224 protein-coding genes, 1 tRNA gene and 1 pseudogene (1 of these 226 cut by a window edge) are annotated in these 222,256 nt (G+C 66.2%); 94 read left to right on the forward strand and 132 right to left on the reverse strand.

Features of this window, described 5'->3' with window-relative positions; translation table 11 throughout:
- Window positions 1-383 precede the first annotated feature (383 nt).
- Window positions 384-557 (forward strand): annotated as a pseudogene (locus QMG72_RS05875) (ATP-binding protein); the annotation flags it as partial.
- A 102-nt stretch (window positions 558-659) separates the two neighbouring features.
- Here QMG72_RS05875 and QMG72_RS05880 read toward each other — a convergent pair.
- The 3 genes from QMG72_RS05880 to QMG72_RS05890 all read right to left on the reverse strand — a co-directional run bounded on the left by QMG72_RS05880 (window position 660) and on the right by QMG72_RS05890 (window position 2,560).
- The gene (locus tag QMG72_RS05880) at window positions 660-932 is read right to left on the reverse strand and encodes a hypothetical protein (protein ID WP_226774653.1); all 273 of its coding nucleotides are present in this window, start codon (window positions 930-932) and stop codon (window positions 660-662) included.
- Window positions 933-1,102: 170 nt separating this feature from the next.
- The gene (locus tag QMG72_RS05885) at window positions 1,103-2,035 is read right to left on the reverse strand and encodes a GDSL-type esterase/lipase family protein (RefSeq protein ID WP_309485691.1); all 933 of its coding nucleotides are present in this window, start codon (window positions 2,033-2,035) and stop codon (window positions 1,103-1,105) included.
- A gap of 189 nt (window positions 2,036-2,224) precedes the next feature.
- On the reverse strand, window positions 2,225-2,560 hold the full coding sequence (locus tag QMG72_RS05890; RefSeq protein WP_226774654.1) for a MerR family transcriptional regulator: 336 nt from the start codon (window positions 2,558-2,560) through the stop codon (window positions 2,225-2,227).
- 45 nt (window positions 2,561-2,605) lie between these two features.
- On the opposite strand from QMG72_RS05890, the gene QMG72_RS05895 reads away from it, so the two are divergent.
- The 3 genes from QMG72_RS05895 (at window position 2,606) to QMG72_RS05905 (ending at window position 4,163) form a co-directional block, all read left to right on the forward strand.
- Window positions 2,606-3,064: a VOC family protein gene (locus tag QMG72_RS05895; protein ID WP_226774655.1), complete on the forward strand. Its 459-nt coding sequence runs from the start codon at window positions 2,606-2,608 to the stop codon at window positions 3,062-3,064.
- 126 nt (window positions 3,065-3,190) lie between these two features.
- On the forward strand, window positions 3,191-3,505 hold the full coding sequence (locus tag QMG72_RS05900; RefSeq protein ID WP_226774656.1) for a hypothetical protein: 315 nt from the start codon (window positions 3,191-3,193) through the stop codon (window positions 3,503-3,505).
- Between the two features lie 61 nt (window positions 3,506-3,566).
- Entirely contained in the window at window positions 3,567-4,163 is a 597-nt protein-coding gene (locus QMG72_RS05905; RefSeq protein ID WP_226774657.1) for a cysteine hydrolase family protein, read from the forward strand.
- Between the two features lie 262 nt (window positions 4,164-4,425).
- Here the strand turns inward: QMG72_RS05905 and QMG72_RS05910 are convergent, their stop codons facing one another.
- Window positions 4,426-4,833 carry a RidA family protein gene (locus QMG72_RS05910; RefSeq protein WP_226774658.1) on the reverse strand — a complete coding sequence of 136 codons (408 nt, stop codon included), beginning with the start codon at window positions 4,831-4,833 and terminating at the stop codon, window positions 4,426-4,428.
- Window positions 4,834-4,911: 78 nt separating this feature from the next.
- Entirely contained in the window at window positions 4,912-5,772 is an 861-nt protein-coding gene (locus QMG72_RS05915; RefSeq protein WP_282359515.1) for a helix-turn-helix transcriptional regulator, read from the reverse strand.
- Between the two features lie 139 nt (window positions 5,773-5,911).
- Here QMG72_RS05915 and QMG72_RS05920 point away from each other — a divergent pair, with 139 nt between their 5' ends.
- The 4 genes from QMG72_RS05920 (at window position 5,912) to QMG72_RS05935 (ending at window position 10,021) form a co-directional block, all read left to right on the forward strand.
- The gene (locus tag QMG72_RS05920) at window positions 5,912-7,390 is read left to right on the forward strand and encodes an MFS transporter (protein WP_309485690.1); all 1,479 of its coding nucleotides are present in this window, start codon (window positions 5,912-5,914) and stop codon (window positions 7,388-7,390) included.
- An 81-nt stretch (window positions 7,391-7,471) separates the two neighbouring features.
- Window positions 7,472-8,071: an AAA family ATPase gene (locus QMG72_RS05925; RefSeq protein ID WP_226774660.1), complete on the forward strand. Its 600-nt coding sequence runs from the start codon at window positions 7,472-7,474 to the stop codon at window positions 8,069-8,071.
- 2 nt (window positions 8,072-8,073) lie between these two features.
- Window positions 8,074-8,832: a phosphotransferase gene (locus QMG72_RS05930; RefSeq protein ID WP_226774661.1), complete on the forward strand. Its 759-nt coding sequence runs from the start codon at window positions 8,074-8,076 to the stop codon at window positions 8,830-8,832.
- A 229-nt stretch (window positions 8,833-9,061) separates the two neighbouring features.
- Window positions 9,062-10,021: an alpha/beta hydrolase family protein gene (locus QMG72_RS05935; protein ID WP_226774662.1), complete on the forward strand. Its 960-nt coding sequence runs from the start codon at window positions 9,062-9,064 to the stop codon at window positions 10,019-10,021.
- A gap of 33 nt (window positions 10,022-10,054) precedes the next feature.
- Here QMG72_RS05935 and QMG72_RS05940 read toward each other — a convergent pair whose 3' ends face one another.
- Both QMG72_RS05940 and QMG72_RS05945 read right to left on the reverse strand, forming a co-directional pair.
- Window positions 10,055-10,504, reverse strand: a complete 450-nt coding sequence (locus QMG72_RS05940) for a bleomycin resistance protein (RefSeq protein ID WP_226774663.1) — start codon at window positions 10,502-10,504, stop codon at window positions 10,055-10,057.
- A complete protein-coding gene (locus tag QMG72_RS05945) occupies window positions 10,501-11,076 on the reverse strand; it encodes a GrpB family protein (protein ID WP_226774664.1) in 576 nt (191 codons plus the stop codon). The genes QMG72_RS05940 and QMG72_RS05945 overlap by 4 nt, the downstream gene beginning before the upstream one ends.
- A 223-nt stretch (window positions 11,077-11,299) precedes the next feature.
- Between QMG72_RS05945 and QMG72_RS05950 the strand changes: the two genes are divergently transcribed.
- From QMG72_RS05950 to QMG72_RS05960, 3 genes are all read left to right on the forward strand, one after another.
- The gene (locus QMG72_RS05950; protein ID WP_226774665.1) at window positions 11,300-11,698 is read left to right on the forward strand and encodes a hypothetical protein; all 399 of its coding nucleotides are present in this window, start codon (window positions 11,300-11,302) and stop codon (window positions 11,696-11,698) included.
- A 202-nt stretch (window positions 11,699-11,900) separates the two neighbouring features.
- Entirely contained in the window at window positions 11,901-12,197 is a 297-nt protein-coding gene (locus tag QMG72_RS05955; protein ID WP_226774666.1) for a DUF4190 domain-containing protein, read from the forward strand.
- A gap of 262 nt (window positions 12,198-12,459) precedes the next feature.
- On the forward strand, window positions 12,460-12,606 hold the full coding sequence (locus tag QMG72_RS05960) for a hypothetical protein (RefSeq protein ID WP_226774667.1): 147 nt from the start codon (window positions 12,460-12,462) through the stop codon (window positions 12,604-12,606).
- A gap of 133 nt (window positions 12,607-12,739) precedes the next feature.
- Here QMG72_RS05960 and QMG72_RS05965 read toward each other — a convergent pair whose 3' ends face one another.
- Entirely contained in the window at window positions 12,740-12,967 is a 228-nt protein-coding gene (locus QMG72_RS05965; RefSeq protein WP_226774668.1) for a hypothetical protein, read from the reverse strand.
- 152 nt (window positions 12,968-13,119) lie between these two features.
- Here QMG72_RS05965 and QMG72_RS05970 point away from each other — a divergent pair, with 152 nt between their 5' ends.
- From QMG72_RS05970 to QMG72_RS05985, 4 genes are read left to right on the forward strand one after another with little or no spacing between them, the layout of a single operon-like run.
- Window positions 13,120-13,728 carry a PepSY domain-containing protein gene (locus tag QMG72_RS05970; RefSeq protein ID WP_282359514.1) on the forward strand — a complete coding sequence of 203 codons (609 nt, stop codon included), beginning with the start codon at window positions 13,120-13,122 and terminating at the stop codon, window positions 13,726-13,728.
- A 43-nt stretch (window positions 13,729-13,771) separates the two neighbouring features.
- Window positions 13,772-13,981 (forward strand): hypothetical protein, encoded by a 210-nt coding sequence (locus tag QMG72_RS05975; RefSeq protein WP_226774670.1) that lies wholly within the window; start codon window positions 13,772-13,774, stop codon window positions 13,979-13,981.
- A complete protein-coding gene (locus QMG72_RS05980) occupies window positions 13,971-14,210 on the forward strand; it encodes a hypothetical protein (RefSeq protein WP_283480010.1) in 240 nt (79 codons plus the stop codon). Before QMG72_RS05975 ends, QMG72_RS05980 begins: the two co-directional genes overlap by 11 nt.
- Window positions 14,211-14,224: 14 nt before the next feature.
- Window positions 14,225-14,371, forward strand: coding sequence for a hypothetical protein (locus QMG72_RS05985; protein WP_226774672.1), 147 nt, complete (start codon window positions 14,225-14,227; stop codon window positions 14,369-14,371).
- A 471-nt stretch (window positions 14,372-14,842) separates the two neighbouring features.
- Here the strand turns inward: QMG72_RS05985 and QMG72_RS05990 are convergent, their stop codons facing one another.
- Window positions 14,843-15,001 carry a hypothetical protein gene (locus QMG72_RS05990; protein ID WP_226774673.1) on the reverse strand — a complete coding sequence of 53 codons (159 nt, stop codon included), beginning with the start codon at window positions 14,999-15,001 and terminating at the stop codon, window positions 14,843-14,845.
- Between the two features lie 242 nt (window positions 15,002-15,243).
- On the opposite strand from QMG72_RS05990, the gene QMG72_RS05995 reads away from it, so the two are divergent.
- Complete coding sequence (locus tag QMG72_RS05995; RefSeq protein ID WP_226774674.1) at window positions 15,244-15,666, forward strand: GNAT family N-acetyltransferase; 423 nt, start codon at window positions 15,244-15,246, stop codon at window positions 15,664-15,666.
- Window positions 15,667-15,703: 37 nt separating this feature from the next.
- Here the strand turns inward: QMG72_RS05995 and QMG72_RS17825 are convergent, their stop codons facing one another.
- The 6 genes from QMG72_RS17825 to QMG72_RS06020 form a co-directional block, all read right to left on the reverse strand.
- Window positions 15,704-15,925: a suppressor of fused domain protein gene (locus QMG72_RS17825; RefSeq protein WP_226774699.1), complete on the reverse strand. Its 222-nt coding sequence runs from the start codon at window positions 15,923-15,925 to the stop codon at window positions 15,704-15,706.
- A gap of 51 nt (window positions 15,926-15,976) precedes the next feature.
- Window positions 15,977-16,771, reverse strand: a complete 795-nt coding sequence (locus tag QMG72_RS06000; protein WP_283480011.1) for a glycosyltransferase family 2 protein — start codon at window positions 16,769-16,771, stop codon at window positions 15,977-15,979.
- A gap of 5 nt (window positions 16,772-16,776) precedes the next feature.
- Window positions 16,777-18,180, reverse strand: a complete 1,404-nt coding sequence (locus QMG72_RS06005; RefSeq protein ID WP_283480012.1) for a bifunctional PIG-L family deacetylase/class I SAM-dependent methyltransferase — start codon at window positions 18,178-18,180, stop codon at window positions 16,777-16,779.
- Window positions 18,174-19,289 carry an acyl-CoA dehydrogenase family protein gene (locus QMG72_RS06010; RefSeq protein WP_283480014.1) on the reverse strand — a complete coding sequence of 372 codons (1,116 nt, stop codon included), beginning with the start codon at window positions 19,287-19,289 and terminating at the stop codon, window positions 18,174-18,176. The genes QMG72_RS06005 and QMG72_RS06010 overlap by 7 nt, the downstream gene beginning before the upstream one ends.
- Before the next feature lie 161 nt (window positions 19,290-19,450).
- Window positions 19,451-20,128, reverse strand: a complete 678-nt coding sequence (locus QMG72_RS06015) for an O-methyltransferase (protein ID WP_283480015.1) — start codon at window positions 20,126-20,128, stop codon at window positions 19,451-19,453.
- 54 nt (window positions 20,129-20,182) lie between these two features.
- The gene (locus tag QMG72_RS06020; RefSeq protein WP_226774679.1) at window positions 20,183-20,551 is read right to left on the reverse strand and encodes a thiamine-binding protein; all 369 of its coding nucleotides are present in this window, start codon (window positions 20,549-20,551) and stop codon (window positions 20,183-20,185) included.
- 199 nt (window positions 20,552-20,750) lie between these two features.
- Between QMG72_RS06020 and QMG72_RS06025 the strand changes: the two genes are divergently transcribed.
- On the forward strand, window positions 20,751-21,383 hold the full coding sequence (locus QMG72_RS06025; RefSeq protein WP_226774680.1) for a TetR/AcrR family transcriptional regulator: 633 nt from the start codon (window positions 20,751-20,753) through the stop codon (window positions 21,381-21,383).
- 30 nt (window positions 21,384-21,413) lie between these two features.
- On the opposite strand, the gene QMG72_RS06030 is transcribed toward QMG72_RS06025, so the two are convergent.
- The 4 genes from QMG72_RS06030 to QMG72_RS06045 all read right to left on the reverse strand — a co-directional run bounded on the left by QMG72_RS06030 (window position 21,414) and on the right by QMG72_RS06045 (window position 25,316).
- Window positions 21,414-23,696, reverse strand: a complete 2,283-nt coding sequence (locus QMG72_RS06030; RefSeq protein ID WP_282468059.1) for a putative bifunctional diguanylate cyclase/phosphodiesterase — start codon at window positions 23,694-23,696, stop codon at window positions 21,414-21,416.
- Between the two features lie 95 nt (window positions 23,697-23,791).
- Window positions 23,792-24,103 (reverse strand): AzlD domain-containing protein, encoded by a 312-nt coding sequence (locus QMG72_RS06035; protein ID WP_226774682.1) that lies wholly within the window; start codon window positions 24,101-24,103, stop codon window positions 23,792-23,794.
- Window positions 24,100-24,846 carry an AzlC family ABC transporter permease gene (locus QMG72_RS06040; RefSeq protein WP_226774683.1) on the reverse strand — a complete coding sequence of 249 codons (747 nt, stop codon included), beginning with the start codon at window positions 24,844-24,846 and terminating at the stop codon, window positions 24,100-24,102. The genes QMG72_RS06035 and QMG72_RS06040 overlap by 4 nt, the downstream gene beginning before the upstream one ends.
- Entirely contained in the window at window positions 24,843-25,316 is a 474-nt protein-coding gene (locus tag QMG72_RS06045; protein WP_226774684.1) for a DoxX family protein, read from the reverse strand. The genes QMG72_RS06040 and QMG72_RS06045 overlap by 4 nt, the downstream gene beginning before the upstream one ends.
- 108 nt (window positions 25,317-25,424) lie before the next feature.
- Here QMG72_RS06045 and QMG72_RS06050 point away from each other — a divergent pair, with 108 nt between their 5' ends.
- Complete coding sequence (locus tag QMG72_RS06050) at window positions 25,425-26,405, forward strand: ABC transporter ATP-binding protein (RefSeq protein WP_226774685.1); 981 nt, start codon at window positions 25,425-25,427, stop codon at window positions 26,403-26,405.
- Window positions 26,398-27,990, forward strand: a complete 1,593-nt coding sequence (locus QMG72_RS06055; protein ID WP_282468058.1) for an ABC transporter permease — start codon at window positions 26,398-26,400, stop codon at window positions 27,988-27,990. The genes QMG72_RS06050 and QMG72_RS06055 overlap by 8 nt, the downstream gene beginning before the upstream one ends.
- Window positions 27,991-28,035: 45 nt before the next feature.
- Here the strand turns inward: QMG72_RS06055 and QMG72_RS06060 are convergent, their stop codons facing one another.
- Window positions 28,036-28,944, reverse strand: a complete 909-nt coding sequence (locus QMG72_RS06060) for a glycerophosphodiester phosphodiesterase (protein ID WP_226774686.1) — start codon at window positions 28,942-28,944, stop codon at window positions 28,036-28,038.
- A gap of 50 nt (window positions 28,945-28,994) precedes the next feature.
- Here QMG72_RS06060 and QMG72_RS06065 point away from each other — a divergent pair, with 50 nt between their 5' ends.
- Window positions 28,995-30,332, forward strand: coding sequence for a DUF445 domain-containing protein (locus QMG72_RS06065; RefSeq protein ID WP_226774687.1), 1,338 nt, complete (start codon window positions 28,995-28,997; stop codon window positions 30,330-30,332).
- On the opposite strand, the gene QMG72_RS06070 is transcribed toward QMG72_RS06065, so the two are convergent.
- The 3 genes from QMG72_RS06070 to QMG72_RS06080 all read right to left on the reverse strand — a co-directional run bounded on the left by QMG72_RS06070 (window position 30,329) and on the right by QMG72_RS06080 (window position 33,445).
- On the reverse strand, window positions 30,329-31,078 hold the full coding sequence (locus QMG72_RS06070; RefSeq protein WP_226774688.1) for a LamB/YcsF family protein: 750 nt from the start codon (window positions 31,076-31,078) through the stop codon (window positions 30,329-30,331). The genes QMG72_RS06065 and QMG72_RS06070 overlap by 4 nt on opposite strands.
- Window positions 31,069-31,914, reverse strand: coding sequence for a hypothetical protein (locus tag QMG72_RS06075; RefSeq protein ID WP_226774700.1), 846 nt, complete (start codon window positions 31,912-31,914; stop codon window positions 31,069-31,071). Before QMG72_RS06075 ends, QMG72_RS06070 begins: the two co-directional genes overlap by 10 nt.
- A gap of 157 nt (window positions 31,915-32,071) precedes the next feature.
- Window positions 32,072-33,445, reverse strand: coding sequence for an NAD-dependent succinate-semialdehyde dehydrogenase (locus QMG72_RS06080; RefSeq protein ID WP_226774689.1), 1,374 nt, complete (start codon window positions 33,443-33,445; stop codon window positions 32,072-32,074).
- Between the two features lie 223 nt (window positions 33,446-33,668).
- On the opposite strand from QMG72_RS06080, the gene QMG72_RS06085 reads away from it, so the two are divergent.
- On the forward strand, window positions 33,669-35,015 hold the full coding sequence (locus tag QMG72_RS06085) for an MFS transporter (RefSeq protein ID WP_283480019.1): 1,347 nt from the start codon (window positions 33,669-33,671) through the stop codon (window positions 35,013-35,015).
- On the opposite strand, the gene QMG72_RS06090 is transcribed toward QMG72_RS06085, so the two are convergent.
- The 4 genes from QMG72_RS06090 to QMG72_RS06105 all read right to left on the reverse strand — a co-directional run bounded on the left by QMG72_RS06090 (window position 35,012) and on the right by QMG72_RS06105 (window position 40,561).
- Window positions 35,012-37,342 (reverse strand): glycoside hydrolase family 65 protein, encoded by a 2,331-nt coding sequence (locus QMG72_RS06090; protein ID WP_283480020.1) that lies wholly within the window; start codon window positions 37,340-37,342, stop codon window positions 35,012-35,014. The genes QMG72_RS06085 and QMG72_RS06090 overlap by 4 nt on opposite strands.
- 99 nt (window positions 37,343-37,441) lie before the next feature.
- Window positions 37,442-38,179, reverse strand: coding sequence for an HAD family hydrolase (locus QMG72_RS06095; protein WP_282359506.1), 738 nt, complete (start codon window positions 38,177-38,179; stop codon window positions 37,442-37,444).
- A gap of 525 nt (window positions 38,180-38,704) precedes the next feature.
- Window positions 38,705-39,331, reverse strand: coding sequence for an alpha/beta hydrolase (locus QMG72_RS06100; protein WP_283480023.1), 627 nt, complete (start codon window positions 39,329-39,331; stop codon window positions 38,705-38,707).
- A gap of 9 nt (window positions 39,332-39,340) precedes the next feature.
- Complete coding sequence (locus QMG72_RS06105; RefSeq protein ID WP_282359589.1) at window positions 39,341-40,561, reverse strand: beta-ketoacyl-[acyl-carrier-protein] synthase family protein; 1,221 nt, start codon at window positions 40,559-40,561, stop codon at window positions 39,341-39,343.
- Window positions 40,562-40,801: 240 nt separating this feature from the next.
- On the opposite strand from QMG72_RS06105, the gene QMG72_RS06110 reads away from it, so the two are divergent.
- From QMG72_RS06110 to QMG72_RS06130, 5 genes are all read left to right on the forward strand, one after another.
- The gene (locus QMG72_RS06110; RefSeq protein WP_226774695.1) at window positions 40,802-41,065 is read left to right on the forward strand and encodes a DUF6458 family protein; all 264 of its coding nucleotides are present in this window, start codon (window positions 40,802-40,804) and stop codon (window positions 41,063-41,065) included.
- A gap of 439 nt (window positions 41,066-41,504) precedes the next feature.
- Window positions 41,505-42,308 carry a DeoR/GlpR family DNA-binding transcription regulator gene (locus tag QMG72_RS06115; protein WP_226773896.1) on the forward strand — a complete coding sequence of 268 codons (804 nt, stop codon included), beginning with the start codon at window positions 41,505-41,507 and terminating at the stop codon, window positions 42,306-42,308.
- Complete coding sequence (locus QMG72_RS06120) at window positions 42,305-43,291, forward strand: 1-phosphofructokinase family hexose kinase (protein ID WP_226773895.1); 987 nt, start codon at window positions 42,305-42,307, stop codon at window positions 43,289-43,291. The genes QMG72_RS06115 and QMG72_RS06120 overlap by 4 nt, the downstream gene beginning before the upstream one ends.
- A gap of 2 nt (window positions 43,292-43,293) precedes the next feature.
- Window positions 43,294-45,327 (forward strand): PTS fructose transporter subunit IIABC, encoded by a 2,034-nt coding sequence (locus QMG72_RS06125; RefSeq protein WP_283480027.1) that lies wholly within the window; start codon window positions 43,294-43,296, stop codon window positions 45,325-45,327.
- A 60-nt stretch (window positions 45,328-45,387) separates the two neighbouring features.
- Window positions 45,388-45,666, forward strand: coding sequence for an HPr family phosphocarrier protein (locus QMG72_RS06130; RefSeq protein WP_226773893.1), 279 nt, complete (start codon window positions 45,388-45,390; stop codon window positions 45,664-45,666).
- Window positions 45,667-46,033: 367 nt separating this feature from the next.
- Here the strand turns inward: QMG72_RS06130 and ku are convergent, their stop codons facing one another.
- Window positions 46,034-47,050, reverse strand: a complete 1,017-nt coding sequence (gene ku, locus QMG72_RS06135; protein ID WP_282359503.1) for a non-homologous end joining protein Ku — start codon at window positions 47,048-47,050, stop codon at window positions 46,034-46,036.
- 40 nt (window positions 47,051-47,090) lie between these two features.
- Between ku and QMG72_RS06140 the strand changes: the two genes are divergently transcribed.
- Complete coding sequence (locus QMG72_RS06140) at window positions 47,091-49,571, forward strand: ATP-dependent DNA ligase (RefSeq protein WP_283480030.1); 2,481 nt, start codon at window positions 47,091-47,093, stop codon at window positions 49,569-49,571.
- 29 nt (window positions 49,572-49,600) lie between these two features.
- Here the strand turns inward: QMG72_RS06140 and QMG72_RS06145 are convergent, their stop codons facing one another.
- Both QMG72_RS06145 and QMG72_RS06150 read right to left on the reverse strand, forming a co-directional pair.
- Entirely contained in the window at window positions 49,601-49,858 is a 258-nt protein-coding gene (locus QMG72_RS06145; protein ID WP_283480031.1) for a hypothetical protein, read from the reverse strand.
- Window positions 49,859-49,929: 71 nt separating this feature from the next.
- Complete coding sequence (locus tag QMG72_RS06150; RefSeq protein WP_283480032.1) at window positions 49,930-50,163, reverse strand: hypothetical protein; 234 nt, start codon at window positions 50,161-50,163, stop codon at window positions 49,930-49,932.
- A 424-nt stretch (window positions 50,164-50,587) separates the two neighbouring features.
- Here QMG72_RS06150 and QMG72_RS06155 point away from each other — a divergent pair, with 424 nt between their 5' ends.
- Entirely contained in the window at window positions 50,588-52,201 is a 1,614-nt protein-coding gene (locus QMG72_RS06155) for an MFS transporter (RefSeq protein WP_283480034.1), read from the forward strand.
- Between the two features lie 191 nt (window positions 52,202-52,392).
- Window positions 52,393-53,454 (forward strand): FUSC family protein, encoded by a 1,062-nt coding sequence (locus QMG72_RS06160; RefSeq protein ID WP_283480035.1) that lies wholly within the window; start codon window positions 52,393-52,395, stop codon window positions 53,452-53,454.
- 4 nt (window positions 53,455-53,458) lie between these two features.
- On the opposite strand, the gene QMG72_RS06165 is transcribed toward QMG72_RS06160, so the two are convergent.
- The 8 genes from QMG72_RS06165 to QMG72_RS06200 form a co-directional block, all read right to left on the reverse strand.
- Entirely contained in the window at window positions 53,459-54,241 is a 783-nt protein-coding gene (locus QMG72_RS06165; protein ID WP_283480037.1) for an SDR family NAD(P)-dependent oxidoreductase, read from the reverse strand.
- Window positions 54,242-54,272: 31 nt separating this feature from the next.
- Window positions 54,273-55,010 (reverse strand): hypothetical protein, encoded by a 738-nt coding sequence (locus tag QMG72_RS06170; RefSeq protein ID WP_283480038.1) that lies wholly within the window; start codon window positions 55,008-55,010, stop codon window positions 54,273-54,275.
- A gap of 116 nt (window positions 55,011-55,126) precedes the next feature.
- Window positions 55,127-55,471, reverse strand: coding sequence for a GNAT family N-acetyltransferase (locus QMG72_RS06175; protein WP_253031458.1), 345 nt, complete (start codon window positions 55,469-55,471; stop codon window positions 55,127-55,129).
- 94 nt (window positions 55,472-55,565) lie between these two features.
- On the reverse strand, window positions 55,566-58,022 hold the full coding sequence (locus QMG72_RS06180) for an SAM-dependent methyltransferase (protein WP_283480041.1): 2,457 nt from the start codon (window positions 58,020-58,022) through the stop codon (window positions 55,566-55,568).
- Window positions 58,023-58,029: 7 nt separating this feature from the next.
- Complete coding sequence (locus QMG72_RS06185) at window positions 58,030-58,362, reverse strand: hypothetical protein (RefSeq protein ID WP_283480043.1); 333 nt, start codon at window positions 58,360-58,362, stop codon at window positions 58,030-58,032.
- 587 nt (window positions 58,363-58,949) lie between these two features.
- Window positions 58,950-59,342, reverse strand: a complete 393-nt coding sequence (locus QMG72_RS06190) for a DUF1304 domain-containing protein (protein WP_283480045.1) — start codon at window positions 59,340-59,342, stop codon at window positions 58,950-58,952.
- A gap of 147 nt (window positions 59,343-59,489) precedes the next feature.
- Window positions 59,490-60,383, reverse strand: a complete 894-nt coding sequence (locus QMG72_RS06195; RefSeq protein WP_226773879.1) for an NAD(P)-dependent oxidoreductase — start codon at window positions 60,381-60,383, stop codon at window positions 59,490-59,492.
- 34 nt (window positions 60,384-60,417) lie between these two features.
- On the reverse strand, window positions 60,418-61,956 hold the full coding sequence (locus QMG72_RS06200; protein WP_226773878.1) for a four-carbon acid sugar kinase family protein: 1,539 nt from the start codon (window positions 61,954-61,956) through the stop codon (window positions 60,418-60,420).
- Window positions 61,957-62,101: 145 nt separating this feature from the next.
- Between QMG72_RS06200 and QMG72_RS06205 the strand changes: the two genes are divergently transcribed.
- A complete protein-coding gene (locus QMG72_RS06205; protein ID WP_283480048.1) occupies window positions 62,102-62,812 on the forward strand; it encodes a FadR/GntR family transcriptional regulator in 711 nt (236 codons plus the stop codon).
- Between the two features lie 5 nt (window positions 62,813-62,817).
- Here QMG72_RS06205 and QMG72_RS06210 read toward each other — a convergent pair whose 3' ends face one another.
- The gene (locus QMG72_RS06210; protein WP_226773876.1) at window positions 62,818-63,075 is read right to left on the reverse strand and encodes a metal-sensitive transcriptional regulator; all 258 of its coding nucleotides are present in this window, start codon (window positions 63,073-63,075) and stop codon (window positions 62,818-62,820) included.
- Window positions 63,076-63,360: 285 nt separating this feature from the next.
- Here QMG72_RS06210 and QMG72_RS06215 point away from each other — a divergent pair, with 285 nt between their 5' ends.
- The 4 genes from QMG72_RS06215 (at window position 63,361) to QMG72_RS06230 (ending at window position 65,429) form a co-directional block, all read left to right on the forward strand.
- Window positions 63,361-64,134 carry an SGNH/GDSL hydrolase family protein gene (locus QMG72_RS06215; protein WP_226773903.1) on the forward strand — a complete coding sequence of 258 codons (774 nt, stop codon included), beginning with the start codon at window positions 63,361-63,363 and terminating at the stop codon, window positions 64,132-64,134.
- Between the two features lie 96 nt (window positions 64,135-64,230).
- On the forward strand, window positions 64,231-64,440 hold the full coding sequence (locus QMG72_RS06220; protein WP_226773875.1) for a dodecin: 210 nt from the start codon (window positions 64,231-64,233) through the stop codon (window positions 64,438-64,440).
- A 225-nt stretch (window positions 64,441-64,665) separates the two neighbouring features.
- The gene (locus tag QMG72_RS06225) at window positions 64,666-64,929 is read left to right on the forward strand and encodes a GlsB/YeaQ/YmgE family stress response membrane protein (protein ID WP_226773874.1); all 264 of its coding nucleotides are present in this window, start codon (window positions 64,666-64,668) and stop codon (window positions 64,927-64,929) included.
- A gap of 119 nt (window positions 64,930-65,048) precedes the next feature.
- Window positions 65,049-65,429, forward strand: a complete 381-nt coding sequence (locus QMG72_RS06230) for a hypothetical protein (RefSeq protein WP_226773873.1) — start codon at window positions 65,049-65,051, stop codon at window positions 65,427-65,429.
- On the opposite strand, the gene QMG72_RS06235 is transcribed toward QMG72_RS06230, so the two are convergent.
- From QMG72_RS06235 to QMG72_RS06245, 3 genes are all read right to left on the reverse strand, one after another.
- Window positions 65,430-66,278, reverse strand: a complete 849-nt coding sequence (locus QMG72_RS06235) for a putative protein N(5)-glutamine methyltransferase (RefSeq protein WP_226773872.1) — start codon at window positions 66,276-66,278, stop codon at window positions 65,430-65,432. It lies immediately after the preceding gene.
- 249 nt (window positions 66,279-66,527) lie between these two features.
- Window positions 66,528-67,550, reverse strand: a complete 1,023-nt coding sequence (locus QMG72_RS06240) for a PHP domain-containing protein (RefSeq protein WP_226773902.1) — start codon at window positions 67,548-67,550, stop codon at window positions 66,528-66,530.
- Between the two features lie 204 nt (window positions 67,551-67,754).
- Window positions 67,755-67,827, reverse strand: a tRNA-Lys gene (locus tag QMG72_RS06245).
- A 213-nt stretch (window positions 67,828-68,040) separates the two neighbouring features.
- Between QMG72_RS06245 and QMG72_RS06250 the strand changes: the two genes are divergently transcribed.
- From QMG72_RS06250 to QMG72_RS06260, 3 genes are all read left to right on the forward strand, one after another.
- Window positions 68,041-68,697 carry a hypothetical protein gene (locus tag QMG72_RS06250; protein WP_226773871.1) on the forward strand — a complete coding sequence of 219 codons (657 nt, stop codon included), beginning with the start codon at window positions 68,041-68,043 and terminating at the stop codon, window positions 68,695-68,697.
- Window positions 68,698-69,064: 367 nt separating this feature from the next.
- Window positions 69,065-69,682, forward strand: a complete 618-nt coding sequence (locus tag QMG72_RS06255; RefSeq protein WP_226773870.1) for a DUF47 domain-containing protein — start codon at window positions 69,065-69,067, stop codon at window positions 69,680-69,682.
- Between the two features lie 10 nt (window positions 69,683-69,692).
- The gene (locus QMG72_RS06260) at window positions 69,693-70,700 is read left to right on the forward strand and encodes an inorganic phosphate transporter (protein WP_256446609.1); all 1,008 of its coding nucleotides are present in this window, start codon (window positions 69,693-69,695) and stop codon (window positions 70,698-70,700) included.
- A gap of 29 nt (window positions 70,701-70,729) precedes the next feature.
- Here the strand turns inward: QMG72_RS06260 and pstB are convergent, their stop codons facing one another.
- The 4 genes from pstB to pstS form a co-directional block, all read right to left on the reverse strand.
- A complete protein-coding gene (pstB, locus tag QMG72_RS06265) occupies window positions 70,730-71,509 on the reverse strand; it encodes a phosphate ABC transporter ATP-binding protein PstB (RefSeq protein WP_226773868.1) in 780 nt (259 codons plus the stop codon).
- A gap of 55 nt (window positions 71,510-71,564) precedes the next feature.
- The gene (pstA, locus tag QMG72_RS06270; RefSeq protein WP_226773867.1) at window positions 71,565-72,674 is read right to left on the reverse strand and encodes a phosphate ABC transporter permease PstA; all 1,110 of its coding nucleotides are present in this window, start codon (window positions 72,672-72,674) and stop codon (window positions 71,565-71,567) included.
- Entirely contained in the window at window positions 72,675-73,607 is a 933-nt protein-coding gene (pstC, locus tag QMG72_RS06275) for a phosphate ABC transporter permease subunit PstC (RefSeq protein ID WP_226773866.1), read from the reverse strand.
- A 142-nt stretch (window positions 73,608-73,749) separates the two neighbouring features.
- Entirely contained in the window at window positions 73,750-74,871 is a 1,122-nt protein-coding gene (pstS, locus tag QMG72_RS06280) for a phosphate ABC transporter substrate-binding protein PstS (protein WP_226773865.1), read from the reverse strand.
- 253 nt (window positions 74,872-75,124) lie between these two features.
- Here pstS and QMG72_RS06285 point away from each other — a divergent pair, with 253 nt between their 5' ends.
- From QMG72_RS06285 to QMG72_RS06305, 5 genes are all read left to right on the forward strand, one after another.
- Window positions 75,125-76,252: an FUSC family protein gene (locus QMG72_RS06285; RefSeq protein WP_283480052.1), complete on the forward strand. Its 1,128-nt coding sequence runs from the start codon at window positions 75,125-75,127 to the stop codon at window positions 76,250-76,252.
- Between the two features lie 75 nt (window positions 76,253-76,327).
- Window positions 76,328-77,701, forward strand: coding sequence for a DNA repair protein RadA (gene radA, locus QMG72_RS06290; protein WP_226773863.1), 1,374 nt, complete (start codon window positions 76,328-76,330; stop codon window positions 77,699-77,701).
- Between the two features lie 225 nt (window positions 77,702-77,926).
- Window positions 77,927-78,253, forward strand: coding sequence for an SHOCT domain-containing protein (locus QMG72_RS06295; protein ID WP_226773862.1), 327 nt, complete (start codon window positions 77,927-77,929; stop codon window positions 78,251-78,253).
- Window positions 78,253-79,728, forward strand: a complete 1,476-nt coding sequence (locus tag QMG72_RS06300) for a multicopper oxidase family protein (protein WP_226773861.1) — start codon at window positions 78,253-78,255, stop codon at window positions 79,726-79,728. Before QMG72_RS06295 ends, QMG72_RS06300 begins: the two co-directional genes overlap by 1 nt.
- A 16-nt stretch (window positions 79,729-79,744) precedes the next feature.
- Window positions 79,745-80,380, forward strand: a complete 636-nt coding sequence (locus QMG72_RS06305) for a class I SAM-dependent methyltransferase (protein WP_282359493.1) — start codon at window positions 79,745-79,747, stop codon at window positions 80,378-80,380.
- Between the two features lie 189 nt (window positions 80,381-80,569).
- Here QMG72_RS06305 and QMG72_RS06310 read toward each other — a convergent pair whose 3' ends face one another.
- Both QMG72_RS06310 and QMG72_RS06315 read right to left on the reverse strand, forming a co-directional pair.
- Window positions 80,570-81,772 carry a fatty acid desaturase family protein gene (locus tag QMG72_RS06310; protein ID WP_226773859.1) on the reverse strand — a complete coding sequence of 401 codons (1,203 nt, stop codon included), beginning with the start codon at window positions 81,770-81,772 and terminating at the stop codon, window positions 80,570-80,572.
- Window positions 81,773-81,785: 13 nt separating this feature from the next.
- Entirely contained in the window at window positions 81,786-82,859 is a 1,074-nt protein-coding gene (locus QMG72_RS06315) for a ferredoxin reductase (protein WP_283480054.1), read from the reverse strand.
- Between the two features lie 100 nt (window positions 82,860-82,959).
- Here QMG72_RS06315 and QMG72_RS06320 point away from each other — a divergent pair, with 100 nt between their 5' ends.
- Window positions 82,960-84,159, forward strand: a complete 1,200-nt coding sequence (locus tag QMG72_RS06320; RefSeq protein WP_226773857.1) for a PucR family transcriptional regulator — start codon at window positions 82,960-82,962, stop codon at window positions 84,157-84,159.
- Window positions 84,160-84,165: 6 nt separating this feature from the next.
- Here the strand turns inward: QMG72_RS06320 and QMG72_RS06325 are convergent, their stop codons facing one another.
- Together QMG72_RS06325 and QMG72_RS06330 are read right to left on the reverse strand one after the other, a co-directional pair.
- On the reverse strand, window positions 84,166-85,524 hold the full coding sequence (locus QMG72_RS06325) for a protein kinase domain-containing protein (RefSeq protein ID WP_283480055.1): 1,359 nt from the start codon (window positions 85,522-85,524) through the stop codon (window positions 84,166-84,168).
- A 205-nt stretch (window positions 85,525-85,729) separates the two neighbouring features.
- Window positions 85,730-87,343, reverse strand: a complete 1,614-nt coding sequence (locus QMG72_RS06330; protein ID WP_226773855.1) for a peptide chain release factor 3 — start codon at window positions 87,341-87,343, stop codon at window positions 85,730-85,732.
- A 440-nt stretch (window positions 87,344-87,783) separates the two neighbouring features.
- Between QMG72_RS06330 and disA the strand changes: the two genes are divergently transcribed.
- Entirely contained in the window at window positions 87,784-88,860 is a 1,077-nt protein-coding gene (disA, locus tag QMG72_RS06335) for a DNA integrity scanning diadenylate cyclase DisA (RefSeq protein WP_226773854.1), read from the forward strand.
- 13 nt (window positions 88,861-88,873) lie between these two features.
- Here disA and QMG72_RS06340 read toward each other — a convergent pair whose 3' ends face one another.
- Complete coding sequence (locus QMG72_RS06340) at window positions 88,874-89,605, reverse strand: hypothetical protein (protein WP_282359491.1); 732 nt, start codon at window positions 89,603-89,605, stop codon at window positions 88,874-88,876.
- Between the two features lie 265 nt (window positions 89,606-89,870).
- On the opposite strand from QMG72_RS06340, the gene QMG72_RS06345 reads away from it, so the two are divergent.
- On the forward strand, window positions 89,871-90,689 hold the full coding sequence (locus tag QMG72_RS06345) for an iron-sulfur binding domain-containing protein (protein ID WP_396021232.1): 819 nt from the start codon (window positions 89,871-89,873) through the stop codon (window positions 90,687-90,689).
- Between the two features lie 23 nt (window positions 90,690-90,712).
- Here the strand turns inward: QMG72_RS06345 and dhaM are convergent, their stop codons facing one another.
- From dhaM to lysS, 10 genes are all read right to left on the reverse strand, one after another.
- On the reverse strand, window positions 90,713-91,387 hold the full coding sequence (gene dhaM / locus QMG72_RS06350; protein ID WP_226773852.1) for a dihydroxyacetone kinase phosphoryl donor subunit DhaM: 675 nt from the start codon (window positions 91,385-91,387) through the stop codon (window positions 90,713-90,715).
- On the reverse strand, window positions 91,384-92,010 hold the full coding sequence (gene dhaL / locus QMG72_RS06355; protein ID WP_226773851.1) for a dihydroxyacetone kinase subunit DhaL: 627 nt from the start codon (window positions 92,008-92,010) through the stop codon (window positions 91,384-91,386). The genes dhaM and dhaL overlap by 4 nt, the downstream gene beginning before the upstream one ends.
- Window positions 92,011-92,012: 2 nt before the next feature.
- Window positions 92,013-93,014: a dihydroxyacetone kinase subunit DhaK gene (gene dhaK, locus QMG72_RS06360; protein WP_283480056.1), complete on the reverse strand. Its 1,002-nt coding sequence runs from the start codon at window positions 93,012-93,014 to the stop codon at window positions 92,013-92,015.
- A gap of 143 nt (window positions 93,015-93,157) precedes the next feature.
- Complete coding sequence (locus QMG72_RS06365; protein WP_283480057.1) at window positions 93,158-93,376, reverse strand: hypothetical protein; 219 nt, start codon at window positions 93,374-93,376, stop codon at window positions 93,158-93,160.
- Between the two features lie 167 nt (window positions 93,377-93,543).
- On the reverse strand, window positions 93,544-94,053 hold the full coding sequence (locus QMG72_RS06370) for an amino-acid N-acetyltransferase (RefSeq protein WP_226773848.1): 510 nt from the start codon (window positions 94,051-94,053) through the stop codon (window positions 93,544-93,546).
- Window positions 94,054-94,126: 73 nt separating this feature from the next.
- The gene (locus QMG72_RS06375; protein WP_283480059.1) at window positions 94,127-96,262 is read right to left on the reverse strand and encodes a S9 family peptidase; all 2,136 of its coding nucleotides are present in this window, start codon (window positions 96,260-96,262) and stop codon (window positions 94,127-94,129) included.
- Window positions 96,263-96,518: 256 nt separating this feature from the next.
- Entirely contained in the window at window positions 96,519-99,011 is a 2,493-nt protein-coding gene (locus tag QMG72_RS06380; protein WP_226773846.1) for an ATP-dependent Clp protease ATP-binding subunit, read from the reverse strand.
- A 350-nt stretch (window positions 99,012-99,361) separates the two neighbouring features.
- Complete coding sequence (locus tag QMG72_RS06385; protein WP_226773845.1) at window positions 99,362-99,688, reverse strand: histone-like nucleoid-structuring protein Lsr2; 327 nt, start codon at window positions 99,686-99,688, stop codon at window positions 99,362-99,364.
- Window positions 99,689-99,824: 136 nt separating this feature from the next.
- Window positions 99,825-100,013, reverse strand: coding sequence for a hypothetical protein (locus QMG72_RS06390; RefSeq protein WP_226773844.1), 189 nt, complete (start codon window positions 100,011-100,013; stop codon window positions 99,825-99,827).
- Window positions 100,014-100,015: 2 nt separating this feature from the next.
- On the reverse strand, window positions 100,016-101,548 hold the full coding sequence (gene lysS, locus QMG72_RS06395; RefSeq protein WP_283480060.1) for a lysine--tRNA ligase: 1,533 nt from the start codon (window positions 101,546-101,548) through the stop codon (window positions 100,016-100,018).
- 185 nt (window positions 101,549-101,733) lie between these two features.
- Here lysS and QMG72_RS06400 point away from each other — a divergent pair, with 185 nt between their 5' ends.
- Together QMG72_RS06400 and QMG72_RS06405 are read left to right on the forward strand one after the other, a co-directional pair.
- A complete protein-coding gene (locus QMG72_RS06400; RefSeq protein WP_283480061.1) occupies window positions 101,734-102,408 on the forward strand; it encodes a thymidine kinase in 675 nt (224 codons plus the stop codon).
- 25 nt (window positions 102,409-102,433) lie between these two features.
- Entirely contained in the window at window positions 102,434-103,267 is an 834-nt protein-coding gene (locus tag QMG72_RS06405) for an alpha/beta fold hydrolase (protein WP_226773841.1), read from the forward strand.
- Window positions 103,268-103,301: 34 nt separating this feature from the next.
- Here QMG72_RS06405 and QMG72_RS06410 read toward each other — a convergent pair whose 3' ends face one another.
- From QMG72_RS06410 to dacB, 15 genes are all read right to left on the reverse strand, one after another.
- Window positions 103,302-104,774 (reverse strand): DHA2 family efflux MFS transporter permease subunit, encoded by a 1,473-nt coding sequence (locus QMG72_RS06410; protein ID WP_226773840.1) that lies wholly within the window; start codon window positions 104,772-104,774, stop codon window positions 103,302-103,304.
- Window positions 104,775-104,925: 151 nt separating this feature from the next.
- A complete protein-coding gene (gene panC, locus QMG72_RS06415) occupies window positions 104,926-105,825 on the reverse strand; it encodes a pantoate--beta-alanine ligase (protein WP_226773839.1) in 900 nt (299 codons plus the stop codon).
- A 1-nt stretch (window position 105,826) separates the two neighbouring features.
- A complete protein-coding gene (locus tag QMG72_RS06420; protein ID WP_226773838.1) occupies window positions 105,827-106,747 on the reverse strand; it encodes a Rossmann-like and DUF2520 domain-containing protein in 921 nt (306 codons plus the stop codon).
- Window positions 106,740-108,302: a PH domain-containing protein gene (locus tag QMG72_RS06425; RefSeq protein ID WP_396021231.1), complete on the reverse strand. Its 1,563-nt coding sequence runs from the start codon at window positions 108,300-108,302 to the stop codon at window positions 106,740-106,742. Before QMG72_RS06425 ends, QMG72_RS06420 begins: the two co-directional genes overlap by 8 nt.
- 10 nt (window positions 108,303-108,312) lie before the next feature.
- Entirely contained in the window at window positions 108,313-108,825 is a 513-nt protein-coding gene (locus QMG72_RS06430) for a PH domain-containing protein (protein ID WP_226773837.1), read from the reverse strand.
- A complete protein-coding gene (locus tag QMG72_RS06435; protein WP_226773899.1) occupies window positions 108,806-109,327 on the reverse strand; it encodes a DUF3180 domain-containing protein in 522 nt (173 codons plus the stop codon). The genes QMG72_RS06430 and QMG72_RS06435 overlap by 20 nt, the downstream gene beginning before the upstream one ends.
- Window positions 109,327-109,854, reverse strand: coding sequence for a 2-amino-4-hydroxy-6-hydroxymethyldihydropteridine diphosphokinase (folK, locus tag QMG72_RS06440; protein ID WP_283480063.1), 528 nt, complete (start codon window positions 109,852-109,854; stop codon window positions 109,327-109,329). The genes QMG72_RS06435 and folK overlap by 1 nt, the downstream gene beginning before the upstream one ends.
- Complete coding sequence (gene folB, locus QMG72_RS06445; RefSeq protein ID WP_226773835.1) at window positions 109,851-110,219, reverse strand: dihydroneopterin aldolase; 369 nt, start codon at window positions 110,217-110,219, stop codon at window positions 109,851-109,853. Before folB ends, folK begins: the two co-directional genes overlap by 4 nt.
- 14 nt (window positions 110,220-110,233) lie before the next feature.
- The gene (gene folP, locus QMG72_RS06450; RefSeq protein WP_226773834.1) at window positions 110,234-111,175 is read right to left on the reverse strand and encodes a dihydropteroate synthase; all 942 of its coding nucleotides are present in this window, start codon (window positions 111,173-111,175) and stop codon (window positions 110,234-110,236) included.
- A gap of 11 nt (window positions 111,176-111,186) precedes the next feature.
- Window positions 111,187-111,783: a GTP cyclohydrolase I FolE gene (folE, locus tag QMG72_RS06455; protein ID WP_226773898.1), complete on the reverse strand. Its 597-nt coding sequence runs from the start codon at window positions 111,781-111,783 to the stop codon at window positions 111,187-111,189.
- Between the two features lie 54 nt (window positions 111,784-111,837).
- Window positions 111,838-113,904, reverse strand: a complete 2,067-nt coding sequence (gene ftsH / locus QMG72_RS06460; RefSeq protein WP_226773833.1) for an ATP-dependent zinc metalloprotease FtsH — start codon at window positions 113,902-113,904, stop codon at window positions 111,838-111,840.
- Between the two features lie 200 nt (window positions 113,905-114,104).
- Window positions 114,105-114,656: a hypoxanthine phosphoribosyltransferase gene (gene hpt, locus QMG72_RS06465; RefSeq protein WP_226773832.1), complete on the reverse strand. Its 552-nt coding sequence runs from the start codon at window positions 114,654-114,656 to the stop codon at window positions 114,105-114,107.
- Between the two features lie 29 nt (window positions 114,657-114,685).
- Window positions 114,686-115,723, reverse strand: coding sequence for a tRNA lysidine(34) synthetase TilS (gene tilS, locus QMG72_RS06470; protein ID WP_226773897.1), 1,038 nt, complete (start codon window positions 115,721-115,723; stop codon window positions 114,686-114,688).
- 79 nt (window positions 115,724-115,802) lie between these two features.
- Entirely contained in the window at window positions 115,803-116,930 is a 1,128-nt protein-coding gene (locus tag QMG72_RS06475) for an Rv3626c family coenzyme F420 biosynthesis-associated protein (RefSeq protein ID WP_396021230.1), read from the reverse strand.
- Between the two features lie 60 nt (window positions 116,931-116,990).
- Complete coding sequence (gene dacB, locus QMG72_RS06480) at window positions 116,991-118,493, reverse strand: D-alanyl-D-alanine carboxypeptidase/D-alanyl-D-alanine endopeptidase (RefSeq protein WP_226773830.1); 1,503 nt, start codon at window positions 118,491-118,493, stop codon at window positions 116,991-116,993.
- 162 nt (window positions 118,494-118,655) lie between these two features.
- Between dacB and QMG72_RS06485 the strand changes: the two genes are divergently transcribed.
- The 3 genes from QMG72_RS06485 (at window position 118,656) to QMG72_RS06495 (ending at window position 121,423) form a co-directional block, all read left to right on the forward strand.
- A complete protein-coding gene (locus tag QMG72_RS06485) occupies window positions 118,656-119,144 on the forward strand; it encodes an inorganic diphosphatase (RefSeq protein WP_226773829.1) in 489 nt (162 codons plus the stop codon).
- A 158-nt stretch (window positions 119,145-119,302) separates the two neighbouring features.
- Window positions 119,303-120,628, forward strand: coding sequence for a carboxylesterase family protein (locus tag QMG72_RS06490; RefSeq protein WP_226773828.1), 1,326 nt, complete (start codon window positions 119,303-119,305; stop codon window positions 120,626-120,628).
- Between the two features lie 195 nt (window positions 120,629-120,823).
- A complete protein-coding gene (locus QMG72_RS06495; RefSeq protein WP_226773827.1) occupies window positions 120,824-121,423 on the forward strand; it encodes a MarR family transcriptional regulator in 600 nt (199 codons plus the stop codon).
- A gap of 17 nt (window positions 121,424-121,440) precedes the next feature.
- Here QMG72_RS06495 and QMG72_RS06500 read toward each other — a convergent pair whose 3' ends face one another.
- Together QMG72_RS06500 and serS are read right to left on the reverse strand one after the other, a co-directional pair.
- The gene (locus QMG72_RS06500; protein WP_226773826.1) at window positions 121,441-122,307 is read right to left on the reverse strand and encodes an HAD family hydrolase; all 867 of its coding nucleotides are present in this window, start codon (window positions 122,305-122,307) and stop codon (window positions 121,441-121,443) included.
- Between the two features lie 130 nt (window positions 122,308-122,437).
- Window positions 122,438-123,718, reverse strand: a complete 1,281-nt coding sequence (serS, locus tag QMG72_RS06505; protein WP_226773825.1) for a serine--tRNA ligase — start codon at window positions 123,716-123,718, stop codon at window positions 122,438-122,440.
- Between the two features lie 78 nt (window positions 123,719-123,796).
- On the opposite strand from serS, the gene QMG72_RS06510 reads away from it, so the two are divergent.
- Window positions 123,797-124,861 (forward strand): diacylglycerol/lipid kinase family protein, encoded by a 1,065-nt coding sequence (locus QMG72_RS06510; RefSeq protein WP_226773824.1) that lies wholly within the window; start codon window positions 123,797-123,799, stop codon window positions 124,859-124,861.
- Here QMG72_RS06510 and QMG72_RS06515 read toward each other — a convergent pair.
- From QMG72_RS06515 to QMG72_RS06525, 3 genes are all read right to left on the reverse strand, one after another.
- Window positions 124,858-125,079 carry a hypothetical protein gene (locus QMG72_RS06515; protein ID WP_226773823.1) on the reverse strand — a complete coding sequence of 74 codons (222 nt, stop codon included), beginning with the start codon at window positions 125,077-125,079 and terminating at the stop codon, window positions 124,858-124,860. The two genes, QMG72_RS06510 and QMG72_RS06515, sit on opposite strands and share 4 nt — an antisense overlap.
- A 92-nt stretch (window positions 125,080-125,171) precedes the next feature.
- Entirely contained in the window at window positions 125,172-126,152 is a 981-nt protein-coding gene (gene pheA / locus QMG72_RS06520; protein WP_226773822.1) for a prephenate dehydratase, read from the reverse strand.
- Window positions 126,153-126,170: 18 nt separating this feature from the next.
- A complete protein-coding gene (locus QMG72_RS06525; protein WP_226773821.1) occupies window positions 126,171-126,497 on the reverse strand; it encodes a rhodanese-like domain-containing protein in 327 nt (108 codons plus the stop codon).
- A 273-nt stretch (window positions 126,498-126,770) separates the two neighbouring features.
- On the opposite strand from QMG72_RS06525, the gene QMG72_RS06530 reads away from it, so the two are divergent.
- The 4 genes from QMG72_RS06530 (at window position 126,771) to QMG72_RS06545 (ending at window position 131,922) form a co-directional block, all read left to right on the forward strand.
- Window positions 126,771-128,213: an amidase gene (locus QMG72_RS06530; protein WP_282468054.1), complete on the forward strand. Its 1,443-nt coding sequence runs from the start codon at window positions 126,771-126,773 to the stop codon at window positions 128,211-128,213.
- Between the two features lie 110 nt (window positions 128,214-128,323).
- Window positions 128,324-129,436 carry an alcohol dehydrogenase catalytic domain-containing protein gene (locus QMG72_RS06535; RefSeq protein ID WP_282359482.1) on the forward strand — a complete coding sequence of 371 codons (1,113 nt, stop codon included), beginning with the start codon at window positions 128,324-128,326 and terminating at the stop codon, window positions 129,434-129,436.
- Between the two features lie 151 nt (window positions 129,437-129,587).
- Complete coding sequence (locus QMG72_RS06540; protein WP_226773098.1) at window positions 129,588-131,057, forward strand: peptide MFS transporter; 1,470 nt, start codon at window positions 129,588-129,590, stop codon at window positions 131,055-131,057.
- A gap of 4 nt (window positions 131,058-131,061) precedes the next feature.
- Complete coding sequence (locus QMG72_RS06545; protein ID WP_282359481.1) at window positions 131,062-131,922, forward strand: phosphotransferase; 861 nt, start codon at window positions 131,062-131,064, stop codon at window positions 131,920-131,922.
- Window positions 131,923-131,941: 19 nt separating this feature from the next.
- Here QMG72_RS06545 and QMG72_RS06550 read toward each other — a convergent pair whose 3' ends face one another.
- Window positions 131,942-132,505 carry a DUF4190 domain-containing protein gene (locus tag QMG72_RS06550; RefSeq protein WP_282359480.1) on the reverse strand — a complete coding sequence of 188 codons (564 nt, stop codon included), beginning with the start codon at window positions 132,503-132,505 and terminating at the stop codon, window positions 131,942-131,944.
- A 133-nt stretch (window positions 132,506-132,638) separates the two neighbouring features.
- Here QMG72_RS06550 and pgm point away from each other — a divergent pair, with 133 nt between their 5' ends.
- Window positions 132,639-134,312 (forward strand): phosphoglucomutase (alpha-D-glucose-1,6-bisphosphate-dependent), encoded by a 1,674-nt coding sequence (gene pgm / locus QMG72_RS06555; protein WP_226773101.1) that lies wholly within the window; start codon window positions 132,639-132,641, stop codon window positions 134,310-134,312.
- A 193-nt stretch (window positions 134,313-134,505) separates the two neighbouring features.
- Here pgm and QMG72_RS06560 read toward each other — a convergent pair whose 3' ends face one another.
- A complete protein-coding gene (locus QMG72_RS06560; RefSeq protein ID WP_226773102.1) occupies window positions 134,506-135,111 on the reverse strand; it encodes a malonic semialdehyde reductase in 606 nt (201 codons plus the stop codon).
- 216 nt (window positions 135,112-135,327) lie between these two features.
- On the opposite strand from QMG72_RS06560, the gene QMG72_RS06565 reads away from it, so the two are divergent.
- Window positions 135,328-136,665, forward strand: coding sequence for a uracil-xanthine permease family protein (locus QMG72_RS06565; protein WP_226773103.1), 1,338 nt, complete (start codon window positions 135,328-135,330; stop codon window positions 136,663-136,665).
- Window positions 136,666-136,776: 111 nt separating this feature from the next.
- On the opposite strand, the gene QMG72_RS06570 is transcribed toward QMG72_RS06565, so the two are convergent.
- Window positions 136,777-137,298, reverse strand: a complete 522-nt coding sequence (locus QMG72_RS06570; protein ID WP_226773104.1) for a hypothetical protein — start codon at window positions 137,296-137,298, stop codon at window positions 136,777-136,779.
- Window positions 137,299-137,546: 248 nt separating this feature from the next.
- Between QMG72_RS06570 and QMG72_RS06575 the strand changes: the two genes are divergently transcribed.
- Entirely contained in the window at window positions 137,547-138,065 is a 519-nt protein-coding gene (locus tag QMG72_RS06575; protein ID WP_256446425.1) for a DUF6328 family protein, read from the forward strand.
- Between the two features lie 64 nt (window positions 138,066-138,129).
- Here the strand turns inward: QMG72_RS06575 and QMG72_RS06580 are convergent, their stop codons facing one another.
- The 6 genes from QMG72_RS06580 to QMG72_RS06605 form a co-directional block, all read right to left on the reverse strand.
- Window positions 138,130-139,254 (reverse strand): glycerate kinase, encoded by a 1,125-nt coding sequence (locus QMG72_RS06580; RefSeq protein ID WP_283480067.1) that lies wholly within the window; start codon window positions 139,252-139,254, stop codon window positions 138,130-138,132.
- 51 nt (window positions 139,255-139,305) lie between these two features.
- Entirely contained in the window at window positions 139,306-140,046 is a 741-nt protein-coding gene (locus tag QMG72_RS06585; protein ID WP_283480184.1) for a glycerophosphodiester phosphodiesterase family protein, read from the reverse strand.
- 128 nt (window positions 140,047-140,174) lie between these two features.
- Complete coding sequence (locus QMG72_RS06590) at window positions 140,175-140,423, reverse strand: hypothetical protein (protein ID WP_226773107.1); 249 nt, start codon at window positions 140,421-140,423, stop codon at window positions 140,175-140,177.
- A 101-nt stretch (window positions 140,424-140,524) separates the two neighbouring features.
- On the reverse strand, window positions 140,525-141,343 hold the full coding sequence (locus QMG72_RS06595; RefSeq protein ID WP_283480069.1) for an HAD family hydrolase: 819 nt from the start codon (window positions 141,341-141,343) through the stop codon (window positions 140,525-140,527).
- A 51-nt stretch (window positions 141,344-141,394) separates the two neighbouring features.
- Window positions 141,395-142,399: a PDR/VanB family oxidoreductase gene (locus QMG72_RS06600; protein ID WP_282359478.1), complete on the reverse strand. Its 1,005-nt coding sequence runs from the start codon at window positions 142,397-142,399 to the stop codon at window positions 141,395-141,397.
- A gap of 46 nt (window positions 142,400-142,445) precedes the next feature.
- On the reverse strand, window positions 142,446-143,543 hold the full coding sequence (locus QMG72_RS06605; protein WP_446698713.1) for an aromatic ring-hydroxylating oxygenase subunit alpha: 1,098 nt from the start codon (window positions 143,541-143,543) through the stop codon (window positions 142,446-142,448).
- A gap of 165 nt (window positions 143,544-143,708) precedes the next feature.
- Here QMG72_RS06605 and QMG72_RS06610 point away from each other — a divergent pair, with 165 nt between their 5' ends.
- The gene (locus QMG72_RS06610; protein ID WP_348774697.1) at window positions 143,709-145,163 is read left to right on the forward strand and encodes an aldehyde dehydrogenase family protein; all 1,455 of its coding nucleotides are present in this window, start codon (window positions 143,709-143,711) and stop codon (window positions 145,161-145,163) included.
- Window positions 145,164-145,232: 69 nt separating this feature from the next.
- On the opposite strand, the gene QMG72_RS06615 is transcribed toward QMG72_RS06610, so the two are convergent.
- Complete coding sequence (locus QMG72_RS06615) at window positions 145,233-145,814, reverse strand: PadR family transcriptional regulator (protein ID WP_226773112.1); 582 nt, start codon at window positions 145,812-145,814, stop codon at window positions 145,233-145,235.
- 276 nt (window positions 145,815-146,090) lie between these two features.
- Between QMG72_RS06615 and QMG72_RS06620 the strand changes: the two genes are divergently transcribed.
- Window positions 146,091-147,440, forward strand: a complete 1,350-nt coding sequence (locus tag QMG72_RS06620; protein WP_282359476.1) for an MFS transporter — start codon at window positions 146,091-146,093, stop codon at window positions 147,438-147,440.
- 29 nt (window positions 147,441-147,469) lie between these two features.
- On the opposite strand, the gene QMG72_RS06625 is transcribed toward QMG72_RS06620, so the two are convergent.
- The 6 genes from QMG72_RS06625 to QMG72_RS06650 form a co-directional block, all read right to left on the reverse strand.
- Window positions 147,470-148,003 carry a YbhB/YbcL family Raf kinase inhibitor-like protein gene (locus tag QMG72_RS06625; protein ID WP_282359475.1) on the reverse strand — a complete coding sequence of 178 codons (534 nt, stop codon included), beginning with the start codon at window positions 148,001-148,003 and terminating at the stop codon, window positions 147,470-147,472.
- The gene (locus QMG72_RS06630) at window positions 147,990-149,003 is read right to left on the reverse strand and encodes a carbohydrate kinase family protein (protein WP_282359474.1); all 1,014 of its coding nucleotides are present in this window, start codon (window positions 149,001-149,003) and stop codon (window positions 147,990-147,992) included. Before QMG72_RS06630 ends, QMG72_RS06625 begins: the two co-directional genes overlap by 14 nt.
- Before the next feature lie 50 nt (window positions 149,004-149,053).
- Window positions 149,054-150,403, reverse strand: a complete 1,350-nt coding sequence (gene nhaA / locus QMG72_RS06635) for a Na+/H+ antiporter NhaA (RefSeq protein ID WP_226773513.1) — start codon at window positions 150,401-150,403, stop codon at window positions 149,054-149,056.
- A gap of 77 nt (window positions 150,404-150,480) precedes the next feature.
- Window positions 150,481-151,176, reverse strand: coding sequence for a potassium channel family protein (locus QMG72_RS06640; protein ID WP_226773512.1), 696 nt, complete (start codon window positions 151,174-151,176; stop codon window positions 150,481-150,483).
- A complete protein-coding gene (locus QMG72_RS06645) occupies window positions 151,169-152,560 on the reverse strand; it encodes a TrkH family potassium uptake protein (protein WP_283480075.1) in 1,392 nt (463 codons plus the stop codon). The genes QMG72_RS06640 and QMG72_RS06645 overlap by 8 nt, the downstream gene beginning before the upstream one ends.
- Window positions 152,561-152,602: 42 nt before the next feature.
- Complete coding sequence (locus QMG72_RS06650; RefSeq protein WP_226773517.1) at window positions 152,603-153,397, reverse strand: alpha/beta hydrolase; 795 nt, start codon at window positions 153,395-153,397, stop codon at window positions 152,603-152,605.
- Between the two features lie 268 nt (window positions 153,398-153,665).
- On the opposite strand from QMG72_RS06650, the gene QMG72_RS06655 reads away from it, so the two are divergent.
- A complete protein-coding gene (locus QMG72_RS06655; protein WP_283480076.1) occupies window positions 153,666-154,772 on the forward strand; it encodes a GTP pyrophosphokinase in 1,107 nt (368 codons plus the stop codon).
- Between the two features lie 6 nt (window positions 154,773-154,778).
- Here the strand turns inward: QMG72_RS06655 and QMG72_RS06660 are convergent, their stop codons facing one another.
- Window positions 154,779-155,519: a Type 1 glutamine amidotransferase-like domain-containing protein gene (locus QMG72_RS06660; protein WP_283480077.1), complete on the reverse strand. Its 741-nt coding sequence runs from the start codon at window positions 155,517-155,519 to the stop codon at window positions 154,779-154,781.
- Between the two features lie 202 nt (window positions 155,520-155,721).
- On the opposite strand from QMG72_RS06660, the gene QMG72_RS06665 reads away from it, so the two are divergent.
- Window positions 155,722-156,015, forward strand: a complete 294-nt coding sequence (locus tag QMG72_RS06665; RefSeq protein WP_226773508.1) for a DUF4287 domain-containing protein — start codon at window positions 155,722-155,724, stop codon at window positions 156,013-156,015.
- 17 nt (window positions 156,016-156,032) lie between these two features.
- Here the strand turns inward: QMG72_RS06665 and QMG72_RS06670 are convergent, their stop codons facing one another.
- Window positions 156,033-157,556 (reverse strand): SulP family inorganic anion transporter, encoded by a 1,524-nt coding sequence (locus tag QMG72_RS06670; RefSeq protein ID WP_283480078.1) that lies wholly within the window; start codon window positions 157,554-157,556, stop codon window positions 156,033-156,035.
- Window positions 157,557-157,730: 174 nt separating this feature from the next.
- Between QMG72_RS06670 and QMG72_RS06675 the strand changes: the two genes are divergently transcribed.
- Entirely contained in the window at window positions 157,731-158,102 is a 372-nt protein-coding gene (locus QMG72_RS06675) for a MerR family transcriptional regulator (RefSeq protein ID WP_226773506.1), read from the forward strand.
- Window positions 158,103-158,204: 102 nt separating this feature from the next.
- The gene (locus QMG72_RS06680) at window positions 158,205-159,212 is read left to right on the forward strand and encodes a bile acid:sodium symporter family protein (RefSeq protein ID WP_226773505.1); all 1,008 of its coding nucleotides are present in this window, start codon (window positions 158,205-158,207) and stop codon (window positions 159,210-159,212) included.
- Window positions 159,213-159,250: 38 nt separating this feature from the next.
- Here QMG72_RS06680 and QMG72_RS06685 read toward each other — a convergent pair whose 3' ends face one another.
- Window positions 159,251-159,781: a LacI family DNA-binding transcriptional regulator gene (locus tag QMG72_RS06685; protein WP_226773504.1), complete on the reverse strand. Its 531-nt coding sequence runs from the start codon at window positions 159,779-159,781 to the stop codon at window positions 159,251-159,253.
- Window positions 159,782-160,046: 265 nt separating this feature from the next.
- Between QMG72_RS06685 and QMG72_RS06690 the strand changes: the two genes are divergently transcribed.
- Together QMG72_RS06690 and QMG72_RS06695 are read left to right on the forward strand one after the other, a co-directional pair.
- Window positions 160,047-161,363, forward strand: coding sequence for an MFS transporter (locus tag QMG72_RS06690; protein ID WP_283480079.1), 1,317 nt, complete (start codon window positions 160,047-160,049; stop codon window positions 161,361-161,363).
- Window positions 161,360-161,905, forward strand: a complete 546-nt coding sequence (locus tag QMG72_RS06695; RefSeq protein WP_283480080.1) for a hypothetical protein — start codon at window positions 161,360-161,362, stop codon at window positions 161,903-161,905. The genes QMG72_RS06690 and QMG72_RS06695 overlap by 4 nt, the downstream gene beginning before the upstream one ends.
- A gap of 29 nt (window positions 161,906-161,934) precedes the next feature.
- Here the strand turns inward: QMG72_RS06695 and QMG72_RS06700 are convergent, their stop codons facing one another.
- A complete protein-coding gene (locus QMG72_RS06700; protein WP_282359468.1) occupies window positions 161,935-162,360 on the reverse strand; it encodes a DsrE family protein in 426 nt (141 codons plus the stop codon).
- 254 nt (window positions 162,361-162,614) lie between these two features.
- On the opposite strand from QMG72_RS06700, the gene QMG72_RS06705 reads away from it, so the two are divergent.
- Genes QMG72_RS06705 through QMG72_RS06715 form a run of 3 tightly spaced genes read left to right on the forward strand, consistent with a single transcriptional unit; the run spans window position 162,615 to window position 164,806 of the window.
- Window positions 162,615-163,370 (forward strand): DsbA family protein, encoded by a 756-nt coding sequence (locus QMG72_RS06705; RefSeq protein WP_283480081.1) that lies wholly within the window; start codon window positions 162,615-162,617, stop codon window positions 163,368-163,370.
- Between the two features lies 1 nt (window position 163,371).
- The gene (locus tag QMG72_RS06710; protein ID WP_283480082.1) at window positions 163,372-164,310 is read left to right on the forward strand and encodes a cytochrome c biogenesis CcdA family protein; all 939 of its coding nucleotides are present in this window, start codon (window positions 163,372-163,374) and stop codon (window positions 164,308-164,310) included.
- Window positions 164,297-164,806: a hypothetical protein gene (locus tag QMG72_RS06715; RefSeq protein ID WP_282359465.1), complete on the forward strand. Its 510-nt coding sequence runs from the start codon at window positions 164,297-164,299 to the stop codon at window positions 164,804-164,806. Before QMG72_RS06710 ends, QMG72_RS06715 begins: the two co-directional genes overlap by 14 nt.
- On the opposite strand, the gene QMG72_RS06720 is transcribed toward QMG72_RS06715, so the two are convergent.
- Window positions 164,803-165,582 (reverse strand): GntR family transcriptional regulator, encoded by a 780-nt coding sequence (locus QMG72_RS06720; protein ID WP_283480083.1) that lies wholly within the window; start codon window positions 165,580-165,582, stop codon window positions 164,803-164,805. The genes QMG72_RS06715 and QMG72_RS06720 overlap by 4 nt on opposite strands.
- Before the next feature lie 145 nt (window positions 165,583-165,727).
- Here QMG72_RS06720 and QMG72_RS06725 point away from each other — a divergent pair, with 145 nt between their 5' ends.
- The 4 genes from QMG72_RS06725 (at window position 165,728) to QMG72_RS06740 (ending at window position 168,943) form a co-directional block, all read left to right on the forward strand.
- Window positions 165,728-166,339 carry a hypothetical protein gene (locus QMG72_RS06725; RefSeq protein ID WP_282359463.1) on the forward strand — a complete coding sequence of 204 codons (612 nt, stop codon included), beginning with the start codon at window positions 165,728-165,730 and terminating at the stop codon, window positions 166,337-166,339.
- A 107-nt stretch (window positions 166,340-166,446) separates the two neighbouring features.
- Window positions 166,447-167,007, forward strand: coding sequence for a copper resistance CopC family protein (locus QMG72_RS06730; RefSeq protein ID WP_283480084.1), 561 nt, complete (start codon window positions 166,447-166,449; stop codon window positions 167,005-167,007).
- Between the two features lie 53 nt (window positions 167,008-167,060).
- The gene (locus QMG72_RS06735) at window positions 167,061-167,666 is read left to right on the forward strand and encodes a copper chaperone PCu(A)C (RefSeq protein WP_282359461.1); all 606 of its coding nucleotides are present in this window, start codon (window positions 167,061-167,063) and stop codon (window positions 167,664-167,666) included.
- Entirely contained in the window at window positions 167,663-168,943 is a 1,281-nt protein-coding gene (locus tag QMG72_RS06740) for a Dyp-type peroxidase (RefSeq protein WP_283480086.1), read from the forward strand. Before QMG72_RS06735 ends, QMG72_RS06740 begins: the two co-directional genes overlap by 4 nt.
- Before the next feature lie 97 nt (window positions 168,944-169,040).
- Here QMG72_RS06740 and QMG72_RS06745 read toward each other — a convergent pair whose 3' ends face one another.
- Together QMG72_RS06745 and QMG72_RS06750 are read right to left on the reverse strand one after the other, a co-directional pair.
- Window positions 169,041-170,396, reverse strand: a complete 1,356-nt coding sequence (locus QMG72_RS06745) for a sensor histidine kinase (protein WP_283480087.1) — start codon at window positions 170,394-170,396, stop codon at window positions 169,041-169,043.
- The gene (locus QMG72_RS06750; protein WP_283480088.1) at window positions 170,393-171,082 is read right to left on the reverse strand and encodes a response regulator transcription factor; all 690 of its coding nucleotides are present in this window, start codon (window positions 171,080-171,082) and stop codon (window positions 170,393-170,395) included. Before QMG72_RS06750 ends, QMG72_RS06745 begins: the two co-directional genes overlap by 4 nt.
- A 149-nt stretch (window positions 171,083-171,231) precedes the next feature.
- Between QMG72_RS06750 and QMG72_RS06755 the strand changes: the two genes are divergently transcribed.
- A complete protein-coding gene (locus QMG72_RS06755) occupies window positions 171,232-171,939 on the forward strand; it encodes a ferritin-like domain-containing protein (protein WP_283480089.1) in 708 nt (235 codons plus the stop codon).
- 267 nt (window positions 171,940-172,206) lie between these two features.
- Here the strand turns inward: QMG72_RS06755 and QMG72_RS06760 are convergent, their stop codons facing one another.
- The 12 genes from QMG72_RS06760 to QMG72_RS06815 all read right to left on the reverse strand — a co-directional run bounded on the left by QMG72_RS06760 (window position 172,207) and on the right by QMG72_RS06815 (window position 185,698).
- Complete coding sequence (locus QMG72_RS06760) at window positions 172,207-173,382, reverse strand: zinc-dependent alcohol dehydrogenase (protein ID WP_283480090.1); 1,176 nt, start codon at window positions 173,380-173,382, stop codon at window positions 172,207-172,209.
- 114 nt (window positions 173,383-173,496) lie between these two features.
- The gene (locus tag QMG72_RS06765; RefSeq protein ID WP_283480091.1) at window positions 173,497-175,017 is read right to left on the reverse strand and encodes an aldehyde dehydrogenase family protein; all 1,521 of its coding nucleotides are present in this window, start codon (window positions 175,015-175,017) and stop codon (window positions 173,497-173,499) included.
- On the reverse strand, window positions 175,014-175,787 hold the full coding sequence (locus tag QMG72_RS06770; RefSeq protein ID WP_282359454.1) for an HD domain-containing protein: 774 nt from the start codon (window positions 175,785-175,787) through the stop codon (window positions 175,014-175,016). The genes QMG72_RS06765 and QMG72_RS06770 overlap by 4 nt, the downstream gene beginning before the upstream one ends.
- Window positions 175,788-175,817: 30 nt before the next feature.
- Window positions 175,818-177,158, reverse strand: a complete 1,341-nt coding sequence (locus tag QMG72_RS06775; RefSeq protein ID WP_226773498.1) for an NAD(P)/FAD-dependent oxidoreductase — start codon at window positions 177,156-177,158, stop codon at window positions 175,818-175,820.
- A gap of 2 nt (window positions 177,159-177,160) precedes the next feature.
- Entirely contained in the window at window positions 177,161-177,481 is a 321-nt protein-coding gene (locus QMG72_RS06780; RefSeq protein ID WP_226773497.1) for a 2Fe-2S iron-sulfur cluster-binding protein, read from the reverse strand.
- A 47-nt stretch (window positions 177,482-177,528) separates the two neighbouring features.
- The gene (locus QMG72_RS06785) at window positions 177,529-178,302 is read right to left on the reverse strand and encodes an SDR family NAD(P)-dependent oxidoreductase (protein WP_226773496.1); all 774 of its coding nucleotides are present in this window, start codon (window positions 178,300-178,302) and stop codon (window positions 177,529-177,531) included.
- Window positions 178,295-180,163, reverse strand: coding sequence for a PEP-utilizing enzyme (locus tag QMG72_RS06790; protein WP_283480092.1), 1,869 nt, complete (start codon window positions 180,161-180,163; stop codon window positions 178,295-178,297). Before QMG72_RS06790 ends, QMG72_RS06785 begins: the two co-directional genes overlap by 8 nt.
- 68 nt (window positions 180,164-180,231) lie before the next feature.
- Entirely contained in the window at window positions 180,232-181,293 is a 1,062-nt protein-coding gene (locus QMG72_RS06795) for a PEP/pyruvate-binding domain-containing protein (protein WP_283480093.1), read from the reverse strand.
- Between the two features lie 5 nt (window positions 181,294-181,298).
- Window positions 181,299-182,576: a cytochrome P450 gene (locus QMG72_RS06800; RefSeq protein WP_283480094.1), complete on the reverse strand. Its 1,278-nt coding sequence runs from the start codon at window positions 182,574-182,576 to the stop codon at window positions 181,299-181,301.
- 157 nt (window positions 182,577-182,733) lie between these two features.
- Window positions 182,734-183,528: an IclR family transcriptional regulator gene (locus QMG72_RS06805; protein ID WP_226773516.1), complete on the reverse strand. Its 795-nt coding sequence runs from the start codon at window positions 183,526-183,528 to the stop codon at window positions 182,734-182,736.
- Between the two features lie 111 nt (window positions 183,529-183,639).
- The gene (locus QMG72_RS06810) at window positions 183,640-184,614 is read right to left on the reverse strand and encodes an aldo/keto reductase (protein ID WP_283480095.1); all 975 of its coding nucleotides are present in this window, start codon (window positions 184,612-184,614) and stop codon (window positions 183,640-183,642) included.
- A gap of 298 nt (window positions 184,615-184,912) precedes the next feature.
- Window positions 184,913-185,698 carry a GNAT family N-acetyltransferase gene (locus QMG72_RS06815; protein ID WP_226773491.1) on the reverse strand — a complete coding sequence of 262 codons (786 nt, stop codon included), beginning with the start codon at window positions 185,696-185,698 and terminating at the stop codon, window positions 184,913-184,915.
- 46 nt (window positions 185,699-185,744) lie between these two features.
- Here QMG72_RS06815 and QMG72_RS06820 point away from each other — a divergent pair, with 46 nt between their 5' ends.
- The 4 genes from QMG72_RS06820 (at window position 185,745) to QMG72_RS06835 (ending at window position 188,968) form a co-directional block, all read left to right on the forward strand.
- Window positions 185,745-186,230: a tetratricopeptide repeat protein gene (locus tag QMG72_RS06820; protein WP_283480096.1), complete on the forward strand. Its 486-nt coding sequence runs from the start codon at window positions 185,745-185,747 to the stop codon at window positions 186,228-186,230.
- A gap of 104 nt (window positions 186,231-186,334) precedes the next feature.
- Complete coding sequence (locus QMG72_RS06825; RefSeq protein WP_282359449.1) at window positions 186,335-187,186, forward strand: hypothetical protein; 852 nt, start codon at window positions 186,335-186,337, stop codon at window positions 187,184-187,186.
- 387 nt (window positions 187,187-187,573) lie between these two features.
- Entirely contained in the window at window positions 187,574-188,188 is a 615-nt protein-coding gene (locus tag QMG72_RS06830) for a hypothetical protein (RefSeq protein ID WP_283480097.1), read from the forward strand.
- A 99-nt stretch (window positions 188,189-188,287) separates the two neighbouring features.
- On the forward strand, window positions 188,288-188,968 hold the full coding sequence (locus tag QMG72_RS06835) for a haloacid dehalogenase type II (protein WP_226773486.1): 681 nt from the start codon (window positions 188,288-188,290) through the stop codon (window positions 188,966-188,968).
- An 82-nt stretch (window positions 188,969-189,050) separates the two neighbouring features.
- Here the strand turns inward: QMG72_RS06835 and QMG72_RS06840 are convergent, their stop codons facing one another.
- The 8 genes from QMG72_RS06840 to QMG72_RS06875 form a co-directional block, all read right to left on the reverse strand.
- Complete coding sequence (locus tag QMG72_RS06840) at window positions 189,051-189,989, reverse strand: ABC transporter substrate-binding protein (protein ID WP_396021217.1); 939 nt, start codon at window positions 189,987-189,989, stop codon at window positions 189,051-189,053.
- A gap of 116 nt (window positions 189,990-190,105) precedes the next feature.
- Window positions 190,106-190,444, reverse strand: coding sequence for a hypothetical protein (locus tag QMG72_RS06845; protein ID WP_283480098.1), 339 nt, complete (start codon window positions 190,442-190,444; stop codon window positions 190,106-190,108).
- Between the two features lie 69 nt (window positions 190,445-190,513).
- Entirely contained in the window at window positions 190,514-190,654 is a 141-nt protein-coding gene (locus tag QMG72_RS06850; RefSeq protein ID WP_283480099.1) for a hypothetical protein, read from the reverse strand.
- A complete protein-coding gene (locus QMG72_RS06855) occupies window positions 190,651-192,498 on the reverse strand; it encodes a glycoside hydrolase family 15 protein (protein WP_283480100.1) in 1,848 nt (615 codons plus the stop codon). The genes QMG72_RS06850 and QMG72_RS06855 overlap by 4 nt, the downstream gene beginning before the upstream one ends.
- A 180-nt stretch (window positions 192,499-192,678) precedes the next feature.
- Complete coding sequence (locus QMG72_RS06860; RefSeq protein WP_283480101.1) at window positions 192,679-193,707, reverse strand: DUF2891 family protein; 1,029 nt, start codon at window positions 193,705-193,707, stop codon at window positions 192,679-192,681.
- Window positions 193,708-193,730: 23 nt separating this feature from the next.
- Window positions 193,731-194,702 (reverse strand): DUF979 domain-containing protein, encoded by a 972-nt coding sequence (locus tag QMG72_RS06865; protein ID WP_282359443.1) that lies wholly within the window; start codon window positions 194,700-194,702, stop codon window positions 193,731-193,733.
- Window positions 194,699-195,421: a DUF969 domain-containing protein gene (locus QMG72_RS06870; RefSeq protein ID WP_282359442.1), complete on the reverse strand. Its 723-nt coding sequence runs from the start codon at window positions 195,419-195,421 to the stop codon at window positions 194,699-194,701. Before QMG72_RS06870 ends, QMG72_RS06865 begins: the two co-directional genes overlap by 4 nt.
- Window positions 195,422-195,590: 169 nt before the next feature.
- Window positions 195,591-196,268 (reverse strand): GntR family transcriptional regulator, encoded by a 678-nt coding sequence (locus QMG72_RS06875; protein WP_283480102.1) that lies wholly within the window; start codon window positions 196,266-196,268, stop codon window positions 195,591-195,593.
- Between the two features lie 101 nt (window positions 196,269-196,369).
- Here QMG72_RS06875 and QMG72_RS06880 point away from each other — a divergent pair, with 101 nt between their 5' ends.
- Both QMG72_RS06880 and QMG72_RS06885 read left to right on the forward strand, forming a co-directional pair.
- Window positions 196,370-197,299 (forward strand): ABC transporter ATP-binding protein, encoded by a 930-nt coding sequence (locus QMG72_RS06880; protein WP_282359440.1) that lies wholly within the window; start codon window positions 196,370-196,372, stop codon window positions 197,297-197,299.
- Between the two features lie 132 nt (window positions 197,300-197,431).
- On the forward strand, window positions 197,432-198,616 hold the full coding sequence (locus tag QMG72_RS06885) for an ABC transporter permease (protein WP_502934653.1): 1,185 nt from the start codon (window positions 197,432-197,434) through the stop codon (window positions 198,614-198,616).
- Window positions 198,617-199,044: 428 nt separating this feature from the next.
- Here the strand turns inward: QMG72_RS06885 and QMG72_RS06890 are convergent, their stop codons facing one another.
- Window positions 199,045-199,629 carry a sigma-70 family RNA polymerase sigma factor gene (locus tag QMG72_RS06890; RefSeq protein ID WP_282359438.1) on the reverse strand — a complete coding sequence of 195 codons (585 nt, stop codon included), beginning with the start codon at window positions 199,627-199,629 and terminating at the stop codon, window positions 199,045-199,047.
- 213 nt (window positions 199,630-199,842) lie between these two features.
- Here QMG72_RS06890 and QMG72_RS06895 point away from each other — a divergent pair, with 213 nt between their 5' ends.
- The 9 genes from QMG72_RS06895 to galK all read left to right on the forward strand — a co-directional run bounded on the left by QMG72_RS06895 (window position 199,843) and on the right by galK (window position 211,942).
- Window positions 199,843-200,457, forward strand: a complete 615-nt coding sequence (locus tag QMG72_RS06895) for a TetR/AcrR family transcriptional regulator (RefSeq protein WP_282359437.1) — start codon at window positions 199,843-199,845, stop codon at window positions 200,455-200,457.
- A gap of 619 nt (window positions 200,458-201,076) precedes the next feature.
- Window positions 201,077-202,399, forward strand: coding sequence for an ABC transporter substrate-binding protein (locus QMG72_RS06900; protein ID WP_283480105.1), 1,323 nt, complete (start codon window positions 201,077-201,079; stop codon window positions 202,397-202,399).
- 48 nt (window positions 202,400-202,447) lie between these two features.
- Entirely contained in the window at window positions 202,448-203,401 is a 954-nt protein-coding gene (locus QMG72_RS06905) for a carbohydrate ABC transporter permease (RefSeq protein WP_396021216.1), read from the forward strand.
- Complete coding sequence (locus QMG72_RS06910; protein WP_283480106.1) at window positions 203,398-204,348, forward strand: carbohydrate ABC transporter permease; 951 nt, start codon at window positions 203,398-203,400, stop codon at window positions 204,346-204,348. Before QMG72_RS06905 ends, QMG72_RS06910 begins: the two co-directional genes overlap by 4 nt.
- Window positions 204,345-206,453 (forward strand): beta-galactosidase, encoded by a 2,109-nt coding sequence (locus QMG72_RS06915; RefSeq protein WP_283480107.1) that lies wholly within the window; start codon window positions 204,345-204,347, stop codon window positions 206,451-206,453. The genes QMG72_RS06910 and QMG72_RS06915 overlap by 4 nt, the downstream gene beginning before the upstream one ends.
- A gap of 9 nt (window positions 206,454-206,462) precedes the next feature.
- Window positions 206,463-207,281, forward strand: a complete 819-nt coding sequence (locus QMG72_RS06920; protein ID WP_283480109.1) for a DeoR/GlpR family DNA-binding transcription regulator — start codon at window positions 206,463-206,465, stop codon at window positions 207,279-207,281.
- A gap of 44 nt (window positions 207,282-207,325) precedes the next feature.
- Window positions 207,326-209,575 carry an alpha-galactosidase gene (locus QMG72_RS06925; protein WP_283480110.1) on the forward strand — a complete coding sequence of 750 codons (2,250 nt, stop codon included), beginning with the start codon at window positions 207,326-207,328 and terminating at the stop codon, window positions 209,573-209,575.
- 1 nt (window position 209,576) lies between these two features.
- Window positions 209,577-210,758, forward strand: a complete 1,182-nt coding sequence (galT, locus tag QMG72_RS06930; RefSeq protein ID WP_226774702.1) for a galactose-1-phosphate uridylyltransferase — start codon at window positions 209,577-209,579, stop codon at window positions 210,756-210,758.
- A complete protein-coding gene (gene galK / locus QMG72_RS06935; RefSeq protein WP_283480111.1) occupies window positions 210,755-211,942 on the forward strand; it encodes a galactokinase in 1,188 nt (395 codons plus the stop codon). The genes galT and galK overlap by 4 nt, the downstream gene beginning before the upstream one ends.
- 39 nt (window positions 211,943-211,981) lie before the next feature.
- Here galK and QMG72_RS06940 read toward each other — a convergent pair whose 3' ends face one another.
- A complete protein-coding gene (locus QMG72_RS06940) occupies window positions 211,982-212,794 on the reverse strand; it encodes an SDR family NAD(P)-dependent oxidoreductase (RefSeq protein ID WP_226774704.1) in 813 nt (270 codons plus the stop codon).
- A 297-nt stretch (window positions 212,795-213,091) separates the two neighbouring features.
- On the opposite strand from QMG72_RS06940, the gene QMG72_RS06945 reads away from it, so the two are divergent.
- Window positions 213,092-213,769: a hypothetical protein gene (locus QMG72_RS06945; RefSeq protein WP_282468051.1), complete on the forward strand. Its 678-nt coding sequence runs from the start codon at window positions 213,092-213,094 to the stop codon at window positions 213,767-213,769.
- A gap of 158 nt (window positions 213,770-213,927) precedes the next feature.
- Here the strand turns inward: QMG72_RS06945 and QMG72_RS06950 are convergent, their stop codons facing one another.
- Both QMG72_RS06950 and QMG72_RS06955 read right to left on the reverse strand, forming a co-directional pair.
- A complete protein-coding gene (locus QMG72_RS06950; RefSeq protein WP_283480112.1) occupies window positions 213,928-214,992 on the reverse strand; it encodes an NAD-dependent epimerase/dehydratase family protein in 1,065 nt (354 codons plus the stop codon).
- Window positions 214,989-215,870 (reverse strand): MTAP family purine nucleoside phosphorylase, encoded by an 882-nt coding sequence (locus QMG72_RS06955; protein WP_226774303.1) that lies wholly within the window; start codon window positions 215,868-215,870, stop codon window positions 214,989-214,991. Before QMG72_RS06955 ends, QMG72_RS06950 begins: the two co-directional genes overlap by 4 nt.
- Before the next feature lie 179 nt (window positions 215,871-216,049).
- Between QMG72_RS06955 and QMG72_RS06960 the strand changes: the two genes are divergently transcribed.
- Both QMG72_RS06960 and QMG72_RS06965 read left to right on the forward strand, forming a co-directional pair.
- Window positions 216,050-217,192: a molybdopterin-dependent oxidoreductase gene (locus QMG72_RS06960; RefSeq protein ID WP_226774304.1), complete on the forward strand. Its 1,143-nt coding sequence runs from the start codon at window positions 216,050-216,052 to the stop codon at window positions 217,190-217,192.
- Entirely contained in the window at window positions 217,189-217,629 is a 441-nt protein-coding gene (locus QMG72_RS06965) for a hypothetical protein (RefSeq protein WP_226774305.1), read from the forward strand. Before QMG72_RS06960 ends, QMG72_RS06965 begins: the two co-directional genes overlap by 4 nt.
- On the opposite strand, the gene QMG72_RS06970 is transcribed toward QMG72_RS06965, so the two are convergent.
- The 4 genes from QMG72_RS06970 to QMG72_RS06985 all read right to left on the reverse strand — a co-directional run bounded on the left by QMG72_RS06970 (window position 217,584) and on the right by QMG72_RS06985 (window position 220,542).
- On the reverse strand, window positions 217,584-218,291 hold the full coding sequence (locus tag QMG72_RS06970) for a class I SAM-dependent methyltransferase (protein WP_226774306.1): 708 nt from the start codon (window positions 218,289-218,291) through the stop codon (window positions 217,584-217,586). The genes QMG72_RS06965 and QMG72_RS06970 overlap by 46 nt on opposite strands.
- Window positions 218,288-218,968, reverse strand: coding sequence for a TIGR04282 family arsenosugar biosynthesis glycosyltransferase (locus QMG72_RS06975; RefSeq protein ID WP_226774307.1), 681 nt, complete (start codon window positions 218,966-218,968; stop codon window positions 218,288-218,290). The genes QMG72_RS06970 and QMG72_RS06975 overlap by 4 nt, the downstream gene beginning before the upstream one ends.
- Window positions 218,969-218,985: 17 nt before the next feature.
- On the reverse strand, window positions 218,986-219,711 hold the full coding sequence (locus QMG72_RS06980; protein WP_282361095.1) for a glycosyltransferase family 2 protein: 726 nt from the start codon (window positions 219,709-219,711) through the stop codon (window positions 218,986-218,988).
- Between the two features lie 153 nt (window positions 219,712-219,864).
- Entirely contained in the window at window positions 219,865-220,542 is a 678-nt protein-coding gene (locus QMG72_RS06985) for a hypothetical protein (RefSeq protein ID WP_282468051.1), read from the reverse strand.
- A 282-nt stretch (window positions 220,543-220,824) separates the two neighbouring features.
- On the opposite strand from QMG72_RS06985, the gene QMG72_RS06990 reads away from it, so the two are divergent.
- A complete protein-coding gene (locus QMG72_RS06990) occupies window positions 220,825-221,634 on the forward strand; it encodes a DeoR/GlpR family DNA-binding transcription regulator (RefSeq protein WP_226775515.1) in 810 nt (269 codons plus the stop codon).
- A protein-coding gene (nagA, locus tag QMG72_RS06995; RefSeq protein ID WP_282360078.1) for an N-acetylglucosamine-6-phosphate deacetylase crosses the window boundary here: on the forward strand, window positions 221,631-222,256 show its 5' portion. 571 nt of this gene lie beyond the right edge of the window; the window shows 626 of its 1,197 coding nt (coding positions 1-626); its start codon is at window positions 221,631-221,633; its stop codon lies beyond the right edge, outside the window. The genes QMG72_RS06990 and nagA overlap by 4 nt, the downstream gene beginning before the upstream one ends.

Here is a 222,256-nt window from a genome sequence, read left to right on the forward strand (position 1 = left end):
GCGGTAGTGTTCCGGTTTTCGACTAAACCTTTGGTAAAACTTGGACCGTATGATCGCCTCATGGACACAGTCCACGAAACGAAACCGCAGGTCAGGACAAGTTACCGATCCTCGACCCTAGATAACGGCTGTTTTTGACCTGCGTTTCCTGCCCTGACGCCCTGGCTGTGACTCACGGCGATAAATGGCGGCTTTTCGCATCGTTTTTTGTCACTTAGCCCGCTGGGGTCCGTCTCCATGCGATGGGGAGAGGTGCCGCACCTGCCCATACGATCGCGGGTATGAGTCGGGTGAATATGGCAGTTTGATTCAGTACCGGTGGGACGGCTTGAACCAAGACCACCAACTACTCGCCGGTATACGCCGGAACGAACGCTGCGACGGCGAACTCCATCGCGATCGCAAGCAACGAATGCTTCTCCGGCTGGACCAAGACCTTCACGGACCCTCGTCTCTGCGCCGCGATCGTGGACAGGCTAACCTTCAACGGCTCCATCATCGAATCCGGCGCCGACTCGCCCACACCATCGCCCACCAAACACGCAAACCAACCGTAGTGAGCCCCAGGGGCTCGGCGCATCAAGTCCGAAATGACCGCCGAGTAAAGCTCTAAGCGCCATGAGGCCGCGTCACCTTTCGAATACCGGTGAGAGCCGAGTTCAGAACATCGGCGGCCGAGGTAGTTCTTCCCCGTTCCTCACGCGGGCAGACGGCGTCCGCCTCATGAGCCGCAGGAAATCTTTGCAGGCGTCATTCTCGGTGAAGAATATCTGTTCCTCAAACCGGCACCCGCGTTCGGAATAGTAGACCGCCCATTCATGGCCGCGATCCTCTAGACAGTACGTATCGTCAGGGGTGCCACCCTCAAGTTCATAGGCATTTGTTTTGTAGCCTTCAGACTCCAGAACTGTTTTCAGTTCGCTACGGTTCACTACAAACCTCCTTGAAGAATCTCGTCCATCGTTGACCTTGAATCCACTGACAAGATCGCCAGTGAGCGATGGTGGGGTCGGACCGCACATCTTCATATGCGTCCGCCAAGAGGCACTTCCACCGCCCTGACAGCTGTCCCGGATAATCTACACGCGGCCCGGGGATCAGCTCAGATGCTGCCGACAGCTTCGGCCAGCAGTCGGTGGCCCTCGGTCGAGGGATGGATGCCGTCGCTGAACAGGGCCGGGCGGTCGGCCAGGACGTTCCAGGTGTCCAGGAAGTCCCGGAAGGTCCGCTGGCACCAGGACCGCATGCTCTCCCGCAGGTCTAGGATCTCGTCCAGATGGAGGCCGGGTATCACTGTGGTGTCTACCCAGTTCGGGCTCATCACCACCACGCGCCGTCCCTGGGACTCCATGGCATCACAGAAGGACTCCAGCCGGGCGATTACGTCCTGGCTCACTTTTGCCCCGCTTCGTCCCTCGACATGGAGAAGGTCATTGATGCCGGCCGCCACCAGGATCGTGTCGGCGCGGCGGGCGGACACCTCGGCCTCGGCGGCGTCCAGGACCTCGAGCATGGTGGCGCCCGGCCAGGCCAGGTTGAAGAACCGGTTGTTCTCCTCGTCGCGGGCGATGTGTCGCGAGGCGACCCGGGCGGCCCAGCCGCCTTCCGGGGTGCAGCGCCCGTAGGCAATGCTATCGCCGATCAGGGCAATGCGTTCGGCCACGGCCAGAGGCTCGGCGGAGACGTAACACCAGGCCTGCCCGTGGGCTCCGGTGGGCACGCGGCGGCGGGCGTAGGCGCCGACCTCGTAGGCGTCGGCCGTGGCCAGCTGGTCAGGGGTTAGAGCCAGCAGGCCGCCGGATACTGAGTTACCTTCACGCCGGACGAGGCCGAGGTGAACGTTCTTGCCGCTCTTGGCAATCACATCCAGGTCGGTGATGACGACCTCGGTGGTTCCGTGCCCGATCAGGGAGTCCTTGACCGTGTTGAGCCGGGTGCCGAACAGCGACTGCTGCACCTTCTCATCCAACAGGGTGCCGAACGAGAAGACCAGGTCGGCCGGGGCAGAGGTTGTAGTGCGTTCCGGGTGTACCAGAGGGGTGCTCCTTGGGCAGAATTTTCGTCACTCGGATGCCGTCCGAACGGAAGCCGCACCGATACGACAAACTTAGCAGCGCCGTCGTCCTCCGGGAGCGGCCCATCGGACGGGACCGACTCCGGGGCGTGGGCTCGTGGGTGGTCCTGAATCAAGCCGTCTCAGTGGTCCCCAATTAGGTTGGCATACTCAGATTTCGTTGATGATCCGGTCCAAGGCTGCCTGGGTTGTCGCGAGGTTTGTGATGGTGTCCGAGATCCGGTCGCGTTCCTGGAGCAACCGGCTCCGCAGCTTGGGTGTCCTCACGCCGGGATCACTCATGCACGGGAGCAGATCGACCATCGTTGCGCTGCATATGCCGGCTCCGAAGAGCTCCTGGATGAGCCCCACACGGGCCGCCGCATCCGGGCCGTAGACCCTTTGCCCTGATCCGGTGCGGTCCGCGCTTAGCAGGCCCTGGTCCTCGTAGTACCGCAGTGAACGCACACTGACCCCTGTCGCGGCCGAAAGTTCTCCGATACGCATCTATGCCTTGCCTCTCACATTGGTGTCAGGTTCTAGGGTACGAGCATGACTACAGAGAAGAGAACCACAGCCCCTGTGCGCCAGCTGCGCCTCATCGTCGAAGCCGAAGATTACGAGGCCGCGGTGACGTTCTACCGAGACGTGCTGGGCCTCACTGAACAAGCCGCCTTTGAAGGTGACGGCGATGCCAGAGTCACCATCCTCGAGGTCGGTCGCGCCACGCTCGAACTCTCCAACCCGGCCCAGATCCGGATGATCGACGATATCGAGGCCGACGGCCAACGGAGCGCAAAAATCCGGGTCGCCTTCGAAGTGGACGATTCGGCCACGGCAACGAAGGATCTCGTCGCGGGCGGCGCCACCCTCGTTGCCGAGCCGCGCGAAACGCCATGGAAGTCATTGAACTCCAGGTTGACCGGTCCCGGGGGGTTGCAGCTGACCTTGTTCCAGGAACTGGAAGACATCCAGACACGCAGCACCCGCCCAGGGTTCAAACACCCCTAAAGCAGCTGCCAACGATTCACGGCACTCCAGGATCAGCTCAGGCCGCACCAGGACAGCACGAGCATAAAAGATCAGCCGCGGACGTCCCGCCCCCGCGTCCCCATCCCAATCGAAAAAGAGAATTCAATGTTCCACGCAACAACGGCCGACCGTGACGCATGCGGCGCCGGCAAGGTCATATCCAAGGATCAGCAGTTCGGGTACGCGATACAGGAACTCGGCATCTCCACAACCGATGGCGAAAAACGGGTAGAAGCCGGGGAGGGAACGTCCCTCTATTGCATCGGCGGCCGCGGCTGGGCGTCCCTTCCTGGAGGACATGCCCGGTACGCCCTGGAGCCAGGGACCGTCTTCGCTGTCACTGAACCCGGATGTGGGGTCATCATCAACGCAGCCGAGGACCTTACGATGCTGCGGGTGGACCATACACGTAACAGTTGAGAGACCGTCTGGCCGAATGAAACAGTCCCCCATCGCTAACCAACACCCGACAGGAACATCCATGAGCCACGCGCGAAATCCCACCATTGACCCCCGTGCCGCACTGGTGATCATCGATGCGCAACGGGCCTTCGACGACGCCGCGTACTGGGGTCCTCGCGATAACCCCTCCTGCGAGGCGAACATCGCGGCCCTGCTGATGCGCTGGCGGGAAACCGGCCGTCCCATCGTTTTCGTCCGCCACGATTCGACCACGCCCTCCTCCCCCCTGCACCCGAACAACCCCGGCAACGCGTTCAAGGACATCATCACCGGCACACCGGATCTTCTGGTGCGCAAGAACGTCAACTCCAGCTTCCACGGCACCCCCGATCTACACGCGTGGCTTCAGGAAAACGACATCAAGGAGCTGGTCGTCTGCGGAATCACCACCAACCATTGCTGCGAAACCACGGCTCGAGTCGGGGGCAATCTGGGCTACCGGGTCTACTTCCCCCTCGACGCGACCCACACCTTCGACCGCACCGCCCCGGACAGACAAAACGTCACCGCGGCTGACCTGTCACGGATGACAGGGGTGAATCTCCACGAAGAGTTCGCCACAGTCGTGACCACATCGGATCTGCTAGAACGGGCAACGCAGATTACTGCCCGGTAGCCGGAGCTGACACGACTGTCCTTTCCGCGTCCCCTGGGGCCTCAGGCGCTCCCGCGGTCGGCGGCTCTCGCGCTTGGTCTAGATCCCAGCGATTGGTTCGGTGAGCTGCCCGGACCGGCTGATGAAGGGTGAGTGGCTCGACTCAAGACAGACCGCATTGGTGCACCGATGGGCCATTCGTTCCTGCGGGGCGGGGCTGATCCTTGTTCAACCACCCACCCCCGGCAAGCGTCCCCAGCTTCGTTGCCGGCTGGTGCCGCGTTCAGTCGAGGACTGCGGCTACCGCTTCGACTTCCACGAGCTGGTCGGGGTAGCCGAGAACAGTGACTCCCATCAGGGTGCTGGGAACATCGTGGTCACCGAACGAGGTGCGGACAACGTCCCACGCAGCCACCAGGTCGACCCTGTCGTTAGACGCGACGAGAACGCGAGTGCTGATCACATCCTCCAAGCCCGCACCGGCCGCCTCCAAAGCAAGGCGCATGTTCGCTATCGCCTTCTCCGCCTGGGCCGTGTAGTCACCTACCCCCGCCGTCGAACCATCCGCGTTCAGCGGACATGCGCCGGCCAGGAAGATAAGGCGGGCGCCGCTGGGGGCGGTTGCTGCGTATGCGTACTGCGCAACGTCTGCCAGAGAGTCCGAACGAATGAGACTGACCACTCGCGCCATGTTTGCCTCCATTGTGGTTGCCCCACTTTTCTGTCCATCGGGTCACGTCTGTCGGCTCGCGAAGCGAGCTTCTCTTGATCAGAGCGTCAAAACAGTTCGTTCGTCTGTGAGCCGGGCCAGTGCGCGGGCCTCGGCGCTGCCGGGTTCGGCCGTGTAGGTCAGGATCCGATGACCGGAATCGTCCGGCATGGTCAGGACCTCAAACCCGAGCTCCAGCGGTCCGAGCGCAGGGTGGTGCAGGGTTTTGCTACCGGACATGCAGTTCTCGACCGGGTGTTCGGCCCACATCACGGCGAATTCCGGGCTTTTGAGGGTCAGCTCACCGACCAGCGCGGCGAGCTCGGCGTCGTCGGCGAACCGGCCCGACAGGAGCCGCAGGGAGGCCACGGCGCGGCCGGCCTCGGTCCGCCAGTGCGCATACAGGTTCCGTGTGGCTTCGTCCAGGAAGAGCATCCGGGTCATGTTCGGCCGCTGTGTCGGCGTTTCCGGGGATTCGAAGTCCAGATGCGGGGCGACCAGGCCGTGGCCGGCGGCGTTCCAGGCCAGGACCTCCGTGCGTTTACCCAGCACCACCGCCGGGACCGGGTGCATGGACTCGATCAGCCGTTTCGTTCCGGGCCGGACATGGTCCGGGCGGCTGCGGGAAGGCTTCGCGTTCCGGCGCCGGATTCCGGAGAGGTCCGCGAGGTGCTTGCGTTCGACGTCGGTCAACGCCAGCGCCCTGGAAAGGGAGTTAATGACGGCGTCGGAGGCGTTCAGGTGCTGGCCCTGTTCCAGCCGGGCATAGTAGGTCACGCTCATCCCGGCCATCATCGCCACCTCCTCACGCCGCAGGCCAGGCACCCGCCGCGTCCCGTAGTCCATGAGCCCGACATCGCCCGGGCTCAGGGAGGCCCGTCGTTTGCGCAGGAACTCGCCCATGGCTGCCGGTTGATTCATACCTGTGAGTATTCCCGAACATCACCAACTGTGGGTAGCACTGCCAGTGCTACCCACAGCACGGCGTGGCTGTCCGTGCCCGGGACCGGCAGGGTGGAAGGGAACCCATCCCAGACTTCAGCGATCGGACATCCCCGCCATGACAGCCCGCGACACCTCACCACTCCCCCAGCTCACCGCACCACCGGCCCCGCCAGCTCCCGCAGCGCCTCCCCGGATGACCGGCCGGCAGCGGCTCATCATGGTCCTGCTGCTGACCGCCAGCTTCACCCTCGCGGTGGACTTCTCCATCCTCAACGTCGCACTCCCCCGCATCGGGGCCGACGTCGGATTCTCCCTCGAACACCTGCAGTGGATCGCGACGTCCTTCGCGCTCTGCGCGGCAGGATTCACCCTGTTCTTCGGCCGGGTCGCTGACCTCTTCGGCCGCAAACGCCTCTTCATCGCCGGCATGGCTCTGCTCGGGATTGGTTCCCTTCTCGGCGGCCTCGCCACCGATCCCGGCCTGTTGCTGGCCGCACGTGTCGCCCAGGGCCTCGCCACCGCCGCCGTCACCCCGGCCGCCCTGTCCCTGCTCACGACGTCCTTCCCCGAGGGACCGCTGCGGGACAAAGCCCTGGGACTGAACGGCTCCCTAATGGCCGCCGGCTTCACCACCGGCGCGATCCTCGGCGGACTCCTGACCGACCTGCTCTCCTGGCGGTGGGCGTTCTTCATCAACATCCCCGTCGCGGCCTTCGTTCTGATCCTGGCACCGAAACTCCTGACCGAATCCGCCCGGGGGAACAGGACGAAGCTCGATGTCCCAGGCGCCGTCACCGTCACCATTGCCCTGCTCGCACTCGTCTTCGGCCTGACCACGGCCGGCGAGAAGGGCTGGGACGACCCACTGGCGTGGGGCACCCTGACCGCAGGCGCGGCATTGTTCATCGTGTTCTTCTTCATCGAAAAGAACACCGCCCATGCCCTCGTCCCCGTGAGTATCCTGCGCCGAAACAACATCGCCTGGGGCAACATCGCCGGAATCCTCGCGTTCGCCACCGAAACCTCCCTGGTCTTCGTCCTCACCCTCTACCTCCAGCAGGTCCTCGGCTACACCCCGCTCGGGGCCGGCCTGTCCTTCGCCGTGCTCGGCGCCGGCACCATCGTCGGGGGCCTGATCGCGCCGAAGCTCATCGGCAGGCTCGGCAACAAAAACACCATCATCCTCGGCCTCACCATCCAGGCCGCCGCCACCGGATCCCTGCTCCTCATCAACACCAGCCAAGGATCCCTGATCATCGTGCTGATCGGAACCTTCATCGGCGGCGTCGCCAACCTCGCCGCTATCGTCGGTTTCATGGTCACCGCCACCACCGGGCTGCCGGACACCGAACAGGGCCTCGCCACCGGGCTGACGACCATGAGCCAGCAGGTCGGCATCACCATGGGCATCCCGGTCATGAGCACCATCATCGCCGCGTCCCTACTCCGGCACGGCAGCGACAACGCCCCGCAGCAGGTCCTGGACGCCGTATTACCGGCCATCGGCATCAACGCCGGCCTCTGCCTCGCCACAGCACTACTCGTCGGACTCCTTCTGCGCATGCGTCCTGCAGTCCCGGCAGAAGCAAACTAGACCCAGTCCTCCGCCAAGAGACCCTCCCGGGCTGCCGGCCGGGCGGGGAAGCAAACGTCTTTTGGCGCTAGGCTTCGGTCCATGATTATCTGGCTCAACGGCACCCACGGGGCGGGTAAAACAACGACGAGCGCGCTCGTGCAGCAGTTGCTGCCCGGATCCCGCGTCTTCGACGCTGAAAAGGTCGGTGAGGTACTCATGGACATCAAACCCGGGCTTCCGGCGACGGATAACTTCCAGCACTGGGACCCGTGGCGGACGCTCGTTGTCGAAACCGCCAGGCGTGTGCTCGAGTACACCGGCGGAACGCTCGTGATGCCGATGACGGTCTTGGTGGAGACCTACTGGCGGGAGATCAGCGAGGGGCTGAGCGCTCACGGCATACCGATCCAGCATTTTGTTCTCCACGCCGACCAGGCAACGCTCCGCGACCGAATACAGAACGATAAGGACCTTGCCCCTTCGACGTTCCGCTTCGCGTACCTGGAACCGTACGCCGAGGCAGCTCATACTTGGCTGCACCATGAAGCCGAGGTCATCGACACCACGCACATCACGGCGGACCAAGCTGCGCAACGGATCGCGGATTCAGTCCTTAGCCGCCAACGGCACACACCACCCGGCAGCCTGCCCGACGACGGTCAGCTTCCGGAAACCCGCCTGTCGAAAACTAGTCTTTAGCTGTGACAGACGAGCAAATACTCAGCGGAGGCAACGCCAGCGGCGTCGTCGTGCGTGTGGGGTCAACCGTCCGTAAACCGTGGACCGAGGCGACCCCTCATGTCCTGGCCTTCATGACAGCAGTCCGGGCGGCCGGGGTCGATGTCCCCGCTGCCCTCGGCCAAGATGCCCAAGGCAGGCAGGTCACGGAATTCATTCCAGGCCGGCTTGCCCTCGATTCGGATCCACTCACCCATGCAGAACTCGGCAGGGTCGGAGCGATGGTGCGGGCCATCCACGACGCAAGCGAAGCATTCACCCCAGACCCTGGCGCGTCGTGGATCACGGCGATTCCCAGTCCCGGCGAAGAGCTAATCTGCCACAACGACCTCGCGCCGTGGAACCTCATCATCGGTGAACGATGGGCATTTATCGACTGGGACGCTGCCGCGCCGAGCACCCGGCTATGGGACCTTGCCTACGCCGCCCAAGCCTTCACGCTCTCCAACACCCAGCAGGCTCCCAAGGAAGCGGCACAAAATCTCGCAGCATTCGTCGATGGCTATGCAGCAGACCCTGGCCTGCGCGCCGGCCTCCCCGCCGCAATGTATCGCCGCGCCGCAGCCATGCACAACCTTCTCAGGTCTTCTCACGAGACAGGTCAGGAACCGTGGGGGACCATGTATGCCAATGGGCACGGCGACCACTGGAGAACCGCAACTCAATACGCAAAACAGCACCAACGCATCTGGGTCGAAGCGCTCCTCCCATCAACACGTTAACGGATCGGCGTACCGGAGGGCTTCTTCGCGCCTTGCGCGTGGCACGAGACCCGGCGACCGCCCTCCGGTTGACCGCGGGAGACAGAGACGAAGTGCTGATGGCACTGGCCTTGCGCCGCAACTCCGACGAGTCTGGGAACTAACAGGTTCGATCGACTGAACTTCATCACGGCAGGCCTTCGTCGCCGAGCATATGGACGAGCCCATCTGGTGATGTACAGTCCGGGCTATGGAACCAATAGTCAGGGAGAGCGCCCGAGTCAGCACCGCCGCCGGCGACCTCAACGCCCTGATTCACTACCGTCCTTCACCCCTCCCCCAGCCGGGACTGGTCCTGGTGGACGGCTCCGGAGACGGCACAGCCGATGGCTGGGGTGGTGCCGTTGATCTGCTCGTCTCGTGCGGAACAGTGGTCCTCACACACGACAAACCCGGGTGCGGCAATTCCTCCGGTGACTGGAGGACACAATCCCTGACTGCCCGGGCGGACGAATCCCTTGCGGCAGCGGCGCTGCTGAGGTCCCACCCAGCGGTAGCAGGCGTCGGGTGCGGCTTCTACGGAGTGAGCCAGGGCGGGTGGGTGGCGCTGATCGCAGCGGCCCTCGATGCCCGGATCCAGTTCGTCATCTCCAACTCCGGGCCCGGTGTCTCGCCCGCGTTCCAGGACCGCTTCCGAATCCTGAACAACCTCCGCCAGGACGGACAGGATGACATCTCCTTAGCGGAAGCCGGACGGTGGCTCGATGACCGGGCAGACCGGCTGCTTTCCGGGCAGGCCCCCGGGGAGGTCCTGACCCGTCAAGAAACCTTCAGCGGCAGAACCTGGTACGAAATCGCGACGCGTTACTTCGACACTGTTGAGATGCTGGGATTCCTCCGGCAGGTTCTCGACTTTGACCCCGCACAGATCCTGCCCAGGGTCCAGTGCCCGGTGCTGGCACTGCTGGGAGCATCCGACGCAATGGTTCCAGTCCCCGAAAGCCTGGCAGCCTTCTCGTCACTGCTCCGGCCACTGCCAGGCAATCCCCACGGCATAGCCGTGTTCCCTGGCGCCGGACACGGCCTGTTCATAGAAGACCCCGATCCGACAAAAGACAGAGCGTCGCAACTGGCACCGGGCTTCATCCCCATGGTTCACGCCTTCATTCACAAAAACACGTCCGCCGCAGTCGACAACAACAGCAACTGACTCACGCCCAGCGGATTCCGATCCTGTGGATCCTCATGCCTTCTCGTGAAAGGCGAGTCTTTGTCCCAGAGACGCCTGGAACCGAATCAAGTACCCGTCGGGATCTGCCACCAGAAACTGTGTGACGCCGGCTTCGTGCTCGCCGGTTCTGTACCACTTGGTCTCCGGTGCCATGAAGAGCGGCCATCCTCCGGCATCGAGGGCCTTCACAATCGGCTCGATCGACGGAACCGAAACCTGAAAGTTGACCCCGCGCCCCAGCGGACGTTCAAGAGGCCCGGTGATCCAGTTTCGACCCATTCCGACCTGCTCCAGCATGACGTGCGCCGAGCCTATGGCGATATAGGCAAAACCCTCGTTCATCCGGTGATAGAGCACCGCGAACCCGCATAGCCCGCACCAGAAATCCAGGCTCTTGTCGAGATCCGTGATGAGAAGTTCCGGCACCAGGACGGGGTCGGGTGCAGCGGTTGCCGTGGTCATACGCGGCTACTCTCGGAACGGTTCGCGCGCCAGACCGTGGCGTGCGCGAGGATTTGCGAGATGACGTCGGTCTTCGCATCCGCGTAGTCATTCATATCGGACCATCGTTGTCGTGCCAGCAACTTCTTCGTATAGGCATACAGGGTACGGTCGGTTTCATCGACCCGAAGCCAATCGCGCAGGTCTCTGTACTTCGAGACGGCCTCGTCCTCAGGGTTAAATACATGGACGTGAACATCTTTGGCAGGCGTCCTGAGCATGCGGTGCCCTTCCTCGCGGACTCGGAGAACAAAACCGGCGTCTTCCAGAGCCGGAATATATCCTGACTCGTCCTCAACGTCCATGACGGTCAGGAGGACGTCGATGATGGGCTTGGCCGATAAGCCCGGAACCGCTGTAGAGCCAATATGTTCTACGGACACCGCCTTCTCCCCGGCAGCATCCCGGATGGTTTGGGCGAGAGCTTCGAAGCGTTCGGGCCAGGAAGGGTCGTAGTCCACGATGACGATGGCTCGCGCTTCGCGGCCACCTATCAAGACGGCGTCCAGGCGCGCATCTGCTTCAGATTTCATCGATCAATCCTCGCACTCCGCGGCAGCTCCCGCTCCCCCACAATTGTGAAAACGACAACCCAATCTCGCTCCGGTTTCGACCCACATCAGTCAAAACTCATCAGCCACCAGTTTTGCAGCACCAGAATTTCGATAACGGTCCTTTTTGACCGGCGACTGTTCTGGCGCATGGGCGCAGTGAGACCGACGACGCACCTGCTTCCGATGCATCTAGGGTGGAACTATGGGGGAAACGACACGCGAGCCAATTTCCAATTTGATACCGGGCAGCCGCAGGAGGAATGTCCTCGCGGGGGCGGCCGTGGCAGCGATCCTCGTCCTCGGTTGGGGCGCCTACGCTGGCACCTTCCTATCGATCGCCGGAGCGCAGAGCTGGTCCGGAATTGCCTGCGATGGCGAATACCGGTCGGCCTCCTGCGCCTCTACGTCGGTGTGGCGGCAGTTTGAAATGACTATCACCCTCGCCCAGCTTGTAGCCCTGCCCATCCTGGTCTTCAACGGGATCAGACTGGCTTCGGGGGCCTGGTTCGACCGCGGCTGGATGCTATGGCTCGCTGCGGTCCTGCTGATCTGTATCGCCGTGGCTCCTCTGAACAACCCACAGCTCAGCTACCTCCCGTAGCCTTACCGTTCCCACCCGGTTCTGCCGGCCTGCCGGGAACAGCCTCAAAAATCGGTCGTTTTGACCGTGGCGCATAGGGCACGCGGGGTTCTGTTGATCGAAGCAACGCCATATGAGTTCCGAGCGCCTGGCCTACGGATCCGCTCGAGGTATTGGAGGGGCCAACTAGACTCGCTTGAACAACGAGGTTTGGGGAACCGATATGAGTACGCCAATAGTGCCGGCCAAAACGTCGACTACTCGACTGAACCGGCTGTCCGTCGCAGCCATCATCTTCGCCGTAATCGCTGCCTCCGGCGTCTGGATCTTTGGCGCCGCAGTTGTTGCTGTCTTTGCGGTGGGGTCCGGACACATGGCCCTCAGCCAGATTAGGTTGAAGGGAGAACGCGGCCGTGGTCTGGCCATTGTTGCCCTGGCCATCGGTTACGGCATCGCCACGTTCGCGTTGATCAATACGTTAATGTTCATTCCCGGCGCGCTCCAGCAGCTCGTTAGCTAGCGTCCATCCCGACAAAAGTCCGGCCTGATGAGTGCACGGTAAAGGATCCTTGAGCGGGCGGATAATCCGATGCACTGCAGCACCGTGGACGCCCAATTTCTGCCTTCCAGTTCGGCTCTCTGACGAAGCACCGGCCACGGGCGCGCGTTCTCCATGGCCTCGAGATCCCGTTGGATGGCGGGAGTGACTGACTGCATGACCGGGGACTCCAGGGATGCTTTTTCCTCGGAGCGCCAGGGTCGGTCTGCTAAGAACCCTCGAAATGGGCACCCGTTGCGAAAGTGGAAAGCCACCGGACGGGGATTACCTGGAGGTCGACGAGGACATGGCCGGCACCGTCGACCTCGGCGGCGGCGGCGACGGCCGCTCCCTCGTCGTGGTGCTGTGGGTGCTTGCCGGGTTCGAGTAACGCCCGGCTTTCGCGCTTGCACCGTTCGAGGTACAGGCGTCGCGGATGCTCAAGTCTGTCCCGAAGAAGGCCCGGATGCACGCCCAGCGGACAAGGGGCGCTAGACCGTGGGTGGCACCCGCCCCCACGTCTTTCAGCCTGGGAGACCGCCGCCGCCATTGTAGCCACCGTTGACCCGGGTGGCGTTCGGGTAATTGCGGCCGTCATTGCCCAGCTCGCGATCTCGGGTGGCACGTGGCTCGAAGTGAGGGTGCTTGTTACCAGCGCCCGCCTTCTTGCGTTTGATGACGAGGAAGTAGATGGCCGTTGCGATCAAAGCCGTGATAACGAAGGCCGCGATTGCTGTCTGAGTTGTGTCCATGGCTTGATTGTCCTCTCTATCCCGCGCGACTGGTGGATCCTTACGAGCCAATCATTACCCACTGGTCATTTTCCCGATGCTACCGCCCCCGGCCGGTGGGGTCGGATCGGACCCTGTGTGACCACGGTCTTGCCGCGGCATGGACGGAACCGGTGATCGATGCCGGAAAGGTAGAAATTAAGCCGCCCGCGAAGGAGGGCAAAGCCTGGACCGTGACCCAGGCTGACGCGGTCGCGGTCGACCCTGCCACCGTGATGGTGAGCGGGCGACTCGTCTTCAACGATTTCAACGTCGCAGCGAAACTCACGCGCTGGGGCATCGACGCGCACACGGGCGTTCTCTTCGGTCTCGCCAACCCGATCGTTCTTCCTGCGATTGCGCTCGGTCTCGCCGGAAGCGCCATCGGCGGATACTTCATGTGGTGGAAGCGCCGTCCCATCCGCGGTACGTCCTGGGCCATCGGACCGCCCCGGGCCCGCCGCTTCCTTCGCACCGCCTCGGGGCCGCTGACCGCAGCCGTAGCCGTCTTCGAGTCGGGTGACGCACGATGCGAACCGTCTGCGGCACTGTCCAAAAGGGATCCCTCCACGGGACGCCTGCGTGACGAGAGATGGTGCCTTCGATGCTCGGGCGGCGCCGGCTTATTGCTGCTTACGCGCAAGAAATCAGATCAATCCTGTCGTCTGGCGGGGAACCTTAGCTGTGACTTGCGTTCGATGCCCACGTGGGTAGGCTCGCGGCATGTCACAAGGTCGGTCTGACTCAGCAAAGCCCGGTCCGGGCTCCGCACCGAGGGAGAAATCAATGAGCAGTTCCGCACTGCCGGCGCTCATTGCTGGAGTGTTTTTCCTGCTCTGGGCGGCAATCCTTCTGACGTGGGCGCCGGTGGACACTCTCCGCCTGGTCACGGGCATCATCTTCGTGCCGATCGGCCTGGCACTGATCCTCAAGCACTTCATCGGCAGCCGACCCGCGAAACGCGAGCACTCCATGGCCTCAGCCGATGACCACTAGGACCCGAGCGCTCCGTAACTTGGCCGTCTACACGGCCGGGTTCCTGCCGTTCGCTCTCTTTTGGCGTTCCATCGGCTTCGTGCCGTCCGTGCTGATCGGCGTCGTAGCAATGCTGGTGGTCGCTCTGATCTTTCGCAGGCACGATGCGAAGTCCCGCACACCCCGCACGCTCCACCAATCCACCGAACAGGGGAAACGATGGCCGCAGGACGATGGGCACTTCTCATAGTTGCCGTAGTACTCATGATCGTCTCGGTAACTCTCGCCCTTCAGGGATCGGAGGGTCTGTGGTTCACCGCAGTGGCCATGGGCATCGCGATCTTCACCACCCTGCGGTCAGGACTCAAGGAACGTCGCCAGAACCAAGGCAACTCGGCGTCCGAAAGCTAGTACGCAGGGGCTGTGTGAGTTTCTGGCGGCCCAGCCAGACTGGCGGTGAAGTCAGCCACGAGATGCTGTCCGCGGTTGCTACGTCAGGAGGATGGCGCACCGCAGCGACGACGCCGCAGGCGGGTCCGGCCAGTCTCAAGTGGGGATTCTTCTTAGGCTTTCGGAGGCGCGGTTCTTGAATTCTTTCCCCTATAGCGCCGCCACAGGTAAAGACCCCAGAACCCGAGTGCAACGGCGAATACGGATGCAACTCCACGCCACCAGACAAAGGGCTGCCACAGTGCGAACAGGACCGCCCAGGCGAAGAATGAGGCACTTATCCAAGGGCTTGGAATCTTGTTGGCCATGCGGCCACCTTTCGAGTAATGCGTGCGGGGAAGGGAACGCCACCGCCACCGGGCACAACTGGCAAGGTCCGCCCTGGCCGCCGGACATCGATGAGCGGGTGCAGGTCGGCTATTCAGGGGTGTCCTAGGCTTCCTTGTCCGGACCCGGCAGGGCTGCCCTCCGGAGCTCCTTGATACGGAGGCGGAGGAAGATGATGCCGAGCACCAAGGCGTAAACAGCCAGCACTACGATTGCCACCATCACCACGGAGTAGAGAATTCCCAGTATTCCAATCGAAACCACGCTAAGCCCCCAGTTTTTTGATGCGACGAACCTACGGCGCAAGTCTCAGAGGCTAGCACTGTCCACCCTTTGACGGGGAGTCAACACCGCCCCCCGGTTCTTCCCCCGGAATAAGTGAAGGCCAAACCTAGGGACGGCATGTGCCCATGCCCAGCCACTCCGACGTGTGCCCATAAGACGATCGGCCTACGGGCGCGCATCTCGTAGCCACCCAATAACTAAGTTGCGTGTTTGGATGAAGCATGACCACCATCAAAGTAGTGAAGGCCAAAGACCTGCCACTCAGCGAAGTCCTAGAGCTATACCGTGCGGTGGAATGGCTTGCCTACACGAAGGACCCTGACAATCTAATACGAGCCTTGGAAGGATCTTCCACACTCGTGGCCGCTCATGATGGCCACACGCTGGTTGGACTAGCTCGCGTCATTTCCGATGGTGCTTCGATTTGCTACCTCCAGGACATCCTCGTGCGGCCGTCCCATCACAGAAGAGGTATAGGACGAGCCCTCGCTGAACGAGCGCTCGAACAGTACCCGCACGTGCGTCAGAAAGTCCTAATCACCGACGACCAGCTGAAGCAGAAAGCGTTCTATGAAGCGCTCGGCTACACCCAGACCGAGGAATTCCAAGGAGGATCGGTCAGGGCCTTCATCAGATTCGACTGAGTACCTACGTCCGTTAAAGGACCCCCATCTGGATGCCTTACGGCGATTCTGCGCTGCCCAGAAGACGAGGGAGAGACCGCTCGTGGTTCCAAACTTCCACTTCCTCCGCGTTCCAGACATCAAACAACGCATCTACGCCGTTGCTACGCGCATGCTCAATCTCTTGAGCAAAGAGCGGAGCGGCGTCGAGGAATTTGATATGGCTTCCGTTGCTGAGAGCAAGATCGGGTAACAGCTCAGGAGAGCGGTCAAAGAAGATCCATCCAGGGACTAACTGGTCGGGCTCACCCCGAAGCGCCCTAGGTCCCCGTCAGTCATCCGCAGGTAGCTGATGCCTGCCCAGCGTCCGCAGATATGCGGCAAAACCGTGCGGCGCCCTCGCCTGGATCCGGCCTGAGGTTAGCACTCGCATACTGTCGGTGGCAGTCACGGTGAAAGCGCGGCTCCGGAGGCTTTGCACCAGGGTCCGGTCCTCGTGCGAGACGAGTTTCGGGAAGCCTCCGGCGGCCAGGTAGGCAGAGGCCCTGACACCGAAGTTGGCGCCGTAGATGTGCGGGTGGCCCTCCTCGAAGGGGTGGCGTTGCAGCCAGCGCCGCAGAAGCTCCGGGTCCATCCCTGCGGGGTCCGGTTCCACCGAACCCAATACGGCGTCGGCTCCGGCCTCGGCGAACTCCAACTGGCGGACCAGCCAATGTTCCGGAACACGAGAGTCGGCATCAGTGTTGGCCAGCCACGTCCGGCCAGCCCACGGCGGCGGGGTCCACCGCTTGCCGGGCGGCCGCCGCCGGGGTGAGCCGATGCCGGCGGCCCGGGCCCCGGCCGCCCGGCTGGCTCCGGCGCTGTGGAAGTCCACTTCGAGGGCACGAAAGCGCCGGTCCGCGGCAGTGTAGCGTGCCGTGATGACGGCAGACCCGTCGGTGCAGCCGTCCAGCACAACTGTCACGCCAACTTCCACGTCGGGCCGGATCCGGTGCAGCGCGTCAGCGGCGCACTGCACCGCCAACAGGGCATCGTCGAGGTGCTGGTCCTCGTTGTGGGCAGGAATCACCACAGCGATCCGGTCGATGCCGCATCCGCGGGGCAGCGGCAGCGCATGGGCAACCATTCCGCCTAACCCTCCGGGCCCGGAACGACGGCGGTTTCCAGCGGAGCGGTCAGGACCTCCAGGATGAAGTCACGTTCGCGATACAGTCCGGCGTCGCTCCAGCCGAGTTGGCGGCGTGCTGCGGCGTGCACTGCGTCGCCGTCGAGCTCCCAGCCGGAGATTGGATGGCGCCAGTGGCACAGGACCAGGGAGCCGCCGGGCAGGAGCGCGGCCTCGACCCGTGCGAACAGCCCGGCCAGCTCACCGGCTGCGAGGTAGTAGCCCACCTCGGAGACCACAATCAGGTCGAACCGGCCGTCCGGCCACTCCTGCGGGACAGTAAGCCGGCGGGTCCGGGCAGCGGGCAGGTGGTCGAGGCGCCGGGCGGCATGGGCCAACGCGGCGCTGCTCGCGTCGACGGCCAGGAACGTGGTGCAGCGTTGTGCGAGTTCCGCGCTGAGCGTTCCGATCGAGCAGCCGACTTCCAGCCCTGCGGCATATACCTCGCCGGGCAGGGCGGCGAGGGTAAGCGAGCGTTTTCGCTGTTCGTACCAGCTGGTGGTGTACTCCCAAGGGTCGTCGGTTTCGGTGTGGACAGCATCAAAAACGCCTTCGGCGTCGGCGGCGGCGTAGGCGCCGGTGACTCCAGTGGGCCGCTGCCAGGCGAACGTCTCAAAGGGCCGTTCGAAGTGGCCCAGGAAGGCCGGCGAAAGCAGCGCTTCGTCCCCTGGCTGACCGGAGAGTGCCTGGACCTGCGACGAGTGGGCAGCCATCGCCGCTGCCTTGGCCCGTTGTTCCGCGGGATCCAGCGGCAGGCGCAGCCACGACTGCCATGCGGGGTCCGTGGCGTCCGCCCAGAGCCAGTACCAGATGGGGTATTCCAGCAGCCCGTGGCCGCCGGCATTGGCGGCCTCGGCCGCGGCGGCGCCCAGTTCTTCGTGGTCTGTGTGGCCGTCGTGCCGGTACGGGGCTACGAGCGTAATGCCGGCCGGAGGCAGCCCCGAGTCGGCAGTTGCCTCGGCGATCGCACGCTTGAGTGCCGCGCGCAGCTCTTCCCGGTGGTCGGCGAGCCTGCCGTCCGGCAGCCCGAGGAACCGCCACTCCGGTTCCGGCAGCAGGCGCTCGAGAGCGCCGCCGAATTCTTTGAGCCGCACGCCGGCGAGCTGTTCCGGCGTCGTGCTGGGAGAGTCCGGGTGGGAGGACTCCCCGGCCGTGCACAACAGGACAGTGACGCGTGCGCCGAGCCGTTCGAGCCGAGCCATCAGACCGCCGGCACCAAGGGATTCGTCGTCCGGATGCGCGGCCATGACAATAAACGCCCGGCCTACACCCTCCCCCGGCTCAAGCAGCAGCTCCGGCCGGGCAACCAGCCCGCTGGCCGCCCAGGCGGCCTCGCTGGTCCCGGCATCCTGATGGGTGAAGCTCACCATGGGTGGTCCCCTTTGAGCGTGCGGGCACCGAGCTGCGCGTCGTCGCGCATGGTGTGGTGCTGGCGGATGTACAGCGAGAGGTCAGCCATACGCTTCCCATATACGGGGTCGAAGGCGAGCGGGGCGGGCCCGAGATTCTGGCTGACAAGGGCCTGGATGTGTTCGACGGCGGTGGCCACCTGTCCGCGGACGCGCAGGGCCTCGCTCCAGGCGCCGCTGCCCGAGAGTTCCCCGGCATCAATTGCCTCCGCCGTCCGGGCCAGGTAGGCGGTCAGGGCAGTCAGGGTGCGGTCAATCTCGCCGAGGTGGGCGAGCGCGATCTGGTCCGGTTTTCGGCCGCCGTCGGACGCCGCAACCAAAGCCTCCTTGAACCCGCGGGCCACCGCGACGGCGCCGCCCAGCCAGCAGGCCGCAACGCCCATGCCGCCCCAAGCGAAGCCGGGCCGGCGGTAATACCAGCCGGCGTCGCCCAGTGGCACGGCCGGAACGGCGTCGAAGTGCACTGTCCCGCTGGGGATTTCCCGGAGCCCCAGGCTGCTCCACCGCGGGTCTTCGAAGCTGACGCCCTGGGCATGGAGGTCCACTGCGAAGGCCGCCCTGCCGCCGTCGTCCAGGTGGGCGGTCACAACGGCGTGGTCCAGCTGGGCAGCCAGCGAGCACCATGGTTTGGCGCCGTGCAGCAGGAAACTGCCGTCAGTGGCTTTGGCCTCGAGCCGCAGGCCTGCCGCTTCGGCGGCAAACACACCCCAGGCGCCGGCGTCCGGGCCGTGCCGGTCCGGCAGCGCCGCGTGGCGGGCCGCTTGGCTGCCTGCGGCCAGGGCGGCGGACTGGGCGAGGATTGCGGCCGCGTCCAGATGCGGTTCAATGACCCGTCCGGCCGCAATGTCGACGGCCGTGACGGAAGCCATCATTTCCCAGAGGAACGCAGTCCTTCCCTCGCCGGGGTTCGGTGCGGTTTCGGCTGCGGATTTGGCCAGCTCCAGCAGGGCCGGGACGTCGCCGACGGCGGACCGGGCTTCCGCCAGCAGGGGGCCGAGGCCGGCCAGGCGCTCCGGCCCGGAGCTTATCCGCACGGCGAGGGGCTGCTGGGAGGATGGCTTCCGGTTCATTCGGGCCTGCTCTCCTTCGAATGGTGTCTGGTGCTTTGTCGTCCGCGCCTGCCGGCCGGACAGCTGTTCGGCAAAGGGCGCCTCGCTCCTTAAATCTAAGCACACTTAGCACTTTCCGGATTCCGGCGTCAGTCCCGGTGCCGGCGGGAGGCCCGCCGCTGCTACAACACCCGTGCCAGGGCGAAGCCGTCCCAGCCTTTGGTGCCCACCGTCTGGATCACGGTGCCGTCCAGCCTCGGATCCTGGCCCAGCATGTGCAGGGCGCTGAGGATCCCCCGGGCAGTGACGGGGTCCAGGGCCGGGTCCAGCACGGCACCTTCCCACACCATGTTGTCCATCACGATGGCCGTGCCGGGCCTGCCGAGGCGGATGGCCCAGTCGAGGTAGTGCGGGTTGTTTTCCTTGTCCGCGTCGATGAAAACGAAATCAAAGGGCTCAACGTCCTCGTCGGCGAGACCTCGCAGCGTCTCCAGCGCGCGCCCGGTCCGGATCTCCACCAGATGGCCCAGGCCGGCGGCGTCCACATTGGCGCGGGCCACGCGGGCATGTTCGGGCAGGTATTCACAGCTGAGCAGCCGCCCGCCGTCGGGCAGTCCCTGTGCCATCCAGATGGTACTGAACCCCGCCAGCGTCCCGATTTCCAGCACGCGCCGGGCGCCAGAGAGCTGAACGAGGAGTTTGAGCAGTTTCCCGGCGTTGGGGGCCACCTCAATCGGCGGCATCCCCGCCTCAAGCGCCGTGGTGAGGGCGCGTTTGAGGGAGTTGTCCGCCCGGACCACAACGGCGGACAGGAAGTCTTCGACGGCGGACCAGCGGGCGGTGGGCTGATGCTCGAACATTGCCCCAGTCTTTCAGCTGCCCCGCCCCGGCGGTAGGCCCGACAGGGCCGATTCCTAGCCGGCCGCGGGGCTTGAGGCGCCCCCGATGGCTTCTTCCAACCGGTCAAGCTTTCCGGTCAGTTCGCCCGTAAAGCCCGGGCGAATGTCCGCTTTGATGACCAGCGAGACCCTGCTGCCGTAGCGGCCGACAGCCTCGGTGGCGCGCTTGACGACGTCGAAAACTTCATCCCACTCGCCCTCGATTGTGGTGAACATCGAGTCCGTGTGGTTCGGCAGACCAGACTCCCGCACGATCCGGACCGCTTCGGCGACGGCGTCGTGCACCGATGCCTCGTCCGAAGCGATGGCCCGGGAACCGGCTTCCGGGCCATCGGCCGTTCGCGCGGGACGGCCGGAGGGTGCGACGGAGAATGCAAGCAACATGGGCCCAGTCTTTCACGTACGCCGCCGCCCCGCGGCATGGCTGGCGGGCGGGGGCGTCAGGGGCCCGGACCGGAACCCGGACCGGGCCCCGGAACCCGCACCCCGGCCGCTGCCGCTGCCGCTGCCGCGCATACCGTCACATTCCCGCCTACCCGGGAGTAACCTCCCCGCCCCGGGTGCGCGTTGCTACCCTAAGCAAATGAACCGGGCAGCAGACCGCAAACCGCTCCGCGCTGATGCCGCGCGGAACGTGGACAAGATCATCACGGCCGCCCGCCTGTGCTTCCGTGAGCACGGCCCGGAAGTCCCGCTGCAGACCATCGCCGTGACCGCAGGAGTCGGCCCGGCGACGCTCTTCCGGAACTTCGCCGACAAGGAAGAACTGGTCCTCGCCGCACTGCACCGCCAGCTCGGTTTGCTGGTGGACCCGGTCATCGAGGAGGCCCTGGCCGGTCCCGACGCCGCCGACGGCCTCTTCCGTGTTATTGACGCGCTGATGGGCGTCGCTAGCGAAGAAGCCAACCTGCTTGGTGCCGTCGCTGGCCGGCGCGGGCTGCTGACCGGCATTACGGGGGACTTGATTGAGTCCGTCGCCGTGCTCCTGGGCCGCGGACAGGGCCAGGGTACGCTGCGCAGCGACATTTCGATGACCGACCTGATCCGGCTGCTGGCCATGCTGATTGGCGTGGTGGACACCATGGAGGCGGGTTCGGATGCCTGGCGCCGTGCGGCCGCCCTCGTCGAGGACGCGATCCGTTCGGAACGCCCCCACCGGCCGCTGCCGCCGCAGGCGCCCCTGCCGGGAACAGCCTTCGACTCCGTCCTTGGCTAGGGCCCGGCCTTGGCCTTGGCCCGGAATGCCTCAGGGCTGCGGGGCGGGTTCCAGCTGGCGCCGGCTAACGAGCCAGCCGTCCAGTTCCGCGGCGCTGACCGGGAGCGAGACATAGTGTCCTTGGGCGTTGTTGCAGCCGAGCTCCTTGAGTTCGTTCTGTGTCTGCCTGGTTTCCACGCCCTCGGCGACGATCCGCAGTCCCAGGCTGTGTGCCAGGGCGATGGTGGACGCCACAAGGGCCGAGGCCCGGGGGTCCGTGCCCATCGGCTGCACGAACGACTGGTCGAGCTTCAGTTCGTCGATGGGCAGCTCGCGCAGATAAGCCAGGGAACTGTAGCCCGTGCCAAAGTCATCGACGGCAATCTGAATACCGTTGCCCCTGAGTTCGGTCAGAATTCCCCGCGCGCGGTCACGGTCGGCCATCAGGAAGTCCTCGGTTATTTCCAGGATCAAGGCACTGGCCGGGAGCTGCCGCTCATGCAGCATGGCACTGATCCGGCGGGGAAGCCCGACGTCGACCAGCGAACTCGCGGAGATGTTGACCGCAACCGTGAGCTTCGCCTGTCGAGAAGACCACTGAGCGGCTTGATCCAGCGCCTTCTGCAGCACGACCAGCGTGAGGTCATGCATCAGGCCGCATTCTTCCGCGAGGTCCAGGAAGTCAGCGGGCATCAGCAGCCCCCGGGCGGGATGGTCCCAGCGCACCAGGGCCTCGACCCCGTGGATCTCGTTCGTGGCGAGATCGATTTGGGGCTGGTAATGCAATACCAGCTGATCGAGGACCAATGCGGTGCGTAGTTCCTGGATGGTGCGCAGCCGCAACTCGCCCTGCCGGTCATCGTCCTGATGGTAAAACTGGTGCCCGCTTCGGGCCGTCTTGGCCCGGTACATGGCAAGGTCTGCCTTGCGAAGGAGTGAGTTGGCGTCGGCCCCATGGTCCGGGAAGAGCGCAACGCCGATGCTGACGCTGGTCCGCAGTTCAATCCCGGCTACCGGGAACCCCCCGGCCAGCGCATCGCGGATCTTGCGGGCCACAGCGTCGGCTTCGTCGGCGCTGCTGCCATTCAGAAGCACCGCGAACTCATCACCGCCCAGCCGGGCCAACAGGTCACCGGTGCGAAGCGACCGCGACAACCGTTCCCCGACCTGGACCAGCAGGCGGTCGCCGGCCTCGTGGCCCAGACTGTCATTGATTTCCTTGAAGCGGTCCAGGTCAAGCAACAGCAGCGCACCGCTGCGCTTGCCGGCGCCGGCACCGGCGGCGGCGGCGGCGGCGGCCAATCGTTGCACACAATCATCGTGGAACGCCCGCCGGTTAAGCAGCCCGGTCAAATCATCCGTCCGGGCCAATCTGCGCAACAGTCGGTGGCGGAATGCCATCGGCACGGCCGCGAGGACCAGGGTGGCGCTGGCTAACACCAGCGCGTAGACCGGCACGTGTTGCTCGCTCCCCAGCAGCAGAACCGCCAACGCCGCCGCTGTCGCCGCTCCGGGCAGCAAAAGCGCCTGATGGGCCGTTCGCCGGCGCCGGCGCGGTTGCCCGGCACGGGAGGCCCGGTCAACCCACACGGCTATCAGTGCGATCCCGACGGCCCAGGCCATGTCCAGAGCTGACCCCACCGAATATGCTCCCGATGCTTCCCCCAGCGCAAACACAACATCCGCTGCAGCGAAGATGAGCAAACCAACCACGAGCGGAGCCCAGTGTCCGTCCGTTTCACCCCGGGCCGCGAAAATGGCCGCAACCACGGCAATAAGCATCAGGTCAAAGAGCGGATACGCGACGGCAATCACGGTCCGGGCAGAGAGGCCAGCTTCGCCTGAGGACCCCACCACGGGTTCAAGGACTACCGCCAACACCGTGGCTGCCCCGCAGGCGGCAACAGCGCTGTCGAGGAAAACGGGCCACGCAGCTCCATGCAGCCTCTTTCCCACAACAACGATCAAAGCCAGCAGCATCAGGGCATAAAAGAGCATGTATCCAAGGTCTGCCAGCGAAGGCGAAGGCAAAACACCGGATTCGTCCTGCGCCAAGGTGTAATACGTATCCCCCGCCACAGTCGCCGTCACCGCAACCGTAGCCAGTGCGTACTCGATCCGCACTCCGGCGGACCGGTGCAGTGCCAGCCAGCACACTGCAGCCGTTGTCCACCCCGTAGCCGCCGCCAGCCAGCCATCAACTACGGCGTCGAAGCCCTCGCCATGCAGAAGCCGGCCCGCGAGATAACCGGCCAAGGCCAGTGTCATCACAACGACGGGCAGTCCGGTCCTCCGGAAAACCATGCCGGCAGCCGGCCAGTCAGCTCGTTTCAAAATTCTCCCAAAGGTCCGGGTCACCTTACCAACCCCAGCCCCATCGACCATTCGTTCGCAGGCGGCATTTTGGTAACAGCTGCCAGCCGGTACGGCTAGTTCCAGCCCAGCAGCCTCAGTATTGCTGCTGCGCCGGCTCCGGCCAGGACGACCACGAGAAAGGGTGCCCGGAGCACCAGGGCGAGGCCCGCCGCAGCCAATGCCCCCAGCCGTGCATCCAGCGCCAGCGTCTGGCCCGAGGCCACGGTATTTACAATGGCCAGGGAGGCCAGCAGCCCGATCGTTATGGTGCCGGCGATCCGGGACATCCGGGGGTCACGGAGCACGCTGGCCGGGACCAGATATCCCAGCAGTTTCCACGCGTAGGCCAGCAGACAGGAAAGCAGCAGCCACATCCACAGGCTCATGCGGTATCCCCTGCCGGGCGCACCCGTGCGTCCGGGTGGTCCGCATAAGGGTCCACGTCCGGTTCCAGTCCTTCGTCGCTGCGGCCATTACTGAACCAGCCGATTGCCGCCGCAACCACGGCGGCCACCAGGATCGGCACCCCGGCGGGCACCAATGGTACCGCCAGCACAGTGGCCAGGGCACAGACGACGGCGATCGCCACAGGTTCGCGGCCCTTGAGCCGGGGCCACAACAGGCCCAGGAACGCCGCCACGGCAGCGCCGTCGAGGCCCCACTGTTTGGGATCGCCGAGCGCCCCGCCTGCCAGGGCGCCCACGGCGGTGAACAGGTTCCAGAGAACGAAGATGCCAACGCCCGCGGTCCAGAAGCCACGCTTGCGCTCCAGCGGATCAGTTTGACCGGTGCTGGTGGCGGTCGACTCGTCGATGGTGACGTGGGCGGCCGCAAACCGCAGCCAGCCCCGCGGCGCCAGCAGTGCGTTGATCTGCATGCCGTAAATCCCGTTACGCATGCCCAACAGGGTGGCCGCCCCCATCGCGGCGACCCCGGAGCCGCCCCCGGCTACCACACCGATAAACGCGAATTGTGAGCCGCCGCTGAACAGCAGCAGGCTCAGGGCCATAGTCTGCCAAAAGTCAAGGCCTGATGTAACGGACAGCGCTCCGAAAGAGACGCCGTAGAGTCCGGTGGCGATGCTGATGGAGAGCCCCACCCGCACGGCCGGGGACTGCAGAAGCCTCACCGCCGGGCCTGTTGCTGCCGGGCCCGTTGCGCCGGTGCGGTTTTCCGCAAGCTCCAGGCCCAGGCAATCAGCGGCGCCTGCAGCGGCAACCGCAGGGTGTGCGTGCGGCGCCGGGCGGGGGTCCCGCCCGGGCCGTAGGCCTTTCGCAGGGCGTCGAGGTGTCCGGCGAGGAAAAGGGTGAACATGGCCGTCACACATCCGGCCGCGGCGCGACGTGTCACCGGGACCAGGAGCCCCACGGCGGCGGCCACTTCAAGCAGGCCGCTGAATGCGACCCATTCCTCCCGGGACAGGACCGCGAGGGGGCTGTTTGGCTTCCCGCCGCTGTCATCCCGGCACAGCGCATCGGGAACCACTGGCGCGAAGAAATCCGGATCATCAAAGTGCTTCGACGCGCTGGCCAGCAGCAGGACGCTCATCGCGACCGCGGAAAGTGTCTGGGTGTCCCGGCCGGACCAGCGAGATGGCATGGATTAACTCAATCACAGCCGCGGTCCCCCCGCTAACCGTGACTGGCTGCCTCAAAACAGGACTTTCTGCAGGGTGTCACGAGGGTCAATCGGGGTACGTTGTTGCGTATGGGCGCTGCGGTGGAAATGAAGGGCGTTGTGAAGCGGTTCGGGACCGTGCAGGCGCTGGACGGCTTGGACTTCGACGTGGCTGCCGGTGAGGTGCACGGTTTCCTCGGGCCCAACGGATCAGGCAAATCCACCACCTTGCGGCTGCTGCTGGGTCTGCTGCGCTCCAATGCCGGTTCCATCCGGGTGCTGGGACTCGACCCCTGGCGTGAGGTATCGACCTTGCACCGCCGGTTGGCCTACGTCCCCGGGGACGTAGCACTGTGGCCGAACTTGACAGGCGGGGAGATCATCGACCTGCTGGGCCGGCTTCAGGGCGGGCAGGACCGCGCACGCCGGGATCAGCTCCTGGACCTGTTCGAACTGGACCCCAGCAAGAGGGCCCGGGCGTACTCCAAGGGAAACCGCCAGAAAGTGGCCCTTGTTGCTGCCCTGGCCACCGATGCTGAACTTTTCCTGCTGGACGAGCCGACGAGCGGGCTGGACCCGCTGATGGCGGACGTATTCCGCAGCTGCGTCCGCGAACTGCGCACGCAGGGGAGAACAGTGGTGCTGAGCAGCCATATCCTCAGTGAGGCCGAGGCACTTTCGGACCGGGTCAGCATTATCCGGTCCGGGCGGCTGGTGGAGACCGGCCCGCTGGAGCAGCTGCGGCATCTCACCCGAACTTCGGTCACCGCCGACGTCGCCACGGTGCCGCCCGGACTCGAACTCCTGCCCGGTGTCCACGACGTCGTCGTAACGGACCACCGGGTCAACGCCCAAGTCGAGCCGGCCGGCCTGAACCACCTGATGCAGGCACTGACGACGGCGGGACTGAGGTCCCTCACAAGCCAGCCGCCAACGCTCGAGGACCTGTTCCTGCGCCACTATGGTGCCGGCACTGCCGGGGATTCGGCGGCGGCGTCCGGCGCCCCGCCCGGACAGCCCGGCTCCGGTGCCCCTGCCAGGCCGGGCCGACGGCGGGCCGGCGATGCCTGAGACCCTGGCCGGAACCGGCGTCCTGATCCGGCTCGGGCTGCGGCGGGACCGCTGGATGCTGCCTGCGTGGATCGTCGGTTTCGCCTTGACCGCCTACTCGACCGCGCGTGCCGGAGTCGAGCTCTACCCCGATGCCACGAGCCGCATCGAGGCCTCCACCGCCCTGAACGCGACCGCCTCCATGGTGGCCATGTTCGGGCGGATCTACGACCCCGGCTCGATCGGTGCGCTGTCGCTCATCAAATACACCGCGTTTATGGCCGCCATCCTGGCCGTCCTGATGATCGTCCTCGCCGTCCGTCACACCCGCGGGGACGAGGAGAGCGGACGCCTGGAACTGCTCGGCGGCGGGCGGCTGGGGCGAGACGCACCGCTGGCGGCGGCCCTCACGATCAGCCTGGGGGCCAACGTGCTGCTCGGGTTGCTCTCGGCAGCCGCGCTGGCCGCCGGCGGACTGCCGGCGGCCGGTTCCTTCGCCTTCGGCCTGGGCTGGGCCGCCACCGGGATGGTATTCAGCGCCGTGGCCGGCGTGGCGGCACAGCTCACCGCCAGCGCCCGGGCCGCGACCGGGATCAGTGTCAGTATCGTCGCAGTGACCTATGCTTTGCGAGCTGTCGGAGACCTCGCCGAGCCGGGACCATCGGCGCTCTCCTGGCTCTCGCCCATCGGGTGGAACCAGCAGATCCGGGCGTTCGCCGGAGACCGCTGGTGGGTGCTGGCGCTGCCTGTTGCCCTCTCTCTCGTGCTGGTTCCGGCGGCATTCGCGCTTCGGGCACGGCGGGACCTGGGAGCCGGGATCGCTGCCGGGCGTCCCGGACCTGCCGTAGGCTCGCTCTCCGGCGTCTGGGGCCTGGCCGTAAGGCTGCAGTACCGCGTACTTTTAGGCTGGGCCGTGGCGTTCGTGATTTTCGGCGTTGTCATCGGTTCCCTGGTCTCCAATGTGGCAGAGCTGCTGAGTTCACCAAACGCCCAGGACCTTATCAAGCTGCTGGGCGGCCCCCGCGCTTTGACGGAGGCCTTCCTGGCCGCGGAAATCAGCATCATGGGTCTACTGGCGGCCGCCTACGGGGTATCGGCGGCGAACCATCTGCGCAGCGAGGAAGCCGCGGGCCATACCGAAGTCCTGCTGGGCACGGCCACTACCCGGTTCCGGTGGGCGGGCAGCCACTTCACCTTTGCGTTGGCCGGCATCGTTTTGCTGCTCTTTCTGGCGGGCCTGTCGATTGGTGCCGGAGCCGCCTTCGCCGTCAACGATGCCTCCCTGCTGGGCCGCAGCACCGTTGCCGCTTTGGCCCAGGTGCCGGCCGCATGGGTTGTTACCAGCCTCGCTCTGGCGGTGTTCGGCTGGGCGCCTCGGCTGACCGGGGCGGCCTGGGGCCTCCTGCTGGCGTTCGTCGCCTTGGGAGAGTTCGGGGTGCTGTGGAACGCCCCGAACTGGCTGATGGACCTCTCCCCGTTCAGGCATTCCCCGCTGCTCCCGGTGGGATCCGGGGATGGTGCGGCGCTGGGTGTCCTGACCGTGGCAGCGGCCGTGCTTGCTGCGTTCGGGTTCGCCGGCTGGCGGCGCCGGGACCTTGCAGCGTAGCCTCCCCCTGTTCCCCTGGGCTTGAGGCGCAAAGACCAGCGGGAGCTACCCGTGCAAGCCGAGGCTCCGCGACCCGGCCGAGAGCTGCGCCAGGACCTGCCCGGGCCGGTTGGTGGTGACCTCGTGGATCCCAAGCTCCTGGCACAAGGCGACGTCGGCTTCCGAATCCACCGTCCACACCCGGAACCGCCGGCCGGAGTTGAGCCAGCGCCGGATGGTCCGGGAATGGCCCCGGACATAGTCGATGCCCGGGCCGGCCAGCCCGGTCTCGCAGTCATCCAGGATCCGTTCGGCTTCCGTTTGCGCGGCCTTCATCACATTGGCAAGCGCTCCGCCGGTGAGCGCCCCGAGGCCCAGCTCCTCGCGGAGCTCCTCGACGTCGACGTCGTCCACAAGCTGGCACACGGCGGCGGACGGGACGGTTCCCAGCAGGTGCTTCACGGAGTCCGGGCTGAAGCTCATAAAAGACACCACGATGTTCCCGAGCCGGGACGTCGCCGGATCCCAGCCTTCGGCCGTGAGGATTTCCAGGACACGGTCTTCGAGCTTGAGCTGAAAGGGACTCGGGTGTTTGAGTTCAATTGCCAGCCCGATCTCCCGGCCTGCTGTCCGCAGGAGGGCCAGCAACTCCGGGAGCGTCAGCAGCTGGGCTGATCTACTGCCGTATTCTTCCGGGATCCTGGCGCCCTTCCAGGAGGAAAAGTCCAGCGCCCGGAGCTCCTCGAGGGTCCTGTCCGCCACGGCTCCGGTGCCATCCGAGGTGCGGTCCAGGGTTGAGTCGTGCAGCAGTACAGCGTGCTGGTCCCTGGTGAGGTGGATATCGCACTCCACACCGTCGGCGCCGTCGGCAATTGCCTGCAGGTAGGCCGCCCGGGTGTGCTCAGCGAACGCCGCACTGGAACCACGGTGGGCGTAGACCAGCGGACGGGTTGCGGTGGACTCGGCAGTCGTCATGCTGACACGTTAGCGGACGGCCACCGCCCAAGCCGGGCTAGGCTGGGCACATGCAGGTGAAATCTAAGCCAACTACCCGCGCGGAGGGCCCCGCCGGCGCCAACGCGCCCGCAGTCGGCCGCCCCAGCCGCCGCCAATCCATGGCAGGGAGCGACGCCGCGAAAGAATCCGCGCTCCGGCGGATGAAGCTGCTGGCGCTCTCACTGTTGGTTTTGATGGCCATCATCTTTGTGGTCGCCTTCGCCCTGCAGAAGCAGTACCCCTGGCTCGAATACGTCCGGGCTGCGGCCGAGGGCGGTATGGTGGGCGCCCTCGCCGACTGGTTCGCGGTGACGGCCCTGTTCAAGTACCCGATGGGCTTGAAAATCCCGCACACCGCCATCATTCCGCAGCGCAAGGACCAGATTGGCGCCTCGCTGGGTGAATTCGTGGAAACCAACTTCCTTTCCGAGCAGGTGGTCCAGGAGAAACTGGCCTCGGTGGACATCGCCCGCAAAGCCGGAGCTTGGCTCTCCGGGCCCGGCGGCGCGGAGCGGGTGGCCAAGGAAGGTGCCGCCGTCATCCGCGGGGCCTTTACCGTGCTCAACGACGACGACGTCCAGGCCGTGATCGAGGGCATGGTCCGCCGGCATCTGCTCGCTCCGCCGTGGGGTCCCCCGGTGGGCCGGGTCGCCGAGCGGATCTTCGACGACGGCCATCACCACGCCTTGGTGGACGTGCTCGTGGACCGAACCGTGGACTGGGTGCGGGACAACCAGGAGACGGTCAACCGGGTGGTGACTGACCGGTCCCCGACGTGGGTGCCGTCGTTCGTCGACGGACTCGTAGGCGACAAGGTCTACGTCGAGATCCTCAAATTCACCCGCGCTGTGCAGACCGACCCGCAGCACCAGGTCCGCCGGTCGATCGACACGTACCTCAAGGATCTGGCACAGGACCTGCAGCACGATCCGGTTATGATTGCCCGGGCCGAAGGCATCAAGGCCCAAGTCCTGGGAGATCCGGAAATTCGGGAACTCGCCTCCCGAACCTGGGGCACCATCAAGGCCGCGCTGCTCTCCGCCGTCGACGATCCGCACAGCGAACTGACCGTCAGGTTCAAAGCCGCCGTGCATGACTTCGGCACCCGGCTCGTTGTCGACGGCGAACTGGCCGGCAAGGTGAACAGGTGGATCGGGGACGCCGCCGGGTATCTCGTCAAGACGTACCGCTCGGACATCGCAGGTGTGATCACCGATACCGTATCCCGCTGGGATGCCGAGGAAACCTCGCAAAAGATCGAGCTTCAGATCGGCAAGGACCTGCAGTTCATCCGAATTAACGGCACCGTGGTGGGCGCCCTTGCCGGCCTCGCGATTTTTGCTGTGGCCCACCTGGTCTTCGGCTAAGCGAAGCTTTCCAGCTCCACGCCTGCGCTTTCGAGGGCCGCGCGGATCGCGGCGGCGGTTTCGACCGACCCGGGCGTGTCACCGTGGATGCACAGCGAGTGCGGTTCGATCCTGAGCACCGTCCCGTCCACAGCTTCGACCTCGCCTTCGACGGCAAGGCGCACGGCCCGTTCCTGGATCCGGCCGAGGTCCTCCAGCAGTGCACCATCCTGCGAGCGCGGCAGCAGGGTGCCGTCGGGCAGGTAGGCGCGGTCGGCGAAGGCCTCGGTAAAGACCGGGTGGCCGGCTTCTTGGGCGATCCCGAGCAGGGCGGAGCCCGGGAAGCCCAGCACGGCAAGCCCCGGATCGTAGGCCTGGATGGCCGCGACGACTGCCGAAGCCTGCTCGGCGTCGCGCACTGTCCGGTCGTAGAGTGCCCCGTGCAGCTTGATGTAGTCCACCGAGGCGCCGACGGCGTGCGCCACCCCGTCCAAGGCGCCGAGCTGGTACAGCACGGCGCCGAAGAGATCATCGAACGTCATGTCCAGGGCCCGGAGCCCGAATCCGGCCATGTCCGGGTAGCCCAGGTGAGCGCCCACCCGCACGTCGGACTCGTAGGCCGCCCGGCAGGTGTCCAGCATGGTCACGGGGTCCCCGGCGTGCAGCCCGCAGGCCACGCTGGCGCTCGTCAGAAGCGGAAACATCGCGGCGTCGTCGCCCATGGTCCACGTCCCGAAGGACTCCCCCAAGTCAGCGTTCAAATCCAAAACGTGCCGCCTTTCTGCGCTGAATCGTCCTTGCTGTCCTTTGTGTCAGCCGGGGCTGCTGCCGGGCCGTCCAGCTCCGCGGTCGCTCCCAGTTCGCCGGGGATCACGAGGGGCAGCGGTCCGAACGCTTCCTTGGCATTGGCCACCACGGCCCGTCCCATCATCCGGTTGCCGACCCCGCCCACGACGGCCCCGACGCCGAACGGCAGGGCCCGGCCCAGCAAGGCACCGCCTTGGCGCCTGAGCAGGCTCCGGAGGAAAGCCCGCTGGATCCGTTCACGAACCTGGCCGAAGCCAACAAGCGGTGCCCGGCGTGCGAACAGTGTGCCCCACGCCTGGGTGGGCCCGCCGCCCTGCCCGGTGGCTTGGCCGCTCAGGGAACTCAACAGCGCGGTGCCTTCCTCGCCGAGCATTACGGCCATGACCAGTGTGCTGGCCTTTTCCGGATCCACCATCCGCACGCCGTGAAGTTCGGCGAGCGAGGTGGCAAAAAGTGCTGTGGCCTCCAGGAAACCGGCGGTCGCGGCGGCCGAGAGGCCCAGTGCGGCCACAGTCCCGACGCCGGGAATCACGGCCGCCCCGCCCACAAGCGCGCCGCCGCCGGTGACGGCAATGAGGTAGTCCCGTTCCAGGGTTGCGGCCAGCTGGGCCGCCGTGGCCCGCGGGTGCTTTCGCTGGAGCCGGCGAAGGTTCGCCAGGATCAAGGGGCGCTGGATTTCAACGGCCCGCAGGAGCACGTTGTGCACACCTGCCCGGGGTTTGCCCTCGGCGTCGAACATCGCGTTGTGTGCTGACTGCTGGGCAATTTTCATTGCCGGGTTGCCTCGCTTGGCCATCATCGCCTCTCATCGGAACCGTCACTGCTGTGGATTCAAGCCTTAACACTAGGCCACAGCGGCGCCGCCGGTAGAGGCGGACGATGGCCCGGGCGGGCAGTTGAGGGCGGATCGGCGGCGCCTGTCCGCCCTCAACTGCCGTGAAGAACTGCCCGGTTTAGCGCGGTGTCCGGATGAGCTTCTTATTGACGAACTCATTCATGCCGAACCGTGCCAGCTCGCGCCCGACGCCCGAACGCTTCACACCACCGAAGGGCAGATCCGCCTGGGTTTCGGCCACGGAATTGATAAAGACCATGCCGGTGTCCAGCCGATCGGCCACCGCCTTGGCCTTCTCGGCGTCGGCACTGAAGACCGCACCGCCGAGCCCGTACGGGGACCCGTTGGCCAGTTCAATGGCCTCCTCAACGCTGGCGACCTTGTAGACGACGGCCGCCGGGCCGAAGAGTTCTTCGGAGAACGCCCGCATCCCGGGGGTCACATCCGTCAGCACCGTGGGCTCCACGAAGGCGCCGGGGCCATCGATGTGGTGTCCGCCGGTCCGCAGGGTAGCGCCCTTGTCCACGGCGTCCTGGATCTGCTCGATGAGGCCGTCCGCGGCGCTCTGTGAGGAGAGCGGCCCGAAGCGGGTGTCGGCGAGCAAGGGATCACCGTGCTTGACCGCGGACATCCGCGCAGTGAACTTCTCCACAAAAGCCTCGTACAGGTCCTCAAGGATGATAAAACGCTTCGAAGCCGTGCAGGCCTGGCCGGCGTTCCCGATCCGTCCGCTGACCGCTGCCTTTACCGTGGCGTCCAGGTCGTCTGAGTCGAGGACGATAAACGGATCACTGCCACCGAGTTCGAGCACATACTTCTTCAGGTTGCGGCCGGCCACCTCGGCGACTGCCGAGCCGGCCCGCTCGCTTCCGGTCAGGGAGACACCCTGGACCCGGTCATCGGCGACGACTTCGGCAACCTGTTCGTTGCTCAGGAAAACGTTGAGGTAGACACCCTCCGGGAGCCCGGCATCCTTGAAAATCTGTTCAATGGCAAGGGCGGACTGGGGGCAGCTGCCGGCATGCTTGAGCAGGATGGTGTTGCCGAGGACCAGGTTGGGGGCGGCGAACCGGGCCACTTGGTAGTACGGGTAGTTCCACGGCATGATGCCCAGGAGCGGCCCGACCGGTGCTGAGCGGACGATTGCTTCGCCGCCGCCTTTAACATCAAGCAGTTCGTCTTCGAGGAAGGCCGGGCCCTCTTCGGCGTAGTACGAGTAGATGTCGGCCACCAGGCCCACTTCGCCCCGGGACTGGGCCAAGGGCTTGCCCATCTCCGTGGCGATCAGACGGGCCAGTTCGTCCTGTCGTTCCCGGTACAGTTCGGCCACGCGGGCAATGACCGCGGCGCGGTCCGCTACGGGCGCAGCCTGCCAGGCCTGGAAGGCCTGCTTCGACGCCGCGAGGGCATTCTCCACCTCATCCGCGGTAGCAAGCGGAAATTCCTTCAGCGTCTCTCCGGTCGCGGGGTTCACTGTCTTGTAAGCAGTCATTAATCCACCATCTCCGATTCTGGGTAGTCCGGCTCAATCGGGCCTGTGGCCGCCGCAGCAGAACTGCGTAGCGGCTTTCCGGCCCCGTGCGTCGGAACGGGGTGTCCTGGTTGGATTGCCCGTCCCGTTAGGCGACAACCCGGACACCGGCCCGCCTATTCCATCGGATTTTCCCGCCTGGAAACCGCCGCCCTCACGCGAAGTCGCAGCCTAAACTGGGACCATGCGCTCACCGAGGGCCCTGCGGCCCTTCGCACACCGGGAATACCGTGTGCTGATTACAGCACTGGCCATCTCCATTTTCGGCTCCGGAATGTGGGCCGTGGCGATGGTCTACGAGGTGATCGAGCTCGGCGGGGGGCCGTTGGAGCTCTCCCTCGTTGCGGCCGCCGGCAGCGCCGGACTCGTCGCGTTTTTGCTGATGGGCGGCATCGCCGCGGACCGGTTCCCGCAGCGGCTGCTCATCATCGCGGTGGAGGGGGCCAACCTGGCCGTCATCGCCACCATCAGCGGACTGGCCATGCTGGGCTGGCTGGAACTCTGGCATCTGGCGCTCGGCGGGTTTGTGCTCGGCGCCGGCGCAGCATTCTTCTTCCCCGCCTACTCCGCCATCCTCCCCCGGATCCTGCCGCCGGAGGACCTGCTCGCGGCTAACGGTTTGGAAGGGACCATGCGGCCGCTCCTGCAGCAGGCCACCGGCCCGGCCGTCGCGGGCATCCTGGTCGCAGCCCTCTCCCCCGCGCATGCAGTGACCGGGGTGGCGGTGTGCCACCTGCTGGCCCTCGCCGTCCTCAGCCTGCTCCGCCGCCAGCCCCGTCCGGATATGGACGGCGCTGGCGGCGGGGCAGGTTCCGGGACCGGCGAACGCGCCCCAACGTCCCTGCTGCAGGACCTCCGCGAAGGAGTCAGCTACACGGTCCGCACACCCTGGCTAATGTGGACCCTGCTGTGGGCCTGCATCTCCGTACTTTTCCTGATCGGCCCCATCGAGGTGCTCCTGCCGTTTGTGGTCCGCGACCAGCTCGGCGGCGACTCGCGCCAGTTCGGATTCCTGCTCGCGGTGATGGGCGTCGGCGGCGCCGCCGCGTCGCTGGCAACTGCTTCGTTCCCGCTGCCGCGCCGCTACCTGAGCGCGATGATAGTGAGCTGGGGCGCCGGGAGCCTGCCACTTGCCGCCGTCGGCATCATCGACAGCTTTTGGGCGCTGGCTGCCGCGCTCTTCGTCTTCGGTGCCACCGGCGGGATGGGCATGGTCATTTGGGGCACCCTGCTGCAGCGCCGGGTTCCCCCGCACCTGCTGGGCCGCGTCTCAAGCCTGGACTTCTTCGTCTCGCTGGCCCTGATGCCGGTCTCCATGGCCCTCGCCGGCCCGGCCGCCGAGGTGCTGCCGGTCGGGCTCATCTTCCTGGTGGCCGGGACCGTGTGTCCGGTTGTGGCGGTCATCGCACTGGCCGTCGCGAAGATGCCGGCCGACGAGATCGCCAACCCGCTCGACGACGGCCCGGAGCGCCTGGCTGGCGACGGGCACCCCGGCAGCAGCGGCGCCGCCGAACGGCAGCAGCAGGCCTAGCCGGCTGCGCGCACCATCGGCAGGGACGCCGTCGGCAGTCCGCTCGGGAAGATCGTGGGCTCCGGGACCGCCACCGGGGCCAGCGGCACCCGGACCGGATCACCGTCGACCGTAAACAGCTCGCCGCGGACGTCGATCTCGAGCGGTGGGCCCCCGCGCACCGTCAGGCTGATGGCACCCTGCTCCAGTTCAAGCTGCAGCAGCCGGCCCTGGATCTTCAGGTGGAACGAGAGCCCTTCCCAGCCAGCGGGCAGCCGCGGGTCGAAGTAGGGCACCGCACCCTGGTCCCGGAGGCCGGCGAAGCCGCTGACCAGCGAGCTCCACACGCCGCCGGTGGACGCGATGTGCACGCCGTCGATCGTGTTGCCGTGTGTGTCGTCCAGGTCGATGAACAACGCGTGCGTGAAGTGGTCCAGCGCGGCGTCGCCGTAGCCGACCTCGGCCGCCATAATGCCCTGCACACAGGCGGACAGGGTGGAGTCGCCGGTGGTGATCGGGTCGTAGAAATCGAAGGCGCGGCGCTTTTCCTCGGCCGTGAAGTCCTGCCACTGCAGGAACATGGCCAGCACGGTATCGGCCTGCTTCAGCACCTGGTGGCGGTAGATCACCAGCGGGTGGAAGTGCAGCAGCAGCGGGTACTTGTAACGCGGTGTCGTCCAGTCCCACGGCTCCAGGGTCATAAAGTCGTTGTCCTGAGCGTGGACCTGGAGGTCCTCGTCATAGGGCAGCTGCATCCGGTTGGCGGCCTGCTCCCACACCTGGCGTTCGGCATCGTCAATCCCGGGGTGATCCAGCGCCGCCGCCGCCCGCAGGTTAAAGCGCGCCATCACGTTGGTATAGACGTTGTCGTTGACAACGGCGGTGTACTCATCCGGGCCGGTGACGCCGTGAATATGGAACTGCCCGTCCTTGCCAAAGAAACCCAGGGACACCCACATCCGGGCGGTCTCGATCAGCAGCTCGGCGCCGAGGGTTTCCTGGAACTCCTGGTCGCCGCTGGCCCAGATGTAGCGGTTGGTCGCGAAGGCGATCGCGGCGGCGATGTGGAACTGGGCCGTGCCGGCGGCGTAGTAGGCGCTGGCCTCCAGCCCGTTAATGGTGCGCCAAGGGAACAGGGCGCCGTCCACGCTGAGTTCCTTGGCCCGGATCTTGGCTTCGGGCAGCATCTCATGGCGGAACTGCAGGACCTGGCGGGCGTTGCCGGGGCTGGTGTACGTCAGGTAGGGCATCAGGTACACCTCCTGGTCCCAGAAGTAGTGCCCGTCATAGCCGGAACCGGACACACCCTTCGCCGGGATGCCGGCGACGTCGGCGCAGGCGGTGGCCTGGGCCAACTGGAAGAGGTTCCAGCGGACGGCCTGCTGCAGCTCGGTCTGGCCGGCGAGGATGATGTCGCTGGTGGTCCAGTAGTTTCGGTAATGCTCCGCGCTTTCGGCGAAAATCTCCGACAGCGGCCTCAGACCCGCTTCCGCGTCGTCGGCAAGGTCTTCGGAGGCTTGCCCGACGGCGTAGCTGACACTCTTTTCCAGCACAAACGGCTCGTCGGCGCTTACGGCCAGAACGTAGCGGACACTGCTGTCGTCCTCATGCACCTGGGTGTCGAAAGGCTGCACGCCGGCGTTGGTCCAGTGGTCGACAGCCAGGCCAATGCGCTGTTTGGATTCGGCGGTCTCCCAGGACAGCCGCAGCGAGCCGTCGCCGCCGTCGAGCCGCACCGGCAGCAGCACCCGCCCGGCGTGCCGGCCGGCACGCCGGGGGTCGTGGGCCGAGTGATCATCCACCGGCTGGTCCTGGCGGTTTATCACCGAGGAGGTCACGTCCGCGGAGATATCCCGGTCCGCGCCGAGTTCCAGCGAGATGCCAAGCGCACCGCGGGACTGGTAGCCGACAGCGCGTCGTTCGATGGTGGTCACGGTGGCGCCCGAGCGGCACTGCCACACGATCCGGCATTCGTACACGCCGGTGGCGAAGTCGACACTGCGGCGGTAGTCGAGCACTGTGGATTCGTCCAGGCTCAAGGTTTCGCCGTCGATGATCACGGTGAAGTTGTTGGCGTCGGGGATGTAGAGGATCCGCTGGCCGGTGCGGGCGAAGCCGTAGGCGTTCTCCGCGTGCTTGATGTCCCAGGTCTCGTGGAAGCCGTTGACGAAGCTGCCCGGCAGCTCGGCGTCGGCGGCGGCCCAGTGAGCGCCGCGGATACCGAGGTGGCCGTTGCCGAGGCTGAAGAGGGTCTCCAGCGTGCCGGCGTTGCCGGGGAGGTGCACAGTCTCGACCAGCTGCCAGGGGTCATTGGGGAACCGCGCGCGGTCAGAGGTGATAAGGGCCATGGTTTATCCTTCAGGCGGTAAAAAGGCTGCTGATGAGAGGTTTTTTGTGCGGTCTTGCAGGGCCTTGCAGCGTCCTGGTCGGGACGGAAGGGTGACGGGCTAGAGCAGCTCGTCGAGGTCGTTGACGACGAGCGTGGCTCCGGCGGCCAGCAGGGTCTGCCGGCCTGCCCCGCGGTCCACGCCGATCACCGAATGGAAGTTCCCGGCCCGGCCGGATTGGACGCCGGACACGGCATCCTCGACCACAACGCACTCGTCGCTGGGCAGGCCCAGCAACCGGGCGGCATATTCGTAGGTCGCCGGGCTGGGCTTGCCGGGCAGGCCCTCGGCCACGGCGACGACCCCGTCGACCACTACCGGGAAGTAATCCGAAAGTCCGGCGGCCTTGAGCACCGCCGGGGCGTTGCGGGAAGAGGAAACGACGGCGAGCTTCAGCCCGCGGGCCAGTGCCGCGTCGACGAACCGCACAGAGCCTGCGTAGGGCCGAACCCCGCCGGCGGCGACGATGTCGTTAAAGACCTGGTTTTTGCGGTTACCCAGGCCGTGGACGGTGTTGTGCTCCGGTTCGTCCTCCAGCGGGCCTTCGGGCAGGACGATGTCGCGGGAGGCGAGGAAGTCCCGGACGCCATCGAAACGGGGTTTGCCGTCGATGTGGTCGAAATAGTCGCTTGCGCGGTAGGCGGCGGCCCCGGGAACGGACTGGAGGTAGCCGTCAAAAAGTTCGCGCCAGGCGCGCTCGTGCACAATCGCGGTTGGGGTCAGGACGCCGTCGAGGTCAAAGAGGATGGCAGACGCCCCGGCCCAGCTCGACGCGGTGCTGTTGGAAAGCTCAGTCATGGTTCGGTTGTCCTTTCAGACGGCATTTTTCAGTCGGTGGGCCGGCAGGCCGGGGCCGGCGTTTTAAGGGGGCGGACCGGAACGGGGCCCCGGCGCTGAAGATAGCGGGCATTCCCGGTCGCAACCGGGCGCCGTTTAACGCCGGCGGGTGCGCTGGCCCGCTGTCAGTTTGGTCTCCCGAAGCTGGCGTGACGGGGTTTTGGCACTCCAGGGCGGTGGAGCCCTTCAATTGCTGCGTAGCCGTGGGGCGCCGGGATCGGATACCTCCCGAAGGGCGCACGGCGGTCTTCGAAGCTGCGGGAGTCGGTGCAGATGGAAAATCCGGAGAGTGCGCCGACGTCCTCGACGGTGACGCGGCGCCTTAGCCTGCAACACAGGGCTCAGCCCTTTCTTCCCCCTGAAGTCAGTTGACGGCCAGAAATACGGCCCACGTTGAGTGTAAGCGCTTACAAAATTGACGCGCAATTGGATAAAAGGACCTTTGGCACTATCGCCACCCCACTTGGAGTCCGGCCGCGGGCGGAGTCAGTTTCCCGGGTTCAGCACATAGTGGCGAAGGAACGCGCTGACGTCCACCAGTTCCGCGGCCGAAATGGCGTGGCCCGTTCCCGGGTAGGTCCTCGCCGTGAGCTGTGTGTGCTCGTGGAGCCACTCCTCGGTGTGCTCCGCTGCGGCGGCGTTTATCACCAGGTCATCCCGGTCCCGGCCCCAGAAGAAGGGCGGCCGGGACTCGAACGATTCGCTCATCGCCAGGAGTTCGTTGTCCAGTACAAATCCTGACAGCCCGACGGCGGCGCGGAACTCCGCCGGCCGCAACCGGAGCAGTGTCGTGGCCATGGCCATGCCCTGCGAGTAGCCGAGCAGGCTGATGCTGGTGTGTTGGAACTTGACTGATTCGATCCAGCTGAACACGGCGTTGGCGGCAGCGATGACGTCAGCGAAGTCATGGGTCAGGAAGTAGTCCAGCAGGAACCAGCCGTACCCGTCGCCGATCTCCTTGGGGCCACGCAGCGCCGCGCAACTGAACCCGGACGGCAGGCTGCCAAAGAGTTTCACCATCCGGGATTCATCCCGGCCGTAGCCGTGCATCATGACCAGCAACGGGGTCCCGTCGCGTTCGTGTTCCGGTTTGGACCAGAGGACTCGCTCCATCGCAACAGCCTAGCTTTCGGTGATCACCAAGGCGGTGCTGTGACCGCCGAATCCGAAGGCGTTGGCGATGCCTGCCCTGGCTCCCTGGCCTGCCACCGTTTTCCGCAGAAGGTTCAGGTCGATCCCGTCGTCGGGTTGGTCAAGGTTGCCGGACCCCGGAAAGTCCCCGGTTTTCAGCGCCTGGATCAGGACGACGGCGCCGAGGGCGCCTGCGCCGCCAAGGAGGTGCCCGGTGAGGGATTTTGTGGAGGTAACGGGTACCTGGTTTCCAAGTACGGCACTGATCGCGTCGGCTTCCAGGCGATCGCCGACCGGGGTGGAGGTCGCGTGGGCATGGACCAGCCCGATGTCTCCGGCACCAAGGCCTGCGGCGGCGATGGCCTTTTCCATCACCCGCCGCTGCATGACCGGATCGGCGGCGACGATGTCGACGGCGTCGGATGTCACAGCAGTTCCGGCCACGACACCGAGCACTTCCGCTCCCCGGGCGCGGGCGTGGTCTTCGCGTTCCAGGACCAGGATCGCGGCGCCCTCCGCCAGTACGAATCCGTCCCGGTCCCGGTCGAACGGCCGCGAAGCGGACTCCGGGTCTCCGTTGCGGGTGGACAGGGCCCGAATTTGGGCGAAGCCGCTGAGGATGAGGCCGTTGATGCAGGAATCCACGCCGCCGGCAATCACAACATCCGCTGTCCCGGCACGGATCATGTCTGCCGCCTGGGAGATGGCTTCCGCCCCGGAGGCACAGGCGCTCACCGGGGTGCGCGCCCCGCCTTTGGCGCCGACATCCATGGACACCCAGGCCGCGGGCGCGTTGGTCATGATCCGGGTCAGCGTGTGCGGGGAGACGCGCCGCGGCCCGCGGGCATCAAGGGCCCGGGCCTGCTCCAGGGTTGTGTCCAGGCCGCCATAGCCGGATCCGATCACCACGGCCAGGCGTTCCGGGTCGGCTGCGGGACGGCCTGCCTGCGCCCACGCTTCCCGGGCCGCAATCAGCGCGAGGTGCCCGCACCGGTCCATCCTCTTATATTCCGGGGTGGAGAGCAGCGCGGGAACATCAACGTCCGCCCGGCCCGCCATCCGGACCGGAAGCTCCTGCGCCCAGTCATCCTCAAGTGCCGCGATTCCTGAGCGCCCGGCCAGCAACGCGGCCCGGGTCTCGGCCGCCGTCGCACCGACGGGAGTCACTGCTCCCAGTCCGGTGACGACGACTCTGGGGAAAGCTGTAAGCATGGGCACCGGATTTCTGTGAGGCACGTTGCGTAACCCGCCGGGGTGCGGGGCTGGTGCGGCAGTGCGGTAAACGGCGGCACGTATCTGGCCGGCCGCAGCGGACGCTTCAAGACTACGTGCGAAAACTGGCCGGAGTGGCGTCAATGAGATCGTTGAAACAACACGCACCGGGCTGTAGCCTGACGCTGGACAGCATGCTTAGCAATACTTAACCGTCCGACCGGACACAAGGAGCAAGTCATGAGAATCGGTTCCGCCATTTTCCTCATCGCCCTCGGCGCCATCCTCGCCTGGGCCATCACCCCCGGCCTGATCCCCAATGTGGACCAGACCATGATCGGCTACATCCTGATGGCGGTCGGTGTCATCGGGCTGATCGCTTCCCTGGTCCTGGCCTCACCAGGGCGCAGCCGCACCCGCCGGGTCAGCGAGACACGCTCCGTTGTGGACCCCAATACCGGCGAGACCATCACCCGGAACGAAAGCCGCGACGCCGGCATCTAGTCCGAGCGCGCCGCCGCGCACCGCATAAGCCACCCGACGCCGGGCCGAACCCTTTACCGGGCCCGGCCCGGCGTCGGCCGTTGTATGGCCCTTCCCGCCCTTCCAGCACGCGCACCGTCCCGTGCGTGAACACCGGCCGAACCCGTCTCCACCCCTACCCGCTACCTCTACCCCTACCCCTGCGCATGCCCCGCGCCCGGGCCCGGCGGCGGACATGCCCTGCGCCCGGCCCCACGGATGGACATAGTCCAGATATGCCCACTCCTCGATCCGAAAACTGGGCATGCCCATCGGCCGCGTACGGGACATTTCTGTGTTCATGTTGTTTTTCATTGACAAAGCCACATATTCACAGATAAAGTCAAGCAACTCCACTTCATTGTGATGGTCATCACGGAAGTGCGGGGGAGGTCCGCAGTACTGACGCAAGGGAGAGCCAGTGTTCGCCGAGGAACGCCAACAGCTGATCGTGGGGCTCATTGTTGCCAGCGGCCGTGCCAGCGTCACGGACCTCGCCGAGCGTTTCAGCATCACCACCGAAACCGTCCGCCGGGACCTGGCCGCCCTCGAATCCGCCGGCAGTGTGCGCCGGGTACACGGCGGCGCCGTCTCCCCGGACCGCTTCAGCACCAGCGAAGAAAGCATCCTGGTCCGCGCCGACCAGCGGCAACCGGAAAAGACCCGGATCGCCGAAGCGGCCCTCGCACTGATCCCGGAAAACCGAACCGGCAGCATCCTGATCGACGCCGGCTCCACCACCGAGACCCTCGCCGACCGCCTGGCCGCGCGGACTGCAGCGACGTCAGCCGCTGCAGCACCCGGCGCGGAACTCGTGGTCATCACCCACTCGCTGCCCGTCGCGGCAAAGCTCTCCGGTGAGGCCGGCATCGCCTTGCACCTGCTTGGCGGCAGGGTCCGCGGAATCACCCAGGCCGCCGTCGGCCAGTCCACGGTGGAAGCCGCCCGCAGGATCCGCCCGGATATCGCTTTCATCGGCACCAACGGCATCCACGCAGCCTTCGGGCTGAGCACCCCCGATCCTGAAGAAGCCGCTGTCAAAGCCGCCTTCGTCCATTCAGCCCGCCGCATAGTGGTGCTCGCTGATTCCTCCAAGCTGGATGCCGAAACCCTGGTCCAGTTCGCCTCGTTGAAAGATCTGGACACTTTGATCACTGACACGAAACCCGGCCAGGACCTGGCCGACGCCCTCGCGGATGCCGGAGTGGAGGTAGTGGTCGCATGATTGTCACCCTGACCGCCAACCCAAGCCTGGACCGCACCGTGGCACTGCCGGGACCCCTGGTCCGCGGCGAAGTCCAGCGCGCCGTCTCCGTCCGGCAGGAATCCGGCGGCAAGGGCGTAAACGTCTCCCGCGCCCTGGTCGCCTCCGGGCTGAAGACCGTCGCCGTGCTCCCGGGCGCCGAGGCGGACCCCGTCCTCGCCGGTCTCCGCGAAGTCGACGTCCCATTCGCCGCCCTCCCCATCGGAGAGCCGCTGCGCAGCAACGTGGCGCTCACCGAACCCGGCGGCGTGACCACCAAGATCAACGAACCCGGACCGGCGCTGAGTGCGGACCAGCAGGAAGCCCTGATCGGGCTGCTCCTGGACCACTCCCGGGGAGCCAGCTGGGTTGTCCTGGCTGGATCGCTCCCACCCGGGGTCCCGGCCAACTTCTACGCCACCGTCACCCGGCGGCTGCGCAGCATGGATCACGGCAAAGAGGCTCCCCTTGTCGCCGTGGACTCCTCCGGCGAACCGCTCGCCGCCGCGATCTGCGGCGATGCGCTGGGGAAACCGGATCTCATCAAACCCAATGCCGAGGAACTGGTGGAACTGGCTGCCGCAGCCGGGTTCGCCACGCACAAGTCCGCCGAGGAACTCGAAGCGGATCCGGGGGCGGCCGCGGCGGCCGCTTCCGCCGTCGTGCGATCCGGAGTCGGTGCCGTGCTGGCAACACTCGGCTCCAAGGGTGCGGTGCTCGTCACGGCCGACGGCGCGTGGCTGGCCACGCATCCGCCGGTCACCGCGGTGAGCACGGTAGGCGCCGGCGATTCGTCACTGGCCGGTTACCTGCTCGCTTCCAGCCAGGGCGCCGCCCCGGCCGATTGTCTCCGCCAGGCTGTGGCACACGGTGCCGCCGCCGCTTCGCTGCCGGGCTCCACAGTCCCGGCAGTCCACCAAACCACCCCCAACGCCGTAACCATCACGGCCCTGACGAAGGATTGACAGTGACTGCGCTCATTACTACCGAACTGGTCGAGCTCGACCAGAACCTGGGCGACTCGCCCGAAGCCGTGATCCGGCACCTGGCAGGCAAAGCCGCCGCCAACGGTCGCGCCACCGAGGTGGAAGGCCTCTTCGCCGACGCCTTCGCCCGGGAACAGAAGACCGCCACCGGGGTTCCGGGCGGCATCGCCATCCCGCATTGCCGTTCGACGGCGGTGACCGAACCCACCCTGGTGATGGCTCGGCTCTCCCAGTCCGTCGACTTCGGCGCCAAGGACGGCCCCGCGGACCTCATCTTCTTTATTGCGGCCCCCGATGGCGCGGACCAGGAACACCTCAAGCTGCTCTCCAAGCTGGCCCGCTCCCTGATCAAAAAGGACTTCACCCAGGCCCTGCGCGACGCCGGTTCGGCGGCCGAGGTCGTCGGGCTCGTCGAAGGCGCCCTTGCCGATAAGCCTGCCGCCCACTCCGCACCGGCACCGGCCGTAAGCGGCGCCGCGACCGGGACCGGAGCTTCCCGGTCCAAGCGCCTTGTCGCTGTCACTGCCTGCCCCACCGGCATCGCCCACACCTACATGGCCGCCGATTCGCTTGTGGCCGCGGCCAAGGAAATCGGCGTGGACCTGCAGGTGGAGACCCAAGGATCTTCAGGGGCAAAGCCGCTGGATCCGGCAGTGATCGCCGCAGCCGACGCCGTCATCTTCGCCGTCGACGTGGATGTCCGCGGCAAGGAGCGCTTCGCCGGCCTGCCGGTTATCAACGCCCCCGTCAAACGCGGCATCGACGAGCCGGAAAAGATGGTCCATGAGGCCCTCGCGGCCGCAGAGAACCCCAACGCCCGCCGGGTCCCGCACTTCGGCGCGGAGGAACAGGCACAGAACGAGGCCGAGGAAAAAGGTGAGCACATTGGGCAGAAGCTGAAGAAAGCGCTGCTGACCGGCGTCAGCTACATGATCCCGTTTGTGGCCGGCGGCGGCCTGCTGATCGCGCTTGGCTTCCTGATGGGCGGGTACCTCATCACCCAGTATGCCGATGCCATCGTTGTGGACAACAGCATCTTCAACCTGCCCACGGAATTCCCGGACAACGCATGGGGCCCGCTTGGCGCCTACCTCGGCGCCGTCCTGTTCAAGATCGGCGCCCTCTCACTGGGCTTCCTGGTACCGGCCCTGGCCGGCTACATCGCTTACGCCATCGCTGACCGGCCCGGTATCGCCCCGGGCTTCGTTGCCGGTGCAGTCGCCGGATTTATGGGTGCCGGCTTCCTTGGCGGCATCGTCGGCGGCCTGCTCGCAGGCTACATCGCCCATGTGATCGGCCAAATCCAGGTCGCCCGCTGGCTGCGCGGCCTGATGCCTGTTGTGATTATCCCGCTGGTTGCGTCCCTCGTGGCATCGGGGCTGATGTTCCTGGTCCTGGGCGGCCCGATCGCCGGCATCACCGCCGGCCTCAATGACTGGCTTTCCGGCCTGACCGGTGCCAGCGCAGTTGTCCTCGGCATCATCCTCGGTCTGATGATGTGCTTCGACCTGGGCGGACCGGTCAACAAGGTTGCTTACTCCTTCGCCGTCGCCGGTCTCGGTGCCGCCACGATCACCAACCAGGCCCCGTGGCAGATCATGGCAGCCGTGATGGCCTCGGGCATGGTTCCGCCGCTGGCAATGGCACTCGCCACTGTCCTGGACAAGCAGCGCTTCAGCCTGGCTGAGCGCGAAAACGGCAAGGCCGCGTGGTTGCTGGGCGCCTCCTTCATCTCCGAAGGCGCCATCCCCTTCGCCGCCGCCGACCCGCTGCGCGTGATCCCGGCGAGCATGCTCGGCGGTGCCGTCACCGGCGCCATCTCCATGGCCGCCGGCGTCGGATCCAAGGCCCCGCACGGCGGACTCTTTGTCTTCTTCGCGATCGACAACTTCCTGATGTTTGTTGTGGCAATCATCGTCGGCACCATTATTACGGCGCTGTCCGTCCTGGCACTCAAGCGCTGGGCCGTCAGGAAGACCGTTGATACGGTAGAACTGGTCCCCGCAACCGTCTGATTGAAGCGGCCGGGAAGATTTTCCACGCTGACATCCCCATGCTGAATCCAAGGAGCAGAAATGACCGAACGTAACGCCACCATTGCCAGCCGTGTAGGGCTGCACGCCCGCCCGGCCGCCATCTTTGCGGAGGCAGCCGGCGAGTTCGATCTCGAGATCACCATCGCCCGGCTGGGTGAGCCTGTCGACGAGGCCATGGATGCTGCCAGCATCCTGTCCCTGATGAGCCTTGGCGCATCCCACGGCGACGTGGTAGTCCTGCGCGCCGAAGGCGACGGCGCCGACGCCGCCCTCGAACGGCTGGTCCAGATCCTGGAAACGGACCACGACGCCGAATAGCAGCACCGCCCGCCGACTGTAACGCGACAGCCCGGCCGCACCCACCGAGGGTGTGGCCGGGCTCCTGCGTTAAGGGTCGGCAACCGGCAGCCCCGCAGGTTCCTGGGCCGTCCCGCTCAGGTCCGCTACATACCCTTAGCCAAGGCTTGTCAGGTGCCTGCCGCACCGATAGTTTGGAATCCGCGGCAGCGGAACACCGCCGCCGGCGGAGGTCCCGGTCCGCCGCCGGCCAGATTCGGGAGGCGGTGGGTGATGCCGCCGGCACCGACAACCAGCCAGGGAGGCAGGCCATGCCGAAGACGAAGACTGAGCCCTCCGCGCTCGGGAACGCCTGATCCAGATGGCCACGGGCCGGACGCCCGGCCGCTCAGGCCTCTTTCCGCGCGGACGGCGCGGCCGCTTTTGTCCCGGCGGCCTTGGTCCCGGCCTTCGGCGCGGCCCTGGCTGCAGTCTTCGGTACAGTCTTGGCTGCAGTCTTGGGCGCTGTCTTGGGTGCGGCGCGGGAAGTCCGGGTGGGAGCAGCCTTCGCGGCCGTCGACTTCGAAGCGGGCGCCGCGGCCCCGGGCCCGGCGGAGTCGTCCGACGTGGCCGCCCGTCCCCCGCGTTTCTTCTCCAGGCTCCGCTTGAGCGCCTCCATCAGGTCGATCACCTCGCCGGAGCCGGAGCCGGCGGCCGGGACGCCAAAGGTTTCCTCGGTGTCCAGGGACTCCCCCTTCTCCAGCTTCGCCTCGATGAGCAGGCGCAGCTGCGCCTGATAGTCGTCGGTGAACTGCCCGGGTTCGAAGTCCGCCGCCATCGAATCGACCAGCGCGGCGGACATTTCACGTTCTTGGGCGGAGATGCGGATAGTGGTTTCGAGCGAGGAAAAGCTGGCCTCCCGCACCTCATCGGCCCAGAGCAGCGCCTGCAGCACCAGCACGTCCCCGCGGATCCGCAGCGCCCCCAGCCGGGTCTTGTCGCGCAGCGCGAACTGGACGATAGCCACCTGGTCGGTGTCTTCAAGCGCACGGCGCAGCAGGACGTAGGCCTTGGGCGATTTGGAGTCCGGCTCCAGGTAATAGCTCTTTTCGAACATCATCGGGTCCAGCTGCTCCGCCGGCACAAACTGCACCACGTCGATCTCGTGGCTGTTTTCCGCCGGAATGGACTTGAGCTCCTCGCGGCTGAGGACCACGGTCTGACCGTCGTCCTCGTAAGCCTTGTCGATGTCCTCGTAGTCCACGATCTTGCTGCAGATTTCGCAGCGTCGCTGGTAGCGGATCCGCCCGCCGTCGGCGTTGTGGACCTGGTGCAGGCTGATGTCGTGGTCTTCGGTGGCGCTGTAAACCTTGACCGGCACGTTGACCAGCCCAAACGCTATCGCGCCTTTCCAGATGGCTCTCATGGATCAAGTGAACCGCACAGCGGCGTGGAGGTGAAGCCCCTTGGCTGAAAGGGCGACGGCGAACGGCAAGGAGCGGGTCCGGGTCGGCGGCCGGGAGCTGGTGGTCACCAATCTGGATAAGGTGATGTACCCGCAGACCGGTACCACCAAGGCCGAAGTCATGGCTTACTACGCGGCCGTGGCGCCGGTGCTGATCCCCGCTGCCGCGGACCGGCCGGCTACCCGGAAGCGCTGGGTGCACGGCGTCGGGACGGCCGATGCCCCGGGCGAGATGTTCTTCCAGAAGAACCTGGACCATTCGACACCGGGCTGGGTTCCGCGGGCCGCCATCACCCACAAGCAGCGCACCATCCAGTACCCGCTGGTCAACGACCCGGCCACACTGGCCTGGCTGGCGCAGACAGCAGCCCTGGAGATACACGTGCCGCAGTGGTGCGTGGATTCCCACGGCGAGCAGATGCCACCGGACCGGCTGGTGCTGGATCTGGATCCCGGTGAGGGTGCAGGACTGGCCGAATGCGTCGCGGTCGCCTGGCTCGCCCGGAGTATCCTGCAGGACGTGGGCCTGGATCCCGTACCCGTGACGAGCGGCAGCAAAGGCATCCACCTGTACGCGGCCCTCGACGGCAGCCAGGGCTCCGAACAGATTTCGGGTTTCGCCCACGAGTTGGCCCGCGCCCTGGAAGCCGACCATCCGGAGTTGGCCGTCAGTGACATGAAAAGGACCCTGCGCGCCGGCAAGGTCCTGGTGGACTGGAGCCAGAACAGCGCCGCAAAGACCACCATCGTTCCCTACTCGCTGCGCGGGCGGCTCCGGCCCACGGTGGCGGCTCCGCGGACCTGGCGTGAACTCAACTCACCGTCACTGCACCAGCTGGACTACCGGGAGGTCCTTGCGCGCGTGAAGTCGGGCAAGGATCCTTTCTCCGTCATCTCCGCCGGGCGCAAGGCAACGGCGCAGCCCGGTGGCCGCCCGAACGGCAGCAACACCACCGGCGACGGCGGCGCCACCGACCCGCGGCTGGAGAAGTACCGCGCCAAACGTGACGCTGGCTCCACCCCTGAGCCCTTCACGGCCGAGCAGTACCGGGCAGCTTCAGAAGGCGGCACCCTCCGGGAGAAGTTCGTCATCCAGGAACACCATGCCAGCCGGCTGCACTATGACCTCCGGCTGGAGCGTGACGGCGTCCTGGTCTCCTGGGCGCTGCCCAAGGGCGTTCCTACGAGCCGGACCACAAACCACCTGGCGGTCCAGACCGAGGATCACCCGATGGACTATGCGGGCTTCGAAGGCACCATCCCCAAAGGCCAATACGGCGCCGGGACCGTCAGTATTTGGGACCACGGCTACTACGAGTGCGAGAAGTGGATCGCGGGCAAAGAAGTCATTGCCACCCTCAGCGGCCAGGACGACGGCGGGCTGGCCGGCGCCCGCAGGTTCGCGCTGATCCATACCGGCAGGGGCGAGGGGCAGTGGCTCATCCACCTGATGGACGCGCCGGGCGCGAAGAATGAGCATGCTCCCCCGCCGCAGGAGGAGCCTCCGCTGCCCGCTGCCCCGGATCCGGCGGACGTTTCGCCGATGCTGGCCAGCCCCGGCAGCGCCGCCGACCTGCCCGGCAAGGACTGGCAGTTCGAACTCAAATGGGACGGGGTGCGGGCCCTGATCGTCGGGGGTGCGGGCAAGATCCGCCTGATCAGCCGCAACGGCAACGACATGTCCGCCGCGTATCCGGAACTGACCAATCGTTCCAGCTGGCCGGAGCAGGACTTCATCGCCGACGGCGAGATAATCGCCGTCGGCCCTTCGGGGCGGCCCGACTTTGGGCTGCTGCAGGGGCGGATGAACCTCGGCAGTGCCTCCGACGTCGCGCAGGCGCGGGCATCTACGCCGGTCCGGCTGATGCTTTTTGACCTCCTGGCCGAGAGCGGCTCGGACCTGCGCCGCCTGCCGCTCGGCCGGCGGCGGGCACGGCTGGAAGCATTTTTCACCCTTGCCGGCGGCCCGGTGGACCTCTCCCAACTAATCCACGGCGATGCCGGGCACATCCTGGAAAGCGTTGAGGAACTGGGGCTGGAGGGCGTCATGGCCAAGCGCACGGACGGCCGCTACGTCGGTCAGCGGAGCCGGTCCTGGCTCAAGCTAAAGTTCGAAAAGACCCAGGAAGTGGTGGTCGGCGGCTGGCGCCCCGGCAACGGCGAGCGCCGCGACACCGTCGGTTCGCTGTTGCTGGGCATTCCCGACGGGCCGACGCTGCGCTACGTGGGCCGTGTGGGCAGCGGCTTCAGCCCCCGCGAACTCGGCGGCTTGCGCCGGCAGCTGGAGGCTTTGCCGCGCAAGACCTCACCGTTTGCGGATGTTCCCGCCGAAGACGCCGCCGGCGCCCGGTGGGTGTCGGCCAAGCTGGTCGGCGAGGTTAAGTTCGGTGAGTGGACGGGATCCGGCAAGCTTCGGCACCCGGTCTGGCGTGGCTGGCGCCCGGACAAAAACCCGGACGACGTCATCGTCGAACACAGCTGAGGGCCCGCCGCGGCGGGCCCTCGCAGTGCTTAGTCGTGATGCGGGACCTGGGGACGACTCTGCCGGTGGATGGCTGCGTCCGCCACCTGCTGTCCTTGTTGTCCCCGGACAACGTCGCGGTCCTTGGGATGGCGGTGCTTCCCGCTGCCGTCCGGCCAATCATGGCCCTCGGCGGGCGACGGGGGTTCCGGGCGTTTACTCTCCGGCCCGGGAACCTCGTCCATGGACTCCGCAAGGTGACCGGCAACCTCTGGCTCGATCTCGTCTTTCGAGTGATGATCCGCCATGGCTCGTCCTTTCCACGATGAAATGAAACGTCCCACCATCCTAGGTCCGCCGGGCGGTGATGTCTCTAGGCTTACCAGCGGACCTTTTTCTCCGCCGGCCCCTGTTTGCCGCTGACATGCGTTGGCTTGTGGCTGTGGCCGACACTCTGCGAGCCAGCCCCGCCCCGGGACTTGCTCGCGAGCATCTCCTTTTGGGCGTCCGTCAGACGGGACTTGATGCCCTTCCCCTGCTTCGGGCCGGCCTGCGGCCTGCCGTCCGGCTCCGCGCCGCTGGTGCTGCTCTTTGTGGTTTCATTGCCAGTCATGGACTGTTCTCCTTGTGTGGCGTTCGATCAGCGGTGCTGATCAGCAGTGTGTTGCAGTCAACCCTAGGCGCTTTCCGGAAGCCTTGGATACCCCTCCTGCGCGGTGCTTTCCGGAGCCGGGACCGGCCCCGTCGCGGATGAGGCCGTGGTGCTCCGGGAGGCGTAATTCGGGCCCTAAAACCGGCTGCAGACCGCCCGGCCAATAAATATTTGCGCGGCCCCTGGTGCAGACCCGAGTTTCCCAGTAACGACGCGGCGAAACGGCGGAAAGAAATTTCCCGCAACCGGCCCACTTCGGGGTCGAAATAGCGGATGGTACGGCACCAAACTCGGAAATACCATCGAAATCACGTAAAATTGAAGGCCTGCCCAGAGCGGGGCAGCTACAAGTCGCAAGCAAATGACCTCCATAGGAGTGCACCAAATGCCCAAAGACCGAAGCATGACCGACTCTTCGGCTGGCGTGATTGACGCCGGCCGAACCAACCAAGCTGCCCCCCCGGGTGCGAAAAAACCAAAGCTGCGGACGCGGCGCCGGCTCAAGGAGTCCGACGTTAACGTAGTTAATAGGCCGATGCTTAAAAAGGCACTCGGCGGCACCATCGTTGGTAACACCATGGAGTGGTACGACGTCGGTGTGTTCGGTTACCTGATCACCACGATGGGACCGGTGTTCCTCCCGGAAGCGGACAAGTCTGTTCAGACTCTGTTCCTGCTGGGAACCTTCGCCGCCACCTTCATCGCCCGCCCCCTCGGTGGGGTCGTGTTCGGCTGGCTTGGCGACAAGATCGGCCGCCAGAAGGTCCTCGCCGCGACTCTTATGATCATGGCGGCCAGCACTTTCGCCGTCGGCCTCCTGCCGGGTTACGCCCAGATCGGCATCTGGGCTGCTGTCCTGCTGGTCCTGTTCAAGGTCATCCAGGGCTTCTCCACCGGCGGCGAATACGCCGGAGCCACAACCTTCGTGAGCGAGTACGCCCCGGACAAGCGGCGCGGCTTCTTCGCCAGCTTCCTGGACATGGGCAGCTACCTCGGCTTCGCCGCCGGCGCCGCCCTTGTGTCCGTGCTGCAACTGACCCTCGGCCAGGACACCATGGAGCAGTGGGGCTGGCGCGTTCCATTCCTGCTGGCCGGACCGCTGGGCCTGATTGCCGTGTACTTCCGGAGCAAGATCGAGGAATCCCCCCAGTTCCAGGCCACCCTGGATGCACAGGAAAACCTCGCCAAGGATGCCACCGCCGGTGACACGGCCGCATCCAAGGGTCCGGTGGGCATCGTGAAGGCCTACTGGCGCTCCATTATCGTCGCCATGATCCTGGTAGCCGCAGCCAACACCGCCGGCTACGCCCTGACGTCGTACATGCCGACCTACCTGACCGAGTCCAAGGGCTACGACGAGGTGCACGGCACCCTGCTGACCATTCCCGTGCTGGTCATCATGAGCCTGTGCATCCCGCTGACCGGCAAGCTCTCCGACCGGATCGGCCGCCGCCCTGTGCTGTGGATCGGCGCCCTCAGCACCGTCGTCCTGGCCACCCCCGCATTCCTCCTGATCGGCGTCGGCGAGATCTGGTCCACGCTGGCCGGCCTCGCCCTGATCGCCTTCCCGGTGACGTTCTACGTGGCCAACCTGGCGTCGGCCCTGCCGGCCCAGTTCCCGACGGCAAGCCGCTACGGCGCGATGGGCATCGCGTACAACTTCTCGGTGGCCATCTTCGGCGGAACCACCCCGTTCACCGTTGCCGCCCTGATCAAGGCCACCGGCAACGACATGATGCCGGCCTACTACCTGATGGCCACCTCGGCTATCGGCGCAGTCGCGATCTACTTCCTCAAGGAATCGGCCCGGATGCCCCTGCCGGGTTCCATGCCCAGCGTGGACACCCCCGAGGAGGCCAAGGAACTCGTCGCCAACCAGGACGAGAACCCGCTGATCGACCTGGTGGAGATGGATATGCCCTTTGCCGGCGATTCGGCCGATGCAGCTGCTGATTCCGTGAACCGCGAGGATGCCGGGACCGTACCGGCCAAAGTTTAAGTCAGCCCCGGCTCCCCGGCAGGGTTTGTCCTGAACCCGGCCTGCTAAACCGTATTCTGTAGCAAGTCCCGCCCATCGAGGCCTGCCTTCCGGTGTTTCCCCTGGGGAACCACCTGAAGGCAGGCCTTAGGCGCGTCCGGCACTAAGCCGCCCCGCTAACCGCCCGGCCCCAGCATGGAACAGGAGGCACCGTGCCATCCCTCGGCGCCCATCTCCGCAGCCTCCACCGCCTGGCGCCAGCCAACAAAGACCACGTCTCGGCAGTCCGCGTGGCCGTCAGCGTGGCAGCGCCATCCCTTGCGCTGCTTGCCGCAGGCCGTCCGGAACTGATGATCTACGCGGTGTTCGGCGCCCTGACCGGCATGTATGGCCGCAACGAACCTCATCAACTGCGGCTCAGGCACCAGGGCCAGGCGGCCCTCCTGCTCGTGGGCGGGCTGGCCGTCGGTGTGTTCCTCTCGGTACACCAACTGCATTCCTGGGCACTGGTCGTTATCGAAACGGTGCTGGCCGCGGCGGGATCCCTTTTCGCGGACAAGGTGGCCCTGAAGCCGAACGGCCCGTTCTTCGGCATTCTGGCATTGGGTGCCTGCGCCTCCATCCCCACAACTGTGCACTGGCACACGGCGGTCCTTATCGGGGCACTGTCGGCAGGCTTTTCCATGGCCGTGGGATTCGGTGGTTGGGTGCGGGGCAGAGCCTGGCAACGCGGCGCAGCCCGCGAGGTCCCGGCACTGAGCGGGGCCAGACGCCGGGCCGCATGGATTCATGCGGCCCGGTACCTTACGGCCGTCGGGGCAGCTGGCTCCGTCGGTGTGCTTAGCGGCAGCGGGCACCCGCACTGGGCCATGGCAGCCGCAGCGGTACCGCTGGCGGGGGCCGATATGCCCAGCAGCGTCTATCGCGGCCTGCACCGGATTGTTGGCACCCTGGCGGGACTGGTGGTGGTCGCGGTGGTGCTGTTCCCCTGGACGCTCTCACCCCTGAGGGCGTTTCCCGGACATGAGGCAGCCGTCCTGGCTGTGCTGGTGATTGTCCTGCAGTTCACCACGGAGCTTTTTATGACCAGGCACTACGGGCTGGCGATGGTGTCCTTCACTCCCGTGATCCTGCTGATGACACAGCTCGCCGCCCCCGCCGACCCGCAGGTGTTGGTGACCGAACGCGCCGTCGAGACCCTGCTGGGCGCCGGGCTCGGCATCGTTGTTGTGGTTTTGATCCGGCGGCGCCGGTCGCCGGGCGGTCGGCCTTGACCCGTTATTTCGCGCGGCGGGGCGGGCCGGCAACGAGCCTGTCCGGAAGGATGCGGGCGGCCGCGGTCAGCACCTTGTACCGCTTGCTCGGGATGGAAACAGCCTTGCCCCTGGCATTATCGGCGAGGCCTTCGCGCACCACACGCTCGGCCGTCAGCCACATCCAGCGCGGCGTTGCCGCCTTATCCATGCCCATCCGGTCGTGGAACTCGGTGTGTGTGAAGCCGGGGCAGACCGCCGTGACTGTGACGCCCTGCTTGGAATAGGCGAGGCTGGCCCAGCGGCAGAAGCTGACAAGCCACGATTTCGCGGCCGAATAGCTGCCCCGGGGAAGAAACGCAGCGACGCTTGCGACGTTGATAATCCGGCCCGAGTGCTGGCCGAGCATACCCTGCAGGGCGGCGTGGGTCAGCTGCATGGCGGTCTCGACGTGCAGTTTCAAATGCCTGGTCTCGTCCGCGATGTCGTTCTCCGCGAAGGAGCGCAGCAGCCCAATGCCTGCGTTGTTGACCAGGATTTCCACTGGGCGCGCCGGATCCGTGAGCCTGGCGACGACGGCTGCCACGCCGGCGTCGTCCGTGAGGTCGGCGGAGAGAACTTCGGCACGGACGCCGTACCGCTCCGAAAGTTCCGCTGCCCCGGCCTGCAGCCTTGCCCTGTTGCGGGCCACGAGGACCACGTTGTGGCCCTCGCTGGCGAGCTGGCGGGCGAATTCGGCCCCGATCCCGGCGGTGGCGCCGGTGATCAGGGCAGTGGAACCGGCAGGCGTCACGGCACGGGAAGTCATGGCCACAGCCTAACCGGTGCCGGCCGCCGCCTCAGGCCAGGGCCTGCCCGGCAGGCAGTTCCACGTCCTCGGGATCGCCTGCAGCGCCGTGGTGGCGGTGCTGCAACTCTTCGGTGGCCAGCTCGTACCAGGTGTGGGCCCCGAAGGACGGGCTGTTGGTGTCGAGGTGGCGGTACAGGGCATCGGCCAGCTGCCCCAGCGCCATGTCGGAGAGTGCCCGGACGGTTGCGGCGGGGTCCAGCGTCCCCTCGAAGTACTCGGTCAGCTGCGGGTCGCTGACGGCGTTGAGCTCGGCCGCTGCCTGGCCGCAGGCCTCGTCCACTCCTGCGGGCAACCCCGGCCCGGCGGGAAGGACGGCGGGGGACGCGCCCGGCTCCGCAGCAAGGTCAAGTGGCTGCCCCGCCGCGAGTTCCGCCTCGAGTCCGGCGAGGACTTCACCGTCGGAGCCGACGTGCAGGAGGCAGATCGGCAGCTCGGCGGGTTCCGCCAGCGTCATGCGGAACGGCTCTGTGGTCTGCCCGGCACCCGCTGCGAAGGCCTCCGTGCCGGTATCGGCCATTGACCGCAGCTCGAGGAGGATCTCCGGGTCCAGGTGGGATGACTTGTGGAGATCGATGATGACATCGGTGCCCGCGCCGAGGCGTCCCGCACGCCGGATGATATGCAGCAGCGAGGGGAAATCAGCTTGGGTAAGGCAACCAGTGACTTCGAGGGTCACGGTTCCGGCGCCGGCCTCCACACGGACAAGCACACGCAGTTTATGGTTCACGGGGTTCTCCAAAGGGAAACGTCCAAGAGCCGACTGCGTAACTCTGCTAAAACCTTACGAGGTTATTGCCCCCGGCCACAAGCGGGCGGCGCCGCCACACTGTTTCCTTCCGGGGTTCAGGCGCCGGCCGGCGGCTGTTCCGGCCAGTCGATGTACTGGGTGTAGGAAGCGTGCTTGCGCAGGTAGCGGTAGATGAAGGGGCAATTGGGGATGATCCGTTTGCCGGCTGCGACGACGTCGTCCAGGGCGAAGTGGGCCAGCACCTTGCCGAGCCCCTTGCCCTGGAATTGCTCGGCCGTATCAGTGTGAATAAAGTCCACATGGCCGGGCTCATCGATGAAGCGGATTTGAACGGCCAGCTGGCCGCCTACGTGGAGCTCATAGCGGTGCAGCTCATCATTACGGGTCGTGGACACGTCCGGGCGAAACGTGTCTTCGCGGGCTGCAGAGTTCTCCGTCATGGTTCGACATTGGCACTTAAAGGCGGGTGTGGCAATGGCAGGCAAGATGCTGCAGGGCGGCGAGGCGGCCCAGTTCCGCCGGCCGGCGGCACCGCTATCCGATCAGGCCCAGTTTCTCCAGCATCTGCCGGTCGGTCTCGGGCGTTGTTGCCGGGGGGAGGTACAACGTAGAAATCCCGGACAGGTCGGATGCTTTGATGGTGTCAAGATGGTTCAGTTGGATTACGGGTGGAAGGTGCCCAAAAGTCGAGGCGTCATAGATGATCACCGGATGGTCCTTGGGATAGAACTCCCCTATTCGATCAATCAGCACCGGAAAGTTGTGCCTGCGGTAGCCCGAAAAATTGAAGCCGTCGTCACCGGCGCACTCCGCCTGCCACAACAGGACGTGCATGGATGTATCCAGCGTCCGGTTCCTGATCAGGAAGTCAGTGGCGTCCAGGGTCATCAGCCCGAAGGTTGAAGGGTCCAGGCCCAGATCGGCGAAGAGGCTGTCCTGGGCGGAAACGGCCGAGCCCATCTCGGCCCGGTAGCCTTCGCTGCGCGCCCTGCGGATGGCCTCGTGGGTGGACCACGCGAACACTCCGGGGTGGCCATAAAAGACGGCACAGGTTCGGCGGCCCCGGCGCACCTGTTCGAGAATTGCGTCCACCATTGCCCGGTATGTCTCAATCCTTGGCACGCCATTGCCGTACAGCCCGTACAACGAGGTGGAGCGCGGGTTCAACTCATGGATACGAAGCTCCGTGGCAGGGTCCGCAACGCAGTAAAGGACCATATCCGCCTTCATAATTTGAGCCTGCGCGCCGTAACTCAAGTCGGTGATCGGCAGGATTCCAGAGCCCACCACATGCAGGCTCCCGTGCTGCTTGAAGTCATCCTTGGCGAAATACTGGATCGCTCCTTCAATGTCAGCCAGTGCACGCTCCCGCCAGTCGCTTGAATTAGTGGTGGTCGTAGTGGTGTTGTCATTGCTGGTGGTCACGGTCGTATTGTCGTTGCTGGTGTTTGTGCTCGAATTGTAGGTCGTCTGGATATTGATTGTGTTGTTGTTAAAATTGTTGGTGTTGATCGTGATCGGGTCCATGGCGCCGACGCCGGGAGCCAGCTTGTCAGTGACAAGCGCCGCGTAACCTGCCCTTTCCAGTTCCGCGAGCGCGCCAAGGCGCAGCCGTCCGCGGTGCCCCTGCCGGATCGCCTCGGCCTCCTCCGCGCTGAGCCTGGCTGCGGCCAGCAGGGCATCGGGCCCCCGCCGGTAGGCCTCCAGCACGGCAGGGTCGGCCAGTGCCACCAGAAAGCTCGTCAGGGGCGTATTCACCGGTTGGAGGCCCGACGACGACTCCGCCGCCGTCCGGCGCGGAGTCCTCCCCACCGGCTTGATTTCAGCTGCGAGTTTCAGCCCCGCCTCAAAACTGACCCCGTCCAGTCGCTCCACCACACGCTTGGCCTGCCGGACAACACGGCGGGTCCGGTTCGAACCGGAGCCGGCAACAGCGTCAAGGACGATATTGATCCGATCCCGGGATGATCTCTCGATCACAACAGTCTTATCGTCAAGCCAAACGCCGGCGTCCAGGAGCAGCCCATGCAACGCATCCTCGATTTCCGGCCGGCTTGCGGCAAGGAAAGCCAGGGCGGGGCTGACCTGCCTGAGTTCCTCCCACCACAGCCCAAGCCCCGGGTATTCGCGGAAGCCGCCTTCCCGAAAGGCCCGCATGGCTTCCAACGGCTTGCCCAGGGCGTCGTCCTGTGCCGGCCTTGCGCTTGGCGTGGAGAAGATGGTCGCCAGGTTGCAATCCAGCTGGGGAAATCCGCGGAAAACGCCGCGGAGCTCCCAGTCTCCGTCCCCCGAGTCGTCACCGGACCAGCGCCGCAGAATCTCGATCGTGGGATTCGCCACCAGCTCGTCGGTGGTAACAGTAAATGCTTCCGTGCCGATATTGTCATCGTTGTCGCCAAAAGTGCCGTACCAGATCAGCTGCCATCCGGACATGGCATCTTTCACGGCTGCGTGCACAGATGCAGCCGCGGAGGCTTTGACAACGTCTATCTGATCTTTGATTTCCTGGGGAGTCGGGGCAGCCAGCGCATGCTGGAAGCTGGCGGCCACTTTCACCACTGCCAGCTGCACAGCATCCGCAAAAGCCGAATAGCCGGTGTTCGCCAGGCTGTCCGGCCAGCCGTCTTCTTCCATAACGGAAACCACCACTCCGCCGATGGCCGGTATGTCATCGTCGTTCAGTAGCGCGCGCAGACCGGCATCGTTGATCGGAATGGGTTTCAGTTTCGTAGTCCATCTACCCACGGCGTCCGGGATCGCGACGTCATCCCCGGCATCAACGTCTGTGTTCCCGAGGTTTCCGTGCGTGCCATTACTCGTGACGATAACGGGAGAACCGATCAGGCCAGCCCCGGCCTCCACAGCAAAGTTGTCCCCGTCGACTTTGAAAAAGGCCGTCCAGATATACGGTTCGGCATTGCCCCACCCGTCACCCTCGTCGTAGCAGTGAAGGTCTTGGAGCACTGTTTCGAGATTTAGTGTGGCACGCATCAGGTTCCTACTTCGTCTCTCCGTCGAGCTTTGGCTGTTCTCCGTTTTCGAGCAACGGACGGTTGACCGGGCCCCGGATCTGGCGGCGAGCCGTGGCTTGGACATGCGGCGATTCGGCCGTCACAGTCAAGCCCGAGACCGCCGACGCCGCACACCTGCCGGCGCTGCTGAGCTGGCTGGTGAAGCACATGCGGCCCGGACCGTAGTGCGTACTGCCGAAGATGTTGAAGGAAAATGCGTACCAGGTGTAGAGCGTTCCGTTCTCACAGCCCTTCAAATGGCTGAAGAGGAAATATCCGGATTCTTCCACCCAGCTAAAGTCGTAGCACCACTTGGTCACTTGCCGGGTACAGGTGTCAAACCACTCCCATGGCCAGGGGCCGGGGCACCAGTATCGTTCCGTAACCACCACTTTTTGCGGCATGGCCGCCTCCTGACACATGGCCCGATCCTACGATCGGGCTGTGGCCGCGCACGAGTAGTTGCGGGCCAACCGAACTAGTCGGAGCGGTTCGTTTTCTTGAACCGCGGCAGGCGCAGAAACCTGTTCAAAACGGCTGCACGTCGTTCGCAGCCGCTGCACGGCGGGATTCCGACCGCTGACGTTACGTCCTTGATGGCATCCCCCAATCCAAGGGAACCACTCAAATCCACCCGAAACAGCGAGATTCTCATGGTCTGCCAGTGGCGTGATCTGGCAGGCCAGGCCTGAAGCTGGATTTCATCCACGGTGTTTCCCCTAGGAGGCCCCGAGACTAATGACGACGCACTTGATGCGGTTCATTCAGGGGCTTCCAAGTCGTGATTTTCCTCAGCAAGACAGGCAACGTCAATAGCAGCCGGAAAGGTGCAGGCAAGTAATGGATATCTATTGTTTTGCTGTCTTCAGCCGGGCGTCGGCGGCCCGGCGACGGTGCTTCCGAAAGCTCAGGCGGTTAGCAGCCCCAGCACTCCGAACAGAACGGCGAGCAGCGGCGTCGCGCCCTGCATGGCGGCCGCGCGAAGGTATTTTCGCCCGCTCAGGGCGAGCACGAGGGCTGCCAGAAGCATGGAACCGCAACTGCTAAAGATCAGCGTCCAGCCGACGGGGGTGTGTCCGAGGGCAACGGCACCAGTGCCAGCGAGGGCTCCGGCGGCAAGGAACAGGTTGTAGAAGCCCTGGTTGTAAGCCATCGCCCGGGTGGTCTCGGCGTCAGCTTGCGAGGTGATACTGAAACGCTTCCACGTGGCCGGCCGCGACCAGGTGATGGACTCCATCGTAAAAATGTAGACATGCAACACGGCCGCGAGAAGCGCGAAAAGGAGGGAGGCCAGAATCATGTTTTGATCCTAGCCTCCCGGCTTTCGGGCCGCCGGCAGGCCAGCGGGAGCGGGTGGCCAGTGCCCTGGCAGCGAAGGGCCCGGCCGCGGCGTCCCGCGAACCTGCAGTTCCTGCAGGTTCTCTCCGTCCGCAGGCGGGGCGGGGAACTAGGGGGTGCGCTTGGTGGGCGCAATAACCTTGATAACCGCTGAGTCATCGGCGGAGGCAAGCCCCTGGGCCTGGCCCAGCAGGTACAGCTGCTCGGCAGCGGCAGCCACGGGCGCGGCGAGGCCGGCGGCGCGGGTGGCTTTGCCGACGATGCCCATGTCCTTGACGAAGATGTCCAGGCGGCTGAGGACCTCCGCGCCGTTCTCCGTGTAAGCCTCGAGGATGCGGGGCCCGCGGTTGGAGAGCATAAAGGACCCGGCGGCGCCGGCTTCCAAAGCCGCGAGGGTCTTGGCCTGGTCCAGGCCAAGGGCATCTGCCAGGGCCATCGCCTCGGCGGCCGCGGCGATGTGGATCCCGCAGAGCAGCTGGTTGACGGTCTTCAGGGCCTGTCCGTCGCCGGGCTTGTCCCCGACGACGGTAAGGGTGGAGGCGAGCAGCTCCAGGACCGGCCGGGCCGCTTCCAGCGCCTGCGGTTCGGCGCCCACCACTATCAGCAGATCGCCGTCGCCGGCTCGCTTCGGTCCGCCGGAGAGTGGCGCGTCAACGAGGGAGACGCCGAATTCGGCGAGCCGCGCGACGGTGGCGGGAATGGCTTCGGTGCCTACGGTACTGCCGAGGATCACGACGGCGCCCGGCAACAGCGCCGAGGCGACGCCGTTCTCACCGAAGAGGACATCGTCCAGTTGCTCGCCGTTGCGCACGGCCAGCAGCAGGGCATCGGCGCCTTCGGCCGCTTCGCGGGCGGAGGAGAAAGTGCGGACTCCGGCTTCATCGGCGAGCCGCAGGCGAGGCTCGGCGATATCAAAACCGTGGACGGTGAGCTGGGTTGCCAGCCGGGTGGCCATGGGCAGTCCCATGGCGCCCAGGCCCAGGACCGTAACTTTGTAGTTCATGATTCTCTCCATCGACATGAGGGGCTTGGGCTGGTCAGAAAGTATTGCTGAGTTTGCGGGTGACCTGGACCAGCGACTCATCGTCGCCCACGTTGCCGGCGAAGACGATGAACGGTATGCCCTTCGCGGGCCCGTCCACCGGTTCCCACAGGCTGACGATGCCCGGCAGCATGGGGCCGCGGACAATCGCGTGCCGGATTTCCAAGCCGTGGGCGGCCACGTCCGAGGACGTGATGCCGCCTTTGGCAATAACAAAGCGCGGCGGGAAAGTCTTGAGGGTCCGGTTCACCACCGCGACGATGGCGGCGGATACGGTGCGTGCGATCCGCAGGCTCTCGGCGGCGTCCTCCGTCTTGATGAGCAGCCGGCTGGTGTGGAGGATAACGTCGGCGGTGCGCAGGGAATCGACGACGGTCCGGACGATTTCGTCGAGGTAGCCAGCGGAATTGCCGGCCAGCAGCTTTTCGACGTCGATCTCCACGATCCGCGCGGCGCTGTGTTGTTCGACAAGGGCCTTGAGCTGGCGGGTGGTGACGCCGACGTGGGAGCCGACCACGATCAGGCCTCCGGCTTCGGAGGGCGTACGGCCGGCATAGGCCTCTTCGCCGCTGAGTTCGGTACGGATTTCCTGCCCGATGCGGCCCCGGACGAACGGCGGCCCCACCCGGTAGAGCAGCTTTTTGCCGCGGCGTTCTGCTTCCTCCAGGCCCAGCGCGAGCGCTCGGAGGTCGTTTTCGGTCACGATGTCGGCCACGATCGGGGTGGAGTCGGTGGCGGAGCCGACAGCATCCGCGATGGCGAGGGCCGAGCCGCGGGGATCGCCGTCCGGGCCGGCGGCACGAATGAGGTCCAGGGTCAGCACAATCACCGAAGCCGCGGGGAAGCGTCCCCCGGACTTCTCCTCCACATACTTGGCAAGTTCGGAATTCACGAAGCCGAAGCTGGCGTCCCGGGCGAATTCGGTTTCAGCCACCGGGGTGAGCTTGCCGGCGTCGCCGCCGGTGCCCCGCATAAAGTGCACACCGCCGATAGTTACGCGCCCGGCGTCGGGGAAGGCCGGAACAATCACAACGCCGTCGGTCACTTCACCGCTGTCAGCGGCGATCGTTGCCGCGATAGTGTCCGGTTCCAGCGGGTAGTGGCCGCGGAGGGTGGAGTCGCTGCGGCTGACGAACGCGAGGCGGAGCCTGGAACTGACACCGCCGGAACCGGCCCCGCCGGTGTGCAGGGCAGCCGCGGCGAGGGCGTTCCGGACCACCTCTTTGTTACGGGCAGCGGCCTCGGCAGGGTCCAGGCTCCGCGTGTTGGTCAGGACATAAACGGCGTCCGGGCGGCGCCCGTTGATCCGGTGGGTGAATGCCCAAGTGAAGTCGGAGACTTCCCACGCGGTGAGGACCGGAAGGTCCGCCACGGACTGGGTACCTGTTGGATCGTCGTCGAGCACCACCAGGATCCGGGGTGAGTGCCTGGCGGAAGCCGCAAGGGCATCGGCAACGGTCCGGGCGGGAATCCGGACCTCCGCCGGGAAGGCGGCCAGCACGTCGGCTTCAAAAACCTCTGATTCAAAGGGCACTTGCACTCCATTGTGGGAACTCTGCTGCGATGTATATTTGTAAGATGTCCGACATCTAATGTTCGAATGCTAGTGTGGCACACGGCACAAAAACGCGCAAGTAAAGTGGCCAATCAGGCAATTCTGTGGCAGCGAATGGGGAAAATTGGCAAGAAAATCGTTGGTCGGCGTCGTGGCGGATGAACTACTGGACCGCATCATTGCCGGCGAATTCCCGCCCGGGGCCGCCGTACCCGGCGAGCTGGAGCTGAGCGCCCGCCACGAGGTGAGCCGCATGACGGTCCGGGAGGCCATGAAGACCCTCCAGGCCCAGCAGATCCTTAGTGTGGAACGGGGCCGCGGAACCTTTGTCAACCCCCTCAACCGCTGGGCATCCCTGGAGGCGGTCCTCCGGGCAGCCTCGGAGGGAAAGAATGACGCTGCGGCCGCGATTCAGCTGATCGAGTTGCGCCGAATGCTGGAGACCGGGGCGTGCGAGCTGGCCGCCGGCCGGATTGGCGACTCCGACCTCAACACCCTCCAGGGCCAGGTGGAGGCGATGCGGGACGCGCACGAGCGGCACGACGTCGCCGCGTTCGTGGCGGCGGACCTCGCCTTCCACGACCTCATTCTGCGCGCCTCGGAGAACGTTTTTGTAGCAGTACTGTTCGCACCGCTGCACCGGGTACTGGAAAGGCGGCGGACCCAGACGTCCGAGGTGCGCGAAATCCAGGCCCACGCCATCGGCCAGCACAAGAAGATCGTCCAGGCGCTGTCCACGCGGGATCCGCACAAGGCCCGGGATGCCATGGACGAGCACATGCAGCAAACGCTGGATGACCTCAAGAGCTACGTTCTGGCGGCGCGCCGGGACTAATCAACTCAGGCGAGCGAAAGGAACAGCTTCTCGAGTTCGGCGCGGTCCAGACTGGGGTCCTCCTGCTGCATACACTGCTGCAGGCCGGTGGCGATGATCGAAAATCCCGCCTTGTCGAGCGCACTGGAAACGGCCGCCAACTGGGTGACAACACTCTTGCAATCGCGGCCCTCTTCGATCATTCGGGTGACAGCGGCGAGTTGCCCCTGGGCACGGCGAAGTCGATTGATGACGGGCTTCATGTCGGCGGCATCGAGTTCCATTTGTTCCTCCGGAATTCACAGGGTGATATTCCATGATATACCCCCGTGCGTATGATCTATACCCCTTAGGGTATTTCAACCCTTCGCTGTCCCCACCGGCACCGGCCCACCCCGGCTGGACCGGCTAGGGACCAAAGTACCTAGCGGAGCTTGAACATTCGGCGTATTGCTGGGGGTGTGAACGCCGCCGGTTTCCTGGAGTCTGGCGCCGGCCAGGCCGGCGCTGGAGGTCCCGCGCCGGGACGGGGCCCGGCCTCGAATCGGCGGGCCACCGCAGGCCCCTGGATTACCGGGCAATGGGGCCGATACGTGGCGATGGGCGATTCGTTTACCGCGGGGCTCGGGGACCCGGAACCACGCAGCCCCGGCGGCATGCGGGGATGGGCGGACCGCATCGCCGAGGAGCTCAGCGAGTCACGGCCGGATTTCCGCTACGCCAACCTCGCCGTCAGCGGCCTCCTGCTGCGCGAGATCCTGGACCGGCAGCTCGGGCCTGCAATTGGGCTGAAGCCGGACCTGGTCACCCTTTCGGCCGGGGGCAACGACCTTGTCTTCCACCGGAGCGATCCCGACCGTCTGGCTGCCGCCCTCGACGCCGCAGTTGGCATGCTCAGTGCCACCGGAGCGACGATTGTACTGTTCACCGGTCCGGACTGGCGCGATACGCCGCTGCTTGGCCACAACCGGGGCCGGGTGGCTGTCTTCAACGAGAACATCCGGACCATCGCCGCACGCCATCACGGGGTGATCGCTGATCTCTGGTCCCTGCGCCAGCTCTCCGACCCGCGAATGTGGGACCCGGACCGCCTGCATTTCTCCCCGATGGGCCACCACACCGTGGCCGCCATGGTGTTGGAATCCCTGAGCGTCCCCCACGGCCTGAGCCCGCTGGAACCCAAACCCATGCCGGCCGGAACGTGGCGGGAAGGCAAGGCCGGAGACCTGGCCTGGTTCACCAACTACCTGCTTCCCTGGATGGTGGGCCGGGTCCGGAACCGTCCCGACGTCCCCCCGCTGGCGCCCAAGCGCCCCGAACCAGGGCCCGTCTCGGTGTCCTGAGGCTCCGCCGCCCACCCCTAGTAACGCAGCACCCTCTCGGCTAACCTGCAGGAACGGCCCACCGCCAGGAAACGATGACGACCACGAGGAGCGAAGTTGCCTAACCACACTTACAGCATTTCCGAAATTGTCGGAACGTCGACCGAGGGGATTGACGCCGCCGTCCGCAACGGCATCGCCGAGGCGGCCAAGACGCTGCGTAACCTCGACTGGTTCGAAGTCAAGGAAGTGCGCGGCCACCTCGAAAACGGACAGGTCGCCGACTGGCAGGTCACCATCAAGCTCGGGTTCCGCCTGGAGCGCTGACCGCAAGCAGCCGGAGACCCTGAATTCCGCCGGTTGCCGCCAACCCGCGGCGGTTCCGGTGACATCAGCACAGGCCTGCCAACGGTCCCGGCGGCGCCCTCGTCGGGACGCTTCCACTGCCTCAGCTGGCTCATTTATGCTAAGCATGATTAGTATTGAGGCAGAAGGATGTAGCGCACCCGGCAATCCGGGTGCCTCCTCTATGTAGAAGAAGGAACGATAAAAATGGGCTTTCTTGCATTTCTGATTCTGGGTCTTATCGCCGGCGCCATTGCCAAGGCAATCCTGCCGGGCCGTCAGGGTGGCGGCATCATCATCACGCTGATCCTCGGCGTCGTTGGCGCCCTTCTGGGTGGCTTTATTGGCGGCGCGCTGTTCGGCGTGGGCATCAACGAGTTCTTCTCGCTGTCCACTTGGCTCCTGGCCATCGGCGGTGCGATCATCGTCCTGCTCGTTTACGGCATGATCTCCAAGCGTTCAGCCCGCTAAACGCGACTGCAAGCGAAACCGGTCCCGGGATATTTCCGGGACCGGTTTTTTGGCACCAGCCTCGTGGCAGAAATTGCTGGACACCCATGGTGAGCACCACCAACAAGCAGGAGGACAGTATGAAAGGCAAACTTCTTTTCGGAGCCGGAATCGCCGCAGGCTACGTTCTCGGGTCCCGCTCCGGGCGGGCGGCGTACGAGAGGCTCAAGGCACGCACGGCGGGCCTGTGGGCAAGCCAGCCGGTCCAGGACACTCTGAGTGCAGCGGCCGGCGCAGTGAAGGACAAAGCACCCGAAGTTACTGAACAGCTTGGCGAGGCGGCCCGCCGCGCCGGTACGGTGATCGTTTCCGCCGTCCGCAGCGACGCCCCGAAGGGGACAACGGCCGACGTCGAGTCCGACCCGGCTCTCAACGACCAGCACGGCCAGGACTGGTCCGACGAAGGCGGGGCCACCCCGGCCGGAGCCGCGACCAACATCGATCCGGACAGGGTTTCCTAGCTACACCGGAGCTCCCGGCTGCACGGGCGAAACGCCCACAGCCGTTCCTGCGACGACAGTTCCGATCACAACCGTGGCGTCCAACGCCTTGGAACTGGCCACCCGGGCCGTGAGTCCGTTCCGGATGAACAGTTCGACGGTCCGCGGCGCCTGCCGCCGGCTCGTCTCGATCAGGAGGGAGCCGCCAGGCGCCAGCCAGTCCGGCGCCGCGGCGGCCACCCTTCGCTGTACCTGAAGCCCGTCCGCACCGCCGTCGAGGGAAACCCGAGGTTCGTGCAGGCGGGCTTCCTGCGGCATGGTGGCGATGTCCGCTGAAGGAACATACGGGGCGTTCACCGCAAGGACGTCGACCCGGCCGCGGAGCCGCTCCGGGAGAGGCTCGTACAAGTCCCCTTGGTGGACAGCACCGCCGGACGGCACAATGTTCACGGCGGCGCAGCGCACCGCCGCGGGGTCGATGTCCGCAGCATGCAGCTCAAGGGGACCGGCCAGCGCCGCGAGCGCTGTTCCGACCGCCCCTGACCCGCAGCAAAGGTCTACAACAACGGGCAAGCGGCCCACGATTGAAGGTGCGGCCAGCAGCCGGGCCGCCTGCCGGACGAGGAACTCGGTGCGGCGGCGGGGCACAAAGATGCCGTGATCCACCCGGATCCGGAGTCCGCAGAACTCCGCCCAGCCCAGGATGTGTTCAAGCGGCAGACCGGAAGCCCGCTGCTGCACGAGGGCTTCCAGATGGCCAGGCGACGCGGCGGCCGTCGCCAGCAGCCCCGCTTCCTCCTCGGCAAAGACGCAACCAGCGGCCCTAAGCCTTGTAATAGCCGTCAGCAGGGGTGCAGGAGGGGTCTTCACTATTGAGACCGCCTTCCGGTGATGGCCCAGTAGCCCTCATGCTATCGAAGTGCGGGAATGGCGCCAGGCCCAACCAGACAACAGTTGCGCAGACGTTCGCTGCCCGCCGCAGCCCGGCAAGATGCGCACACCCCACCTCCCGAACCGGTGGGCATGTCCATCCTCCGCGCCCGGGACTGGGCCCAGCAGCACTATGTCCAGTCCTGCCCGGCCCCGGAGAGCATGCTCCGGTGCAGCGGCGGGCTACAGTCAGCCTCTCGAACCGGCCCACTCGAGCAGGCGGTCCAGGGGCCAGCTGGTGATGATCCGTTCCGCCGGTACACCATGGCGTTCGGCTCGCTCGGCACCATACTGCAGGAAATCGAGCTGGCCGGGGGCATGGGCATCGCTGTTGATGCTGAACAGGCAGCCGGCGTCGAGAGCAAGCTCAATGAGGGCGCCGGGCGGGTCCCGGCGCTCCGGCCGGGCGTTGATTTCAACGGCGACGTTGTGCTCCGCGCAGGCAGCGAAGACTTCTTTGGCCTTAAACTCCGACGGCGGACGCGTTCCACGGTTCCCCTGGACCAGCCGGCCCGTGCAGTGTCCGAGCACGTTTGTGTGCCGGTCGGCGATCGCGCCGAGCATCCGCCGGGTCATGGTGCGTTGCTCAGCACGAAGCTTCGAATGCACACTGGCGACGACGATATCCAGGCGGTCCAACACCTCCGGGGCCTGATCCAGGGTGCCGTCCTCGAGGATGTCGGCCTCGATGCCCCGCAGCAGGCGGAAGCCGCCGCCGTTGTTGGCATTGATTCCGGCGACGACGTCGAGTTGTTCGAGGAGCCGTTCGGCGCTGAGCCCGTTGGCGATCTTGAGGTTGGGTGAATGGTCGGTGAGTGCGAGGTACTCACGGCCCAGCAGCCTGGCGCCAGCTGCCATGGCCTCAATCGTGGATCCGCCGTCGGACCAATTACTGTGGGCGTGCAGGTCCCCGCGGAGGGCAGCCAGCAGCGTGCGCCCGCCCGGCGCCAGCGGCTCTGCCCCCCGGCTCCGCAGCCCGCTGAGGTACTGGGGTACATCGCCGGCGAGCGCCTCGCTGATGACCTGGAACGTCCGGTCGCCAATACCTTTGGTCCGCTTGAGCCGGCCGTCCCGGGCACGGGCCGCCAGTTCATTTGTCCCGAGACCGGCGATGATTCCGGCGGCTTTCCGGAAGGCCTGGATCTTAAAGCTTGGGGCGAGCCCGCGTTCAAGCCAGAAGGCAATCTCGTTCAGCGCGTCGACGGCATCCATGGCACCATTTTGCACCCGCAACCAGCCTCTGGTGACCCCGGCGGCGGCGGGCAGGTCCGCCACACCCGGCGGGCCGATACCAAGAACCGGAACCGGCACGGCGGTGAGCACCAGTACGGCCCTCTCGGGCGGACCGCCGGCCCCCTGCTGCGGTCTTAAGACAGGAGCAGGCCAGAGGACATTTCCTCTGGCCTGCTCCGTGGGTGGGCCCTGTGGGGTTCGAACCCACGACCCACGGATTAAAAGTCCGATGCTCTACCAACTGAGCTAAAGGCCCCAGCTGACGACCTTCAACGGCGGATAAATCCACTGTTCAAGGGCCGATCAGCCCAGTCCATTTCTGGACGTTAATACTGTACCCCAGACCTGGGCGGATTATTTGCATCGGGCGGGATCGCCGCCGTCGTGTGCCCTGTTCGTGGGCCGGGGGCACAGGCCGGCGAGGGCCCACACGCTCGATTCCCCGACAGCACTGGAGTAGCGTGGTGGCATGAGCGAGCAAGCAGGATCCAGCACCCCCGGACCGCACCGGCATCACAAGCCGAAGCCCTTCGCCCCCATCGACTTTGAGCCCTTCGCCGGCGGGGCCGACCCTGCCCGCGTCTCCGAGGCCGCCCATCTTGCAGCCCAGGCACTCGTGCGCCGCGGACGCGACAACGAGGACCCGGCAGTGACCAAGCGGCTGGTGAAGCTCGCCGATGAACAAGGCCTCGAAGCCATCGCCGAGATGTGGGCCGAAAGCCCCGCACGCTCGCTCCCGGGCGCCCTCTGGCGCCTATACGCCCTGCGGGCCGCCACGATCCAGGACGCCGAGCGGATCTCCGTGTACTTCAAAGCCGGCAAAGACACCGCCCAGGTCGCCCGCGTGGTGGCCGGCGCCGCGGAGCCGCCAGGAGCCGAGGAAATGAAGTCGATGGCGGACGCCATCCTCTCCGGCGCGTTCGAGGGCGAGTTCGACGTCGCGCTGGAACGTTCTGCCGCATTCTGCCGCGTTGTGGCGCTGGGCCAGGCCACTCTCGCTGACGGTGCTGAGCACACCAACGAGAACCACGCGAGCAAGCTGACGCGCAATTCGCATCTTTTGGTCAAAACGGCCGAGGACCTCGAACACGCCGCCAACGCATGGCGCCTGGGCGAGCTGGACTAGGCCGGGGCGGGGTGCCGGCCGGCACCCGAAAAGCACGCCGCACACCGGCTGTCAATGTTGACTTGTCACCGGCCACGTAGAAAACTAAAGGCGGTGCCGAACCGCGAAACCCCCGGGCTTCAACATCTAGCCGCCTAGAGCGGCCTACCGCCGAGAGGCGTCTCCGGTTCGGCACCATTTTTATGCCCGGTTTGACGCCGCGCTCCGCTTCCGCCCCGGGCCGCTGTCACATTCCGGAGCCCCGTCGGCGCCTATCCGAGGCTGTCCGGGCGGACGGTAATGTATTCCTTATGCGCGGGTCTTCCTCACCTCACACGTCCGGCCCCCTACCCCCGCGCGCCTCCCTCCCGAAGACCGGAATTCACACGTGAAGCTGCGCCTTTTCCCCCAGGAGCCCGCCGGGCTGAACATCCTCGCCCAACTTGCCGGCCAGCTTGTCCTCGCCACGGGCACCCTCTCGGAAATCCTTGGCGCACCTGCGAGTGAAAACGCCAGGCTTCTCGAGGACATGCACAACCACGAAGCAAAGTCCGCGGAACTGCACTTCGCCCTCTTGACGCATATGCGCACTTCGTTCGTGAACCCGCTTCCCCGCGAGGACATGTACGCCCTCTCCCGATTCCTGAATGAGGCGATGGAGAAGCTCGATGCAGCCGCTGACCTCGTGTCCCTGTACCAGCTGGACCGCCTGCCCAAACGCGCCGCGGACCAGCTGGAGATCATTAGCAGGCAGGCCGAGCTCACCGTGGACGCCATGCGGAGGCTGGACAACCTGAACGACCTGGAGGACTACTGGATCGAGGTACTCCGCCTCGCCAAACGCGCCGAGCGCTCCCACCGGGTCTGGGTCGCGGACATGCTTCACGAAATGAAGCCGGCGCGCTTCGCCCGGAACCGGGATATCGCCGAGCAGCTGGTGGGGGTCAGCAGGGAGATGCGCAGGATCGCGACCCAGGTGGGCAGCATCATCGTCAAGGAATCCTGACGTGACGATGATGCTGTTTGCCCTGGTTGTGGTTTTCGCCGGGGCTTTCGCTTTCCTGAACGGTTTCAGGGACGCCTCAGCGGCGGTAGCGATAGCGGTCCGGACGCGGGCCCTCACGCCAACCGTCGCAGTGCTGCTGGCCGCGTTCTTCAACTTCATCGGCGCCGCCTTGAGCGCAGCCCTGGCCCTTGGGGTCAGCCAGACCTGGGTGCGCCTGCCCCCGGGGGTGAACGGGCTCAGCATCCTGATCGCCTGCCTGGCTAGTGCCGTGCTGTGGGGCATCTACACCTGGTGGCGGGGCGTCCCGTCGTCATCCACCCACGCCCTCGTAGGCGGGCTGGCCGGCGCGGGTGTCGCGAGTGCGGCGCTCGGCGGGAACGACGTCGGCGGCGTAGATTCGTCCCTGCTCCTCCAGGTGGTGCTGCCCCTGCTGCTCTCGCCGGTAATCGCCTTCGCCGGCGCCTATTTGCTGGTCTGGCCGGCGACGTGGGCAGCCCGGTACACACCGCCAAACGTCGTCAACGGCCGGTCGCGACGGGCCCAAAGCATCGCCAGCGGCGCCGTCGCCTTTGCCCACGGCCTGCAGGACGGCCAGCGCACCGGCGCAGTCCTGATCCTTGCGCTGCTGGCGTCCGGGCTAGCCGGCGAAGGCGCTATGCCGGTCTGGGTGGCGCTGTTCCCGGCTGTCCTGCTGACCGCCGGCACCCTGGCAGGCGGCTGGCGGATTTCCTACACCATCGGCTACCGGATGATCCGGATGGATCCGCTGCGCGGTTCGATCGCACAGCTCTTCAGCTCGGCGATCCTGTTGATTGGCGCGATCGGCCTGTACTGGCCGATCTCGACGACCCACACCGTCACCTCCGCCGTTTTAGGCTCCGGCACCAACCAGGCGTTCCGGGCCACCGACCGAAAGGTGGTGATCCGGATCCTGATGTTTTGGGTGCTGACTCCGGTGGCCACCGCGGCGACGGCATTTGTGCTCGCCTTGTCCCTCTCGCCGCTGGGCAATCCCTAACGACGCCGTAAGCGCTCCGCGCGGAGCGCTTACCCGAAGCGGCCGGAAACGTAGTCCTCGGTGGCTTTCTCGGTGGGGTTGCTGAACATGGTGTGGGTGTCGCCGTATTCGATCAGCTTGCCTGGCTTGCCGGTGCCTGCGATGTTGAAGAACGCCGTCCTGTCAGACACCCGCGCGGCCTGCTGCATATTGTGGGTCACGATCACCACGGTGTACTGGTCCTTGAGTTCGTTGATCAGGTCCTCGATGGCAAGGGTGGAGATCGGGTCCAGCGCGGAGCAGGGCTCATCCATCAAGATGACCTGCGGCTCAACGGCAATCGCGCGCGCGATGCAGAGCCGCTGCTGCTGGCCGCCGGAGAGGCCCGAGCCGGGCTTACCCAGCCGGTCCTTGACCTCGTTCCACAGATTGGCGCCCTGCAGGGAGCGCTCCACCAGGGCGTCGGCTTCGCCCTTGGAGATCTTTTTGCTGTTCAGCTTGACGCCGGCAAGCACGTTGTCGCGGATGGACATGGTGGGGAACGGGTTGGGCCGCTGGAACACCATCCCGATCTGCGCGCGGACGGTCACCGGGTCAACCCCGGGCGCGTACAGGTTGTCACCGTCGAGCAACACCTCGCCCTCAACGCGGGCTCCGGGGATCACCTCGTGCATCCGGTTCAGGGTGCGCAGGAAAGTGGATTTGCCGCAACCGGACGGTCCGATGAAAGCCGTCACGGATTTGGGTTCGATGTTGATGCTAACGTCTGCGACGGCCAGGAATTTGCTGTAGTAGACGTTCAGGTCCTTGACGTCGATGCGCTTAGACATGATGTTCCTTCACTTGCTGGAGGTACGGGAAGAAGAATGGGGCCGCCATAGCAGCCTAGCGTCCGGCTTTGGGTGCGAAGATACGGGCAACCAGGCGGGCTCCGAGGTTCAGCAGCATCACCAGGATGATGAGGACCAGGGCGGCGCCCCAGGCGCGCTGTGAGGACGGATCCGGGTTCGACGGCGAGGTCGGGTTCAGGATCTGGGTGTAGATGAAGGTTGGCAGCGAGGCCATCCAGCCGCCGAACACGTTGCTGTTGATGCCGGTCGCGAATCCGGCGGTGACCAGGATCGGTGCGGTTTCGCCAATCACCCGGGCGATGGCGAGGGTGACGCCGGAGGCGATGCCGGAGATCGCCGTCGGGATAACGACCTTCAGGATGGTCCGCCACTTGCGGACCCCGAGGGCGTAGGCCGCCTCCCGAAGCTCGTTGGGGACGATCTTGAGCATCTCTTCACTGGAGCGGACCACCACGGGGATCATCAGGACGGAGAGCGCGACGGCGGCGACGGCACCGGTCTTGGTGCCGGGGCCCATCACCGCGAAGAAGAACGCCGCCGCGAAGAGGCCCGCAACAATGGACGGAATGCCGGTCATAACGTCAACAAAAAAAGTGATGGCTTTCGCCACGGTCCGGTCGTTGCCGTATTCCACCAGGTAGACCGAGGCCAGGAGGCCCACCGGCACCGAGATGACCGTCGCCAGCAGGGTGATCTGGATGGTGCCGAGCAGCGCGTGGTAGATGCCGCCAACAACCGGTCCGCCTTCCTCGACGGTCTTGTTGTCGAAGGCGCCCGTTACGCCGTTCATCGACGTCGTCAGGAACCCCGGGTCCAGCAGGCCCGGCAGCCCGTTAACAAGAACCGTCCAGATCACGGAGATCAGCGGGAGCAGGGCGATCAGGAACGAGCCCACCACCAGGCAGGTCGCCAGTTTGTCCTTGGCTTTACGGGATCCCTCGACGGCGGCGCTCCATCCGACAAGACCGGCAGCGAAGAGGATGGCCGAGACGAGTCCCCACCCGAAGGCGTTGAATCCGATCAGGGCCATCACGGCAGCGGCGAGAACCAGGGCGATGCCAAGCACCAGGTACGGCGCCCATTTTGGCAGTTGGCCCTTGGTGAGGGCCGAACGCTTTTTGACGGGGGTCAGGGTGGCGGTCATTTAGTTGGCTCCCGAGAATTCTTTGTGCCGGATGATGACCCAGCGGGCGATCATGTTCACGCCGAGGGTGATAACGAAGAGAACCAAGCCTGCCGCGATGAGCGTGCTGACCTTCAATCCGCTGGCTTCCGGGAAGTTCAGCGCGATTTCAGCAGCGATGGTCTGGTTTCCGGAGGTGATCAGGCTGGCGGTCAGGGCGCCGGAGGACAGGACGAGGGCCACCGCCATCGTTTCGCCCAAGGCGCGGCCGAGACCGAGCATAATCGCGCTGATGATGCCAGGGCGGGCAAAGGGCAGTACCGTCATCTTGATCATTTCCCACCGGGTGGCGCCGAGCGCCAGCGCCGCCTCCTCGTGCAGCTTGGGGGTCTGCAGGAAGATTTCGCGGGTCAGGGACGCAATGATCGGCAGCACCATAACCGCCAGGACGATTCCGGCCGTCAGGATGGTCTTTCCGGTTGCCGACGCCGGGCCTTCGAAGATGGGCAGCCAGCCTGCGTTCTTGGCCAGCCACTGGTACACCGGCGTCATGGTGCCGGACAGGAACGCCGCACCCCAGGCGCCGTAGACCACCGAAGGGATGGCGGCCAACAGGTCGATGAGGTAACCGAGCGGGGCGGCGAAGCGCCGCGGCGCGAAATGCGAGATGAAGAGAGCGACGCCGATGGCTACCGGGGTGGCGATCACCAGGGCAATAGCGGCTGCGATCAGCGTGCCGATCACGATCGGCCAGATGTACGGGAAGAAGCCTTCGCCGCCCTGGATCTTGTCCGGGGAGGCCACGAGGGCAGGGATAGCCTGGATAACGAGGAAAAGCGCTACCCCGAAGAGCACGGCCAGGATCAGGCACCCGGCGGCCAAAGTGGCTGCGGAAAAGACCTTGTCGCCGGCGCGGCCTGCGCCCCGGGACGTGGTCAGGGAGGTGGTGGTCACTTCACGATCCTTCAGATCTGTGTGTACGTCGGATAAACACATTGGTTCCCTGCCCTGTTACGGCCGTCGATGACAGCCGTAACAGGGCAGGGAACCATTATCAGGCTGGTGTTTCCACTATGCCTGCCAGCGCAGAAGATCCCTAGGACTTGACCTTGATGGCCTCAATGGACTTGAGGGCCTTGTCCTGGAGCGTCTTGGACAGCGGGGCGGACTTTGCGGACTCGGCGGCGGCCTTCTGGCCGGCGTCGGAGACTACGTACTTCTCGAAGGCCTTGACCAGGTCCACGGTTTCCTGCTTTTCGTAGCTGGTGCAGACAACGTGGAAGGACACGAGCACGATCGGGTAGGCGCCTTCGATCGTGGTCTTGCGGTCAAGCTTGATGGACAGGTCGCTGGCGTTGCGCCCCGCAACCGGAGTACCGGCGTCGACGGCCTTGGCCGCGGCGTCGGCGGAGATCTTGGTGAACGAACCGCCCACCTTGATCTGCGCGGTGCCGAGCTTTCCGCTTACTGCGGAGTCATCGGCGTAGGTTACGGCGCCGGGGGTGTCCGTGACGGTCTTCACGACGCCTGAGGTGCCCTTGGCGTTTTCGCCCTGCAGGGCGGCCGGCCAGATTCCGGCAGCCTTGTCGGTCCAGGCCTCGGGAGCGGCCGCGGCCAGGTAATCCGTGAAGTTGGACGTGGTGCCGGAGTCATCCGAGCGGTGCACCGGGGTGACCTTGAGGTCAGGGAGCGTCGCGTCCGGGTTCAGTGCGGCGATGGCCGGGTCGTTCCACTTGGCCACTTCACCGCGGAAGATCTTGGCGACAGTCGGGGCGTCCAGCTTCAGTTCCTTGACCTCGGGGAGGTTGTAGGCGACCGCGATGGGGGAAATGTAAACGGGGATGTTCAGCGCACCCTCGGGACCGCACTGGGTCTTGGACGAGGCAAGCTCATCGTCCTTGAGGTAGGCGTCGGAGCCGGCGAACTGCGCGGAGCCGTCCAGGATGGCCTTGCGGCCGGCACCGGAACCGTCCGGGGAGTACTGCACAGTGGCGCCCTGGTTTGCCGAGGCAAAACTGGTTTTCCACACATCCATGGCAGCGCCCTGCGCGGAGGAACCGATACCCGTCAGGGTGCCCGTAACCTTGGGGCCCGAAGCGGACGGAGCGGCGGACTGGGCGGTGCCGGTTGCGTTGTCCGAACCACATGCGGTCAGCGCGAGAGCGCCAACGGCGATGACAGCGATAGCCGCGTTGCGGCCGAAACGGAGTGCCTTCACTGAGATGTACCCCTTCCAGGGATTCTTCTGTGCGTGCCGGGCGGGAGAAGCCCGGTCAAAGATGCGTACGGTTTGTACCTTTATCGAAGGTAGGCGCCCCAAGTGAAGAGAATTGCCGCCCAAGGTGAACGCAAGGTTAACGACGCCGGGACATTGGCTTACATCCGCCGGGGCCCATTGCGCTGGCGTCGTCGCAGTCGTAAGGGCCGGCCCCGACGGGCCGGACGCTCAACGGCCCCCTAGACTGGAGCGCATGGCCCCCGCTATTGGACTTTCCGCAAGCTCCCGGTTCCTGCGCGGCAGGGTCCGCACCGGCCTGGTCCGCAGCCGGAACTCCCTGATGCCGGCCATTCAGATGACGGGCTGCGCCGTCGGCGCCTACGCCTTCGCCGAATACGTATTGGGCCACAGCGGCCCGCTCTTCGCCGCGACGTCATCCCTCATCTCGCTGGGCTTTTCCCGTGACCCCCGGCTGCGCCGCGTGATCGAGGTCGGCCTCGGCTGCACCATCGGCATCGTCGTCGGCGACCTGCTGCTGCACTGGCTGGGCGCCGGGATCTGGCAGGCCGCCGTTGTGCTGCTGTTCTCGATCCTGCTGGCAAGATTCCTGGACAGCGGCACCATTTTCACCACCCAGCTGGGGCTGCAGTCCCTGCTGGTGGTCCTTTTGCCGGCGCCCGACGGGGGACCGTTTACCCGCAGCCTCGACGCCGTCGTCGGAGGTGTGTTCGCCCTCCTGGTGACCATCCTGATCCCGAAGGACCCGCGCCGGGAACCCCGCAACGACGTCAGGAAACTCCTGCACGAACTCGCCGAGGTGCTGCGCGAATGCGGCTCTGCGCTGAGTTCCAGCGACGCCACCCAGGCGTGGCATGCGCTGATCCGCGGCCGGAACTGCCAGCCGCTCGTCGATGCCATGCGGCAGACCCTGCGGTCCTCGGGCGAGGTGGCGACCCTGTCGCCGGCCTACCGCAGGCACCGGGACGAGCTGGACCAGATGGAACAGTCACTCGACTACATCGACCTGGCACTGCGCAACAGCCGCGTCTTTGCCCGCCGCCTGACCAGCGCCATCAATCATGCGGCCCTGTCCGACGAGGCGACGCAGAACATCGCCGAGGTCCTGCATGACACGGCCGATGCCGTCGACGAACTCTCCCTGGGCCTGGCCGAAGTGCACGACGGCGTCCGCCGCGCCCACTTGCGGACGGCCCGGACGGAATTACGGGAAATTGCCGGGCGCCTGCACCCGCGGCTGCTGGATGTGCAGCGGCTGGAAGGCGAAACAGTGGTGATGCTGTTCCGTCCGCTGATGGTGGACCTGCTTGAGGCGGCCGGGGTCGACTCCGGAGAAGCCCGGGACATCCTTCCGCCGCTGTAGTCGCCGCGGTATTGGCCGCTGTAGTCGCCGCGGCGCGGAAGCGTGCTTGTCACAGGGCGCCGATAAGGTGGAGCAATGGCTACCAAGACTTCCCGCGCCACCAAGGCGCCGGGCTACAAATGCGCGGAATGCGGCTGGACCACCGCTAAGTGGGTGGGCCGCTGCGGCGAGTGCCAGGCCTGGGGCACCGTTGAGGAAACCGGCGGCGCCGTGGCGCGCACAACGGCGGCCACCAGCGTGCTGGAACCGGCCCGCCGGATCTCCGAAGTGGATGCCACCACCGCTGCCTTCCTGCCCACCGGGGTGGATGAACTGGACCGTGTGCTCGGCGGCGGGCTGGTCCCTGGCGCCGTGATCCTGCTGGCGGGCGAACCCGGCGTCGGCAAGTCAACCCTGCTGCTGGACGTTGCCGCCAAGTTTGCCCGCACCGCACAGGATGTCCTCTACATCACGGGCGAGGAATCCGCAGCGCAGGTCAAGCTGCGCGCGGACCGCATCGACGCCGTCGCCGAATCCCTGTATCTCTCCGCCGAAACGGACCTCGGCCAAGCCCTGGGGCAGGTCGAGAAGTTGGAGCCGCGGCTGCTGATCGTGGACTCCGTGCAGACACTCAGCAGCGCCGATGTCGAAGGCAGCGCCGGCGGTGTCTCGCAGGTCCGGGAGGTCGCAGCCTCCCTGATCGCCGCCGCCAAACGCCGCAACATGACCACCCTGTTGGTCGGCCATGTGACCAAGGACGGCTCGATCGCCGGACCCCGGCTGCTCGAGCACCTGGTCGACGTGGTGTGCCAGTTTGAAGGCGAACGACACTCCCGGCTGCGGCTTCTGCGGGCCGTCAAGAACCGGTACGGGCCCACGGACGACGTCGGCTGCTTCGACCTGAACGAAGACGGGATCGAAGGCCTGGCCGACCCGAGCGGGCTCTTCGTCTCGCGGACCAAGGAGCCGGTCTCGGGCACCTGCATCACCGTGACCCTGGAAGGGCGCCGGCCCCTGCTCGCGGAGGTGCAGTCCCTGCTGGCAGAAAGCTCCAGTGCCCAACCCCGCCGGGCCACTAGCGGACTCGACAGTTCCCGGGTGGCCATGCTGCTGGCCGTACTCCAGCAGCGGGCCGGCTGCCTGCTGAACAAGGACGATTCCTACGTGGCGACAGTTGGCGGCGTGAAGCTCAGTGAACCCGCCACCGACCTCGCCGTCGCGCTGGCCGTGGCCTCGGCGAAAGCCAAAAAACCCCTGCCGCAGCGGCTCATCGCCTTTGGTGAAGTGGGACTGGCCGGCGAGGTCCGCGCCGTCCCCGGGATCAACCAGCGGATCCAGGAAGCCCACCGGCTGGGCTTTACCCATGCCGTGGTGCCGGCCAGCCCCAATGGCCCCGGACCGGTGCCCGCGGGCTTCTCGGTGCGGGAAGTCGGGCACCTGACCGAGGCGCTGAGCCTGCTGATCAGCTGAGTCGTTCCCGCTGAGTCGCCGCTGGATCTCCGCAGGCGCATATCCCGCCTGCAGCACACCCTGACGAAGTAACCGGGCAGCAACGCAGCAAGACCCTCAGGAAGCGACTTTGGACCCTAGCCGCCGCCCGGTATCCGGCCGACGATGGGGACAGGACAGGACAGGACAGGACAGGACAGCGGCGCGGGGCGAGCGGCGAGCGGCGAGGGGCGAGAGGAAGCGGCCATGATGGGAAACTACGGAAACGGCATCGGCTGGATGTGGCTCTGGGGCGCGCTGTTGCTGGTCGGGATCGCAGCGCTGGTGCTGCTCGCGGTCCGCACGTTCAGCGGCGGAGCCGGCCGCCGCGGGCCGGCTCAACCCGGCCACTACGGCACCCCAAGCTATGGCCAGCCGGGTACTCCCCCGGCCGGCCCCGGCTTCCCCGGCACGCCGGGCACACCGGGCGGAAAGAGCCAGGCACGGCTGATCCTGGACGAACGTTTTGCCAAGGGCGAGCTCACCACGGAACAGTACCGCGAGAACGTGAAAGTCCTCGGCGAGGAATCCTAGTGCGGCCAATCAGCCGTCGCAGCACCCTGCTCCTGGGCGGCCTCGGCACGGCGGCCACTGTGGCAGGCGGAGCCGGGCTGTGGTGGTCCCTGGCTTCCGCCGAGCCACCGAACGGTGGAATGGCCGACGCGGAGGGCCCCGGACTGCGCATCCCCCCGGAACTTCGCAGCACGGCCGGCAAGCTGCAACTCACCCTTGAAGCCGCGCACGGCCAAGTCGAGCTTGGCGGCCGCCCTGCCAGCGCGCTGTGCTACAACGGCACTTCTCCAGGCCCCACCCTGCGGCTGCGCCCCGGAGACGAGCTCACCATCCGGCTGGTGAATGGCCTGGACGAAGCAACCAACCTGCACGTCCATGGCCTGCACGTGTCCCCGCAAGCCAATGGCGACAACGTGTTTCTCGCCGTCAGGCCCGGGGAGGCGTTCGACTACAGCTACCGGCTGCCTCCGGACCATCCGCCGGGCGTGTACTGGTACCACCCGCATCACCATGGCACGGTGGCCGGGCAGATCTTCGCCGGTCTTTTCGGTGCGATTATCGTCGAGGACTCCGGGACCATCCCGGTGAGCGCGGACCGGGTGCTGCTGGTCTCGGACACCACCCTGGACAGCGCCGGCAGCGTCGCCGCTGTGTCGCAGCCGGAGCGGATGGCGGGCCGGGAAGGCGAATTACTCCTGCTCAACGGTCAACGCAACCCGCTGCTCACCGCCCGCCCGGGCGAACGGGAACGCTGGCGGATTATCAACGCCTGCGCCGCCCGCTTCCTGCGGCTCCGGCTGGACGGCCAGCGGCTGGACCTGATTGGCATGGATTCGGGACGGTCCCCCGTGCCCGGCAGAGTTGAGGAACTCCTGCTGGCGCCGGGAAACCGGGCGGACCTGCTGGTGACGGCAACTGCCGGCGACACCGTTTTACAGGCGCTTCCCTACAACCGTGGCAGTATGCCTGGCATGATGCGGCAGGGGCCGCTTACCGGCCGCGGGCCGGCGGCGCTGGCCGTCTTTCGGGTCAGCGGCGAATCCGCGGACGCGCCCGCTGCGGTCCCGCCCCGGCCGGCGCCGGAGGACCTCCGAACGGCCACCGTCACCGCGCGCCGGCAGCTGCTCCTGGCCATGGGCATGGGCATGGGACAAGGAAGGCCGTCCGGCATGATGGGGTTCAGCATCAACGGCCGCGAATTCAGCGGCTCCCGTACCGATACGGTAGTGCCGGCCGGAAGCGTGGAGGAATGGACGCTGGTCAACACCAGCCCCATGGACCACCCTTTCCACCTCCATGTGTGGCCGATGCAGCTCATCGAGGACAACGGCCAGGCAGTCGAGGGCGTTATCATGCGGGACGTGGTGAATGTGCGGGCGAACGGGCGGGCCACGGTCCGGATCGCGTTCCGTGACTTTAGCGGCCGCTCTGTCTACCACTGCCACATCCTGGACCATGAGGACCTGGGAATGATGGGAGTAATTGAGGTCAGCTGACCGGAAAAGAGGCCACATGCCCGAGACGAGCCCACCCAGCCGATCGTTCGGACGATCTTTCGCCCGCGTCGGTCCGCGGATGGACGCCCGCGGCGCAGCGGACCACCGGCGGCGCCTCGTGGCAGCGGCACGCGGCGTCGTCATCGAAATCGGGGCCGGCTACGGTGCCACCTTCGAGTTCTATCCCTCCGCTGTGAGAACCGTGCTGGCCCTCGAACCGGACCCCACCCTCCGGGAGCTGGCCCGGAACGCCGCCCGCAACGCATCCGTGCCGGTCATGGTGCAGGACGGCGTGGCGGAGTCGCTGCCCGCGGCGGATGCCTCCGTCGACGTTGTGGTCTCCAGCCTGGTGCTGTGCAGCGTCGCGGACCAGTCCGTTGCCCTGGCGGAGGTGGTTCGGGTCCTGCGGCCGGGCGGGCTGCTGCTGTTCTACGAGCACGTCCGCTCGGCGCACCGGGTGCTTGCTGCCGCTGAGGACCTGATTACGCCGTTGTGGAGCCGTTTGGCGGGCGGCTGCCACCCGAACCGGGACACCGTTGGCGGCATCGCCCGGGCGGGGTTTACAGTCCAGGGGCTTGAGCGCTTCGGTTTCTCGGTCCTGCCGGGCAACCCGCCGCTGGCGCACGTGCTTGGGGTGGCGGCCAGAGACTGACACCCGGACCGTCGCGACGTTCCCGCCCGGCTGCGGACACCCGCGGGCCTGGCGCTGGCCGGAATCCGCGCACTTCCCGGCCCCGCCGGGCCGTCCGGGCAGGCCACTGGGACGGAGCACCGGCCACAACACGCAGCAGGGGCGCCCACCGGTACGGCGGGCCCCCCTGCTTCAGTCGGATCGGTTGAGCTAGGCCTTCTTGGGCGGCAAAGCGAGCTTAAAGACCTTGGCCCAGGTGGAGCCGACCTGCTTCCAGATCGGGCCGGTGGTGTACGGCAGGCCGTAGCGCCTGCAGATCTCCTGCACCTTCGGGGCCACCTCCGCGTAGCGGTTGGACGGGATGTCCGGGAAAAGGTGGTGCTCAATCTGGTGCGAGAGGTTGCCGGTCATCAGGTGCATAAACTTGGAGCCGGAGATGTTGGCGGAGCCGATCATCTGCCGCACGTACCAGTCGCCGCGGGTCTCACCTTCGACCATTTCTTCGGTGAAGGTGTCGGTCCCGTCGGGGAAGTGCCCGCAGAAAATAACCGCGTGGGCCCAGACGTTTCGAACTGCGTTCGCGGTCAGGGTGCCGTAGAGCGCCTGCTTGCCGGAGCCGGTCAGCATGGCGACGGCGGGCGTGGCCGCGTAGTCCTTGGTGAACTGCTTGAGGGCCTTGCGGCCCAGCGCCTTGAGGTCCTTGGTGAGGGCTTCCTTGGACTTTTTGCCCTCTTTGTAATCCTGCAGCTCAAGATCGTAGATCGCGATGCCCCACTCGAAGACCGGTGCCAGCAGTGCGTTGTACACCGGGTTGCCGAGGTTGAACGGCTTCCATTCCTGCTGGGCGTCCATACGCAGCAGGTTGTATCCGACGTCGTTGTCCTTGCCGATGACGTTGGTCCAGCGGTGGTGCAGGTCGTTGTGGGTGTGCTGCCAGGCGCGCGCCGGGGTAACGAAGTCCCACTCCCAGGTGGTGGAGTGGATGTCCGGGTCCCGCATCCAGTCCCACTGGCCGTGCAGGATGTTGTGCCCCAGCTCCATGTTTTCCAGGACCTTGGCGAAGCTCAGCAGCGTGGTTCCGGTGACCCAGGCTGCCTTGTTCTTGCTCACCAGCAGGGCGGCCCGGCCGGAGATCTCCAGTCCGCGCTGGATCTTGATCATACGGCGGATGTAGGCGGCATCGGACGCCCCGCGCTTGGCAAGGATGTCGTCCTTGATCGCGTCGAGTTCACGGCCGAGCTCCGCGACCTGCTCATCGGAGAGGTGCGCGGCGGCCGGCGGCCGAACGGTCGGGCTGCCGGACTCGGCGAGGGCACCGGGCCGCGTCTTCACGGAAGCGGGCGCCTTGGCAGAGTCATTGGCGCCCTGGGGAGCGTCCTCGGACAGGTCCTGCTTGTCAGAAACAATCGTCATGCTGTGGTACTCCTCAGAGGTCGAGGTTAACGGGTCCGGCGGCTGCCGAAACACACGTCTGGATTAGTTGGCCGGGCTCGCCATGGACTTCATCCGTGCGCAGGTCACGGACCTGGCCGGCCCGGAGCGGGATGAGGCAGCTGTGGCAGATGCCCATCCGGCACCCGCTGGGCATTAGGACGCCGGCATCCTCGCCGACGTCGAGCAGCGGAGTGTCGCCGCCGGCTTCGACTTCGCGGTCCGACGCCTCGAAGGTGACCAATCCGCCGTCGTGCCCTGAACCGCCGGCCAGCTTGGTGCTGAAGCGTTCGATCGTGAGGCTGGCTTCCGGCTGTGCCACCGCGGTGGCGGCCTCAGCTTCCCAGAGCGCCTCGGCGTCGTCCAGGAAGCTTTCGGGGCCGCAGGCGTAAGCGGCGCGCTGGCGCCAGTCCGGGCAAAGTCCGTCCAGCTCGGCCGTCGACGTGAAATCCAGCCGTCCACGTTCGCCGGTGAACCAGTTGGTGACCTGGAAATTGGGGAACTGGTCCGCGAGTTCGGCCAATTCTTCGCGGAAGATGGCATCCGCCGGGGTCCGGGCCGTGTGAATGAGGACAACGTCGGAGTCGGGCCGGTGCTGCACGAGGGTGCGGATCATCGACATAACGGGGGTGATTCCGCTCCCGGCAGTAAGCATCAGCAGTGGCCGCGGGTGCTCCGGTAACACGAAGTCACCCTGCGGCGGCGCCAGGAAGAGAACGTCGCCGGGCTTGGTGTGGCGCACCAAAGTGCCGGAGACGGCACCCATGTCACTGACGGTGATGGCCGGGTCCTTGCCGGCGGGGGCGCTGAGCGAATACGAGCGCCAGTGGCGGACGCCGTCAAGCTCGACGCCAATGCGGGCCCACTGGCCGGCGAGGTGTGCTTGCCAGCCGCGGCCGGGACGGAAGAAAATTGTGGCGGAATCGGCCGTTTCTGGAACCACCCGAGTGACCACACCGCGCAGTTGGCGGGCGGAAAACACAGGATTGAACAGCGACAGAATGTCTTCTGGAGCTAGGGGGGTGGTCAGTAGAGATGCGGCGCGCGCCAGCTTACGGAGCCGGATCATGTATCAAGCTTATGTCAGTGGCGGTCATACTTCTTCACCCTAGGCATACGATCGACGTAGATAAACTGTCTCCCCGCAACAACATATTGGAACCAGGCCCATGAATACAGCCCCGTCGGGCACTCCCGCTTCCGCTGCCGATCCGCCGTGGCTGGCCTTGCCGCGTGAGGTCAGTGACGTGCTCCGGCCGATGATGCCGGGAATTGTCGAGGCCATCATCGACGCCGTGCCGCAGCTTGTTCCGGCCTACGCCAGGCCGATTGAAGGCCGCTTCGGCCGCGGGCTGCGCCGGGGGGTGGCCGCGGCACTGGAGCGCTTCCTGCAGTTGCCGGCAACCCGGCTGCCTGCCCTTTCGGAGGAGAGCAGGCAACTCGTGGCAGGGCTGGGGAGCGGGGAGTTCCGGCAGGGACGGAGCATGGACGCGCTGCTGAGCGCCTACCGGATGGGGGCCCGCGTCACCTTCCGCGAGATGTCCAGGGTTTCGGTGGAACACCACCTTGGCCAGAGCGTGGTGGTGGACCTGGGTGAATCGATCCTGGCCTACATCGACGAACTGTCCGCCGTCAGCGCCGAAGCCTACGCCTTTGAACAATCGGAACGTGCCGGCGCGGTGGACCGCCGGCGCACCGAACTGCTCGACCTGCTCCTGCTGGGACAGGCGGATGAGGCGGCACTGCGCCAGACTGCTGCGATGGCGGACTGGTCGTTGCCGCAGCGGATGGTGGTGGTGACCCTGCCGGTGGACCGGGCCGCGGGGCTGCGGCTGAGGCTGGGCGCCGGAACACTTGTGATCGAACGCGAGACCGACGCCGTTGCCCTGGTTCCGGCCCGGCAGTCACCCTCCGCGCGGGCGGACCTTGAGAAAGCCTTGCGTGGCCGCGGGGCGGCGGTTGGGCCCGCCGGGAGCTGGGAGAAAGTCCCCGATTCGCTGCGTCTGGCAGTGCTCGCTGCCTCGGTCCTGCAGCCCCGGGACGGCCCGGAGGACCCGCCCATCTGGGCGGACGAGCATTTGGCCGAGGTGATCCTCGGGGCGGAGCCCTCAGCAATCGCAGAACTGGCCAACCGCAGGCTGGCGCCGCTGGAGGGGCTGCGCCCGGCGCAGCGGGAGCGGCTCGCGGAGACGCTGCTGTCCTGGCTGCGGCACTGGGGCCAGCGTGGTCCGGTGGCCGCAGAGCTCGGCATCCACCCGCAGACGGTGGGGTACCGGGCGGCGCAGCTGCGCGAGTTGTTCGGCGACGCCTTGGAGGACCCCGAGGCGCGGTTTGAGCTGGAACTGGCGCTCCGTGCCGGCTGGCGCTAATACCTGCTAACTGGCGATCGCTTCCCTGCTCTGCAACCGCATCTCCAGGTCATTCATCACGATCGCTGCCAGGTCCTCCAGCGCACGTGTATCGGCGGCGCTGAACACCCGGGGTTCCCGGTCCAAGATGCAGAAGGTGCCCAGGTTGTAGCCGTCGGGGGTGCGCAGCGGGACTCCGGCGTAGAACTGCAGGCCGAACTCGCCCGCCACCAGGGGGTTGGCGAGGCTGCGGGGATCCCGGGTGGCGTCCTCCACGATCCAGGTTTCGTCCTGCAGGATCGCGGAGGCGCACAGCCCCGGGTCGCGGCCAATCTGCGTAACGTCAGTGCCGTGATGGGCCTTGAACCAGATCCGGTCGTGGTCCACCACGCTCACGATCGCCACGGGCACGGCGAACATCCGTGCCGCGAGGCGTGCGATCCGGTCGAAGGCACCGTCGGACGGCGTGTCGAGGATCCGGTAGCGCTCCACCGCGCGCATCCTGGCTTCCTCGCCGGTCCCGCCGGGGGCTGCCTCCAGGCGGTGGCGGGCCGCGCCGTTGATGACTTCCTGGCGCAGCGCGAGGGAAACCTCCCGGGCCGGCGGCCGATCCGCCGGGTCCCGGGCAAGCATGGAGGACAGCAGCGACGTCCAGATGGGGGCAAGTTCTTCGGGGATGTCCGGGTCGTGGAGCAGCCGCGCGACGGCGGACTGGATGGGGGCACCGGGGTACGCCATCTTTCCGGTTAACCCTTCGAGCAGCACCAGTCCGAGGGAATATACATCGCTGAGCGGCCCGGCCGGTTCACCGGCAGCCTGCTCCGGGCTCAGGTAAGCGGGCGTCCCGGAGGTTCCGGAGTCGTCGCCCACGGGTCCGCTGCCCGTCATCACGGCAACACCGAAGTCGCTGAGCTTGGCCCGGGGGCGCCTGTCGTCGTTGCTGTAATCGACCAGCAGGATATTGGCCGGCTTTACATCGCGGTGCACAATCCCGTGATGATGAATGTAGGAGAGTCCGTCCGCCAGGTCGTGGCCGATCAGGGCCATGTGTGCAGCGGAGAGCGGCCCCTGGGCGGCACGGTGGCGCAGGTCCAGTCCGCGGACCAGTTCCATCACGAGGTAGGTGAGGCGCGCCTCCGGGTCGCTGAGGTCCGCGCCGGCGTCGAACAGCGTCACCAGGGCGTGGTGGCCCATCCCCGCGAGGATGCGGACCTCCTGCCCCTGCCGGCGGGTATGTTCAAGATCATCCGCGTCGTCCCGGAAGAGTTTGACTGCCACTTCCCGCTGCAGGAGTTCGTCATGGGCTCGGTACACGGTGGACTGGCTTCCCGTGCCGATGAGGGCTTGGATCCGGTAGCGGCCGCTCAGCAGGAAGCCTGGTTCCATGCCGAGTTTTCTGTTGTAGTCAGTCAAAGAGTGTTCGTTGTCCCTTAAAGTGCGGGGCCCGCCGACGAAATCGCGCGGATCAGTCCAAAAAGCCGAAAGGTGGGGCGCCCGCATCATTAGCAAGGTTACTTATGATACCGCGGAAAGGTGATTCAGGAAGACCTGCGGCGGATCATCCTGCCACGCACGCACGCGGTGCCGGCAGCTACTTGGCGGGGTTGTGCGTGCCGATCGGCAGCAGTGTCAGGTCCGGGTGGTTCTTTTCGATCCGGCGCAGGGCCCAGACGTCGTTGAACAAGGCCAGGTATTCGCCATCGGAGCGCAGCAGCACCTCGGCCCCGGGGACGTTGGCCAGCGCCGGCATGGCGTCCGCCGTCGAAATCCGGGCGATCGAGTACGGCAGCCGTTCCAGCCGCATCGGCGCACTGAAATCGTGCGCCATCCGGTCTTCAACTACCTCGAACTGCATGGGCCCGACGGCGGCCAGCACCGGGGCCTGGTCGCCGCGGACGTCCGAACGGAGCACCTGGATAACGCCCTCGTGCTCAAGCTGTTCGATGCCGCGGCGGAACTGCTTGAAACGGCTGGGGTCCTTGGACCGCGCCACCTGAAAATGCTCCGGGGCGAACAGCGGGATCGCGGGGAACTCCACCGGCTTCTCGACAAACAGGCTGTCCCCGACCCGCAACGAGGAGGCGTTCACCAGGCCCACAACATCACCGGGGAATGCCTCGTCGATTACCTCGCGCTCCCGGCCGAAGACTTGCTGGGCGTACTTGGTGGCGAAGGACTTGCCGGTCCGCCCCTGGGTCACCACCATGCCACGTTCGAAAACGCCGGAGCAGACCCTGATGAAGGCGACGTGGTCCCGGTGCGCCTTGTTCATGCCGGCCTGGACCTTAAAGACGAATCCGGCGAAGGGCGCGTCGACGGCCCGCGGGGCACCGTCAACGTCGGGCCGCGGGGCCGCGGGCGGGGCGAAGTCCACGAGGGCATCAAGGATCTCCTTGACGCCGAAGTTCAGCGCTGCGGAGCTGAAAAGGATCGGGGTCGCCTCTCCGGCGTGGAAGGCGTCGATGTCGAACTCCAGGTTGGACTCGATCACCAGCCCGGCCTCATCGACGGCGTTGGACCAGTCCTCGCCCTGGCTGGCCGCGGCCGCCTCCGGCGTGAAGTATTCGGTAAGCGCGATGTTGGCGCCGGAATTGTTTCGCTTGAACTGGGCGAAACGGTCATTGCGCAGGTCCCAGACACCGCGGAAGTCACCGGAGATGCCCACGGCCCAGGTCAGCGGCATCGGCTTCAGGCCGGTGCGCTCGGTGATTTCGTCCATTAGCGCCAGCGAGTCCAGGCCGGGGCGGTCCCATTTGTTGATCACCGTGATGATCGGCAGGTTGCGCTGCTTGCAGACCTCGAAGAGCTTCATCGTCTGGGTTTCCAGGCCCTTGGCGGCGTCCACAAGCATCACGGCGCAGTCTACGGCGGCCAGCACCCGGTAGGTGTCCTCGGAGAAGTCGGCGTGGCCGGGGGTGTCCAGCAGGTTGATCACGGTGTCCCGGTAGGAGAACTGCAGCGCCGCGGAGCTGATCGAGATACCGCGGTCCTTTTCCATCTGCATCCAGTCCGAGACGGTTTCCTTGCGGTTGGCCTTGCCGCTGGAGGCGCCGGCAGTGCCGATCACCTTTGCGTGCAGCGCGAGCGCCTCGGTCAGCGTGGATTTACCCGCGTCGGGGTGCGAAATGACCGCGAAAGTCCGACGCCGGGCCGCCTGCTTGTGAATCTCCTGGACTCGGGCGGGGCTAAGGACTTCTTGAGACACGATGCTACTTTCGCTGCGGCGTTGGTGGTGGCGCCCCCGGGCCTGCCGGGCCCGGCTGGGCCGGTGGGATCGCGGGTGATTCTGTTGGGATTTCGGCGTGGTGCGATGTGTGCCGGGGGCGGCGGGCCGCCCGACGGTTCACCCAAGGGTCCAAGTTTATCGCAGCCGGGGCTGCCGCCGCGAAGCGGGTGCAGCCCCGGGTCGAAACGGTCGAACCGTGGGCCAAATATGCCGGTCCGGGATATGGCCCGGGGGGGGCGTTCTTCGGGCGGTCCCACGCGCGTCGCAATGGACCACTTTGGGGCTTGTCCGTGCGGAACTTGGCTCCCTTTGCCTCTACTATGGTGGGAGCGGGAAACCGAGTACTTTTGATCCTGCCGGCCAACACTGGAAACCGGCGCACTTGCGGGCTGAGACCTGCACCTTTGAAGGGAAAATCTATGGCTCGGAGCCCGGAAGATTCGCTCAAGGCTACGCTGGGCCGAGTGGCACCGGGCACCGCACTTCGCGACGGACTGGAACGCATCCTTCGCGGCCGGACCGGGGCCCTGATCGTGCTGGGCATCGACAGGACCATCGAGTCAATCTGTTCGGGCGGATTCGACATCGGCATCGATTTTTCCCCCACCCGGCTGCGCGAACTGGCGAAGATGGACGGTGCCATCATCTGCGACAAGGACGCCAGCAACATTCTGCGCGCGGCCGTGCAGCTGGTCCCGGATTCCAGCATCGAAACCCAGGAGTCCGGGACCCGGCACCGGACCGCTGAGCGCGTCGCGATCCAGACCGGCGTGCCGGTGATCTCGGTGAGCCAGTCCATGCAAATCATCGCGCTGTATGTCAACGGGCTGCGGCACGTGCTGGAAGGTTCGGAGAAGGTCCTGGCCCGCGCCAACCAGGCCCTGGCTACCTTGGAGCGCTACCGCTCGCGACTGGACCAGGTGACCAGTTCGCTCTCCGCCCTGGAAATCGAGGCAATGGTGACCGTCCGCGATGTGGCGGTGACGCTGCAGCGCCAGGAGATGGTGCGCCGGATTTCCGAGGAGATTTCGCAGTACGTGCTGGAGCTCGGCGAGGACGGGCGGCTGCTCTCGCTCCAGCTGGACGAGCTGACGGTGGGACGCGGCCCGGGCAGTGATGTGATCATCCGGGATTACTCAGGCCCGGACACTTCTGCAGAGGACATCGACCAGGCGGTGAAGGCGCTGGTGAACCTTGGCCCCACCGAGCTGATCGACTTGGGAAAAATTGCCGGGATCGTTGGCTTCGCGGGCGGCGAGGCCAACCTCGACGCCGTGGTCCAGCCGCGCGGCTACCGGCTGCTTTCCGGGTTGAAGGCCGTGCCGAAGGCCGTCGCCGACCGCCTGGTGGACCACTTCGGCGGCCTGCAGTTCCTGATGGCGGCCACGATTGATGACCTGATGACCGTCGATGGCATCGGCGACCAGCGTGCCCGGACGGTCCGCGAGGGACTCAGCCGGATGGCCGAGGCAAGTCTCCTGGACAGGTTCCTGTGAGGTCCGCCGGGGTCTAATTCAGCTGGAACACGGCTTTGGGGCTGGTCTTTCCCGCCAGCCGGGCGGTGAAGACGTAATAGGCGCCGCCGGCGCCCGGTTTGGCCTCGATCGGCGCGCAGCCCTGAACCGTGCGGTTGCGCTGCCAGGGGAAATTGGCCGTTTCACTCTGACCCGGCGCGATGGTCTTCACGAGTTCGGTCGCGTCCGACTGGCAGTCGGTGGATGAAAAGATCCGGTCCGAGCCGCTCGTGACGAGGAACTCCATCTGGGACGTGCCGATATTGATCTCACAAGGCACCCGGTTGCCGTTCGTCACCTTGAGCGTGAGCAACGGATTTTCGCCTGCCGCGTAGGCTGGCTTGTCCGTGGACGCCGCGACAGTCACGAGGTTCTGCTCGCAGCCGTTGCCCGTCGGAGTGGCCGAAGGAGACGCCGTGGCCTGCGGAGTGCCGGCCGGCGTCGCTACCGGCGCGGAAGCAGCAGCTGCTCCGTCCGAGGAGGGCGCCCCGGCGTTGAGCAGGCTGGCGGCGGCGGCAAATCCGCCGAGGCCGAGCGCAATCACGAGCAGGAGTGCGGCGCCAACGAACAGCCTGCGACGGCGGTACACCGCGCTGCCTGGTTTCCGGGCAGGCCGGCGGACGGTATTGCGCGTCGATGCGCCCGCCCGGTTCCGGCCCGAGCCCGCTCCGCTGCCGGAAGCGCCCTGACGGGAGCCGTGAGTTCCTGGATTGTCTTGCCTGCCCATCCTTCTAGGCTAGAGACCCGCGCCGGGTATCGGGCCCTCCCACGCCGCGGGCGGACTGTGGCCCTTATCTATTACGCTTGAATCCATCAAAGCCCTCACCGATTCCCCCACCGCCCCTGCTGCCGCGGACCCGCCTGGCCTTCCTGCGGCCGTTTCGCCGGCGGCCCTGCACAACGTCTTCGACACCTGGTTCCGCGCGAACGCAAGGGACCTTCCGTGGCGGGCAGCTGAATGCACGGCCTGGGGCGTACTTGTCAGCGAGATCATGCTGCAGCAGACCCCGGTGGTGCGTGTGCTGCCCGTCTGGGAGGAATGGCTGCGGCGCTGGCCGCAGCCGGCCGATCTGGCCGGCGAGCCGGCCGGCGAAGCGGTCCGGGCCTGGGGCCGGCTGGGGTATCCGCGGCGGGCGCTGCGCCTGCATGCGGCCGCAGTAGCCATCGGCACCGATCACGGCGGAAAGGTTCCCGGCACGTACCCGGAGCTGCTGGAACTTCCCGGCGTGGGAAGCTACACGGCAGCGGCGGTCGCGGCGTTCGCCTTTGGCAGCCGCGAAACAGTGGTGGACACCAACATCCGGCGCGTGCACGCACGCCTGTTTTCCGGTGCCGCGCTGCCGTCGCCATCGCTCACCGCCGCAGAGACCCGGCTTGCCGCGCAGGCGCTGCCGGACGACGCCGCGTCCTCCGTCCGCTGGAACGCCGCGGTGATGGAACTCGGCGCCCTGGTGTGCACTGCGCGGTCGCCGAAGTGCGGGCAATGTCCGGTCAGCGGCTCATGCGCCTGGCTCGCAGCCGGGGAGCCGCCGCCGACGTACACACCGAAGGGCCAGTCATGGCACGGAACTGACCGCCAGGTCAGGGGTGCCGTAATGGCGGTGCTCCGGGTCGCAGAGTCGCCGGTCGACCCGGAGCTTTTTGCGCAAGCCGCCGTCGACCTTGGCTTCGAACCGGCCGGAATCGACATCCCGCTGGCCGCCCTGCACCGGCTCAATTGCGCTCCGGAGCAACTCGAACGCGCGCTGTCCGGGCTGCTCAGCGATGGCCTGGCGGAACTGCACCCGGCCGGGATCCGGTTGCCGGCCTGACTTCCGCCCGGCCCGCGACCGGTCTACGGTTCGCCGAAGCCAGCAGTGATAAGTCCGCGCAGGTAGTCCACGGCTTGGGTGGCATCCGGGCCGCTGGCCTCCACGTGCAGCACCGTACCTTTCACCGCCCCGAGCATCATCAGCTCCGTCATCGACGCGCCATCGGCGCCGCTGATGGTCACCTCGGCGTCCATGCCGGACAGGCCGCCGGCAATCTTCGCGGCCGGACGGGCATGCATACCGGCCTGGTTAACAAGTTCGAAATCACCGCTCGCCTCCGGCGGCCGGTGGCCGTGCGGGTGTTGCCCCGCGGCCGGCGGCCGGTACACGGCCTCCGCGGCGTCCCTCACGGCCGCCAGATCCGCGCCTGACTGGGCCGCCACGGCGGCCGCGACAAGTCCTTCAACCAGGGGCGCATCGGCCAGCAATACCAAGCCGGGATCCGCCAGGAACTCCACCGCGGATTCGGCTGTCATCACCGCCGAGCCAAGATCGGTCAGGACCACAATGCCGTCGGTGCTGGCGTCCCCGGCCTGCTCCAGCGCCGCCATGACCAGCTCGAGGCTGGTGCCGATCCTGCCGTCGCCGGTACCGCCTGCGGCGAGGATCATCACATCTGGCGCCATCTGGGCGGCTAGCTCGGCGGCGCCGTCGGCAATCTTTTCGCTGTGCGAGACAACGACAAGGTTGACCGTCATTCGGCAGCCCCGGCGGCCGCGCGCAGGATCAGGGCGGTCGAGACGGCGCCCGGATCCCGATGACCGATGCTGCGCTCCCCCAGATAGCTGGCGCGGCCCTTGCGCGCGAGCATCGGGTCGGTAGCGACGGCCCCCGCTTCGGCAGCCTCCGCAGCGGCCAGCAGGACCTTGAGGACGTCGCTGTCTCCGGCCGCGGAAGCGGCCGCGTCAACGGCCGGAGTCCAGGCATCAACCATCGTTTTGTCCCCTGAATCGGCCTTTCCGCGGGCCACAATCCCGTCCCTTGCCGCCCGGAACGCAGCGGCGAGTGTGTCCGAGTCAATCTCGGCCGCCTCACCCAGCGCCGTGCCGGCACGCAGGAACGCGGTGCCGTAGAGCGGGCCGGCAGCTCCGCCAACCTTGGACATCAGGGTCATCGCTGTCAGTTTCAGTGCCGCTCCCGCCGTTTCCGGCGGCGCTTCGGCAATCTTGGCCATCACCGCTTTGAAGCCACGGTCCATGTTCTCGCCGTGGTCCGAATCGCCGATCGGCCTGTCCAGTTCAATGAGTTCCTCCCGGTGCTCCGCCATGGCCGCGGCCGTGAGGGTCAGCCACCGCAGCGCCCAGTTGACGTCAAGCCCCACGGTCAGGCACCCCAGCGGAGGGCGGGAGTGTGGACGGGGGCGTCCCAGAGTGCCGTCAATTCAGCATCCAGGCGCAGGACGGTAAGGGAGCACCCCTGCATTTCGAGGGCAGTGATGTAATTGCCGACCAGCGAGCGTTCCACCGTGATCCCCTGTGCGGCCAACTGCTGCGCGGCTCGGCGGTAGACGATGTACAGCTCACTCAATGGGGTACCGCCCATGCCGTTGACGAACAACAGTACCTTGTCCCCGGACGCCAGCCCGAGGTCGCTGACCACAGGTTCCAGCAGGCGGTCGGCGATGCCGTCGGCGTTCTCCATCGGAATCCGGTGCCGGCCGGGCTCGCCGTGGATACCGATGCCGATTTCGATTTCGTTTTCCGCCAGCACGAAGCTGGGCGCCCCCGCGTGCGGGACTGTGCAGGCGGTCAAGGCAACACCCATACTGCGTACGTTGTGGTTGACCCTGTCGCCGATGGCTGCCACGGCATCGAGGTTGTCCCCCCGCTCCGCCGCGGCACCGGCGATCTTCTCCACCAGGACGGTTCCGGCTACACCGCGGCGTCCGGCGGTGTAGAGCGAATCTTCCACCGCCACGTCGTCGTTGACCAGCACGGTGCGGATTTCCACGCCTTCCGCCTGGGCCAGCTCGGCAGCGGTCTCAAAGTTGAGGACGTCCCCGGTGTAGTTCTTCACGATGTGCACAACGCCGGCGCCTGAGTTGACGGCCAGGGTCGCCGGGAGGATCTGGTCGGGTGTGGGCGAGGTGAACACGGGACCCGGCACCGCGGCGTCGAGCATTCCCATGCCGACGTAGCCGCCGTGCAGGGGCTCGTGCCCGCTGCCTCCGCCGGAGACCAGCCCGACCTTCCCTGCCACCGGAGCGTCCTTGCGCACGATGTACTTCGGGTCCGCGAAGACGGTCACGAGGTCGGCGTGGGCAAGCCCAAAACCCTCCACTGACTCGTCAACCACGGCCCGGGGATCATTGATGAGTTTCTTCATGGCTGTGCTCCCTGGATGGTGTCCTGGCTGCTTGCTTAGACCCTACTACCGGGCACCTGCCAGCGGTAGGGGCCCAAAGTGCCGCGCCGGACGCGAAGCGCTGGCGCCCCGGCCGGCGGCTCTCCGCGCGGTCCGCGGCGCCATCAGCAGGGTTCGTCGGCCCGCAGCGAAACGGTCGGCCAGGCGTCGCTGCCCAGCCAGGAGAAGGGCGGGGTATTCAGCCGCCGCAGGGCGTCCCCGTCGCGCGGTTCCGGCCCCGAAACAAGTCCCTGGCCGTGATCCGCCGCAGGGTCCTGGCCGGGATCTTCGCCGGCGGGCGGTGCTGCGGTGTGCCGGGCTGTTATGCCGCCTGACATCGTCATTTGGAATGCGGAAAAATCAGGAAAGATGGCGCGCTCGTGCAATTTCTTGCCTCCGAAAAGAGAGATGGCCCACCCCCTGGACCGGGATCAGTTTATCCATCAGATTTATTGATGGGAAGACCCCGTCCCCGATCCGCACCGTGTCGCTTTCCGGCGCCGGCCCGGGCTTAGAGCGCTTTGATCATCCGGGTGTTTCCGAGTGTATTGGGCTTCACCCTGGCAAGGTCGAGGAACTCGGCGACACCCTCATCGTGGGAGCGCAGCAACTCGGAATAGACCACGGGGTCCACCGCGGACTGGTCCGCCATCACTTCGAAGCCGTGTCTTTTGAAGAAGTCAACCTCGAAGGTGAGGCAAAAGACGCGGGAGATTCCCAATGCACGGGCATCCGCCAGCAGCCGCTCAACCAGGAGATGGCCCACGCCGGTACCGCGCCAGGCATCCGACGCCGCGAGCGTGCGCACTTCGGCGAGGTCTTCCCACATCACGTGCAGCGCCCCGCAGCCGATCACTTCGCCGTCGGGCGACTCGGCGATCCGGAACTCCTGGAGGCTCTCGTAGTAGGCCACGGTTTCCTTGGCCATCAGAATCCGCTGTTCGGCCAGCGGCGCCACGAGGGTCTTGATCGCCCCGACATCGCTGGTACGGGCAAGGCGGATGAGGATAGGTTCAGTCACAGCCCAATCCTACGGCGCGCGTTTTGTGCCGCGCCGCCGTGCGGCCTCCGGGCCGGACGCCGCACGGCTGGAGCTAGAGGCCAAGCTCGGCCGGGACCGGCACGTCCTGCTCCAGCAGGTGCCTGGCCAGGAAGTGTTCGACGACGCCGTACCAGACCTTGGTGTGCTGCGGCTGCAGGATCCAGTGGTTCTCGTCCGGGAAGTAAAGGAAACGGTGGTCAGTCGCGCCGTTCCCGTCGGCTGCGAGTTGGGACTTGGCGAGCAGCTCGTACCAGAGGCGCAGTCCTTCGCCGACGGGGACCCGGTAGTCCTTATCGCCGTGGATGACCAGCATCGGTGTGCTGATGTCCTCCACATGCAGGTGCGGGGAATTGGCCAGGGCCATTTCGGCTGTCATTTCCTTGAGCCAGTAGGGCGCGGAGTCCGTGGTGGGGCCGAACTGGTCCAGCGCCCAGAGGCCTGCGTGCGTGACGATCGCCTTGAACCGGCTGGTGTGGCCGGCCACCCAGTTCGCCATGTAGCCACCGAACGAACCGCCCATGGCAGCCGTGCGGGTCTCGTCGATGTCCGGCCGCTGCACAACGGCGTCAGTGATGGCCATCAGGTCGGTGTACGGGGCTTTGCCCCATTCACCCCAGCCGCGCTGGATGTGGTACTGGCCGTAACCGGTCGAGAGGGCCGGGTCCGGGAGCAGCACGGCGTAACCCCGGGCAACGAGCAGCCAGGGGTTCCAGCGCCAGGTCCAGGCATTCCATGAACCGAGCGGGCCGCCATGGATCCACAACAGCAACGGTGCCGGGCTTCCGGCGCCGGCGTCTTCCGGGAGCGCCAGGTACGCCGGCACCCGGGTTCCGTCTCCCCCCGTCGTCTCCACACGTTCCAGCGAGCCATGGCGACGCGGGCGTTCCGCGGGGGCGGGGAGCCGGCTGACGGCTCCGTTGGCAAGGTCGATTTGAACCGCTTCCGGAGGATACTCGTAGGAGCTGCGGAGTGCATAGGCGCTGCGGCCGTCCGGATGAACCACAACATCGGTATACGCCGCGGAGTCGGCCGTCAGCCGGGTGACCCGGCCGGCTCCCCCGTCCCCGGTGATGCCGATGCGGAAAACCGGCGAGGCGCCGTCCTCATCGGCGGTGACGAGCAGGGCCGATCCGTCCGGCAGCCAGGCGGCGGAGACCGGCCAGCGGTCCCAGCCGTGCGCGAGCGGCACCGGCTCGGCATGGCCTGCATCCCGGGCCGATCCGCCGCCGACGTCGAGCAGGTGCAGTTTCAGCTGCGGCGCCGCTTCCGGCGTGGTGTCACTCTCGCTGCGCACCACAAGCGTCAGGTTGTCGGGACTGACCGGCCCGGGGAAGTAACTCATTCCCTCGGTGTCCAGCAGAACCTTACGGGTGCCGGTGGCGACGTCGACCGCGATGAGAACTGACCGGGAGTCCGCGCGGGCCAGCACCTTGGTGAAGCTGCTGTAAATCGTTGTGCCGTCGGGGCTGATGACGGTATCCGCGTCCCGCAGGGCGGCACCGGCGTCGGGCGTCAAGTTGCGGAGCTTAAGCGGCGCCGCGGCGTCAACAGTTGACGGCTTGGCCTGTTCCTGCTCCTCGCCCGGTTCGAGGGGCTCGACGGCAAAGAGCCTCGGCTCGGCGGGCCCCAGGTCGGCGTCCCAGTAACGGACGGGGTATCCGCTGTGCAGGATGGCCGCTACCTTTTTGTCCTTACGTGCCGTGCGGAGTTCGGCATCGCCTCCTTCGTCCGTGGCACCGGGCAGCACGGCGGCGTTGAGGATGAGCGCACCGGTCCCCTGCGCCGCCAGGAGGGTACCAATACCACCGGCCCGGGTGTGCGCAACGCGGGCTTCGCCACCGCCCGCGGGCAGCATCCAGAGCGCATTTACCGGGTCCGCCTCCGGGGATTCCGGGTCTGGACGCGCGGAGCTGAAGTACAGGTCCCCGCCGGCGAACACGGCCCCGGTTTCGCCCTTGGCGCTGCGGGTGATCCGACGGGCCTGCTTCTGCCCGGCCGGATCCAGCTCCCACAAGGCGGTGCCGTATTCGGTGCCCTTGGCATTCAGCGTGGCCACCGTGGTCACCAGCCGTCCGCCGTCCGGGCTCAGCACCAGGCCGCTGACCCTGGGGATGGCGAGGTAGTGGTCAAGGTTATGGAAAGGTGTTTCGGGCTGCTCGCCCTGCGTTGCCGGATCGGTGGAAGCCATGCACCGATTCAACACCCGCTATGGCATGGATCACACCAAGTTCACTAAGAGTGAAACGGTACTTTCAGATACCACCACGGTGCTCAGTGCGGTGACCACCTGCGGAGGCGAAGGCGCAGGCGCCATTGTGTAGCTTGCGCCGACGCGAGGGACGGGCGAGCAAGCTGCACCCGCCGCGGTGCCGAGCAAGGGGCGAGGCTGCAAACGCAAAGGCCCCGCCTCCCTGGTTAGGAAGACGGGGCCGTTGGGCCAATGCTTAGACGCTCGGAGCGATCTCCGGGATCAGCGGCTTCGTGTTGCCGGCGAAGGTGAATTTGGCGTCGTCGCCTTCGCCTTCCACATCCACCATCACGATGTCGCCAGCGTGGATTTCGCCGAAGAGGATCTTCTCGGAGAGCTGGTCCTCGATCTCGCGCTGGATGGTCCGGCGCAGCGGCCGGGCACCCATGGCGGGGTCGTAGCCGCGGGTTGCGAGCAGGATCTTGGCCGCGGGCGTGAGCTCGATGCCCATGTCCTTGTCCTTGAGGCGCTTCTCCAACCGGCCGACGAACATGTCCACGATCTCGATGATCTCGTCCTGGGTCAGCTGCGGGAATACCACAACGTCGTCAACACGGTTCAGGAACTCGGGGCGGAAGTGCTGCTTGAGCTCCTCGGTCACGCGGGCCCGCATCCGGTTGTACCCGGTCTGCGTGTCCGTGCCCGACTGGAAGCCGGTGGCAACACTCTTGGAGATGTCCCGGGTGCCGAGGTTGGTGGTCATGATGATCACGGTGTTCTTGAAGTCCACCACCCGGCCCTGGGAGTCGGTCAGGCGGCCGTCCTCCAGGATCTGCAGCAGCGAGTTGAAGAGGTCGGCGTGCGCCTTCTCAACTTCGTCGAACAGCACCACGGAGAACGGACGACGGCGGACCTTCTCGGTCAGCTGTCCGCCTTCCTCGTAGCCGACGTAGCCCGGAGGGGCTCCGAAGAGACGCGACACCGTGTGCTTCTCCGAGTACTCGGACATGTCCAGGGTGATCAGGGCGTCTTCCTCACCGAAGAGGAATTCGGCCAGTGCCTTGGCTAGCTCGGTCTTGCCGACGCCGGTGGGGCCGGCGAAGATGAACGAACCACCCGGACGCTTCGGGTCTTTCAGGCCTGCACGGGTGCGGCGGATCGCCTGGGAAAGGGACTTGATGGCCTCGTCCTGGCCGACGACGCGCTTGTGCAGCTCGTCTTCCATCTTCAGCAGCCGCGAGGACTCTTCCTCGGTCAGCTTGAAGACCGGGATGCCGGTGGAGTTCGCCAGCACCTCGGCGATGAGATCCTCATCCACCTCGGAGATGTCATCCATGCCGCCGGTTTTCCATTGGCGTTCCTTCTCGGCCCGCTCAACAATGAGTTTCTGCTCCTTGTCGCGCAGCGCGGCAGCACCTTCGAAGTCCTGCGCGTCAATAGCGGATTCCTTCTCCAGCTTCATGGCCGCAATCTTCTCGTCCATGACCTTGAGCTCCGGCGGGGCCGTCATCCGGCGGATACGCAGCCGCGCGCCGGCCTCATCGATCAGGTCGATCGCCTTGTCCGGCAGGAAGCGGTCCGAGATGTAGCGCTCGGAAAGGCTCGCGGCCGAGGCAAGGGCGCCGTCGGTGATGGTGACGCGGTGGTGCGCCTCATACCGGTCGCGGAGGCCCTTGAGGATCTCGATCGCGTGCGCGACAGAGGGTTCCTTGACCTGGATCGGCTGGAACCGGCGCTCCAGCGCTGCGTCCTTCTCGATGTGCTTGCGGTACTCGTCCAGCGTGGTGGCACCGATGGTCTGGAGCTCGCCGCGGGCCAGCATGGGCTTCAGGATCGAGGCCGCATCGATGGCGCCTTCAGCAGCACCCGCGCCCACGAGGGTGTGGATTTCATCGATGAACAAGATAATGTCCCCGCGGGTGCGGATTTCCTTAAGGACCTTCTTGAGACGCTCCTCGAAGTCACCGCGGTAGCGTGAACCGGCCACGAGGGAACCAAGGTCCAGCGTGTACAGCTGCTTGTCCTTGATGGTCTCCGGAACGTCGCCACGGACAATGGCCTGGGCGAGGCCTTCGACGACGGCAGTCTTGCCGACGCCGGGCTCGCCGATCAGCACCGGGTTGTTCTTGGTGCGGCGGGAGAGGACCTGCATCACGCGTTCCATTTCGGATTCGCGCCCGATAACCGGGTCCAGCTTGTTCTCACGTGCAGCCTGGGTCAGGTTGCGGCCGAACTGGTCCAGCACAACGGAGCCGGCCGGGGTGCCTTCGGCCTGGCCGGGGCCAACACCGGCACCGGTGGTCTCCTTCCCCTGGTAGCCCGAGAGCAGCTGGATGACCTGCTGGCGGACGCGGTTGAGGTCCGCACCGAGCTTGACCAGCACCTGGGCGGCAACGCCTTCACCCTCACGGATGAGGCCGAGCAGGATGTGCTCCGTGCCGATGTAGTTGTGGCCCAGCTGCAGCGCTTCGCGAAGCGAGAGCTCCAGGACCTTCTTGGCGCGGGGGGTAAAGGGGATATGTCCGGACGGGGCTTGCTGGCCCTGGCCGATGATCTCCTGTACCTGCTCGCGAACGCCGTCGAGCGAGATGCTCAAGGACTCAAGGGCTTTGGCCGCAACACCTTCACCTTCATGGATCAGACCCAAGAGGATGTGTTCGGTACCAATGTAATTGTGGTTCAGCATGCGTGCCTCTTCTTGGGCAAGCACAACTACGCGACGGGCACGGTCCGTAAATCGCTCAAACATTTCGCCACACTCCTAGAAACGACGTACTTTGATGCTACGTGGCCGGGTTCAAATTTTGGGGCTTGTTCGCCACAGGGGAAACCGGGACGCCGCTGCGGTGCCAGCTGCCCGCCCAAACACGGACTGCCGGCCCCGGCGGCGCCCCTGCCCCGCTGCGTCTTCCGGAACGCAGCACGCGGCCAGCCCCCGGTTCGGACCTGCGCCTTTGGCCGGCAACCGGGCGGGAACGCGCCGGCCCGGTCAGCGCGGGCGGACATAACGATGCCCCTGCCGTCAGCGGGGGCATCGTTATGGGTATTGGCATTACGCCAAACCGCTTCATCAAACGGCGGAAGGTTCCCGGCCAAGGGCTAGGAATTCGCCTTTTGATAGGCTTCCTGAATTTCAGCCTGAATACGGCCGCGGCTGTTTACCGCATAGCCGTTATCGCGGGCCCACTGCCGAATCTGGGCAGAGTCCTGGTTCCGGCCGGATGAAATTTTGGTGCGCGTGGCGCGGCCGCTCGACGTCTTGCGCGCGTGGCCGGCAAACCGCTCAACTGCGGAGCGCAGTTCTGATGCATTTTCCGATGACAGGTCGATTTCGTAGCTGACGCCGTCAAGGCCAAACCGGACGGTCTCGTCCGCGGAGCCCCCATCCAGATCATCAACAAGGATGATTTTTACTTTCTGTGCCATTAAAGACTCTCTTTCCAAAAGGATGAGTATCAAGGAAATCCGGATGAAACTTCTTAGAAGTATCCTCCGCTTTACGGCAACGAGTCAAAGCGAAAAAAGGTTTCCAAAGGAAAACCCAAGGCGGAATAGCCTGCTATTAGTTCGGATCGTTGGAATGGCCCTCGCGCCGGCGCGTAGCGGCGTCGGGGGTATTTCCATCGGCTTCCGCCTGGGCACGCGCCTCGGCCTGGCGCTCGGATTTATCGGCATTAAAGATCGACTTCATGGCGAACCAGAAAATCAACCCAACGACCACGGAAGGAAGCAATACGGCGACATAGTCCATGGTCAGTGTCCCTCGGGCTTCAGCAGCGGGAAGAGTATGGTCTCGCGGATGCCCGCGCCGGTGAAGAGCATCACCAGCCGGTCGATGCCCAGCCCGATCCCGCCCATCGGCGGGGCGCCGTACTCCAGCGCGCGGAGGAAGTCCTCGTCCAGCTGCATGGCCTCTACGTCGCCGGCGGCGGAGCGGCGGGACTGCTCGGTAAGCCGTTCGCGCTGGATCACCGGATCAATGAGCTCGGAGAATGCCGTACCGCGCTCCATGCCGCCGATGATGAGGTCCCACGCTTCAATCAGCCGGTCATCCGTCCGGTGCTGCCGCGCCAGCGGCTGGGCGGAAGGCGGGTAGTCGTACACGAAAGTGGGATTAAGCAGCGTCGGCTCAACGAGTTCGCCGAACAGCTCCACCACAAGCTTTTCCGCATCCCAGGCCGCGTCGACCTTGACCTCGTGCCTGGCGGCCAGCGCCAGCAACTCCGACGCAGGGGTCTCGGGGGTAATCTCCTGGCCAACGGTTTCGGAAAGGCCCGGGTAGACGGCCATCCAGGCCCAGTCGCCGTCGAGGTTGATTTCGCCAGCCTCGGACCGCAGGACCCGGCCCACGCCCGCAGCGTCCGCGGCGTCGAGGATTAGTTCCTTGATCCGGTCCGCCATCACGAACTGGTCCGCCCAGGCCTCGTAGCTTTCCAGGGTGGTGAATTCCGGGCTGTGGGTAGAGTCCACACCCTCGTTGCGGAAGACGCGGCCCATGTCATAGACGCGGTCGATCCCGCCCACAACCGTGCGCTTGAGGTAGAGCTCGGTGGCGATCCGCAGGGTCATCTTCTGGTCAAACGCATTCATGTGCGTCTCGAACGGGCGGGCCGTCGCGCCGCCGTGGACCAGCTGCAGCATCGGCGTTTCCACCTCGACGTAACCCTGGCGATGCAGGGTCTCGCGGATGGAACGCGTGATCGCGGCCCGGGTATAGACCATTTCGCGGGCCTCGTCGCGGACAATAAGGTCCACATAGCGCTGGCGGACGCGGGTTTCCTCGTTGAGCTCGGCGTGCAGCACCGGCAACGGGCGCAGCGCCTTGGACGCCATGGACCAGGACCCGGCCATCACGGAGAGCTCGCCGCGCCGCGAGGAGATCACCTCGCCCTGGATGAACACGTGGTCGCCGAGGTCAACGAGGGCCTTCCAGCCGGCGAGCGCGTCCTCACCGATGTTGGCCAGGCTCAGCATGACTTGCAACCGGACCGCTTTGCCGTCAGCACCACCCTCCTGGAGCGTGGCGAAGCAGAGCTTGCCGGTGTTGCGGATAAAAACGATGCGGCCGGTCACCCCAACGACGTCGCCGGTGGTTTCGTCGGCCTGCAGGTGGGCGTACTTCTCCCGGACTTCCGCCAGCGCATGGGTGCGATCCACGCCCACCGGATACGCCTCTACGCCGCGCTCGATCAGCTTGGCGCGTTTCTCCATCCGGACGCGAGTCTGCTCGCTTGCGTCGTGGGAGTCGGCGGCGGGCTGCGGGGCGGAGGTGTTTTGGGAAGTCACAATCCCCAAGTTTACCGGGGATTCTGCCCGCACAGGTCCCGCCCGGCCATGGCCGCTTGCGGATCATTCTCCCGGCGGTGGCAAGTCCGGCCAACAGCCCCCACGGCGGTAGCGGGCCTCCCGCTGCTGGGCCGTTGCAGGGCGCGCCTTTACAATCGGTGGGCGACCCTTTCGAAAGGACCCCCTTGGCCAAGCTCTACTTCCGCTACGGCGCGATGAACTCCGGCAAGTCAACGGGGCTGCTTCAGGCCGCCTTCAACTACGAGGAACGCGGCCAGCGGGTGCTGCTGGCGAAGCCGGGTGTGGACACCAAGGGCGACTCCGACGTTGTGTCCCGGCTGGGCATGACCCGTTCGGTGGATTTCCAGATCCCGGCCGGGGGGTCCGCGCGGGCGCTGTTCACCGCCCGCGCCCATGGCGATGACCCCGACGCCCTGCTTAAGCACGTCGACACGCAGCCGGTCGCGTGCCTGCTGGTGGATGAGGCCCAATTCCTCGAACCGGACCAGGTGGACGACCTCTTCCGGATCGCCGTCCTGGATAACGTTCCCGTGCTGGCCTACGGCATCCGCACCGACTTTCGCACCCGGGCGTTCCCGGGATCGCTGCGCCTGCTGGAGATCGCACATACCCTCGAGGAACTCAAAACCATCTGCCGCTGCGGCCGCAAGGCCATCTTTAATACCCGCCGGGTGGGAGATGCGGTGGTCTTCGACGGCGAACAGGTAGCGATCGACGGCCAGGACGTCTGGTACGAATCGCTGTGCGGCTCCTGCTACCTTGAGGCCTCCGGCGGGCGGCTCGGCACCCAAACCACCGTTGGTTCCCCGGCCGCCCCGCGGGAACCTACTACGCCGTAGCTACAGCCTCGGCTAGGCTCGAAGCATGACCCGCGAGAACATCAGGACCCCTGACGGTGGAACGATCGAGCTTTTCAGTACGGGCGCCGAGCTGGCCTCGGCGGGTTCCGGCGTCGTTGTTGTTCCGGCCTCCATGGTGACGGCCGCCGACTACACCCGCTTTGCGCAAAAACTCAGTACGTCCCTGGGCCGCCCGGTGCACACCTTTAACCGGCGCGGGCGGGGTTCCTCCTCACCGCAGCCGGAGGACTACACCCTCGACGTTGACATCCGCGACCTGGATGTGGTTATGAAGCACACGTCCAGTACCGACGTTTTTGGGCACAGCTTCGGCGGCGCGGTGGCGTTGCACGCGGCCCGCACCCTGCCGGTGGAGCGGCTCGCGGTCTACGATCCCGCCGTCTCCGTAAACCACAGCGTCACCGCTGACTGGACTACCGAATACGAGAAGGCGACCGAAGCAGGTGACGACGACCGCGCCTTGGCCGTCCTGCTCCGGGGCCTGGAGACCGGCAGCGCCCTGTCCAGGATGCCGCTGTCCATGCTGACCTTGGCCAACAAGCTGGCCGCCGGCACCCCGCTCGGCAAGCAGATGCGCGAGCTGATGAAGACCGGCGTCCGGGAAATCAAGGCCATCATCGCCGCCGACATGCCGGCCGAACCCTTCCTGGAACTGCCCCTGGAGACACTGATAGTTGTTGGCGAAAAAAGCCCGGCATACTTCGGCGTGGCCTGCGCCCAGATCCACGAGGTCCTCTCCGGGTCCAGCTACACCATTCTTCCGGGCATGGGGCACGACGGCGTGAACAAGGCACCGGACAAGCTCATCTCCGAACTCAGCGCCTTTTTCGCCAGCTAGCTGTATACAGCCGGCTGGCGAACAACATGCCGCGTTAGCCGGCGGCGGGGTGTTCCACCGCTGCCGTCTTGCGCATCATGGCGGCCAGCACAACGGCGGCAACGGCGATGGCCGAGGCCGTGAGGAACGCCGCGTGCATTCCCGCGACAACGCCCGAGCCGGCTGACACCACAGCGTAGATCGAAACGAGCAACGCCGTTCCGGCGGCACCCGCCACCTGCTGCAAGGTGTTCATGATGGCCGAACCATGCGAGTAAAGGTGCGGCGGCAACGGGTTCAGCCCGGTGGTGAAGGCCGGGGTGAAGATCAGCGCCAGGCCCAGGCTGAGGCCCACGTGCAGGGTGATGATCCAACCGACCGGAGTGCCAGCATCCAGCAAGGAGAACTGGAACAGGGCCACCACCAGCATGATGGAACCGGTCACGGTCAGCGGCAGCGGTCCCACCTGGTCGAAAGTCCGCCCAATGAACGGGCCCAGCAGGCCCATCGCGAGCCCGCCGGGGAGCAGCGAGAGCCCCGTCTCCAGTGACGACAGGCCGCGAACCTCCTGCAGGTACAACGGCAGAAGGATCACGGCGCCGAACAGGGCGATCATGGCAACCACGAGGAGCAGCACGGAGACGGTGAACATCCGCAGGCGAAAGGCACGCAGGTCCAGCAGCGGCGCCCCGGCCTTCTGCAGCCGCAACTGCCGGAACACAAACGCCGTGAGGGCAAGGATGCCCACGGCCAGCGCGATAACGGCAGGCGCGCCAGGACCGCCCTGGCCGCCGCCGATCTGGCTCAGTCCGTAGACGAGGCCACCGAAAGCCGGAACGGTCAGCAGCACCGACGCCGCGTCAAGCCTGGTCTTTTTATTCTCGCCAATGTTGGTCAGGTACTTGGCGCCGATGGCGAAGGCGGCCAGCGCGATCGGCAGGACAAAAACGAACATAAAGCGCCAGGAGAAGTGCTCAAGGATCAGTCCGGACACCGTGGGGCCCATGGCCGGTGCCACCGAGATGGCGATGCTCACATTGCCCATCACAAAGCCGCGGCGGGCCACCGGAACCAGGGTGAGGATGGTGGTCATCAGCAGCGGCACCATAATGGCTGTACCGCCGGCCTGGACGATCCGGGCAAGCAGGAGGATTTCGAATCCCGGGGCCAGCGCCGCGAGCAGCGTGCCGCCGGAGAACAGCCCCATCGCCAGCATAAACACCGCGCGGGTGGAGAGCCGTTGCAGGATAAAACCCGTCGTGGGAATCACTACGGCCATGGTGAGCATAAAGCCAGTGGACAGCCACTGCACGGTGGGTGCCGTGATCCCAAGATCCACCATCAGCCGCTGGAGCGCGACGTTCATGATGGTTTCGTTAAGGATCACCACAAAGGTAGCCACCAGCAGGGTGGCGATGACTGTGACCGATTCCCGGGACATCTTTGCCGGCGGCGCGGCGGCGGCGGCGACCGCAACGCGGGCCGGCGCGGGATCGCCGTGCGGCTTGGAAGTGACGTCGGAGCGCATGGTGTTCCCTCGGGGAGTTTTTGACGGGGGTGCTGCTGCGGCTTGTGGCCGCTGCCTTAGTTGCCAACCCGCGATCCGCCCCGGTAATTCCCGGCCGTGGGGTTAACTCCTGGGACCGGTCATACAACGCAGGGGGGCGGCGGGGTGCGGGTCAGGAGTTCAGCGGAACATTGTCGATCAGCCGGACCGGGCCGGCTGTGGCCGCGATGATCGCCAAGGCCTCGCCGCGGAACGGGGTGTCCCGGCAGTTTTCGGCCAGCGGTTCGAGTGTGAGCGGATCCACCACTTCGAAGTAGTCCAGTTCGACAAGCGGCTGGGACTCCACCAGCGCCCTTGCGGACTCAAGGTCCAGCGGCTGGTTGGCGTTGGCCCGGTCCTCGATCAGCCGCAGGGCCCGCGAGAGCACCAGGGCCGCCTCGCGTTCCGCAGCAGAGAGGAAACGGTTGCGGCTCGAGAGCGCCAACCCGTCCGCCGAGCGCACAATCGGCACCGCTACGATCTGCACCGGGAAGTTCAAGTCCGCCACCATGCGCTGGACCAGGGCCAGTTGCTGGGCATCTTTTTGACCAAAGTACGCCCGGTACGCCGGCAGCTCCATTCCGCCGGAGGCACCCGGCAGTCCGAAGTGCAGCAGCTTGGCCACAACCGTCAGGGCGCCGTCGAAGTGCCCCGGGCGGGAGGCGCCCTCCCACTTGCCGGCTATTGGCCCGGCGCTGATCCTTACCAGCGGTTCCCCGCCGGGATAGACCTCCTGCACCTCCGGAGCGAAGACCAGGTCCACGCCGACGGCATTCAGGAGCGCCAGGTCCGCGTCCAGGGTGCGGGGGTACCGCTCAAGGTCCACGGCTTCGCCGAACTGCAGCGGGTTCACGAAAATACTCACCACCGCCACGTCGTTTTGTTCGACGGCGGTGCGCGCCAGCTCGGCATGGCCCTCATGCAGTGCACCCATGGTGGGCACCAGGCCCTGTGAGGAGCCGCCTTTCGCGCGGAGCAGGCGGGCGCTCTCGGCCCGGAGCTGCGCAGCCGTAGTCACGAGTTGAATCGCCAAATTATGGACCTTCCGTAGGGTTTTCGTCATCGCCGCCGGAACCTTCAAGTGCGTGTGCGATGCCGCCGAGTTGCTCCGGCTTCAGCAGTCCCCGGCGTCCTGCCCGGCGGGCCGTCGCCCGGGCCATGGCCAGGTACGCCTCCAGAATATCTCCGCCCGCGCCGCCGTCGTGCTCCCGCAAGGACTCGGCGTGTGCCGCCACGGTGCCCACATCACCGCGGACCACCGGCCCGGTCAGTGCCGATTCGCCTGAGGCGAGCGCGTTCTCCAGGGTTGCCCGCAGCAGTGGCCCCAGCATTCGTTCGGGGGCCTCGACGCCGACCTCCCGGAGCAGTTGCGAGGACTGTGCCACCAAGGTGACGAGGTGGTTTGAGCCGTGCGCCAGGGCAGCGTGGTAGAGCGTGCGGTCCGCCTCGGCGATGGCAACGGGCTCCGCGCCCATCTCCACTACAAGGGCCTGAGCAATGGGCAGCATGGCAGCATCCGCGGTAACACCGAAGGTGCAGTCCAGCAGCCGGGTCAGGTCCAGGCTCATGCCGGTGAAGGTCATGGCAGGGTGCAATGCCAACGGGATGGCGCCAACGGCGCGGACAGGATGCAGGATCCCGACGCCGAACCGGCCGGAGGTGTGTGCCACGAGCTGCCCGGGCTGCCAGGCGCCGAGCTTCGCCAGGCCTTCCACAAGCGGGCCCAGGGCATCGTCGGGGACGGCCAGGAGCACCAGTTCGGCGCGTTCGACGATGTCCCGCACTTCCAGGACGGGGACACCGGGAAGCAGGGCTTCGGCGCGTTCGCGGCTGGCGTCGGAGACCGCCGAGACTCCGATGACGGCGTGCTCGGCGCCGCGCAGAGCCGCCCCGAGGACAGCGCCAACTTTGCCGGCGCCGATGATTCCGATGCCGAGACGTCCTGGTTTAGCCATGCTTCCGGTCTTCCTGCCTGTTGGGTTCTTCGGTGTGGGGGCGTTCAGCGGCGGGCGGGCGGACCTGCTCCAGCCAGTGCTCGCTGGTCTGACGCCGGCGGGCGGCCCGGGCCCGTGCCGCCTGGGCGTCGAGGAGGGCACGCGCCTCGTCCAGGCCGGCCTGGATCAGCCGCGGCGAGACGGGTCCGGCGGTGGTATGCAGGACCAGGTCCGCCACCCGGAAGCGCCTGGCCAGGGGGCCCTGCTCAAGCGCCATCGATTGGGTGCGCTGGTGCGGAACGATAACAAGGTGCCGCCACCAGCGGCCCGAACGGATCAGCAGGGCCGTGTCGGTGGCGGCGAAACCGTTGCGCCGCCAGCCCAGGGGGGCCAGCAGCCGGGCGCGCCGCGGGGTGGTGACAAAGCCGCCGTCGTCGGTGCCGGGAGCCGGCCCGGCCGCGGCCGGGCCGGAGCGGCCGTTGGCTCCGGCGGTGAATATGCCCGCCGGGTCCGGGGTGCCCGGGTCGGGAAGGACCAGGGAGAGGATGGTGAGCACCTCCGGAAAGGTCCCCACCGGCAGGAGCGTGCTCCGTGAAGAGCCCTCGCCGTTGTCCGCCGCGGCGCCGTAACCGGCGACGTTGACGTGGATCCGGTACCAGCCGAAGAAGCGCCAGAGCGGCGGCTGGCTGACCCGCAGTGCCTGGATCCGGCCCGGCGGAAGGGTCTGGGCCTGCGTATCCAGCAGGCCGTAGCGCAACCGGATCCCGTCCGGGGAAATGGCTGCGGTGAAGTTGTAGCCGCGGGTGACGGAGTTCCAGTACGCTGCCGCCATGCCCAGCGCGGCCGGAATCAGGAAGAGGTAGAAGCTGCGGTTCTCCGTGAGCGCCGAGAGCACCACGGACCCCGCGCCGCCGGCCAGCACAAAGACGGTCTGCTCGCTCAGGATCAGGGACCCCACCAGGCGCCCCGGCGGGACCGTGAGTACGGCGTGTTCCGGCGCTTCGGCGGCCACGGCCTCCGGGCCGGCAAGGTCAGCGGGGTTTCGCGCCGGGGCGGAGGCACTGGCCAGGATAGTGGCCCGCAGCTGCCGCGCCTCGTCCACGCGCAGGAAAGCCAGGCGCACCGCCGACTCGCCGGCGTCGGCCACGTCGAACTTTAGCTCGGCCAGCCCGAACAACCTGGCCAGCAACGGCTGCACAATATCGATTGCCTGGACCCGGTCCAGGCGCGCCTGCCGCTGCTGTTTGAAGAGGAATCCCGTGTTGAGCCGGACGTAGCCTTCGGCCACCTGATAGCGGGTGAAGTACCAGCTCAGGACGTATCCGAGCACGGTCAGAAGCACCAGCACGCCGCCGCCGAGCAGCAGCCACGGAGCCCGGCCGGTGAACCTGTCATCGATCAGGGGTCCGCCCTGGAGCAGCCGTTCGAAGGTGTCCCGGAAAAAGAAGAACCCGATGGCGGCCAGCGCCACCCAGCCCCGCACGAACGGCGACGCCGGGTGCACACGCAGCCACCGGGGCCCGGGCGTTTCGGTATCGGCGCCGGCGGACGTTCCCGCGGGCACACCGGATTTCACCGCGATACCGTCACAGCCCGGCCAGCCGGGCTTCACCGCGCGCGGAAAGCTGCTCGCGCAGCCGGGCGCCCTCGGCGGCGGGCAGCCCCGGGATCTCCGCGCGGGTACCCGGGGAGGCGGTGTGGAGTTTCAGCGTGCACAGTCCCAGCCCGCGTTCCAACGGTCCGGCGCCGATGTCCACGTATTGCATCCGGCCGTAAGGAACCACGAGGGTGCGCTGGAAGAAGATGCCGCGGCGGATGAGCAGGTCATCGTCACGCTCGGCGTAGCCGATGGCCTGGACCTGGCGGGGAATGAGCAGGAACCTGCACAGGGCCAGGACCAGGACCACGGCCGGGACGGCGATGGCAAGCCAGAGCGGGAAGGACGGCCACCAGCCATTGCGGATGAGAACGAGGGGGAGGCACAGCAGAGCGACAACAAGTAGGTTCGCCGCGGCCCAGCCGGCGCGCCGCACGGTCACATATTTCGGGGAGACCCGTAACCAGGTGATGCCCGGCGGGTCAATCGCCTCGGTAGGCATATTCGCCTTCCGCCGTCGGCTTGCGCTTTTCCCGGACGCCCGGGGCTGATCCGCCGTCGCCGTCCTCGGGCGGTATCCGGCAGAACCGTTCCACGACCAGGCCAACGACGATCATCGCCAGGCCGCCGCCGGCCATGGCCACGGCCTGCCACGCGAGCGTCTGGTCGCTGCGGAGGTTCCAAAGGCGCAGCTGGTCAATGAAGATCCCTGCGTGCCAGCCCAGCAGGACGCTGCCGGTATACGCGCAGGCCTGCGCGAGGACGAGGGTCCACGCCGCCAGGATGGGATTAAGCATTCTCTTTTTGTTGCCGTTGCGCCAGCGCAGCACCCGGACGCCCAGCACGATGGTGAGCACCACGATCACGGCCATCGTGATGAGCCCGGTGAGCGGCAGGACGGGGGTGTTCAGGCTGTAACGGGTCGTCAGCAGGGCGGCCAGCCAGCCCAGGACCCCTACGGCCACGCCGATGAGGGACAGCACCAGGGGGCTGGTCAGCTTCATCATTCGCTTGCTCCGGCCGCGGGGTGGAGGGTGTCGAAGCCGTCGAAGGGAATGAGGTCGGGGAAATCGGGGGCTTTGGCCGCTAGCTCGCCGACGCGTTGGCCGTCCAACTCGGCGGCAGGGTCGATAAGCGACCACGGGAAGAGTACAAAGGCCCGCTGGACGGCACGCGGGTGCGGAAGGGTGAGCTCCGGGTCGGAACTGGCCAGCTCCCCGTACGTGATGATGTCCACGTCGAGGGTGCGGGGGCCCCAGCGCACGTCGCGGACCCGGAGGTGCTTTTGTTCCACAGCGTGGCAGTGCCGCAGCAGCTCACCGGGTGTCAATGTGGTCTCCACCGTCATCACCATATTGAGGAAATCCGGCTGGTCCGGCGGACCGCCGACTGCTTTGGTCTGGACGATCGGCGAAATGGCCAGGAGGCGGACCTCCGGCGGGTCGACGATGTCCGCGACGGCTGCCGAAAGGGTGTCGCTGCGCGCCCCCAGGTTGCTGCCGAGCGCAAGCACAGCCCGCGTGTAGCTCATTGTTGGTCCTGCCGGCTCCGGCGCACGCTGACGGAGACATCACCGAATGCGACCTCGATGGGCGCCTCGGGTTTGTGCACAGTGATTTCCACTGCTGCCACGGGGAACTTCTGCAGCACGTCCTCGGCGATCCGGACGGCGAGTGCCTCGATCAGGTTCAGCGGCTCCCCCGCGATCCAGGTCCGGATGCACTCCGCCACTTCACCGTAGTGCGCCGTGTCCAGCACGTCGTCGGAACGTGCCGCGCGGCTGAAATCCAGGTGCAGCACGGCATCGACGACGAACGGCTGGCCGTCGCGCCGCTCGAAATCAAACACTCCGTGGTGGCCGACGGCGGTGACGCCGCTCAGCGTGATCTGGTCCATGGTGGCTTTCCGGTTCAGTTATCGCCGGCGGCGGGTACTGCGCGGCCATCTGCCGGGCTCATCCCGGCGGCGACCTTGACAGCATCGAGGCTGGGCCCGACGTCGTGCACGCGGACAGCCCAGGCGCCGCGGGAGGCGCTGATGGCGGTGACCGCAGCGGTGGCCGCGTCGCGTTCGGCCGGCGGGGCGGACTTGCCGGCGACGGACAGGAGGCTGCCCAGGAAGCGTTTGCGGGAGGCGGCGACAAGGACCTTATGACCCATGGCCTGCAGCACGTCGAGGTTCTGCAGCAGCTCCCAGTTCTGCGCGTCGGTCTTGGAGAAGCCCAGGCCCGGATCAACGATGATCTGCTCCGGGCTGACACCTGCGGCGTAGAGCTTGTCCCGGACGCCCGCCAGTTCCGCGGCGACGTCCGCAGCCACGTTTCCGTAGTCCGTCAGCGTGTCCATTGTGCCCGCTGTGCCCCGGCGGTGTGTGAGGACGTAGGGAGCCTTGCTGCGTGCCACGAGTTCGGCCATTTCGGGTTCAATGCTCAGGCCGGAGACGTCGTTGATGATGACGGCGCCTGCCTGCAGCGCCGCGGCAGCGGTGGCGGCGTGGGTGGTATCGATGCTGACCAGCGCCCCGGCCTTCGCCAGGGCGGCGATGACTGGAAGCACCCGCCGCTGCTCCTCGTCGGGCTCCACTTCGGTGGCTCCCGGGCGGGTGGACTCGCCGCCGACATCGATGATGTCCGCGCCGGCGTAGAACATCCGCAGCCCGGCGGCGATGGCGGTGTCGGCGGTGGCGTGCTGGCCGCCGTCGCTGAAGGAGTCCGGGGTGACATTCAGGATGGCCATCAGCAGTGTCCGGTCAGTGGGCAGGGCTTCGAATGTTGCCGCGCGGCGTGCCTTGCGCACTACTGGCAGGGGCGACGTCGCCGGTCCGGTTCCGGGGGCTGCAGCTAGGGAGTCCATTGTCTGTGGTGTTACCTTCCGATAATGAGGCTCATGGCTTCGGCGCGGGTGGCCGGGTCATGGAGTTGCCCGCGTACCGCACTGGTGACGGTCCTGGCACCGGGCTTGCGGATGCCGCGCATGGACATGCAGAGGTGTTCGCATTCGACGACGACGATTGCGCCGCGCGGCTTGAGGTGGGTGACGAGGGCCTCGACGATCTGGGTGGTGAGGCGTTCCTGGACCTGGGGGCGGCGGGCGAACATGTCCACCAGCCGCGCCAATTTGCTCAGCCCGGTCACCTTCCCGTCGTGGGAGGGGATGTAGCCCACATGGGCCACCCCGTGGAACGGCACCAGATGGTGCTCGCAGGTGGAGTAGAACGGGATGTCCTTGACCAGGACCAGTTCCTCGTGGTCCAGGTCGAAGGTTGTGGCGAGAATCTCTGCCGGGTCATGGTGAAGTCCGGCGAAAATCTCGGTGTACGCCTTGGCGACCCGTTTCGGCGTGTCAATGAGGCCGCTGCGGTCCGGGTCCTCGCCGATGGCCAACAGGATTTCGCGGACGGCCGCCTCAATCCGGGCTTGGTCCACAACGGCGGGGACAGCGGCTGAGGCTCCCGCCACCAAAGAGCCGGTGGCGGGAGCGTCGTCGTCATTGAAGAAAGAAGTCACTGAAGAAGCCTAGCCGGGATGGCCGTCAGGCCCGAGATCCGTTACACCGCCCTGGAACGGCTCCTGTCCGGGGACGCCTTGGGCGTGCGGCGGGAAGGTGTCCAGCGGTTCCTCGAGCCGGGCTTCCTTGGCCTCTTCCTGCGCTTCGCGTTCTGCCTTCTCCCGGCGGGACTCCACCGGGCCGACGTCCTGGATCGGGCGGGTTTCCTTGGAGAGCCAGATCTCACGGAAATCACGCTTGCGGATGTTGGTGAAGACCTGTGCGATTTCCGCCTGGTTCAACGTTTCGCGTTCCAGCAGTTCAAGGGCCAACTGGTCCAGGACGTCGCGGTTCTCGATCAGGATGGCGTAAGCCTCGTCGTGCGCGCCCTCGATCAGGCGGCGGACTTCCTCGTCGACGATGTAGGCGATCTGGTCCGAGTAGTTGCGCTCGTGTCCGGCGTCGCGGCCCAGAAACGGTTCGCCGCCGCCCTGGCCCAGGCGCACTGCTCCGACCCGTTCGCTCATGCCGAACTCGGTGACCATTTTGCGGGCGATGCCGGTGGCCTTTTCGATGTCATTGGACGCCCCGGTGGACGGGTCGTGGAAGACGAGTTCCTCCGCGACGCGGCCGCCCATGGCATAAGCCATCTGGTCGAGCAGTTCGTTGCGGGTCACGGAGTACTTGTCATTCTCCGGAACCACCATGGTGTAGCCCAGGGCACGGCCGCGGGGCAAAATGGTGATCTTGGTGACCGGAGCGGAATTCCGCAGCGCCGCCGCCACCAGGGCGTGGCCGCCTTCGTGGTAGGCCGTGACCTTGCGTTCGTGTTCCTTCATCACGCGGCTGCGCTTCTGCGGACCGGCCATTACACGGTCAATGGCTTCGTCCAGGGCGCGGTCGTCAATGAGGTTGGCATTCGAGCGGGCCGTCAGCAGGGCGGCCTCGTTAAGGACGTTGGCCAGGTCAGCGCCGGTGTAGCCGGGGGTCTTTTTGGCCACGGCCCTCAGGTCGACGCCGGGAGCCATCGGCTTGCCCTTGGCATGGACCTGCAGGATCTGGTCACGGCCGATCAGGTCCGGGGCCTCGACGGAGATCTGGCGGTCAAAGCGTCCCGGCCGCAGCAGTGCCGGGTCCAGGACGTCGGGCCGGTTGGTGGCGGCGATCAGGATGACATTGGTCTTAACGTCAAAGCCGTCCATCTCGACCAGCAGCTGGTTGAGGGTTTGCTCGCGTTCGTCGTTGCCGCCGCCGATGCCGGCACCGCGGTGGCGTCCGACGGCGTCGATCTCGTCCACGAAAATGATGGCCGGCGCATTTGCCTTGGCCTGCTCGAACAGGTCACGGACGCGGGAAGCGCCGACGCCGACGAACATCTCAACAAAATCGGAACCGGAGATCGAGAAGAACGGCACCCCGGCCTCGCCGGCAACGGCGCGGGCCAACAGGGTCTTGCCGGTTCCGGGCGGACCGTAGAGCAGCACGCCTTTGGGGATCTTGGCGCCAACGGCCTGGAACTTCGCCGGCTCCTGGAGGAACTCCTTGATTTCTTCGAGTTCCTCGACGGCCTCGTCAGCTCCGGCGACGTCGCCGAAGGTGACCTGCGGCATGTCCTTGTTCACCAGCTTGGCCTTGGACTTGCCAAACTGCATCACCTTGGAGCCGCCGCCCTGCATGCGGGAGAGCAGGAACCAGAACAGGACGCCGAGCAGGATAACCGGGATCAGGAGGGAGAACAGTCCGGCGAACCAGTTGTTCTCGACCGGCTGGTCGGTGTAGCCGCTGGGCGGGCGGGAGTCCGTTACGGCTTTAACGACGTCGGCGGCGCGGGCATTGACGTAGTAGAACTGGATGTTCTTGCCCTTGTCCTGCCCGTCAACCTGCAGGTTGTCCTTCAGGATCAGGTCCACGCGGTTTTCCGCGTCGAAGATCTTCGCCTGTTCAACCTTGCCACCGTCGGTCAGCAGCGCGAGGCCCTTGTCGGTGTCGATCCGGGCCGCGCCGCCCGGTGAAAGGGTGGCAAAGGCCAGCAGGAGCATGCCAACTACAACGACAATCCAGATGCCGGGGCCCTTGAAGAAACTCTTAGCTTTCATCTGTGCGGGGCAGGCCCCGTCCCTCCTGGTAGTGCTGCACGGCGACCGATCTGCGCGCGTGTGGTGCTGCGTCAGCTTCTAGCTATACACCGTCGCTGTAGCTCACGCACGGTGAAGTGCAAAAGTTCCCTGAGGGCGTAGCGGGGCCGGGGATGGCCGGGCCCGGGGCGGAGCTTTGCGGTGTCCCCAGCGTCGGTGTGCTACTCGTAGACGTGCGGCGCGAGCGTTCCGACGAAGTCCAGGTTCCGGTACTTCTCGGCGTAGTCCAGGCCGTAACCGACCACGAACTCGTTGGGGATGTCATAGCCGACGTACTTGACGTCGATCTGGACCTTCAAAGCCGTGGGCTTGCGGAATGCGGTGCAGATTTCCACGGAGGCCGTGCCACGGGATTCCAGGTTGGTTTTGAGCCAGGACAGGGTCAGGCCGGAGTCGATGATGTCCTCGACGATCAGGACGTCCTTGCCCATGAGGTCCGTGTCCAGGTCTTTGAGGATGCGGACCACGCCGGAGGACTGCGTGCCGGAGCCGTAGGACGAGACGGCCATCCAGTCCATCGAAACGTGGCTGTGGAGTGCGCGGGCGAGGTCGGCCATGACCATCACTGCGCCCTTGAGCACGCCGACGATCAGCAGATCGCGGCCTTCATAGTCCTTGTCGATCTGGGCAGCCAGTTCGGTGATCCGGGTCTGGATCTGCTCCTTGGAGTACAGAACGTGCTTAAGATCTGCCTGGACGTCGTTTGAATCCACCAATAACTCCTGTGTAGATGCGGGGGCGACTATATCTGGGGCGGTTTTTGAGGCCGGAATACAAGCTTCCCACAGCGGGCCGCCCCGCGGGGAACACTTCCGGGCCCGGACGGCCCTTCGGCGAGCAGTTGGACGAGCGGGAGCCGGTAGACGTTGACCCCGCCGGCAAGCTCCACGGGACCGGCCGATCCCCGCCGCCGGAGGAGGGCTTCTGCGGCGAGCAGCCGCTGGTAGCTGGGCTGCTGGCCTCCGACGGCGGCCGCGGCCTTGGCGATGACCCGGAACCTGATGGCCGGCGCGAGCCCGCGCAGGGCTTCCTCCGGGAGGCTGATGGTTGTTCCGGATTGTTCCCGGAGGCTGAGGAAGGTGTCATTCGCCACGTCCTCTAGGTAGTCGGCGTCCAGCTGCAGGATCGCCGCGGTCCGTGCCAGCGACTCGGCAACGCCCGGACCAAGCTTCTGCTCAAGCAGCGGAAGCACCTCGACCCGGGTCCGTGACCGTGCAAACGCGGGATCCACGTTGCTCGGATCGTGCCATGGCTCAAGCCCCTCAGCCGCGCAGATTGCGAGGGTGTCGGCGCGGCGCAGCCCCAGGAAGGGCCGTAACAGCTTGTCGCGGGCGGGCCGCATCCCCGCCAGGGAGCGCGTCCCGGAACCGCGGGCGAGCCCAAGCAGTACCTGTTCGGCCTGGTCATCGAGGGTATGGCCGAGGAGGATGGCGCCGGCGCCGTCCTCAGCTGCAGCGGCGTTCAAAGCTGCGTGCCTGGCGTCCCGGGCGGCTGCCTCCGGGCCCACCCCGGTGGAAGCGACCTCGACGGCCTTGACGTGTACCGGCGAGAGGCCCAGATCCCGCAGGGTCGCGGCGGCGGCAGCGGCAACACCGGCGGAGCCGGGCTGCAGCTGGTGGTCCACCACCACGGCGCCCACGGAAACGGGATGTCCGTCCACGTGGCCGCGGCGGCCGAAGTGGGCAGCGGCCGCCGCGAGGGCCAGTGAGTCGGGTCCGCCGCTGCAGGCGACCAGGATCCGCTCGGGGTATCCTGCTGCACCCAGCGACTCCTGCAGCATTTTCCGTGCCGTGCCGACGACTGGCGCCAGCCGGCCCGGCCGGCGTCGTTCGCTGGAGGCAGGACTGGGCGTCACGGAACTAATGCCCCATCCGTTCGAGCCAGAGCCTGGAGTTGTGAATTTCTGTCTCGCTGGGCAGGTGTTCCGCGGACTCCCAGACCTTGTTGAACCCCTCCATGCCGGCCACGTCCACTACTTCGCGCACGAACTTCGAACCGTCGCTGTACTGGCGCATCTTCGCGTCCAGCCCGAGCAGGTTGCGGATGAACTTCTCAATCACGCCGCGGTCCTTCGACCGGGTGTTAAAGCGCTGCCGGATGGTCTTCACGGAGGGCACAATGCTGGCGTCGACAGCATCCATCACCACGTTGGCGTGCCCTTCCAGCAAGCTCATCAGGGCGGTCAGGCGTGAGATCGCGGCCTTTTCCTCGGGGTTCTGCAGCAGGTCAAGGATGGCCCCCCGGCTGGGCGCGGCGCCGGACGCGGTGCGGTCCTTGAGCGACTTCGCTGCGGCGGAGGCCCGTTCCATCAGGGAGTCGACGTTGCCAAGCAGCTGGCCGCTGAGGCTTTCGATCTCGTCCAGCATGTGATGCCGAAGCCAGGGCGCGGCGGCGAACTGCACCCGGTGGGTTTGTTCGTGCAGGCAGACCCACAGCCGGAAATCCTCGGGTTCGACGTTAATTTCGCGTTCGACGGAGATGATGTTCGGGGCGACGAGGAGCAGCCGCCCGGCGGCGGGCGCGGTGGAGTTCTCGGCCAGGGCCGAGAAGGGGTCATATTGGCCCAGGACCTTGCTGGAGAGGAACGCGAGGATCGCCCCCAGCTGGCCGCCCGTAATGGCCCCGCTGACACTGGCCGCGCCGGGGTTGAGGGTCCCGCGGCGGCCCTCCAGCATCTTTTCCATCGCCGGTTGCAGCATTACGGCGAAACTCTGGGTATTGGCCTTGGCCCAAGAGGCGCGGTCCACCACCAGGACCGAGGAGTCACGGAGGTCGCGGGCGGCATCGAGACCGGTGATGCTATGGACGTGCGGGACCGAAATGTCCGCCATCAGGCGCAGGTTGTCCACGGCGGCTTCGATGTCCGCCGCTGCCAGGATAGGTCCGGCGGGTGTGAGCCGGGCGGCAGTGGAAGCGGCCAGCTCCCAGTTGATGAGGGCTTGGACTTGGGGTGACGTCGCGCCGGCAGAGGACTCCATAGGCTCCATCAGATCACAGCGGACTGACAATGCGCCTTAAATTCGTCGGCCGGCGAACGGCCGCGCGCGTCAGCGGCAGCCGCACCCGGCCAGGACGGACGCGGCGCGGTCCAGCACGGCCTTATTCGCCGCCCCCGGCGTCAGTCCGTTGCCAATGAAGGAAAACACCAGGAGCCTGCCGTCGGCGTCCACCACGTAGCCGCTTAGCGCAAGGACGGTGTTCAGCGTGCCGGTTTTGGCCCGGACCAGGCCCGCGCCGCGCGCCGTGGCCGCATCCATGTACCGGTCCCCCAGCGTTCCGGTGAGCCCGGCGACCGGAAATCCGGCCAGAGCGGACCGCAGCCGGGTGTCCGTGCCCGACGTGATGGCCCGAACCACCCCGGCAAGCTGGCGGGCGGACACCTGGTTGTCCAGGGCCAGGCCGGAGACGTCAGCTGCGCGCAGTGTGCCGGCAGGGATCTCCAGGTCGTCGAGCTGCTCCAGAACGGCCGCGACGGCGCCGTCGTTACTGCCGGGTTTACCGGCCGCGGTTGCCGCCATCCGGCCCATCGTCTCGGCGAGGTAGTTGTCCGAGGTGCGCAGCAGCAGGTCCACCTGCTGGCCGACAGTCGCTGACTGGACCTCGGCCAGGACCCGGGCTTCAGCATCGCCTTCGGCAGTTGCCGCGGGGACCCGTCCAACGCCGGGCGCCACCGAGAGCCCGGCCGCTGCAGCCGCCGTCGAAAGCTGGGCGTAAAAGGCTTCGGCGGCGGTCATCGCGGCGTCCTGCGGGCGGGGCCCGGTGGTGCTGGCCGGGTCGAACCGGGCGGAGTTCAGTGCCAGCGGAAACAGCGGCGCTACCTCACCCGCGGCAACATCCTCCGGGCTCCAGGCCGGGTTCAGAGCGGGGCCGGTGAACAGGGAGTCGTCAAGTTGCACCGTCAAGGGACCGGTGACGTTCCCGGCCTCCAGCGCCCGGACCGTGGACTGTGCCAAGGTAGCGAGTCCGGCGTGGCCCAGCACGGCGTCGGGCACCGATTCCCCGGCGCCGAGCAGCACGTCCCCGCCGCCGGTGAGCACCACAGTTCCGGGGGCACTGCCCGCCACTGCCCTGGTGCTGAAGCGGCGCTCCGGTCCGAGGGTGCGCAGGGCAGCGGCGGCCGTGAGCAGCTTCATGTTGGAGGCGGGAACGCGGACCGCGTCGCCGGAACGGTCGAATAATACGTCCCCGGTGAGGGCATCCTGCACCATACCGGTAAAGTCCCCGGCACCGTCGGTCTTGAGGGTTTCGTTCAGTTGCGCAGCGAGGTCACCCGGTGCCGGGCGAGGGGCGGCGGCAGTGAGCGGTTCGATGCCGCCGCTGCCGGCGGCGGTGCCGCCGCGGGGGGCCAGCGTACCGGGGACCTGCTGCCAGGTCGGGGTATTTTCGCCCGTGGCCGCGGAAGACGCGGGGCCGCGGAACGCCGGTGCCAGCGCGACGCCGGCAGGGAGGGCGAGCGCCGCCACCAATAGGGTCTGGAGCAGCAGCGGAAGGTTCCGCCGAAGCGGCCCGGTCGCCGGCCGCGCGCCCGGCCGGCTCGTTCTGCGTTTCATCCTGCTACTGGTCCTTTAGTCCCGAAATGTCCCCACTAGTTCCTGAAACCAGCGCCTCTCGCTATATCCTCAATAGTAGTCGGCGGCACCGGCAACCTCCTGTGAGTGTGTGCCGCGCACCCCTGAAAACCGCGCACCCCTGAATTCGTCAAGGAGTATTCCATGAAGCATGACGTGACAATCGAGATCCCCAAGGGATCACGCGTCAAGTACGAAGTCGACCATAAGACCGGCCGCGTCCGCCTGGACCGCGTCCTGTTCACCTCCATGCAGTACCCCACGCACTACGGGTTTTTCGAGAACACCCTGGGCGAAGACGGCGACCCGCTGGACGCCCTTGTGCTGCTGCAGGACTTCGACCTGCACCCCGGCGTTATCGTCGAGTCACGCCCCATCGGCGTGTTCAACATGACCGACGACGGCGGCGGCGACGCGAAGGTGCTCTGCGTCCCCACCGATGCCCGCTTCGATCACATCAACGAGATCACCGACGTCAGTGAATTCCTGATCCGGGAAATCGAGCACTTCTTCACCCGCTACAAGGACCTGGAGCCGGGCAAGTGGGTCAAGGCTGAGGGCTGGGGCGACCGTGCTGCCGCCGAAGCCGAGCTTGAGGCGTCGATCAAGCGTTACGTTCCCCACACGCACTAACGTTCCGGAACTCCAACGCGGGGTCGTTGACCGCCCATCCGGCTTCCGGATGTGGCTGTCACCGGCCCCGCGTTTGCCGTTTCAGCGCAGAGCCAAGCGCAGCGCAAACTACGTTGGCCTGTCAGTGGCGGGTCAGGAATGTGTGAAATTGTTGGCTCATGAACGACGATCCTGCCTTTAGCCCACCCAGCGGTCCGGTCACCGGATGGCGGGACGGCGAGGTGCTGCGTGCCAGCGGAATTCCCTATGCCAGCGCCGGACGGTTCCAGCCGCCGGTGCCTGTACCTGACCGGACCGCTGTCCTCGCGGCGACGTCCCTTTCGCCGGCGTGCCCGCAGGCTCCGGTCCCTTTCCTGGATGAGATCCTCGGCACCCGCTACGGGGAGCTTCCCGGCAGCGAGGACTGCCAGCGGCTCTCTATCACCATGCCGGCCGGGCTCACTGCGCACGAGCGTGTGCCGGTGATGGTGTGGCTCCATGGCGGGTCCTACACGTCCGGCTCCGGGGACTTGGCGATCTTCGACCCCAAGTCCCTTGTGGCCGAAAACCGCGTGATCGTGGTGTCCGTGACCTACCGGCTGGGCCTGTTTGGTTACCTGGCAAGCGGCACCGGACGGCCCGCGAACCTGGGCCTCCTGGACCAGCTTGAGGCGTTCCGCTGGGTCCAGCGCAACATCAGCGCCTTCGGCGGCGACCCGGCAAATGTCACGGCCTTCGGACAGTCCGCCGGCGGGGACGCCGTCGCCCATCTGATGGCAACGGCGGAAGCCCCCGCCCTCTTCCGGCGGGCCATTATTCAGAGCGCACCCCTCGGCATTACCCGGGGTCGGGAAAAGATGAGCCACGCGATGGGCATCGCGGCGCAAACCGTCACAAAGGACACACCGGCGATGGAAGTTGTCGAGATCGAGGGGCACGTTTCGCAGGTGGCCCGGAAGTTCGGGCTGAAAGCAGCCATGCCGTTCGGCACCCAGTACGGGCACGCCCCGCTGCCGCGGGAATCCGCGATCGAGGACGCATGGAACAACACTGCTGCCGGGATTGAGGTTTTGATCGGACACACCTCCGAGGAAGCCCGGATGTTCCTGCCGCGCAACCGCACCGTCAGCGCCGTGGCCAAGGTCCCGCTGCTCGGGGCCGCCATCGTGCGGGGCATCAACTGGGCCGTCACCGAGGCCGTGTATGGCAGGTCCGCCAGGAAGTTCGCCAGGCGGCACGCCCGGGCCGGCGGCACGGCCTACAGTTATGTGCTGTCCTGGGCCGCGCCCGGAAACGTCTATGGTGCCGCGCACACAGTAGACCTGCCCCTGCTGTTCGGAGACCAAAAGACCTGGGAAGGGGCGGGGCTGCTCGCAGGTGCCGACTGGGCGGAAATTAACGCCCAGGGCAGGGAGCTCCGCGCCGTGTGGGCCCGTTTTGCCGCCGGGGAGGGCCTCGGGCGCCGCGGCGGGATTCCTGGCGCCCTGCGCTACCGCGCCGTCTGAGCCGCCGGAGAACTGCGGCCGGGGTCCTAAAGCTGATCCGGCCGAAACCAACGGTCAGGATCAGCTGCTTTCCGGGCCTCCGCAGCCGCCGCAGCCGGCACTGGAACCAGTCTCCTTTTGTGCCGGCGCGCCGTCCCGCCGGCACCGCTTTGGCGCTCTTGCCTGACGCATTCCACCGGGTAGTGTGGATCCAGAATGTTCACGCTGACGATCAACCAAACCGACAGCCGGCGCGACGGCGATTGCGTGCCCCAGCTCCTCAAGGACCTGCGGCACATCCCGGCGCGCCTGGACTTCGACCGCTCGGTCGAGGATGAGGTCCAGGGCATTGTGGACTGTCCCCTGCAGGCCGTCGAAGCGGCGATGATCTCCCTGCGGACAGGCAGCTGGTACGTCGGCATCGGTGTCGGCCCGGTCAATGAACCCCTGCCGAACCAGATCAAGGACGCCTCCGGTCACGGCCTCATTTATGCCCGCCGGGCCGTGGACCGGCTGCGCAACGGCAAGGACCGGATCCCGGTGGCCGTCGAAGGCCCGCTTGCAGACCTCGCCGCGGAGTCGGAAGCCGTCCTGCGGCTGCTCGGTCAGATCGTGCACGACCGCAGCCTGGCCGAGTGGCGGGTGCTGGACCTGCTGACCCCCGGGGTTCGCGGACAGCAAAAGGCGGTGGCTGAGGAACTCGGGATTACCACCCAGGCTGTCAGCAAGGCAGTGGCGCGCGCGCAGTGGAATGAGGAACACGCGGCGCGTCCCGCCGCGGCCAGGCTCCTGGGCCTCATCCTCGAAGCGCGCTGACACCCCGCCCGGCCCGGCTAGGGCAGCAGGCTGCGCAGCACGTGGGCGGCACCGTCGTTATACACGGAGTGGGTGACCTCGTTTGCGGCGGCGATGACCTCCTCGGGCGCCTGGCCCATGGCGACGCCGCGCGCGGCCCAGCCGAGCATCTCGATGTCATTGCGGCCGTCGCCGACGGCAACGGTGTGGTGCGGCTCGACGCTCAGCCGTCCGCGGAGCTGCTCGAGCGCACTCGCCTTGGTGACTCCGGCGGCGGCGATGTCCAGCCACGCCGTCCAGCCCACCGAGTAGGTCACCCCGGCGAGGCCGATGTGGCGGATGGCGGTGTTGAACTCTTCGGGCGTGTTTTCGGTGCTGAAGACAACAACGCGCACGGCAGTGGCTTCCAGCAAGGTCTGGAAGTCCACGCCAATGGCCTCAACGCCGAAACTGGCGTCCTGGAAGCGCTCGGTGGAGAGGAAGTTGCCGTCCGCATCCTCCAGCGCATACTTTGCCGAGGGCAGCCGCTTGCGCAGTGCTCTGAGCGCGGGCCCGGGGTCGAAGGTTGCCTTGTGCATGATCTCGTAGCCCTCGGACAGGCCGGAATCCAGACGCAACGTGACGCCGCCGTTGGAGCAGACCGCATAGCCGTTTTCAATGCCGATATGTTCAATGATGGGCAGGGTCGCATTCAGCGACCGCCCCGTCGCGATGGTCACGTGGTGGCCCGCCGCCACAACGTCCCGGGCGGCTTCGCGGACGGGAACGGACATATGGCCGTCGTGGTCCACGAGGGTGCCGTCGACGTCGAGCGCAACCATCAGCTTGTGGCCTGCGGTGTTGTTCTGGTTAGTGTCTCGCCGGTCATCGTTGCCGGCGACTGAAGTTTCAGTCATTGTTGTCATCTAACAAGTAGAGCAGACACCCCTGACACCCGCTAGGACGCAGGCCACAACGGGTGGTAAACCCGGGGTGAACAGCTGTTGACCCCGGGTTCCGCCGCACGCGGCGGAACCCGGGCCGGGCGCAGTCGGCTCAGATGACCGGGAAGACCGTCATGCCGCCGAGATACTTCTGCAGTGCCTGCGGGATGTTAACGGAGCCGTCCGGGTTCTGGTGGTGCTCCAGGATGGCCACGATCCAGCGGGTGGTGGCCAGGGTGCCGTTGAGCGTGGCGACCGCACGGGTGCCCTTGGGGGCGCCGTCCCCGTTCAGCACACGTTCGCGGATGTTGAGCCGGCGCGCCTGGTACGTGGTGCAATTGGAAGTCGAGGTCAGCTCGCGATACGCCCCCTGCGTCGGAACCCAGGCCTCGCAGTCGAACTTGCGCGCCGCGGAGTTGCCGAGGTCACCGGCTGCGGTGTCAATCACCCGGTAGGGCAGCTCGCACTTGGCCAGCATCTCCTCTTCCCAAGCTAGGAGCCGGGCGTGCTCGGCCGCAGCTTCCTCGACCGTGGTGTAGACGAACATCTCCACCTTGTTGAACTGGTGGACCCGGATGATGCCGCGGGTGTCTTTGCCGTGCGAGCCAGCCTCACGCCGGTAGCACGAACTCTGCCCGGCGAAGCGGATCGGACCCTTGGAGAGGTCCAGGATTTCATCGGCGTGGTAGCCGGCAAGGGCCACTTCGGAGGTGCCCACGAGGTACAGATCGTCCTCCGCGAGCCGGTAAATCTCGGCGTCGTGCTTAACGTCGAATCCGGTGCCCTGCATGGTCTCCGGGCGCACCAGCGTCGGGGTGATCATCGGCACAAAGCCTGCGTCGATGGCCTGCTCCATGGCCATCTGCAGCAGCGCCATTTCCAGCCGCGCCCCGGCCCCGCGCAGGAAGTAGAAGCGCGAACCGGATACTTTGGCACCGCGCTCCATGTCGATGGCGCCGATCAGCTCACCGATTTCCAGGTGGTCCTTCGGCTCGAAGTCGTTAAATTCGCGGGGGGTGCCGACGGCCTTGAGGACGATGTAGTCGTCTTCCCCGCCCGCTGGGACACCGTCCTCGATGAGGTTGGGAATGCCGCGCAGCAGTTCCTCGTGAGCGGACTGTGCGACGTCGGCCTCAACCGATGCTGCTTTGACCTCACCGGCGAGGACCTTGACCTCGGCCAGCAGGGCCTGCTTCTCCTCGCCCTTGGCCTGCGCCACCCTCTTTCCGAAGACATTCTGCTCGGCCCTGAGGTTCTCGAAGCGGATCAGGGCCGCACGCCGGGTCGAGTCCGCTGCGATGATCGCGTCCACCACGGATTCATCGGCACCGCGGGCGCGCTGGCTGGCCCGGAACGTGTCCGGATTTTCGCTGAGGTCTTTTACGTCGATCACCTGATAAGAGTATCCAATCCGGGCGCCTGCACCGGGCAACCAAATCACCGCCCACCGGCGGGATAGTGTTGGAGCACAATGCGTGACTGGCTGCTCTATCTCGTCATCGCTGGAGTTCTGGCGTTTGCCGCCTCCAGCTGGTGGGGAGTGCGCAAGCTCAAAGCCAGGCACAGCCGCAGCACCGTGTCGGAGGAAACGCACAGCCCAGGCCTGGGCCAGCAGAAGGTCGCAGTGGTGATGAACCCGATCAAGGCCCGATCAGGCGAAGCCCGGACACTGATAGCGAATGCGTGCGCAGCAGCGGGCTGGGCGCCGCCGCAGTTTTACGAAACTACTGCCGCGGACCCGGGCTTCTCGCAGGCGCGGGCCGCTGTCCAGTCCGGCGCCGACGTCGTACTGGTGGGCGGCGGCGACGGCACGGTCCGGGTGGTGGCGGACATTCTGGCCGGCACGGAAACCGCCATGGGCCTGATCCCGCTCGGCACCGGCAACCTGCTGGCCCGCAACATCCACCTGGACGTGGGCGACCTGCGCGCGAGCGTCCAGACTGCCCTGTTCGGTCAGCAACGCTTTATTGATACGGCGCGGATGACGGTGGAGAACGCCCGCACCAACGAATCGGCGGAACACACCTTCCTGGTCATCGCCGGCATCGGAATGGACGCAGAGGTCATCGGCGACACCAATGACGGGCTCAAGAAGGCTGTGGGCTGGCTGGCTTACACCGAAGCGGGGGTCCGGCATCTCCCGGGCCGCCGCAAGAAGGTGACCATCTCACTGGACGACCAGCCGGAGCAGAGCCGGAAGATCCGCAGCGTACTGTTCGCGAACTGCGGGTTGATCCCCGGCGGGATTGATTTCATCCCGCAGGCGATGATTGATGACGGGATGCTCGACGTGGTGGTGATGAGCCCGCGCAGTGCGATCGGCTGGCTGGCGATGTACTGGAAGATTGTGCTCAAACACAAGAGAAACCTGCCGGTGATGGCGTTTTACCGCTCCGGAAAGATCATCATCCGCTGTCCGGAACCAATGCCCACACAGGTCGACGGCGATCCGTCCGGAGAGGCCACGAAGGTCACCGTACAGGTTGCCCCGGGCTCGCTGCTCGTCCGCGTCAAGAACGGCACCGAGCAAGGCTAGGCGCTGGTTTCCGTCGCCGCCGCTGCGGACTTTTTCGCCTCCGCGGCAGCCTTGGCCGCGCGCGCCTCGGACTGCTCCCGGATCATTGCCTGCTCCTCTTCGAAGCGCAGCCGGTCTGCACGGTCGGCGTCGTCGCCGTCCCAGTCCTGATTGTCAGCGGTCGGCTTCGGGTTCACGATCATTCCCTGGCCGTCATTTTCAAGGCTGGTATCTGCCATAACCTGCTCCCTCGTAGCGGACTTCCCCAATATGGATCAGGCAAGCATACGCACAGTTGCAGAGGGGCGGAAGTGCGGCATGCGGCATTTGTCTACGCTGTGGGCGAAGCGCCCGACGTATATACCGGCACCACTGATGCTCCCGAGAGTATGTCTTTTACCCAGGCATGGGCGGCACGGAAGGCCTGGTCCGAGGTGTGTGGCTCCACTGTGGTGCGCTGGCCGTCCGCGCGTCCGTAAGACCCGAGGAAACGGGTTGCCGGGCTGATCCGGTGCAGGCCGGCGAGGGCATCTGCAACCCGGGCATCCGCCACGTGTCCGTCGGCGTCAATGCTGAAGAAGTAGTGGCCAAGGTATTGGCCGGTAGGCCGTGATTCGATCCGGCTCAGGTTCACGCCGCGGGTCGCGAACTGGTCAAGGATTTCCATCAATGCACCGGGGCGGTCTTCGGGCAGCGGAACCACGACCGTGGTCTTGTCCGCGCCGGTGGGTTCGGTCAGCCGGCCGGGCCGGCCGACCAGCACAAAGCGTGTCACCGCACCCGGGTTGTCCCCGATATTCTCCGCCAGGACGTGGAGTCCTGGCTGCTTCGCGGCCACAATCGGGGCGCAGATGGCGGCGTCGTAGTGGATATCGCCTTCGAGCAAGCCCATCGCCGCTGCAGCGGTGGAGGAACCCGGGATATATTCAGCATTAGGAATATATTTTTCTGCCCACAGCCGGCACTGCGCCCAGGCGTGGCCGTGGGTGGAGATCCGGCGGATATCTTCAATCCGGGTGCCGGGCCGGGCCACCAGCACAAAGCTGATCGATACCAGGGCTTCGCGCAGGATCCGGAGTTCCTGTCCGGTGGCGATTGCGTCCAGGGTTGCCGTGACGCCGCCTTCCACGGAGTTCTCGATCGGCACCATGGCGGCGTCGGCAGAGCCGTCGCGGACCTTATCCAGCGCCGAGTTGACGTTCGAGGACGGAATACGGATTGCTTCCGCAGCATCGGGAACCTGCATCAGGGCAGCCTCGGTGAAGGTGCCCGCGGGTCCGAGGAAGGTATACGTCACAGGTGATGCGGGCATCGGCGCTTCTTTCTTCAGCTACAGGATGACGGGCTTGAGTCCGTTGTCGGACACCAGCGGCATTCCGGTTTCCAGCCACTGGTCCATGCCGCCGGCCACATTCAGGGCGGAATACCCCTGTCCGGATAGCCACTGGGCGGCGCGCAAGGAACGGCCACCGGTGCGGCAGATAACAAAAACGTCCTCGTCCGGGTCGAGGTCCTCAAGCCGCGCCGGGAGCTGGTCCAACGGGATGTGGAGGGCGCCGGCCGCGTGGCCCGCCACCCACTCGTAGTCTTCGCGGACGTCGAGGATCCGGGCCCCTTCCGGGATGTCGGACACGGTCACTGTGTCAAAGTCGCTCATGGTCGTCCTTCCGCAGAATGAATGGTCAACCTTCAGCGTATCGCCACCGGCCAGCGCCGCACCCCTACCCGGCGGCAGGTTACGCTTCTGGGATGGCGCACCGGAGACCCACTGGCACAGGGGACATGTCCAGTTCCCACCCGCGCGCATGTCCTCCCCCGGATGCGGGGCCTGGGCATACGCCCAACGTGTCCGCCCGTGGGCCCGGGGAGTGGGCAGGTGCACCGAAGCCGAGGGCCAGGGCGGCCGGGCGAGCGCTGGAGCCGCGTTCCCTTGGCTGAAATCCATGAACTGACCGCCGTCGAGCTGCGCGATGCCCTTCGCGGGGGCGAACTGTCGGCGCGGCAGGCCGCCGGCCACTTCCTGGACCGCATTTCGGCGATAAACCCGCACCTTGGCGCGTTTATCACCGTCACGGCCGAGCAGGGGATGGTCGACGCGGCGGCGGCCGATGACCGCTACGCCCGATCCGCCCGGGACGGTGCCGGGCTGCCGCTGCTGCACGGGGTGCCGGTGGCGTTTAAGGACCTGACAGACGTCGCCGGAGTTATCACCACCCACGGCAGCGCAGCGCTGGAGCATAAACCCGCCCTGCTCGACGGCGCCCTAGCTGCCAAGCTCAAAGGCACGGGCGTGGTCTCGCTGGGGAAAACGCAGGTGCCGGAGTTCGGGCTGACGGCCTACAGCGAGAACCGGATCGCGCCGCCCTCCCGCAACCCGCATGCGTTCAGCCGCAGCTCGGGCGGATCCTCCGGTGGAAGTGCAGCTGCGGTGGCCGCCGGCCTGGTGCCGTTCGCGCCGGGATCCGACGGCGGCGGCTCGGTCCGCATTCCGGCTGCCGCCTGCGGACTCGTGGGACTCAAACCGGGGCGGGGGCTGGTTCCCGCGGGGGAAAGCACGGGGGACGCCGCGGGGCTCGTCGTCTCCGGTCCGCTGGCCCGCTCGGCCGCCGACGCTGCCCTGCTGCTGGACGCGCTCAAGCCCGCCGGTCCGCAGCGGGTCCGCCGGGAGGGCGCACCGGGCTACCTGGAAGACTCAGCGCGAAAACCACGGACACTGCGCGTTGGCGTCAGCCTGGACAGCCCGTGGCAGACGATTTTCCCCTTCACCCCGGACCCCGAGGCCCTCGACGCACTTGCTGAAGGCGTCCGGTTGCTCGAAGCAGCGGGCCACGAGACCTCCGATGCCTCCATCCGCTACGACAACCGCTACCCGGATGCGTTCACCACGGCCTGGACCGCCGCCGTCGGCAGCGCCCGGATCCTGCCCCAGCGCGAGGCGCTCCTGACGCCCCTCACCCGGACCTTCCGGCGCCGGGCCCAGCAGCGGAGTCCCGCGAAACTCGCCGAATCCCTCGCGTTCCTGCGCCGGTTCCAGCGGGACACGATCGCCCAATACACCGGCTGGGACCTTATCCTGACGCCGGCGTTGGCCCAGACCCCCCGTCCGGTTGGCTGGTTCACCGGAACTGCCCACGGCAACGGCTACTGGCCAGCGGCCGAATGGGCCGGAGACGCTGACGGCGACTACCGCAAGCAGTGCGAGTATGCACCGTGGTCCTCGATGGTAAACGTATGCGGGCTGCCCGCGATCACCCTTCCGGTGCACTGGACCGGCGGCGCGGCCGGCTCGGGGCTGCCGATGGGAATCCAGCTGATCGGGCCGATGGGCTCCGAGGCCCTGCTGCTGCAACTTGCCACACAGCTGGGCTTCTAGCCTCCCGCCGGGATGAGCCGGGATGATTTCCGCGGACGCGGCCGATACGGTGGAGCTGGTCAACGCCAGGACATGTCCACTCTCTGAAGGCTCCCAACTGAAAGGGAACAATGAAGATCACCGGTGCTGTACTCGAGGAAATCGGGCGCCCCCGCCCTTTCGCTGACTCCAAGCCCATCACCATCTCCGAGCTGGAGCTGGACGGTCCGGGGCCCACCGAGGTCCTGGTGAAGATCGAAGCCGCCGGCATCTGCCACTCGGATCTGAGCGTTGTGGACGGGAACCGGGTGCGCCCGGTGCCGATGCTGCTGGGGCATGAGGCTGCGGGACGCGTCGTCGAGGTCGGCTCGGAGGTCAAGGACCTGGCGCCCGGCCAGCGTGTTGTGATGTCCTTCCTGCCCCGCTGCGAACGGTGCCCGAATTGCGGGGAAGATGGGCGGCTCCCCTGCACCGCTGGTTCCAGGAGCAACGGCGAAGGTACCCTCCTGCACGGATCGATGCGGTTGGGCCGCGGCGGCGAAAAGATCTACCACCACCTGGGCGTCTCCGGCTTCGCCACCCACGCCGTTGTGGACCGCGCCTCGGCCGTCCCGGTCGATGATGACATCCCGGCGGACGTCGCCGCCGTCCTCGGCTGCGCCGTGCTGACCGGCGGCGGTGCGGTGCTGAACGCGGCCCGGCCCCGGCCGCAGGACAGTGTGATGATCGTGGGGCTCGGAGGCGTTGGTATGGCCGCGCTGATCACCGCGGTTTCGCAGGGGGTCTCGCGGATCGTCGCCGTGGACACGCTCGAGGAAAAGCTCGAACACGCCCGCCGTCTGGGCGCCCACGAGACCTACACCCCGCAGCAGGTCCTGGCGGAGGGCATCAAGGCCCGGTACGTGATCGAATGCGCCGGTAACCCGCGCGCCTTCGAGACCGCCTTCGCCGCCACCGCTGTGGGCGGCACCACCATCACCGCGGGCCTGCCGCACCCGGACGCGCGCGCCCAGATCTCGCCCCTGACCATCACGGCGGAGGCCCGGACCATCGTCGGCAGCTACCTTGGCTCAGCAGTGCCGTCCCGGGATATTCCGAAGTACGCCCAGCTCTGGCGGGAAGGAAAACTGCCGGTCGAGGAGCTGATTTCGTCCCGCATCGCACTGGCGGACATCAACCAGGCCATGGACCAGCTGGCCGACGGAAAAGCGGTCCGCCAAGTCATCATGTTCGACGCCGGGTAGCCTGCCCCCACCCGCCGTTCCCACCGGGTGAGGCTACCGGGTCCCAAACGCCGCATCGGAAACGTCATCCAGTGACAGCGCACCCCGAAATGACTTGCCCCGGGGCGCCGCGAATGTGACAATCCCGCGACACACTGTCAGCATTAAGTAAATGAGCACAACTCATTTAACTGATCCCCCCGCTACAACGCCGGGCGATACCTCCTTTTTTGGCCACCCAAAGATGCTGGCCAGCCTCTTCTCCGTAGAAATGTGGGAGCGCTTCTCCTTCTACGGAATGCAAGGCATCCTCCTCTACTACATGTACTTCACGGCTGCCCAGGGCGGCCTGGAGATTGAACAGGGCCTCGCCGCCAGCCTCGTCGGCGCCTACGGCGGCGGGGTGTACCTCTCCACCATCCTCGGCGCCTGGCTCGCGGACCGGCTCTTCGGTTCGGAGCGGGTACTGTTCGGCTCCGCCGTGATGATTATGGCCGGGCACATCGCCCTGGCCCTGGTCCCCGGCATTCCCGGCCTCATCGCCGGCCTCGTGCTGGTGGGTGTCGGTTCCGGCGGCCTGAAGGCCAATGCCACCGCGCTGGTTGGCAGTCTCTACCGGGAGAAGGACGAACGCCGCGACGCCGGCTTCTCTATCTTCTACATGGGCATCAACGCCGGCGCCCTGATCGGCCCGCTGGTCACAGGCTGGCTGCAGGAAAGCCAGGGATTCCATTGGGGCTTCGGCGCCGCCGCCGTCGGGATGGCATTGGGCCTCGGCGTCTACGCCCTGGGCCGCAAGAAGCTGCCCGAGGAATCCCAGCGTGTGGCCAACCCGCTGCCCGCTGCGGAGCGCACCAAGTACGGCATAGTCTTCGCCGGCATTGCCGCCGTCATAGCTGCGCTGCTCGCCACCGGCGCTGTGAACGCGCAAAACCTTGCCATGTCCATGGCCTACGCCGCAATCGGCGCCTCGGTGCTGTACTTCATCCTGATCTTCAGCAGCAAAAAGGTGGACGGCACCGAACGCCGGCGCGTGGCGGCATTCATCCCGCTGTACATCGCCTCGGCCGCGTTCTGGGCCCTCTTCCAGCAGCAGTTCACCTTCATCGCCGTGTACTCGGAGGAGAAGCTGGACCGCAACCTGTTCGGCTGGGAAATGCCGGCCGCCTGGGTGCAGTCCATCAACCCGGTGTTTATCATCATCTTCGCCGGTATTATGGCCGCACTCTGGACTCGGCTGGGCCGCAGGCAGCCCGGCTCGGCACTGAAGTTCTCGATCGGCCTCTTTGTGATGGGGCTGGCCTTCCTGGCCTTTATTCCGTTGGCTGGGGAAGGCAAAACTCCGCTCCTGGCACTTGTGGGAATCCTGTTCCTCTTTACCCTCGCGGAACTGTTCCTTTCGCCCATCGGCCTGTCGGTAACCACAAAACTGGCGCCCAAGGCCTTCCACACGCAGATGGTGGCGCTGTTCTTCCTCTCGGTGTCCCTGGGCACCACCCTGGCGGGCATTTTGGCCGGCTTGTACAACCCGGAGGATGAACTTCCGTACTTCATCGGCATCGGCGGGACCGCCATGCTGCTGGCCGTTGGCATGGCAGCTGCCTCGCCGGCGATCAAGAAGCTAATGGGCGGCGTACGCTGAGCCGATGAGCTCCAGGCATCGCCCGCCAATTGAGTCCCGCGTCTACATCCCCGCCCCCGGCGAGGCGTCCGACGTCGAACTGATGCCGGCGGGCGATGTCACCGACGGCGTGGTGCGGGTGGGCGGAACCATCCGCCGCCCGCACCAGCCGCAGTCACTGGCCGTCGCGGCATACCTCGATTGGCTCGAAGACGCGGAATTCGACGCCTCGCCGCGGTTCCTGGGCCGGGATGCGGCCGGCAGGGACGTCCTGACCTTTGTGCCCGGGCAGTGCGCGGGGTCCGTTCCGGAGTTATGGGTGCAGTCCGAGGAACTGCTGGTGTCCGTGGCCCGGATGCTGCGCCGACTGCATACGGCCTCGTCCGGCTACATCCCGAGGGAACACCCGTTCCCGCCCAAAGCCGTCCGGCCGGACAGTCCGGACAGCGCCGGGCGCACATTGGTGTGCCACCTGGATGTGACGCCGCAAAATGTTGTGGTCCGCGGCGGGGTGGCGGTGGGCCTGGTGGACTTCGACCTTGCCGGGCCCTCAACGGCCTTTAAGGATTCCTTTAATACGGCGATGCACTGGACACCGCTCCACGACCCGGCCGACCTCTGGCCAGGTTGGGAGTGCACAGACCCGTTCCGTCGACTCCGGCTCTTCGCCGACGCCTACGGCTGGGATGACGGCGAACGACGGCGGTTGCCGGCCGTCGGCATCGAGGCCATGGCACTGAGCCGTGAACGGATGCGGCACAACGCCGCGGCACTCGGCGGCGGCTGGGCCCGGATGTGGAACGACGGCGTGGGTGAGCTGATCGGCCGCCGCGCGGCGTGGCTCGAAGCCAACGCCGACGCGCTGGTGGCGGCGCTGACGGCCTAGTTGGCCGCTGGCCCGGACTTCAGACCGCAACGCCGGTGTAGCGGACACTACCGGCCACGATCGAGATGATCACGATCACCAGGACTGTCAGGGCGATGCCCACATAGCCCAGGACAAGCCCGGCGATGGCCATGCCTTTTCCGCCGGGCTCGCGCCTCAGCGCCAGATGCCCCAGGATGACGGCCGCAATCTGGGGCAGGATAAAAAATCCCAACCCAACAAGGGCGGCGATGCCGCAGCATAAGCTGGCAATGCTCAGGCCCTTGGGTTCGGCGGGGAGCCCGTAATATGCCGGCTGGCCGTAGGCGTTAAACGTGCCGCGGGCCTGCCCATACGGGCCGGCCTGCCCATACGGGGCGGGCGGACCGTACGGGGCGGGCGGACCGTAGGGAGGCTGCCCGTAGGGAGGCTGCCCGTCCGGCTGTTGCGGTGCCGCAGTATAGGGCGCGCCGTAGGGTGCGGCGGGCTGGCCGTAGCCCGGGGCGGGCCAGCCGTGCTGCCCCCCTCCCGGTCCCTGCCCTGTGGCCGCCGGACCGTAGCCCTCCGGTGTGTCGCCGTTGCCGTGTTTTGGCTGCTCGGTCATGGATTTCCCCTCTTAAAGCCTCTAGACCCAGAGTACCGCCGGGCTGTTCCGCGGGCAGGCCATTTCTTCGTCATAGGAGCCGCAATCCGCCGAAATCGTGTTGACTGCCCCTTCGGTCTGGCATGCTGGTGCCATGGCTAGCCGCGCGGGCACTGTTGCCCAACCCCAAGACCTTGTTGACATCACTGCGCTACTGGATGCGTACTACGACGTATCCCCCGATCTGACGGACCCGGGCCAACGGGTGGCCTTCGGCACCTCCGGCCATCGTGGCTCCAGTCTGAAGGCCTCCTTCAACGAACCCCACATCCTTGCCATCACCCAGGCAATCGTGGAGTACCGGGCAGGCCAGGGCATCACCGGACCCCTGTACCTGGCCAAGGACACCCACGCGCTCAGCGAACCAGCCCAGAATTCGGCCCTCGAGGTGCTCGCGGCTAACGGCGTGCACGTGCTGATCGACGCCCGGCACGGCTACACACCCACCCCGGCGCTGAGCCACGCGATCCTCACGCACAACAACAACTCTGCCGCCGGCGCCCCCCAGGCTGATGGCATCGTGGTGACCCCCAGCCACAACCCGCCCGGCGACGGCGGGTTTAAGTACAACCCCCCGCACGGCGGGCCTGCCGACACCGACGCGACCGGCTGGATCGCCAACCGCGCCAACGAACTGCTGGAAAACGGGCTGCGCGGCGTTAAACGGATTCCCCTCGCCGAGGCGCTGAGCGCCGGCACCACGGGCAAGTTCGACTTCCTGTCCAGCTATGTGGACGATCTCCCCTCCGTCCTGGACCTCAATGCAATCCGGGAGGCGGGCGTCCGGATCGGCGCCGACCCGATGGGCGGCGCATCGGTGGACTACTGGGGCGAGATCGGCGAACGCCACCACCTGAACCTCACAGTGGTCAATCCCACCGTCGACCCGCAGTGGGCCTTTATGACACTCGACTGGGATGAAAAGATCCGGATGGACTGCTCCTCGCCGTCGGCGATGGCCTCACTGATCAACAGGATGGCTGCTGGTGCGGACGGGTCCGCTGCCTTCGACGTCGCCACCGGAAATGACGCCGACGCCGACCGGCACGGCATCGTGACGCCCTCTGTTGATGGACAGGGCGGGCTGATGAACCCGAACCACTATCTCGCCGTTGCGATTGACTACCTGTACCGGCACCGGACCGGCTGGAACCCGCAGTCCGTGATCGGCAAGACGCTGGTGTCCTCATCCATCATCGACCGGGTGGCTGAAAGCCTGGGACGCAAGCTGGTTGAGGTGCCGGTCGGTTTCAAATGGTTCGTCCCCGGGCTCCTGTCCGGGGAGGGGGCCTTCGGCGGCGAGGAATCTGCCGGCGCATCGTTCAACAAAAAAGACGGCAGCGTGTGGACCACGGACAAGGACGGCATCCTGCTGGCCCTGCTGGCCTCGGAGATCACAGCGGTGACAGGCAAGTCGCCGTCGCAGCTCTACCAGGGCCTCACCGAACAATTCGGCGACCCGGTCTACGCACGGATCGACGCAGCGGCCACCCGGGAGCAGAAGGCCGCACTCGGCAAGCTGTCGCCGTCGGACGTTACCGCCACGGAACTGGCAGGTGAAACAATCACGGCCAAGCTGACCGAGGCGCCGGGCAACGGGGCGGCGATCGGCGGGCTTAAGGTCGTCACGGAGAACGCCTGGTTCGCGGCCCGTCCGTCCGGTACCGAGGACGTTTACAAAATCTATGCCGAGTCCTTCAAGGGCGCGGAGCACCTCAAGCAGGTCCAAGCCGAGGCAAAGGCGCTGGTGGACGGCGTCATTTCCTGACCGGGCACACCTGCGGCCGTTGGGCCCTGTTTTAGGGCCCCCAGGAGGGATAAACTCAGGTGCGGCCCCGGATGCGGCCGTGCGCTCAACCGCAGAATTGCGTCCCGAGTGCCTCCGGCCTGTCCCCCATGGTGCCGGAGGCACCTCCGCGCCTGGACACCGCCGGGACCACCCCCTCGCCGGCGGCTTCCCGTCAGAGCGTGCGGACAACGTCCTCGTAGGCGAACTTCGGCTTCGGGGCACCCCAGGCATCCGCGGCCGGCTGCCCGATATTAACCACCAGGAAGCTCCTTTGGCTGCCGTCGGGGAAAAACGCCGCATCGATAGCGGTGAAGTCTGCACCTGTCATGGGTCCGGCGGAGAAGCCAAGGGACCGGACGGCGAGGATAAAGTAGCCGGCCTGCAGGTGGGCGTTGTTGTTCCCGGTGGCCGCGGCGAGGTCCGGGGCGGCGTCGTACATGGCTTTGGGCGCGTTGTAGCCGGGAAGGAAGTTTTCCCACTGTTCCTGCCAAGACGTGTCGTAGCCCAGAACGGCGACAAGGGGCGCGGAGGCTGTTTTGGCGCGGTTGCCGTGGGCAAGGGTTTCGACAAGTGCCGCGCGTGCTTGCTCAGACCGGATGTACGTCACCCGGAGCGGCTGCGAGTTGAACGCGGTGGGACCAAACTTGGTCAGCTCGTAGATGGCCCGGGCCTGTTCGTCAGTGACCTCACCGGTAAACGTGCTCGCGGTGCGGGCCTCGGCAAAGATGGCGTCCACTGCTGCGGCGCCGATTACTGCTTCGTCATGGGCGATGGTCATGGGCATCCTTTTCGCTTGGCGTACCCGCCGGGTCGGCGGCCACTGAGTGCTGTCTTTAGTTGCAACTTCAACTTCTTGCCGTTCCTTCCCGCAATGCCCTGTGACCTCCGGCACGGACCTGCCGGCGGTGACACGGGCCGGAATCAGGGGCGCGGTAAAGTTGCTCCGGAAGATTCCTTCCCGCCCCACGCCACATATTCTCTGAAAGGCCCGGCAATGAGCATGCTCGGTACCAAATGGAAGCTCCACGGCAACGGCAGGTCGGTCCGCCCCGGTGAGGTTGTGAAGCCCGATGAGCGCCTGGCCTGGCCGCTGACCATCGGGATCGGGATGCAGCACGTCGTCGCCATGTTCGGTGCCACCTTCCTCGTCCCGATCATCACGGGCATGCCGCCGGCCACCACCCTGTTCTTCTCCGGTATCGGCACCCTGCTGTTCCTGGTTATTACCAGGGGCCAGGTGCCGAGCTACCTCGGGTCCAGTTTCGCCTTTATCGCGCCGATCATGGCCTCCCAGCAGCAGTACGGCGTTGCCGGCGCCCTCGGCGGCGTGGTGCTGGCCGGAGCCGGGCTGGCCATCATCGGCGCCGTGGTGCAGAAGTTCGGTGCCGGCTGGATCAACCGGCTGATGCCGCCCATCGTGACGGGCGCCATCGTGGGTCTGATCGGCCTCAACCTCGCGCCCGCAGCGAAGAACAACTTCGATGCGGCCCCCATCACCGCCCTCATCACGCTGGCCACGATCATCGTCGTCAGCGTCTTTTTCCGCGGCATCCTGGGCCGGCTGAGCATCCTGGTCGGCGTAGTGCTCGGCTACTTCGTGGCGATGATCCGCGGCGAAGTGGACTTCGCCAAGATGGACTCCGCTGCCTGGGTGGGGCTGCCGTACTTCCAGACCCCGGAATTCCACCTCGGTGTGGTGGGCTTGTTCGTGCCGGTGGTCCTGGTGCTCGTAGCGGAGAACATCGGCCACGTGAAGTCCGTGTCCGCGATGACCGGCCAGAACCTCGACGGCGTCTCCGGGCGTGCGCTGATGGCCGACGGCGCTGCCACTGTGCTTGCTGGCTTCGGCGGCGGCTCCGGAACCACCACCTACGCGGAAAACATCGGCGTGATGGCCGCCACCAAGGTCTATTCGACGGCGGCCTACTGGGTGGCGGGCCTTTTCGCAGTCGTGTTGAGCTTCTCACCGAAGTTCGGCGAACTCATCGCCACCGTCCCGGCGGGCGTGCTGGGCGGGGCGGCGACGATGCTCTATGGCATGATCGGCGTCCTCGGGGTCAAGATCTGGGTGCAGAACAAGGTTAACTTCGCCAACCCGGTAAACCTGACCACGGCCGCCGTCGCGCTCATCGTCGGGATCGCCGACTACACCTGGACCATTGGCGACCTGAAATTCACCGGCATCGCCCTCGGCTCCGCCGCGGCCCTCGTGATCTACCACGGCATGAAGGCCATCGCAACGGCCCGGGGTACCGTTGCCGAGCCCGAAACCGAGACTGTGGCCCCCGCCGCGGCGACGCCGGGCAGGCGCGCGCCGAAGAAGCGCCGCTAACGGCCGCTTCGCCCGCCGCCTGCAGCCGAAAGGCCGGGAGCCGAACACCACCCAAGGTGCACGGATCCCGGCCTTCGCTGTCCAGGGTCCCGCTGTCTGCGGGCGGCGGCTTTAGCCGGCGTCGAACGCTTCCGTGCTGTCCCCGTCGCGGTCCTTCGGTGCCTTGTCCTCGGGCAGGTCCGTTCCCGATCCGTCGGGCAGACCCGCCGCGTCCTGCCCGGGCTCCGAGGAGAACGGCCGGCCGGCGTCGGGCCGTTCGGTATTGGTCTCGTCCATTTCCGCCTCCGAGGACGGCATCGCCGCCTCGGAATTCTCGTCGGCGTCGGCGTCGTAGCCAGGTGTGGTGCTGGCGTTTTCTGCACTCATTTGTTCCTCCGTTCCTCCGAAGCGTCCTGCCCCGGGTTCTCCTGCACTGTCTTGGTCTGCGGCACCTAACTGGCTCAGGTTCGGGGCCCCGGCCGGGTAGGTCTCCCCGTCCGGGCTGTCCTGGCTGAGTCCTGCGGCGTCGAACGCTTCTTCATCACGCGGCTGGGCGAACTTGGTGGTGTCGCCGCCGGGCAGTTCCTGTTCCGCGGTCGGCGTGCCGTAGCCGCCTGCTTCCTCAATCGGTTCCTGCTGTTTCTCCTGAGTCATGCTGTTCCTCCCGTGCTGGAAATGTGAACTGCGTGGATTCTTATTCGACAACGGCACGTGGCCAGGACGTGGCGCCGGACCCGCGAGGATCGCACCGTGAAGTCACCAATTCCACCCTACCCGGAATTCATCAGTAGCCTTAGCATTCGCTTGAACTTCTTTCACTTCAAGCCTAAGTTGAGTGATGGCTGCCGCCGCAGCCGGATTCGCATACCCCCGGAGGCCCAGCCGTGACCGATCGACCGTCCATGCGTGCGCCGGGGCCGGAGCCGTCGTCAGGCCTGGCCGCGCAGGTGCACCGGACCGAATCCGCCATCGAGAAGCTCGACCGCAACTGGTTGGAGTTGCTCCAGGAATTGCGGGTGCTGCAGACCGGCGTGCAGCTCCTCGCCGGTTTTCTGCTGACCCTGCCATTTCAGGCCAGGTTTGAGACATTGGACAGGTTCCAGACGTCCCTCTATCTTGCCAACGTGTCGCTGGCCGCCCTCACCACAGCCCTGATCCTCTTGCCCGTGAGCGTGCACCGGCGCCTGTTTCGGCAGCATCTCCGGGCCGCCCTCGTGTCCAATGCGGACAAGATCGCCAAAGTTGCCCTCTCCGGCATCGGACTGCTCAGCGTCGGCACCACCGCCCTGATTTTCGATGTCACGGCGGGCCGGGCGGCGGGGCTCACTGCCGGGGCGGTGCTGCTTGCAGTGTTGTTTATCCTCTTGGTCATCGTGCCCAGGAGGCTCCGCCGGCACGCCGAAGAAGGCAGAATGAGATAGCCCGCGAGGAGAACCCGTCATCAAACAGCTCGCGGAACGCACTTTCGGACAATCCCCCGGCGCTTTAGGCCCCTTCAAGCACCTGGCTGGTGGCCCAGGCAAGGTACTTCGCGGCGTTTGCGACGGCGTCCTCCGGGCTGGCGGCGATATCAAGCAGCTGAGCAGCCGCCACAACACCGTGCCGGGCCAGGTCCTCGGGTGTGACCAGGATCCGCCCCGCGACCACAATCACCGGGATGCCGAGGCGCTGTGCGGCATCGGCGAGCGCAATCGGCGCCTTGCCGGTCAGCGACTGCGAATCGAGTGAGCCCTCGCCGGTGATCACCAGGTCCGCGTCGGCGAGCTTTCCGGCGAGTCCTGTGAGCCCGGCGACCAGGGCGAACCCGCCTTCCAACGCGGCGTTGCCAAAGGCCAGGAATGACGCGGGGAAGCCCCCCGCGGCCCCGGCCCCGGGAACATTGACGTCCCGTCCGGTGGCCTGGCGCAGGATCGAGGCCCAATTGCGCAGCCCGGCGTCGAGCAACTCCACGGCGTCGGCATCCGCGCCCTTCTGCGGACCGAACACGTGGGCTGCCCCGTCGTTGCCGAACAGCGGATTCTGCACGTCGACGGCGATCCGGAACGTCACAGCGGCCAGCCTGGGATCCAGGCCGCTGACATCGAGCACTGTCACGTCCGCGAGCGAGCCGCCGCCGAGCGGCACCACATTTCCGGCGTCGTCCAGCGGTTTGAGGCCCAGCGCGCGCAGCGCACCGCTGCCGCCGTCGGTCATCGCCGAACCGCCCAGGCCCAGCACTATCTCGGTGGCGCCGGCGTCGAGGGCTGCGGCTATTAGTTGTCCGCAGCCGTAGCTGTGCGCGCGCAGCGCGTTGGACGGGGTCGGCGCCATGTGTGCCAGGCCGGAGGCCTGCGCGGTTTCGATCACGGCTGTGGCACCGCCGAAAGCGTCCTTTCGGAGTGCCCAGGCTGCTCCAACGGGTGCCAGGATCGGCCCGACGACGGCGTTCAGCCGTTCCTCGTACCCCGCGGCGACGGCCGCCTCAAGGGTTCCTTCGCCGCCGTCAGCGACCGGGAACTGGACGGCTTCGGCGTCCGGATAGACGCGCAAAGCACCTTCGGCGATGGCAGAGGCGGCTTCGGCGGCCGTCAGGGAGCCTTTGAACTTGTCCGGGGCGATCAGGATGCGCATGGCTCTATCCTGCCAGTCCGGCGGTCCGGGCCGGTCGCCCCGACGCAGTGTCTAAGCCCAGCACCCACGTTCCTGCAGGACTTCCTTGAGCAGGTCAGCACGGTCGGTGACAATCCCGTCCACCCCCAGGTCCAGCAGCCGGTGCATTTCCGCGGGGTCGTTGATGGTCCAGACATGGACCTGCAAGCCGTGACGGTGGGCGCGCCGGACGAAGCCAGGGGTCACGACGGTCACGGCACCGTAACTGGCCGGAACCTGCAGCGCGTGGACCCCCTGCAGCGTCCGGCGCGTTACAGCGGCCATGACCGCGGCCGGGAGCACAGGTCCCAGCAGGACAAAGAGGGCGTTGGATACCATGCCGGCCGAACCAGCCGCAGGACGGCTCAGCTGCCTGAGCACGGCGCGGCGCCGGCGGTCCGAGAAACTGGCGATCAGTACACGCTCGTGCAGGCCGAACCGTTCGATCGCCGCCACGAGGGGGTCCACCGAGGTCCAGTCTTTGACGTCCAGGTTGAACCGGACCTCCGGGAAGGCGGTGGCGAGCTCCTCAAACAACGGAATAGGCTCCGCGCCGCCGATTCTGGCGAGCGCGACGGTAGCCGCCGGGAGTTCCGAGATCCGGCCGCGGCCATCCGTGACCCGGTCCAGGGTTTCGTCGTGGAACAACAGCAGGACACCGTCGGCGGTGGTGTGCACATCCGTCTCCAGATAGCGGAACCCGAGGTCGACGGCGGCGCGGAACGCGGCCATGGAGTTTTCCAGGCCGTCCCGGGAGAAACCGCGGTGCGCCATGGCCACGGGAAGGCACGGGCCGACGCCGGAGGCAGGTCCGGAGGCGAAAAACGGGTGCGGGGTGCTCACTCCTGAAGCCTATCGGAGCCCCGGACCGCACCGGACGGCTGCAACCGCCAGGTGCCCGGTCAGTTGGCGGGCGGAAGGATCTGCACGCCGTCACTGCAGTGCAGCAGCGTGCGCCCGCGGCCGCCGTCGAGGTGCACCCACACAGCTGTGTGGTCCGCCGTGATGGCGTCTACCCGGCCTCCGGTCTCGTAGCCGGGCGCCAGCCGGACACTAACACGGTCACCCTGCTGCAGGCTGTTCCAGTGCTCGTCCGGCACCACCCGGCGCAGGGGCGTGTCGTCCGAGTTGTCCATGCGGTATCTGGCCATGATTTCCCACCGTCACTCAACTGATCCGTCGTGAAACTCCACGGTAAAACGCCAAGGTGAACGTCAGTTGTCCGGAGGCTGGGAGTCCGGTGTCAGTGTGGTCAAGGGCGCAGGAGGCCGAGCCCGGCGAGCTTACCCTCGAGAATCTGCGCGACGCCGTCGTCGTCGAAGTGCGGCGCCTGCTGTCCGGCGGCGCGGATGGCCTCGGGGTGGCCGCTGGCCATCGCGTAGCCGTCCCCGGCCCAGCGAAGCATTTCGATGTCATTGGGCATGTCACCGAACGCCACCACGTCGGCGGCGCCGACGCCGAGGGAAGCCGCGTATTCGGCGAGCGTCACGGCTTTGTTGACGCCGGGAAGCGATAGTTCCAGCAACGCCATGTTCGGCGCGGAGTGCGTCGCGGCTGCGAGATGGGCGACGGCGGGAGTCACCTCGGCCAGGAAATCATCGGCGCTGCCCTCCCGGACAATGGCCAGGAACTTCACGACGGAGTCCCCGGCGGTCAGCGTGCTGTGCAACGGTGCGGGGGTGACCTCGGCCAGCAGCCGGCTGGCGCCGTCGTCGAGGAATCCCGGTTCCAGATGGAAACCGGTCAGGGTTTCGGCGGCAAAAAATGCCGAAGGGCGCAGCCGCTGGATGATGCGGCGGGTCTCGAACACGGCGTCCAGCTGGAGGGCCCGGGCCGAGAGCAACCGGTTTGCTTCGAGATCCCAGACCACAGCTCCGTTGGAACAGATCACCGTGCCGGTGTGGCCCAGCTGTTCCTCGAGGGGGTGCAGCCAGCGCGGCGGACGTCCCGTAACGAAGACCAGTTCGATGCCTGCTTCCCGGCAGGCATGGAACGCACGGACGGTCCGGTCACTGATTTTCCCGTCATGGCCAAGGATCGTTCCGTCAATGTCACTTGCTACCAGCCGCATGCTGCCAGTCTACGTGCGCTGCGGGGCCCGGATGTGGCCGGACAGCCCCGCCTAGAGGTCGATGGAAATCACGGCGCGTTCGGTGGCGGCCGCAGAACGGGCTCCGGTGTCGGAGCTGACTGCCCGTGAGACGCAGCAGCACATCTGCGCCGCGGCGTGCTGCTGGCGCTCACTGTAGAAGACGTCCCGGTGGTCGATGGTGCCCTGGACACCAAGAAGCCGGACTTCACAGAGCCCGCATTCGCCTTTGCGGCAGTCGAACATCACGTCGACGCCGGCATCCTCAAGGGCTTCCAGCATGGACTTGCCGGCGCCGACGGTTGCCTCCACCCCCAGGCGGGGGACCCGGACCACAAATTCCTCCGGGTCAAACCAGCCGCTGTTGCCGAAGGTCTCGTACCGCAGGTTCGGCAGGCTGAGTCCGAGCGCTTGCCAGCCGCGTTTCACGGCATCCATCAGCCGAATCGGCCCGCACATATAAAGCTCCGACTCCGGGTCCACCCCGGCCAACAGCTCATCGACGTTCAGCGCCGTGCCCTCATCGTCCACGTGCACGCGAAGGGCCCCGCCGTGGAGCTCCTCGAGCTGCGGCAGGTAGGCCATGGCAGCGCGGCTGCGTCCTGCATAGACCAGGACGTACTCGGCCTTGATGTTCCTCAGGACCCGGGCCATATTGACCATCGCGGTAATACCGATGCCGCCGGCCAGCAGGACATACCGCGGCGCACCGACCCGGAGCGGAAAATTCTGCAGCGGCTGCGTGATCTCCAGCCGGTCCCCGACCTGGAGTTCCTGCATAAAGACCGCCCCGCCCCGGGATTGCGGGGACAGGAAGACGCTGATGGCCAACTGCTGCCCGTCCTCGCTGGAATCCACGACGGAGTATGAGCGCTTCTGGCGTTCACCGTTTATTGTCACCATCACGTCAATGTGCGTGCCGGGCTCCGCCCTCCTGGGCAGGGCCGGCGCGATGACCAGGCGCCTGGTCTGCGCGGTAAGGGACTCCGCCTCGACGACGGTGCCCGCCTGCCAGACTTCTGTGTTTGTTGCTGCCATGTCGTTCTTCTAACTTTTCAGCGGATCCGGAACAGCGGGAAGGCAATCAGGTGGTCGGGATGAGCCGGCCCTCGGCGGCCAGCTGGCGCTCGATCAGGCGACGGACCCACATCCCGCCGGCGTCGATGTTCAGGTTGTAGAACTCGTAATCCGGATTTGCATCGATTGCTTCCTGCTGTGCCTTGAGCATGGCTTCGTCCTCGCCAAAGACGCCGTGGACGCCGTCGCGCAGCTGGGTGGTGATGAGCTGGCTTTCCAGCCGGTAGTTGCGCATAAAGGCCCAAAAGTAGTGGCAGGTCTTGGCACTTTCCGGCGAGATGGTATTCATCACGAAGCCGTTTACGCCCTGGCTGCGGTCACCTTCGGGCGCCCCGGTACCCGCCTTGGCGACGCCCACGTCGATGTTGATTGTCGACGGCGACTGGAAGGTAATGATCTGCCAGCGGTCCACCCGGCCTTCGAAGCCCGGGAACTTGTCCCGCATGTTCTTGAGCCAAAACGGCGGGGCGTCAATATCGAGCATCCAGCGGGAGACCGTGACCGTGTTGCCGTCCTGCGTGACGACGAAGTCAGATTCGCTTAATTCGTCCTGGCCGATGGACGAGGAATGGACGAACTCCTCGTGGGTGAGGTCCATCAGGTTATCAAGCACCAACTGGTAGTTGCAGGGGGCGAAGATCGTCTCGCCGTCGCCGGCCCAGCCGTCGGAACTCATCTGGTGCATGTCGGGGATAAGACCCGGATCGGCCCGGGTGGGGTCACCCAGCCAAACCCAGACGTAGCGGTACCGTTCAATCACCGGAAACGAGGGCACTGTCGCACTCGGGTTAATGGTTTCCTGGGCCGGCATCGACACGCAGCGGCCCGCGGAGTCGTAGATGATGCCGTGGTAGGGGCACTGGATCTGGTCCTTCGCCAGGGTCTTGCCCATTGACAGCGGGGCCAGACGGTGCCAGCACGCGTCCGCGAGGGCCACTGCCTTGCCATCCTCGGTGCGGTACAGGGCCAGCGGCCGGTCGGCGATCCGGCGCGGCATTGGCTTCCTGGTGACCTCGTGGTCCCACGCGGCCACGTACCAGGCGTTCAGCGGATAGCCCAGCACCTTGTTCGTCGTCGAGCTCACAGACTGCATCATTGCCGTCATGGTCATTCCTTCCGGTTCCGGCTACTATCTACCTTCATAGGTAGTGTTCTGAATCACAGCATATCTATGAAGATAGATAGTGACAAGAGCCGCCAACACCTGACCCTGACCTCCGCGACGACGCGAGGGCCGGACCATCCACCGAGAGGCAGCCCCGTGAAACTGATGGACCCCACAATCTGGGACGGCAAAATCTTTACCGGAAGCTGGACGCTTTCGGACAGCGGCGACACTGCCGTTGTTGAACCGGCCACGGGCAAGGAGCTGGGGCGCATCGGCACCGCGTCGGCCGACGACGTCGACGCAGCCTGCAAGGCGGCTGCCGCCGCCCAGCCAGCATGGGCTGAAACCAGCTTCGAAGAGCGCGCAGCGGTCCTGCGGCGTGCAGGCATGTTGTTCGAACAACACGCCGACGAGATCCACGAGTGGATTATCCGTGAGGCAGGCTCGATCCTGCCGAAGGCCCAGCTGGAAACCCATACCGCGGCGCAGGAGTGCTTTGAGGCCTCAGCCCTTCCCTCCAGGGGCCAGGGCGAGCTGCTTGCGGCCGCAGATCCCGAGCGGCTCAGCTTCAGCCGGCGGGTTCCGGTCGGCGTCGTCGGGGTGATCGCACCGTTCAACGTTCCGCTGATCCTGGCCATCCGGGCCGTGGCCCCCGCGCTGGCCCTCGGAAACGCCGTGGTGCTAAAACCGGACATGCGGACTGCCGTGGCCGGCGGCGTATCGATCGCCCGGGTCTTCGAGGAGGCGGGCTTGCCGGCCGGAGTCCTGCAGATGCTGCCGGGAGGAGCGGAGGCCGGCGCTTCGCTGGTGGCCAATCGGGAAACCCGCGTCATCGCATTCACCGGTTCAACGGCCGCGGGCCGCCGCGTCGGGGCCTCGGCTGCCGAGCATCTCAAGCGGGCGCACCTCGAACTCGGCGGCAACAACGCGATGATCGTCCTAGCCGATGCCGATGTGGAACTGGCGGCCTCCAACGGCGCCTGGGGCTCTTTCCTCCACCAAGGCCAGATCTGCATGACGGCCGGACGCCATATCGTGCACGAATCCATCGCGGACGAGTATGTGGCGCTGCTTGCCGAGAAAGCCAGGCAACTCACTGTAGGCGATCCCTTCACCGAACAGGTGGCTCTGGGCCCGATCATTGACGTGAAACAGCGGGACAACATCCATCGGCTGGTCACCGACAGCGTGGCCGGCGGCGCCACGCTGCTTGCGGGCGGCACCTTCGACGGGTTGTTCTATGCGCCCACCGTGCTGGACGGGGTGCGTCCGGATACGCCCGCGTTCTGCTCGGAAGTCTTCGGACCGGTGGCGCCCGTGATTCGCTTCAGCACGGTTGAGGAAGCCGTGGAGTTGGCCAAGGATTCCGAATACGGGCTCTCGGTCAGCATCATAACTTCCGACGCGATGAGTGCTTGGAGCATCGCACGGCACATCCCGTCCGGGCTGGTCCACATCAACGACCAGACCGTTGGCGATGAAGCCCACATTCCCTTCGGCGGTGTCCGCAATTCCGGGACCGGCGGTCGGATCGGCGGCGCCGAGGCCAACCTGGAATCGTTCACCGAAAACCAGTGGGTCACCATGCAGGCCAAGCCTGCCCGGTACCCCTTCTAAGCCGAAACCCGCGCGACTGGAATCAGCATGCCAGCGGGCCCCGGACCCGGGGTCCGCCGGCGCGCGGGCTCAGGCTTCGAGCTTGTCAATCAACTCCAGCCCGCGGCGGGCCCATGCGACTTCAGCTTCGGCCCGGTCGATCATGCCTTCATAGGTGAAAATCTTGTAGCCTGCGATTTTTGCCCGGTCCTCTTCCGGCGCGGATTCCAGGCGCCGGGCCAAGGTGGGATTGCTGCGGTCCTCGAGGCTGGCGATCATCTCCCGCCATTGCTGTGCCCGTGACGAGTGGTAGTCAATATGGGCGCGCATCTGGGCCCTGGCCGCATCTGGTTCAGCCCATTCGAGGTAGGCGGCCTTGAGGTGGATCGGGTCGCGCTCCCGCGCATAGTCGAGCGTGGTATTCATCCAGGCCCGGAATGCCTCCACCCCGTCGGGGGTAATGTGATAGCGCTTCTTCTTGCCCTTTTGGCCCCAGGCTTCTTCCACCCCGCCGAGCAGGCCGTCCTTTTCCATCCGCCGGAGTTCCGGGTAGATCTGCGAATCCGGAGCGTGCCATACGTAGCCGACCGAGCGCTCAAAGTGCTTGTAGACGTCATACCCGGTGAGGGGCTGGGACGTCAGCAATGCCAATAGTGCGTACCGCAGGCTCATCTGCCGCCGATCTTCTTCGTCAAGAACCCGGTCGGGTGTTTTTCGCCCGCCCGCCGGGGCTCATCCCATTAAACCCCTTGTCAACTATCTATGGAGATAGTTATGATGTGTGTCACGCCACATACCTATCACTATAGATATGCGGCAGTAGGTCCTCCTTCGACGACGAAGGGCAGGCCTCGACGCCGACGGCCCGGCACGGAGCACCCGCTCGTTTCACGCCAGGGCCCACCCGCCACCGCCGGCCAGTCCGCGGATTCCAGAAAGTAGTCACCCATGCAATTGCAGGAACGCATTGACGCGTCACGCATGTCGTTGTACCAATGGCTCATTGTCGGTTTGTGCATTGTGCTGAACGCCTTGGACGGCTTCGACGTCCTGGCCATGGCCTTCACCGCGAATAGCGTCACCCGCGATTTTGGCCTCAGCGGCGCAGAACTTGGTGTCCTGCTCAGTGCCGGGCTGGTCGGCATGGCCATCGGTTCCTTGGGCCTGGCTCCCTTCGCTGACGTCATCGGACGCCGGCCAATGGTCCTTGTCTCCGTCGCCCTTGCCGCCGCAGGAATGCTGCTCGCCTCCCTTTCCCATTCGGCCGTCGAACTCGGGATCTGGCGGATCGTGACCGGCCTGGGCATCGGCGGCATCCTCGCCTGCACCAACGTGATCGCCAGTGAGTACTCATCCAAGCGCTGGCGCGGTCTGGCTATCAGCATCTACACCGCCGGATACGGCGTGGGGGCAACACTGGGCGGGGCAGCTGCCGTTACCCTGCAGGCCAGTTTCGGCTGGCGCTCGGTGTTTCTCTTCGGCGGCATCTGCACCGCCGCCGTCTTTGTACTGCTCGCCTTGCTCCTGCCGGAGTCGGTGGACTTCCTGGCCACCAGAAGGCCCCGCAATGTTGTGGCCAGGCTGAACCGGATCGCCCGCAGAATCGGGCAACCGGCAGTGACTGAACTGCCACCCGCAGCCGCAGCTGCCGGGCGCAGGAATAAGGTGTCCGAGCTCTTCACCGCCGGAACCCGACGCTCCACCTGGCTTGTCTGGCTGGCCTTCTTCGCCGCCATGTTCGGCTTCTACTTCGTCAACAGCTGGACTCCGCGACTTCTGGTCACGGCCGGAATGACCGAGAGCCAAGGCGTGATCGGCGGGCTTATGCTCACCCTGGGCGGTACTTTCGGGTCGCTGCTCTACGGTTTGCTGACCATTCGCTGGAACAGCCGCAAGGTGATGGTCGTCTTCGCCGTCCTCTCCGCGGCCACCATGGTGATGTTCATTTCCACTGCGGGAATCCTGGCCCTCGCCTTTGTCGCCGGCGGAGTCGTGGGCATGCTGATCAACGGCTGCATTGCCGGGATGTACACCATCACCCCCGCCTTGTACGGTGCCTCCATCCGGAGCACCGGCGTCGGCTGGGCCATCGGAGTCGGCCGGGTGGGCGCGATCGTCGCGCCGCTGATCACCGGCGCCCTGCTGGACGCACACTGGACCGCGTCCATGCTCTACATGGGAGTCGGCGTTGTGGTGCTGGTGGCCGGCGGCGCCGTGGCCGCGATGCGCCCGGACCCCGCCGAGACCACAACAGCAGCTAAAGCCGCGGCCGAGGAAAGCCTGGCGTCGGCGCCCTGACGCCGTCCGCGGCAGGCATCCACCAGAGCCTAGTGCTGCTCGAAGAGCCCCGTCAGCTGCGCCCGGCCAAGCGTGTGGCTAAAGAGCGCAAAGCCCAGGCTGGCAGGACTGCCGTCGATGTCGACCCCTAGCTGGTCGACGTCGACGGCGTGGACCACGATCAGGTAGCGGTGCGGCCCGTGCCCCTTTGGCGGCGCCGCCCCGATGTAGCCGGCGAATCCGGCGTCGTTCCTCAACTGCAGGGCCCCGGCCGGAAGGGCCGCGCCGTCGCGGGAACCGGCACCGGCCGGAAGTGAGCTGACATCAGCCCGAATGTTCAGCACGGCCCAGTGCCAGAACCCGCTCGCCGTGGGGGCGTCGGGGTCATAGACGGTCACCGCGAAGCTCTTCGTCCCGGCCGGTGCACCACTCCAGCTCAGCTGCGGGGACTCGTCCGTGCCGCCGGCGCCCATAAGGCCGCTGCGCTGTGCCGGGGGAAGGGTTCCGCCGTCCTCGAAGGACTCGCTGCTGACCTCGAAAGCGGCGACGCTGGGAAGTGCTGCGTAAGGATTATGGGCCGTCATGGCTGCCTTTCTCGTTCTTCCTGCTGTCCGGCAGGGCCTGCCAGGGGGTGCCGGAACCCACGCTACCAGCCTCCAGCCGGGCCAGTTCCGCGCGGGTGGGCGGGTTGGCGCCGGCGCGGGAGACGGTGACGGCGGCGGCCCGGGAGGCATGGGCGAGGAGATCCCGCAGGCTTTCGGCCGAAAGCCTGCGGAGCTCCTGGCGGTTTTGCGCCCCGTCCAGCCCCCGGTCCACAACCCCCGACAGCAGCGCCGCCATAAACGAGTCCCCGGCTCCAACCGTGTCCGCGACCTGCACTGACGGCGCGGCGAAGTGGGCTTCGCCGGCGGCATTCACACCCCAGGGCCCCCGGGCGCCGCGGGTCACCACCACCATGGCCGGACCCACCGAGCCGCCAAGTGCCAGCCAGCGGCGGGCGGAATCAAGCGGGTCCTCGCCGGGGTAGAGCCACTCCAGGTCCTCGTCCGAGGCCTTCACCACATCCGCCAGGCGGACGAATTTCTCCGCCTGCCCCCGTGCATAGTCCACGTCGGTGATGATGCTGGGCCGGCAGTTGGGGTCGAAACTGACGGTGGCCAGCGGGTGGGCGTGTTCGACGGCGGCAAGCACCTCGGAGGCGCCTGGAGCCAGCATTGTTGCTATCGAGCCGGTATGCAGCAGCGTCGTTGACTGCAGCATCAACGGCAAGCGGTCAGCGAGGCCGGGCAACTCCCAGGCGAGCTCGAACGTGTAGCTGGCGGCGCCGTCGTCGTCGATCAGTGCGGTGGCGACGGACGTGGGCAGCTCATCGGGACCCACCGGGAGCATCACCGAGCTGGACTTCAGGTGTGCCGCCACTGCCTCGCCGTACGCGTCGCGTCCGTAGCGGCCAATGAACTGCACCGGATGATCCAGCCGCGCAAGTCCGACTGCGACGTTTAGGGGGCTTCCGCCGACATGGGCCTGGATCCCGGAGGAACGCTGGACTACATCTACCAGGCCCTCGCCAATTACAGTGAGCATGTCAATACTCTGCCAGAGAACGCGGGCCGGCGCGCTGCCGTACCCCGCGGCTACCGTGCGGGGCCGTCCTGCTGGTAAACATCCGGAATGCCATCGTGGTCGGAGTCGACCTTCTCGGCCTCTTCGGCCTGCCGGTATTGCCGGTTCCGGGTCTTGAGCACCGCCGTTGCCAGCAGGGCCGCCAGGAGGGAAGCCGCGAGGATCCCCACCTTGGCATGGTCATCGTGAATGCTGCCCTGACCGAAGCTCAGCTCGGCCACCAGAAGCGATACCGTGAAGCCGATTCCGGCCAGCAGGGACACGCCAAAGACGTCAACCCACTTAAAGCTGTTGTCCAGCCGCGCCTTGGTGACCTTCGTGAGCAGCCAGGTTGTGCCCATGATGCCGATCGGCTTGCCGAGAACCAGCGCCGTGATGATCCCGACGGCCACCGGGTCGGTCAGCGCCGAGAGCAGGCCGTCCCAGCCACCCACAGCAACGCCTGCGGAGAAGAACGCGAAGATCGGGACCGCGATGCCGGCCGAGATCGGCCGGAACCGGTGTTCGAAGATCTCCGCCAGGCCCGGTCCGGCCTGCGGGCCGCCGCTGGCTTGGGAGCGCATGACCGGAATGGCGACTCCAAGCAGGACACCGGCTACGGTCGCGTGGATGCCGGAGGCATGGACGAGCGCCCAAGTTACCGCGCCCAGCGGCAGGAGGATCAGCCACGCGGCTGCGGGCTTGGTCCCGAAGAACCGCCGGTATTTATGCGCCAGGAAGGTATAAAGAGCCAGTGGAATCAGCGCCAGCAGCAGCGGCAGCGGCATCAGATCGCTGGTGTAGAAGACGGCGATGATGGTGATGGCGATCAGGTCGTCCACCACGGCAAGGGTCAGCAGAAAGATCCGCAGTGCACTGGGCAGATGCGAGCCGATGATGGCAAGCACGGCAACGGCAAAAGCGATGTCGGTGGCCGTGGGGATAGCCCAGCCGCGCAGGGTTTCCGGGCTCGCGAGGTTTACGACGGCGTAGATCACCGCCGGGATGGCGACGCCGCCGACGGCCGCAGCCACCGGAACAATCGATTTGTCCAGCTGCCGCAGGTCCCCGGCGATGAACTCACGCTTGAGTTCGAGACCGACCAGGAAAAAGAAGATCGCCAGCAGCCCGTCGGCCGCCCACGCCCCGACGCTCAACTCCAGGTGCCAGGGTTCGTAGCCGAACTTGAAGTCCCTTAGCGCAAAATAGCTCTCGGACACCGGGGAGTTGGCCCAAATCAGCGCGATCACGGCGGCGGCAACCAGCAAGGCGCCGCCGACTGTTTCCTTCCGGAGGATCTCGCCGATCCGGAGGGACTCGGCGTAGCTGCCGCGGCCGAAGATCGTCAGGCGCGGGCGGGGAGAGGATGGTGTGGGGCTCATGCGGGAGTCCTAAAAGTTGGGTCGACAGAACTATGCCGACCAGACTTCCCGGCGCACCTGTAGTCCAGTCTAGGGGGTCAGGACATCGTGCTGAAGCGTTCGGCCTGGGCTTTGCTGCCCTGGACAATGATCTGGTCGTCGTCGTAGAGCACCGTTTGCGCCGTGGTGTGGCCCCATTTGCCGCCCGGCCGTTTGACCGCCACGATCGTGACTCCGTACTTGTCCCTGAGGCCGAGCACACCCAGCGGCCGGTCTCGGATGCCCGACGGCGGGCTGGTCCGGACCATAACAAAGTCGTCCTCAAATTCGACATAGTCAAGAATCGAGCCGAGGACCAGGTGCGCGACGCGCTTGCCCATGTCATGTTCGGGCCGGATGACGTGTTCGACGCCGAGCTGGCCAAGAATTTCGGCGTGCGGTTCGCTGATGGCCTTGGCCCAGATCTGGGGCCGGCGGAATTTGAGGATCCGGGAAGTTGTCAGGATGCTCGCTTCGATATCCGAGCCGATCCCGACCACCGCCCGGTCGAATTCGTGGACCGAGAGCTGGCGAAGCACCTCTTCCTTGGTGGAGTCCGCCCGGACCACATGGGTCAGGCGGCCGTTGAAGGACTGGACGATTTCTTCGCTGGAGTCGATGCCGAGAACTTCGGTTCCCTGCGCCTCAAGTTCCAGGGCCAGCGAGCCGCCGAAGCGGCCCAGTCCAATAACCACCACCGACGACGCCTTGTCAACGGCTGCAGCGGCATGGGAGGAGAAGATGTTCCTAGCCAATGAGTGGCCTTTCCTTGGGGAATTCGTAGAGCACGGGGCGTTCGCGCAGGGCCAGGGCGGCGCCAAGCGTCACCGGGCCCAGCCTCCCGACGAACATCAGCACGATCAGCACGAGCTGACCCACCGGCGGAATAGCGGCTGTGATGCCGGTGGAGAGCCCTACAGTGGCGAACGCCGAAATGACCTCGAACAGGATCCGTTCCTGCCCGAAGTCGGTGACCAGCATCAGAAACATCGTCGCGCCCGTGACTAGCGCGATTGCCAGCAGCACGACGGTAATGGCTTGGCGGTGTACTGCGCGGGACAGGCGTTTGCCGAAGATGTTTACGGCGGTCCCGCCCTGGAGTTCGGTACTGAGAATAAAGAATAGGACAGCGAACGTGGTGATTTTCAGGCCGCCCGCAGTTCCGGCCGGGCCGCCGCCGATGAACATCAGGATGTCCATGCCCAGCCAGGACACTGGATTCATCTGCCCGATGTCAATGCTGTTGAACCCGGCGGTCCGGGTAATGACGGACTGGAAAAAGCCTGCGAGCACCTTCTCGGCCGGATGCAGCCCGCCCAGCGTTGCCGGGTTGGCCCATTCGACGGCGGTCAGGAACGCGGCGCCGCCGACCAGGAGGATGGCCGAGCCAACGAGAACGAGTTTGGTGTTCATGCTCCAGTGGATCGGCCGCCGGTATTGGCGCCCGAGCTCAAAAAGTACCGGGAAGCCAAGTCCACCAACGATCACTGCGGCAGCGATCGGCAGACAGATCCAGGGATCGCCGACAAACCCCATGAGGTTATCTGAATACAGGGCAAATCCGGCGTTGTTGAAGGAGGAGATGGAGTGGAACACTCCGTGCCAAAGCGCTTCGCCAAGCGGATAGCCGTACCCGGCCATAAAGCGGATCGCCAGCACCAGCGCCAGGACCGCCTCCACCGCCAGGCTGATGGCCAGGACCCCGACGAGTACTTGGCGCACGTCGCCGAAGCCGCTGCTCTTGGTCTCAGCGGCTGCGGAAATCCGGGACCGCAGGCCCAGTCGGCGTGCCGTCAGGACCCCGAGCAGCGTGCCGAAGGACATCACCCCGAAGCCGCCGATCTGGATCAGGACCAGGATGACCGCCTGGCCGAATCCACTCCAGAAAACTGGCGTGTCCACGGTGATCAGGCCGGTGACACAGACGGCGGAGGTCGCGGTGAACAAGGCTTCCAGCACGCTCGCCCCGTCATCGCCTGCCTTAGCCACGGGAAGCAGGAGCAGTCCGGTACCGGCGGCGACGGCCGCGGCAAAGCCGAGCACGATCACCTGGGCCGGGTGGCGGGGCGCGAACGCACGGATGAACTTAGGGAAGCCCCCTGCCAGGGCGCGCAGGACCGCGGGAGCTTCAACGTGCATAGGGCTCACGCTATCACCGGGTGGCGCATGCCACCGAAGGGCTCAGCCCAGCAGCAACTGGACCAGTTCGCGGCACTTCCGGTACGCGCCCGCCTTGGGGTCTATCAGGGCAAAATGATCGCCCGGGACTTTCACCAGCTGAACCGGTGCGGCGGCCGACTTTGCCGCCGCAGCGTACGAGTCGGACTGGCTCACGGGAACGGTGTCGTCGTCCATGCCGTGAACGGCATAGACGGGTACTGTCAGTGGGACCGCGCTGATCGGATCAGCGTATTTATGCCGCTTTGGGTATTTCTCCGAGGAACCACCCAACAGGTTGCTGACGGCGCCGTTACTGAGGTTCAACCGCTCGGCCTCAGCGAGGTTGAGCACACCCGATTGGCTGACGACACCGGTCAGCTGCACCGCCCCGTCGTCGCCCCTGCGCAGCAGTTGGCGGTCCGCGTCCGGGGCCCCAAGCCGGGCGAGGCGGGACCGTCCGGCGGCCCACACCGCGAGATGACCGCCGGCCGAGTGTCCCAGCGCAACGACCTTGCCCAACTCGAGTCGGTGGTCGCCGGCAATGTCGCCGAGCTTGTCGATTCCGGCGAGTACGTCGGAGAAGGTGTGTGGCCAGCCGCCGCCGTTGCCGGCTCGTCGGTATTCCAGGTTCCACGCAGCCATGCCGTGCGCCGCGAGGTCCTTGGCCAGGGGTTCACCGAGTTCCGCGCCGTACTGCGAGCGCCAGTAGCCGCCGTGGATGACCACCACCACACCCTTGGCGGCGGCAGTCTCCGGCAGGAAGAGCTCCCCCCACTGGCTTGGGTCATCGCCGTAGCTGTACCTATGCCGCTTCACACTGTCCTCCTTGGGGCCCGGCGAGCAGTCGGCGAAGACTGCCCCCAAAGTCACCGTCGCTGCGGCCGCGATCAAAGCCCGACGCCGCACATCAGCCATCTGCTGAGCCTACCTTGACCGCCGCGCCCTGACCGCCGCGCGGCACGGCGCAAGGCGACTCCGCGCCGGAGGCAGGGCCGCACTCCCGCCGAGCCGCAGTTTCAGGTCGCGCCGCCGACCCCGGGGGTGTCAGCCCTCCGCCGTCGTACCGCGGCCGTAAGCTGGGACCATGGCGAGCAACTGGGATCGACTGGACCCGAACCTGCGCGAATCCGTGCAGGAAAACGTAGAACTCTACGAGCGGGTGCGACCTGCCCTGAAGCTGGTCACCCGCGAGGTCCTGCTGACACTTCGGGCCATGCTCAAGGGCACCGAGGTGACACCGCTGTTCGTCACCGGCCGGACCAAGACTGTTGAATCCTTCCGGGAGAAGATTTCACGGACCGAGGAACCGCTGGAGCCGGGCGGTCCGCCGGTGCTGAAGTTCCCGGACGCGTTCCGGACCCTGAACGACATGGTGGGCATCCGGGTGATCACCAAGCTGCCCGCGGAAAACGCCGTCGTGGCCAACCTGATCAAGCGCCAGCGTCAGCTCTTTGACTGCCGCGGCGACCGCGAGAAGGACATCGGCTCGATCGAGTCGGGGACGTACGGCTATTCCAGCCGGCACCTGATCCTGCGGACGATCCACAACGAGGCCGTCAAGGAGTATCAGGAAGCCTTTAACCCGGAAGCCCAGCCCAATGGCAGCTACTTCTTCGAATGCCAGATCCGCACCGTGTTCGCGCACGCCTGGAGCGAGATCGAGCACGACATCCGGTTCAAGGCCGAGGATCCGCGCGCGTGGACGCCGCACTTCGACCGCCAGTTCACCGCCACGGCCGCGATGCTGGAAACGGTGGAGGGAGCGTTCGCTGACCTGCACGAACGCTACGAGGAAGTCCGCAGCTACTGGGACATCGACGGCGAAGGAGCCGCCCAGCTCACCCCTAACCGGATCCGCGATGTCTGGCGTACACTGCTGCCGCACGTGGACCGGAAGGTCGACGACGACTGGGGCTGGGCCGCCGAACTGATGGCCGCCCACGGCCTGAACCAGACCATGCAGCTGGCCGGGCTGCTGAGCGCCAACCGGATCACCGAGGTCCGCAGGGCCCTGGACCACCGCTACTCCCCCGGCCCGGACCGTCTCTTGGATGACCTGTTGCTCTGGCAGTACGGCACCAAACATGTCGACCTCACCGCCGAACCGGCCGACGCCGTCCCACACCCGCGGCGGGACAGCCTCCAGCGGCGGCTCAAGCAGATCGAGCGCTATCGGCTGACGCAGGGGTAGGAACTCCTAGAGCTCGGTCGGATCGAGGCGTTCCTCGACTACTTCGGCCGTGGAGCCGCCTGACGCGGCCAGCGTCACGCGGTAGGCAGCCTTGCCTGGTGTTTCCGTCACTGCCTCCACCAGCTGGGTCCCGCGGTAGAGCAGGCCCACACCGTCGTCGGTGCAGTGGGTCTCGCCCAATGTTCCCTCCGCCACCAGACGGTGCACCAGGGGCCGGCGTGCTGCTTCGGAATCATAATGGACCCCGTTGTCGTAAGGGAGGAGGGCCAAGCCGTTACTCACGGCGCGCAGTTCAGGACCAAACGAGTCGGTTGTCCCGCCGCGGAACCAGCAGATCGATCCGGCCGACACGCCCGCCAACACCACTCCGGCCTGCCAGACGCGCCGGAAGATTGCGTCCAGTTCGTGGGCGCGCCAGACGGCCAGGAGGTTAACCACTGAACCGCCGTTCACCCACACAACGTCCTGGCCGAGCAGGTACTCCTCGATGTTGCCGACGTTGGGCATGCTGAACAGGTTCAGGTGCGTGAGCTGGAATCCGGCGACGTTGCCCGCTTCGCTGATCTCGGAGTTGAACCACCGCTGGTCCCCGCTGGCGGTGCCCAGGTGGGCGATCCTGGGTGCCCGCCCGGTGACACCGGACAAATCCACCGCGTAGTGCACGAGTTTGTTGAATTCCAGCCTGGTCCGTGCGCCCGGCTTGTAGCCGCCGGAGGTCGCAAGAATTGTCGGACTTTTGGACGCCATAGCGGGTTGCTCCTTGGACGGGACAATCATTGCAGTTGAGCCTACCGAAGCCGGCGGCACGCACCGGCCGGGTACCGTTCCCTTTCCGGGCAGGGGCAACCGGGCCGGAGCGCGCCCGGTCCGGAATGAAACGCTCTAGCGCGGCGGGCGGGCTGTCCTTAGAGTGACGGAGGAACCCGCAGCCCGATGAAAGGACGCCGACATGTCGTTCCAGGCCTATCTGGACACCATCGAAGACAAAACCGGCCTCACCCCGCGCCGGCTCGTGCAGATCGCCGAGGAAAAAGGATTCGCCGATCCTTCAGTGCAGGCTGGGACCATCCTCGAATGGCTCAAAGCGGACTACGGGCTCGGGCGGGGTCATGGAATGGCCCTGGTCCACGTCATCAAGAGCGGGCCGCGGATCGATGCCCGGCACATCGGGTCCTCCGGCGTGCACCGCGATGAGGCGGACGTGCTCTGGCTGGACGGCAAAGCAACCAAACCAAAGCCCTGACTGCGGAGGGGCCCAGCCTAGTGACCGGCGCCGAGCTTGCCGCCGAGGCGTTCGCGCATGAGGGCGCTGGCGTCGTTGAGGCCGATGATCTTCACGTCCGTACCGTGGTGGTGATACTTCTCGGTGATGGCGTCCAGGGCGGCGATCGTCGAGGCGTCCCAAAGGTGGGAGGCGTGCATGTCGATCAGGACGTGCCCGGGATCCAGGGCGTAGTCGAACTGGGTGTAGAGGTCGTTGGAGGACGCGAAGAACAGTTCGCCGTCCACAACGTATTTGGCGGTTTCGTGGCCGTCGATGTTCACGAGGGACCGTTCAACCGTGACAAAGTGGGCAACCCGGCGGGCGAACATCACCATGGCGACAAGAACGCCGACGCCGACGCCGATCGCCAGATTATGGGTTGCGACGGTGACGATGACGGTAGCGACCATAACTGCGGTTTCGCTCTTGGGCATCATTTTCACGGTCCGGGGCCGAATGCTGTGCCAGTCGAAGGTGGCGACGGAAACGAAGATCATCACCGCGACCAGCGCGGCCATCGGGATGATGGAGACGATGCCGCCCAGGACCACAACAAGGATCAGCAGGAAGACACCGGCGAGGAAGGTCGAGATCCTTGTCCGGGCGCCGGAGGCCTTCACGTTGATCATGGTCTGGCCGATCATTGCGCAGCCGCCCATGCCGCCGAAGAACCCGGTGACGATGTTGGCCACCCCCTGGCCCCAGGCTTCGCGGGTCTTATGGGAGCGGGTGTCTGTGACGTCGTCGACCAGCTTCGCGGTCATCAGGGATTCGAGGAGTCCGACGAAGGCCATGGCGAGGGCGAAGGGGAAGATGACCTGCAGGGTTTCGAGGCTCAACGGCACGTTGGGAATGAACAGTGTCGGCAGCGAGCTGGGCAATTCCCCCTTGTCGCCCACGGTGGGGACCGCGACGGCTGCGAACACGGTGATGAGGGTTAGAACTACGATGGCGACCAGTGGTGCCGGAACGGCTTTGGTCAGCTTCGGCAGGCCGAAGACAACGACCAGGCCCAAAGCAACGAGCGGGTAAACGAGCCACGGGACATCGAGGAGTTCGGGAACCTGGGACATAAAGATCAAGATGGCCAAGGCGTTGACGAACCCGACCATAACCGAGCGGGGGATGAACCGCATGAGCTTCGCCACCCCGGAGAGCCCGAGAATGACCTGGAAGATGCCGGCGAGGATCACGGCGGCGACGAAGTAGTCCACTCCGTGGGATTTCACCAGCGGGGCGATGACCAGGGCGATCGCACCGGTGGCCGCGGAGATCATCGCGGGGCGGCCGCCGACGAAAGCGATGGTCACGGCCATGGTGAAGGAGGCGAACAAGCCGATCCGCGGATCAACGCCGGCGATGATCGAGAAGGCGATGGCTTCCGGGATCAGGGCCAGCGCGACAACGAGTCCGGCCAGCACCTCGGTCTTGAGCCGGCGGGGGGACATTAGGGTCCCCCGGACGGATTGCAACTGCTCGGGCGTGAATGCCGGGGCATTCATGGCTGGTTTGACGGCCATTTCTGGCTCCGTTCATGGTCAAGAAGACGCGCGAATGCGGCTTCGCTTTGCTAATGTCTGGGGCGCACTGCCGCGCGGGGAGGGGGGATTTCGCAAGGAACGTCTCAACCCCACTACCCAAACTCTACCCTAACGTGATGGTAGGGTTTAAATTTGAACAGGATGGAGCCCCTCATGAGCGCTAAGACCAGCACCATGCACATCGGTGAACTGGCCGAACGCACCGGGCTGTCCCTGCGGACGATCCGCCATTATGACGAGGTTGGACTCCTGCCCGCCAGCGCGCGCACCGACGGCGGCTTCCGGGTGTACTCGGAGGATGATTTCGAACGGCTTGCTGTTATCAAGCAGATGAAGCCGCTGGGGTTCTCGCTGGAGGAAATGTCCGAGATCCTGGGCCTGCTCGCGGGTGGACCGGACGCGCCGGGGTCCACTGACCGGCTCGTGGAAATCCTGGGGCGGGCGACGCATCAGCGCGCCAAGATGGCCCGCAGCCTCGCACAAGCGGATGACTTCATCGCCATGCTTGGCAGCCGCACCGCCTAACCATCCAGGGTCCGCGCCTGCGGCTCAGCTAGAATCCGACATATTCTCCCGCGCAGCGTTCACGAACTGGCTCCGGAGCGGCCCCAGTGGCACCATGTTTGGATGCTTGAGGCAACGAAAAACCCGCAGTCCGCCCAGGAGCCCAGCGCTGACGCGGTCCCGATCAACCCCGCCCTCGCCGTTGAGGCCAGGATTGCTCGCATCGCGGTGACCGTATTCCCGCTGCTGGTCCTCATCGCCGGAGTCGCCGGCTACCTGTTCCCGGGCGCCCTCAAACCCCTGAGCCCCAGCGTCCCGTACCTGCTGGGAATCATCATGTTCTGCATGGGCCTGACCCTGACCCCGCCCGACTTCGCGTCGGTCGCCAAACGCCCCTGGGCCGTGGTCCTCGGGATCGTGGCGCACTACCTCATCATGCCCGGCGCGGGCTGGCTGATCGCCGTCGCCCTGAATCTGTCGCCGGAACTGGCTGTGGGTCTGATCCTCGTCGGCTGCGCACCCTCGGGCACGGCGTCCAACGTCATGGCATTCCTGGCCAAGGGCGACGTAGCCCTCTCGGTCGCCGTCGCCTCCGTGTCCACCCTGATCGCCCCGATCGTGACGCCGCTGCTGGTGCTGTTCCTGGCCGGTTCCTACCTGCAGATCGACGCCGGCGGCATGGTTCTGGACATCGTCAAGACCGTCCTCCTGCCGGTGATCGCCGGCCTGCTGGCCCGCTTTTTCCTCAAGAAGCTCGTGGCCCGGGTGCTCCCGGCCCTTCCCTGGGCCTCCGCCGTCGTGATTTCACTGATCGTGGCGATTGTGGTCGCCGGCAGCGCCGGCAAGATCGTCGCCGCCGGCGGAATTGTGTTCCTGGCCGTGGTGCTGCACAACGGCTTCGGCCTGGGCCTGGGGTACCTGGCCGGCAAGCTGGGGCGTCTGGATGACAAGGCCCGCCGTGCGCTGGCCTTCGAAGTCGGTATGCAGAACTCCGGCCTGGCCGCCACCCTGGCCACGGCGCACTTCAGCCCGCTGACCGCCCTGCCGTCAGCCGTCTTCTCGGTCTGGCACAACGTCTCCGGCGCCATCGTCGCGGCCTGGCTGGCACGCCGACCGCTGCGGGACGCCTAACGCCGCCGCTCCCCGTCCGGCGCGGCCCGTGCGGGAAACTATTCCGGCAGCCGCGCAAGCAGGGTCGTGACAGCGCGCTCGGCGGGGCCACCCGCCGCCGGTGCCCCCGGCGCCAGAGCGTCGACACCATCCGCCTGCGCCGAGTCGGAGAAGACCAGTTGGGCGACACCGCGGGCAGTGAGCTCCTTCATCGTCGCAACGTCGCCGATGCTGCGGTTCGCCGGCTTGGAGCCGAGGATAACGCCGTCGGCGCCACCGGAGAGCATAAACTGCCGCCAGCTCTCGCCCACGAGGATCACCGGCTGGTAGCCGTGCCCGGGCAGGAGCCGAACGGCCGCCGCGGCGAGCCCACGGTCCCAGGAATCCTCGAGGTCGGTGATGGCGACGGCCACCACGTCGGTGCGTCCGCGCCGCATCCCTCGGGCTGCCCGGTTGGGCACGTAGCCCAGGTCTCGGACTGCGGCACGGACGCGGTCCCGGGTGGGCTGGCTGATCCGGGTGCTGCTGCCGGTGCGGCCGGTCAGCACGTAGGAGACGGTGGTAGGGGAAACTCCTGCGGCCGCCGCCACGTCTCGGATGGTGGGCGTGGATCCTTGCCGCAAAGATGACTCCCGGTAGTTCTCCGTCACGGAAAGGTGGCGGTGTGGCTGGTTCTCGTTGAACTCTAGCGGGAAGCCGAGGCAGATCCTTGGTGACCGCCGGTGGGCCGTCGGTTTCCGGGTCTACGGCCGGGCCAAAAGGTCTTCGTAGCGGGCGTGGCACAAAATACCCCATAGGGTATATTGAAGAAGTCCCCGGCTGCAGGGGCCACGTCCGGGAGCCTGAAGGATCGCCATGAACACGAAGGAACTGCCGGAAGGCTTGAAGCCAGTCCAGGCCAATCGCCCGGCGCGAAGCGCCCCCACGACCCAGCCCGGCCTGGATAATAAGCGCCTCCAGCGCCGCGTGGTCTTCATCCTCGTCGGCGGCCAGATCCTCGGCGGCATCGGCATGGGAGCAACACTGTCCCTCGGTTCCCTGCTGGCAGCGCAGCTCTCCGGGTCCAACGCGTGGTCCGGCATGGCCGCCACAATGAGTACCCTCGGCGCCGCCTTCGCCGCCGTCCCCCTCGCCCGGCTGGCCCAGGCCCGCGGCCGGCGGATCTCGCTGTCCACCGGCGCCCTGGTTGCCGGCGCCGGCGCCGTCACGGCAATCACCTCCGCCGCGCTGGGCGTCTTCGCGTTGCTGCTGCTGGGCCTCATGCTCCTCGGCTCGGGCTCCGCAGTGAATCTGCAGGCTCGTTTCGCCGCGACCGACCTGTCCCGCCCCGGCTCCCGGGGCCGGGACCTCTCGATTGTGGTGTGGTCCACCACGATCGGCGCCGTCCTGGGCCCGAATCTGTTCGGCCCCGGTGAGACCGTCGGAGGAGCCCTTGGCCTGCCCCCGTTGACGGGCGCTTTCGCCTTCTCCGTGGCCGCGCAACTGTTGGCCGCCGGCGTCTATGCGACAGGCCTGCGGCCGGACCCGCTCCTCACCGCGATGGCCGCCCGAGTGCCCGATCTCGAGGCACCCCAGCCCAAAAGCGGTCTGCGGATTCTGCGCAGCAGCCCCCGGGCTCGCTACGCAGTGGCCGCCGTCGCCCTCAGCCACGCCACTATGGTGGCGCTTATGTCAATGACGCCCGTGCACCTGCGCGACCACGGGGCAAGCCTGACGGTGGTCGGCCTGACGATCAGCCTGCACATCGCCGGCATGTACGCCCTGTCACCTGTTTTCGGCTGGCTGTCGGACAAAGTCGGGCGACTGCCGACCATCCTGCTGGGCCAGGGCATGCTGCTGGTGTCGCTGGTGCTGGCCGGAGTTGCGCCGGATTCCAGCGCTGCCGTGACAGCGAGCTTAATCCTGCTGGGGCTGGGTTGGTCTGCCTCCGTGGTTGCCGGGTCTGCTTTGGTGGCCGAGTCAGCCCATGTGCAGGACCGGCCCGCGATCCAGGGCGTTTCCGACTTGAGCATGAACGCAGCCGGAGCGACCGGCGGCGCGCTGGCCGGTCCGGTACTTGCCGCAGTCGGGTATTCCGGGCTCGGGTTCCTCTCCATCACCATGGTGGCCACCGTGATCATCTGGACCGCCCGGCAGCCACGACGTCCCGGCAAAATCCAGGAGCAGCCATGACAAGCGACAGCGGCCCCACAGGGAACGTCGGCACGGGCACCCCTGACATACCCGAAAGCCGCGGCCGTGCGCGGCAACTCGCGCAGGTGCTCGGCAACTGGTCCCGGGCACGCGTGGTCTCAACCATCGTCGCCGCCGGCATCGCCGCGCTCTTCCTGCTAGGCGCCAACGGCATGATTGCCGGCGCCGGCACCGGCTGGACGGGCTACGCCCTGGTGGGCGCGGCGTCGATCCTGGCCGGCTTCCTGGCAGGCAGCTATGTCAACACCCCGATCGGCGCGGCGGCCACCCTGTGCGATCTACGCTGGCCCGTCCTGGGCCTCTTCGGCGCGGTGTGGGCGAGCTCGGCTAGGGAGGCAGTGCCGCCGGTCCAGGTCGCCGCGGGCCTACTGTCCCTGGCTGTGATGGCATGGGCCCTGCACGGCCGACTGGAGCTGGAGCGCAAAGTCACGCTGGGCCGCAGCGGATCGCCGGAATCCGGCGTCGACGTCTGCACCGACTGCCGCCCGCTGTTCCCCACCAAGCCGCGACCGCAGGACTGAGCCTGCAGGCCTCGGCGGCGGAGCGCAGGTTAGAGACGGATGTACGCCCAGCCGTCCCATTGGCGTTCGGCAAGGTGGGCGATGGCCGCCGGAACGATATCGACGCCCGGCAGCAGTCGCTCCGCCGGCACCCCCGCCGAACGCAGACTGTTCCCGCAGGCCAGCACCCGGACACCGCCGGCGACGGCGGTGGAGATGGCTTCGCCGAACGCTGAGCCCTCCGCCAATTGGGCCACGCCGGGCCCCTGGATGACAGCCTCGACGGGAACCTCTGGTCCGAGCGCCGCAACAGCGTTCTGGCTGCTCCGCAGCACCCCGGCAAGTGCACCGTCCGGCAAAGGACCGGCCGCATGGGCCACGAGACCGCGCCGACCGCCGCCAGCGCGTTCCTCCGGAGGGCCCCCTCCGTTGTCTACGGCGTGTCCGGCATCATGATCTGCTGCGAATTCAGACATACAATCTCCTTCGGCTTGGTTGGGCCCGCCCGTTTCAGAGCCAGGCCGGGCCGCTTCCTGCATGCTAGCGGCCGCCCTGCGGCAATGTACAAACATTCCTTCGAAATCGGGCAGGCGTCAAAGCGGCCACGCCTCTGACCGGGTTCCGCATTGGGATTCCGGGTGTTTTACAACAGCACTGATGTCGCGTAGCGTCGAACACTACTAAATGTCTAAACATTTCATTCCTGCGATGAAATGCTTGAGGAGCCCAGATGCCCACGTTGACCAAACCGGAGCCCGCAGCCGCCAAGCGCAGCCGACGCACTGCATCGATCGTGCTGCCGGCACTAGGCATCGCCGTGCTGTTGCTGTTCGTGGGACTGCTCTCCTACCAAAGTGCAGCGACCCAAAAAGATGACACCGAACAAGGGAAGCAGTCCCGGGACCCCAAGCGACCCGCCGGCGAAAAACTGGACATGTCCCGCAGGAAAGCAAGCGATCCGACGGCGATCGGAAGCCCGGATGCTCCGGTCGTCCTGGTGGAGTACGCCGACTACCGCTGCCCTTTCTGCGGGCTGTTTTCCCGGGACACCCTTCCCCCGCTGGTGGCGAAATACGTCGACCGCGGCGACTTGAGAGTGGAGTGGCGAGACCTGCCGGTCTTTGGGGCGCAGTCATCCGCCGCCGCCGTCGCCGGTCGCGCGGCGGGCGAGCAGGGCCGGTTCTGGGAATACAACAAGGCCCTCTACGCCATCGCGCCGGAGCGCGGCCACGCCGAGCTGCCCCGGGAGCGGCTGATCCAGCTTACCGGCGATGCAGGAATCCCCGACTTGAAAAAATTCGAAGTGGATCTCGACTCCGCGGCACTCAAGGAGGCGGTGTCGAAAGATGCCCAGGAGGCCGCGTCCCTGGGCGCAACCGGCACTCCCACGTTCCTGGTGAACGACACCCCCCTCGTTGGTGCACAGCCGCTGGCCTCCTTTGAGAAGGCGATCGATGCTGCCCTGAAGTCCGCCAAGGGCAAGTGAAATGGACATCGGCTACGCGGGCGCATTCCTTGGCGGCGTTCTTACCCTGCTGAGTCCTTGCTCAGCGCTCTTGTTGCCGGCATTCTTTGCCTACGCGTTCTCCACCAAAACCCGGCTGGTGGCACGGACAGGACTGTTCTACCTTGGTCTGCTGAGCACCCTGGTGCCGCTGGGCATATTCGCCGGGGCACTCGGCTCCCTTGTCACGCTGCACCGGCCAGCCCTGATCGGCGTTTCGGCGGCCCTGGTGATCCTCCTGGGCTCCGCCCAGATCGCCGCAATCAGGCTTCCCTCCGGGCTCACGCCCACGGCCGGCGCCGGGTCTTCCCGGCTGTCCGTTTTCGCCCTGGGAACCGTCTATGGTGTCGCCGGGGTCTGCACCGGCCCTATCTTGGGCTCCATCCTGACCGTGGCCGCAGTGGGCAGCAACGCCGTCTATGGCGGCGTGCTCCTGGCGGTCTTCGCGCTCGGGATGGCTTTGCCGCTCTTTGTCCTGGCCCTCCTGTGGGACCGGCTCGGCATCTCCGGCCGCCGCTGGTTGCGGCCGCGGCCGCTCACCATCGGGAAGTGGTCGAATTCCTGGCTGATGATCATTTCCGGCGTCATTTCCGTCGGCGTCGGCGTGCTCCTGCTGGTCAGCGACGGGACGGCGGGGCTGGGCGGTGCGCTGACTGTTCAGGACCAGTTCCGCGCAGAATCGGCTGCCACGGAGGCTGCCGCGGGCATCTCCGACCTCGTTGTCGCCGGGGTCGCGGCCCTCGTTCTCGCGATCGGCATGGCACTGTATTTCAAGAGCAGGCGAAGCGAGCCAACCACGCCCCCCGAAAAGGCCCCCGGAGCCGTCAAACCACAGAGTGTGCCGGAGACCGTGACCAACCAGGCCGGCGGTGTCCCCGGCCCGGGCCGGACAAAGACAGGGATGCCCGATGATCCGCAGTAAATACGAAGCCCTGATATCGGCCTTGGCGCAGTGGCCGGGGCGGCGCTGGCTGGCAGTGGCCGCCGCCGCCACCGCCACCTACCTCGTCGTGGCCGTGCCCACGGACCTGATCGACACGCCACTTTTCAGCCGTGAGGTCCCGCCGACCTGGTGGTCGTTCCCGGTCCTCGGCGTTACAGCCCTCCTCACCGGATTGCTGCTGGCCACCTATGTTTCCCGCGAACCTGCGGCCGACGGCGAGTCCAGCGACGGAGAACCCGACAGCAAAGGCCGGTTCGGGGCTGCCGGCACCATCGTTTCCTTTTTTGCCGTGGGCTGCCCGGTCTGCAACAAGCTCGTCCTGCTGGCCCTTGGCACTTCCGGCGCCATGCAGTACTTCGAACCGATCCAGCCCGTGCTGGCGGGCCTCTCCATCGCCCTGCTGCTGTGGGCATTCGTGAAGAGGGCAACCTCTGAGGATCGCTGCCCGGTGCCTCGCGTTCAGTGGACCGCTTAGCCCCGAGGGGGCGGAGTGGCCTTGCAACCGAAGGCGGTGGAAATCGCCACCCGGTCGCCCAGGACATAGCTGCGCCGGAATTCGAGGTCGCGCGCCCGATGGCAGCCGGTCCGCTCGATCAACAACAACGGGGAGCTGTCCGGGCACCCAAGGAGGGCTGCCTGTGCGGGGGTGGCGGGCACGGCAGTGAGCTGCTCCGTACCGCCGTCCAGTACGACGCCGCAGCGCCGGTCCAGCTCCCCGTAGAGGGACGCGTCGCGGAAGTCCGCCTCGAGCAGCTTCTCGGCGGTCACTGCAGGGAGCCAGGCCTGGTCCAGGCCGATCGGCTCACCGTCGGCGAGGCGGATCCTCGAGAGGTGGAAGAGCTCGGCGTCCGGATCAAGGGAAAGCTTTGCCGCCACCTCCGGGTTGACCACCAGGTGCTGTTCCAGGACCACACTCCGGTGTTTCATCCCCGACTCCCGGATCGACGCCAGGACGCTATAGATCGGTCCGTACACCGTACTTCTTCCGGCGACCACCGTAGGTTTCTTCCCGGGGTGCGCGGTGATGTGTCCGGCATCGCGCAGGGGTGCCAGGGCGGCCCGGATCGTGCCGCGGCTTACTCCGAAGCGTTGGGCCAGTTCCAGCTCACCGGGGAAACCTGCCTCAAACGCCCCGGCGAGGACCTCTTGCAGCAGCTCAGCGCTGACGGTTTTCCAGAGAGGGCTTCCCTTGGTCCGTTCAACAGCACGTCCCGCGCGGGAAGCGGACGCTGGCCCCTGTTGATCCTTCACGTCTCTCCCGACCGATTTACTCCACAAAGCTGCTGGCATTATGACGTTACTGCATCACACACGCCTGGTATCCGAGCCGGAACCCCAGGAGGCACCAATGAAGTCTTCGACAGCCGGTAGAATTACCCGTGAGCAAGGAGGAAGAATGACGGCACGCGGTCTGCGCCTTGTACGCGGCTGGATTGGCGCCGCCGTCGCGACTTCCATCGCCGCCGGTTCGCACTTCCTGGCCGGCGGGAACGCTCCCGAACTTCCCCTGCTCCTCCTGACGCTGGCCCTGTCCGGGCTGGCCTGCACCGCACTCACGGGCCGCGGACTGTCCCTGTGGCGGCTCTCCGCCGGCGTGGCTTTGAGCCAGGGACTCTTCCACTGGGTCTTCAGCTGGGCAGCGGCTCCGCATGTTTCCGGCGCTCCGGCCGGCGGCCACCTGACCCACTCGTCCCTGCTGGAACCTGCCGCCGGAACGGTCTTTTCCCCCAGGGCGGACCACGCCTCGCCGCTGATGTGGCTGGGACACGCCGTTGCCGCCGTCCTGACCGTGGCCATCCTGCGCCACGGCGAGGTCGCCGCCGTCCGGCTGGCGCAGGCGATGCGGCTGCACGTGACGGCTTTCCTCCCGCTTTTCCAGCCCCTGCCGGCGTGTCCGGCCGCAGCCGCACTGCCCGCCAGCCAGCCCGTCAGGCCGCTGCGGAACCTCGGCGCGCCCCTGCTGGTGATGCGCCACCGCGGACCTCCCCTGCTTCCGCTCGTGTCCTAGGCGCCCTGCGCCTTCACCCGATGCGCCCATGCAACGCTGCCAAGACGGCGCCAGGGCGGGAAGCAGCCATGACAAGAAATAGCTTAAAAACATGGCGGAATCCTGGCTTGGGAGCAACACTGCTCGCCGCCCTCCTGCTCTGCGTAGGCGCCAGCCTCCCAGCAGCACCGGCGGCCTTCGCCCACGACCAGCTGATTTCGTCCAGTCCAGCGCCCGATAAGCGCCTGAACAAGAGTCCCGCCAGCATCATCCTGTCCTTCAGTTCGCCCCTGCTGGTGCTCGGCCATGAGGTTCGGGTCGTCGATGACAACGACAAGAACTGGGTAGCCGGCGCACCGGTCCTCACCCGGGAAACACTGACCCAGGCGCTCCCGGAACTCCCCGACGGCGGCTATCAGGTCAGCTGGCGGGTGGTCTCTGCAGACGGTCACCCGATCAGTGGCGGCTACCGGATTCATGTCGGAAATCCTGCCGCCGCGCCGCCGGCGGCCTCCGCCAGCGCTGGTGCCAGCAGTGAACCCAGCGGGGCCGCCGCAAACGGCACGGGTGACGGCGTACCGGGTTGGATGCCTGCCGCCGGAACCGCTGCGGCCGCCGGTCTCGGCATCTATCTGGCATTTATCGGCCTTCGGCGCATCAAGCGCAACACGCAATCCCCCAGCGAATAACACTTACCGGGCCGGCCCGCTGCGGCCGGCTGCGACGATTCAGGAGTATCGCCATGTCCAAGAAGCTCGTTTACCCTACCCTTTCCCTTCTCGCGGCGGCGGCCCTGGCACTCGCCGGTTGCGCCCCCTCAGCCTCGACGCCGGCACGATCCCCGTCTGCCACCGCCACCACCCCGGCCAATGCGGCCGCCGCGCTGGCGGTCAGCCAGCCGTGGGTCAAGGCCGCCGTTTCCGGTATGACCGGCGGTTTCGGCGTCCTCAAGAACACCTCCGACGCCGACATCACCGTCACCGGCGCCTCGACCCCGTCGGCCCGGATGGTCGAGCTGCACGAAACAGCCATGGGACCCAACGGCGCAATGCAGATGCAGGCCAAGCAGGGCGGCTTTGTGATCCCTGCCGGCGGCGAACTGAAACTTGAGCCAGGCGCCAACCACATCATGCTGATGGGGCTTACCGCGCCGATCAACCCCGGTGCTGACGTCACGTTCACGCTTGAGCTGGCCGGCGGCGGCAGCTTCGAATTCACCGCCGTGGCGAAAGACTTCAGCGGCGCCCACGAGAACTATGTCGAAGAAGAAGGCACCGGCATGTCCCACGGCCAGCCCTCCAGCACCGGCAGCGCACCCGGTTCGGCGCCGTCGTCGACCTCAAAATGAGCGCCGGGGACCAGCGGCCCGCCGGCGCAACCGCGGGCAGTGGGGAGCCCGATGCCCCGTGGAAACTGCCGCGGCGCGGACTGCTCTTCGGCGGCGCCGCCGCCGGGCTGGGGGCGCTGGCCGCGGCCGGCGCCCACCTCGCCGGGGCGGGCGTCCAGCAGGCGGGGAACCCCGCCCCGGATGATCCCGCGGAGAGCGTCCACGGCAGCGGCATTGTTCCGTTTCACGGCGACCGCCAGGCGGGCATCACGACGGCGGCGCAGGCCCACGGCGTTTTTGTCGCCCTGGATTTGCGGCCCGGAACGACGCGCGCCGCGGTCAAGGCGCTCTTGCGGCTGCTCAGCGACGACGCCGCAAACCTCTGCGCGGGAAAGCCAGCCCTGGCCGACACCGAGGGCGAACTGGCCCAGGTGCCGGCCCGGCTGACGGTCACGTTCGGATTCGGCCCCGGCCTGGTTGCCGCGGTGGACCCCGCCCGGGCGCCGGGCTGGCTGAAGCCGTTGCCGGCCTTCAGCATCGACCGGCTTCAGCCCGGATTCTCCGACGGTGATCTGTTGCTGCAGATCTGCGCGGATGATCCGTTGACCGTGGCGCATGCCCAACGGATGCTCCTGAAAGACAGCCGGAGCTTCGCGACCGTCCGCTGGGTGCAGACCGGGTTCCGGCGTTCCTACGGCAGTGAAAAATCCGGGACCACCATGCGGAACCTCTTCGGCCAGGTGGACGGGACGTCGAACCCGGCGCCCGGCGGCCCGGACAACGAGCGCGTGGTCTGGGGCGGCGGAGAAATACCCGCATGGACGGCCAACGGCACGTCCGTGGTTGTCCGCCGGATCGCGATGAACCTGGACAAATGGGACGAGGCGGACCGCGTGGGCCGGGAGGAATCCGTGGGCCGCCGGCTGTCCAACGGCGCACCCCTGACCGGGACGCAGGAACACGACGAGCCGGACCTGACCGCCAAGTCCAAGCTCGGGTTCCCGGTCATCTCGGACGTCTCACACCTGCGCCGGGCCCGGCCGGAGGACAGTTCCCAGCGGATCTTTCGCCGGGCCTACAACTACGACGCCGCTCCCGGCGCCGGAGGGGTCTCGGACTCGGGGCTGATCTTCGTCGCCTACCAGGCCGACGTCGACAGGCAGTTCACGCCCATCCAGCGCCGGCTCGATCAAATGGACATGCTCAATCAGTGGACGACGCCGGTCGGCTCCGCTGTGTTCGCCATCCCGCCGGGGTGCCGTGAGGACGGATTCGTCGGCGACGGCCTGTTCGCCTGATCCAAAGCAATGCGGGGTCACTACGCGCCCATCCCACCGGCTGGGGCGGGCGCGTAGTGACCCCGCATCAGGACGCCGGAAGGTGCGGCCGTTCGGCTCAGCGGAGGCGGGGCAAATGCAGGGAGATCGTGGTCCCTTCCCACGGGGTTGACGCCGCCTGGACGGTTCCGCCGTGGCTGGTCACGATTTCGCGGACCAGGGCGAGCCCGATGCCGGAGCCGGCGATCTGTTCTGCGGCCCTCCCCCGCCAGAGCCGGTCAAAGATGTGAGGCAGTTCCTCGGCGGGGATTCCCGGGCCGGTGTCGGCGACGGTGAGCACGGCCTCGCCGCCGTCGGCCAACGCCTTGAGGGTTACCCTGCCGCCCTTTCGACAGTAGCGCGCGGAGTTGGCCAGCAGGTTGCCGACTGCCTGGTGCAGGCGATCGCCGTCGGCCCTGACCCACACGGGACCGGCGCTTTCCAGCTCCGTCGCCAGGCCGGCCGCCCGCAACTGCGGCTCTGAGCGGGAGAGTGCATCGGCAGCGAGCGCGGCAAGGTCCACGGGTGCCAGGTCCAGGGACAACGCCGCCGTTTCGACGGCGGAGAGCTCGGCGAGATCGGCCACAACGCGGCCGAGCCTGAGCGACTGGTCGTGCAATCCGGCCAGACCGGCCGGCGTCGGTTCCATGAGTCCGTCGCGCAGTTCCTCGAGCCCTGCCTGCAGGGCCGCGAGCGGCGTGCGCAGCTCGTGTGCCACATCTGCGGTGAGGTTGCGCCGTTCCGTATCGGACCGGACAACCGCGTCCGCCATGTCATTGAGGGCGTGGGCGAGGTCGCCGAGTTCGCCAGGTGCATCCCCGGCTGTGCGGACGTTCCGGTTTCCCGCGCCAAAGGCACGCGCCGCCTCCGTCATGCTGCGGATTGGCCGGACAAGCCTCCGTGTGACGAACCAGCTCGCGGCGACAGCCATTGTCAGTGCCACCACTGCAGCGACGGCGATCCACGTCCAGGCAACGTCGAGGATCCTCGTTCCACCGTTCCCTCCGTTCCCTCCGAGACTGACCCGCACTGCACCGACTCGAGTGCCATCGACGACGACATCAGCGGTCACCGCTCCCTGACCGCTGGAATCTGCCTGGCCGGCGTTTCCCCGGGCCGGGTTGCCGGAGCCGGCCCGCAAGTTACCGTCGGCGTCGACGATATTCAGGCGGGCCGATGCGGCGTCACCGATGGCCAGGGAACGACTCAGATCGGCGCCGTCCCACCCGCCAGCCTGTTGATAGGCGCCCGCGGCGGCAGCGGCGGCCGCCGCGGCCAGCTGTTCTCGGTCCGCCTGCTGTGCTGCATGAACACCACGGTCCACCCCGATCAGTGCAGCTGCGACCAGCACAAGAACCGACGAAACAGCCACCAGCACAAACGCCAGCAACAGACGCTTCCCGAGTTGTCCGAGGCCCTTCCCAGCCCGCCTCATTTCCGCTCGTCGCGGTGCAGGCCCAGCCGATAACCCACGCCGGTCACCGTTTCCAAGACGTCTGCGGCTCGGGGTCCGAGCTTCCGCCGGAGGTTCTTGACGTGGGAGTCGATGGTGCGCTCGTAACCGGCATATTCGTAACCCCGGACACGGTTCACCAGCTCGTACCGCGAGTAAACCCGTCCCGGCGATGCCGCCACAGCGTCCAGCAGGCCCCATTCTGTTGGGGTCAGGTCCAGCAGGTTCCCATCCAGCCACGCCTTGTGCAGGCCGGGGTCGATTCGCAGCCTGCCGTCACCATAGCTCGCCGCGGCGTCCGCAGCAGGGACGCCTCCGAAGCGATGCAGCACGGCCTGCACCCGCAGGACAAGTTCATGCGGGCTGAAGGGCTTGGTCACATAGTCGTCGGCTCCCAGTTCGAGACCACGGATCCGGTCCTCAGTGCTGCTGCGCGCCGTCAGCACTATCACCGGAAGGCTTCCGAGCCTGTGAATCTCGCGGAGGACGTCGGTGCCGTCGACGTCGGGCAGCCCGAGATCCAGCACCACCAGGTCAGCGGACGGCAGAAGCCGCAGTGCTTCGGCGCCCGATGGAGTGGTCAGGACCGAGAACTCCGCCCGTTCCAGGTAACGGCGCAGCACTTCACGGATGTCTTTTTCGTCCTCGACGACCAGCACGGTGGGCATGGAGCTAACACTAATGCCAGCTTTTGCGCCGGAAGGCAGGAGGAACGAATCTCCACACAATCTGCACACGGTCGCCAGCAGCACTGCACACGCGGGCGGCATTCTGTGTATACAAGCTGGTTTTCCGGCAATCGAACAAGGTGCACACCATGCGAAAGAAGACCATGATTGCAGCAGCAATCGCCGGCAGCGCCGTCATTACCGCTCTCGTGGCGGGGCCCGGCGTGGCCGCCGTCGTACAGGGCGGGCAGAACGGCCAGCACCAGCAGAGCGGGCAGGCGCAGCCCACGAACGGCAACGCCCGCGGCACAGGCGGGCAGGCCGGCGGCAGCTCAATGGGCCATGGCAAGGCCGGCGGTCAGGGCCAGGGTCAGGGCTCAGGACGGGGATCCGGCTCGGGTCCGGACGCCGGGAGCACTTCCACCGGGACCATGACGGATGAGCAGCGGGCAGAACTTGTCTATATGGCCGAGGAGGAACTGTTGGCCCATGATCTGTACACCACCTTCGCCGGTCTGTACGGCACCCCGGTATTCAGCCGGGTCGCGAACTCCGAGTCCAAGCACCTTGAGGCCGTCCGGAACCTGATGGATCGTTACGGCGTCACTGATCCCACCGTTGACCACACGGCGGGCGTGTTCTCAGATGACAGCCTCCAGAAGCTCTACGATGAGCTACTCGCCCAGGGCAAAGCCAGCCAGGAGGGCGCACTCGCGGTCGGGCGAACCGTCGAGAAGACCGACATCCAAAGCCTGGCCACATCCGCTGAGAACGCCACCACGGCACCCGATGCCAATACCGTCTTCACCCGCCTCCTGGAGGCATCACAGCACCATCTCACCGCATTCGGCGGTTAAAACCCGTCAGAGGGGGTGTCCGCCGTGGCGGACACCCCCTCTGACGGGTTGGTCAGCACCTTTTTGCGCGCACAGCGTTGGCCGGCGGGCTCCCGGGCAGTCAGGGGAGGCGCTAGCGCAGATTGACCCGAGGGCCCGAGCCGCGGGCCTCTCAGACCGCGGAAATGATGGAGTTCGATGGTGGCCGCGTCCAGGCCGGTCCCTTGGGCCGGGAAACGCTCCCGAACACGGTGTGCACGAGGCGTCAGCGCCACTGGCAACTCACCGCTAGGGCTTCAGCACAACCTTGATGCAGCCGTCTTCCTTTTTCTGGAAGATCTCGTAGGCCCCGGCGGCGTCGTCGAGGGCGACTTCGTGGGTTTTGAGGTCCATAACGCCGAACGGGTCTGCCGGATCCTCAACAAACGGAAGCAGCTCGTCCGTCCAGCGCCGGACGTTGCACTGGCCCATCCGGAGTTGGATCTGCTTGTCGAACATGCTCATCAATGGCATGGGGCTTGCGGTGCCGCCGTATACTCCACTGAGCGAGACGGTCCCTCCCCTGCGCACGGAATCCAAAGCTGCATGGAGGACCGACATCCGGTCGATACCGGCAGTCTCCATCACCTTCCTGGCCAGCGCATCGGGCAGGAGCCCCACGGCGTTCTGCGCAAAGGCGCCAACCGGCGAACCATGCGCTTCCATCCCGACGGCGTCGACGATCGCGTCGGGGCCCCTGCCATCGGTCATGTCGCGGAGCTGGTCACCAATGTCTTTCGTAAAATCAACGGTCTCCACGCCGTGCCGCTCGGCCATCCGGCGGCGTTCCGGAACCGGCTCTACGGCGATGACCCGGTGGCCCAAGTGCCGGCCGATCCGGCTGGCGAACTGCCCCACCGGGCCAAGACCAAAGACGGCGAGTGTCCCGCCGTCGGGAACGTCAGCGTAGTGGACCCCCTGCCAAGCCGTGGGCAGGATGTCGGAAAGGTAGAGGTACCGCTCGTCGGGAAGCTCGTGCCCGACCTTCACCGGCCCATAATCCGCGTGCGGAACCCGCAGGAACTCGGCCTGCCCGCCGGGGACCGAGCCGTACAACTCGGAGAACCCGAACAGGCTCGCACCGCTGTTGTGGGAGTGGACCTGGGTGGTTTCGCACTGGGACTGCAGACCCCGTTTGCACATCCAGCAATGACCGCACGAAATGTTGAAAGGGATCACAACCCTGTCGCCCGGCTTGAGGTTCCGGACGCCGGAGCCGACCTCCTGAACGATCCCCATGGGTTCGTGGCCGAGGATATCGCCGGCCTTCATATACGGACCCAGGACCTCGTACAGGTGAAGGTCAGAGCCGCAAATCGCCGATGACGTGACTTTGACGATGGCGTCCGTCGGCTCCTGGATCACCGGATCCGGAACCGTCTCCACACTGACTGACCTTTTTCCCTGCCACGTAAGCGCCCTCATGTCAGCTCCTCCGGTCACAATCGAGATTGATAAGCATACTTGCCATTTCGATTGTTCCTTATCCCCGCGTTATTGAAAAGTGAGACCGGGCCCGGGCGGAGTGCGCGGCGGCCCCTAGACCTTCCGGTGGATCGACTTGTAGCTCAAGTAGGCGGTGAGGCCCTCGACCCCGTACTCGGTGCCCAGCCCGGAATCGTGCCGGCCGCCGAAAGGAGCCGCATGGTTGGAAGCGAAGAAGTTGATGCCCACCGAGCCGGTGTCCATCCGGTCCGCCACGGCCAGCGCTGCCTCCTGATCACGGCCGAACACCAGCCCGCCGAGGCCGAATTCCGTGTTGTTCGCCAGCGCAACCGCCTCATCAACACTGCCACCTGCGTCGTTGTATTTGAGGATGCAAATCACCGGACCGAATATCTCCTCCCGGGAGATCCGCATGTCCGGCGTAACGTCGGCAAACACTGTGGGTTCCACGAAGTAGCCGCCTTCCAGCCCGCCGCCCAGTGCCGCGCGGCGACCGCCGGTGGTGGCTCGGGCGCCCTCGGCCAGGCCCGACTCCACGAATTCCAGCACGGTCCGGTACTGGGATTCCGTGGCGCACGGCCCGAAGACCGTGTCCGGATCCAGCGGGTCGCCCTGCTTTCCGGCCGCGATGGTGCTGGTGACCATGGCCACCACCTCCTCGTACCGGCTGGCCGGCGCCAGGATCCGGGTCGAGATGTAGCAGGTCTGCCCCGTGTTGCGCATGGAGGAGCGGATCAGGACTTTGGACATTTCCTCAAGATCGGCGTCCGGCAGCACGATCGCACTGGACTTCCCGCCGAGCTCCAGGGTCACGGGACGCAACAGCTCGCCGCAGGCCGCCGCGATCTTCCGGCCAACCGGCGTCGAACCCGTGAAGGCCACCTTGTCCACTCCCGGGTGCTTCACCAGCGCATCGCCCAACCGTCCGGAGCCGGTGACGAGGTTAACGACGCCGGCAGGAACACCAGCCGCTGCTATCGCATCGATGATCACCCGGAGCGACAGCGGGGTGGGCGACGCCGGCTTGATCACCACGGTGCAGCCGGCCAGCAGCGCCGGGGCGAGCTTGATCACCACAAGGTTGATCGGGAAGTTCCAGGGCGCGATCAAGGCGCAGACGCCGATCGGTTCGCGCCGGACTACGGATTCGCCGCCGCCCCGGGGGAAAGCCCGCACGTCCTCCCGCTCAAGGTAGCCGGCCAGGCCTGCGAAGTAGCGAAAGATGCCCGCGGCGTTGGCCGCCGCCCCGGCGGACTCCGAGACCGGAGAACCGTTCTCGCGGGTGTTGGTCAGCGACAGTTCCCCGGCGCGCTTCTCTACCTCTTCGGCAATGCGCAGCAGGTACGCAGCGCGGTCCGAGGGTGCCAGCCGCGGCCACTCCCCGCCATCGAAGGCCGTGCGTGCGGACTCGACGGCGGAGTCGACGTCCGCGGCGGTTCCGTCCGGGACGGAGCCCCAGACTTCGCCGGTGGCGGGGTCGGTGACAGGGTTGCGGCCGGTGCCGCCCGCGGACCTCCAGGCGCCGTCGACGAAGATGTTGTCAACGTGCGTGTACGGCAGCTGAAGGGCGGCGCGGAGGGCCAGGGCACGGCTGTTGTGTGTGGCGGCAGTCATCGGATGACTGCCGTCTTCAGCAGGGCATTGGAGCGGTCCAGGTCGGCGCTGGCCATGTCGTGGGCGGCCTGGGTGATGAGTTCGGGCACTATTTCCGCGGCCAGACGGTCGGTGTAGGTGGCGGGGTCCAGCTTGAACCAGGACGAGGCCAAGGCAACCCCGGCCTGGTCGAAGCGCCACAGCCGGTCTGCGTCGCGCATCAACGCGTCCTCCAGCGACTTGGCTACCGGGCGGGTGTCGTGGCCGTCGATGATCTCGCACACACGGTCAATGAACTCGGTGTTATAGCCCAGGCCCGGGAGCACCCGCCGGGCGACGTCGCAGCCCTGCTTCTCGTGTTCGTAGCGAATGGCGGCCTTGCGCCAATCCCCCGCGAAACCCTCTGAGATGATGCGGGACTCATCCACGTGGGCCCAGCCGGTATCGTGCAGCAGGGTGGCCACCCGGACCAGTTCAGCGTCAGCGTTGGGGTAGGCCCGGCAGAGTCTTTCGGCGAAGGCGAGGGAGATCGGCAGGTGGATGTCATTGCCGCGGGTACGCGTCTCGTGCACTACGGTGCGCCAGAGCCCGTCGAGATCCCCGAGCGCTGCCGGGGTGGTGGCGATCGGGGCGGTGTCTACCGGTCCCGGCGCCGGGACCGGCCGGACCGGGTATGCGGCTGCGAACTCCGCAGCCGCGGAATCAACAGCCGCGGGACTGGTTCCAGCCGGATTTTCGGAAACCGGGTTCGCGGCGCCGGTGGCGGCAGCCGAGGTGTGGGGGGCAGTCATGATTCTCCTTCGGGTGGGCAGGCCTGCTGGCTAGCTGTCCGTGGTGATCGTTTTGAGGGGCGTAGTTGGGTCGGCAGCGGCGCCGGCGGGGATGTTGCGCCCTTGGGCAAGGGCGTTTTTGACGGCCATAAAGTCCAGCGGAGCATTAACGCAGTCCGCGGCGATGACCTGGCCCAGGCGGTAGTAGAGAACGCTGAATTTGCCGCGTTCCCTGTCCGGCCGCAGCACCGTCTGGTCGTAGCCGTTGCAGAGCCCGGCGATCTGGAGTTTCAGCTCGGCCTGGTTGGACCAGAACCACGGGATGCCGGCGTATTCCTCGCGCCTGCCGGTGAGCGAGTAGGCGGCCACCTTGGCGTGTTCAATCGCATTGTTCACGCTTTCCAGCCGAATCCGCTCACCCGGTTCCGAGCCGGGCACGGGGTTGGGCATGTTGGCGCAGTCACCGATCGCCACCGTGGTGCCGTCCGATGCCAGCGCGAAACGGTCCACAACGATCCCGTTGTCCACGGCGAGGCCAAGCTGTTCTGCGAGTTGGGTGTTGGGGCTGACGCCGATGCCGACCAGCACGATCTGCGCCGGCAACACCGTGCCGTCCTGGAGCTCGACGCCGGCGACGGCGACGGCGCCTGCGTTGCCTGCGGCTGCGGTGAAGCGTTTGGCGCTTGTATTGAGCCGGATGTCCAGGCCGCGGGCGCGGTGCGCCTGCAGGAAGTACTCGGCGGTTTCCGCGCCGACGGCGCGGCCCACCAGCCGCGGGCCGAATTCCAGCACGGTGACGTTTTTGCCCATTTTTTGCAGGCTCGACGCAGCTTCGAGGCCGATGAACCCGCCGCCGATCACCACAACATCCTGCGCGTCCCCCACCCGGGCCTTGAGCGCCAGCGCGTCGTCGGCGTTGCGCAGATAGAGCACGCCCTCGAGGTCGCCGCCGGCTATTTTCAGTTTCCGGGCGCGGGCGCCCACGGTGAGGGCGAGGCGCTTAAAGGGGAATTGCCTGCCCGAGGTGGAATACGCGACGCCGGAGCCGTCGGCGTCCTTGTCAATCCTGACAATGTATTCGGCTTTGACCAGCTCCACGTTGTGCTCGGCCCAGTAGTCGTTGGAGCGGAAGATAAGGGATTCGCTCCCCACCGTGCCCTGCAGGAACTCCTTGGACAGGGCCGGGCGCTGGTAGGGCCGGTGGTCCTCATCGCCGAGCAGGGTGATGTGTTCCTCGAAACCGAGCGCCCGGAGCGATACCGCGAGCTGGACGCCGGACTGGCTGGCGCCGATGATCAGCAGGCCGGTGCGGGTCGGGCTCTCAGTTTCGGTACCGGCTGCGCCGGCGGTTCCGGCGGACGCCTGCTGCGCCGCGGCAACATGGGTGCCCATCACTACACCTGCGTTTCCGGGGTAGTGACGAACAGTTCGAGCTCATCGGTGAGGCGGAGCTGGCAGGACAGGCGCGAGTTGTCCGCACGGTCCACAGCGGTGCCGTAAAGCATCTCGTCTTCCATGTCCTCCATGGCCGGAAGCTGCGAGAGGCAGTCCTCCCGGACAAAAACGTGGCAGGTGGCGCAGGAGAGCGAACCGCCGCACTCGGCCACGATGCCGGTGACGCCGTTGCGCACTGCGGTCTCCATGACCGAGTCGCCGGCGTTGCCCTGGACGTCGCGGACTGCGCCCGCGGCGTCGGTGAAATGAACCGTTGGCATTGGTCCTCCTTGGATTGAAAAGCGGAAAGGTGAGGTCAAGGGCGGGGTCAGATGAACTGGCGGCCGCCGTCGACCACCATGGTCTGGCCGGTGTAGTAGGAACTGTCCGGACCGGCCAGGAAAAGGGCCGCGCCCACGATGTCCTCCGGCTGGCTGGCCCGCTTGATGGCGCCCCGGTCCACACCGTAGTTTTCGGCGTCCGCCATCAGCCCGTAGCTTGCTTCGGTCAGGGTGAAGCCCGGGGCGATCGCATTGACCGTGATTCCCCGCCGGCCCAGTTCCTTGGCCATCACCCGGGTTAGGGCCACCACGCCGCCTTTGGAGGCGACGTAGTGCAGCCACTGCTCCGAGCCACTGAAAACGGTGGCGCTGGAGAGGTTGATGACGCGCCCGCCCTCGGGCAGGTACGGGCTCGCGGCCCTCGTGACGAGCCACGGGCCCTTGAGGTTGACGTTCATCACCAGGTCCCATTCGGCCGGGTCGATGTCCTCGAACGGGCTGCGGGTCACTCCGGCGTATACCGCGGCGTTGTTGAGCACAACGTCGATGCTTCCGCTGCCGAAATCCGCGCAGCTTTTCGCCAGCGCCTCGGTGGAGCCGACGCTGGTGACGTCGGCGTGGAGGGCGACGGCATCGGCACCGGTAGCCAGAACCAGCCTGGCAGTTTCCTGTGCGCCGTCGAGGTTTACGTCCGCCACCGCCACGCGGTAGCCGCGGCGGCCGAAGCCGAGCGCGAACGCCCGGCCGAGCCCGCCGGCGGCACCGGTGATCAGGACGGTGCGGGCAGGCTGCCCCGCACCGTCCAACTGCGGATCAGACATGGCTGTGGCTGTGCGCGCCCGGTCCGGCGATGACCAGTTCGTCTTCGGCGTCGAGGATCTGGACCGTGCCCTTCGTGCCGTCCACGCGAAGCCGCTGCCCGGTCTTGATTGTGGTGGACGCCGAGCCGGTGCCGGTCACGGCCGGCAGGCCGTACTCCCGGCAGACGATCGCCGCGTGGCTCATCATGCCGCCGATGTCCGTGACCGTGGCCTTGATCTTGCCGAAGATCGGCCCCCAGGACGGTGCCGTGACGGTGGCCACCAGGATTTCGCCCTGCTGCACCTCGGATAGTTGGTCCGCGTCGGTGATGACGCGTGCCAGGCCTTCCACGACGCCGGGTGAGGCGGCCATGCCGCGCAGACCGCCGCCTTCGACTGCTTCGCCGGCCCCAAGCCATTGCTGGACCTGTTCGGTGGTGATGCCCCAAAGCATCCGGGTGAAGGGTTCGGTGATGATCTCCGGCGGGGTGTTCAGTGCCGGTGCGGGCCGGGCGGTTTTGAGCGCATCCACGATCCCGCGGCGGCGCTCGATTTCCTCCGGCCAGTAGTCCGGACCAATGGGCTTCGCGCCGACACCCCATCCGGTGACGAGGTCGAAGAGCGCGTCACGGACCTCGTTGCGGCCCAGGTAGAGCAGGTCGTCCGGTTCGGTCCAGAAGCCTTCAGCCTGCATCATGCGGGACAGTTCGCGGATCTTGCGCCAGAAGACGCCCATGGTCCAGTGCTCGATGTAGAAGTTGTGGTTCTCCACGTACGGGTAGGCGGTGGCGGCAAGGCCGCGCTTGGCGTCGAAAAGTGCCAGGTTTCCGCCTTCGAGCAGGTCCCGGTATTCCCCGATGATGCGGTCGCGTTCGATGATCAGGGCCTCGACGGGCCGCATGATTTCCTGGCCCTCGTCCACGCGGCGGATGTAGTCGGCGATGTAGCCGAGCGGGATTTCCTGGTGTTCGTTCCAGTACTTGTCGTGGCCGTAGAAGCCGTTGCCCACGGTGAAGTTGAACCACGGGTCCTTGGCGGCCTCGTACTGGGCCGTCCAGCGGTCCCCGCCGGGGGCCGCGGCGATGGCCGCCAGGGTGGACCCGACGTCGTCGGTGTTGCCGAAGAGCGACTGCAGCTCAAGTTCGACGGCCAGTTTAGCCAGCCCCTTCAGCTCGTCATCCGGGCGGAAGAGTTCCATGTCCACGCCCTGGACCATCGTGGCGATGGACTGGTCGGGGATGTTGGGGAAGACCTGCTTGCAGAAGTTGAAGAAGTCCAGGTAGGCGATGTAGCCGAGGTTGAGGAACTCGAAGTGGTACTGCCAGTTCTGGTAGGCCAGCTGGATCAGCCGGTCGTAGCTCTCAAGCAGCTTCTCGGAGCCGTCCTTGCCCTTGCCGGAGAGGATGTCCTCGATCGGGACCACGTCCGGGAGCTTGGGGAAGGAGATGGTTTCCATCTCGTCGATGGTCCCCTTGACCTTGATGTGCCACTGCTTGAGGAGCTCATCCCAGTTCTGGAAGTAGTGGCCAACCCGCTGCTCGAACAGGGGCACCCGCGCGGCGATCTGGTCCTCGGGCACCGGGATGGGCGACATGTAGAGGTAGCCCAGGTGGACCCGGAATTCGATGCCGTTGGCGTTGGGGATCATCAGGTGCCGGGCGTTGTACTGGCCCAGGCACTTGACCGCGAATTCGCCGCCGATGGTCTCGAAGGGCTTGAACACGGTGGGCCAGTGCTGGCTGTCGCAGAACCAGAACTTGGCGTCCTCCTGCTCCTTGAGCTTGTCCTGGAACACCAGGTAGTAAGGGTAGATCTTTTCCCAGCCCTCGGCTCCGGCGGGGACCGCAAGCTCGGAGGGCTTGGGGAAGGATTTCAGGGACATGGCGGTCCTTTCAGTGCGGGCTCGGCGTTGAGCCTGGGTGAGGGAGCGGGATAGGGGGTCAGGACTTGTTAGGTGAGCTGGCGGGGGCTGAGTCCGCTGAAGTAGCCGCCAGCGGCAGCAGCCGACGGGACACTCGGCTTGGAGGAATGCACCGTCTCGGGGCGGGACTGGAGCAGGAGCAGGTTTTCGCCGTCGGGCAGGTCGCCGTCGAGTGCCCATTCGATGTCCTGCGGGCACTTGTAGTGCTTCTCCGCGCGCTTGGCCATTTGCGCGACGGCCGCGAGTTCGTCGTCGCTGAGGCTGCGGCGGCCGCGGCGTTCGGCATCGACCTCCCGTTCCACCAGGCGACCGGCCGCGGCGTCGGGGACGAGTTCGGCGTGCTTGTCGCCGAGGTGTTCGAAGATGACGGCCAGGGTGACCTTGTCCAGCATGATGTTGTCCGGGGTGACCTGGCCGGAGACCACCATTTCGCCGACCCCGTAGGAGGAGTCGATGGTGATCTTGGAGCGGTCGCCGTTGGTGGGGTCCATGGTGATCGCGACGCCGGAAACACGGGCGTTGACCATCTTCTGCACCACCACGGCCATCGACAGGCCCTCGTTGGGGATGTTGTTCCGGAGCCGGTAAATGATTGCGCGGGAAGTAAAGAGCGAGGCCCAGCACTGCCTGATGTGCTCGGTGACGGCCTTGACGCCGTCGAGCCAGAGATAAGTGTCCTGCTGGCCGGCGAAGGAGGCGTCCGGGAGGTCCTCGGCCGTGGCACTGGACCGCACGGCGACCGGGACCGGCTCCTCAAAGCGGGACATCAGGGCGTTATAGGCTCCGACGGTGAGTTCGCGCATCGCCTGCGGCACCGGGCGGGAGCAGATGTCCTCGCGGATGGCGGCGGAGACCTTATCCACCTGGCCCATGTCCCCGGGATCCAGATCGGCAAGGAGCTGGTGGATATGCCGGGTGATGCCTGCTTCTTCCATAAACGCATCGAACTGCGCGGTGGTGACGACGAAGCCGGGAGGAACTGGCATGCCGGCGGAAGTCATCGTGACCAGGGAGGCGCCCTTGCCGCCCAAGTTTTCAAGTTTCGGCTCGATGCCGCCGTCGAAGAACTGGATGTATTCGTTGCTTTGCATGTTTTTTAGGCCTTCCAGCTGACGGGGACGGTCTCGGGGACGCGGAAGGAGAGGTTTTCGCGGAAGGTGGTGTCATCCGGCCTCTCCAGCTGCAGCGCGGGGGCGAGCCGGGCAACTTCCTCGAGGGCGATTTTGGCCTGCAGCTTGGCGAGCATATTGCCCAGGCAGTAGTGGATGCCGAACCCGAAGGACAGGTGTTCGCGGGCATTGGTGCGGGTGATGTCGAAGTCCTCGCCGGAGCTGAACTTGCCCTCATCGCGGTTTGCGGCGCCCATCAGGAGCAGCAGCTGCGAGCCTTCCTCGATCGCCACCCCACCGACTTCGGTGTCTTTGAGGGCTTTGCGCCGCCACCCGACAATCGATCCGGCGTAGCGGAGGACCTCGTCGATGGCCGCAGGGATCGTCTTGGGGTCTGCTACGAGCTGCTTCCACTGCTCGGGGCGGGCCAGGAGTTCACGGAGGGCGTTGGAAATCAGTGTGGTGGTGGTCTCGTGGCCGGCGAAGAGCAGGCTGTAGAGGACGGAGGCGATCTCGTGGTCGGAGATCTCGGCGCCTTCCTGCTGCGATTTCACCAGGTCGGCGGTGAGGTTGTCACCGCCTTCCTGGTGGGCCACCCTGACCAGGCGGAGGCATTCCTGCCAGTACTCCACGAGGTTGTGGGCGTGCGGGATCTGTTCCTCGTCGCTGAGGTCGCCCCAGGTCATCGCGGCGCGGGAATCACTCCAGCGTTTGAAGGTGTCCACCTGGGACACCTCCGCTCCGATCAGGGTCAGGATGGTGATGGTGGGGACGTCGTAGGCGAGGTCCCTGACCATGTCGCCGCGGTGGTCCGGGCTGGCCAGCATCTTCTCCAGCAGTTCGACGACGTTCTGCCGGATAAAGGGTTCCAGCGCCTTGTAGCGCCGGGGAGTGAAGGCCTTTTGGACCACGGCACGGATGCGGGTGTGCTCCGGCGGCCGGCGGGCGGACAGGCCCGAGTAGGCGGTGAAGCCGCCGTCTTCCATGATCTTCTTTGCTGCGGCGCCGCGTTCGCGGACGGGAGCCTGGGCATTTTCGCTGGAGAAGGTCTGCCAGTCGTCGAACACGGCTTTGATGTCGTCGTAGCGGGAAACAACGTAGAGGCCGATCCGCTCGTCGAACATCACCGGCTGCTCGGCCCGGAGTTCGGCGTACGCCGGAAACGGATCCTTCATCTGGAACGGCTCGTAGCCATGGTGCCCGGCGGGGGCTTCGGCGCCGTGACCATAGGGGCAGCGGCCGGCCGTTTCTGTCGACGATGACATCTGGGCTCCTAGATTTTTGGTCCCGCCGGCAGCGGCAGTGCTTGCCGGGGGTTCTTATTCATCAGTGTGGCCCCGATCACCCGCGCCGGACAGGACTGGCTTCCACTCAGTGGAAGCCAGTTGTCTTCCGTCCCGGTGCGACGGCGACGGCGACGGCTCAGGCCGTGCCGGCGAAGTTGCTGCCGAGCAGCGTTTCCAGCGGGATCCGGGCCGTAGCGCGCTCGATCTGAGCGGCGATGCCCCGCAGGACGGGCAGGTGCCGGGTCATCGTGTCGGCCTGGCTGGTGGGCAGAACCAGTCCGATCGAGGCGCCAATCCGGCCGGTATGGAAGACCGGGACGGCGATCGAGCAGGAGCCCAGCCGGACTTCCTCCAAGGTGGTGGCGTAGCCCTGCTCGCGGATCCGGGTCAGCTCCCCGGACAGCTTCCTGGGGTCCACGTGGGTGTGGGCGGTGTGCCGCTCCAGCTGCCGGTTCAGGTAGGCCTCGCGGACCCAGTCCACCTCGAAGGCCAGGATGACCTTTCCGACGGCGGTTGCATGCATGGGCAGCCGGCCGCCGACCCGGGAGGCCCGCGGGACCCGCCTGGAGCCGTAGACACGATCGATGTAGAGCACCTCATGGCCGGCCCGGACCGCCAGGTGCGCGGTTTCGCCGGTGAGCGAGAACAGATCCTGGACGTAGGGACGGGCCGCATCGCGGAGCTGCCGACCGGTGTTTTGGGCCAGTTCCCAGAGCCGGATGCCGAGCTGGTAGCGGCCGTTGGGCTCGCGGGAGAGGAGCCCCCAGTCGGTGAGTTCGTTGACCAGGCGGTGGGCAGTGCTCAGCGGCAGCCCGGACTTTTCGGCAATGTCGGTGAGGCTGAGAGCGCCCCGGGACTTTTCAAAGGCTTCCAGGATGGCGAGGACCTTCGAGGTTACGGTCCTGCCGGGTTCGCGGCTGCCGCCGGCCATCATGACCTCCTCGTCGCGGGCTCAGGGCCGGCCGTCAGCTGGCCGTTCCCTGCCCGGAATCGAGTCTAATCGGCACTGGCCCCGGCACGCTCCGAACGAGCCACGGCCCGCCTAGACATCGATGGTGTCCATGTTCGGGTACCTCGCTCCGGCTGCCGCCCCGGCCGGAGCCAGTTCGTCGAGGCGGGCCAGGTCGTCGGGGCAGAGTTCGACGTCGGGAGCGCCCAGGTTTTCGAACAGACGTTCGCGCTTCTTGGTGCCCGGGATGGGAACAATATGCTCGCCCTGGGCCAGCAGCCAGGCAAGTGCCAACTGCGCCGGAGTGCAGTCCTTCGTATCCGCCAACTCCTTCACCCGATCCACGAGCTGTAAGTTGCGGGTGAAGTTTTCGCCTTGGAAACGCGGGGAATGCCGGCGGAAATCGTCCGCCGCAAAGTCGTCAGGGCTGCGGAATTGACCGGTCAGGAAACCTCGGCCGAGCGGGCTGTAGGGGACAAAGCCGATGCCAAGCTCGGCGAGGACCGGGATTATCTTGGTCTCGGGCTCGCGTTCCCACAGCGAATATTCGGTCTGCAGGGCCGTGATCGGGTGCACCGCATGTGCCCGGCGAACGGTGTCCGCGCTGGCTTCGGATAACCCCAGGTGCCTGACTTTTCCGGCCTGAACCAGCTCAGCCATGGCTCCGACGGTTTCCTCGATCGGGGTGGCCTTGTCGACGCGGTGCTGGTAATACAGATCGATATGGTCCACGCCCAGTCGCTGCAGGCTCGCGTCGCAAGCGGCCCGCACGTAGTCCGGGGAGCCGTTGATGCCGACCCAGGATCCGTCGGCCCGGCGTTCGTTGCCGAATTTGGTGGCGAGCACCACGTCCTCCCGACGGCCGGCAATAGCCCGGCCAACAAGCGCTTCGTTTGTGAACGGGCCGTACATGTCAGCCGTGTCCAGCAGGCTGCCGCCGGCATCGAGAAAGGCCTGGATGGTTGCGATGGACTCTTTTTCCTCGCCACGACCGTAGAACTCGCTCATGCCCATGCAGCCCAGCCCCAGGGCTGAGACGGTGAGTGAACCGAGAGTGCGGGTTTCCATAGATTTCTCCTCAGTCAGATCGGCATGGCGGCCACCGGCGTCCCGTTCCGGAACCTGATGGGACTTGTGTCCCGGCTGCGGGACGTCGCCCAGGTGGCAGGTGGCCACTCTAGGCCCATCCGTCCTGGGGTACAACAAAAGTCCGATTCGGCTGCGCTTGCGCGGTCCGCTGCGACTCGCGTCCGGTCGAATCGGCGCGTCCGGTCGAATCGGCGCGGCGGACGAAGCAACAGCACAGCAAAGCAGGCCCGACGTCGGCCGACCGCAGAGCAGCGCTCTCGGACGGGTTTTCTTCGCCTCAGCGCCGCCAGCGGTACGGCGTCGTCGTCGACACCCGGAGCAGGCCGTAGCGTTCCAGGATCGGCCGTGAATATTCGGTTGAATCGCTGTGGATGAGCGTTTTGCCCAGGGTCAATGCGGCGCGGGCCCGGGCCGCGGTGAGAGCGCGGTAGATGCCCCGGCCGCGCCACTGGCTGAGTGTTGCCCCGCCCCAGATTCCCGCGAAGTCAGTGCCTGACACCGGCTCGAGGCGGCCCGCGCTGACAATCAGCCCCTGATGTTCGGCGACCCACAATTCCATCCCGTCGCGGCGAGCCATCCGACGCAGGACTGCTGCAGCGTTTCCATCGGAGACGGGACTGCCAAAAACCCTGTCCTGCATGGCGTTCATGGCCCGGATGTCCTGTTCCTCGGTCACTTTTCGCAGGCTCACACCTGGTGGAAGATCCACCTCGACGCTCAGTTCGCTGGCCGGCCCGATCATAATCGACTCGGTCTCGTCGGGCTCGAATCCGTGCTTCAGCAGCGCCTCGTGGAGTCCGGGCGCATGATCGTGACCGCGGGTTTTCCATTCGATCCGCACAATGGCCGGATCGCGGCGGTAGAACGCCAGCGCTTCGGCCACCCATCGCGCGATCGTCTCGGCGCCGGCCCCAGCAAGGTCTTGGTAGGTGACGAAACCTCGTCCGCCCTCGAAGGTCACGAGCCGCAAGGGTCCCAGCCGCTCCACGGCGGCCGCGCCGGGGGTCTCCGCGTCCGTGCGGAGCTGCTGGTCGTACCTCTTGAGGAGTCCTGAAATCGCCATCGCTCCACGGTACAGCGGCCGGAGGGGGCGCACGTAGGATCGGCACATGACAATTGACGAGTGGGAGCGCAGCGTAGCCGCATTCTGGACGGCCTTCGAGGCAGCACCGAGTGACGCCGACGACGTCATCGAGGAACTGGACGAGCTCGCTGCGGCTTCGCCGGCAACCGACGGCCGGGCAGACTTCGAACGCGCCTGTATCCGCGATTCAACCGGCCGGACTGCAGATGCCGTCTCCTTCTATGACTCCGGGCTTGCTGCCGGGCTCGACCCGATCAGGCGGACCCGCGCCTGGGTGCAAATGGCCAGCTCCGAGCGCGCACTCGGACACACTGACGAAGCTTTGAGGATCCTCTCCCGCACCGACCCGCACGCCTTGGGCGGAGCCCCCGGCGCGGTGCGGGCCCTGGCCCTGCGGGACGCTGGCCGGCACGACGAAGCCCTCCGGGTCGCACTCGAAGCACTCATTCCACATCTGCCGAGGTATCAGCACTCCATCGCGAACTACGCGAGGCTCCTTACAGACGGCTAGCGCCGAACCGGCAACTCCTCCCGAAACCGCCACAACCGGAGGGTATCCCCCACGTCCGTGGACGAAGGCCCGTTGCCGGCTCAAGCGGGGTCCCGGACGGCATAATGGCGGGACCGGCATCCCGCCAGCAGAAGGTGCCGGCAACGGCGGGCAGGGACACGGCAGCAGCTCTCCTGATCGGGCTCCTGGCGGGCATCCTCGGCCTGGCGCCGTGGCTGATCACCGGCGCACGCCTGCCGCTGCAGAACCTTTGGGGCTCGCAGCTACTGCCCGGACAGATGCCCCTGGCCCTTCTGCCGCTTAGCCAGTACGAAGCCACCACACTGGTGTCGTTAATGACCACGGGCGCTGCGGCAGCCGGCCTGGCGGTCCGGCGCTGGTCCCCGGCGCGCCGTCGCCTGGTCACATGGTGCGCCGCCGGGGGCGTACTTCTGGTGCAGGCAACAGCAGCGATCCAGGCATTTAATGTGGTCGGCGAGGGCTTGGCGCCCAGTGCGTTGTCACGCCTCTACCTGGCTGGCCTGCTGGCTGGAGTGCTGGCCGCAATCGCCGCCGGGCTGGTGTTGCTCTTTCTCCTCGCAGCCCGTTCTCCGGCCTTGGTCGCGTTGGGGGTTGGCCTTGCGGCCGTTCCGTTTGTGTCCTGGGTGGCCTCCGCAGCTGCCGAAGTGGCTGGGGTGGCCAACGCTCCCGTATGGCTGACCTTGCTGTGGCGCTGGTTCCCCGCGGTGCTGGTCGGCGTTGCCCTGGCGTGGTGCGGGCTGCGCCCTGCGGTCCGCGCTGTGGTGTGGGTGGTGGACCTGGGCCTGCTCTGGGTGGTCCCCGCAGGGTTCACAGCAGTCAGCAGCGTCCTGGGCACACGGGTGCTGGGAGGTGACCTCGGGCGCATGGCTTTCCCCAACCTCCGGGTTAGAAGATCCTCGGGGCCAGCCGGGGACCTGTCTAGACTGGCCCAATGAGGTCGAATTGGGGGATCTTTCGCTCTGCCGCCGTGCTGGTGGCTGCTGCCCTGCAGTTGACCGCCTGCGGCAGCACCGACGTCGTATGCCCTGCCGTCGGGTGGGTCAGCACCATCACTCCCTTCACCATCCGCAGCACCCTTCACCTCAGCCCGGACAGCGATCAATTCCTGGTTGTGCACCGTCCGGGGCCAATTGCCCGAGGACGTAAAAACTCGTGTGCTCACCCAAGACGGCACCTTGCTCGCCGGGCTGGAATCCCGGCCGGAATGGACCAGGGCGGGTGGGTCGGAAGAATGCGGCGGTCCCATGACCACACCGCCCATCACCCTCCAGCTCCCGCACCGGCAGCAGTAGCAGCCTTGCCCGCCGACGAAAGGATCAGCCATGACCTTCTTTCAGGACTTCCCGGTACCGCCCACTCCCCCGCGCGGGCGGGCGGTGAGGTACGTCCCGCCGGTCTGGGCCGGCGCCCCGCCCTACGAGCTTCCGGCGGTTGTCCAGATCGGTCAGTTCCTGCACCGGAGCCCGACATTGGTGATGGCAGTCAAGAGCGCCGATGTCTTTTCAACGGGTTGTTCGTTCGATATGTCATGGACCATCCGCCGGGGCGACCAGACCGATGCGGAGTGGGCGGATCTCAACGACGTGTTTTTCCGGCCCGGATCCGGCCCCCGAAGGGGCTCCGGGGGAGCTTCGATGCTGCACTTCGGCGCGGCTTTCCCTGACGGCTCAAAGTCCAGCACCAGCGCGCATCCGCACGGATTCTTCGAAGGCCCCGGGGAGCCTGCTCCGCCGGTCCTCCTGATGCGAAACGGAGGCGGGAGCGGCGGCGACGACGAGCTCTCCGGCTCCGGCTCGCTCTGGCTCTGGCCGTTGCCACCCGCGGGGAAACTTCGGCTGGTTGCCGAGTGGAAAGACTTCGGCCTGGCAGAGTGCTCCATTTTCCTGGACGGGTCCCGGCTGCGTGACGCCGCTGCCGGAGTGCAGAAATTCTGGTGAGCTGCGCATCGCAGCGCCCGGGCACCCGCCTGCGGCACCCCCCGCCGGGAAGGCGGCAGACTGGGTCGGGGGAGCTGCACACGACCACAAGGAGAATCCATGACCACCGCAATCTCAGTCATCGTCTTTGACGTCAATGAAACCCTCTCTGACATGTCCGCGATGGGGGGACAATTCAGCGACGTCGGGGCGCCGGCTGAGTTGGCCAAGCTCTGGTTCGCGACCCTGCTGCGTGACGGCTTCGCGCTTACAGCCAGCGGAGACAACGGATCGTTCGCCGCGATCGGGGCGGAGGCACTTCGGGGACTTCTGACCGGGGTGGAGCTAAACCGCCCAATGGACGCGGCGGTCGACCATGTTATGGCCGGGCTGACCGGTCTCAAGGTACATCCGGACGTCCCCGCGGGGATTACAGTCCTCGCCGCTGCCGGGTTCCGGCTGATCACCCTCAGCAACGGCTCTGCCCGGATCGCCGCGAAGCTGTTCAGTGGGGCTGGGATCCGTGACGAGTTCGAGGCGCTGCTCTCGGTCGAGGATGCGCCGGCCTGGAAGCCGGCCCGCAGTTCCTACGACTATGCGGCTGCCGCTTCGGGCGCCGCCCCGGCGGACATGCTGCTGGTCGCCGTCCATCCGTGGGACATCCACGGCGCAGCCCGTGCCGGGCTGCGCACCGCATGGCTAAACCGGTCAGGGAGCAGCTACCCGGGCTATTTCGAGTCGCCAGATTTTACGGTCAATGCCCTGACCGAGCTTCCCGGAGTGCTGGCCGCAGCGCACTAAAAAAGCAGCGCCGAGCCCCTCAGCTGAGCTGGCCCGGCGCTGCTTGCGGGTCGCAGCCCGGGGCACGGACGCGACGATGCTTCTAGCCGGTAAATCCTTTATCTTTGAGCCAGGCGGCAGCCGCATCCCGGGGGTTTACCTTCCGGTCGCCGGAGACTTCCTCGTTCAACTTCAGCAAGTCCGCCGTCGTCAGAACCCGTGACACCTTGTTCAGCACTTCCGTGCTCTTAGCGTCCAGCCGGTCCTTCAGCGCCAGCGGCACCACCTGTTGGGCCGCGAAATTGTTCAGCGGATCCGCCAGGGAAACCAGCTTGTTCTGGAGAATCAGCGGTGAGGTGCTGAAGACATCGGCGGCCTGGATCCTGTCATCGAGCAGCGCCCGGACTGTCACCGGCCCGCCACCGTCGCTGAAGGGGACGAATTCCTTAGGCTCGCAGCCGTAGTTCGCTTTGAGCCCCGGGAGGCCCTGGGGCCGTTCCTTGGCTTCCGGCGGCATACCGAGCGCAATCTGATCACACACCTTCCCCAGGTCGGCAAGAGTTTTGAGCCCGAATTTCGCCGCCGTCGCCTCGGTGACCACGATGGAATCCTTGTCCTCCGCTTGGGCCGCTTCGAGCACTGTCAACTCGTCGGGCAGCTTGCCGGGGAGTGCTTTCATGACGTCGTCGGCACTGGCAGCGGTAGCGTTCTTGTCAACGTAGCGGAGCAGATTGCCGCTGTAATCGGGGACGACGTCGATCGACCTGTCCTGCAAGGCCCGCACATACACCTCACGGGAGCCAATTCCTGGCTTCGTCGACGCGGGGATGCCAGCCGCGTTGAGCGCACCCGCGTAAACCTCGGCCAGCGTCTCGCTTTCCGGGAAGTTTGCCGAGCCGATCACCAGGGCAGCCCCCGGGGTGCTGCTTCCCGAAGGCCGGTCATTGTTCAGCGGATCATTTCCGGCGCCGCAGGCGGCCAGCGAGAGCGCGAGCAAAGTCCCCGCTGCCAGCGCGACGGTCCGGGCCAGTGGTTTCATCATGTTCATGTTCCTCATTCTTGAACCCGGCCGGTTCCGGGCCGAATTTTTCGTCCTGATGCGCCTGCACCCGCAGGACCATGGTACTCAGCACCGTCCGCAACTGCGGCAATGGCGCCTCAAGGATGCATTGGTCCGGGAACGCCGGCCGGGCTGACGGGACGCAGTGGCAGCATTTTGCGCGAGCCCGCATTTTCTGCCGCGTCCAGGGTCGGGTGCTGGACGCAGGCGGGGACCAGCCGCCCGGTGTCAGGGTGACTCATTGAGTACATGCAGGAGCCGAGCCGTTCCTGGGTCTCCCGCGTTTTCGGGTCCTCGCTGGCCTCGCCGCGTTCCATCATCGCCCAGGCGGGTGCGACGTCGGCGGCGTCCATGATAGCCGCGGCAAAGACCACGGCGATGCCGGCTGCGAAGCCAAACACCACCCCGGCGGCAACCGACATGACATTCTTGGGCACCGGCGCCAGCGTCAGGACGGCATAGGCCAGGATGAATACGGCAGGTCCCCATCAACCCGTGCTGCCGAATTAGTTCCGGATTTCATCGACCGACGGTAACGGGAACAGCAGGGCTGCCGCCGCCGCGGCAGCCACCAGGGCAAGCAGCGGGCCCAGCCGCAGGCCGGCCCGGAGCCGGCTGCCCGCAATGGGTGCGTTCGCTCCCCTCATGTGGCGTCTCCGGGGTCCCCGATGCGCGCCCGTCCCTTGTTCTCGGCCGTGTGAATGGCCCAAGCGGCGTTGATCAGGCCGATATGGCTGAAAGCCTGAGGGAAGTTGCCGAGCAGCTCGCTGCCGTCCGGGGAAACTTCTTCGGCCATCAGACCCAGATCGGTGGCAAAGCCGGAGGCCCGTTCAAAAACGGCGCGGGCACGTCCGGTCTGTCCGGCCAACGCCAGTGCGTGCGCCAGCCAGAAAGTACAGATCAGGAACGTGCCTTCCTCCCCGGACAGCCCGTCGTCCCCCTGGTAGCGGTACACCAGGCCACGGCTGTCGGTGAGCCGTTCATCGATGGCGTTGATCGTGGCCAGCATCCGCGGGTCATCGGCGGGGACAAAGCCGACGATGGCAAGCATCAGTACGGACGCGTCGAGCTCTTCGGAACCGTACGCCTGCGTGTAGGCATGGGCGTGGTCGTTCCAGCCGTTCACGCGAATCGAGTCGGCAAGCCGGGCACGCGCTTGGATCCACTGCGGCACCCGGTCTTCGGCGTCCAGGACCGCGGCGAGGCCGATGGCACGGTCCACGGCGACCCAGCACATCAGTTTCGAGTGCAGGTAATGCCGGGGGGCACCGCGGACCTCCCAGATGCCCTGGTCGGTCGACTGCCACAGTGATGCCGCGGTGTCGGCCGCCCCGGCCAGGAACTTCCGGGTTCCGGGCTCCATCGCAGTGAGGTACTCAGGAAGGGTGGCTGCCGCGTCCAGAAGTTCGCCGTACACATCGAGTTGGCGCTGGTTCCAGGCGCCGTTGCCCACCCGCACCGGGGCACTGTTGCGCCAGCCCGGAAGGTGGGCCAGTTCCCGCTCGGACAAGTCCCGTTCGCCGCCGATGCCATACATGATCTGCAGCGTCGCGTCGCTGTCCGGCCGGCTGGCCGAGACCGTCGCGAGGAATTGGAAGAACTTTCCGGCCTCATCCGGGCACGCAGCCACCCAGAGCGCCTGCAATGTCATACTCGCATCCCGGATCCAGGTGTAGCGGTAATCCCAGTTCCGGGTTCCGCCGGCCACTTCCGGAAGTGAGGTCGTCGCTGCGGCCACGATCGCGCCGGTCGGAAAGTAGGTTAGGGCCTGCAGGATCCGACCGCTGGTAGCCACCAGATCCTGCCAGGGCCCCCCGTAACTTTGGTGCAACCGCGACCAGCTGGCCCAGCCCTCCAGCGTGTCCTCAAGCCGCCGCGCGATCTCCTGCGGGTTCCAGAAGGCCGGCAATCCGGCGCCGGAGTCCTCGTGATGGAGGCCGAACTCCAAAACGTCGCCGGAGCGAAGTACCGGATTCGCCCGGGCAGTACCGTCCACCAGCTCGAAAGGAACCGTGGTGGACAGGGCCAGGATCCGGGTGCCGCCCCGAACCGTGACCCCACCCTCGACCCGGGCCAGCTCCGGCACGTCCCGGCCGTAGTCCGGGCGGGGAGCGAACACCACTTCCAGTTCGATCTCCCCGCTGCAGCAGACCACATGACGCAGCAGCGTACCGGGCGCCCCGGCACCAAGTTCGTGGCCCCGGATCCCGTCCCCGAGCGCCAACGCGTCGGTGACCGTAACGATTCCCGCGGACGTGGTGTGGGTCGTCTCCAACACCATTGTGGGACCCAGGTAGCGCCGCGTCGAGGAATACGGGGCAACAGGCCGGATTGACCAGGAACCGGCAGCCTCGCCCAGGATGCGGCCGAAAACGGAAGGGCTGTCGAACCGTGGAAAGCATAGCCATTCCACCGAACCGGCCCGACTCACCAGCGCCGCGGAGCTGCAATCCGAGAGCATGGCGTAGTTTGCGATCGGTTCGTTGCTCATCGGTGCCCCTGCCTAGTAGCCAACCCGGCCCGGCTCCGCATGTGTGGAGCCGGGCCCCGGAAAACCGCGGGCGGTTGCCCGTCGTTCTACGACTATCGGCAAGGCCCCGGTCCGGGCTCTGCAAATGATGACACACGGCAGGGCGCCTGGCCACGGCCGTGCCGAAGCATTGTGAATTTCCTACTGTGCCGAGGCCAAAGCGTCCCACGCAAAACTGGCGAGCCAGTGGCTGGACATAAACTCCTCGGTGCTGACGGAATCCATGCCTGCGGCCAGCAATGGCATCGTCGCGACGTCGAGAACCCGGGCCGCTGCGCCAGTTCCCTGCGCTGCCGAGAGCGCTCGGCGGATTCTGATCAGCTGGCCGGCGCGGGTCAGGTTTAACCCGTTGAGGTGCGCCAGATACCCGTCCGACTCATCGGTGACAGTGGCTTTGGCAAGGATCCTGTCATCCGGCGCGAGACCCGGCAGGAACGCTGCAAACCACGCGGCAAAGGCATCCGCGTCGAGCACCCGGGCCATCAGGTCGGCCTCGCTCAAACCGGCGGACAGGAAATCCTGCCCGCTCATTTCCCACTCCCCCGGCCATCCGGCGTCGTCCCTAAACCAGTTCAGTGCCGCTCTCTCACAAACGGCGGCAGCCTGGTCCCTGCCCAGGGCGCGGAAGGCGTCCAGCATCATGCCCAGTCCGAACGCGGCATTGGTATGCAGGCCATGCCGGACCGGGAACTCCGCTTTGGCGGTCCAGCCGGCCACCAGGGAGGCGACGATGTCCACCAGCGGATCCAGGTTCTTGCCCCATTGCCTGATCTGCGCGTCCCGGGAAGAGGCGGCAGCAGCAGCGAGCCGAACCAGCCAGGCCCAACCGTACGGACGCTCCCAGCTGGGGTTCGCCAGCAGGTAAGCACCTTCGACGGCGAGGTTTTCAGCGGTGAGGTTCGCTGCCAGCACCGCCCGGAGGGCGCTGTCACGGTCGGCGTCGAGACCATGCTCCACCAGGACGACGCCGAGCCAGCTCATGTGCACCGAGGAATGCCAGTCGAAAGAGGTGTAGAACGCCGGGTGAAGTTCCTGCGGGCTGGCCCGGTCCGCCAGGGACGTTTCCACGTGGTGGGAGGCGTAGGGATACGCTCGGGTCAGGTTGTCCAGGACGATGTCCGCGTAGGCCTCGGCGAGGTGGTCCATTTGTTCCGTGGGATTCAGGATCATGCGCGCTCCTTTGAAGGGCAAAGTCAGTTGAAGGCCAGGAAGTACATCAGTGCTGTGTTGGCGCCCAGCAACGGAATTGCCGTGGCGATCTGGGCCCTGATGACTCCGTATTTGTTTTTCATTTCCAGCAACGCTGCCGGGACCAGGTTGAAGTTGGCGGCCATCGGTGTGCACAGCGTCCCGCAGAAGCCCGCCAGCATGCCGATCGCGAAGATGATCGCTGGATTCCCGTGGAAGCCCTGGACCAGGACCGGCCAGCCGATGGCGGCTGTCATGATGGGAAACGCGGCGAAGGCGTTGCCCATCAGCACCGTAAAGAGGAACATCCCAACGGAGTAGACGATCACGGCAGCAATCAGCGAACCCTCCGGAAGTATGCCTTTGGCCAGCGTGCCCACCGCCGTGCCGACGCCGGCCTTGGTGAACAGAATGCCCAGCGTGGAGAGCATCTGCGGCAGCAGTGCTGCCCAGCCGATGGACTCGAGAATGCGGCGCCCTTCGAAAATCGGGGTCAGCTTCTGCTTCGGCCGCAGAATAACGACGGCGACGACGGCAGCCGCGACGGCACCGACGGCCAGTGCCACGAGTGTTGTGTTGGTGGGATCGAAGATCGGTTGTCCACCGATCTTCAGCACCGGAGCGAGCAGGACAATGATCACCGTCACCACCGGCAGGACGAGCGCCGGGATGAAGAGCCTGTTGCCGAACCGGGTGGCGGATACGGCGCGCTCTGTCATGCTCGTGGTCCTTGCTTTGCCATCACCAAGAGGTCCCGAGCTGGCAAGAGTCACCAGCACCAGCACGGCCACGCCCAGGATCCACGGCGGCGCGGTGCCAGCCTGGACCCAAGTGCCATAGAAGAAGCACACACCCAGCAGTCCCCAAAAAGCCGCACTGCCCCAGCGCTTCGGATGGGTCGTATCGCGGGCAATCAAGAATGCCCAGGCAACAAAAAGAATGCCAATCAGCCAGAAAACAGCTTCAACCTTGATCATGCGTTGCCTCCGACAGTGGCGCTCTGGGCGGTCTTCGCTGCTTGTTGGGTTGCCTGGACGTCCCGGTCCAGCTCGCGGTCGAGCCGCAAGAGACGGAACCCGTGGATCAGGAAGGCGATCACGGCGGACGGGATAGCCCAGATGGCCAACTCAAGCGGCTCCAGGTGGAGCCCGTATGTCGCGTCCACGAAGGTGGTGATCAGCAGGATCGAGCCTACTGCGACAAAAATGTCCTCGCCGAAGAAGACACCGACGTTGTCTGCTGCAGCGGAGTGGCCCTTGATTTTTTCCCGTACCTTCTCCGGAACCTCGCCGTACCGCCGCAGCGCGGCGCCTTCCGCCATCGGGAAGACCAATGGCCGCACCGTCTGCGCATGGCCGCCGATCCCGGTCAGGCCGAGGGCAGCCGTGGCTTGGCGGACCAGGAGGTACCCCAAAAGGACACGCCCGGCCGTGAGCTTGGCGAGCTTGGAAATCAAAGTCTTCGCCTGCTCCTGGAGGCCAAACCGTTCGATGATGCCGATGACGGGAAGGACCACAACAAAAATCGTGACCGACCTGCTGCTGGCGAAACCGGAACCAAAGGCGTCGAGGATTTGAAGCGGCGTCAGTCCGCCGAGAAGGGCCGTGATGATGCCTGAGGCGGTAACAACAATCAGTGGGTTCATTCGGATGGCAAAGCCGACGATGACCAGCAAAACTCCGATTAGTACGAGCATATCCATCCATCCCCGCATGGATCAGGTCCGATCTGCGGACGCGAGTAGTTATCGTGGCATGGCCGAGCCGGCCCGTGCCGGGAAGGTGGTCCCCGCAAAGTGATGCCCATCACCGTGATCCACAGCCTAGGGATTTGTTGAACAATACGCAAGGCGCCGCAGCGCCCGGCTAATCGGTCATGGCCTCGAGCAATTGAGCCTCGGCCCGGTCAAGATAGCGGCGCACGAATTCCGCGGCAGCGGCATTGTCCCCGGTAGCCATCAACTCAATCACGTGCGCGTTGTCCGCCACGTAAGGCTCGTGGAATGCCGGATCGGATCCCATCGAGTGGAACACCAGCCGCATTTCCGCCAAGACCTGCTCCATCAACAAATCAAGCCGCTCACTTGCCGCCCGCGCAACCAACGCCCGGTGGAATTCCTGATTGGCTGCCGCCATCCCGTTGACATCCCCGCTGGAACTGGCCAGCTGGGCCGCGGCCACAATTACCCGCAACTCATCCAGCGGCGCTGGTTCCTGCCACAGCACGGCTGCAGGTTCAATAAAGCGGCGCACACGGTAAATTTCACGAACGTCTGCCGCGGACGGTCTGGCGACAAAAACTCCGCGGTTGGGAATGCGGGTAATAATATGTTCGGCGTTCAGCGCGGTGAACGCCTCCCGGAGCGTGTTCCGGCTGACACCCAGGGCATCACCCAGGGCCTCCTCGGATAACTTTGTGCCGGGCGCGAGCTCGCCGGCAGCTATCCGCTGACGCAGTTGGGCTGAGATCCACACACCTGTGTGGGAGTGGGTTGAGCCCTTAGCCATCCGGCGAAGGGAATCCAGTACCGCTTCGAAAGTCATGGCGCCAAGCCTAGTTGGCAGTCTGGGCACCGTTGGCACCGGCCGGCCCCGCGCCGAGTCGTGGCCACCCTGCCATAACGGGTCCGGTTAGAGTGGTGTGCATGACGTTGGGGGACGCGGCGGAGCCGCTGGTACACATCCAGGATTTTCAGATGGACTTCGGGGACACAACGGTCATCAAGGACCTCTCCTTCGATGTTCGGGCCGGGGAAACTTTCGGGTTCCTGGGCAGCAACGGTTCGGGCAAGACCACGACGCTGCGGGCACTTCTGGGGATTTACCAGCCGACGGCCGGGATCCTCCACATCGGGGGTAAACCTTTCGCCCCGCAGGACGGTGCCCGGCTGGGGTACCTGCCCGAGGAACGCGGCCTGTACAAAAAGGAGTCCGTCCTCGATGTGATGGTGTACTTCGGCCGGCTCAAGGGCCTGGATAAATCGCGCGCCAAAGCCTGGTCCCGGGAGTATTTGGACCGGGTCGACCTTGCTGACAAAGCCGGCATGCGGCTGGACAAGCTCTCCGGCGGTCAGCAGCAGAAAATCCAGCTCGGTGTGACCATCATGAACGATCCGGAGCTGTTGATCCTGGACGAGCCGACCAAGGGTTTTGACCCGGTGAACCGGCGCCTGCTGATGGACATCATCGAGGAACAAAAACTCGCCGGCGCGACCGTCATCATGGTCACCCACCAGATGGAAGAAGTCGAACGGCTCTGCGACCGGGTGATCTTGCTCAAGGACGGGACGGCCCGGGCGTACGGAACCGTTGCCGAGGTCCAGGAACAATTCGGCGGGACCCTCTACCGGCTCTCCTACGACGGGGTCCTTCCCGCCTCGGCCCTGTACGACGTCGTAGCCAACACAGGGACCAATGCCGAGCTCTCACCACGCCCCGGCTGCGACGAAACCGCCGTCCTGCGCGAACTTATCGATCACGGCATGGCCGTCCGGTCCTTCACCACCGCGAGAACGTCGTTGGATGAAATCTTTATCAAGGTATACGGCGAAGCCCACACGATGGCGGAGGCATAACACCCCATGACACATCCCACGGGCACTAAACCCTCCCCCGCTCCCCCGCCCCGGCCGGGGCCGGTCCCGCCGAAGCGCCCCTTCGCCCAGCACAACCTCGGCACCGTCATCGGATTCGAATTCACCCGCACCATGAAAAAACGCGGATTCTGGATCGCCACCCTGGCGATCCCGGTGGTGCTTGCGATCGTGTTCGCGCTAGTCTTCCTCAGCAACTCCTCCACCGCGGCCAGCGCCGACGCCCAGAAGACCGCAACAGTGTCCTTCACCTACAGCGATGCCTCCGGTCTCATCACTCCGCAGATCGCCACCGCCATGGGCGGGACGAAAGCCAGCGATCCGGCTAAAGCGCTGCAGGACGTCAAAGCCGGGTCTACAGATGCGTATTTTGAGTACCCCGCCGAGCCGGCCACCCAGCCGGTTAAGGTCTACGGGACGGACAAAGGGATCTTCGAAAACGGCAAGTACGACGCCGTCGCCAAGCAACTCCTCACCGCCTCGGCCCAAGCCGCCGTCGGCTCCCCCCAACTGACCGCCGCGGCCAGCGGCAATGTGAAAACTGAATCCCAAGCGTTCAAGGACGGCCAGCTTGCCGGCGGGCTAGGCTCCGTCGTGCCGCCGTTGATGTTCCTGCTGATCTTCTACGTCTCGATCATCCTGCTCTCCAACCAGATGCTCAACAGCACCCTGGAGGAGAAGGAAAACAGGGTTACCGAAATGATCCTCACCACCCTGAACCCGACCACCCTGATCGTCGGCAAAGTCGTGGCCTTGTTTATGGTCGGCCTTCTCCAAATCATCGTCTTCCTCGCCCCCATCGCTGTCGGCTATCTCTTCTTCCGCGAAAAGCTCGCCCTCCCCGATTTCGACCTTTCCAACCTCACCTTCGAACCCGGAACCATGATCGTCGGGGCACTTCTGCTGCTGGGCGGGTTCACCGTCTTCACCGGCGTCCTGGTCGCGATCGGCGCGATCATGCCCACGGCCAAGGACGCCGGCAGCATCTTCGGACCGCTCATGGGCCTGATCTTTGTACCCTTCTACGCCGTCACCCTCATCGTCTCGGACCCGAACGCCCCCATCGTGCAGATCTTCACCTACTTTCCGCTCTCCGCCCCGATCACAGCCATGCTCCGCAACGCCTTCGGCACCCTTAGCCCGCTCGAAGCAACAATCATCATCGCCGAACTCTTTATCCTCGGATTCCTCATCCTCCGCCTCGCCGTCCACCTCTTCCGCTACGGATCCATCCAATACTCAAGCAAACTCTCCATCGCCGGAACCTTCCGCAAACGCAATTCACTTGCCCGGAAATGACTCGGAGGAGCCGGAAGAAACTTGTTCCGGCTCCTCCGTTGTTATTGCCTCGACAGCAGTTCCGGTACTTGGCCCGGCGCCGGTGCCGGCAGGGGCTTGCTGCTGCGGGTGTTTCGTCCTGGCTGGGCGGCCCCTGGAGTGCCGGACGGCACTCTGACGGCGCCTGCCCGTCGGATGGACCCACAGCGTGTCCAGGGGCTTTATGGCTCGGATTCGGACTAGTGGCGGGCTTCGGACTTGGTACCGCGCCCTGGAATGGGCTGGAGCCGGGACCTGCGTTGCAGATCTGGCTTGACGCCCCCGCCCCCCGGTCGGTCGGTTACCTGCAGCAGCTGCAGCGCCGGCTGGCCTGTCTGTGGGCAGCCGGCGGTTCGGGACGAACAGAGCCGTCCGCCACCCCCGTGGCAGGGGCTCCCGCGGGATTCCCGCTATGCCGGCTCCAGCTGCGTCCTGAGCCTGTGGAGGCCGTCCCTGATCCTGGACTTGATGGTGGCAAGGGGCACGGAAAGCTCCTCCGAGATCTCCCGGTAAGTAAGCGACCCGAAGTAGGCCAGGACGATGGATTCCCGCTGAAGTGCTGACAGGCATGCCAGCGACGCAATGAGGACCCGGGCTTCCATCTTTGCTGTCACCGCTTCGAGTACACCGTCGTAGGCACCGGGCACGCTCGCAGCCCAGCGGTCGTCACGGTTGCGGCTGCTTTGGCTAGACCGGACTTTGTCAACGGCCCGCCGGTGCGCAATGGTCATCAGCCAGGCTGTTGGGGTCCCAAGCGCCGGCTGGTACTTCGCCGCGTCCTGCCAGACCACGAGGAATATTTCCTGGACCACTTCCTCGCTGAGCTCACGGTCGAGGACAACCCGCTGGACCAATCCGGACACCTGGCGGGCCGTGTGTCGGTAGAACTCATTAAAGGCCAGGTGATCGCCGTGGGACGTGCGCACCAGGAGGCCGGCCAGGAGATCCCGGGCTTGGTGGGTCCGGGGAGGTACGTCCTGCTCTAAACGGTTCATGGCGCCTTCAGCTTTCGGCCCGAGAACCACGAGCGGGGTGAGGGGTTGCGCCCGGGCCTGCGGCCAAAGCGCCCTACTCTCGGTACTGACGGTTACAACAGCCGTGGCCGGATCGCTCCATACCAACGTAGAACGCTGGTTCTCACTTCATAGGGTTTACCATAGAGAACGATCGTTATCTAGGCAAGCGGGGTGTTGGAAAGGGTGGTTGAGGTGACCACAGCAGAGCGTGCCGCGCCGGCGAACCAGCCCGCCGAACGGCCGGATGACGACGCGTCCCGAGAGAAAGTCATTGCCGCCGCCGCAGTGCTTTTTTATGCCCGGGGCTTTACTGCCGTGGGAATGGACGAACTCCGGACCGAATCGGGCGTCCCGCTCAAGCGCCTTTACCGCTTGTTTCCGTCCAAGGAAGCCATTGTGGAAGAAGTCCTGTTCGCGTGGGAGCGTATGTGGACGTCCGGGGTGACGGCGCAGGTTGAATCGACCCAGGTGCCCCGCGAGCGGCTGCTGGCTGTCTACGACTTCCTGGCCAGCTGGTTCACTTCCGAGGGATTCCGGGGGTGCGCTTTTATCAACTCCTTCGGGGAAGTAGGCGGTGCCTCCGGAAATATCACCGACATCGTCAGGAAGCAGAAGAAACACTTCCAGGACTATCTGGCTGAACTGGCGGAGGACCTCGGCGCCCCCGCATCGCTGGCCCCGCAACTGGCCATCCTTGCCGAAGGCGCCATCACCACTGCGGCAATAGCCGCCAGCGCCGAGCCCGCGCGCCAGGCCCGGGCGGCGGCGGAGATCCTGATCGACGTTGCGCTCCGGGACACCCCCTAGACCGTGGACCCCGGTCCCTGCTTCCAGAACCCTGCAGGGAGGACCACCACCGGACGCGCATGCCCAAATCGAAATGGCTTGATCTTTGCCGGAGCATCGACGACCACACAGCTTTGACGGCCCGGCCGCGGGCAGCAGACGTCGCCGGCGTTAGCGCAGGATTAACCCCGCCAGGGAACACTAGCCTGGCGGGCCTGGCATTTTGGTGCCCGCCCCCATCGACGAGCCGGTAAAGGTCCCGGTCAAACGGTTCCGACAGACCCATGACTTCGGCTCGGACTCGGCCGGGACCATCACAGTTGACTCTATTGAGCTTGCGGCTCCTTTCGCGGGGCTGATCACCAGCGCCTGCAGAGCCTGCCCATCCGACGACTGAACCGGAGCGCGTCCCCCGGTCGGCGTCCCACTAAGCAGGGGCGTGCGGATCTCCCCAGGCCGGATCCGTGGTTAACCTGCGGCCCGGCACACCCACCCCGCACCTCGGCCGCCATCGACTCGCTTGCCTAACGACCTGACATAAATTGTTCCCTTTGGTCACTCGACGTTCCTTATTGTGCGTTTATGATAGATAGTGATGTGAGTTACTTCACACGCCAGCCGTTATTTCAAAGGAGAAATCATGACCATGCATGAAGACGCACTGCGCCGGGCTTCCAGCCACGGCGGCTGGGACCGGCGGACTTTGCTGAAGACATTCGGTGCCGGAGCAGTCGCCATGGCCGGAATTCCCCTGCTCACAGCCTGCACCGGCGGCAGCGCCCCCGCCGGCGGCAGCAGCGGCAGCTCCTCGCTCTCCTTTGGCTCGGGCTCCTCCGACGAAGTGCCCAAGGCTGCCTACAAGGCAGTTACGGATGCGTTTACAAAAAAGTCCGGCGTTTCCGTCAACACCAACGTTGTTCCGCACAACGATTTCCAGAACAAGATCAACACCTACCTGCAGGGAAGCCCCGACGACGCCTTTACCTGGTTCGCAGGCTACCGGATGCAGTACTACGCGGATAAGGGCCTGCTCGCGCCAATCGACGACGTCTGGGAGAAGGTCGGAGCCAACTACTCCGACGCCATGAAAAAGGCGTCCACCGGCAGCGACGGCAAGATGTACTTCATTCCGAACTACAACTATCCCTGGGGATTCTTCTACCGCAAGAGCCTCTGGACCGAGAAGGGCTACGAAGTCCCCGAAACGTTCGACCAGCTGACAGCGCTGGCGAAAAAGATGCAAGGCGACGGGCTGATCCCGATCGAATTTGCAGACAAAGACGGCTGGCCTGCCATGGGCACCTTCGACTACATGAACATGCGCCTCAACGGCTACCAGTTCCACATGGACCTCACAGCCCACAAGGAATCCTGGGACCAGAAGAAGGTCAGCGACGTTTTTGACACCTGGAAGGCCCTGTTGCCGTACCAGAACCCCAACGCCCTTGGCATGACCTGGCAGGACTCTGCCAAGAACCTCGCCGACAAGAAGTCCGGCATGTACCTGCTTGGCTCCTTCCTGACCCAGCAGTACACGGACAAGGCAGTCGCTGACGATATCGACTTCTTCCAGTTCCCGGAAATCGCGATGGAAGGCCGCGACGCCGTCGAAGCCCCCATCGATGGCCTCCTGCTGTCCAAGAAGGGCGGCCAGAACCAGTCGGCTCGGGACTTCATGGCCTACCTCGGCACCCCGGAGGGACAAGACGTTTACGCCTCGGTCGACACTGCCAACATCGCCGCCGCCAAGGGCACTGACACGTCCAAGTTCTCGCCGCTGAACAAAAAAATGGCCGATGTGATCACCAACGCCAAGAGCATCAGCCAGTTCTTCGACCGCGATGCCCTCCCGGCCATGGCCAATAACGTGATGATTCCGGCCCTGCAGTCCTTTATCAAGGACGGCGCCGTCGACGTCAAGAACCTGGAAGCCCAGGCCAAAGCACTGTACGCCGCCCAGTAGCCGCCGAACGAAGACTCCCCCAACGAGCCAGATCGAGGAATCGTCTTAGTGAGTACATCAACCAACACAAACCCCGCCCCGGCGCGGCGCTCCGGCGCTGCCCCGGTGCGGCGGGTCCGCCGGCTGTCCCGCAGCGACAAGTGGGTCCTGGCCTTTATGGTGGGCCTGCCGACTTTGATTCAGCTGGTCCTTGTCTGGATTCCAACGCTGCTCTCCGCCGCGTTGTCCTTCACCCGATGGAACGGCCTGACCCTGGAGGACATCAAACCCGCCGGGGTGGACAACTATGAATTCATCGCCCAGAACTACCCGCCGTTCTGGCCCGCGGTGCAGCACAATGTGCTGTGGCTGATCTTTCTGGCGCTGATCGCCACACCACTGGGGCTGCTGCTCGCGATCCTGCTGGACCAGAACATCCGCGGCACCAAGATCTACCAGAGCATCTTCTTCACTCCCGTGATGCTCTCACTGGCACTGATCGGCGTCATCTGGCAGTTGTTCTACAACCGGGATACCGGCCTGTTGAACTTCCTGCTCGGAACCGCAGGAACGCCGCAGGCAGTCGACTGGTTCGGCGATTCGAGCGTCAACATCTGGGCTGCCCTGGTGGCCGCCACCTGGCGGCACGCCGGTTACGTGATGATCCTGTACTTGGCGGGGCTCAAGGGCGTTGACCCAACCCTGCGTGAGGCCGCCCAGATCGACGGCGCCAACGCCGTGCAGACCTTTTTCCGGGTGATCTTCCCGGCCATGCGCCCGGTCAACGTCATCATCATCGTCATTACAGTCATCGAGTCCCTGCGGGCCTTCGACATCGTCTACGTCATTAACCGCGGCACCAACGGCCTGGAGCTGATCAGCGCCCTCGTGGTCCAGAACCTCGTCGGCGAAGGCCAAGTGATCGGCGTCGGCTCAGCCCTGGCAGTCATCTTGCTGGTTATCTCGCTGGTTCCCATCACCTTCTACCTCTCCCGCGCATTCGGAAAGGACAAAGAGGCATGAGCATCTCCAATCCCTCCCGTCCCCACGTGGGCGGCAGGAAACTCCAGCCCACGGCCGCGAACCGCGCGGCAGGGCGCGCCGCCGGAAAACGAACATCCGCGAAGCGGCACTACGGAACCCACATTTTCCTGAGCGTTATGGCCATTATGTGGCTGATTCCGCTGGTGTGGACCCTCTTCACGGCACTGCGGCCGAAGGCAGACACCGACAAATACGGCTACTTCAGCCTCGGTGGCTCCTTCAGTTTCGACAACTTCGTGCAGGCATGGACGCAGGCCGGTTTCGCCCAGTACGCATGGAACTCCGTCCTGATCACGGTCCCCTCGGTCCTGCTGATCCTCTTCTTCGCCTCCATGATGGCTTTCGCCGTCAGCCGGGTGAACTGGAAGTTCAACATCACCCTGCTGATCATGTTCACGGCCGGGAACCTGCTGCCGCCCCAGGTGCTGGCCGCTCCCCTGTTCGAAATGTTCAAGCACTTCGAACTGCCGTACAGCATCAGCGATTCGGGCAACCTGCTCAATACCTACATCAGCGTCATTGCCGTTGATACCGCTTTCCAAATCGGCTTCGTCACCTTTGTGCTCTCCAACTACATGAAGGCGCTGTCCTCCGAGTTAACGGAGGCCGCCCTCGTGGACGGTGCGGGCATCTGGCGCCAGTACTGGGAGATCATCCTGCCGCTGTGCCGCCCGGCGCTGGCGGCCATGGGCACCTTGGAAGTGATCTTTATTTACAACGACTTCTTCTGGCCTCTTCTTTTTATTCAAAGCGGGGACCGGCTTCCGCTGACCACGGCCGTGAACAACCTCCAGGGCCAGTTCCTGTCCAACTACAACCTCATTGCCGCGGGCGCCATGATTACGGCGATCCCGGCCCTGATCATCTACCTCATGCTTCAGCGGCACTTCGTCGCCGGACTGACCCTCGGCTCCAGCAAAGGATGAATGTGAGCAGCAACCACAACGCCGCCATGGACTACATCACCGCCCGTCTCGGCTCCGAAGGGTCGCCGATGCTGGCCTTTGGCGGAGATTACAACCCCGAGCAGTGGCCCGAGGAAACCTGGGACGAAGACGTCCGGCTGATGCGCGAGGCCGGCGTCAACCTGGTCAGCGTGGGCATCTTCAGCTGGTCCCTGCTCGAACCAGCCGAGGGCAGCTACGAATTCGGCTGGCTGGACCGGGTCCTGGACCTGCTGCATGCCAACGGCATCCGGGTTGACCTGGCGAACGCCACGGCCTCCCCACCGCCCTGGTTCAGCCACAAGTATCCCCAATCACTGCCGGTGACGGCCGACGGCGTGCGGCACAGCTACGGTTCCCGGCAGGCTTTTGCCGCCTCAAGCCCGGACTACCGCCGCGCCGCCGCGGCACTGACCGAGCAGATCGTGCTCCGCTACAAGGACCATCCGGCCGTGGTGATGTGGCACGTCCACAATGAGTACGGCTGCCACAACCAGCCTGACTTCTCCGACGGTGCCGCTGCCGGTTTCCGGCGCTGGCTCGAACTTCGGTACGGCAGCATCGATGCCCTCAATGCCGCGTGGGGAACCTCATTCTGGTCCCAGCGCTACTCGGCCTGGGCGCAGATCCTGCCGCCCCGGACGTCCGGGACCTGGGTCAACCCGACCCAGCAACTGGACTTCGCCCGGTACTCCTCCGATGAGCTGCTCGAATGCTACACGGCCGAGGCGGCCATCATCCGCTCGCACTCGGGGCATCCAGTCACCACCAACTTCATGGGCTTCAACATGGGCCTGCACCAGCCCGTGGACTACTGGCGCTGGTCCGAGGAAATGGATGTGGTCTCCAACGACCACTACCTCATTGCCGAAGATCCGCGGAATTTCCAGGAGCTGGCGGCAACGGCTGACCTCACCCGCGGCTGGGCCAAGGGCAAGCCGTGGCTCCTGATGGAGCATTCCACCTCGGCGGTCAACTGGCAGCCCCGCAACATCGCCAAGGCGCCGGGCCAGATGCTCCGCAATGCCATGCAGCACGTGGCCCGCGGCGCTGATGGTGCGCTCTTTTTCCAGTGGCGGGCCTCGCGCGCGGGCGCCGAGAAATTCCACTCCGGAATGCTGCCGCACGCCGGCACGGACACCAAAGTCTGGCGCGAAGTCGTCCAGCTGGGACAGGCGCTGCGCAGCCTGGCCGAGCTCAGCGGTTCGGTTGTCACCGGCGCCTCCGGCCAGGTGGATGTGGCTATCCTGCACGACACCGACGCCCGCTGGGCCTCGGAACTGGACTCGCACCCGAGTGTGGACGCCTCGAACATCGCGGAAACCAGGCGCTGGCACGACGCCTTATACCGGGCCGGCGTTCCCACGGACTTTCGGCAGAGCACCGAGGACCTGGCCGGTTATCGCCTGGTGGTCGCGCCGATGCAGTACCTCGTCACCGACGCCGGGGCGGCAAACCTGGAAGCCTACGTCCGCGCTGGCGGCCATCTGGTGGTGACGTATTTCTCCGGTATCGTGGACGAAAATGACCACATCAGGCTTGGCAGTTACCCGGGGGCGTTCAGTGCCCTGCTGGGGGTACGGATGGAAGAGTTCTTTCCGCTTTGCGCCGGCGAAAGCGTCCGGCTCAGCGGCTTCGGTGCGGGCTCCTGCTGGAATGAGCTGGGGCGTACCACCACCGCCGAGGTCCTGGCGGCCATCGACGAGGGGCCGGCCGCCGGTTCCCCCGCCGTGACCCGCAACCACGCCGGAAGCGGCCGTGCCTACTACGTCGCCACAACACTCGCGCCGGCGGGCCTGGGCGAACTGCTTGGTCTCATCTGTGCCGATGCGGCCGTGCAGCCGCTTGTCCCGGATCTGCCGGCCGGTGTCGAAGTGACCCGGCGAAGCAAAGACGGAACAGACTGGACGTTCTGCATCAACCACGGAACACAGGACGTCCGGCTGCCGCTGGCAGGCGTTGACCTGCTTACCGGCACCGAGCTCGACGGCGGGCTCGGGCTGGAAGCCGGGGCCGTCGCCGTCGTCCGTTCCACCGCCCGGCAGGGCAGCCCCTCTGCCGCCAAGTCAACCCACTCAAGCCTGTAAGGACTCCGCATGCTAGCCGCAGCCCGTCATTCCGCCATTCTCGCGGAGGTCCAGCGTGAGCGGATTGTCCGTGTCACGGACCTCGCCAGGATGCTCGGCGTCTCGCTGATGACCGTGCGGCGCGACATCGAGGCGCTCGACACGGCCGGCGTACTGGAAAAGATCCATGGCGGGGCCAAGCTGCCCGGCGGGGCCAGCACCCACGAGCCGGGCTTTGAGCTGAAAGTGACGCAGCTCAAGGACGAAAAAATGGCAATCGCCCAGGAGGCGGCCGCCCAGGTTCGCGAAGGCATGGCCGTGGGGCTCAGCGCCGGAACCACTACCTGGGCGCTGGCCCAGCTGTTGTCCCCCGGTCCCCGGATCACGGTGGTCACCAACTCGGTGCGGATCGCCGACGTTTTCCACCAGAATTCCTCTGCGTCCACTGTGATCCTGACCGGCGGCGAGCGGACCCCTTCGGATGCGCTCGTCGGGCCGCTGGCCACCTCCTCACTCAGGCAGCTGCACCTGGATGTGCTGTTCCTCGGCGTCCACGGGGTCGACGCCGATGCCGGGTTCACCACACCAAACGTCCTGGAGGCAGAGACGGACAGGGCTTTCGTCAGTGCGGCCCGCCGGGTGGTGGTGCTCGCCGACCACACGAAGTGGGGCACCCTGGGTATCAGCACGATTGCGAGCCTCGAGGATGCCGACGAACTCATCAGCGACGACCTCCTGGGCGGTGAAGCCCGGCGCATTCTTGGCGAACGCGTGGGGCGGCTCCGGCTTGCTCCTGCCGGCGGCGCCCGGCCCGTCCCCGCCGCACGCCTCCTTGCCACGCCGGGCTGACCGGTACGGCCCGCCCACCCCAACCCCCTATGCCTGGAGCTACCGTGAACAACCCGGACCTCACTCGTGCACCCGAGACCCCTTTCCCCCTCCCTGGGCCGCTCTACCTGCGCCGCTCAGGAACGTCACTGCTGATCGATTTCCGCACCGGTGAACCCGCCCTGCTGCACTTCGGCGCAGACCTTGGCCCGGCTCTTCCGGACCTGTCCCTGTTGGGCGACCCCGTGCCGCACTCGGCCCTCGACATCCCCGTCACGCTCGGGCTGATCCCGCAGGCATCCTCCGGCTGGCGGGGGCGTCCGGGCCTCCGCGGTCACCGCAACGGACTGGCGTTCTCGGCCCGCCTGCGCGTTAGCGCCGTGGAACGATCCAGCGGGACGGACTGCTCGGCCATCATCACCCAATCCGACCCAACCGCGGGTGTCACCGTCCGCACGGAGGTCAGGATCAACGACGGCGGCCTGCTCCAGCTCCGGCACCGGCTCGATAACAACGGGACCGATCCCTACAGCGTCGAGGAACTCGCGGCGGTGCTTCCGGTGGGCCGCGCCGCCACCGAGATCCTGGACCTGACCGGGCGGTGGTGCCGGGAGTCGCACCCCCAGCGGATGCCGCTGGGCCAGGGAACCTGGGTCCGCTCCGGGCGGCACGGCCGGACCGGCCATGACGCCTCGCTCCTGCTGGCCGCCGGCACCCCCGGATTCGGCAACCGCCACGGGCAGGTGTGGGCCGTCCATCTGGGCTGGAGCGGCAACCACGAGAGCTTCGTCGACGCCGCCCCCGACGGCCGCACGGTGATCGGGGCCTCGGAGCTCCTTGGCTCCGGCGAGATCACCCTCCCCGCAAACACCGGCTACGAGACGCCCTGGTTGTTCGCGGCGTACTCCGCGGAGGGGCTGGACGGTATCAGCGACGCGTTCTATGCCTGGTTCCGCCAGCGCCCGCACCACCCCGGCGCACAGTCCGGCAAGGCCCGCCCGGTGGTCCTCAACGTCTGGGAAGCGGTGTATTTCGACCACCGGATGCCGGTACTGCTTGAACTCGCCGAATCCGCCGCCCGGCTCGGGGTGGAACGCTACGTCCTGGACGACGGCTGGTTCCGGGGCCGGCGCCATGACGGTGCGGGTCTCGGCGACTGGTACGTTGACGAGGACCTGTGGCCCGAAGGCTTGTCCCCGCTGATTGACGCGGTCACCGGCCACGGGATGGAGTTCGGGCTCTGGGTCGAACCAGAGATGGTCAATGAAGACTCGGACCTGGCCCGGACCCACCCGGGCTGGATCGCCGGCCCGGCCCCGCGGCCGTCCAGCGACGGCGGACCGGCTGGCCGGCTGCCGGAGCGGTGGCGGCACCAGCAGGTCCTGGACCTGGTCAATCCGGCGGCCTGGCAGTACATTTTCGACCGGCTCGATGCCTTGCTGCGCGAAAACAACATCACCTACCTCAAGTGGGACCAGAACCGGGACCTCGGCGAAATGGGCCACGACGGCCAGCCGTCAGTGCACGCCCAGACAGGGGCCGTTTACCGGCTCCTCGACGAGCTCCGCAAGGCCCATCCCGGCGTCGAGATCGAAAGCTGCTCCTCCGGAGGTGCCCGTGTGGACCTTGGCATCCTGGAACGCACGGACCGGATCTGGGGCTCGGACTGCAACGATGCCCTGGAACGGCAAACCATCCAGCGCTGGACCGGGATAGTGGTCCCGCCGGAACTCGTCGGATCCCACATCGGACCGACCCGGAGCCACACCACCGCACGAACCCACGACCTTTCCTTCCGGGCCATCACGGCCATGTTCGGCCATTTCGGCCTCGAATGGGACGTCCGGCACCTCGATGATTCCGAGCGCACCGAACTTGCGGCAGCAATCGCCCTGTTCAAGGAATACCGCTCGCTGCTGCACACCGGACGTATGGTGCGGGCCGACGAGCCAGATCCGGCCCTCCGGCTGCATGGCGTCGTTTCGCACGACGGCGGCGAGGCCCTCTTCGCACTGGTGTCCGTGGCGACCTCGTTCGCTGAAGTCCCCGGCCGGATTGCCATCCCGGGGTTGCTGCCGGATGCCGTGTATCGGGTGGAAGCGGTCTACCCGGCGCCGGACGACATGCGGGCGTTCCTGCAGGCCGTGCCGCCGGCGTGGCTAGCCGGAGGCGTCTCGGCGACGGGCCGTTTCCTGGCCGGTTCCGGACTTCCGATGCCTGTCCTCAACCCGGAGCACGGGCTGCTCCTGACCGCCCGCCGGGTCACCGCTGCCGGGCCAACCCCAGCCGGCGGCCACGCCGTGAGGAGCTCCTGACATGGGCCAGATTGCAAAGCGCTCCTACAAGCTCTCGGACGGCCGGGACATCATCTACTTCGATGATGCCGATACCGTCCTGCCGCCTGAACGCGGGGACGATCTCCGCGAGCCGGCCGTCCGGCCGCCCACGGCCACGATGCGCCAGGACGCCCTGACCGGAGAATGGATTTCGATCGCGGCTGCCCGGCAGAACCGGGTGGTCCTGCCACCCTCGCATCTGGACCCGCTGGCACCCGCGTCGCCGGACAATCCTTCGGAAATTCCGAGCCGCTATGACGTCGCCGTCTTTGAAAACAAATCCCCGTCCTTCGGGCCCGGGCTGTCCGGCCCCGAAGCGCCCGACACCCTGGACGATCTGGCCCGGGTCGGGCTGGGGCGCAGCCGGCAATCAGTGGGCCGGTGCGAAGTGGTGTGCTTTTCCCCCGAACACACCGGTTCCCTCGCCGGGATGTCGTTGTCCCGGATGCGCACGGTTGTGGAGGCCTGGGCAGACCGGACGGCCGCGCTGTCGGCGCTGCCCGGCGTCGAGCAGGTCTTCCCTTTCGAGAATCGGGGCGAGGCGATCGGTGTGACGCTGCACCACCCGCACGGACAAATCTATGCCTACCCCTTTATCACTCCCCGCACTGCCCAATTGGTCCGCACCATCGAAAATTATGGCGGCTCGCTGTTCGAGGACATCCTTGACTTTGAGCAGAACTCCGAGCGGGTGCTGCTCCAGGGTGAGCATTGGACGGCGTTTGTGCCGTTTGCCGCGCGCTGGCCACTGGAAGTACACGTCCTCCCGCACCGGCACGTCCCGGATCTCGCCGCCACAACGGGCGAGGAACGCGATGAGTTCTCCCGGCTTTACCGCCGGCTCCTGCGCGGCATCGACGCCCTCTACGACACCCCCACTCCCTACATTTCGGCGTGGCATCAGGCCCCCGTCCACGTCCACCGGGACGACATCCGCCTGATGCTGCAGCTGACCTCCCCCCGCCGGGAAAAAGACAAGCTCAAGTTCTTGGCAGGTTCCGAGGCGGCGATGGGTGCGTTTATAGCGGACATCCCGCCGGAAACCGCCGCAGCACGGCTCCGCAAGGCCATCGAAAAAGCCGGCGGCGGGCCAGCCGGGGCGGCCACGGAACCGCCCGTCGCAGGTCAGCGCACGGCAGGACAGGAGCACCTCCGGCCATGAACGACGTCCTGCACCGTGGAAGCAAGTACTTCGAAAGCCAGTTCGGCGGCGCGCCGGACGGGCTGTGGTCGGCGCCGGGCCGGGTCAACCTGATCGGTGAGCACACGGACTATAACGACGGCTACGCGTTTCCGATCGCAATCGATAAGCGCACCACTGTGGCGGCCCGCGCGCGGGAAGACCGCCTGCTGCGGGTGGCCAGCAGCTCCTATCCCGGCGTGGTGGAGGTGAGCCTGGACCACCTCGACCCGGCTGCGCTCACCGGCTGGGCCGCCTACCCGCTGGGCGTTGCCTGGGCGATGAGCCAGCCGCCGGGAGGTGCCGGCGACGCCGGTGCCACCATTGCCCGCGCCGGGCTGACCGGCATGGATCTGGCACTGATCTCGGACGTCCCGGCCGGCGCCGGCCTCTCTTCTTCCGCTGCCGTCGAATGCGCCGTGGCCCTCGCCCTGAATGAGCTGTGGGGACTTGGGCTGGACAGGCAGGAACTGGCCAGGATCGGCCAACTGGCCGAGAACCGTGTGGTCGGCGCGCCCACCGGCATCATGGACCAGTCGGCTTCACTTCTGGGCGAGCCGGATCATGGCATCCTGCTTGACTGCCAGCACCTCACGACCGAGAGTATTGCCCTCGGCTTAACCGCCGCCGGGGTGGGGATCCTCGTGATCGACACCCGCACCAGCCACTCGCACGCGGACGGCGGCTATGCCAGCCGACGCCGGTCCTGCGAGGACGGCGCCCGCACCATGGGCGTCGCCAGCCTGCGGGCCCTTGGCCCCGGCGACCTTCCCCGCGCCGAGGCCCTGCTGGACGGGCAGACCTTCCGCCGGGTCCGCCACATCATCACGGAGAACCAGCGGGTATTGGACACCGTCGCCGCGCTGCGGACATCGGGCCCTGCCGCCATCGGATCATTCCTCAACGAATCACATGTCTCGATGCGCGACGACTTCGAAATCTCCACGCCGGAACTTGACCTCGCCGTCTCCAGCGCCCAGGAACTGGGCAGTATCGGCGCCCGCATGACCGGCGGGGGCTTTGGCGGCGCCGCGATCGCACTGGTGCGAAACAGCGACGCCGCCAGGGTCGCCGAGGGAATTGCCCGTCAGTTCTCCGACGCGGGCTTCGCCGCGCCGCACATCTTTCCGGTCAGCGCGTCGGCCGGTGCCCGGCGCGAACGGTAACACCCACGTCGGCACCTTTGGTGTCCGCGGGTTGGCCGCTTAGATGCTGCGATGGTCCCGGACTGAAGCTTCCAAGGCATCAAGTCCGGGCGCCAACGCCGCATCGACTGCCATCGGGTCCTCGACATTGAGCCGCTGCATGCTGCGGCGGCTTTCGGGCGCCGTGTTGATTTCGTGGTCACCGGCAAGAAGCCCGGCCATGAGGTCCGTGATGACTGCCTCGACTGTCCGGCGCTCCCAGCCCTGATCAGCACCGGCGTTCTGGGTGGACATCATCGCGGTGTCCGTCGCCCCCGGATACACCGTGGCCACGTGCACGCCGGTGCCGTGCAGTTCACGCCGCAACGATTCCCCGAAGCGTGCCAGCCCGGCCTTTGTGGCAGCGTAAACAGCGTAGAACGGCATACCCACCAGCGCGATGCCACTGGAAATATTGAGCACAATACTGTCCCTCGCTGTGCCGCTGGCCCGCAGTTGCGGCAGGAGGGCCCGGGTCAGCAGCAGCGGCGCGGTGAGATTCAGGTCGATCATCGAGCGCACATCCACCTCGCTGGAGAGCTCCAGGCGGCCCGCCCGGACGTTACCGGCGTTGTTGATCAGCAAGTCCACGGCATCCCACGCCACGACTGCCTCGACCACCCGGTCCACGGCGCCCGGCATGCTCAGGTCCTGCACAAGGATTTCGGCACTGCCGCCGGCGGCTTGAACCAGAGCAGCGGTTTCCTTCAGCGTTTCTTCCCTACGGCCCACGAGCAACAAGTGCGCACCGCGGGCGGCGAACTCGAGGGCCAGGGCCTGGCCGATGCCCTGACCTGCGCCGGTGATGATGCCTCGGCGGTTGCTGAGATCCATCTGGGGATCCTTCCGGTTTGAGGATGCCGGACCACGATGACGTCCGGCGGGGTGTTCAGTGAGCGTCAACCCACACCGTCCGCGGGCTATTCCGAAGTGGATGGGCCGCGACGGTCCACCAGCGGAGGTAACGGGTTGGTGACGGTTCCCGGGTGACCCATCCGGGGTGGGGGGTGTTCCCGAAGTACTCCTGACAGACCAAGCCGGACCCGCTGGATTCATTGTCAGGACCGCACCGCTTACGGTGTGGCCGCGGGAACGGATACATCCACTGAACTACTTTCAAGGAGCATTCCCATGCGCACATCGATCAAGACTTTCGCCGGTATCGCCGCGGCCGGTTCGCTGATGTTCTCCCTGGCTGCCTGCAGCCCGGCCAGTAACACCTCCGCCGCTCCGGCGTCCTCCTCGGCCTCGATGTCCGCCGAGGCGCCCAAGGCGCTGGCCTCCATCCCGGCCCTGACCGGGACCTCCACCGCCGTGAAGCTCGATGCCTCCTTCGCCAAGGCCCTTGAGACCCTGAAGCTGACCCCGGGCACCGTCGGGACCGCGGCACTGACCGATGGTTCGCTGATCTTCCCGATCACCGGCGGCAAGGTCGATTACTACGACCCGGCCAAGGACTACCGCCCGTTCGTCCAGGGCCTGATCAGCCACGCCGGTTCCGGGTTCTCCCTGACCGCCGGAGACACCAAGGTTGACCTGACCAACTTCACCATCGACCCGGGCACCTCCAAGCTCTACGGCGACGTCGCGGTCAACGGCACCACCGCCGCGAAGCAGGCCTACATCTTCAACCTCGACGGCTCCACCCTCAAGCCCCTCGCCAAGGCCGGCGACACCGCCGTCCTGGAAGGCACCCGGGTGCTGATCTCCGACACAGCCGCCGGTCTGCTGAACAAAACCTTCAAGACCGACGCCGTGAAAGCCGACATGCTCGTCGGCATCGCCAAAATCACCGTCAACACCAAGTAACACCCACCCCTAAATCCTGCCGGTCGAATTGGCGGGCAAGCGAAACAGTGAAGCCACGGCTCTTGGGGGCCGTGGCTTCGCTGTTGCCTGAGCAAGTTTGTGTGTGTTCCCGCGGGCCGGCCAGCGGGATCGACATCCCGGAGCCGTTCGCGCCCCTTTCAGGCGGCCGGGCCGCCGCGAAGGGGTGCGTTGGCAAATTCGAGCATGCCTTCGTCAAAGCCCACGGCCGGGGACCAGCCAAGCTCCGTCTTGAGCAGCTCAGAGGACGCCGTGACGTGGCGGACGTCGCCCAGCCGGTACTCGCCGGTGACCACAGGCACGGGGCCGGAGCTGAACCGGGACAGGGCGGTTGCAACGTCGCCGATCGTGTGGACCTCATCGGCTCCGACGTTGTAGACCCGGAATCCAGCGCCACCGCCGGCGCCCAGGGACTCGATGGCGGCGATATTCGCGGCGGCCACATCCCGGACGTGAATGAAGCTGCGCCGTTGCGCACCGTCTTCGAAGACCCGGGGCGCTTCACCCCGGGCCAAGGCCGAACGGAACAGTGACGCGACGCCGGCGTAGGGCGTATCCCGCGGCATCCGCGGTCCGTAGACATTGTGGTAGCGCAGCGCCACCGCTTCGCCGCCTGTGCTTCGCGCCCACGCAGCGGCAAGATGCTCCTGGCTCACTTTGGACGCGGCATAGACGTTGCGCGGGTCAAGGGGCGCGTCCTCCGTGACCATCGCCGGGTCCAGCAGGGCGCCGGTCGCCGGGTTGCGGGGATCGTAGACGCCGGCGCGCAGGTCCGCTTCGGCGCGGGGCCCGGGCCGCACCGGGGCACCGGTCACGGAGTCGGTGTAGGCACCCTCGCCGTAGACCACCATGGAGGAGGCCAGGACCAGCCGCTGGATACCGCGGCGTTCCATCGCGGCCAGCAGGATCGCCGTCGCGTAGTCGTTGTTGCGGATATAGTCGGGCGCGTCAGCGAAGCTGACCCCGAGGCCCACTTTCGCACTTTGGTGGCAGACCGTGTCGATGCCGTCCAGCGCACCGTGAACGGCGTCGGGGTCTGTGACGTCTCCGGTCAGCAACTCCACCCGGGGATCAAACGCCGGCGGTCCGTGATGGAGGCCCGGGTCCAGTGAATCCAGGACCCTCACGGACCAGCCGTTGGCGAGGGCGGCGTCGACGATATGGGAACCGATGAATCCGGCGCCGCCGGTGACAAGGAGCCTCATGAGGCGGACACCGCCCGGCGCACAACCGGTAACGCCAGCACACGGTCCACCGCCGTCGGATCCATCAGTGGACGGGGTGCGTAGTCATCATCGACGGCGGCAATCGTCGCCTCCAGCACAGCCAGGACAGTACCCTGGGCGTTCTTCAGCCGAGCAAACACGGCGTCGGCGGTGACCGGGTCCGAACCGTCGTGGCCGGTATCCGAGTCCGTAATGAATGCCAGATTCGCGAAGCCCATGTTCAGTTCGGCGGCGAGGACGGGTTCGGGGTACTGGGTCATGCTGATGATGTCAGCGCCCCCGCTGACGTACCAGGCGGATTCGGCTTTCGTGGAAAAGCGCGGCCCGTTGACAACCACCACGGTCCCCCGCAAAACATGGGAGACATCCTGGGCCAGCAACGCGGTAGCGAGGTGTGCACGCAGTGCCGGGCAGAAGGGCTCCGAGGCCGGCAGGTGCTGCACGCCGGCCGGCTCGACGCCGTCGGCAACTGTGCCGTCGTAATAGCTATCGGCGCGCCCCCAGGTCCGGTCGATCAGTTGGTCCGTGACCACAAACGTCTCCGGCCCGTAGCCTTCGTGCAGGCCGCCCACCGCCGAGGACGATATAACAGCCTTGACGCCAAGGCTTTTTAAAGCCCAGAGGTTGGCCCGGTAGTTGATCTTCTGGGGCGGGAGAGAGTGGCCGCCGCCGTGGCGGGGCAGGAATGCCACGGTCCGGCCGGCCACCTCGGCCAGCGTGATGGGGCCCGACGGCGGTCCGAACGGAGTCTCGACGTCGACGGTGTCCTTGACGACTGCGCCAGGGAGCCCGTACGTGCCGGATCCTCCGATGATTCCGATGCGCGCCTGCGCCGTGCCGGCAAATGATTGTTCCATAGGAACCATCCTGTCATCCGGGGGGGAGGTGCCGCGGCGGGCCCGCCGCGTTCAGCGGAGTTTCCCGGCACTGTCGATGCCGTCCCACGCAGCTTTCTTCGCGGGCCGCGGCTCAATGTTTTCTGGACTCGCAGGGGCCGGCGGCACCGTGGGCGCAGGAATGATGGTGTGATCTAGCTATGGAAAAGCTCACCAACGCCTTGGCCGCCAGATTTGCCTCGCCGACGCGCAGCACCCGGCTGACTGTGGTGTTGGGACGCTGGCTGGGGCTGAGCTTCACCATCTGTTTCCTGACGGGCCTGTTCAGCCACGGGCTCCAGGAACCACCGTCGTGGATGTTTTTCCTTACCCGCCCTGCCTGGATTTACCAGCTGACCCAGGGAGTGCACGTAACGGCCGGCATTGCCGCCATCCCGCTCCTTCTGGCGAAGTTATGGTCGGTGTATCCCGAACTGCTGACCTGGCCACCGGTTAAGTCCGTGGTGCACGGCCTGGAACGGGGTTCCATCGCCCTGTTCATCGCCTCTTCCCTGGTGCAGCTGACGACTGGCCTGATCAATACCTACAAGTGGTATCCCTGGCCATTCCCGTTCCGCGAAACCCACTTCTGGCTGGCCTGGGTCATCTGGGGGTCCCTGCTGCTCCACATCGCCGTCAAACTTCCGGCGATCATGGAGAACTGGCGCGCCCGTTCCGGCAGTGGTCCGGCGGACGAGACGGCGCCGGGCCGCTGGTCCCGGCGCGCGTTCCTGACCGGGGTCGCGGCCAGCACGGGGGCCCTGGTGGCCACAACCGCCGGTCAGTCCTTTTCCTGGCTGGACCCACTGAACCTCTTCGCACCCCGGAACATGGGCACGGGGCCCCAGTCCGTTCCAGTGAACCGCACGGCCGCCGACGCGAAAGTTGCGGACCTGGCGGGTTCCACGGACTGGAAGCTGAAAGTTACACATCGGGGAACCAGCCGTTCGTACACCCTGGCCCAGCTCAAAGCACTGCCGCAGTCCGAGCAAGAGCTTCCCATCGCCTGTGTTGAAGGCTGGAGCCAGACGGCCCGCTGGCGGGGCGTCCGGATCCGGGACCTGGTCAGTGGCGTCGGCGCCCCGTCATCCTCCACCCTGCGCGTCACCAGCCTGGAACCGGAAGGCGCCTACCGGACGATGCTGATGCCCGCAGCGTATGTGCAGGATGAGCAGACCCTGGTGGCCCTGGAACTTAACGGCCAGACGCTCGATCTGGACCACGGGTACCCGGCCCGCGTCATCGCCCCCGGACGCCCGGGTGTGCTGCAAACAAAGTGGCTGCAGACTGTGGAGGTCCTGTGAAAACCGCGAAGATTTACCGGATCGTCCTGGGCACGGCAGGGGTGGCGGTGATCGGCTACGGGCTCTTGGGGCTGCCGACCCAGCTCGGGCCGGCCCAGCTGCTTGGGCTGCTGCTCTGGCTTGCGGTGGCCGTCCTGCTCCACGACGGCGTCATCGTCCCGCTCGCCACCCTGGCCGGAGCGGGCCTGACCCGGATGGGCTCACGACTGCGTCCGGCGTCGACGGCAATCATTCGCGGCGCGCTCCTGACGGGCGCCGTGGTCACCCTGATCGCGGGTGTGCTGCTCAAGGCGCAGTCCGTGGCACGTAACACCAGCGCGCTGGAAGCCGACTATGCCGCCAACCTGCTCTGGTTCTGGGCGACCTTGGCAGTCGTCGCCGCAGCCCTGGTCTACGTCCTGGAGCGCGTCGGCTCCGGAGCCGGGGAGAGCCGGTAAAAGACGCGGCCCTGGAGCCGTTGGATGTGCGTGACGGTCCAGCCGCCGGTGTCGGCCCGGGCCGCCAGACCAGGACCGCCGGTCCGTGCCCAGCGGAACGGCTCGCTGCGGTTCCCATGTTCGTCTTCGAGGACGGCGGGGTAGGCGGTGTCGAGGTATTCGTCCGCTTCGACCTCCACCAGGAGGGTGCCGCACGCGGTGATCAGCTGGCGGCAGCGGCGCAGCAAAGCGGTGATGCTGCCCCCGATGCCGATGTTGCCGTCGAGCAAAATTATGGACTGCCAATCACCGGTGTGGGGGACCGACGCGAAAACGGACTGCTCCAGCGCCTGCTCGCCGCGGTTGACTGCGCGGCGGACGGCTTCGGCGCTGGTGTCCAGGCCCAGAGCCTGCAGCCCGAGTGACCGGGCGGCGGACAGCAGCCGGCCGGGCCCGCAGCCGACGTCCAGGACCGGGCCGCGTAGGCTCGCCAGCAGCGACCGCTCGAGCCCGTTCGCGTCCTCACACCAGCCGCTGACGTCAAATTCCACGGCCTCGGTGTGATAGTGCCGGCCCTCGGGGCGCAGCGTCAGCTTACCTGCACCGAGTTGCAGGGCCCGGGCGTACGGCTCTGCGTCGCCCTGGCCGAACACGGCAGCGGGGGCAGCCGCGGCGACGGTCACCGCAGCGCTCCTTCCAGGGGGCGTGACTTCGGCGCCGGGTCTGCGGCAGTCCTGGCGGCGTTGTCTACGGCGTGTGCGAAGTCGGTGTCGGGGATCTCCGCCGCGATCTGCAATGCGTCGCTGAAGTAGTCCATGTCCCGGAGTTCGGGGAGGGACCCGACGGTGAGCCCGGCGGCGGTCAGCCGGGCATGCTGCGCAGTTCCGGTGGTGTCGGTGGACATCGGCACGCCGCGGATCAGGGCGCCGTCGGGCCGGCGCAGGGCCAGGGCCCAGAAGCCGCCGTCGGCGGCCGGGCCGAGCCAAGCGTCGCGGCTCGCCTGCACGGTGGACCAGTCGCGCAGGAGCGCTCCAAGGTGGTCCGCCGCGACCTGTGGGGTGTCCATCCCGACGATGAGCAGCGGCCCGGTGGTGGCGTCGCAGATCGCGGCGAGCCGTTCGTCCAGCCCGCCGGTTACTTGCGGGACGACGGTGTAGCCTGCTGCGTCCGCGGGCGAAGGAGTACCGTCCATAACCAGGATCCGGTGCCGGACCGGGAGAAGCCGGACGGTCGCCAGGGTGCGGCTCAGGCTCGCCTGGGCCAGTGCCGCCGCATTTTCTGGGCTCAAGGGCGGGCTCAGCCGGGTTTTGACCCGGCCCGGCACGCACTCTTTGGCGATGACCGCCACGGTAAGATCCACGCTCTTTTCCATAACCATCATTCGTTGCCGGCCGCGCCGCGGACCGGTCCGGACGGCAACGCAGCGGAGGCCTCGGTGACGGCCTTGGCGGCCCGGAGCTGCGCGGACATGTCCTTTACCGCCGTCAGGGTGCCCCGGAGAGTCCCGGTGACCTTCGACTTGCCGGTGCGGGGGGCATAGGGAACGGGCAGCTCCACGATCCGCCAACGGCGCAGGCTTGCCTTGAGGAACATCTCCAAGGGATAGCCGCTGCGCCGGTCCGCCAAGCCGAGGGAAAGCAAACCCTCACGGCGGGCGACCCGCATTGGGCCCAGGTCCGTGATCCGTTCCCCGGTTAGGCGCCGGAGCCGCCACGCCAGTACGAGGTTGGCGATGCGGGCGTGCAGCGGCCAGGAACCGCGCTGGGGCCGGCGGCTACCCAGCACCAGATCCGCAGTACCGCCCAGGACAGGCCCGGCCAGCTCCGGCAGCCCGGCCGGATCCAGCGAGCCGTCGCAATCGCAGAACGCCACAAACTCCGACGTCGCGGCGAGGAGGCCGGCATGCGCGGCGGCGCCGAAACCCTTCCGTGCTTCATGGACCACTGTCGCACCCAGGCTGGCTGCGAGTTCGGCGGAGCCGTCGGTGGAGCCGTTGTCCACAACGATGGCACGGTATCCTTCGGGCAGCCGGGAGAGCACCCACGGCAGGGCACCGCGCTCGTTCAGACACGGGAGAACAACATCCACCAGGGCTGCGGTCATTTCAAACATCCTTATCAGGAGACGGATCAGGCAGCGCTGCTTCGCCCTGTAATCATTACGGTATACGCACAGTGCCACGGACCTCCAACAGGAGGTACCGTGGCACGCCCCGCCGGTGCAGACCCTGCACCGGGCGGCTTTTGCGGGTGGGTGTTACTTGGTGTTGACGGTGATTTTGGCGATGCCGACGAGCATGTCGGCTTTCACGGCGTCGGTCTTGAAGGTTTTGTTCAGCAGGCCGGCGGCGGTGTCGGAGATCAGCACCCGGGTGCCTTCCAGGACGGCGGTGTCGCCGGCCTTGGCGAGGGGCTTGAGGGTGGAGCCGTCGAGGTTGAAGATGTAGGCCTGCTTCGCGGCGGTGGTGCCGTTGACCGCGACGTCGCCGTAGAGCTTGGAGGTGCCCGGGTCGATGGTGAAGTTGGTCAGGTCAACCTTGGTGTCTCCGGCGGTCAGGGAGAACCCGGAACCGGCGTGGCTGATCAGGCCCTGGACGAACGGGCGGTAGTCCTTGGCCGGGTCGTAGTAATCGACCTTGCCGCCGGTGATCGGGAAGATCAGCGAACCATCGGTCAGTGCCGCGGTCCCGACGGTGCCCGGGGTCAGCTTCAGGGTCTCAAGGGCCTTGGCGAAGGAGGCATCGAGCTTCACGGCGGTGGAGGTCCCGGTCAGGGCCGGGATGGAGGCCAGCGCCTTGGGCGCCTCGGCGGACATCGAGGCCGAGGAGGACGCCGGAGCGGCGGAGGTGTTACTGGCCGGGCTGCAGGCAGCCAGGGAGAACATCAGCGAACCGGCCGCGGCGATACCGGCGAAAGTCTTGATCGATGTGCGCATGGGAATGCTCCTTGAAAGTAGTTCAGTGGATGTATCCGTTCCCGCGGCCACACCGTAAGCGGTGCGGTCCTGACAATGAATCCAGCGGGTCCGGCTTGGTCTGTCAGGAGTACTTCGGGAACACCCCCCACCCCGGATGGGTCACCCCAAACCCGTAACCAACCCGTTACATCCCGGCCAGGGAAAAGCACAGCTATTGTCGGCACAGCAACGAGCTAAAGTGATTGAGTGGCGGTCTTTTCAATCAGAATCGATCGCTGCAGCTAAGAAATCGCTGCACCTATGAACAGGAACTACATGACACTCGACCGGACCGAGCGCCTCGCCGCCGTACTCGACCTGCTCGCCGAGTCCGGCCAAATTGAGGTGGATGACATCATCAGAAGCCTCGGCGTCTCAGCGGCGACAGCCCGGCGGGACCTCGACACCCTTGCAGCCCAGCAACTGCTCACCCGCACGCGCGGCGGGGCGATTGGGCAGTCAGTGGCGTACGACCTGCCGCTGCGCTACAAGCGCGAGCAAAACGCGCCGCAAAAGCTCCTGATCGCGCGCGCAGCAAGCGCGCTCGTGGCGCGCGGCGCCGTCGTCGGGCTCTGCGGCGGTACCACGAGCACAGCGATTGCCGGCGTGCTGGGCGCCAGGGCGGACATTATGGAGGCGTCCCCGCACGCCACCCTGACAGTTGTGACCAACGCACTCAACATCGCCGCCCAGCTGGCGATGCGCCCACAGATCAAGACGGTGGTCACCGGCGGGGTGGTGCATTCGCGCTCGTACGAACTTGTTGGCCCTTACAGCGACGCGGTGCTGCAGCAGGTGCGGATGGATATCGCGTTCATCGGCGTAAACGGCATAGATCCGCAGGCTGGCCCCACCGTAAACGATGAACGCGAGGCAGCCGTTAATTCCCTGATGGCAGCGCGCGCCAGCAGGGCCATGATCGTGGCCGACTCCAGCAAGATCGGCCGCATAGCCTTCGCCGGGTTGGGCGAACTGCACCGATTCGACGGGCTCATTACCGACGACGGAATCACCCCAAAGCAGCAGGCCGATTTCGCCGACCAGGGCCTCGAGGTGATTGTCGCATCATGAGCCGCCCTCCCACCTGCATCATCCATTCCGCCCGCCTGGTCACCGGCGGGTCGAGCACCGCCGACGCCTGGGTCGCTTTCACGGGCGATACCGTGTCCGCCGTCGGATCCGGCACCGGCTGGCAGGCTTTCGGCGCCAGGGCCGGGGAGATAACGGATGCCGCCGGCCGCCCGCTCGTCCCCGGCTTCATCGACATCCACTGTCACGGCGGCGGCGGGTTCGCTTTCGACGTTGAAACCAACGGGCACGCCGGACCCGATGCCATCGGCAAAGCCCTGGCCGTGCACCATCGCCACGGCACCACCCGCGCCGTACTCTCACTCGTCACCGCCCGCCAGAGCGACCTCGAGTCCCGGCTCGCCGCCGTCGCCGACGCGGCCGAAACGAACCCACTGGTGCTCGGCGCGCACCTTGAGGGACCGTTCCTCGACAACGACTTTCGCGGGGCGCACGACCCGGCGCTGCTGCGCTCCCCAGACGCCGAGTCGATCACACGGCTCCTGGCCGCGGCGAGGGGCCACCTTCGGCAGTTGACGCTCGCACCCGAACTGCCAGGGGCCGCGGCCGCCATCCGGACGCTTGTCGACGCCGGAGTCGCCGTGGCCGTCGGACACAGCTCGGC

It is taken from the genome of Pseudarthrobacter sp. PH31-O2 (assembly GCF_030063265.1).
In the GTDB taxonomy this organism is placed as follows: Bacteria; Actinomycetota; Actinomycetes; order Actinomycetales; family Micrococcaceae; genus Arthrobacter.

Bases quoted from the DNA above. Each gene is read 5' to 3' on its own strand.
- QMG72_RS06815 (WP_226773491.1), bottom strand. From the start codon at position 185,698: ATGGCGATTTCAGGACTCCTCAAGAGGTACGACCAGCAGCTCCGCACG.
- QMG72_RS06985 (WP_282468051.1), bottom strand. From the start codon at position 220,542: ATGCGCACATCGATCAAGACTTTCGCCGGTATCGCCGCGGCCGGTTCG.
- QMG72_RS05945 (WP_226774664.1), bottom strand. From the start codon at position 11,076: ATGAAATCTGAAGCAGATGCGCGCCTGGACGCCGTCTTGATAGGTGGC.
- QMG72_RS06045 (WP_226774684.1), bottom strand. From the start codon at position 25,316: ATGCCATCTCGCTGGTCCGGCCGGGACACCCAGACACTTTCCGCGGTC.
- QMG72_RS06510 (WP_226773824.1), top strand. From the start codon at position 123,797: ATGCGTGACTGGCTGCTCTATCTCGTCATCGCTGGAGTTCTGGCGTTT.
- QMG72_RS05960 (WP_226774667.1), top strand. From the start codon at position 12,460: ATGGGCACCCGTTGCGAAAGTGGAAAGCCACCGGACGGGGATTACCTG.
- QMG72_RS06385 (WP_226773845.1), bottom strand. From the start codon at position 99,688: ATGGCACAGAAAGTAAAAATCATCCTTGTTGATGATCTGGATGGGGGC.
- QMG72_RS06285 (WP_283480052.1), top strand. From the start codon at position 75,125: ATGGCCCCCGCTATTGGACTTTCCGCAAGCTCCCGGTTCCTGCGCGGC.
- QMG72_RS05920 (WP_309485690.1), top strand. From the start codon at position 5,912: ATGACAGCCCGCGACACCTCACCACTCCCCCAGCTCACCGCACCACCG.
- QMG72_RS06325 (WP_283480055.1), bottom strand. From the start codon at position 85,524: ATGGAACCAGGCTTCCTGCTGAGCGGCCGCTACCGGATCCAAGCCCTC.
- QMG72_RS06085 (WP_283480019.1), top strand. From the start codon at position 33,669: ATGCGCTCACCGAGGGCCCTGCGGCCCTTCGCACACCGGGAATACCGT.
- dhaM (WP_226773852.1), bottom strand. From the start codon at position 91,387: ATGACGGTCAACCTTGTCGTTGTCTCGCACAGCGAAAAGATTGCCGAC.
- QMG72_RS06055 (WP_282468058.1), top strand. From the start codon at position 26,398: ATGCCTGAGACCCTGGCCGGAACCGGCGTCCTGATCCGGCTCGGGCTG.
- QMG72_RS06375 (WP_283480059.1), bottom strand. From the start codon at position 96,262: ATGGCTTCCACCGATCCGGCAACGCAGGGCGAGCAGCCCGAAACACCT.
- pstA (WP_226773867.1), bottom strand. From the start codon at position 72,674: ATGACCGCCACCCTGACCCCCGTCAAAAAGCGTTCGGCCCTCACCAAG.
- QMG72_RS06240 (WP_226773902.1), bottom strand. From the start codon at position 67,550: ATGGATGCCGTCGACGCGCTGAACGAGATTGCCTTCTGGCTTGAACGC.
- QMG72_RS06835 (WP_226773486.1), top strand. From the start codon at position 188,288: ATGACCACCGCAATCTCAGTCATCGTCTTTGACGTCAATGAAACCCTC.
- QMG72_RS05890 (WP_226774654.1), bottom strand. From the start codon at position 2,560: ATGCGTATCGGAGAACTTTCGGCCGCGACAGGGGTCAGTGTGCGTTCA.
- QMG72_RS06630 (WP_282359474.1), bottom strand. From the start codon at position 149,003: ATGCTCACTGTAATTGGCGAGGGCCTGGTAGATGTAGTCCAGCGTTCC.
- QMG72_RS06710 (WP_283480082.1), top strand. From the start codon at position 163,372: ATGGACATCGGCTACGCGGGCGCATTCCTTGGCGGCGTTCTTACCCTG.
- QMG72_RS06870 (WP_282359442.1), bottom strand. From the start codon at position 195,421: ATGCTCGTACTAATCGGAGTTTTGCTGGTCATCGTCGGCTTTGCCATC.
- QMG72_RS05980 (WP_283480010.1), top strand. From the start codon at position 13,971: ATGACCACTAGGACCCGAGCGCTCCGTAACTTGGCCGTCTACACGGCC.
- QMG72_RS06320 (WP_226773857.1), top strand. From the start codon at position 82,960: ATGAATACAGCCCCGTCGGGCACTCCCGCTTCCGCTGCCGATCCGCCG.
- QMG72_RS06095 (WP_282359506.1), bottom strand. From the start codon at position 38,179: ATGACTGAGCTTTCCAACAGCACCGCGTCGAGCTGGGCCGGGGCGTCT.
- QMG72_RS06210 (WP_226773876.1), bottom strand. From the start codon at position 63,075: ATGGAACTCGATGCCGCCGACATGAAGCCCGTCATCAATCGACTTCGC.
- QMG72_RS06915 (WP_283480107.1), top strand. From the start codon at position 204,345: ATGAATGTGAGCAGCAACCACAACGCCGCCATGGACTACATCACCGCC.
- QMG72_RS06515 (WP_226773823.1), bottom strand. From the start codon at position 125,079: ATGGCAGATACCAGCCTTGAAAATGACGGCCAGGGAATGATCGTGAAC.
- QMG72_RS06365 (WP_283480057.1), bottom strand. From the start codon at position 93,376: ATGACGATGTCAGGCGGCATAACAGCCCGGCACACCGCAGCACCGCCC.
- QMG72_RS06155 (WP_283480034.1), top strand. From the start codon at position 50,588: ATGCCCAAAGACCGAAGCATGACCGACTCTTCGGCTGGCGTGATTGAC.
- QMG72_RS06565 (WP_226773103.1), top strand. From the start codon at position 135,328: ATGAGCATGCTCGGTACCAAATGGAAGCTCCACGGCAACGGCAGGTCG.
- pstB (WP_226773868.1), bottom strand. From the start codon at position 71,509: ATGTCTAAGCGCATCGACGTCAAGGACCTGAACGTCTACTACAGCAAA.
- QMG72_RS06770 (WP_282359454.1), bottom strand. From the start codon at position 175,787: ATGACTGCCCCCCACACCTCGGCTGCCGCCACCGGCGCCGCGAACCCG.
- QMG72_RS05950 (WP_226774665.1), top strand. From the start codon at position 11,300: ATGGGGGAAACGACACGCGAGCCAATTTCCAATTTGATACCGGGCAGC.
- QMG72_RS06020 (WP_226774679.1), bottom strand. From the start codon at position 20,551: ATGTTGCTTGCATTCTCCGTCGCACCCTCCGGCCGTCCCGCGCGAACG.
- QMG72_RS06150 (WP_283480032.1), bottom strand. From the start codon at position 50,163: ATGACTGGCAATGAAACCACAAAGAGCAGCACCAGCGGCGCGGAGCCG.
- QMG72_RS06380 (WP_226773846.1), bottom strand. From the start codon at position 99,011: ATGTTTGAGCGATTTACGGACCGTGCCCGTCGCGTAGTTGTGCTTGCC.
- QMG72_RS06725 (WP_282359463.1), top strand. From the start codon at position 165,728: ATGACGGCACGCGGTCTGCGCCTTGTACGCGGCTGGATTGGCGCCGCC.
- QMG72_RS06810 (WP_283480095.1), bottom strand. From the start codon at position 184,614: ATGGAAACCCGCACTCTCGGTTCACTCACCGTCTCAGCCCTGGGGCTG.
- QMG72_RS06540 (WP_226773098.1), top strand. From the start codon at position 129,588: ATGAGCACAACTCATTTAACTGATCCCCCCGCTACAACGCCGGGCGAT.
- QMG72_RS06250 (WP_226773871.1), top strand. From the start codon at position 68,041: ATGAGCGAGCAAGCAGGATCCAGCACCCCCGGACCGCACCGGCATCAC.
- QMG72_RS06310 (WP_226773859.1), bottom strand. From the start codon at position 81,772: ATGACGATTGTTTCTGACAAGCAGGACCTGTCCGAGGACGCTCCCCAG.
- QMG72_RS06980 (WP_282361095.1), bottom strand. From the start codon at position 219,711: ATGACCGCAGCCCTGGTGGATGTTGTTCTCCCGTGTCTGAACGAGCGC.
- pheA (WP_226773822.1), bottom strand. From the start codon at position 126,152: ATGCCCGCATCACCTGTGACGTATACCTTCCTCGGACCCGCGGGCACC.
- QMG72_RS06005 (WP_283480012.1), bottom strand. From the start codon at position 18,180: ATGGTGAGCTTCACCCATCAGGATGCCGGGACCAGCGAGGCCGCCTGG.
- QMG72_RS05985 (WP_226774672.1), top strand. From the start codon at position 14,225: ATGATCGTCTCGGTAACTCTCGCCCTTCAGGGATCGGAGGGTCTGTGG.
- ku (WP_282359503.1), bottom strand. From the start codon at position 47,050: ATGAGAGCCATCTGGAAAGGCGCGATAGCGTTTGGGCTGGTCAACGTG.
- QMG72_RS06295 (WP_226773862.1), top strand. From the start codon at position 77,927: ATGATGGGAAACTACGGAAACGGCATCGGCTGGATGTGGCTCTGGGGC.
- QMG72_RS06570 (WP_226773104.1), bottom strand. From the start codon at position 137,298: ATGACTCAGGAGAAACAGCAGGAACCGATTGAGGAAGCAGGCGGCTAC.
- galK (WP_283480111.1), top strand. From the start codon at position 210,755: ATGAACGACGTCCTGCACCGTGGAAGCAAGTACTTCGAAAGCCAGTTC.
- disA (WP_226773854.1), top strand. From the start codon at position 87,784: ATGGCTCGGAGCCCGGAAGATTCGCTCAAGGCTACGCTGGGCCGAGTG.
- QMG72_RS05910 (WP_226774658.1), bottom strand. From the start codon at position 4,833: ATGGCGCGAGTGGTCAGTCTCATTCGTTCGGACTCTCTGGCAGACGTT.
- QMG72_RS06545 (WP_282359481.1), top strand. From the start codon at position 131,062: ATGAGCTCCAGGCATCGCCCGCCAATTGAGTCCCGCGTCTACATCCCC.
- QMG72_RS06145 (WP_283480031.1), bottom strand. From the start codon at position 49,858: ATGGCGGATCATCACTCGAAAGACGAGATCGAGCCAGAGGTTGCCGGT.
- QMG72_RS06225 (WP_226773874.1), top strand. From the start codon at position 64,666: ATGGGCTTTCTTGCATTTCTGATTCTGGGTCTTATCGCCGGCGCCATT.
- QMG72_RS06840 (WP_396021217.1), bottom strand. From the start codon at position 189,989: ATGATGAAACCACTGGCCCGGACCGTCGCGCTGGCAGCGGGGACTTTG.
- folP (WP_226773834.1), bottom strand. From the start codon at position 111,175: ATGGACTCCCTAGCTGCAGCCCCCGGAACCGGACCGGCGACGTCGCCC.
- QMG72_RS05940 (WP_226774663.1), bottom strand. From the start codon at position 10,504: ATGACCACGGCAACCGCTGCACCCGACCCCGTCCTGGTGCCGGAACTT.
- QMG72_RS05995 (WP_226774674.1), top strand. From the start codon at position 15,244: ATGACCACCATCAAAGTAGTGAAGGCCAAAGACCTGCCACTCAGCGAA.
- QMG72_RS05905 (WP_226774657.1), top strand. From the start codon at position 3,567: ATGAGCCACGCGCGAAATCCCACCATTGACCCCCGTGCCGCACTGGTG.
- QMG72_RS06950 (WP_283480112.1), bottom strand. From the start codon at position 214,992: ATGAGGCTCCTTGTCACCGGCGGCGCCGGATTCATCGGTTCCCATATC.
- QMG72_RS06990 (WP_226775515.1), top strand. From the start codon at position 220,825: ATGAACAGGAACTACATGACACTCGACCGGACCGAGCGCCTCGCCGCC.
- QMG72_RS06345 (WP_396021232.1), top strand. From the start codon at position 89,871: ATGCTGCAGCAGACCCCGGTGGTGCGTGTGCTGCCCGTCTGGGAGGAA.
- QMG72_RS06920 (WP_283480109.1), top strand. From the start codon at position 206,463: ATGCTAGCCGCAGCCCGTCATTCCGCCATTCTCGCGGAGGTCCAGCGT.
- QMG72_RS06305 (WP_282359493.1), top strand. From the start codon at position 79,745: ATGCCCGAGACGAGCCCACCCAGCCGATCGTTCGGACGATCTTTCGCC.
- QMG72_RS06340 (WP_282359491.1), bottom strand. From the start codon at position 89,605: ATGGGCAGGCAAGACAATCCAGGAACTCACGGCTCCCGTCAGGGCGCT.
- QMG72_RS06525 (WP_226773821.1), bottom strand. From the start codon at position 126,497: ATGAGCGACTTTGACACAGTGACCGTGTCCGACATCCCGGAAGGGGCC.
- QMG72_RS06260 (WP_256446609.1), top strand. From the start codon at position 69,693: ATGCTGTTTGCCCTGGTTGTGGTTTTCGCCGGGGCTTTCGCTTTCCTG.
- QMG72_RS05965 (WP_226774668.1), bottom strand. From the start codon at position 12,967: ATGGACACAACTCAGACAGCAATCGCGGCCTTCGTTATCACGGCTTTG.
- QMG72_RS06715 (WP_282359465.1), top strand. From the start codon at position 164,297: ATGATCCGCAGTAAATACGAAGCCCTGATATCGGCCTTGGCGCAGTGG.
- galT (WP_226774702.1), top strand. From the start codon at position 209,577: ATGGGCCAGATTGCAAAGCGCTCCTACAAGCTCTCGGACGGCCGGGAC.
- QMG72_RS06535 (WP_282359482.1), top strand. From the start codon at position 128,324: ATGAAGATCACCGGTGCTGTACTCGAGGAAATCGGGCGCCCCCGCCCT.
- QMG72_RS05925 (WP_226774660.1), top strand. From the start codon at position 7,472: ATGATTATCTGGCTCAACGGCACCCACGGGGCGGGTAAAACAACGACG.
- QMG72_RS06775 (WP_226773498.1), bottom strand. From the start codon at position 177,158: ATGGGCACCCATGTTGCCGCGGCGCAGCAGGCGTCCGCCGGAACCGCC.
- QMG72_RS06900 (WP_283480105.1), top strand. From the start codon at position 201,077: ATGACCATGCATGAAGACGCACTGCGCCGGGCTTCCAGCCACGGCGGC.
- QMG72_RS06805 (WP_226773516.1), bottom strand. From the start codon at position 183,528: ATGGCCGGCGGCAGCCGCGAACCCGGCAGGACCGTAACCTCGAAGGTC.
- QMG72_RS06760 (WP_283480090.1), bottom strand. From the start codon at position 173,382: ATGAGGGCGCTTACGTGGCAGGGAAAAAGGTCAGTCAGTGTGGAGACG.
- QMG72_RS06825 (WP_282359449.1), top strand. From the start codon at position 186,335: ATGGCGGGACCGGCATCCCGCCAGCAGAAGGTGCCGGCAACGGCGGGC.
- QMG72_RS06855 (WP_283480100.1), bottom strand. From the start codon at position 192,498: ATGAGCAACGAACCGATCGCAAACTACGCCATGCTCTCGGATTGCAGC.
- QMG72_RS06035 (WP_226774682.1), bottom strand. From the start codon at position 24,103: ATGAGCCTGTGGATGTGGCTGCTGCTTTCCTGTCTGCTGGCCTACGCG.
- QMG72_RS06670 (WP_283480078.1), bottom strand. From the start codon at position 157,556: ATGGCCGTCAAACCAGCCATGAATGCCCCGGCATTCACGCCCGAGCAG.
- QMG72_RS06955 (WP_226774303.1), bottom strand. From the start codon at position 215,870: ATGGAACAATCATTTGCCGGCACGGCGCAGGCGCGCATCGGAATCATC.
- QMG72_RS06890 (WP_282359438.1), bottom strand. From the start codon at position 199,629: ATGAACCGTTTAGAGCAGGACGTACCTCCCCGGACCCACCAAGCCCGG.
- QMG72_RS05915 (WP_282359515.1), bottom strand. From the start codon at position 5,772: ATGAATCAACCGGCAGCCATGGGCGAGTTCCTGCGCAAACGACGGGCC.
- QMG72_RS06065 (WP_226774687.1), top strand. From the start codon at position 28,995: ATGCAGGTGAAATCTAAGCCAACTACCCGCGCGGAGGGCCCCGCCGGC.
- QMG72_RS06960 (WP_226774304.1), top strand. From the start codon at position 216,050: ATGGAAAAGCTCACCAACGCCTTGGCCGCCAGATTTGCCTCGCCGACG.
- QMG72_RS06945 (WP_282468051.1), top strand. From the start codon at position 213,092: ATGCGCACATCGATCAAGACTTTCGCCGGTATCGCCGCGGCCGGTTCG.
- QMG72_RS06785 (WP_226773496.1), bottom strand. From the start codon at position 178,302: ATGTCTGATCCGCAGTTGGACGGTGCGGGGCAGCCTGCCCGCACCGTC.
- QMG72_RS06560 (WP_226773102.1), bottom strand. From the start codon at position 135,111: ATGACCATCGCCCATGACGAAGCAGTAATCGGCGCCGCAGCAGTGGAC.
- QMG72_RS06700 (WP_282359468.1), bottom strand. From the start codon at position 162,360: ATGTCTGAATTCGCAGCAGATCATGATGCCGGACACGCCGTAGACAAC.
- QMG72_RS06025 (WP_226774680.1), top strand. From the start codon at position 20,751: ATGAACCGGGCAGCAGACCGCAAACCGCTCCGCGCTGATGCCGCGCGG.
- QMG72_RS06875 (WP_283480102.1), bottom strand. From the start codon at position 196,268: ATGACTTTCGAAGCGGTACTGGATTCCCTTCGCCGGATGGCTAAGGGC.
- QMG72_RS06590 (WP_226773107.1), bottom strand. From the start codon at position 140,423: ATGGCCAGATACCGCATGGACAACTCGGACGACACGCCCCTGCGCCGG.
- QMG72_RS06230 (WP_226773873.1), top strand. From the start codon at position 65,049: ATGAAAGGCAAACTTCTTTTCGGAGCCGGAATCGCCGCAGGCTACGTT.
- QMG72_RS06175 (WP_253031458.1), bottom strand. From the start codon at position 55,471: ATGACGGAGAACTCTGCAGCCCGCGAAGACACGTTTCGCCCGGACGTG.
- QMG72_RS06075 (WP_226774700.1), bottom strand. From the start codon at position 31,914: ATGGCCAAGCGAGGCAACCCGGCAATGAAAATTGCCCAGCAGTCAGCA.
- QMG72_RS06745 (WP_283480087.1), bottom strand. From the start codon at position 170,396: ATGAGGCGGGCTGGGAAGGGCCTCGGACAACTCGGGAAGCGTCTGTTG.
- QMG72_RS06800 (WP_283480094.1), bottom strand. From the start codon at position 182,576: ATGTCATCGTCGACAGAAACGGCCGGCCGCTGCCCCTATGGTCACGGC.
- QMG72_RS06830 (WP_283480097.1), top strand. From the start codon at position 187,574: ATGACCTTCTTTCAGGACTTCCCGGTACCGCCCACTCCCCCGCGCGGG.
- QMG72_RS06585 (WP_283480184.1), bottom strand. From the start codon at position 140,046: ATGGCGCACCGCGGTTTCTCCCGGGACGGCCTGGAAAACTCCATGGCC.
- QMG72_RS06705 (WP_283480081.1), top strand. From the start codon at position 162,615: ATGCCCACGTTGACCAAACCGGAGCCCGCAGCCGCCAAGCGCAGCCGA.
- QMG72_RS06550 (WP_282359480.1), bottom strand. From the start codon at position 132,505: ATGACCGAGCAGCCAAAACACGGCAACGGCGACACACCGGAGGGCTAC.
- QMG72_RS06765 (WP_283480091.1), bottom strand. From the start codon at position 175,017: ATGACTGCCGCCACACACAACAGCCGTGCCCTGGCCCTCCGCGCCGCC.
- QMG72_RS06620 (WP_282359476.1), top strand. From the start codon at position 146,091: ATGCAATTGCAGGAACGCATTGACGCGTCACGCATGTCGTTGTACCAA.
- QMG72_RS05935 (WP_226774662.1), top strand. From the start codon at position 9,062: ATGGAACCAATAGTCAGGGAGAGCGCCCGAGTCAGCACCGCCGCCGGC.
- QMG72_RS06885 (WP_502934653.1), top strand. From the start codon at position 197,432: ATGAAAAAACGCGGATTCTGGATCGCCACCCTGGCGATCCCGGTGGTG.
- QMG72_RS06165 (WP_283480037.1), bottom strand. From the start codon at position 54,241: ATGACTTCCCGTGCCGTGACGCCTGCCGGTTCCACTGCCCTGATCACC.
- pgm (WP_226773101.1), top strand. From the start codon at position 132,639: ATGGCTAGCCGCGCGGGCACTGTTGCCCAACCCCAAGACCTTGTTGAC.
- QMG72_RS06665 (WP_226773508.1), top strand. From the start codon at position 155,722: ATGTCGTTCCAGGCCTATCTGGACACCATCGAAGACAAAACCGGCCTC.
- QMG72_RS06390 (WP_226773844.1), bottom strand. From the start codon at position 100,013: ATGGACTATGTCGCCGTATTGCTTCCTTCCGTGGTCGTTGGGTTGATT.
- QMG72_RS06910 (WP_283480106.1), top strand. From the start codon at position 203,398: ATGAGCATCTCCAATCCCTCCCGTCCCCACGTGGGCGGCAGGAAACTC.
- tilS (WP_226773897.1), bottom strand. From the start codon at position 115,723: ATGCTGCAGGAGTCGCTGGGTGCAGCAGGATACCCCGAGCGGATCCTG.
- QMG72_RS06660 (WP_283480077.1), bottom strand. From the start codon at position 155,519: ATGGCGTCCAAAAGTCCGACAATTCTTGCGACCTCCGGCGGCTACAAG.
- QMG72_RS06615 (WP_226773112.1), bottom strand. From the start codon at position 145,814: ATGAGCCTGCGGTACGCACTATTGGCATTGCTGACGTCCCAGCCCCTC.
- QMG72_RS06010 (WP_283480014.1), bottom strand. From the start codon at position 19,289: ATGAACCGGAAGCCATCCTCCCAGCAGCCCCTCGCCGTGCGGATAAGC.
- QMG72_RS06475 (WP_396021230.1), bottom strand. From the start codon at position 116,930: ATGGAGCCTATGGAGTCCTCTGCCGGCGCGACGTCACCCCAAGTCCAA.
- QMG72_RS06195 (WP_226773879.1), bottom strand. From the start codon at position 60,383: ATGAACTACAAAGTTACGGTCCTGGGCCTGGGCGCCATGGGACTGCCC.
- QMG72_RS06790 (WP_283480092.1), bottom strand. From the start codon at position 180,163: ATGTCCCTGAAATCCTTCCCCAAGCCCTCCGAGCTTGCGGTCCCCGCC.
- QMG72_RS06500 (WP_226773826.1), bottom strand. From the start codon at position 122,307: ATGACAACAATGACTGAAACTTCAGTCGCCGGCAACGATGACCGGCGA.
- folK (WP_283480063.1), bottom strand. From the start codon at position 109,854: ATGAGCTACACGCGGGCTGTGCTTGCGCTCGGCAGCAACCTGGGGGCG.
- QMG72_RS05975 (WP_226774670.1), top strand. From the start codon at position 13,772: ATGAGCAGTTCCGCACTGCCGGCGCTCATTGCTGGAGTGTTTTTCCTG.
- QMG72_RS06420 (WP_226773838.1), bottom strand. From the start codon at position 106,747: ATGGCTAAACCAGGACGTCTCGGCATCGGAATCATCGGCGCCGGCAAA.
- QMG72_RS06865 (WP_282359443.1), bottom strand. From the start codon at position 194,702: ATGATCAAGGTTGAAGCTGTTTTCTGGCTGATTGGCATTCTTTTTGTT.
- QMG72_RS06780 (WP_226773497.1), bottom strand. From the start codon at position 177,481: ATGCCAACGGTTCATTTCACCGACGCCGCGGGCGCAGTCCGCGACGTC.
- QMG72_RS06130 (WP_226773893.1), top strand. From the start codon at position 45,388: ATGACCGAACGTAACGCCACCATTGCCAGCCGTGTAGGGCTGCACGCC.
- QMG72_RS06755 (WP_283480089.1), top strand. From the start codon at position 171,232: ATGCGAAAGAAGACCATGATTGCAGCAGCAATCGCCGGCAGCGCCGTC.
- QMG72_RS06610 (WP_348774697.1), top strand. From the start codon at position 143,709: ATGGACCCCACAATCTGGGACGGCAAAATCTTTACCGGAAGCTGGACG.
- QMG72_RS06315 (WP_283480054.1), bottom strand. From the start codon at position 82,859: ATGATCCGGCTCCGTAAGCTGGCGCGCGCCGCATCTCTACTGACCACC.
- QMG72_RS05900 (WP_226774656.1), top strand. From the start codon at position 3,191: ATGTTCCACGCAACAACGGCCGACCGTGACGCATGCGGCGCCGGCAAG.
- QMG72_RS06600 (WP_282359478.1), bottom strand. From the start codon at position 142,399: ATGGCAGCAACAAACACAGAAGTCTGGCAGGCGGGCACCGTCGTCGAG.
- QMG72_RS05955 (WP_226774666.1), top strand. From the start codon at position 11,901: ATGAGTACGCCAATAGTGCCGGCCAAAACGTCGACTACTCGACTGAAC.
- QMG72_RS06940 (WP_226774704.1), bottom strand. From the start codon at position 212,794: ATGGATCTCAGCAACCGCCGAGGCATCATCACCGGCGCAGGTCAGGGC.
- QMG72_RS06735 (WP_282359461.1), top strand. From the start codon at position 167,061: ATGTCCAAGAAGCTCGTTTACCCTACCCTTTCCCTTCTCGCGGCGGCG.
- QMG72_RS06690 (WP_283480079.1), top strand. From the start codon at position 160,047: ATGAACACGAAGGAACTGCCGGAAGGCTTGAAGCCAGTCCAGGCCAAT.
- QMG72_RS06430 (WP_226773837.1), bottom strand. From the start codon at position 108,825: ATGCCTACCGAGGCGATTGACCCGCCGGGCATCACCTGGTTACGGGTC.
- QMG72_RS06485 (WP_226773829.1), top strand. From the start codon at position 118,656: ATGAAGCATGACGTGACAATCGAGATCCCCAAGGGATCACGCGTCAAG.
- QMG72_RS05895 (WP_226774655.1), top strand. From the start codon at position 2,606: ATGACTACAGAGAAGAGAACCACAGCCCCTGTGCGCCAGCTGCGCCTC.
- QMG72_RS06015 (WP_283480015.1), bottom strand. From the start codon at position 20,128: ATGTTCGAGCATCAGCCCACCGCCCGCTGGTCCGCCGTCGAAGACTTC.
- QMG72_RS06655 (WP_283480076.1), top strand. From the start codon at position 153,666: ATGGCGAGCAACTGGGATCGACTGGACCCGAACCTGCGCGAATCCGTG.
- radA (WP_226773863.1), top strand. From the start codon at position 76,328: ATGGCTACCAAGACTTCCCGCGCCACCAAGGCGCCGGGCTACAAATGC.
- dhaK (WP_283480056.1), bottom strand. From the start codon at position 93,014: ATGAAGAAACTCATCAATGATCCCCGGGCCGTGGTTGACGAGTCAGTG.
- QMG72_RS06060 (WP_226774686.1), bottom strand. From the start codon at position 28,944: ATGACGACTGCCGAGTCCACCGCAACCCGTCCGCTGGTCTACGCCCAC.
- QMG72_RS06695 (WP_283480080.1), top strand. From the start codon at position 161,360: ATGACAAGCGACAGCGGCCCCACAGGGAACGTCGGCACGGGCACCCCT.
- QMG72_RS06050 (WP_226774685.1), top strand. From the start codon at position 25,425: ATGGGCGCTGCGGTGGAAATGAAGGGCGTTGTGAAGCGGTTCGGGACC.
- QMG72_RS06575 (WP_256446425.1), top strand. From the start codon at position 137,547: ATGCGTGCGCCGGGGCCGGAGCCGTCGTCAGGCCTGGCCGCGCAGGTG.
- QMG72_RS06490 (WP_226773828.1), top strand. From the start codon at position 119,303: ATGAACGACGATCCTGCCTTTAGCCCACCCAGCGGTCCGGTCACCGGA.
- QMG72_RS06120 (WP_226773895.1), top strand. From the start codon at position 42,305: ATGATTGTCACCCTGACCGCCAACCCAAGCCTGGACCGCACCGTGGCA.
- QMG72_RS06435 (WP_226773899.1), bottom strand. From the start codon at position 109,327: ATGAAGCTGACCAGCCCCCTGGTGCTGTCCCTCATCGGCGTGGCCGTA.
- nhaA (WP_226773513.1), bottom strand. From the start codon at position 150,403: ATGAGCCCCACACCATCCTCTCCCCGCCCGCGCCTGACGATCTTCGGC.
- QMG72_RS06000 (WP_283480011.1), bottom strand. From the start codon at position 16,771: ATGGTTGCCCATGCGCTGCCGCTGCCCCGCGGATGCGGCATCGACCGG.
- QMG72_RS06850 (WP_283480099.1), bottom strand. From the start codon at position 190,654: ATGAGGGGAGCGAACGCACCCATTGCGGGCAGCCGGCTCCGGGCCGGC.
- QMG72_RS06605 (WP_446698713.1), bottom strand. From the start codon at position 143,543: ATGACGGCAATGATGCAGTCTGTGAGCTCGACGACGAACAAGGTGCTG.
- QMG72_RS06110 (WP_226774695.1), top strand. From the start codon at position 40,802: ATGAGAATCGGTTCCGCCATTTTCCTCATCGCCCTCGGCGCCATCCTC.
- QMG72_RS06405 (WP_226773841.1), top strand. From the start codon at position 102,434: ATGACCCGCGAGAACATCAGGACCCCTGACGGTGGAACGATCGAGCTT.
- QMG72_RS06880 (WP_282359440.1), top strand. From the start codon at position 196,370: ATGACGTTGGGGGACGCGGCGGAGCCGCTGGTACACATCCAGGATTTT.
- QMG72_RS06410 (WP_226773840.1), bottom strand. From the start codon at position 104,774: ATGCGCTCCGACGTCACTTCCAAGCCGCACGGCGATCCCGCGCCGGCC.
- dacB (WP_226773830.1), bottom strand. From the start codon at position 118,493: ATGAAACGCAGAACGAGCCGGCCGGGCGCGCGGCCGGCGACCGGGCCG.
- QMG72_RS06100 (WP_283480023.1), bottom strand. From the start codon at position 39,331: ATGGAGCGAGTCCTCTGGTCCAAACCGGAACACGAACGCGACGGGACC.
- QMG72_RS06675 (WP_226773506.1), top strand. From the start codon at position 157,731: ATGAGCGCTAAGACCAGCACCATGCACATCGGTGAACTGGCCGAACGC.
- QMG72_RS06750 (WP_283480088.1), bottom strand. From the start codon at position 171,082: ATGCCCACCGTGCTGGTCGTCGAGGACGAAAAAGACATCCGTGAAGTG.
- QMG72_RS06645 (WP_283480075.1), bottom strand. From the start codon at position 152,560: ATGCACGTTGAAGCTCCCGCGGTCCTGCGCGCCCTGGCAGGGGGCTTC.
- QMG72_RS06595 (WP_283480069.1), bottom strand. From the start codon at position 141,343: ATGCGGCTGGTAGCAAGTGACATTGACGGAACGATCCTTGGCCATGAC.
- QMG72_RS06795 (WP_283480093.1), bottom strand. From the start codon at position 181,293: ATGCAAAGCAACGAATACATCCAGTTCTTCGACGGCGGCATCGAGCCG.
- QMG72_RS06105 (WP_282359589.1), bottom strand. From the start codon at position 40,561: ATGCTTACAGCTTTCCCCAGAGTCGTCGTCACCGGACTGGGAGCAGTG.
- QMG72_RS06495 (WP_226773827.1), top strand. From the start codon at position 120,824: ATGTTCACGCTGACGATCAACCAAACCGACAGCCGGCGCGACGGCGAT.
- QMG72_RS06820 (WP_283480096.1), top strand. From the start codon at position 185,745: ATGACAATTGACGAGTGGGAGCGCAGCGTAGCCGCATTCTGGACGGCC.
- folB (WP_226773835.1), bottom strand. From the start codon at position 110,219: ATGGACCAGATCACGCTGAGCGGCGTCACCGCCGTCGGCCACCACGGA.
- QMG72_RS06860 (WP_283480101.1), bottom strand. From the start codon at position 193,707: ATGATCCTGAATCCCACGGAACAAATGGACCACCTCGCCGAGGCCTAC.
- QMG72_RS06580 (WP_283480067.1), bottom strand. From the start codon at position 139,254: ATGCGCATCCTGATCGCCCCGGACAAGTTCAAAGGCTCCCTGACGGCC.
- QMG72_RS06180 (WP_283480041.1), bottom strand. From the start codon at position 58,022: ATGCGTGCCACACTAAATCTCGAAACAGTGCTCCAAGACCTTCACTGC.
- QMG72_RS06190 (WP_283480045.1), bottom strand. From the start codon at position 59,342: ATGATTCTGGCCTCCCTCCTTTTCGCGCTTCTCGCGGCCGTGTTGCAT.
- QMG72_RS06680 (WP_226773505.1), top strand. From the start codon at position 158,205: ATGCTTGAGGCAACGAAAAACCCGCAGTCCGCCCAGGAGCCCAGCGCT.
- QMG72_RS06625 (WP_282359475.1), bottom strand. From the start codon at position 148,003: ATGACGGCCCATAATCCTTACGCAGCACTTCCCAGCGTCGCCGCTTTC.
- QMG72_RS06090 (WP_283480020.1), bottom strand. From the start codon at position 37,342: ATGGCCCTTATCACCTCTGACCGCGCGCGGTTCCCCAATGACCCCTGG.
- QMG72_RS06740 (WP_283480086.1), top strand. From the start codon at position 167,663: ATGAGCGCCGGGGACCAGCGGCCCGCCGGCGCAACCGCGGGCAGTGGG.
- ftsH (WP_226773833.1), bottom strand. From the start codon at position 113,904: ATGAAAGCTAAGAGTTTCTTCAAGGGCCCCGGCATCTGGATTGTCGTT.
- QMG72_RS06080 (WP_226774689.1), bottom strand. From the start codon at position 33,445: ATGACTGCTTACAAGACAGTGAACCCCGCGACCGGAGAGACGCTGAAG.